The sequence below is a fragment of the Paraburkholderia acidicola genome (assembly GCF_002362315.1).
In the GTDB taxonomy this organism is placed as follows: Bacteria; Pseudomonadota; Gammaproteobacteria; order Burkholderiales; family Burkholderiaceae; genus Paraburkholderia; species Paraburkholderia acidicola.
Genome location: NZ_MTZV01000006.1, coordinates 1,094,983 through 1,325,668 on the forward strand (window position 1 = coordinate 1,094,983; position 230,686 = coordinate 1,325,668).

Consider the following 230,686-nt stretch of genomic DNA (forward strand, 5'->3'; position numbering starts at 1 on the left):
TGCGTCGAATCAATCGCAAAGAACCAGCGATGAATCGGCAGTAGCGGCATGTCGCCGCGGCTCACCTGCCGCTGCTCCTGCGGTCCCTGGCGACGCACGTTCGACGCGAGCCGCTCGATGGTTTGATAGCGGAACAGATCGCGCGCCGAAAACGCGATGCCGCGCTGACGGGCGCGTGCCGCCACCTGGATCGACAGGATCGAATCGCCGCCGATCGCGAAGAAGTTGTCGGTCACGCCGAGTTCCGGCACGCGCAGCACGGACCGCCAGATCTCCCACAGCGAACGCTCGGTATCGTCGCGCGGTGCCACCGCACCCGACGCGTCATGCCGGACCGGCTCGTCGAACGGAATCTCCTCGAGGGCCTTCCGGTTCAGTTTCCCCGTGATGCCTTTCGGCAGCGAGGCAATGAACACATAAGTAGAAGGCACCATGTAGTCGGGCAAGCGCCGTCCGAGCGCGCTGACCAGCGCGTGACGGATCTGCGCTGCATCGTCGGGAGCAGCCGTGCGCGTCAGGCCGCCCGCCGGCACGACGTAGGCGACAAGCTGTACAGCGCCGTCCCCGCTCCGCTTCACATGTACCGCAGCTTCATCGACGAGCGGATGCGTGCTCAATGCGCTCGTCACCTCATCGAGTTCAATGCGGTAACCGCGAATCTTGATCTGCTGATCGGTCCGTCCGAGGAATTCGATCGTCCCGTCGCGGGTCCAGCGCGCGAGATCTCCCGTCATGTAGATGCTGCCGCCCGGCGTGAACGGGTCCGGCAAGAACCGTTGTGCGGTCAGCTCGTCGCGATTCAGGTAACCGCGCGCGACCCCGTTGCCGGCGATATAAAGATCGCCGGGCATGCCGACGGGCATCGGTCGCATGCGTTCGTCGAGCACGTAGACGCGCACATTGCCGAGCCCGCGTCCGATCGGCACCTTGCCGTTCGCGATCGGTGCAGCGTACGAGTACCCGGTGGCAAACACCGTTGCCTCGGTCGGCCCATACAGGTTCTCGATCGCGGCGGGCCGCAACGCGCTCAGCGCGTCGTCTGCCAGTGTCCTCGTCAGCTCCTCGCCCGCAACGAACACATACCGGAGCCGGTGCGCGCGGGCGAAACGCGCGTCGGCAGCGGTTTCCGGCACGAACTGACGCAGCATCGACGGCGTGAAGTTCACGTGCGTGACGCCGTGACGCAGCAACGCGTCGATGATCAGATCCGGCGAGCCCTCGGCCTGCGGCGGCAAAATCGCGAGCGAACCGTGGCCAATGAACCAGCCGAACAGCTCGGGCACCGAGACGTCGAACGCGTAGTTGGTTTTCAGCAGATAGCAGTCCAGCGCCTCCAGCGGATAGCGCGCCTGCAAGGTGTCGAGCAGATTCGTTACGTTCGCATGCGTGACGACGACCCCTTTCGGCATGCCGGTCGATCCCGACGTGTAGAGCACGTAAGCGATCGCCTGCTCGCTGATCACCGGCATCACTGCGCGCGCAGAAGCCGTGCCCCGCAGTGCGCGCTCATCGATGCACAGGGTCTCGATACGGTGCGCAGCAAACCGTTCATCGCGGATCGACGCAACCGTCACCAGCAATGCCGCCGCGCTGTCGTCCAGCATGAAATCGATCCGCTCAGCCGGCAACCGCGGGTCGAGCGGGACATAGGCACAGCCGGCCTTCAGTATTGCGAGAACCGCAATCACCATCTCAAACGAGCGCTCGAGACAAATCGCAATGCGCTTCGGTTCGCCACCGGTTCGCTCAACTAGCTGGCCAGCCAGTGCATCGACGCGTTCGCCGAGCTGCGCGAACGTCATCGACGCGTTGTCGAACCACACGGCCGTCGCCCCCGGACACGAACGCAGGCGCGCATCGAAGCGCTCGTGGATCAGCGGCGATCCGGCCGGCTCGAACGCGTTCCCGTTCCAGGCGCGCGTGACGTTGTCCAGTTCGCGAGCGGGTAGGCACGAAAGCGCCGCGACCGGTGCATCGGGCATGGCAGCGATCTGCTCGAGCAGCACTTCGTACTGCGCCAGCATGCCGTCGACCGAGCTACGCGCGAACAGCGCCGTCGCATATTCGATCGCGCAGGCGAGACCGTCGTGACGGTGGGCAATCTCGAGGCTCAGGTCGTACTTGGCGGCGCCGACGTCATGCGGCACGGTGAGCACCGGTTCGGTCGATTCATTCGATTCTTTCGATGCAGCCTTCGCAGGCTGCCGTTCATTGTGGAACTCGAACATCACCTGGAACAGCGGTGTGTGGCTCGGGTTACGGCTGGCGCCTGCCACCTGGATCATTTCGCGCAGCGGCAGCGTCTTGTGCTCGTATCCGTCGAGCGTTACCTGCGCCACGCGTGCGAGCAGCGCACTGAACGGTTCCTCCGCGTACAGCCTGGCGCGTATGACCACGGTATTGACGAAATAGCCGACGGTCGACTCAAACGCGCCGACATCGCGTGTCGACATCGGTGTTCCGATGGCGAATTCATCCTGCCTGCTGTAGCGCCACAGCAGGATTTGCCAGGCGGCCATCAACGTCATGAATAACGATGCACCGTGTTTTGCACCGACGGCGGCAAGACGCTCGGCGAGCGCGGGCGGCAGCATGCGCATCGAGGTGGCGCCTGCACCGTCGCGCACGGACGGTCGCGTGAAATCGGTCGGCAGATCGAGCACCTGCGGAACGCCGGTCAGCTGCGTGCGCCAGTATTCGCGCAGGCGGGCGGTCCGCTCCGGCGTCAGCGCGGCGTGCTGGCTGTGCGCAAACGCCTCTGCGGGCACCGCATCCGCTTGCCATACGATCTCCCGGCCGGCCTGCAGCGCGCGGTACGCATCGACGATGTCGCGCGACACGATTAACCGTGACCATGCGTCGAACACAATATGGTGGACGACGAACTGCAGCACGTCGTGATCCGCTCCCACGCGGTACAGGCAGACGCGAAAAAGCGGTCCTGCCTGCAGGTCGAAACGCTGCTGCGCGAATTGCGTCAAGGCGTCGCGCAAATCAGCTTCGTCCGTTGCGGGCAGCGTGGATTCGGTCCAGTCGACCTCGACTCCGGCATGCACGTACTGCCGCAAGCCGTCGGTGTCGTGCAGGAATGTCGTTCGCAGCGAGAGATGACGCGCGGTCACCTCGGCTAGTGCGCGCTTCAGGAGCTCGCTGTCCACGGGTGCGTCGAAGCGCAGCGCCAGCGAAAGATGATAGGCCGCGCCTTCCTCCTGGACCTGCGCGGCCAGCCAGAGATCCTGCTGCGCGGGGGAAGCAGGCGTGTCGGTAACCTGCGCGTCGAATCGATGCGATGCCGGATGTGATTCCGCCTGCACGACGACCCTTCCGATGTCCGCCTCGCGCGACACGCCGCCCGTGCGCTCGACCAGCGCCGCCAGCTCACGGAGCGTCGCGCACGCGAGCACGTCGATACGTGTCACATTCGTTGCGCCGCACGCGCGGACAACATCGACGAGCGCCTCCAGCGGCAGCGCATCGTCGACGTGATCGACCAGAGGATCGTCGACATCGATGGTACTGACGTCAAGATACGCTGCGAACCCGGCTCGCAGCCGCTTCGCCAGCGCATCGTTGATCGTTTCATATGAGTTCGTCATATGTAGTCCTGGTTGACGACTTTTTTATCCGGGGACATGCCATTCGAATGCTTTGCGGCTCGTCGGGCTAGATCAGCAATCCTTCACGGCGTGGCACGAGCAGCGTGTCGGCAAGCCGCTTCACGTACTGCCGCAGTTCGGGGACCGCCGTCGCCTCCCAGTCGCGCGACTGCAGCAGTGGCCCAACGTAGTACAGCCATGCCGACGGCGAGCCGTCGCGGCCACGCACCGCACCGTCTTCGCCGATCTCGAACCCCATGCCGATCGCATCCGGCACCAGCAGGCCTTCCGCATACAGATTGCCGAGCAGCGAACCGGCGTGCGCGCTGAAGTCGGGCGCAGGTCCTGTGCAATTGACAACCGCGCCGACCTCAACGCATTCGACCGCTGCCGCACCGCGTCGCCGCACCGCCACGTTCACGCTGCGCTCCTGTTCCGTATAGGCCGCCACACGTCCCGCCATGACGATGACGCCGCGCCGCTCGAACTCCGCCTGCAGACATGCCGCCGGCTCCGGCGCGCACCGGTGACGATGTACGTCCCAGTACGGCCGCACGTGACGCAGGAACTGTCGACGCTGATCGCCCGGCAACTGGCGCCACAACGCGGGCGTCGCCGCGCGCAGCGAGCCGATAACGTCCCGCCAGTCGACACCGGAACGGCTCGCCTCGCGCACCGCGTCGCGTACCGCCCGTACGTAGTGCCGCACGCTCGCGTGCGCGAGCATGCGGTTCGCAAGCCGGTCGTCGTAGTGCGGCGGACCATCCATCCTGCGATGCGCCTGCGGCAGCAGGCCGTGGCGCGATACCGCAAAGATCGGCGCCGTATGGCCACGCTCGCGCAAATCGAGTGCGACGTCGACCATCGTGAGGCCGGTACCCACCAGCAGGACCGGCATCGTCAGATCGATGTCGCGCAGCACTCCAGGAAGCCATGGGTCGCGCACGTAGAAGCGGCTGTCATAGAAACCCCGTTGCGATTCGGCAATGCCCGGATCGCGGCGCATTTCGTTGCCGCTACTCAGCACCACGCGGTCGGCATGGATGAGCTCGCCGTTGTCGAGCGTAATCACGCCCCGCGTGCCGTCGTCGAGCGGCGCGATCCTGACCGCACTCCCCACTACACTGCGAAATTCGATGCCGGGCACGGCCCGCTCGACCGCCTCGGTGAGGCGCGTCTCGAGGTAGTCGCCATACAGGCGACGCGGCACGAAACTGCTGCGCGTGATCTGCGAATCACGGCCATGGGCATACCGGTAGAAATCGTCATCGTCGCCTGCCACCGCGCTCATCCGCCCGGCCGGCACGTTGAGCAGATGGCTGAACACTCGCGTGCCGTAAGCCACGCCGCGCGCCATCGCGCCGGACCGGTTGATCAGCAGTACCCGCATCGGCGTCGTCGGAGGATGCCGCAGCAGATGCGTGGCCAGCGTGGCTCCGCAAAATCCCGCACCGATAATTGCAACCGTGGTTGTACTCATCGATTTCCTGTCCATTCCGATGGTTGTGGTGCCACGCCGCCCGCGACTGACTCGTTTGCCGCCACCGCGGGGTCACGCCAGCCTCCGCCGAGCGCGCGCGCAAGGAACACCACCGAGCCGGCCTGCCTGCCGCGAATCTGCGCCAGCGCTCGCTCGTTCTTCAGCATCTGTCTTTGCGCGTCGATCACGTCGAGGTACGTCACCATGCCGTCGCGATAGCGATAGGTCGCAAGCGCCAGCAACCGCTGCGCGTCGTCGACGGCCTCGCGTGACTCGCTCGCCGCGGCATTGAGAACATCGAGGTTGGTCACGCCGTCCTGTACTTCCTGAAATGCGCTCAACGCAGCCGCCCGGTAGCGCGCTTGCGCCGCTACATAGCCCGCACTCTCGAAGCGCACCTGCGCCGCCCTGCGGCCACCGTCGAACACCGCCTGACTAACCGACGCGCCAATCGACCAGACGAGGCTCGGCACGGTCGCGAGCGACGCGAACTGCGCGCTCTGCCAGCCGATCTCCGGCGACAAGGTCAGGCTCGGGAAGTACGCCGCACGCGCCACGCCGATACGCGCGTTGGCGGCGGCCATCGTCCGTTCCGCCGCCGCGACGTCCGGGCGTCGCTGCAGCAGTTCGCTGGGCAGGCCCGTCGGCAGAACGGGCAACGTATAGGCACTGCGATTCGGCGCGAGCGTGAACTGCGGCGCGGGCTCACCGATCATCGTCGCGATCGCATGCTCGTACTGCGCGCGCTGCGTCATCAACAGGCGCAGCTGGACGCGCGTCGTATCGAGTTCCGTGCGCTGCTGGAGGACGCCCAGTTGCGACACCTGACCGAACCGCTCTTGCGCGCTCACGAAATCGAGCGCCTTCTGTTGCCAGCTGACCGAGCGCTCAAGAACATCGCGCTCGTCGTCGATCGCGCGCAGCGCGAAATAGGCCGACGCCAGTTGCGCGGTCAGCGCGAGACGCGCGTTCGCGAAATCGTCGGCCGATTGCTCCGCGCTTGCCCGCGCTGCTTCGACCGAGCGCCTGACGCGGCCGAACAGGTCGATCTCCCAGGATGCCCAGGCGTTCGCCTTGAAATCGTTCTGCACCGTCTCGTAGTTCGGTGTGCCGTATTCCGTCAGCGGACGGTTCGCGGAAATCCGGCCACGACTCGCTTCTGCGCCGACTCCCAACTCGGGCAACTGCTTCGACGACACGGCCTCAAGCACGGCGCGCGCCTGATCGTAGTGTGCAGCCGCCTCGTGCAGCGTCGGGTTGTTATCGAGCGCGCGCTGTTCGAGCGCGTTCAGTTCGTCGATGCCGAACGCGCGCCACCATGCGTCGTCGAGTTGCGCGTGCGTGGGTTCGGCGGGACGCCAGTTCGCATACTCGGGGTCGAGCTGCCACGTTTGCGGCACCGGCACGGCCGGCCGTTGATAGTCAGGGCCGACTGCGCAGGCGGCCAGCAGCGTCGGCAGCAATACCGTTGCCACGCGCCACCTCGCGCGGTACAGCGTGGGCCACCGACCGCGCCACGCCGTCATGTTCAATTCGTCTGCCATTGCCGATCTGCGTGTCATGGTTGCGACGCCCCGCTATCCACGTCGCGGCCGCTCATCTCTTGCGCCGGCAACGGCAGCCACGGCGCCAGCACGACCGATGCCGCCATCAACAACCCCGATACCGCGAATGCCGTGTTGATCGAACTGCGCGTCGCAGCGATGCCCCAAAGGTAGGTGCCGATCGCAAGTCCGCCAACGATGCACGAGTGAAACAGCGACAGCGATCGTCCTGCCACCCAGGCGGGCGACGCTGTTTGGATCGTCAGGTTGTATGTCGAGACGACGGCAACCCAGCTCCCGCCTGCAATCGCAAGACCGAGCATGGCGACGGCCTGAACCGGACTCCATGCGGTGAGCAGTACGCCTGCGGCGAACGTCAACGTGCATAGCCGGATCAGCGTCTCGCGGCCGAGCCAGGTGCGAAACGCCGCACCGCCCAGCGCGCCTGATGCCGCGCCCGCGCCGAACGACGCAAGCAGAACGCCGTAGGTGCGCGCCTCGCCACCAAACTGCGTCTTCGCGAACAGCGGCAGCAGCGCCCACACGGGACTACCGAGGAAGCCGAACAGACTGCTGCGGATCAGCGTGCCGCGAATGCCTGGGGTCTCGAAGCAGTAGCGGACGCCTTCGGCCAGCATCTTCATCAGAGGCTCGCGTGCAGGCTTTCGCGTGGTGGCGCCGCGAATCTGGCGCGCCAGGACAACCACAAGCCCGGCGTACGACAGACTGCTGAGGAGGAATCCCGCTCTCGCCGAGACAGACGCCACAATCAGGCCGCCCAGTGCAGGGCCTGCGGTGCGCGCAAAATTCAACGAGAAGCTGTCCAGCGCGATGGCCGCCGACAGCTCGCGCGCGGGCACCTGCTCCGTGACAGCGGACTGCCATGCGGGCTGGAACATCGCTGTCGCGCATCCGCCGATGAACATGCAGAGCAGCAGCCACGCCGGTGTCATCACACCGGCGGTCGCAAGCGCAGTGAGGCACAACGCCACGACGAACATCAGCGACTGCGACACCAGCATTACCGAGCGTCGATCCCACGCGTCGGCGGCCACGCCCGACATCAGCGCGAACAGCGCGATCGGCAGCGTAGAGGCCGTCTGCACCAGCGAGACCATCGTGGGCGACGGCGCCATCGACGTCATCAGCCACGCGGCCGAGACGGTCTGAACCGATCCACCGAGGTTGCCGATCAGGCTCGCGACCCAGATCGATGCGAACGTGCGATAGGCAAACGGACCGCTCAAGGTCGCGAACCAGGAGGCACGCGTGCGTTGCGGCGCCTGTCCGATGCGGTCCTGCGCGCTATCGGTCATGCCGGCCTCGCTGGATCGCCCGATCGTGTCCGCATGGCGCGGGAAGGTAGCGTGTCATCGCGAGGCCAGCAGGTGGCTCGCCAGCGACTCGACCGTCGGATGACGGAACAGGTCACCCAGTTGTGCGTCGAGTTCGAGGTCATGCCTGACGCGCGAAAGCAACCTGGCACCAAGCAATGAATCGCCGCCGAGTTCGAAGAAATTTTCATCGATACCGACACTGTCACGCCGCAACACATCGGCCCAGCAGGCAGCCAGCACGTGATGCAGCGGCGTACGCGGGCGCTTGCATGCCCCAGCCGGTGCGGCGATCTGCGACGGTGCGGGCAGCGCCCGGCGATTCAGCTTGCCGTTCGGCAGCAGCGGGATCGCGTCGAGACGAATGACTGCGCGCGGCACCATGTGGGCCGGCAAGCGGCCCGCGATGTAGGCGCGCAAGGCCGCCACGTCGATCGTCGAGGCATCGCGCAGCACGACGTACGCGATGATTGTCTGCTGTTGCGTGACGTCGTCGAGATGCGGCAGCGCGACCGCCTGCAACACGTCGCCGTGTCCGCAAAGGGCCGCCTCGATCTCACCGAGTTCGACGCGCATGCCACGGATCTTGATCTGATCGTCGACCCGCGTCAGGTGCTCGTAGCATCCGTCTGCGTTCATTCGCAACAGGTCGCCCGTGCGATACCGGCGAGCCCCGTCCGCGCGCGCCGTCGCACCGAAGCGCTCGGCACTCAGCTCGGGACGTCCCCAGTAGCCGAGCGCGACGAAGGGGCTAACGATCGCCAGCTCGCCCTCAGTCGCGCTGACTTCGCCGGCCGCATCGAGCAGCATGATCTCGACGCCCGGTACCGGTCGACCGACCGGCAGACGTGGAGCGTTCGCGTCAGCAACGGGATCGGCGACATACTGCAACGCCGTGGTGCACTCGGTCGGTCCGAGGCCGTTGAGCAAGCGACATTGCGGACCGCCTTGACGCGCTGCCAGCACCGCGTCGTTGCCTGTCGCCGCTTCGCCGCCCAGCACGACCCAGCGCAGCGCCGCAGGCTGCGCAAAGATCGGGAAGGCCGCGCGCAGCACGCTCGGCGTCGAATGCCAGATCGTGATGCGTTCGCGTGTAAGCCATTCGCCGATACCCTCGACACCCCGCTCGCGCACGTCCCAGATATGAAGGCTCGCGCCCGTCAGCAACGTGGCGAAGATATCCATCACCGATGCGTCGAAACCGTAGTACGGCAACAGCGTCATCCGGTCATCGACGCCGAGCCCGATCGAGGACGCATAGCACGCGGCATGGTGCAGGACATTGCGGTCGCATTGCATCACGCCCTTCGGTACACCGGTCGTACCCGATGTGAACAGCAGGTACGAGACCGCGTCGCCCGGGCGCGTGTCCAGCGCACGATCCACATCCGGCAAGGACGCATCGTCGATGATGCGAACCTCGACGCCTAGCTGCGTCGCCGTGTCCACGAGCGCCGGCGCGGCCAGTACGATGCGGCAACCACACTCGCGCACCACGGACTGCAGATGCGGTAGGGGATGATCGGCAATCAGCGGAACGTAGAATTTTCCGGCGCCCAGCACGCCGAGCATGGCGGCGATCATCGGCGCCCCATGCGGATAGAGCAAGGCGACCGGCTCGTTAGCGGATCCGCCCGCGGCGCTGATCGCCGCGGCAATCCGCCCGGCGTGCGCGGCGAGCTGGCCGTAGGTCCAGTGTTCGTCGCCACACACCAGCGCGGTCGCATCGCGACGGCGCGCCGCCACTTCGGTGAATCGTGCTGTCAGCGAATCGGCGGTAGCGATCCCGGCTGCGACCGCGGTCGCGAAACGTCGGCCGAATCGATCCACCCGCACCGGTTGCTCGGGTAGATCGACACGCACGGCGGGTAAGCGTGCGTCGATATAGTGGTCGCGCAACATCTTCACGGCATCCTCGACTTCGTGTGTCGTCGTGTCGATGCGCAGCTGCGGATTCAGCGGCGGTTCGTAGCTGGAATGGATGCCGGTGAAGGACGTGACCAACCCCGCGCGTGCGCGCCGATACAGTCCTTTCGGGTCTCTTGCTTCGGCGATCGCGGGTGGCGTATCGACGAACACTTCGACGAACCGCTCCGCGCCGATGATCGTGCGCGCCGATTCGCGGAACGCGCGTTTCGGCGAAATCAGCGAAACGATGACGAGGTGTCCGATGTCGGCCATCAACGCCGCGACCTCGGCGACGCGGCGGACGTTCTCGGCACGATGCGCATCGGAGAAGCCCAGATCCGCGTTGAGACCGCTCCGCAGTGCATCGCCATCGAGCACGACCGTGGGCCATCCGTCTGCCTCGGCGTGCTCCTTGAAGCGCGTCGCGATAGCCGTCTTGCCGGCGCCCGATATCCCGGTCAACCAGAAGACCAGCGGCGCGGGTGCGCCCGTCACGCGCGCGGCGGATGCGAGCCTGGGCGCAGTCTCGCTGCCATCGAACGGTACGGCTGTGGCCATGCTGGCAACGGACACGGTGAGCGCTTCGCCCACCTCGAGATCGCGGCGCGCGTCGAGCCAGCTGCACCCCTGAATCCGCTTGATCACAATGCCGTCGTGTATCAGCTCCTGCGTCCACATCACGCCGTCGGCGCGGCCGCTTTGCGTGGCGGTTAGCGTGACATCGAGCGGCGCTACCGCGCCGCTCGCTTGACGATCGCCGGGATGGCAGGTCAGAAACGGCACGGACGGACCGAGCGCGCGCATGGCGTCGGAACCCACTGCGTCGTGAGATGCAGCTGCTGCGCCGAGATGTTCCAGGATTGGGTCGAAGGCGATGCCGTAGCGCGACTCGAGGGCACGCTTGCGTGTCTCGACATCCGACTCGAGCAGCCCGGCATCGCCCCACTCGACGAGCTGCGCGCTGTAGCGCACGCCGTTGGGCACGACGGCGACATTCGCCGTACCGAACCGGCGGGCGTAGTCGTCCAGACGGAAACCGTAGTCCAGATCGATCCCTGGCTGGCCAGTCGACGTCAGCCCCAGCACGACGTCGAATCGCCCTTCCCGATCTGCCAGCGTCTGCGCCCGGTCGTCATCCAGAAACGACATCCTTGCATCGAGGCCGCTCTCTTGCGCGTCGACCTGCGGCATCGTTTCCGCGGTCAGCGCGACGACCCGCCCGGCACCGTAGTGCAGCGCCAGCAATCCGGCACCGCCCCGTCCGCACGTGTCGAGTACCCGATGCGCAGGTGCAATGGAACGCCGCAGGCTGTTCACAGCCGCGATTGAAAAATCCGACGCCCGAAGGAAATCATGACAGGACCGCACGAAAGCAATGCCGCGTCTACGTTCATTCATGGACGTTCGTGATTAATTGTTTCGACATGCGCACGCATATATAAGCGCGCGCCCTCGGAATGTATCTTTTTGAACTTCCCCGCACTACGGATGCATTTAACCTGTCGCAGCCAATCTCAGGAAGCGCATTTTTAACACGACTTATTCCGCGCATGCAAGAGCTTATTCCTGTCATTCACAAGAGAATCTTCTGGAATCAGGCGCCAATGGCCCACTCCTCGATCAATATCGATCCGCATAACATGCGCAGCGCATATTTCAGATTCTTTTATGTAAATTACATAGATGAAAGGTCGGCCGCAGGAAAACTTCTTTCTGGCCTCCGTTATATTGACAAAAATGCCAAGGTCCTGTTGAATTGCGAAACGCGAGGGTAGCGGAAGTAAAATTTCAAGCAGGTTAAATGACTGGAGTCCCGCTTTCCATAAGGCTAAGGACGAAAAAAACGTAATCCCCGGCCTGGTTTCAATACCGCAGAGCGATGCATGAAATTCGATGGGCGTCACCAGCCCGCGGAGGCGCTTTGGCCGAAATCGGCCATTGCGTGTGGCCACATTCTCACAGTAGAAAGGCGTGACATGAATTCCGAGGTTCATCGACGTCCAGACGCTGCTTGCCTCAAGGTGATTCTGCTCCCCCCGGAGACCTTGAAACCGACCGAAGAGACCGTTCCGGCCCGCCTGCGCGAGGTGAGCGACAGTCTGCTTGCTACCGGGATCTGGCACACGCCGATTCTCGTCGAGCGTTCGTCACTGGTTGTTATGGATGGCCATCATCGGCACGCTTTTGCACTCGCCCATGGTTTTGCGCGGGTGCCCTGCTTATTGTTGTCCTACTCCGATGTTCGGCTGGAAAGCCGGCATAAAGACCAGTTAGTGACACCGGCAGAAGTTATTACTCGTGGCCTGGAAGGCCGGTTATATCCGGCAAAATCTACCCGCCACATTGCACAGCCATGGGCAGAAACTACCTGCAGTTATTCACTTGAAGAACTTCGAATGACATAAGTGTGTCTTTTAGAGCGTCACGCCAGGTAAATTGAAACCGGTTTGAAATTTCATCGATGCATGTCGAATATTTTTGCTCAACTTATTTGAGAGTTATTTTAAAGTTCGTGTCCTATGGCGGGCCAGCATGAAATTCAACTCAATCGAACAGATTGTCAACGATAATATATTCCTGTCGCTCGACGCATTCGCTCGCGGCAGGAACATTTATCTGAAACTGGAAGGCTTCAATCCTGGGGGGTCGATTAAGATCAAAACCGCCCTGGCACTGATAAGGGACGCCGAACAGCGTCGCGATCTGTGCCAAAAGAAGAAAATGATCGAATCGAGTTCTGGAAACCTTGGGCTCTCGTTGAGTATGATCGCGGCCGCCCGGGGATACCGGTTTACCTGCGTGGTCGATGCGAACACGAGTAAACAGATGATCAGCACGATGCAGGCGCTCGGCACGAACGTCATCGTCATCGATCGCCGGGACGAACAGGGCGGGTATCTCGGCAACCGTCTCGGTTACATCCGCGATGCGCTGGAACGCGATCCCGAGCTGATCTGGCTCAACCAGTACCAGAATCCGGCCAATCCGGCCGTGCACAGTGAAATGACGGCACAGTCGATCTATGACGAATTCGATCACGTCGACTACCTGTTTGTCGGTGCCGGCACGACCGGCACGCTGATGGGCTGCGCCGCCTTCTTTCGCGAGCATTCGCCGGACACGAAACTGATCGCCGTCGATTCCATCGGCTCGATCACCTTCGGCACGCCCGGTGGACGTCGTTACCTGCCTGGGCTTGGCTCGAGCGTGATGCCGTCGTTTTTCGACCGCGGCCCGCTGGACCTGCTGGTGCAGATATCGGAAGCCGAGACCGTCGCGGCATGCCGCGACCTCGCGCACCGCTATGGCAGTCTCTGCGGCGCATCCACCGGCACGGTCCTCGCCGCCGTCAGACGGCTCGCCGGCGACCTGCCCCGTGACGCGACGATCGTAGCGATCTCGCCGGATCTCGGCGGCGCCTATATCGATACCCTTTATAACGACGCGTGGTGCGACAGCACATACGGCAATGCCTGGCGCGACGTTCTCGAACACACCACGGAGACTCTGGCGTATGTCTAGCCCCCCCTCGTTCAGCGTGATTGGCGGAAGCTACATCAGCGATCTACTCGCGAAATCGAGAGTCGACATCATCGATATCGTCGAACATTGCTATCGGCTGCACCACCTCGGCGGCACTCACAATCCGGACAGCTACTTCCTGCGTTTCGACGACAAGCCCGAAGCCCGCATCATCGCCTTGCCAGCCGCGATCCGCGATGTCGATCGCAAGGCGTTCGTGTCGGGTATCAAATGGATCAGCAGCTACCCGCGCAATATCGAATCGAATCTTCAGCGCGCGTCCGCTGTCATCGTGCTCAACGATTACGAAACCGGCTACCCGTTCGCCTGTCTCGAAGCCTCGCAGATCAGCGCGGCGCGCACCGCGGCCTCGGCCGTGCTCGCGGCCACGCGGCTTGGGCCGCAGGGGCGGCAGGCCGGGCGCCTCGCCGTGATCGGCGGTGGCGTGATCGCCGGCACGATACTCAGCTACTTCAAGGCAAGCGGCTGGCAGTTTGAAGACGTCTGCGTGTACGACACATCGCCCGGGAACGCCGATGCGTTCGCGCGCAATCTCAGCGCGCGCGATATTTATGCCGTGCGAACAGGCACCTGCGACGAGGCCCTCGCGGCAGATGTCGTTGTGCTCGCCACGACCGCGGGCACCCCGTGGATCCCGGTCTCGCATCGCTTCGCCTCATCGCAGCTCATTCTGAACATTTCGTTGCGCGATCTGCCGCCTGAATCGCTATTGAGCGCGAACAACATCCTCGACGATGTCGAACACTGCATGAAAGCCAATACGTCGCCGCACCTCGCGGAGCAGCGCTACGGCCAACGCGACTTCATCACGGGCACGATCGGGCAGGTCATCCTGGGCGACGTGCATCTCGATTCCGGCAAGCCGATCATTTTTTCGCCGTTCGGTCTTGGCGTACTCGATCTGGCGGTGTCGATGTTTATTCTCGAACGGGCACAGGCTGACGGCGCCCGCCAGGCGATCCCCGGCTTCTTCGCCGCAACCGAACGGTGGACCATGTAGAACACGGCACGCCCGCTTGAACGCGAACTCACCTCCATTCGATCACCCGATGCCGGCAGCGCACTGCGCTGCCGGCTGGACTTATTGGCCTATCCATCCGCATGCCCACGTCTTCCCCCGATCGCCGTAAAACTGTCGCTCTCGCACTGGTGTCGCTCGTTGCGGTCGTGCTGCTCGTGTGGATCGTCGACCGTACGACGGCCGCGCGTCCGGCTAGCGCCAGCCAGACAGACCCAGCGATTCCCGTCACGGCCAGCACGGTCGGCACGATGAATCTGCCGCTCTATCTGACCGGGGTGGGCGCCGTGGCGCCGCTGTACGACGTGACCGTGAAGAGCCAGGTCGACGGGCAGATCGTCAAGGTGAATTTCAGGGAAGGTCAGTACGTTCATAGCGGTGATGTGCTCGTCGAAATCGATCGCAGGGCGTTGCAGGCGACCGTCGATCAGGCCAGCGCGAAACTCGACCAGGACCGGGCTACGCTCGCGAATGCCCGACTCGAACTCACGCGCCATCAGCAACTCGCGCAGGTCAATGCGACCTCGACACAGGCGCTCGAGGCACAGCAAGCCCTCGTGAACGAGCTGAACGCGCAGATTCGCGGCGACCAGGCGGCCCTCCAGAACGCGCGCGTATCGGTCGACTACACGACGATCCGCGCGCCGATCTCGGGACGCATCGGCTTCCGGCTCGTCGATCAGGGCAATCTCGTCAGGGCGAACGAAACGACGCTCCTCACGCTGGTCACGACTTCGCCTATCACGGTGATCTACTCCGCGTCTCAGGACGCGCTACCGGCCATTCAGAAAGCATTGCATCGCGGACCGGTCGACGCGATCGCGCTGACGACCGACGGCAACACGGTGCTTTCGCGAGGTCATCTGGAGGTGATCGAGAATCGCGTCGACGCGGCAACCGGCGTGATCCGGTTGAAGGCGCTGTTCGCGAACGGCGACGGCGCGCTCTGGCCCGGGCAATCGATCATGATGCGAACGAGGGTCGACGTGCTGCCGAATGTGACGGTGGTACCCGAGGATGCGATCCAGCAGGGTGCCGATGGGGCTTTCGTGTTTGTCGTCGAGGTAGATGACAAGGTGGTCGTGCAGCCGGTCAAGGTGTCGAACCGTTCGCTCGGCTACGCCGCTATCGCAAGCGGTCTGAAGGTCGGTCAACGTGTGGTCGTGCAAGGCCAGTACCGGCTGCAGGGCGGCGCACACGTGGCAGCGACGATGATGCCCGCGGCGCACGCGCTCGACGACGCAGTGGCCAGCGCCACCGTCGCAACGGATGCGCACTGATCATGAGCAAGAATGTATTCGCGGTGTTCATCCGCTACCCCGTCGCCACCTGCCTGATGACGGTGGGCATTCTGTTCGCCGGCGTGGCCGCGTACTTCCATCTGCCCGTCGCGCCGCTGCCGCAAGTCGAATTTCCCACCATCCAGGTCTCGGCGGTATTGCCTGGTGCCGACCCCGTTTCGGTGGCCTCGACACTGGCCCAGCCGCTCGAAACGCAGTTCTCCAAAATCCCCTACGTCACGCAGATGACGTCGCAGAGCACGCTGAGCTCGACGTCGATCGTGCTGCAGTTCAGCCTTGATCGAAGCATCGATGCGGCGGCCAACGACGTGCAGTCGGCCATCGACGCAGCCGCCGCGCAACTGCCAAACGACCTGCCCTCGCCGCCGACGTTCCAGAAGGTCAACCCCGCCGATGCGCCGATCATGCTGCTGAGCGCAACGTCCGCGACGCTCCCGCTCACGACGATCGATGACTATGTCGAGACGAGGCTCACGAAAAGTCTGAGCCAGATCGACGGCGTGGGCAGCGTGTCGATCGGCGGACAGCAGAAGCCGTCGATCCGCATCCAGCTCGATCCGCTCAAACTGTCGGCGCGCGGCCTCTCGTTCGAAGAGGTCCGTCATGCACTGACGGGACTCTCGGGCGTCAATCCGAAAGGCGTGCTCAACGGCACGATGCGGTCGTACACGATCTACACGAACGGACAGATGACCGAGCCGGCGCAGTGGAACAACGCGATCGTCGCCTATCGCGACGGTGCGCCGGTGCGTGTCAGCGACATCGGACGCGCGGTGCTCGGCCCCGAAGACAACACGCTCGCGGCATGGATCGACGGCAAGCGCGCGATTTCAGTCGGGATCTACAAGAAGCCCGGTGCCAACACGGTCGCCACCGTCGACCAGATCCGCGCGAGGCTGCCCGAGCTGGAGGCCTCGCTGCCGCCCTCGCTAAAAGTCACCGTGCTCGCCGATCGCACCCAGACGATCCGCGCATCGCTGCTCGACATCGAACTGACACTGCTTCTGAACGTCGTGCTGGTGGTGCTCGTCATCTATGCGTTCCTCGGCAGTGCGCGCACGACCCTCATCCCGGCCATCACGGTGCCCGTGTCGCTGTTCGGCGCGTGCGCGCTGATGTGGGCGTTCGGCTACAGCCTCGACAACATCTCGCTGATGGCCATGACCATTGCGGTGGGCTTCGTGGTCGACGATGCGATCGTGATGGTCGAAAACATCGCGCGGCACGTGGAGCGCGGCGAGCCACCCTTGCAGGCTGCACTGAAAGGGCTCAGTGAAACCAGCTTCACGATCGCGTCGATCAGCATCTCGCTCGTCGCCGTCCTGTTGCCGCTACTGCTGATGGCCGGCATCATCGGCCGGATGTTCCGCGAGTTCGCGGTCACGCTATCCATGACGATCCTGGTGTCGGCCTTCGTCTCGTTGACGCTGACACCGATGATGGCGGCCTACCTGCTGCGAGCGCGTCGGCCGGGACACGAGCACAAGGCGCCGCGGCCCGGGTTGTTCGAGCGGGGCTTCGCCCGCATGGCCGCCACCTACGAGCGCTACCTCGACCTCGCGCTCAAGCACCGCTTTATCACCCTGTGCGTGTTCTTCGCGTCGGTTGCCGCATCGGTGGTTCTGTACGCAGGGATTCCCAAGGGCTTTTTCCCGCAGCAGGACACGGGTGTGATCTCCGGCGTTTCCGAGGCCGCGCAAAACATTTCCGTCGAAGACATGGCGCGCCGCTCAATGGCGCTGCAGGCCATCATCCGCGCCGATCCGGCCGTCGAGCACTGCCAGATGGCAGTCGGCGGCAGCGCCTATGCGGGTACCACCGTCAACAACGGCCGCTGGTACATCACACTGAAACCGCGCGATCAGCGCGACGTGTCCGCCGACGAGGTCATCCGCCGCCTGCGCCCGCAGTTCGCGCAGGTGCCCGGCGTGCGCATGTACCTGCAGGCTGCGCAGGACGTGATCATCGGTGCGCGGCTGGCTCGCACGCAGTATCAGCTGACACTGCAAAGCCCGGACGTCGGCGCGTTGACGTCGTGGTCGCCGCGCCTGCTCGCGAAGCTCTCCGCGCTGCCCCAGCTGCGCGACGTTGCAAGCGACCAGCAGGTGAACGGTTCGGCGCTCAGTGTCTCGATCGACCGCGATCAGGCGGCCCGCTACGGCCTAACACCCGAGCAGATCGACGGCACGTTATACGACGCGTTCGGCTCGCGGCAGATCGCGCAGTACTTCACGCAGCTGTCGACCTACAAGGTTGTCATGGAGGCACCACCTGCCCTGCAGCGCGACCCCACGACGCTCGACAGGATCTATATGAAAGCGCCGTCGGGCGACCAGGTGCCGCTGTCGTCGGTTGCGAGATGGACCACCGACTCGGTTCAACCGCTGTCGGTCAATCACCAGGCGCACTTCCCGTCGGTCACGATCAGCTTCAATCTCGCGCCCCATGCGTCGCTCGGCGAGGCCACCGCTGCCGTCGAGGCCGCGCAGGCGCAACTGGACATGCCGCCCACGATCGTCAGCTCGTTCCAGGGCACGGCGCAGGCGTTCCAGAGCACGCTCGCGACGATGCCGATCCTGATCGGAGCGGCACTGGTCGTCGCCTACCTGGTGCTCGGCGCGCTGTACGGCAGCTTCATCCATCCGTGGACGATCCTGTCGACGCTTCCATCGGCAGGCGTCGGCGCGATTGCGACCCTGTGGCTGTTCAAGTACGACTTCAACCTGATCGCGCTGATCGGCGTCATCCTGCTGATCGGTATCGTCAAGAAGAACGGGATCATGATGGTCGACTTCGCGATCGCCGCGACGCGCGAGCAGCACATGAGCTCGTTCGACGCGATCCGCAGTGCCTGCCTGCTGCGCTTCCGGCCGATCATGATGACGACGATGACTGCCCTGTTCGGCGCGCTGCCGCTGCTGTTCGCGTCGGGGATGGGCTCCGAGTTACGCCGCCCGCTCGGCTATGCGATGGTCGGCGGCCTGCTGGTCAGCCAGATGCTCACGCTGTTCACCACACCCGTGATCTACCTCTACCTGGACACGCTATCCAACCGGCTCAAGGTATGGTTCCAGCCACACGATGGCGACATGGCGCCTGAGCCCGCCGCCGAAGATGCGGTGCAGGAATGAGCGGATTCGATCACCCAGGAAACCAGGCAACCAGGAACAACATCCGATGAACAAGCGCTTCAACGCGAACATCCTGCGCGCGGCCCTGTGCATGGTCTGCGCAGCCGTCGCGCCAGCGCATACGGCCCTCGGCGCAACGGCCGCTACGGCCGCGATCGTCGCGCCGCACGACGCGTTGCAAAAGACCCTCGACCGGTTCGCCAGCGCTGCGAGACCCGGTACGCTCGGCGTTGCCGTGCTCGATATGCAAGGCTCAACCGGGTGGCAGGTCAACGGCAACCAGGCCTTCCCGATGATGAGCGTCTTCAAGGCGCCGCTTGGCGCCGCCGTGCTCGATCGCGTCGACAAGGGCGAGCTCAAGCTGAACCAGCGTGTCACGATCACGCGCGACGAGTTGCGCCCCGGGCGAAGCGCCATTCGCGGCGCATTCCAGGGCGATCGCATGTCGTTCCCGCTCGCCGACCTGTTGCACGCCGCCATCAGCGAGAGCGACAACACGGGCGCCGATGCGCTGCTCAGGCTGATCGGCGGACCGCAGGCTGTCACCGCCTATCTGCGTGCGCACGGCATCCACGGTATGACCGTCGACATGGGCGAAGGGCAGGTCGCCGACGTGTTTCGCAATCTCGGCGGTGCCGCGTCGCCGCCCGCCGGAGAAACCGCCCCACAGAGACAGCAACGGCTTCAGGGTGGCCTGCAGGCGTATCTATCCGATCCGCGCAATCGCACGACACCGGCGGCAGCGGCGGATTTCCTGCGCAAACTGTCGACGGGCGCCCTGCTATCCCCAACGTCGACGCAGTATCTGATGACGCTGCTGAACGAGCAGGTGACCCCGCGCAGGCTGCGCGTGGGATTACCGGCGGGCGTCACGTTCGCGGACAAGTGCGGCACGTCGCTCACCGTGAACGGCGTGACAGCCGCCTTCAACGATATCGGCATCATCACCTGGCCAGACGGGCACCGTGTCATCGTCGCAGCGTTCCTGATGGCGTCGCACGCGAGTCGCGAGGAGCGCGACAGGCTGTTCGCCGATCTCGCCAGAGCGATCGTGGCAGCCCGGCATCCGTGACACATGGAGATCGCCCGCCAGTGTCTGCGCAGCCGCCCATGAGTCGGGCGCGCGCTGCTCATGGCGACTTTGCGTTTACAGCCCTGCGCGTCGCGACGCTCGCGCTGGACTACGCGAAAGGCTTCCTGCTGCCGCTGATCGTCTACCAGCAAAGCGACGGCAGCACCCTCGCGGTCGGACTCGCCTATTTCGTCGAGTTCATGCCGCGCGCGCTGCTGTCACCGCTCTTCGGTTCGATCGTCGATCGCAGCATCGGCAAACGGCTGGCCTTCACCGTCGAGGGCTCGCGGTTTTTCTTCATGCTGGTGTGGGTCCTGCTCGGCAGGACCCATCACGCATGGATGCTGTCGAGCGTGGTGTCGCTGCTGTCGGGCATGTCGCTCGTGTACTACGAGGCCACCGCGGCACAACGGCTCGCGCCGGCAGGCTTGCAGCGGTTCCAGACCCGCTCGCAACTGCTGGAGCCCCTCGCCCGGCTCGCGGGTCCGGGCGCCGCCGCCCTGGCGTTTTCCGGGCTGTCGCCGCGCTCCGCGATCGGCATGCTCGCGCTTGGCTACGGCGCACTGCTCGTGGCGTCGATCGCGTGGCGCGCCAGCACGACACGGCACTGCGTCACCACCTTCGAGCGCTGGACCCTCAGGGCTGAATGTGCGAATTTCGCGGCGCTGGCGACCAACGCGAAGCTGCTGGCGCTCACCTTCGCCAGCGGCTTCCTGAACGTATTCTTCGGGGTTTTTCAATCGCTGATCGCACCGACGATGATCGGACTGTACGGACTGCCGGTCGCCTACAGCGCCATGCCCAACATCGCCGGCGGTGCGATTTCGTTCGCGCTGTGCTTCCTGATTCCCCGCTTCCTCACGAACCTGAGCCCTGCCGGCTTCGGGACACTCGGCACGCTGTGCCTCGCGCTCGCTGCGGTCCTGTCCGCCGTGAACCTGGGAGCCGGGTTCTTCTGTCTGGCATTCGGCATGCTGATTGTCGGCAGCGCGCTCTTCGGCATTTTCTTTCGGCACAAGCGCTATGAGCTGATTCCCGCGAACCAGCTTGCGCAAGGTATCGGCGCGACCACGTCGGTCGTGACGGCCTTCCTGCCAGTCGCCGGACTGGTGACGGCCGCAACGAATGCGTTTGCGTCCGTGACCGTCATCGGCGCGGTGGGTTGCGTCGTCGCTGCGGCGCTGTACGCTGCGATCCGGTTCATCGGCAACGATGAGCGGAACGCGGCGCAGCGCCTCGCGGTCATGGACGACTAGCTACCTTCACTCACGTCGCATGGCCGAGGGGCCCGCGTGTCAGAACGCCCCTCTTAACGTCGCGAACAGATTGTAGGAACGACGCTGCGCGTTGCCGATATCCATTTGCATGGCCAGCTTGCCGCGCCACGCTTGCGTCGGATCGATGCTTAGCGCCAGCGACACGCGCCCATAGGTCGAACTCACGCCATCGACATCGGTGGAAATCGGCAGGTTCGGCGCATAACGCTGGGCCGTGACGAGTGTCCGGTTGTCGAAGCCGTCGTGGCGCAGCGTCGCCTCGGCACTCAATTGCGTAGCCCGCAGCCCAAGGCCGTCGAGCGCCGTGACGAATCGCACGCCCGCCCCGCCGCTCACGCCCTTCAACCGCTGCGCGTCGACGTTCTGCTCCAGAATGGGATCGCCGTCCTCCGCATAGCCGCGCGTGACCAGTTGCGAATAGCCGACATCGGCGACAGGTCCGAGCTGCACACCATCGAACGAAAACAGATACCCGGCTTTCACGAGCCCGTCGAAGTCGAAACCGTCGGTATCGGCGCTGATCGACGGAGCCAGCACCGCGCTGCGGTTCAAGCGATATTCGTCCCAGCCAGCCCCGACATACGAGCGCACGAACAGGCCACCCTGATCGAATGCGTGATACAGCCCGAGCCGATACGAGTGCACACCGTTATCGCCCTGCCCGTCGGCAACCGAGCCGCTCGCATTGGCGCTCGACAGAATTGCGCCGATCCTCGAGCGCGCAGACAGCTTGTACTCCGCGCCGATCGACAGAAGCTCGACGGCACTGTCGAACGCATCGACGCCGCTCGACGCGCCATGGAAGTTTCGCGTGTAGCCGAGGTTCGTGAACAACGCCAGCCGGTCGGACACCTGGACGCGGCCAGGGTCGAACGAGCCGCTGTCCGCGCTATCCAGCGCCGACAGCGCACTGGCGCGCGCCACGTCGAGCCCCATCAGCGGCGCGGTCGCAATGGCCGCGGGCGCATTCAGCTGATTGGCGAGATAGCGCGCGATGTAGAGATGCACGCTGGTCATCACATGCGTACCGTCCGCCGTCAGATAGGTGTTCTGCAGCGCCACGGACCCGGTGTTGCACGCGGGCACCGCCTTGCACTGAACCTCGGGTGTGTCGTTCAGGCCGTACGCGGCGGGATTGCTGCGCATCTGGTTCAGCAGCCCCGCCACGTCGAACAGATGAACGTTTGCGCCTTGCCGCGAGAACTGCACGAGATCGCCCGGAAGCTTGCTGTTGTAGTCGACGTAGCCGGGTCGCGACCCGTTGTCGTCGTTCAGGTTGAAGACGACGAACTGGTGTCCGCCGATCCCGATCAAGCGCTGCAGCTGGCTGTTGACGTTCGACAGCGTGTACGCGGCGACCTGATCGTTAGTGGTGGGCCGCGGCACGCCGAGAAACGGTTCGATACCGTTCAGGCTGGCCTTGGTCAGGTCCTGATCGTTGGTCCCGATCCAGATCCCGACCACGTCACTGGATTGCAGGCGCGGGTGACTCGCAATCAGCTCGTCGACCTCATCGATGAGCCCGGGCAGCGAGCGCCAGGTCGGCCGGTTCGGGACGATGTTGAGATAGCCGCCGTGACCGCTAAGCGCGCCGTTGATCGCATAGTCGTTGTCGGGAACAAACTGCGCGCCGATCAGGCCCGGCAGGTATTCGGCCCACACCGGACCGTCCGACGAGCGGCCGTTGCGGAAAATCGTCGAGGTGGCGTTCGGCAGGATGCCGGTCAGTCTCACGACCCGGCCATTGTCGGTCAGGCTGTCGCCCAGGGCGTAGAACTCGAAGGCGGATGCCGCGCTGGGCAGCGCCAGCGCCAGGCTTGCTGCGATTGGCCCGATCAGGGACGTCCTCTTGGAAGGGTTTGGCATGTCTCGGAACACGGTCTCTCGTTATTTTCGAATGGGTCGATCGGCGTTGCGCCGAGATCGAGTGCGTTGCTCAGAAGCGGAAATTCGGATGAAGGTCGCGAGCATCCGGCGATGCTCGTGTCAACGCGGCTCAGTCGTCGAAGGTCGCCTTGAAGCGCGCAGCGAACGACTCGACGTCAGCCTCGGGAAGATGATTGATGCCTGCGGCAAGCTTGCGTCCGCCGCCGGACGCAAACAACCGGCAGAAATCGTCAGCGCCAACCGCGTTGTTCGAAGGCACACGAACACTGACGACATAGCCGCCGTCGAGCCTGGGGCTCAGGATCGCGAGTGCACGATCCGCACACTCCTGTTTCATCTCGTTCGCGAGCGTGCCACTCACGCGGCGCGACCACTTCTGCGCCGGCAGCACGAACATCACCGCGCCAGTCGTTTCGAATTCCGGATCGATCGACCGCGCGCGGCGAAGATCGTCGCGATAGCCTTCGGCGAGCACCGGTACGACGTCGGTCTGATCGATGAAGTCGAGCGGATGCGCGTACGGCAGCATCGCTTCTGCCAGCGCCGCGGGTGAGAAGTGCAGATCGTCGAGATCCTCCCCGTACGCGTTGTAGTTCAGATAGCGGCCAAGCTGGGCGAGTGACTCGACGGCATCGGGTGCAATGCCGTGCTCTTGTGCCAGCATGCGGCCGAGGTCCGGCAACGCATCGCCAAACGCGGCGACTACGGCCCAGCCTGCATGGCGTCCCTGCAGATAGCGGTTGACGAGCGCACTCGTGCAAACCTCCGCCGAGGTATCGATGTACGCGTAAAAGCAGGGGTGATCCGGCAGCGCGCCAGCATAGTGGTGGTCAAAATAACGCAGCGTCGCGCCGGCTGCGAGAATTCTGGCGACATCCTCACGATTCTGGTCATGAGACAGATCGAGCGCCGTGACCTGTCCGCCGGGGACGGCCGTCACATGCATCAACAGCTGGATGTCACGCTTGACGCCAGTGATCAGCGTACCGCCAGCGCCCTCACAGAGTCGCAATTGCTGTAACGCGCACAAGCCGTCTGCATCACCATTGAACACGTATGTCCTCGCCGGATCATGCACTGCCTGTTTCGCGCCTGCATCATCCGGGCGCGACGTTTGCACGTCTCGAAGCGCCGGCGCAAAAATATCGTCGTCCACGTTTTCCTCTCACAAACATAGATGAATCGTTACCGCACGCCCGCTTGATTTATCACGAAGCTTTTCGTGTGGGCGCCATAGTGCTGGGTAACTTCGGCTGCAGTCATCAATCGGGATGATTTCAGAATCGGACTCACCACCCGATACATTCGATCTGGATCTGGGCCATACATATATAAATAGCCGTCGTTGCCGTCAAGGTGCGTTTCCGTTTCACCGAGTTCGCCCACTCCCGCACGCTTGATCGCGCTGTCCAGGCGATGTTCCAGAGCGCGAATTCGCGCACGGTCCTTGAGGTAATAATCGAAATGGACCTCTATTGCCGGTCCCGGTGGTCTTTGTGGTTGTTCCGAGGCTGCGCTGCCTGCGAAGAAAGCGGCGCATAAAAATGCGCCACCTCTCAACATGGCCACGATATTGCTCTTACCCATTTATCATGCTCTCTCGGTCTTTCTGTGCAGATAGCGCGGAAGCAACGGCAATCACACGAATCACTATTGCTGGCGTATTTTGTCGTCGCTTTCGCCAGCGGCTGCCTGCGGCGCAATGGAACCGAGGCGCGCCTTCAGCGATTGCGGCCGGCCTTCAAACAATGCCGCGTAGTAGACGGTGTTGGAAAGAACGTTTTTCACGTAGTCGCGGGTTTCCTGAAACGGGATCGCTTCCGCGAAAATCGCGCCTTCCACCGGATGCCGCAGCGACTCGCGCCACCTGCGCGGACGGCCAGGACCTGCGTCATAGCCCGCTGTCGCCAGCACGTCGGATCGATCGAACTGACTGTAGACCATCGACAGGTAGTTGGTGCCGAGCAGGATGTTGGTGTTGATGTCGTTCATCTGCGCACGCGAAATCGTGCCGAGGCCAATCTTCTTCGCGACCAGTTGAGCGGTGTCGGGCATCAGTTGCATCAGCCCGCTCGCACCGACTCCCGAGCGTGCGCTCATAACGAAACGCGATTCCTGACGAATCAGCCCGTACGCCCATTCGACGTCGAGACCGGTCGACTGCGCATCGCGCTCGACAACATCGCGAAACGGCGACAGATAACGCAGCGAGAAATCGTGTTCGGTTTTCGTGCGATCAGCCGTGTTCACCGCGCGGTCGTACAGTTCGATACGGCGCGCGTATTCGGCAACGGCAAGCAGTTGCCGGTCGGTCATGTTGCGCAGCGGCCAGCTCCACTCGCGGTTGCCTTCGAGCCGCAGGTTCAGGTTATAGAAACGCTGCGCGAGATCGAAGCCCGGCGTACCTGCGGCTTGCTGCACTTCCGCATCCGTAACCGTCGTCTTTGGCGGGATGGTAATTTTCTGGCCGAGTTCTTCGGAAGCAAGCTGGCCGTAGAAGTTGAAACCCTGCGAAATCTGCTCGAAGTCCTGGTTGGCCTGCACGGTATCGCCGGCCTGCTTCAGCGCACGACCATGCCAGTAAACCCACGCCGGCTGGCTGCGTAGCGACGCCGGCATCTGCTCGATCGACCAGCGCACCATCGTCCAGTCGCCGGCCAGCAGCGCGGTACGGGTACGCCATTCATACGCGGGGTTGGACAGCGGCGCGTTCGCCGACAGCCGGTACCAGTCGACTGCGCCCGGCATCTGCTTCGCCGCCGCCTGATAACCGATCGTGCCCCAGCCGATGGCGCGCTCCTGCGTGCTCAGCGAAGGCGCTACCGATGCGAAAGTCGCTGCCGCCGTGGCTGGATCGTTGCGCGCCATCCGCGTGATCGCGAGCAATGCCAGTTGATGCGACTGCGAGTCGGGACCGACACCGCGCGCGAGCAGCAGCGGTGGTGTGCTCGCCGCCTGATTGAACAGCACTGGATCGGGCCGCTGGTTGCCGAGTGCATCGAGCAGCTTGCTGCTGGTCGTGGTCTGGTTCTGTTCGTACGCGAGACGGATCTGCTGCCAGACATCGTCGCTGCTGAACTGCTGGTTGATCGACAGCGCGGTGATCAGGTCGACACAGCCGTCGCCGTAATTGCGCGGGTCGACGAGCAATACGCGTGCCGCATCGGCGACGTTCTCGCCGCGCGACGCACGCGATTCGAGTGCGTAGCACTTCACCTGCGTATCGTCGTTCAGCACGAAGCGCGCGTATTGCTGGTCGAAGTTGCGCCAGTCATGTCGTGCACCGAGCACGACGAGGTAGTCGTTGCGCAGCCGGTCGGCGATCGCCTGGCCATCGTATTTTTTCAGGAACGACAGCACTGGCGCATCGGGGGCATCGACGCGTGCGTGCCCCTGGGTGTCGAACAGTTGCGGCTTGATCTGGAAGTACTTGAGATACGACGGCGCCGGATAATCCGGAATCATTGCCGCCAGTTGTGCAGCGCGCACCGGGTCGTTATTGCGTGCGGCTTCGCGAAGCTGGACGAAAATCTGGTCGTCGTTCGTCAGTTGGGAAGGCGCAACCGGTTTGACCGCGAAGGCCGTGCTGCACGCAACAAGCGTCGCAGTGGCAAGCATCAACCTTGTCGCGCCATATACTCGATGGAAGACTTTAGACATCGTTATTGCGAAAGCTCGAAGTGAAGTAGATTGAAGCGGTGAACCCGCGGAAGTACGGTCAAAATCTACGGCTTACTCCAGATAAACGACGGTGGGTATCGGTATGCGTGTACAGGTGCGGCAGGCATGACGGCATCCTGCAGACACGCAATATGACCAGGTAGCGAGAAGATGACAAGCGAGAAGATTTTCCGACATGCTAAAGAAAATCTTCTACCTTTACCGTCATGATTATCATCAGCTTCGCATCGATGCATGGTGCATTGCCAGTCCGGTGAATTGAGCCGGATTAGACGATGGAAGGGTGAAATCGTTTCATTACAGTTAGCGCTTTTCTGCTCACATTATCGTCGTGGAGCCGATGGGTATTTTCGCTGTCAGGTTTGTGTCACAACTATTAATCGCTCGTTGCGATGACATCTGATACATCGCGACCTGCCGCATGTGCGATGGTGTGCACTTCGGCGAGCCGATCAAGCGTTACACCGGTTGCCAGTCCGGTGCACGGGGATCTGATCGACTAGAGCGAGGCGTGCTGCTTGACGAGCGGCAGGAGTACCAGCGACAGCTCCTCGAGCGCTGCGACTTCCTTCGGACTGAAATCGTCATGATCGACGTTTCGTAGCAGAAGAACGATCAGCTGCGAATCGGGTGCTCGCATCACAGCGAGGCACCGATGTGCAGGTGGCAACAAATCGGATGACCCACCTATATCCAATTGCAAGCGGACCAATGATGGACCCTCAGGATCAACGAGTTGCGCGACCAGCGACTCGGGCAGACAGTCGCGGATATTCTCGTCGACCAGCTTCGAGCCATACAGCGGAACACCATCGACAAAGCGGCGCCCATGTGCGTCAACCGCCCACACCGAGATGTGCATGCTGTCGATCTCAACTGTGTTGTCGACCAGTTGCAGTATCGCGAGAAAGAACCCCGCAGTACCGATCCTGGAAATCACGCTCCCGATTTCCACCGCCAGGTTCGGCGCGATGGCTGGCAACGCCTCACTACTCATGTCCGTCGAGATCCCCTTGCTCTCGCCGGCCTTAAGGGTGTCCTCGTCCGTCGTGTTCGTTGGTGTTTGAACGGATGAGGATGGTGTTGGTTTTTTCACTCGCACTCCACGACGTCTCTCTCACTTTATGGTTTGGTTCCGCGCGTTGTCGATGCACCGACTGAGGTTGACCGAACACTTACGGCTGTGGAGCGCTTTCTTACAAAGACGGGCCACAATTGTCAACGAAGGCAGCGGGATCTCGCCCGACCTGAACAGTACGATTGCTCAAGAATTCACGCAACATCTAAAAATAAAGAGACGCGTCGCATCGATATGATTGTCAAGGGTTTTTGTATTTTTTTGACTTGACGATTCCATTTGTGTGCGCTCGATCAACGAAGCGGATTTTCCGACATTTGAACGGGTGTTTTTTCGGCTTACTGGGCGCTTCGATCGGTATCGAAATCGATAGCGCTCGCAACGTCCGGCATGATCTGCTTCATTTTCATCGCCTGGCTCGATTTCTGTGCTGACGATCACCCACGTAGACGGACGATCGCGAGATGGGTTGCCAGCGACATCGTCAGTTCGTCAACCGGGGTTTTTCCTGGTCGCCGGTTGCGGAGTTGCGGAAAGTAACGGCGCATGGTCGTCGGTCGATTGAAAACGGTTGTTGGGTCCGCGACAGCTTCCTCAAGCTGGATGCGCGTGGCGGCGCCGAAGCGGCTTCCTGCGGCAAGCGGCGCAGCGGTCGGGCGACAGGAACGGATATGCCACAATCGCGGCCATGACCTGGATCGCCTCCCTCCCGATGTACAACGTGACCCCCGCGCTCGCCGCCTTGTGGCGCGAGTTGCTCGACGACGCGCTGCGCGCGGTCACGCCCGACGTCGCCATCATCGATGCTGGCGACGACTTGCATGCACTGTGGCGCCGCGACGATCTGCTGCTTGCGCAGACCTGCGGCTATCCGCTGATGCACGGTCTGCAGGATCGCGTGCAGCTTGTCGCGACACCGGAGTTCAATGCGCCCGGTTGCGATGGCACCGATTATTCGAGTGCACTGGTCACGCGTGCGAGCGCGCCGCTGGCTACGCTCGAAGCGTGCCGCGGTGCACGTGCAGCCTTCAATCAGGACGATTCGAACAGTGGAATGAATGTGTTGCGGCACGCGGTCGCGCCGCTGGCGCGCGATGGGCGATTTTTCAGCGAGGTAGTGCGCACGGGCTCGCATCTGGGCTCGCTGCGTGCGCTGGCGGAAGATCGCGCGGATATCGCGGCAATTGATTGCGTGACGATGGCGTATGTGCGCGACGCGCTGCCCGAGCTGGCGCAGCAGGTTCGGCAGATTGGCTGGAGCGCCGCATCTCCGGGATTGCCGTTGATTGCGGTGAACACGGTCGCACCGGAAACCGTCGCCGCACTACGGCACGCATTGAACGCAGCAAACGATGCGCAGCCGCAACGCGCGGCACAACTGCGGCTCAAGCGCTTCACCGCACTTACGTTTGCGGACTACGCGCGGATCGGCCAACTCGAAGACGAAGCGATTGCAGCCGGTTATCCGCGCCTCGCCTGAACGACGCAGCCCACGTCGTCACTCCACTTTTAGCGTCAGCAACTGCGCTCCGTCGGCGACCTGATCGCCGACTGCGTACAGCACTTCCTCGACGACACCGGCGCTCGGTGCGCCGATCGTGTGTTCCATCTTCATCGCTTCCATCACGATGAGCGGCGTGCCCTTTTCGACGGTAGCGCCCGCTTCGACCAGCACGGCGATGATCTTGCCCGGCATCGGCGCAGTGAGCCGGCCTTCGCCGTGCTCGACATCCGCAGCATGCGCAAGCACGTTCTGCCATTCGAACGCGAGTGCGGCACCGCGGCAGAACACATGGAACGTATCGCCGTCGGCAAAGACACGGCCCGTTACGTGTGCATCGCCGAGCGTCGCGCCGAATTCGTGTGCATTCGACCCACGCCACCACGTAAAGGCTTCGACGGTGCCCTCGTGAGCGAGCGTTTGCGTGCCGGCACCCAGGCTGTCGCGCGCGAACGTCACGTCGAATGTGCTGTCGTTGTCGACGTCGCGCCATGCCAGCGTCTGCGTATAGCCGCCGTTCAGGCGCCAGTGCGACAACGCATCCCACGGCGATGCCGATTGCGCCGCGCCGCCTTCGCGCGTGAGCAGCGCCGCACAGGCAAGCGCCAGCGCTTCGCGGAACGGCTTCTTTGCCGGTGCGAACAGCGCATCGTGATGACGCTCGATCAAACCGGTGTCGAGATCGCCAGTCGAGAACGGTTCGCTCGTGACGATGCGTTGCAGGAATTCGACATTGGTATGCGGCCCGACCACCTCGCAGCCTTGCAACGCGCGATGCATCCGCGCGAGCGCTTCATCGCGCGTGCTGCCCCAGACGATCAGCTTCGCGATCATCGGATCGTAGTACGGCGTGATCGTATCGCCTTCGCGCACACCGCTATCGATCCGCACTGCCGCGCGCTCACCCCCTTCGCCGACGATGAACTCGACACCGTCAGGCATCCGCAGATGCCGCAGCGTACCGGTGGATGGCAGGAAGCCACGCGCCGGATGCTCGGCGTAAATGCGCGCTTCGATTGCGTGGCCGGCCAGTGTGAGCTGCTCTTGTGCAAGCGGCAGCGGTTCACTGGCCGCGACGCGCAACTGCCACTCGACGAGGTCGAGCCCCGTCACCATCTCGGTGACCGGATGCTCGACCTGCAGGCGCGTGTTCATTTCCATGAAGTAGAAATCGCCGCCGGTCATGATGAACTCGACGGTTCCTGCGCCGACGTAATTCACCGCGCGCGCTGCAGCGACTGCCGCTTCGCCCATCGCGCGACGTAGCTCCGCCGGCAACCCGGGCGCGGGCGCTTCTTCGAGCACTTTCTGGTGACGACGCTGCACCGAGCAGTCACGATCGAACAGATAGACCGCGCCACCATGACGATCGGCGAACACCTGCACTTCGACGTGACGCGGGCGCGTCAGATACTTTTCGATCAACACGCGATCATTGCCGAAACTGCTGGCCGCCTCGCGCTTGCACGACGCAAGCGCCGCGGCGAAATCGGCACTGCGCTCGACGACGCGCATACCCTTGCCGCCGCCACCCGCGCTTGCCTTCAGCAGCACGGGATAGCCGATGGCGTCGGCTTCGCGTTGCAGCAACTGTGCGTCCTGATCGTCGCCGTGATAACCCGGCACGAGCGGCACCGCGGCCGCATGCATCAATGCCTTCGCGGCGGCCTTCGAACCCATTGCCGCAATCGCCTCGACCGGCGGTCCGATGAAGACGATGCCGGCCTGCTCGCACGCACGCGCAAAATCTTCGTTTTCCGACAGGAAGCCGTAGCCCGGATGCACAGCCTGGGCACCGCTCGCACACGCCGCTTCGACGATGCGTTCCGCGCGCAGATAGCTTTCCGCCGCGGTGGCGCCGCCGATATGCACCGCTTCGTCGCAGGCGGCGACGTGTTTCGCGCCGGCATCCGCGTCCGAATACACGGCAACGCTCGTAATGCCGAGCCGCCGGCACGTGGCTGCGACGCGGCACGCAATCTCGCCCCGGTTCGCAATCAGGATCTTGTTGAACATGGAGGTGTCTCGCCGATGGTGGGTTGCCGTAGGAACATCGCGTGCGCGGACGCTATGCGGGGTCGCCGCGCCATGCCGGCGAGCGTTTTTCAAGGAACGATGCCACGCCTTCGCGACCTTCGGCACCGGCGCGTACGCGTGCGATGCGCTCCGCGGTGTCTTCGATCAGCGCGGTATCGAGCGTGCGGCCCGCGATATCCTGCACAAGCGCCTTGCATTCGCGTACCGCTGAGGGACCGTTCGCGCACAACGTCGCGGCAAGCTGTTGCACGGTTGTATCGAGTTGCGTGTCGCTCACTGCTTCGCTGACGAGTCCGAGCCGCAACGCGGTTGCGCTGTCGAACTGTTCGGCTGTGGCGAAGTAGCGGCGTGATGCCTGCTCGCCCAGTGCGCGGATCACATACGGTGCGATGGTCGCGGGAATCAGACCGAGGCGTGCTTCGGACAGACAGAAACGCGCGGTGTCGACGGCGACGACGATATCGCACGCCGAAATCAGGCCCATGCCGCCCGCGTACACATCGCCGTTCACGCGCGCGATCACCGGTTTGCGGCAACGATAGATCGCCGACAGCATCGCGGCGAGGCGCAGCGCATCGGCGCGGTTCTCGGCATCGGAGAAACCGGCCATCTTCTTCATCCAGTTCAGGTCGGCGCCGGCGCAGAATGCCTTGCCGTTCGCTGCCAGCACGACCGCGCGAACCTCGTCGTTCGTATCGAGCGCGGTGAAAACAGCGGTCAGCTCCGCGATCATCGTTTCGTTGAACGCGTTGCGCACGTCGGGGCGATTCAGCGTGACTGTCGCCACCTGGCTTGCGCCTTGACCTGAGAATGCGAGGTTCAGGGTTTCGTATTGCATGTCCGTTCGCTCCTTCGGCGGTACCAGGTCTTGCGCTTTACATCCGGAACACGCCGAAGCGCGTGTCTTCGATCGGCGCGTTCATCGCTGCGGATAGCCCGAGGCCGAGCACGTCGCGCGTCTGCGCGGGATCGATCACGCCGTCGTCCCACAGCCGCGCGCTCGCATAGTACGGATGCCCCTGGTGTTCGTACTGCTCGCGGATCGGTTGCTTGAAGGCTTCTTCCTGCTCCGCAGTCCACGTGCCGCCCTTCCCTTCGATACCGTCGCGCTTGACCGTCGCGAGCACCGACGCGGCCTGCTCGCCACCCATCACCGAGATGCGCGCATTCGGCCACATCCACAGGAAGCGCGGCGAGTACGCACGCCCGCACATGCCGTAATTGCCAGCACCAAACGACCCGCCGATGATCACCGTGAACTTCGGCACCTTCGCCGTCGCGACCGCGGTTACCATCTTTGCACCATTACGCGCGATCCCTTCGTTCTCGTACTTGCGGCCAACCATGAAGCCGGTGATGTTCTGCAGGAACACGAGCGGAATCTTGCGCTGGCTGCACAGCTCGATGAAGTGCGCGCCCTTGAGCGCCGACTCAGAAAACAGGATGCCGTTGTTGGCGATGATGCCGACCGGATGTCCCCAGATATGCGCGAAACCGGTGACGAGCGTCGTGCCGTAGCGGGCCTTGAATTCGTCGAAGGCGGAATCGTCGACGATGCGCGCGATCACCTCGCGAATGTCGAACGGCTTGCGCGTATCGACGGGAATCACGCCGTAGAGGCTCTTCACGTCGTAGCGCGGCGGCACGACCGGTTGCAGCGCGACCGGCACGTCCTTACGGCGATTCAGATTACCCACGATGCTGCGCGCGATAGCCAGCGCATGCGCATCGTTCTGCGCGAGATGATCGACCACGCCGGAGAGCCGCGTATGCACGTCGCCGCCACCGAGGTCTTCGGCGCTCACTTCCTCGCCGGTGGCCGCTTTCACGAGCGGCGGGCCGCCCAGAAAAATCGTCCCCTGGTTCTTCACGATGATCGACTCGTCGCTCATCGCCGGTACGTAGGCGCCGCCTGCGGTGCACGAGCCCATCACGACCGCGATCTGCGGAATGCCCACTGCGGAAAGATTCGCCTGGTTGTAGAAGATGCGACCGAAGTGATCGCGATCGGGAAACACGTCGTCCTGATTCGGCAGGTTGGCGCCACCCGAATCGACGAGGTAGACGCAGGGCAGATGGTTCTCTGCCGCGATTTCCTGCGCGCGCACGTGCTTCTTGACGGTGACCGGGTAGTAGGTGCCGCCCTTCACGGTCGCATCGTTACAGACGATCACGCATTCCTGCCCCGCGATGCGGCCGATGCCCGTAATCACGCCCGCGCCGGGCGCATCGTCGTTGTACATGCCGTACGCCGCGAGTTGCGACAGCTCGAGAAACGGCGTACCCGGATCGAGCAGTTGTGCGATCCGGTCGCGCGGCAACAGCTTGCCGCGCGAGACATGCTTGTCGCGTGCCGCCGCGCCGCCGCCCAGCGCGAGCTTGTCGACTTTCGCACGCAGGTCCGCGACCAGCGCTTCGAGCGCGGCAGCATTGGCGCGGAAATCGTCCGAGCGCGGGTTCAGCCTGGTTTCGATGATCGGCATGGCGGGAAACTCCTGTTCTACGCGCGGTGTGCTTATCGTTAGCTGAGGTTCGTTGCGGATTGCTGCGGATCGGTTACAGCGTTTCGGCGAAGAGTTCGCGGCCGATCAGCATGCGGCGGATTTCGCTTGTGCCCGCGCCGATTTCATACAGCTTCGCATCGCGCCACAGGCGGCCGACAGGGTATTCGTTGATATAGCCGTTGCCACCGAGAATCTGGATCGCCTCGCCGGCCATCCACGTTGCTTTTTCGGCGGTGTAGAGGATCACGCCTGCGCAGTCCTTGCGTACCTGGCGCACGTGATCCGTGCCGATCGTGTCGAGTTGCCGGCCCACTGCGTACAGATACGCGCGGCATGCCTGCAGCGTCGTGTAGAGATCCGCGACCTTGCCCTGGATCAACTGGAATTCGCCGATTGCCTGGCCGAACTGCTTGCGGTCGTGGATGTACGGCACGACCGCATCCATCACCGCGACCATGATGCCGGTCGGGCCGCCCGCGAGCACGGCGCGCTCGTAGTCGAGGCCGCTCATCAGCACCTTCACGCCGCCGTTCAGTTGACCAAGGATATTTTCTTCCGGTACCTCGACGTCCTGGAACACCAGTTCGCCCGTGTGCGAGCCGCGCATGCCGAGCTTGTCGAGCTTCTGCGCAACCGAAAAGCCCTTCATGCCTTTCTCGACGATGAATGCGGTAATGCCACGTGAATTCGCTTCGGGATCGGTCTTCGCGTACACGACCAGCGTGTCGCAGTCGGGGCCGTTGGTGATCCACATCTTCGTGCCGTTCAGCACGTAGTGGTCGCCTTTCTTTTCTGCGCGCAGCTTCATGCTGACCACGTCGGACCCGGCGTTCGGCTCGCTCATGGCAAGCGCACCGACGTGTTCACCGGAGACGAGCTTCGGCAGGTACTTCTGTTTCTGCGCCGCCGTGCCGTTGCGGTGAATCTGGTTCACGCACAGGTTGGAGTGCGCGCCATACGACAAACCGACCGATGCCGACGCCCGCGAAATCTCTTCCATCGCCACCATGTGCGCGGTGTAACCCATGTTCGCGCCGCCGTATTCTTCCGCGACCGTCATGCCGAGCACACCGAGATCGCCGAACTTGCGCCACAGGTCCATCGGGAACTGGTCGGTGCGATCGATCTCGCCGGCGCGCGGCGCAATTTCCTTCGCCGCAAACGACGCGACCGTGTCGCGCAGCATTTCGATCTCTTCACCAAGCGGGAATTGCAAACCGGGCAGATTGCTCATCTGTGTCTCCATGATTCGGGATTCGGACCGTGTGCCGTGCCTGTTGCCGCACCGCTGTCCGTGCAACGCGAATTTCACGCTAGATTTACGTAAGCGTCAATAGATTTTTTGGAATTTTTGAGTAATACTCAGATATTCACGAAGCGGCTGAAAGCGCTGTAATCTGGCGCTCAAGCCCGTTTCTTACGGCTTTTTCTGGCACCGGAAACTGACTAATACTCATACGATGACCACACCGAAAACGGCCCCGGCGCTCAGCCGGCGCTCCACCCCACCTGCTGCCGCGCGCCCCGAACTGCCCGCGGCACGGCGCCAGCCTGCCGGCCGCAAGTCGCAGCAGCGCGTGAAGGAAATCCTGCAGGCCGGTCGGGACGTGTTTTCGGAAAAAGGCTACGAGCGCGCCACCACCGCGGAAATCGCGCAGCGGCTCGGTGTATCCGAGGCGACGGTATTCAGTTATTTCCGCGGCAAGCGCGAGCTGTGCGCGCATGTGATCGGCGACTGGTACGACGAAATCATCGGTGCAATCGAAGCCGGTCTGCCGCAAGACGGCACCGTGCGGCAGCAGTTCGCTTTCATCGTGCGTATGCATTTGCGCTTGATGCTGGTGAACGGCACCGGGCTATGCGCGCTCGTGCTCTCCGAGGGCCGCGCGCAGCATCACGACCTGAGCGTTGCGCTCACCGACCATCAGCGGCGCTACACGGCCCCGTTGATGGCCGTGCTCGCACGCGGCCAGGAAAGCGGCCAGGTGCGCGCCGACATGCCGCTGCGGCTGCTGCGTTCGCTGGTGTTCGGACCGATGGAGCACGTGCTGTGGGACGCGACGCTCGGCCAGCGGCCCACCGACATCGAAGCGACCGCCGATCAGTTGATCGATGTGCTGTGGTCAGCATTGCAACCGCCCGATGCGCCGCATGCGGCGTTGCGGCAATTCCGTCATGAGGTGGGGGAAGCGATGAACCGGCTCGAACAGGCGGAAGCGGCGCTGGCGGTACCTGAGGCGACAGCGTCTGCAACCGCGTCGAAAGGGACTGCGAAAGCGGCGCCACGCGGCAAGGCGACAACCGACGCACCCGCACGCCGAACCTGAATCATCTCCCTGTCAGATCAATCCTGAAGCGGCGTCGTGGCCGTCGACGGCGAGCGAAAGCGGCCGGCTTGGTGCAGCCGCGTTAGCGACCGAACAGCGCCGCGAGCCCCGCGGGAGAGGTGAACATTCCCGCGCCGTCGTGAGCTATGCCCGGCACTTCGAACAAGCAATGGTTCAGTTCTCCGGGATGACGCATACGCATATAGCGCGCATACGCGCGGCCGCGCTCCAGTCGGTGCGCACCCTGCGCGCGCGCCGCGCAGGAAGTGTCAAGTGCCGGATGCGCCGGGTCGTTATCGTCGCCACCGAGCAGCAGCACGACATCGCGACGCGCATACGCGGCTTCGAGTGTGGTTGCGGAACCACTGCGCATCGTCTCGAGTGCATACGCCGGTAGCCGGTCCAGGCCGTATTTCCAGTCGTTGAAACCGGGGCAGCGCGTGTCGTCGAACGCCGTGAACGCGGTGCCGTCCGCACCCGGCCGCAGCGTGTCGAAATACACATACGACGAAGGATTCGCAATCACATAGCGCACGGCGACACCACCGTCCGTGAGCTGCGTCTCACCGCACGTCACAACCGCATAGCGCTGCGCCACCTGGCCGCCGCCCGAATGACCGGCGATCACAACCGTCTCCAGCGCGGGAAAACAATCGCGCTGTGCGAGGCGATGCAGGATTGCATCGAGCACGTCGAACGAGCTGACCGGTGCCGAGCCCACCGCCGCGCCGCCGCCCATCCAGCCGGTCCAGTCCCAGTGCAGCGTGGTGGGTGCGAGACGATGAGCATCCACGTCGGCGGTAGCGAGGAATTGCGGCACGATCAACAGCGTGTCGGATGCCTCCTGGCCCGCTGCCTCGCGTGCCTGCTGCACGAGGCGGAAGTACGTATCGGCGTTGCGCAGGCGGCCGTGCATCATGATCACGACGTGTCGCACACTCGATTGCGGTGCGTCCCATGCATCGGTCGCGAAGAGCGGCACGACGCCCTCGCCCGCCGCGGTCTTCACCGCAATACGTTGTGGTGCAACAACCGTCACCGGGCGCTCGTTCGGTGCGCGTTCGTCGTCGGGATGAAAAATCTGGGTCATGCGGAAATACTCATAAGGATGACGACCGGGCGCTTCAGTGCGCATCGGCTGAAGCGGACGAAACTCCCGGTTCGCGTCCGGACTTCGTGAAATACACCATCGCTAGCGAAACCAGACCGGCGAAGATCAGATAGAACGCCGGCGTAAGACTGCTGCCCGATAGATGCGTGAGCCAGGTGATCGTCAGCGGTGCAAGGCCGCCGAACAGCGTCACCGCGATGTTGTACGACAGCGCAACGCCGGTCGAGCGGTTGCGCACCGGGAAAAGCGTTGCAAGCATGCCGGGATGCGCACCGGACATCGCCGCGAGAAACACGGTCGCGATCATCTGCGCGATGAACAGATGCAGCGGTGTGGGCTGCGTGATCACGAAATGAAACAGCGGGTACGCGCAGAGCACCCACGCGATCACGACTGGATAGAAGCAGCGGTACGGTCCGTAACGATCGGCAAGCTTGCCCGACAACGGGAACAGAAAGAGATTCAGCGCGCCCGATACGAACGCACCGAGCAGCGCAGTCGACAGCGGCAGATGCAGTTGCCGCTCGACGTACAGCGACAGGTACGAATGCCAGACATAGTTGGTCGCCGCACCGACGATGATCACACCCATCGCGCAGATCACGGCATCGCTGTTGGCGCGGAAGAATTCACGCACCGACTGGCGCTGCGGGGCATCGCCGGTGTGGCCACGCAACGCTTCGAACTCCGGCGATTCAGCCACGCGATGGCGGATGTAGAAACCCATCGGTCCCGCCAGCGAACCCATCAGAAACGGCAACCGCCAACCCCACGACACGAGCTGCGCGTGCGAGAGTTGGGTCGTCAGCAGCCAGCCCACACCGGAGGACAGCAACAGCGCAAACGCCTGCGCCGACATGTTGAAACTGCCGTAGAACATCTTCTTGCCGGGCGGCGCATATTCGACCAGCATCGCCGACGCGGTCGCAAACTGACCGCCCACCGATAAACCCTGCAACAACCGCGCAAGCACGATGAGCAACGGTGCAGCGATACCGATCGTCGCGTACGACGGCGTCAGGCCCATCAGCAGCGTGCTCGCTGCCATCGACACGATCAGCAGCGACAGCGCACGGCGACGCCCCACGCGATCCGCATAGAGGCCAAGCAGGATGCCACCGAGCGGACGCACCAGGAAGCCGACAGCGAACGTCGCGAGCGTCAATGCGATCGATACGAACGCGTTGTCACCCGGAAAGAACACCTGCGCGATGATCTTCGAGAAGTAGCCGTAGATCAGAAAATCGAACCACTCGAGCCCGTTGCCGAGCACCGAAGCGAAGATCGCGCGCCGGACCATCGCGCGGCTCAGCGTCGGCTGCGCAACGGTTTCATCTTGCTTACGGTCTTGCGGATGGATAGACAGGTCGTTCATGGCGTGCATTGTCCCGTTCCGAACATCGCCGCGAGTGCGCACGGCGAAGTCAGCATCCGCGCGCCGTTGTGGCCGACACCGGGTACGACGTGGAAGTGCTGGTTCAGCCCGTCCCGATGACGGGCCTGCATATAGGCGAAGTATGCCGTGGCGCGTACGACGCGTTGCGAACCCTGTGCTTCGGCAGCGCAGCTTTTGTCGAGCGCGGGATGGGCCGGATCGTCGTCCTGGCCGCCGACCAGGTAATCGACGTGACGCTTCGCGTAGGCCGCTTCGAGCGCCTCGGGCGTGCGGTCGTTCACATACGAAGGCCGTTCCTGCATGCCGTATTTCCATGCATCGAACGACGGACAGGTAGCGGCATCGAAAGGCTCGAACGTGCCTTGTGCGGTCGGGCGCCGGGCATCGAAATACGCATACGACGACGGGCTCGATACGACGTAGCGCACGTCGATGTCTTCGTCGGCCAGCGCCTGCAGATCGTGTGCGGCGACCGCGTAGCGTTGCACGACCTGTGCACCGCCCGAGTGTCCGGCGAACACGACGTACTTCAGGTTTGGAAACAGATGCCGGTCCGCGAGCCGCGCGACGATCGCATCGAGTACCGCGTACGAACTGAGGGGCACACTACCGTCGGCTGCCTCGCCACCCATCCATGCGTTGTCTTTCCAGCGCAGCAGATCGGCGGGCAGCGAGCGGACCTGCGTGTCGACCGTCGCGAGAAACTGCGGCGCGATGAGCAGCGTGTTAGCGGCGTCGGTGCCCGAGCGCTCGCGGGCTTTCTCCGCGGTGTGGAAGTACACGTCCGCATTGCGCAGCTTGCCGTGAATCACAACTACGGCGCGCTCGATCTGCGGTTGCGGCACGTTCCAGTCCGCCGACAGGTACAGCGGGAACTGTGCGTGCCCTTGTGGCGTGTCGATCGCGAGGCGCGCGTCCGCGATGGTTCCAACCGGATGCAGGTTCGGCCGGTACTCGTGCTGTGCGAATGCGGGCGCGACTGCGATCGCCATTGCGATGGACTGCGCCGCTGCGAAGCGACGCATCTTTCGCCATCCATTGCTACTCATCCTGTCTGCTCCTGTCTGCCGCGTTGTGCTCAGAATCGATGGCGAATACCTAGCGTCACGCCGGTCTGGTTCGAGGCAAACGCGGTTTCGTCGGTCACACCGACCGGCGTATAGCTGCCGTTCGCATAGCGTGTCGCCGCCGCGTACGCAACTGTCGCGTACAGATCGGTGCGCTTGGACAGCAGGTAGTCCGCACTCAGCACACCCATCCACGAGTTCGATACGTTGTGCGTCTTGTTCGACTGATAGTAGGTTGCAGCGGTCAGCCGAAACACCGGTGCAAACAGATAGCGCACACCGCCGAACCACAACGCAGCGGACACCGTCGCGCCCTTCGTCGGATTCAGCAGATAGTGCTCGTAGCCGCCCATCACCGAGAGCGCGCCGTTCACGTCGTCGCGAAACGACGCGCTCCAGTTGCGCGTCTTCGACCACAAGCCAGTCGAATTGATCGCGCCGTTGCGGTAGTCGTAGGCCAGCGCCGCCGAGAACCCACCGATGTCGTATTCGAGGCCACCGCCGTACGCCGCGCTGCTCTGGAACGACGTCGCATCGCCGCCGAAGCTGTAGTCCGCAATTGTCGTCAAACCACCGAAGTGCCCGACGTATTTGACCGAATTGTTCAACCGTGCCTTGTACGTGAGATCGTCCGACGAACCGGTGGTCGGAAACCACGTGTACTGCGGCGCATAGCCCATCGGGTCGTAACGCTCGAGTACGTCGTACATCGCGGTGTACTGCAGACCCGCCGACAGCGACCCAAACGCATTCGACAAGCCCACTGCCGCGGTCCGGTTGAACAGCGTGCCGGCTGTCGCATTGGTGCCGTCGTTGCTGTTGATCCCCGCTTCGAGCACGAAGAACGCATGGTTGCCGCCGCCCAGGTCCTCGACGCCGCGAAACCCGAAGCGCGAATTGCTGAGGCCGCCCGAGTTCTCGCGGACCAGGCTGCCGCCATTCGCGCCCGCATGGTTGAGAAACTCGATGTTGGTGTCGATCACCCCGTACAGCGTGACCGACGACTGCGCGTGAGCCGGTATGCAGGCCACCCCGGTAACCGCCGCGACACTCGCGGCAAGGCAGTGCTTCTTCATTGTGCTGTCTCCTGTCGATTGTTTTTGTGCGCATCGGCTGGTACAGCGATGCGTTGGGCACGATCGTAGGAGGGGCCGTGGTAAATGTAAAATACATAATCAATGCCATATCTATACATATAAAATATGGCAAGCAATCGGTCACTGAGGAGCCGCCAACATGGAACTGCGTCACCTGCGTTACTTTCTGGCCGTCGCCGAAGAAGGCCAGTTCACCCGCGCCGCCGAACGCCTCGCGATGCAGCAGCCGCCGCTGTCGCAGCAGGTCCGCCTGCTCGAAGAGGAACTGGGTTTCGATCTGTTCATGCGCCTGCCGCGCGGCGTCGTGCTGACACCGGCGGGCGAGGCGTTTGCGCAGGACGCGCAGCGTCTCATCGAAGGTCTGCAACAGGCCGCCGAACGCGCGAAGCGCATCGCGCGCGGCGAGATCGGCACGGTGGCAATCGGCCTGACCAGTTCGGCGGGTTTTCATCCGCTCACAACCGAAGCGATCCGCGAATTCCGGCGTCTGCATCCCGATGTCGCCGTCGACCTCACCGATCTCAATGCCGCCGAAGTCAACGAGCGGCTTATCACCGGTCTCGTCCACGTCGCGTTTCTGCGCAAACCGGTCGAACGGCCTGCCGGACTATCGTTCGCGATGCTCGACGAAGAACCGATGGTCGTCGTGCTGCCGGACGGTCATCCGCTGCTCAAGCGTCGGCGCGCCACGCCGCCCGAGGTCGCACTCGACACGCTCGCCAACGAGGATTTCATTCTGGTTCGCCGCCCCGGTGCACCAGGCATGTACGCCGACATCCTCACGGCATGCCGGCAAGCGGGCTTCTCGCCGAATATCGCCCGCGAGGTGCCGCGCATGTTGCTGGGCATCCGGCTCGTGGCCGCGGGACTCGGCGTGACGCTGGTGCCCGCGTCGATGCAGCGCTACAGCCAGGTCGGTGTCGTGTATTGCCGGTTGAAGAAACCCCCTGCGCTGACTGCCCCGCTGCACTTCGGTTATCCCGACGCACTTCAGAACGGCACGGCCAGCAATGGTGCGGCGAGCCGCTTTGTCGACTTCGTGCTGGAGCATTACCGGACACGCGGCGCACGCTGAATGCAGCGACGATTCCAGGCGCGCGCTGTCACATCGTGCGTTTTCCGCTACATTGAATGCCGATACGACTACCCGTTCACGGAGCAACGATGGCAGCAGATCAACCCTACTCGCAGACCGCCCCCACACGCGCCGAAGTCGATGCCTTTACCGGCGTGGTGGTGCTCGATTTCGGCACCGACTGGTGCGGCTATTGCCAGGGCGCGCGACCGCTGATCGAAGAAGGTCTGGCGCGCCATCCGGTCGCGCGACATCTGAAGATCGAAGACGGTCCCGGCCGGCCGCTCGGCCGCTCGTTCAAGGTCAAGCTATGGCCGACGCTGATCTTTCTGCGCGACGGCCGCGAAGTTGCGCGCGTCGTGCGCCCGACCGACAGCACATCGATCGAGGATGCCTTCGCCGCGCTGGAGTGATGCCCAGCGAGCGTTGCAGCCGACCGCGTGTTATTGGTTAAGAGGCCGCTTCGATCCCCCATCCGCCGGCTTGTGGAACATCGTCTTGCAGCCCGGGCTCAGCTCGTCGTAATGCGTCTTCATGCACGCGGTGATTTTCTGTTTGTTCGGTATGTCCGACGCGCAGAAATGTAGTGCATCGGCCTTGCAGGCTTTGGTCTGCTCGTCGCGCGACGCGGCATACGCAGCATGTGCGGCCGTCGCCATGACGAGCACGGCGAGCAATGAAGGAATCAGCTTGTAACGCATGATCGGCACCGGAAGTGATGGATGCCACTGCTTCAGCAATTTCCGATCCCGAGGCAACGAACGCCGCACGTCGTCCGCTGGCGCGGCGCCCGTTTTCCGCACCTTTCCCACATGTTCGTAACGCCTGTCGGGGTCCACTGCAGACCCAACAAACCTGACCTATAGTGTGTGCCGGGTTCAAACGCCGGCGCAGCTCGATGCGCCCACATAGTGAGCATTCGCCCTGCGAAGCGACTCACGGCGCGCATGGCATCGGCATTCGATCCCCAACGTAGCCTCTCGATAGACAAACAACCTTGAGCCGGTGCGGACGCGGTCGGTCCGCTACATCACACGGAGAAAAAGATGAGAAAGAGGAAGACAGCGCTGATGGCTGCATTGCTGGCCACAGCGGCGGGTGCCCAGGCGCAGAGCAGCGTCACCTTGTATGGGCGCGTGGATGCAGGTGTGGAATACATGTCAGGCGCACCGACCGGTGCGGGTCCGAACAGCCGCGCGACCGGCAGCGCCAGCCGCTTCCGCGCCGAAAGCGGCGACTGGGGCACGAGCCTGTGGGGCATGAAAGGCACCGAAGATCTGGGCGGCGGTTATGCAGCGGTATTCCATCTGGAAGGCGCGTTCAACACGATGAACGGCCAGGGCAGCAGCGACGGTCTGTTCGATCGCTATGCGACGGTCGGTATCGCGAGTAGTCAGTTCGGTACGTTGCTGCTCGGACGTGAACTGTTCATCTCGAACGGTGTGTGGGACTTCGATCCGTTCGGGCAATCGAACTGGTCGTCGGCGTCGCTGGTACGCGGACGCAACTGGCTGCACTCGAGCAACAACATTTCGTACCAGTCGCCGACTATCGATGGGTTCGACGCGTTCGGACAGTACGCGTTGTCGAATTCGACAAGCTGGAACGGCAATGGCACGACGCCGCAGGGACGCTGGGCCGGGTTGCAGCTTACTTATACGTCACCGCTCTTCCAGGTACGCGGTATCTACGACGAAATCCGCAATTCGCAGAACGGTCAGCTAACCGATCCGTTCACCGCATCGCGCGAATACACGGCGGCCGTTAACGTGTTCCTTGGCAAGTTCAAGATCCAGGGTGCGTACCAGGCGATCCGCACGTCGGGCGGCGACGCAACGGCAGGCGTCGCGCCGACCACGCTCGATCACGAATGGGGTGGCGTGACGTGGCAGGCAACACCAGCTGCGTCACTGATCGCCGCCGTGTATCACGTCAACGCGAACAAGAATGCGGGCAACGCGACGATCTATACGATCGGCGGCACCTACAACCTGTCCAAGCGGACGCTGCTCGACATGCAGATCGCGACGGTGCAGAACAGCAAGTCGGCGAACTTCGGCCTGAATGCGAATGCCGCCGGCGATACGGTGTCGACCGATAACCCGATCGTCGGTCATAGCCAGTCGGGTGTGTATGCTGGTATTCAGCATCTGTTCTGATTGGGTCTGATAGAGGTATCAGTGCGGCCGCTGCGGGTTTTGCGTGGCGGCCGCACCGTTTTTCGAGCTGCTATTTTTTCGCCATCGACAGAAAGCCCTCAGTGAGAAAGCGGATCAGCCGCTCGCACTGCTTCGGGTCGCCCCATGTCGCACCGTGCTTCGACAGCCGTTCGACGCGCCGGTCGGCCACCAGCATCAACAACGCGCCCAGCGCGAACTCATAGCCCCACACCACGGTGTCCCGCTTCGTGCCCGGCAATGCCTTACACATCACATCGATGAAGAGCGTCGCGAGCGGATCGTAATACTCCTGCTGGATCGCGCTCGCCTCCTCGCCGGGCTCCCACATGGTTCGCGCCACCAGCACGGAAAAAGACTCGCCATCCTCATCGGTGCGCAACGCGACCACCGGTTCCGCCCACGCGCGCACGATGTCCTCCACCGCCTGCGGATTGTCGCGCGATGTGTCCACCTCCCGCATGCGCGCCATCCGCTCAGTGATATAGGCCTTGCGATGCTCGAACATCGTTTTGAGCAGTTCGTTTTTCTTGCCGAAGTAATAGCCGACGAGCGCAAATGGCACACCAGCGTGCGCGGCGATGTCCCGCACCGACACGGCGTGATAGCCGTGCTGCGCGATCAGGATTTCCGCGCTGCGCAGAATCTCGGCACGCCGGTCCGGGCGTGACGCCTCTTCCGCAGGGATGACGGACCGATGAGGCCGGGTGCCCGCAGACGGTTTGCGGGCCGACGGCTTACGCCGCGTCGCGGTGTCGGGTTGGAGTCGAGGTCTATTTGCCATGAATCGATCGGGGTTCAGTGACGCGCATGTGGATTCACACACGTACAAATAAAATATTGTACACTCGTGCAAACTTCACTCATACAAGCAATATCGGGTGTTCGGAATCAGGAGACATTGTATGGCCATCTGCTGGAACGCCAACGTGCTGCTGCGTGATAAGCAACGTCCATCCCGGCGTGACCTCGCTCGCGGAGACCGAGCATGCGCATGAACAGCCGCTGGGTCGCGCTCGCGATCATCTTCGTGTCGTTTTTGCAGTTCACGCTCAACTGGTTCAACCTCGTGCCGGCGTTCGGCGGCCTGATTGCGGACCTGCATCTCTCGCTGCCGCAAGTGGGTGTTGTGATCGGCATGTTTATCGCTGGTTACGGGCTCGCGCATATTCCAGGCGGGATGCTCGCCGAAGCGTACGGCATGCGCTTCGCGATGCTCTTCGGTATCGCGGTCGAAACAGCCGGCACCGTTCTGTCAGCCGCGGCGCATAGCTATGACGTGCTGCTGGTCGGGCGGTTTATCTGCGGTGTGGGTGGCTCGGTTTATATCGGCAGTGCGATCGGTCTGACGACCGCCTGGTTCCGCGACCACGAGCTCGCAACAGCCAACGGGCTCATCACCGGTGTCGCGTTTACGGTCGGTGCGTCGCTCGGGTTGTATCTGTGGACCGATATCGTCGCGGCGCTCGGCTGGCGCGCAGCGTTGCTGCTCGGTGCCACCGTGGGAGCGATTACGTTCGTCGCGCTCCTCTGGCTGTTCCCCGTGCCGCTCGATGCACGCGACAGCGCGCGCGGCGTCGCCGGCAATCATCTCAACCTCGCTGCGTTGCGACGCACGTTTGGTAATCGCAACCTGTGGTTGCTCGGGTTGAGTTTTCTGGGCGCTTACGGCAGCTATTTCACCGCTGCCCAACTGCTGCCCGCCTATGGCGTCACGCATCTGCAACTCGAACCCGCCGCAGCGAATTCGCTCGGCGTCGTACTGCTGACAGCGGGCGCCGTCGGCGGCGCAGTGGGTGGCTGGCTCGCGGACAAAGTGTTCGGCGTGATACCGACGATGGTCGGCGCATTGATCATCGAATCCGTCGCGCTCATCCTCATCCCGCATCTTGGCGCCACCGGTCTGCTGATTGCCGCTGCCGCGATCGGCGGAATGGGCATTCTCGCGTTCGTCCCGTGGATCGCCATGCCGGGGCTGTATCGCGACGAGATCGAGTTGTCCGACATACCGACTGCGTGCGGATTGATGCTGACGATCGTCGCAGTTGGCGGCGTAACGCTGCCCGCTCTCTACGGCTGGGTTGCTACCCGCTACGGGTACACAAACGCCTGGACCGCACTTGCCGCGGCATCGTTTGTTTCGATGATGTTCTGTTTTCTGGTGCGCCGGCCCGACACCGCGCACAACGGCAACGCACATGCCGAAGCCGCATTCAAATGACCCGTAAATCACGGACATACGCGCGTCTCGCGTCGTCTTATCATTGTTACTGGAGGTCCCTCGCATCATGATCGAACTCGACGCCACACACGACCCAAAACGGACGAGCTGGGTCGATAGCGCCAACGCGCCCGATACCGATTTCCCGATCCAGAATCTGCCGTTCGGCATCTTTAGCAGCGACCTGGTCACGCCTGCCGTATCGCGCCACTTCGGCATTGCGATCGGCGCGAGCGTGTTCGACGTGACGCGTGCGAAGCAGCTTGGACTGCTCGAAGGACTGGCCGCGAAAGCCGCCGATCTCGCGAGCACCGGTACGCTGAACGCCCTTTTCGCACAAGGCCGGGCGCCATCGCGTGAATTGCGCAAACAGGTTTCGGCGCTGCTCGACGATAAGAGCGCCGAAGGCGCACGCGCCCGTGCGCTGCACGAGCAATTGCTGTATCCCGCTTCCGCCTGCCAGTTGCATTTGCCGACTGCGATCGGTAATTACACCGACTTTTACTCAGGCATTCATCACGCGATCGCGGCCGGCTCGCTACTGACACCTGAGAACCCGCTGCCCGCGAACTACAAGTGGGTACCGATTGCGTATCACGGCCGTGCTTCATCGGTGCGTCCGTCCGGTACGCAGATCCGTCGACCGCATGGTCAGCAAGGCGGCGCAGCCGATCGCGCACCGACCTTCGGCCCGTCGCAGCGGCTCGATTTCGAACTCGAAATGGGCTTCTATGTCGGCGCAGGTAATGTGCTCGGCGAGCCGGTTCCTATAGCGCGAGCCGGCGACCACATCGTTGGCTTCAGCCTGCTCAATGACTGGTCGGCACGCGACGTGCAGCGGTGGGAGATGTTTCCCCTCGGCCCGTTCCTCAGCAAGAATTTCGGCACGTCCGTCTCGCCGTGGGTCGTGACCGCCGATGCACTCGCGCCGTTCCGCGTGCCCGCAATGACACGCCCTGCCTCTGACCCGCAGCCGCTCCCCTATCTGCACGACGCGGTCGATCAGCGCCACGGTGGTATCGATGTCGATCTCAGCGTGCAGTTGTCGACCGATGCGATGCGCGCAGCAGGCTTACCGGCGACCCAGATCATCCATTCGAACGCGCAATACCTGTACTGGACGCCTGCGCAAATGCTCGCGCATCACACTTCGGGCGGCTGCGATCTGCTGCCAGGCGATCTGATCGGTACCGGGACGATTTCCGGGCCGACCCGCGACCAGTTGAGCAGCCTGCTTGAACTGACGTTCGGCGGTACCCAGCCGGTCACGCTGCCCAACGGCGAACAGCGCGCGTTCCTGCAGGACGGCGACGAAATCACTTTTCACGGACGCTGCCAGCGCGCCGGATTCGTCACGATCGGCTTCGGTTCGTGCGTCGGCCGGATTGTCGCGTGACACTTATCGCACCTCCCCCCATATGGAGCACACCATGACGAGACTGATCGACATTTCCATTGCCCTCGATAACGACACGCTTTCCGACCCGCCGTTCATGCGACCTTCGATCGGCTACACGACACACGAAGCCTCGGCCGTCGATCTGATCGCGTCGTTTCCCGGCATGACCGTCGATCAGTTGCCGGACCGGATGGGCTGGGCTGTCGAAACGGTCACGCTATCGACACATAACGGCACGCATATCGACGCGCCCTGGCACTACCACCCGACGATGGACGGCGGCGCGCGCGCCATCGCCATCGACGAAGTCCCGCTCGAATGGTTCATGCAGCCCGGCGTGAAGCTCGATTTCCGCCATCTGCCCGATGGTCATGTTGTGACGCCTGCGGAAATCGATGCCGAGCTGGCGCGTATCGGTCACACGCTGAAGCCGCTTGAAATCGTCGTCGTCAACACGCGCGCCGGCGAACGCTACGGCGAAGCCGACTACATCCATAGTGGTTGCGGCATGGGCCGCGACGCGACGCTGCATCTCACGTCGTTTGGTGTGCGGGTGGTCGGTACCGATGGATGGAGCTGGGACGCGCCGTTTTCTCACACCGCGCGGCGCTATGCAGAAACGGGCGACGCCAGTTTGATCTGGGAAGGCCACAAGGCCGGGCGCGAGGCGGGCTACTGTCAGATCGAGAAGTTGCACAACCTGGAAAGTCTGCCGGCGGATGGTTTTACTGTGGTCTGCTTTCCGGCGAAGATTCGGAACGCCAGTGCGGGGTGGACGCGGGCGGTGGCGATTTTGGCGGATTGAGTGAAGCATTAACACACATATGCCAAATGCATATTTGATTAAATCTGAAGACCGATAAACCCATCCCCCCCGAAATATCAGACCTATCATATTTTTACCGAAGCGATTCGGCACGCTGCTCCAGCAGGTGGAGATGCGCACTTTACGTTCGATCACAGGAGAACGATATGAGTGGCTATCAACGGTGCTACACGGGAGCTCGATGGGTTTTGGGGGTTTCACTACTCATCAGCGGTTCGGTTCTTGCACAAACTTCAACAAGGAACGCTCCATTATCTTCAGGTCAGGAAGTGGGCAATAGTGAAATCGTCACGCTCGATCCTGTTACCCATAAATTGCGGCCCGCTACAGCGGACGAAATCAATCAACTCAAGACATCGGTCGCGCAATCCAGAACGTTTGTAAACGGCGCACCGCTGCCGCGCAATGAAGCCGAGGCGCTGACCACCCTGCGCCCGCTACCGCACGGTGGCTACATCATGCGCATGCCTGAATCGCTAGTCAGCCCGCTGGGAGAACAGCCATGAGCATGCAAAGAAATGGTCTTGCCGCGTTGATCCTGCTAGCGCTAGCCGGCGCGGTTCAAGCCACCCAGATGGTCATCGTCAATGTGGATCAGGCAGGTCTAGGCCTTAACGATCCCACCGTCGTCCAACCGGTAGGCGGCAATCCCGGCACGACGCTGGGTCAACAACGAACGATCGCTTACCAGTACGCCGCGGATGCGTGGGGAAGCGTGATAAACAGCACCGTCCCGATCAAGGTTCAGGCCAGTTTTGCAGCGCTGGCATGCACTGCGACCACCGCCGTATTGGGTTCAGCGCGTAGCGCCTATGTTCTCTATAACTTCAATGCCAGCGCGACCCCCAACACCTGGTATCCCGCAGCGTTGGCCAATGCGGTAAACGGCGCAGATCTGCTTAGCGGCGGTGCGGCTATCGTCAGTAGCTTCAATGCCAATATCGGGCAACCCAATTGCCTCGCCGGCACGACCTGGTATTACGGGCTCGACGACAACGCGCCAGCAGGCACCACCGATTTCATCGACACCGTCATGCACGAAATTGCCCACGGCCTGGGCTTCGCGAGCACGACCAACGTCAGCACAGGTGCATTGCTGAACAATATGAGCGACGTCTTTTCAACGCCGATCTTCGATCACGTTTCCGGTCTGAACTGGAATGCGATGACGACAGCTCAGCGCAAGGCGTCGATCGTCGGTCAGGGGCTGGTGTACGGTGGGCCTACCGTGACGCAGGAAATTCCGCTGGTGCTGTTGAACCGGTTGTCGCTCAACGCGAGGATGGGCGCGTCGACCACGAGCTATTCGATCGGCATGGCGAACTTCGGACCTCCGGCCACCGCCAGTAATTTTGTCGGCCAGGTCTCGGTGGTCAGCGACGGCAGCGCCAACCCGTCGCAAGGCTGTGGGACGTTGATCAATACCGGCAACGGTGGTGATGGCGGCCCGCTTGCAGGCTTGATTGCACTCGCCGTTGCAGGTGGGTGTAACAGCGGCACCAAGGCCTTTCAGGCCCAGCTCGCGGGTGCCAGCGGCATCATCATCGTGAGTAACCAGCCAGGGCCCGCGCCCTACCTCACGGATGGCTACACCAACAATGCGATCCCAACGGTCAGCCTCGCCCAGGCCGACGGTACGAAACTGCAGGGGAGTATTCCAGGCGTCAGTGTGACGCTGGCGACCGTAGCAGGCATGTACCAAGGGGCCGACAACCAGGGCCGAGGCATGATGTACGCACCGCCAGCCTTACAACCGGGCTCGAGCCTGTCGCACTGGGATCTGACGATGCAGCCGCATACGCTGATGGAACCCGTGGCCCAGAGCGGTCAGATGGCGAACCTGAAGCTGGACCTCACTCCCGCGGCGTTGAAAGACATCGGCTGGACGCGCAATACCGCTAACGGTGTGCTGGGTGGTGGACTGCTTTCGGGAGGATTGCTGCCGGCGTGTGACACCGGCGTACCTGCCGTTGCCGCCGGTGGAGCAATCACCGGCGCCAGCATCGTGGCAAGAGCCAATGTCTGTCGGCTCAATCCCGGCCTGCTGGGGACGGAATACATGTCCTGCGTGAATAACTACGCGAGTACGCTGGCTGCACAACACCTGATCACGATGGCCCAGCAACTGCAGGTAGGCGTGTGCGCCACGACAACAGGCATACCGCCGCTCGCAACGAAGACCAAGTAAGTCCATCACATCGGGGTACGCGGCACTTGCATTCTCCACTCATTGTGTGCAACATGCATATATGCATGTTGCACACAATGAGGTGCCCCGATGACCCAGCGCACAGAAAATCTGCTCGGCGTACTGGCCGTGCTGGTCACAGACGAGATGAACGGGCAGGACACGCCGCCCGCACTGGCCGGCGCCACCGCGCGCGCCATGCTGAACGCAATCGGCCAGTACCCGGATTCGTCGATCGAAGTGCTGCGCGAAGCAGTCGACCTGTCTCATCCGGCCGCGGTTCGTGCGGTCGCGGGGCTCGTCGAGGCGGGTCTCGTCGAAAAGAAAACCGGCGACGACCGGCGCTCAGTCGCCCTCGTGCTCACCGCGGCCGGCAAGCGCGAGATGAATCGCGTGCGGTCGGCTCGCGATCGTATGTTGAAGCGCATCGTCGGGCGTCTCGACAATCATGAACGCGTTGCGTTCGAAGACCTGCTGATCAAGATCCTCTGGGAAGAAACCCGCAATCCGGCACACGCTATGCAGTTGTGCCGCTTCTGTGACGACGGCCCTTGTTTAAAGGCCGGTTGTCCGGTCGAGTGTCGCGAGCAAGGGCTGCCGATGCCGCCCCTGAGCGCTTCATGAATGTCCACGCCATGACTGCGGTGAACTGGCGCTCAGTCGCCGCGCTGAACGCGGTGTCGACGTTCGCGCAGATCGCGCAGGCAGGGCTCGGCTTCATGGTGCTGCCGATCTGGCTCGCACATCAAGGACTCGATGCGCCGCGTGCCGGGCAGTTTTCGAGCGCGCAATGTGCGGGCATGCTGGTGGGTCTGCTAGTTGCGCCAACGTTGCTCACTCGCATCGGCGCCAAACAAACGGTGATGCTCGGCCTCGCGGCGACATTCGTTGCGTTTGCCGCGATGGGGTTCGTGAGCTGGCCGCTATGGATCGTGCCTGGCACACTGATCGGCGTCGGTCTGGGCCTGCGCTGGATCGGTAACGAAACCTGGCTGTACGGGCTCGTTCCACCTGAATCGAGCGGCCGCGTAGTCGGTGTACATGAAGCGCTGATCGCGACCTCGGGCGTTATCGCTCCAGCGCTTGCGACGTGGTCCGATGTGGACGGGCGCATCACGTTCGCGGCCGGCGCAGGCTTCACCTTGCTCGCGGCACTGCCTCTGTGGTTCACACCCTATGACAGACGCCGTCACGTTACGCCGCGACGCACGTCGCAGCGCCAATCCGTACCCTCGCGGCGTACGTTGCATACTCTACGATCGTGGCACGTCGAGCCAATCGACGTCATGGTGTGTCTCGGCATGGTCGTCGCTGCGGTCGGCGGCCTCAGCGACGGTGCGCTCTTCGGGCTGCTGCCGCTCTTCGCTGCAGGTCACGGCATGAGCGGTGCGCAAACCGCGACCCTGCTAACCATCCTGGGTGTCGGCTCGATTGCGCTGCAGTTTCCGGTGGGCTGGTTTGCCGATCGCGCAGGGCTAACCGCCGCCGTAGTCAGCGCCGCGGCCGCGAATACGTTGGCCGCACTCGGATTCGTACTTGCGGAATCTTCGTCATGGCAAACGGCGGCAAGCGCGCTGCTGCTGGGTGGTTCGAACAGCGCATTCCTGACGCTTGGCATGGTGGCTGCAGCTTCCGCAGGCGCTGCACAGCCCGGCCGCAGCATGCGCCTGATATCGATGTCGTTCGGCCTTGGGGCGATCGTCGGACCACTCATCGCGGGCTACGCGATGAAGGCATTCGGCAGCGATATGCTGATGTGGCTGCTCGCGCTGCTCAGCGGCGCGCTGACCTTATACGCGCTCGGTGTACGGGAAGGCTCACGGCGCTCAGGTCGAATGTCGTCGCCTGGTTGAGCCTTATTGGTTGCTGGTGTCCGAGGAGCCGGTATGAGCCGCCGCGAGTCGTTCGATCGCGGCGGCTCTACATCGCTAGGGTTTCGTGCGCTGTGTTAGCGTCAACCGTCAGTTAACGGGCGCCAACTTTCTGCTGCCGCCACAGGCACAACACATCGCAAGCAATATGCGCAGCCGCAAGCGCGGTGATCTCGCTCTGATCGTACGCAGGCGCGACCTCGACAACATCGGCCCCGACCAGATTCAGCGCCCCCAGTCCACGCACGATCGCCAGCCCCTGCGCCGACGACAAGCCACCCGCCACCGGCGTACCGGTACCCGGCGCAAAAGCCGGATCGAGACAATCGATATCGAACGTCAGATACGCCGGCCGCGCCCCGACGATCGACACAATGCGCTCCACCGCGGCGCGTACACCATGCTCATGCACCCACGCGGCATCGAGAATATTGATGCCCATGAAATCGTCGTTCCACGTGCGGATACCGACCTGTACCGATGTAGCCGGATCGATCAGTCCGTCCTTGACCGCCTTGTAGAACATCGACCCGTGGTTGAGGCTATCGGGACTGTCGTCGGCCCACGTGTCGCAGTGCGCGTCGAAGTGAATCAGCGACAACGGCTTACCGTACTTCTCCGCATGCGCAATCAGCAGCGGATAGGTGATGTAGTGATCACCGCCGAACGTCAGCATCTTCGCGTTCGAACGCAAGATCGTACGCGCGTGTTCGACGATGGCAGGTTTGATCGTCAGCGGGTTGTGCGCGTCGAACCAGCAATCGCCATAGTCGGTCACGGCGAGATCATCGAACGGATTGAAGCCCCACGGGTACGGATGCAGCTCCGAGAGTTGCACGCTCGCCGCGCGCACAGCGGCAGGCCCGAGACGTGCGCCCGATCTGAAGGTCGTAGCAAGGTCGAGCGGCACGCCCGACACAACGACATCGACACCGTCGAGTTCGCGCGTATAGCGTCGTCGCATGAACGACAGCACGCCCGCATAAGTGTTTTCGATCGAGGAGCCGTAAAGGGACGGACGGCGTATTGCGCCGTCGCCATAGAGCAGTTCGGTCATGGAGTGAACCTGCAGGAACAGGCCGGCGGTATGCGTTACGTCGTAGTGAGCATCGCCGCCGGCGACGGATTCATTGGGAACGCGAATCCTTTAGCGCAACCTGACGAGCGTGGATTTCAGCTCGGTGTACTTCTCCAGTGCGTGCAACGACTTGTCGCGGCCGTTGCCCGATTGTTTGTAACCGCCGAACGGGAAATTCATGTCGCCCCCTTCGTCGTAGCAGTTGACCCATACCGTTCCGGCTCGCAAGCTGCGCGCGACTTCGTGTGCAGTAGTCAGATTGGCGGTCCACACAGCGGCGGCAAGACCGTAGTCGCTGTCATTCGCAATCTGTACCGCTTCTTCCACGCTATCGAACGTAATCACCGACAGCACCGGCCCGAAAATTTCTTCACGTGCGATCTTCGCGTCGGGCTTCACATCGAACACAGTCGGCTCGATATAAAAGCCACCGCTCTCCTGCTTCACAGGCGAACCACCCAGCAGCAATTTCGCTTCCGCGCGACCGGCCTCGATATAACCGAGCACACGATCGAGCTGCACCTGATCGACGATTGCGCCCATCGACGTCTGCGGATCGAGCGGATTGCCCGGTGTATACCCACGTGCAGCCACCGCGAGCCGTTCAAGAAACGCATCCTTGATGTCACGATGCACGAGCAGACGCGAACCCGCCGTACACATCTCGCCCATGTTGTAGAAAATCGCACCTGCCGCAGCGTTAGCCGCGCGATCGAGATCTGGACAATCGGGCAACACGATGTTCGGCGACTTGCCGCCCAGTTCGAGCCACACGCGTTTCAGATTCGATTGCCCGGCGTACTGCATGATCAGCTTGCCGACATTCGTCGATCCGGTGAACGCGAGGCAATCGACATCCGCATGCAGCGCGAGCAGCTTGCCCGGCTCGCCGCCGCCCGGCACGACGTTGAAGACACCGGCCGGAATGCCCGCGTCGAGCGCGAGCTGGGCGACGCGGATCGCGGTGAGCGGCGATTTCTCCGACGGTTTGAGCACGACACTGTTGCCCGCTGCAAGCGCTGGACCGAATTTCCACGCGGCCATTAGCAGCGGAAAATTCCACGGTACGACCGCTGCCACGACACCAATCGGCTCGCGCGTGACGAGACCGACCAGATGATGATCGGACGGCACCACCTCGCCGCCCACCTTATCGATCGCTTCGGCATACCACTCGACGCAATACGCCGCGCCCGGCACGTCGACGCTCGTCGTGTCGGCGATCGGCTTGCCAGCATCGAGCGTTTCGAGCAGCGACAGTTCGTCGCGATGCTCGCGCATCAGCTTGGCCCAGCGCAGCAGCACCGACTTGCGCTTACGCGGATTGAGACCGGACCACACGCGTGCATCGAACGCACGGCGCGCGGCGGCGACTGCGGCATCGACATCCGCGGCGCCGCTATCGGCCACCTTCGCGAGCAGCTTGCCGTCGATCGGGCTCACGCAGTCGAACGTACGCCCATCGTGCGCATCGCGATACGCACCATCGATAAACGCGCGGCCTTCGATCGAAAGCGTAGCGGCCTTGTCCTGCCAGTAAGCCAGTGATTTCGTGTCCATCGGGATGCCTCAATGTTGTGAGTACAGCGAACGCGTTGGCGCGGCCTAGAAGGTTGGTGGCGAATTGGCCGACACGACTTCGCAGACCTGCTCCGCGCTGGGATTGCGAAAACGGTGTGGAAAACGGCTCTCGAAGTAATAGCTGTCACCGGGATCAAGCAGCCATGTCGTTTCGTTGACGGTCAGCTCGAGCTGACCGCTCACCACGATGCCGCCCTCATGCCCTGCGTGCTGCAGCATCTCCGGGCCGGTATCGGAAAGCGGCTGATACACCTCGCGCATGATGCACATGTTGCGGTCCTTCATGCCGGAACCCGCGAGGTAGAACTCGATCGATTCATTGCCGAGATTCGGCATATCCACGCGGCGCGACACAACACCACGACTCGCCTCCACTTCGAACGTGAAGAATTCGGCGAGGCTCATCGGAATCGACTCGAGCAGTTTCTTCAGCGAACCCACCGACGGGCTCACGCGATTCTGCTCGATCAGCGAGATCGTGCCGTTCGTCACGCCCGCGCGTTTGGCCAGCTCGCGCTGCGACAGACCATGCTTCTTGCGGATGTACTGCAGGCGGGTCGCTACTTCGATGGACATCGATACGCTCGTAGAACAAAGGGGCGGGCGCGAAATGCGGCACGCGAGTGTTGAATATTCTAATCACTTTATTGCATGCGCTGCCTGGGAAAACCCCGAAAGCCAAGCGAAATAATCGCTTCCGCAAGCGCCATTCCCATCCTGCATAGTCAGGTAGAATGCCTCGGGTAAGCCCTGATGAAGGTTTCGCAAAAAGCATTTGACGGCATTTTTGACTCGTATATCCTGAACTACAGGTCGTCGTCATGCGGTCGTCAGCGCCTCCCTGCAAAGCTTTTGCGGTGCAGCGAAACTGCCGGGCCGCACCATGAACGACAAGACCGGCGTCACGTTTCTTTAAACGCCCTGTGCGTTGTATCGAGCGAGACGTTCAACACTGTCAACGCCAAGTCGAGTGTAATCGTGAGAGTCCGAGGCCCTTTGGTAAGGTGGGATCGTAGTCAGCCGGCGAGAAGTCTTCGCGCTGACCGCACCATCGCCGACGGCAGCAGCGGCAGGCTTGCGTTTCGCCGGTTTCTGTCCGTCTTCACGATCCTTTCCCGCCGTTCCGTTCGCCGTCACAACGCTATTTCTGCGCGCGCGTTTATCGCTGTGCGCACCGACGAAGTCGCGTCGCTGCTGCCGTAGCGCCTTTCTTTTTTAGCCGTTCGCTTCGTTCGTCTGCGTCAGCGCGCTGTGCGTTTTTTACGCCGGTGTTAGCACGCGGTTACGTGCCGCCTGTGCAGTCTGTGCGGCGCACTCGAACGAAGCGAACGGCTCATCTGTTTATCACGCGCGGCACGGTCCGCTGACGACCTCCGCCCGCCTCTTCCGGTGGCCTGGCGCTCTGCGCACGGCAGCGGAATCGTGCCGCGCATACGGTGCAGCGCAAGCCGCACCGCGTTCAATCCAGATACTGCAACGCGCCATGCAAACCAGACCAGTCGTCGGTATCAGCGCCGACAGAAACATGATGGGTGTGCACCCGTCGCACATGACCGGCGAAAAGTACATCGCCGCGATCGTCGACGGATCGCAGGCCCTTGCGCTGCTGCTGCCCGCGCTCGGCGACCGGCAGGCCAGCGCCGACATCCTGCAGGCGGTCGACGGGCTGCTGTTTACCGGCAGCTATTCGAACGTCGAGCCGCAGCGTTACGGCGGTCATGCAAGCGCACCCGGCACGTTGCACGATCCCGCCCGCGACGCAACGACGCTGCCGCTGATGCGCGCGGCCATCGCTGCGGGTGTACCGGTACTCGCGATTTGCAGGGGGTTTCAGGAAATGAACGTGGTATTCGGCGGCACGCTGCATCAAAGCGTCCACACGGTGGAAGGTCTCGACGACCACCGTGAAAACAAGGAGGACACGCTGGACACGCAGTACGGACCGTCCCATTCGCTGCAGTTGACGCCAGGCGGCGTGCTGCAGCAGCTCGCAGCGGGTGCCGCGCAGGTGCGCGTCAATTCGCTGCATGGCCAGGGTATCGAGCGGCTTGGCGCCGGTCTCGTGACCGAAGCCGTAGCGCCGGACGGTCTGATTGAAGCGGTGAGCGTCGAGGGCGCGCGCGCCTTTACGCTCGGTGTGCAGTGGCATCCGGAATGGAAGTTTGCTGCCGACCCGCTTTCCACAGCGATATTCCGCGCGTTCGGCGATGCTTGCCGGGCTCGAATACGGAACAGGGCCGGAGCCCTGAGCGCAGGCTGAGTGCGGCATCCGCTGCTGCCAGCCTTGCGGTCAACCGGCCCGAGAAAACCTAGAGAGATAAATCATGCATGAGATCGACGAATTCCTGAAGAAGCATCGCATCACCGAGATCGAAGCGATCATCCCCGACATGGCGGGTATCGCGCGCGGCAAGATCATTCCGCGCAGCAAGTTCGAATCCGGAGAATCGATGCGCCTGCCCCAGGCCGTGATGATCCAGACCGTTACCGGCGACTACCCGGAAGACGGTACGCTCACCGGCGTCACCGATCCCGACATGGTGTGCGTCCCCGATCCATCCACGATCCGCATCATCCCGTGGGCCGTCGACCCAACCGCGCAGGTCATCCACGATTGCGTCCACTTCGACGGTACGCCGGTCGAAATCTCGCCGCGCCGCGTGTTGCGCCGCGTGCTCGAGCTGTACAAGGCGAAGGGCTGGAAGCCGGTCGTCGCGCCGGAACTCGAGTTCTACCTGGTCGACATGAACAAGGACCCCGACCTGCCGCTGCAACCGCCGATCGGCCGTACCGGTCGTCCGGAAACCGGGCGTCAGGCGTATTCGATCGAAGCGGTCAACGAGTTCGATCCGCTCTTCGAAGACATCTACGAGTACTGCGACGTCCAGGAACTGGAAGTCGACACGCTGATCCACGAAGTCGGCGCGGCGCAGATGGAAATCAACTTCATGCACGGCGATCCGCTCAATCTCGCCGACCGCGTGTTCCTGTTCAAGCGCACGGTACGCGAGGCTGCGCTGCGGCATCACATGTACGCGACGTTCATGGCAAAGCCGATGGAAAACGAACCCGGCTCGGCCATGCACATCCACCAGAGCCTCATCGACGAGGAAAGCGGTCAGAGCGTCTTCACTGGCCCGGACGGCAAGCCGACCGAGCTGTTCCACAGCTACATCGCCGGGCTGCAGAAATACACCCCCGCGCTGATGCCGATCTTCGCGCCGTACATCAACTCGTATCGCCGGTTGTCGCGCTTCATGGCTGCACCGATCAACGTGCAGTGGGGCTACGACAACCGCACGGTCGGCTTCCGTATTCCGCATTCGGGACCGGCCGCGCGCCGCGTCGAAAACCGCATTCCGGGCGTGGACTGCAACCCGTACCTCGCGATCGCCGCGACGCTGGCGGCCGGTTATCTCGGCATGACCCAGAAGCTCAAGCCCACCGAACCGCTCACCACCGACGGCTACGAACAGCCCTATCAGTTGCCGCGCAATCTCGAAGAGGGACTGACCTTGATGGGCGCCTGCGAACCGATGGCCGGCATTCTCGGCGAACCGTTCGTGAAGGCGTACCTCGCCTTGAAGGAAACCGAATATGGCGCGTTCTTCCGCGTGATCAGTTCGTGGGAACGCCGGCATCTGCTGCTGCACGTCTGATCGACCGGCGTATGGCGCTCAAAGAAATGGAGGCAACATGAGTTACAGAATCGAAGATTCCGCGTATATCCTGCCCGCGCAACCCGCGGGCGGCCAGACACTGCCCTCGCGCAGCACCGCCGAATACCGCGCGCTCGATGCCGCGCACCACATCCACCCGTTCTCCGACATGGGTGCGCTGAACCGCGCAGGCAGCCGTGTGATCGTCAAGGCGAAGGGCGTGTACCTGTGGGATTCGGACGGCAACAAGATCATCGACGGCATGGCCGGCCTGTGGTGCGTGAACGTCGGCTACGGCCGCAAGGAACTCGCCGAAGCCGCATACGGGCAGATGATGGAACTGCCGTTCTACAACACGTTCTTCAAGACTACGCATCCGCCGGTCATCGAACTGTCGGCGCTGCTCGCCGAACTGACACCCGAGCCGTTCAATCACTTCTTCTATTGCAACAGCGGGTCGGAAGGCAACGACACGGTCCTGCGCATCGTCCATCAATACTGGTTCACGCAAGGCAAGCAGTCGAAGAAGTATGTGATCTCGCGGCGCAACGGCTATCACGGCTCGACGATCGCGGGCGGCACGCTCGGCGGCATGGGTTACATGCACGAGCAGATGCCGTCGAAGGTCGAGCACATCGTGCATATCGACCAGCCGTATTTCTTCGGCGAAGCCGAGGGCAATCTCACGCCGGAAGAGTTTGGCCTCGCTCGTGCGCAGCAGCTCGAAGCGAAGATCCTCGAACTCGGCGCGGAGAACGTCGCCGCGTTTATCGGTGAGCCTTTCCAGGGGGCGGGCGGCGTGATCTTCCCACCGTCTACCTACTGGCCGGAAATCCAGCGCATCTGCCGCAAGTACGACATCCTGCTCGTCGCCGATGAGGTGATCGGCGGGTTCGGGCGCACCGGCGAATGGTTCTCGCATCAGCACTTCGGCTTCGAACCCGACCTGATCACGCTGGCAAAAGGGCTGACCAGTGGCTACGTGCCAATGGGCGCAGTCGGCCTGCACGATCGCATCGCGAAGGCGATCATCGAGCACGGCGAGTTCAACCACGGCCTCACCTACTCCGGGCACCCGGTCGCGGCTGCGGTTGCGGTCGCCAACCTGAGGCTGCTGCGCGACGAGAAGATCGTCGAGCGCGTGAAGACCGACACCGGTCCTTACTTCCAGAAGCTGCTGCGCGACACCTTCGCGCAACATCCGATCGTCGGCGACATTGCCGGTGTCGGACTCGTCGCGGGTCTGCAACTCGCGCAGGAACCGAAGACGAGAAAGCGTTTTGCCAACGGCGGCGAGGTCGGCACGATCTGCCGCGACTTCTGCTTCAACGGCAACCTCATCATGCGCGCGACCGGCGACCGGATGCTGCTGTCGCCGCCGCTCGTCATCACGAAGCAGGAAATCGACGAGATCGTGTCGAAGGCGAAGAAGGCTCTCGACTCAACCGCACAGCAAGTAGGTGTTTCGTAACGGCAGTCCATCCCGGCATGCGCGCGCCACACCCCACACGCGACACGCGCTCTGCCGGGTCCTTACCTTCAAAGGAAAAACCATGAGCGCTAGTCAATCTGGACGTCCTCCTCGTCTTGCGGTCGCGGGGGCCGCGCTGGCTGTTATTGCCGGGCTTTGCACCGTGCTGCCGCCACCGGCCCGCGCCGCCGATACCGAACTGAACGTCTACAACTGGTCCGACTACATCGCGAAGGACACGATTCCGAACTTCGAAAAAGAGACCGGCATCCATGTGAAGTACGACAACTACGACAGCGACGACACGCTGCAGGCAAAACTTCTGGCAGGGAGTTCCGGCTACGACATCGTGGTGCCGACGTCGAACTACATGGCCAAGCAGATTCAGGCGGGCGTCTATCAGAAGCTCGACAAGGCGCAGATGCCGAACCTGAAGAATCTCGATCCCGTCCTGATGAAGATGATTGCCGATGCCGACCCCGGCAATCAGTACGGCGTGCCGTGGGCATACGGCACCGATGGCGTCGGCTATAACGTCCAGGCCGTGCAGAAAGCGCTCGGCGCGAATGCACCGGTGGATAGCTGGGCACTGGTGCTCGATCCAGCCAACCTCTCCAAGCTAAAGAGCTGCGGCGTTTCGTTCCTCGACCAGGCGGTCGACGTGTTTGCCGCGACACTCCAGTACATGCATAAAGACCCGAACAGCACGAACCCCGCCGACTACCAGGCCGCGTTCGAAGTGCTGAAGAAAGTCCGCCCCTACATCACGCAATTCAACTCGTCGGGCTATATCAACGACCTCGCAAACAATGACGTCTGCGTCGCGCTCGGCTGGTCCGGCGACGTCGGGATCGCGCGCCGCCGCACTCAGGAAGCGAAGCGCTCGTATGAAATCAAGTTCTCGAACGCGAAGGAAGGCGGCCTGCTGTGGTTCGACGTGATGGTCGTGCCGAAGGATGCACCGCACGCGGAAGCCGCGATGAAGTGGATCAACTACATCGAGGACCCGAAGGTCAACGCCGCGATCACCAACGAAGTGTTTTATCCGACCGCCAACAAGGCTGCGCGTCAGTTCGTGACGCCGGGTGTATCGGGGGACACCACCGTCTATCCGGGCGACGAAGTGCTGAGCAAGATGACCTTGATGCGGCCGATGCCGACGGACATCCTGCGGCTGCAGAACCGCCTGTGGGCGCAATTGAAAACTGGCCACTGAGAGAGCGGTGGTCAACGGTTTTTCCACGAACGTGCTTGAACGCTGACGATAACCGCGACACAGGGGTCGCTCGATCCCTGTGTCGCCCGAAACAGGCAACAGGCAGTTAGCCTGCGCGACCCACGCGCAGTCCCATGTTTTCCAGGTCGTAGGCATCTTTATGGCACCTGGCGAGCCGCGGTTGCGTCTCGCGCAGGGGGAGTCGCGCCCACGATCCGCAACGAATGGTTACACCATGATATCGACGCCTCCTATTCAAGCCGCCAAGGCGGCCGGTCAACCGGTTGCGACAAAAACGAAATCGGATGAGTTTGTCCGGATCGAAAACGTCGTGAAGAAGTTCGGCGACAGTATTGCTGTCGACAATGTCAATTTGAGCATCGCGAAGAATGAGCTGTTTGCGTTGCTTGGTAGTTCGGGATGCGGGAAATCCACGCTGCTGCGAATGCTCGCAGGACTGGAAACAGCTACCTCGGGACGCATCTTCGTCGACGGTGAAGATCTCGCTGCGCTGCCGCCCTATCGCCGGCCTGTGAACATGATGTTCCAGTCGTATGCGCTTTTTCCGCATATGAGCGTCGAAGCGAATGTCGCATTCGGTCTGAAGCAGGAAGGTACGCCGAAGAACGAGATTAAAGAGCGCGTCGCAGACGTTCTGAACCTCGTGCAGATGAGCAAGTACACGCAGCGCAAACCGCATCAACTGTCGGGCGGCCAGCAGCAGCGTGTGGCGCTCGCGCGCTCGCTGGTGAAGCGGCCCAAGCTGCTGCTGCTCGACGAGCCGATGTCCGCGCTCGATAAAAAAATCCGCCAGAAGACCCAGCTCGAACTCGTCAACATCATCGAGAAAGTCGACGTGACCTGTGTGATGGTGACGCACGACCAGGAAGAAGCGATGACGATGGCTGGGCGGCTGGCCGTGATGAGCGAAGGCCGCATCGTGCAGATCGGCTCGCCGACACAGGTTTACGAATTTCCGAACAGCCGCTTTTCGGCGGAATTTATCGGCACGACGAATATGTTCGAGGGCCACGTCGTCGAGGACGAACCGGATCATATCTTCGTCGAGAGCGAAGACCTCGAAACGCGCATGTACGTGAGCCACGGGATTACCGGGCCGCTCGGCATGCCGGTCGGTATTTCGGTGCGGCCGGAACGCATCAAGGTCTCGCGCGAGCGGCCGTCCTCGCCGCATAACTGGGCGCGCGGTGTGGTGTCCGACGTGGCCTACATGGGCAGCTACTCGCTGTATCACGTGCGTCTGCCGAGCGGCAAGATCGTCGTGTCGAACCTGTCGAGTTCGCATCTGATGAACGAAGGCGCGCCGGACTATAACGACGACGTTTTCGTTTACTGGTCGCCTAATAGCGGCGTAGTGCTCACTCAATGAGAACGACCGTGAAAACGACCGCCCCCTCCTCCGCTACCGTGCTCGCCGCAGGCGCGCACGCTTCGTCCACGTCGCTCGGTGCCTGGTTCCGCCGTCTGGTGCCATCGGGCCGCACCACCGTGATCGGCGTGCCGTTCATCTGGCTCACACTGTTCTTCGCGCTGCCGTTCGTGCTGGTTCTGAAGATCAGCTTTGCCGACCTGCGCCTCGGTATTCCGCCGTACACCGAACTCGTCACGATGAAAGACGGCATCGTGCACTTCTCGCTGCAGTTGGGGCATTACCTGTTCCTGCTGCAGGACGACCTATATGTGGCGACCTACATCAGCTCGCTAAAAATGGCCGGTGTGTCGACAATTTGTTGCCTGCTGATCGGCTATCCGATCGCCTACTACATCGCGCGTGCCGAGCCTGCCACGCGCAACATATTGATGATGGGCGTGATGCTGCCGTTCTGGACGTCGTTCCTGATTCGCGTGTATGCGTGGATCGGCATCCTGAAGGACGACGGCCTGCTCAATCACACGCTGATGGCGCTCGGCGTCATTCACTCGCCGTTCCGCCTCTATCACACCGACATCGGTGTCTACATCGGTATGGTGTATTCGTACCTGCCGTTCATGGTGATGCCGCTCTACGCACACCTCGTGAAGATGGACCTGACGTTGCTCGAAGCCGCCTACGATCTCGGCGCCAAACCGTGGACCGCGTTCACGCGCATCACGCTGCCGCTGTCGAAGAACGGCATCATCGCGGGCAGCCTGCTGGTGTTCATTCCGGCGGTGGGCGAGTACGTGATTCCGGAGCTGCTCGGCGGTGCCGATACGCTGATGATCGGTCGCGTGATGTGGGATGAGTTCTTCAACAACATGGACTGGCCGATGGCATCCGCCGTCACGGTCGCGATGGTCTTGCTGTTACTCGTGCCGATGGCCGTGTTCCAGTACTACCAGGTCAAGGAACTGGAGGGCGCGCAATGATCCGGCCGAACAAATCCCTGTCTGCCGGCGTGCTGACGCTCGGCTTCCTGTTTCTCTACATTCCGATCATCAGCCTCGTCGTGTTCTCGTTCAACGAGTCGAAGCTCGTCACGGTGTGGTCCGGTTTTTCGTTCAAGTGGTACGGCGCGCTGTTGCAGGACGACGAGTTGCTGACCGCGGCGTGGCTCTCGCTGAAGATCGGTCTGTTGACCGCGTGTGCATCGGTGGTGATCGGGACGTGGGCGGGCTTCGTGCTCGCGCGCTTCGGGCGGTTTCGCGGTTTCACGCTGTTCGCCGGGATGATCAACGCGCCGCTCGTGATTCCCGAGGTGATTCAGGGCATCTCGCTGCTGCTGCTCTTCGTTGCGCTCGAACAGATGCTCGGCTGGCCGAAGGGCCGCGGCATCTTCACGATCTGGATCGGTCACGTGATGCTATGCGTGTCGTATGTCGCGATCATCGTGCAGTCGCGCGTGAAGGAGCTGAACAAATCGCTTGAGGAAGCTGCACTCGATCTTGGCGCAACGCCGCTCAAGGTGTTCTTCCTGATCACGCTGCCGCTGATCTCGCAAGCGTTGATGGCGGGCTGGTTGTTGTCATTCACGCTCTCCATCGACGACCTCGTGCTGTCCGCGTTCCTCTCCGGTCCTGGTTCGACGACGCTGCCGCTCGTGGTGTTCTCGCGCGTGCGGCTAGGTCTGAATCCGGAAATGAACGCCCTCGCAACGATCTTCATCACGATCGTCACGATCGGTGTGATCGTTGCCAACCAGTGGATCCTCGCGCGCGATCGCAAGCGCACCCGCGACACACAGATGGCGTTCGCCGCCGCCATGGCCAGCGACACCGACGCTCACGTTCCTCAACCCGCCGCCGTCAGGAAACCGCTCGACACGGCCCGCGCATAAGCAGCAGTGCCTTGCAATACGACTAACAAGGAGAAAATAGATGAAGAAGAAACTTATCTGTCTGCTGGTCGCGGGGGCCTTGCCGGGCATCGCGCTGGCGGACTCGACCAGCGATCAGATCAAGGCGATGCAGGCCGAGTTGCATGCGCTGCAAAAAGAGGTCAAGGACCTGCGTGCACAGGTCGCGGGGAAGAAGGCTGCTCCGGGTACGCCTGCGGTCGCAACGGGAGGCGCAGCCGCTGCGCCCGCGGTGGCGACTGCACCGGTCGACATCTCGTCGCCGGATTACGGCAAGGCACGCGCGACGTTGACCAACGACGAAGTCGGCACGATGAAGCAGCAGATCGCCAACCAGCAGTTGAAAGTGGATTCGCTGGTCGATGCGGCCAATACCGGACCGCTGGCAGGTCTGTCGGTCACCGGCTACATCGATCCGACCTACATCTATAACCGCGCGGCAAGCAGCTCGTCGTTCCTGTTCGCGAACCACGAAAGCAGCTACAACTACTTCAACAGCACGTTCGGCGATCTGTACCTCGACATCAAGAAGACCTTCGGTGTCGGGCCGATGGCGCCGTCCGCCGAAATTACCTTGATGCCGAACCGCGGCAACGGCATCACGCTGCTGCAGAACGAGCATGGCAACATCGGCAACAACCTGCTGAATACCGCCGTCATTACCGTGCCGGTCACAGCGACGACGACCGTCGTGGCAGGTTTGATGCCGAGCTTCGGTGGCTATGAAGTGCAGCAGTCGAACCAGATGCTGACGCTCACGCACAACCTGCTGTACGACTTCTCCGACCCAGGCAGCTATATCGGCGTTGGCCTGAACTACACCGGCGACGGCAGCCCGTGGGCATGGAAGTTCATGCTCGGCAACGAACAGTACCGGACCTATGGCTCGGTCGTGCAGACCGGCACCAACGCGCTCGGCGACCCGATCACCAGCAGCAACAAGATTCCGACCTTCACGGCACGCGTCGACTACACGTGGTCGAGCGCGCTCGATATCGGTGGGTCGTTCAATATCGGTCGTCAGACGCTGGCATCGGCGCAGGCAACTGACGCCACCGGTGCTCCGGTTCCTGGCTCGTTCGTCTATGGTGTCGGCGGGCAGTCGCGTAATGCATTCGGCGCGTTCTTCTTCGGTGAAGCCGACGCGACCTATACGCAGGCCGACGTGCAGTACAACGCCGAACTCGATTACGGCCAGCAGCAGAACGCGGCCTACAACGGTGGCCAGGCACAGTGGTACGGCATCTCGCTGCTCGCCCACCGCAAGTTCTCGATGCCGGTGGTGGGACGGATGGGCGTGACCGCGCGCTATGACGCACTCGTCGACAGCAAGAACGGCGGCGGTGGCGGTGGTGTCGCGCTGAACGCGAACGGGATGGATACGGCGGATGGCTTCGGCATCGGCGCGGATTGCCTGGCCAGTTCGAAGGCCGGTGGTGGCCTCGGCTTCGAGTGCAAGGGCGCCATCCATCAGGACGTCGCACTCGATCTGCTGTTCTATCCGACTCAACAGCTCACGGTGAAGGTCGAATACCGGCACGACTGGGCCAACAAGCAGGTATTCCTGCGCAACGACGGCTCGTATGCGAAGTCCAACGATCTGCTCGGCACGCAGTTGATCTACGCGTTCTAATGGTTCGGGCCGAGGCGCGATGTGGCGCACGTGATGCGTGATTTCGCCACAGCGCGTTTCGGCTTCTTTGGTTTTTCTTGCCTATGACTGGTTTTTCGCAGCAACCCCACGTCGCGTCGTACTACGCGGCGACCGTTAACGACACGACCCGCCATGCGCCGCTCGACAGCACGATTGCCGTCGATGTCTGCGTGATCGGTGGTGGCTTGACCGGTATCTCCACCGCACTGAATCTCGCTGAGCGCGGCCATTCGGTCGCGGTGCTCGAAGCGTCGAAAGTAGGCTGGGCGGCAAGTGGACGCAACGGCGGACAGTTGATCGCAGGTTTCGCATGCGGTATCGATGCGTTCTCGCAGTACCTGCCCGAAGATGACGTGAAGCGCATCTGGGCGATGGGCCAGGAGACGCTCGATATCGTTCGCATGCGGGTCGAGAAGCACGGCATCGAGTGCGATCTCACCTCGGGTTACCTCACCGCCGCGAACAAGCCGCGCGATGTCGACGAATTGCGCCGCGCACGCGACGATGCCGCAACGCGCTTCGGCTACGACCGGCTGCGTTACGTCGAACGCGATGCGCTTGGGCAATACGTGCAGTCGTCGCGCTACCTGGGCGGGCTGTTCGATCCGGATAGCGGCCATCTGCATCCGCTCAACTACACGCTCGGTCTCGCGCGTGCCGCGAGTGCTGCAGGGGCGCGTATTTTCGAAGATAGCTGCGTCACCGCGCTGCGCCGCGAAAACGGCCACCACGTTGTGCAGACCGAGCGCGGCGCCGTGCACGCACAGTTCGTCGTGCTCGCCTGCAACACCTACCTGAATACGCTTGCACCGGCCGTCGCACGCAAGATCATGCCGGTCGGCACCTACGTGGTTGCAACCGAACCGCTCGGTGAGGCGCGAGCACAGGCATTGATGCCCGCGCAGGCTGCGATATGCGATACCCGCTTCGTGCTCGACTACTTCCGCCCTTCTCCCGATGGCCGTGTGTTGTGGGGCGGCAAGGTCAGCTACTCGACACGCGCGCCGCGCGATCTCGCCGAAGCGATGCGCCGCGACATGCTGAAGACGTTTCCGCAACTCGCCGACGTGAGGATCGATTACGCATGGGGCGGTCTCGTCGACATCACGATGAATCGTGCGCCGCACTTCGGCCGCATTGAACCCACCGTCTATTTTGCGCAAGGCTTCTCGGGGCACGGCGTCAATACGACGGGGCTGGCCGGCAAGCTGATCGCCGAAGCGATCGACGGTCAGGCATCGCGCTTCGATCTGTTCGGCAAGATTCGCCACCGCGATTTTCCGGGCGGCGCTACACTGCGCACCCCAGCTCTCGTGCTCGCGATGGCCTGGTATCGAATGAAGGATCTGCTTTGATGGCTGACAGTCTCGATCTGCGTGCGGATGCGTTGATCCGCAACTCCTGGTATGAAGCCAGCGCGCCGCGCCCCGCTACCGACGATCCATCGTTACAAGGCACGCACGAAGCCGATGTGTGTGTGATCGGTGCGGGCTATGCGGGTTTGTCGGTGGCGCTCGAATGTCGCGCGCGCGGGCTGTCGGTCATCGTGCTCGATGCGCATCGGCCGGGCTGGGGTGCGTCGGGGCGTAACGGTGGCCAGACGCTGGTCGGTTTTGCCAAGGACGAAGTGCTCGAGCGGCAGTTGGGGCTCGATGGTGCGCGCGCCGCGTGGGCGTTGTCGGTTGAAGGCGTGCGGCTGGTGCGCGAGCGCATCGCGCGCTACGGCATCGATTGCGATTTCACGCCCGGTTATCTGACCGTTGCGACGCGGCCCAAGCGTGTGCCGGATCTGCGCGCGTGGATGGAGGCTGCCACGCAGCGTTGGGGTTATACGCAGCTCAGCTGGCTCGATACCGATGCGATCCGCACGCGGGTGGCATCGCAGCGCTATCTGGCCGGTGTCTACGATCCGCTCTCAGGGCATCTGCATCCGCTCAAATATTGCCTTGGTCTTGCCGATGCCGCACGGCGCGAAGGCGCTCAGCTGTTTGCGCATTCACCGGTGCTTGAGGTCGTGCGTGGTGCGCAACCGCGCGTGCGTACGGCCGCTGGCGAAGTGCGCTGCCGCTTCGTCGCGGCTTGCGGTAATGCGACGATCGGAGGCGTGCTGCCAGCCGCGGTCGCTGCGCGCATCGCACCGATCGCGTCGTATATCGTCGCCACCGAACCGCTTGGCCAAGCGCGTGCGAATGCGTTGATCGCCGGTCGCGAAGCGATCTGCGACAACAATTTCTTTCTCGATTACTTTCGGTTGTCCGCCGATCACCGGGTGCTGTTTGGCGGTCGTGCGAGTTCGACTGGCGCGTCGCCGGTGCAACTCACCGAGGCGATCCGTCAACGGATGCTCGCCGTCTTTCCACAACTGGCCGATGTGCGTACGGCCTACGCGTGGGGCGGTTTCGTCGATGTCACGCGCAACCGTGCGCCCGACTTCGGCATGATCGATCCGAATTACTTCTATGTGCAGGGGTTTTCAGGGCACGGTGTGGCGCTGACCGGCATCGCGGGGCGCGTCGTTGCTCAGGCGATTGCGGGTGATAGAGGGGCGTTTGATCTGTTCGCGGCGCTCAGGCATGCGCGTTTTCCAGGCGGGCCCGCGTTGCGAGGACCGGCGCTCGAGATTGGGATGTTGTATCACCGGGTGCGGGAGCTTTTTTAGGCTCACGCACCTCGGAGCTACTCAAACCACTTGCGGTTTACCGGTAGCCCACGCACCAACCACCTCCTCAATCGCCCGCGCCGCCGACAGCAATGCCGCCTCCCCGCGCACCTTCCCCACAATCTGAATCCCCACCGGCAATCCGCTCGCGCTCATCCCGCACGGAATCGCGATGACCGGCATGCCGGTCAGCGTGACCGCGTAGCTGATCGCGAGCCAGTCGATATACGTATCGAAGTGCTTGCCGGCCGCGTCGCGGATATCGCGCGCTTCGACCGGAAACGGCAGCACGATCGAAGCCGGACAGATCAACACATCGTAGTGCTGCAGCAACGCGTTCATCTTGTGGAACAGCTCGCCGCGCGTGCGGTGTGCCGAGACCATTGCGCGGTTATCCACCTGCAGACCGAACTCGATGTTCCAGATTACGTTGGGGTTCAGCACATCGCGATGCCCGGCGAGCACGTCCTCGTAATTCGCCGCGTAGGCGACGCCGCGCAGTGCATGAAACGCCTGAGTCGCCGCGCTCAGATCGATGTCGCTCTGCTCGACGCCGATACCTGCGTTGGTCAATCGGTCCATCGTTTGACGACAGATCGAGAGAATCTCCGGCTCGGCGGTCGCAATTCCTAGTCCTTCGCTGAAGGCCACGCGCGCTGGGCGTTGTGGTCGACGCGCATGCTCGAGAAACGAGGTGGTCGGCTCACTCAACGACAACGGCGCCGAGGTCACTTCGCCACACATCGCGTCGAGCAGCAACGCCGCATCCGTAACGTTGCGCGCCATCGGTCCGTGAATACCGAGCGTGTCGAAAGGATTGGGGGATGGGCCGTATGAGACGCGCCCCGCGGTCGGACGCAGGCCCACCACACCGCAAAACGAAGAAGGCGTGCGCAGCGAGCCCGCCAGATCCGAGCCCTGCGCCACCCAGGCCGTACCCGATGCCAGCGCAGCCGCTGCCCCACCGGACGAACCGCCCGCCGAGCGCGACAAGTCCCACGGATTACGCGTAATACCGAACACGCTGTTATAGGTATGTCCGCCCGATCCGAACTCCGGTGTGTTGGACTTTGCATAGACCACGCCGCCACGCGCTTCGAGCAGCGTCACACCGGCATCCGATGTCTCCGGAATGCGGTCGCGATAGACCAGCGAGCCACGTGTAGTGCGCACACCGGCAACGTCGGTCAAATCCTTGATCGGCACCGGCAACCCGCATAACAAACCGCGCTCGCTAACCGGCTTCTTGAGCAGCGCATCGGCATGCGCGTGCGCGCGCTCGAAACATAGCGTGGGTAGCGCATTGACCTGCGGCTCGACGCGCGCAATCCGCGCGGCCAGTGTATCGAGCAGGTCGTGCGGACTCACCGCTTCTTCGCGCAACAGATCGACGACTTCGCACGCGCTTCGCTCAATGAGACTCAGATCGACGGACATGGTGGCTATCGGTTTAGTGGTGGGAGTGAGCGGTAGTTTCGCATGGTGTATCGATGGGTGCAGTCAACCCGGCAAGCGTCTTCGTGATTCAACGGTTCACCGGTTCAGCCGCCCTGACGATCACGACGCTTCGCACGCGGCAGCCCGATCGATGCAAGCAGTTTCCTGCCGATTACCGCCGGCGTGATCTTCGCGCGCGCCTCCACGGCAGGTGGTACGTACGTCCAGTAATCGTGGCCCAGCAGTTCGATCAACCGTCGATGGATGATCGATAGGCGCTCGTGTGCAGCCGCCGCCTGCCGGGCGAGTTCGTCGGTCGCGAACGCGTAGCCCGCCAGCACCGCTTCATCGTCCTCCCAGTTCCACTCGATCACGTAAGTCATCGGGCCACGCGAGACGATACGCACCGCCCATCCCTGGTCCAGGTCGTCCCAGACCTCCCGCGGTGCGCCCTGATCGAAGTCCGCCAGCGCCTTCAAAACCTCGGCGGTCTCTGCAACCCAATCGATCCAGAGGAAGTTCGTCAGGTCCTGTCCCGCGGAAACAAACGCGGGCTTGACCGCGAAGTACGGAAACCCGCCGGACTGCATCTCTTGCGTGCTTCCACGTGCACCGGCAATCGCGATCAGTTGCTCGTAATACCGCGCGAGATGCGTTTCGCGATCCAGCAGATCGCGCGTCGGTAGATGGGTGCGCGCCAGCTGCGGCAGACCGAGTTCGCGCAGCGGCTCGCTCAGACGCTCCCGCTCCTCGTCGGACAGATCGCCGCCGGTGCCGATCGAGTGGCCGTCGTTGATCAGAAACACCGCATCGCACGAAAAATCGCGGACGTGAGTCGCCGTCGGAATCCAGTCGTCGCCATAGCCATCTTCGATCGACATCCCCTCTCCTTGTGCATTTCACCGGCCTTCCCGGAAGCGCTTACCGATCCTTACTCCAACCACTGTGACATTGTCATGTCGCCAAAATCTGTGTTGTTTTTGTGCATTTTGTGGTGATTTGTTGCAGTGGATGTGTATGTTTCCACTTGTCCTGGTTCTCGCGCCGGGGCGATCCATCACCGGCGAACAACGTATCGGAGCGTTTGATGTCCCGGCACTTACAAAAAGTTTTTATCTGGATCACCGCGAGTTTAGGGCCGCTGTCATGCGCTGTCCTGCTCAGCGGTTGTGGTGGAGACATCGGTGCATCGGCGCCGTCAGGTCAGGTCGGCCAGACCGCGCCCGGCGGCGCATCGACGACGACACCGCCAGCAGGCGGTACGACCTCGCAACCCACCGGTCAGGCTCGCCAGAAGGCGCTCGTGATCGGCGTATCGGGCGTGCAGTACAGCGCGCTGCAACAGACGGTTGCCCAGCACCAGGCGCCCAATCTCGCGCAGATGGCCATCGTGCCGGCGCTCGCCGGCGGTATCGCGGGAACGCCTACGCAACAGGCCACGCTGGCGGGGCCCGGCTGGGCCACCGTGTTGACTGGCACGTGGGCCAACCGGCACGGCGTGCGGCAAGACGATGCGACGCAGACCATCGCCACCGATACCGTCTTCAAGCTCGCGAAGCTGGCCAACGCGCAAGGTACCGCTGAAATCTCGAGCTGGAGCACGCTCGATGCGCTGCTATCCGGCGATGCCGACGCATCGGTCAATTGCGCGGGGGTCGATAGCTGCGTGGTCAAGGCCGCGACTGCGGCGATTTCGACCGGCAACGACGATCTGATTTTCGCCAATCTGAGTGGACCGGCAGCCGCAGCGCAGAGCGCCGGTCTACAGGCTGGCTATCTGAGCGCGCTTGCCACAGCGGATCAGGAAATCGGCCAGCTACAGACGGCGATCGCCGCGCGTCAGAAGCAGAACGGCGTCAACGAAAACTGGCTCGTCATCGTGACAACCGATGAAGGGCTCGACGCCACCGGCTCCGAAAGCGGCCTTCCGCTGCTGTCGAACGAGACGGCCTTCATCGCGTCGAATCAGCCGCTCACAGTCGGCTCGACCACTGCGTCGACCGGAACGATAGCCGCCAAGCCGACGCTCGCGCAACTGCAGGCAGGCGCGACGCAGGCCGATATCACGCCGACCGTACTGAGCTGGTTCGGCGCGGTGGCAAACCCAACGCTCTACGCAATCGATGGCACGTCGCTTATCGGCAAGATCGGTCCTCGCCTGCTGCAGGCAACACCGGGCAGCGACAAGGCGAGCCTGAATCTGTCGTGGGCCCTGCCACCCACCACACCCTCGCAACTTCTGCTGTACCGCGATGGCACGCTGCTCGCGACGCTGCCAGGAAACACGCAGTCGTATGCCGACACCCAGCTCGGCAAAACGACCAGTGGCGCTTACTCGTTCAACTACACGCTGGTCGCAAACGGTGCGGCAGTATCCACGCTCGCGCAGATCAACTACGTTCAGTCGGTCGTACTGGATCCGACGCTCGGTTCTGGCCTGATCCACTTCTTCTCGTTCGACAAGGGGCTTACGGATGCGATCACCCCGGGTGTGGCGCTCGCGCAGTTCAACGCGACGTCGACGACGACTGCGTCGTTCGTTCCCGACAGCTTCGGCTTCAACGCATTGCAGGTTGCATCGCTGATCAGCACGCCGAACGCAGAGAACGGCATGAAGCTCACCGACGACGTCAGCAACAAACCGCAGTTTTCGTTTGGTTTCTGGTTCTATTCCGACGACGGCCAGAGCGACTCGCCGGTGATCAGCAACAAGAACTGGGAGTCGGGCGGCAACCCCGGCTTCAACATTGCAGAAGAAAGCGGCAGCCAGCTGAAATTCAATATCTCCGACGGCAAGAGCCGCTCGGACGCGGCAATCAATTTCACGAAGAACGCGTGGGTCTACGTTGCCATGACCATCGATACGAGCGTGCAAACCGCAGTGGGCTACATCTACGACCCGACGTACGGCATGCAGTCCGCCACGCTCAGCATGAGTGGCTTCGACATGAGCAAGATTGCCGGCATCTATTCGACCATCGGTTTTAACGAGGACGCGACGGGCAACTACTACGCACGCGGCTACGGCAACCTCGGCACGATGACCTTCAATGACATCGCGATGTGGAACAAGGTGCTGACCTCGGCACAGGTTCTATCGCTCGGCGCTTCGACACATTCGCTGTCGACGCTCGTACCCGGATCCGGAGGGAACTGATGAACGCTTTCTATTCAATGGCTATTACGCGTGCGCGCTCTGCTGTTTTGCTGGGAGCGATGCTCTGTATGTCGGCGGTGCTGCTCAGCGCGTGCGGCGGCGATTCGAAGTCGCCGTCCGGCGGCTCCGGACCAGGATCGTCGGCGCAGACACCGCCCGCTCAGGGCGCATCGACGCCGGCTGGAGCATCGGCTCCTGCGGGTGCATCGACACCGGCCAATACGAAGGCGGTCCTTCACTGCGCGCCGTAAGCCATAAGCCGCGAGTCGAGAACTGGACAGCCCAGAGCAATTCGTAATACCCGAACCCCACAGGTGCTCCGATGGTTTCGAATCCAAGACGTAACTTTCTGAAGTTCGCCGCAGGCTCGCTCGGCGCGACCGCCGCGGCCTCGATGATGCCTGCCGTGATCCGCGATGCGCTGGCGACACCGGCCTCGAACACGACCGGCACGCTTAACGACGTACAGCACATCATCGTGTTCATGCAGGAAAACCGTGCGTTCGATCACTACTACGGCATGTTGCGTGGTGTGCGCGGCTTCAACGACCGGATGGCAATCACGCTGCCGAACGGCGACCCGGTGTGGAAGCAGCCGACGAGCAACGGCGGCTATATCCTGCCGTTTCACGTGGACACGCTGACGACCAGCGCAACGTGCGAAGTGTCCGCTGCGATGGACTATCCGACCGACATCGCGATGTGGAACCACGGGCTCTACAACGCGTGGAATTCCGCCCGTGCTCCCAGCATGGGGATGAGCTACTACACGCGCGCCGATCTGCCGTTCTACTATTCGCTCGCCGATGCGTTCACGATCTGCGACCAGTATCACTGTTCGACGTTCACGCAGACCAATCCGAATCGCCTGCATCTATTTAGTGGCAGCAACGGGTTGTCCGTTGGTCAAAGACCGACGCTCGATAACACCGAGCCGACACCGGGCTTCAGCTGGCCCACGGTTGCCGAAACACTCGAGGCGGCGAACATCAGCTGGAAGGTGTATCAGCAGTCGGACAACTTCGACGATAACGGTTTTGCGTGGTTTCAGACCTTCAAGACGGCGCCGACCACGAGCCCGCTGTACCAGAAGGGCATTGCCGTCGTGAACGATCTTGCTCAGGCACTCGCCGCAGACGTCGCAGCAGGCACGCTGCCGCAGGTGTCGTGGATCGTTGCGCCGGCCGCCCTGTCAGAGCATCCCGACTATCATCCCGCAGCCGGCGAAGATCTCACCGCGCGCCTGCTCACTGCGCTTGTCTCCAACCCGGACGTGTGGTCGAAAACCGTCTTCCTGCTGAACTACGATGAACAGGGTGGCTTCTTCGACCACGACCCGCCGCCCACGCCACCCGCATCGCCTGCGCAGGCGACGATGTCCACGACGGGCGAACTCTATGCCGGACAGCCGATCGGCCTCGGCTTCCGCGTGCCGATGATGATGATCTCGCCATGGTCGAAAGGCGGGTACGTTTGCTCGCAGGTATTCGATCACACCTCGGTGATCCAGTTTATCGAGCAGCGTTTTGGCGTTCACTGTCCCAACATCAGCCCGTGGCGTCGTGCGATATGCGGCGATCTGACCTCGGCCTTCAACTTCAAGAATCCGGATGCTGTGTGGCCCAAAGCAGCGATACCGGATACCAGCGACTACGTCGCGCAAGCCAACAATCAGTGCAGTACGCTACCGGCCCCGACCGTGCCCGCCATCCAGTCGATGCCCAGACAGGAATCGGGCACACGTCCTTCGCGCGCGTTGCCGTATGAGTTCCACGCGAGCGCACGTGTCGACCCGGCGACTTCGACGTTCTGGTTGATCGTCGCCAACGGCGGCAGCGTTGGCGCGGCGTTCTCGGCATACGACCTCGCGACAGCGACCAATCCGCCGCGCCGCTATGCAGTCGATGCCGGCGCGCAGCTTTCCGATAGCTGGAGCGGCACCGCGCTGACTGGCACGAAGTACGCCATCGCGTTGCACGGCGCGAACGGTTTCCTGCGTGCGTTTGCCGGCGATGTAGCGGCGACTGCCGCGGTGAACGCGGCGAACCCCGAGGTACGCGTCTGCTACGACGTGGCCAATAGCGCGGTGTATCTGACGCTGATGAATAGCGGACAGGGACCGTGCACGTTCACGGTTACATCGAACGCGTATCGCACGGATGGGCCGTGGACCTTCACCGTAGCTGCCGGCAGCACCGCGGATACCAACTGGCCCGTATCGGCAAGCGCCAACTGGTACGACTTCAGCGTCACAGTCGCCGCACAGCCAGCGTTCGTGCGACGCTTTGCCGGACGACTGGAAAGTGGCAGCGATCTGACCAGCGATCCGGCTGCCGCGTAGCGCATCGGCGGCTGCCGGTGTGTCCCACCGGCAGCAACGACACCTCTTACCTGACGACAGCGATGACCTCTAAAGACAGACGCAATTTCCTTCGCCTCGGTGCCGCCACGCTGGGCTCGGTTGCAGCGGGTTCGTTCTGGCCTCGACTGATTGAAAATGCTTTGGCGGTACCGGCCAGCAATCCGACTGGAATACCGGGTCTCGCCGACATCGAGCACGTCGTTATCTTCATGCAGGAAAACCGCTCGTTCGATCACTACTACGGCGCGATGAAAGGCGTGCGTGGATATGGCGATCCGCGGCCCACCGCGATTCCGAGCGGCAACTACGTGTGGTACCAGGCGGAAGGCACCAATCCGGGCTCGCGGTCGTTCTCCGCTCATATCGATGTGTCGCTGTGGACAACACCTTCGGGCTGGTATCAGACCAACCGGACCATCCAGTCCAGCGAATATGTATTGCCGTTCGCGTTGAACAAGACCGGCAACGTCGCGTTCCAGTACATGAGCGACCTGAATCACAGCTGGAAGCAATCGCAGGACACGTGGAAGAACTGGGACACGTGGGTACCGACGAAAAGCCGGCAATCGATGGGCTTTCTGACCGCCAACGAGCTGCCGTTTTACTACCCGCTCGCCAATGCGTTTTCCATTTTCGACGACTACCATTGCTCGGTATTTTCCGCGACGGACCCGAACCGGTTTTATCTGTGGTCGGGCACGTGTCCGCCGCCGATGAACTTTCCGGACAGCTACAACATCGAGAGCGGTGGATACTTCGCCGACATCGCCGACGATAACAACAGCAAGATCACGCCCGCCATGTATGGACAGAGCCCCGCCGCGCGAGCGACCGCGGTGGCCGCGGGCGTGGCGGACTGGCAAACCTATGCCGAGACACTGTCGGACAGCGGCATCACCTGGAAGCTCTATCAGGAAGACGACAACTACGGGGACAACTATCTCCAGTACTTCAAGAACTTCCGGATCGATAACACCGGGACCACGATCGACAAATCAAAAGATCCCTATTTCCAGACGCTTTATCAACGCGGACGCGTTTTCGCGGCACCGACGGCTAATGTTGGCGATGCGCTGGTTGCAGAGTTTGCGCGCGACGTTGCGGCAGGTATGGAGCCTGATAACCCGGCTCCTGGCACGATCAAACCGGGGCTGCCGCGCGTTTCGTGGATCGTGGCACCCGTCAAATTCTGCGAGCATCCAAGCGCATCACCCGGCGACGGCGAGTCGCTCACGGCACGGCTGCTGAACATCCTCGTGAACGAAAATCCGGACGTCTTCTCGAAGACGGCGTTCATATTGACGTACGACGAGAACGACGGTTACTTCGATCACGTCCCGCCCCCCGTTCCGCCGATCAGCGCGCACTACGGCCAGATGACGCTGGCGGATGCGGGCGCGGCCGAGAACATGTCTTCGGTGCCGGTCGGTCTTGGGCCGCGCGTGCCGATGCTGATCATCTCGCCGTGGACGAAGGGCGGCAAGGTCAGCTCGCAGACTTCCGATCACAGCTCGGTGCTGCGCTTTCTCGAGCAATGGTTGACGGCGAAGGGACTGGCATCCGCGGATGCCAGCAAGTGCGCGTTGATCTCGGACTGGCGTCGCGCTGTGTGCGGCGATCTGACCGAGGCATTCGACTTCAGTCAATCGGCTGCGACGGGCACGCTCAATACCACGACGACGTTCAAGAACGGCACCGTGAGCGCCGCCGTGCCAGTGCCGCAGACCTTCCCCGCGCTGCCTGGACCGCCGACGCGGACCGCGTGCCGACTCGGCTACGAATTCTTCGTACACGCGCAGGTGGCGAGCGGACAGTTCTCGATGACCTTCGCCAATACCGGATCGGTCGGCGCCGCGTTCATCGCTTACTGGATGCCGATGGCGGATGCGCAAACCACCTATCACTACACGATCGAAGCCGGCAAGTCGCTCAACGCTACGCCGGTGGCGATCGGCAGCGACGGTGTGTACGACTGGGCCGTGCATGGTCCGAACGGTTTTCTGCGCGAGTTCCGCGGCAACGTCAACAACGTGAGGCAACTGGCGCAGGCGCCGGAAGTCGCGGTGTGTTATGACGTCGCGGGTGCCAATCTGCAGATCACGCTCGATAACCGCAACAGCACCGTGGCGTGTGTCTTCCAGTTGACGGACAACGCCTATTACCAGAACAAGCCGGTCGCGATAACGGTCGCTGCAGGGGCTGAACAATCGGTGACGTGGCTCGGTTCGTCGGACACGCTCAATGGCAGCACGATCTGTTCAGGCTGGTATGACGTGAGCATTCGCATAGCCGGCGACACTGCGTGGTTGAGGCGCGTCGCTGGCGGTGTGCAAGCGCAATCGGGTGGACTCTTGACCGATCCTGCCAACGGCAACCCGACGTTGTTCAAACCATCGTTTGCGCTGCAGCCTGTCGCAGCCGGCACGCTCCGGGTGGACTACGTCACGCCGCCGTGGAATCACCGGCCGTTGAACTGGTTCGGTGTGTTCAAGGCAACCGATACACCGGGTGCCGGCAACGAACTGCTGCGTACGAACGCTCCACGCGGTGTGGGTTCAGCCGTGCTGTTGACCGCAGGTCTGCCGTCCGGGCAGTACAACGTGTTCTATTTCTTCGACAACGGCTATACGGTGCTCGCGGGTCCGACTGCGTTTTCGGTTTAGCGTTTGATAGGTTGATCGTTCGATAGCGGGCTTGCGGGTGCTGGTGCTGGTGCGAATCATCAAGTTGTGGTTTCGAAGAGAAATATCATGGTCAAGCATCTGCATTTGATTTCCGGTTTGCCGCGTTCGGGCTCGACGCTGTTATGCGCGCTTCTGCGGCAGAACCCGCGCTATACAGCGGCAATGACAAGCCCGGTGGCCATGCTGTGCGGCGCGATGCATCAAAAGATGTGCGACCCAGAGTTCGGTACCTTCTTCGACGACGAAAAACGCGCCCGCATGCTGCGCGGCGTGTTCGATACCTACTACGCTGACAGCCCGTCAGAACAGGTCGTGTTCGACACCAATCGTACCTGGACCGGTCGCCTGCCATTGCTGGGTGAACTGTATCCGCAGTCGCGTGTGATCTGCTGCGTGCGCGACGTGGCCTGGATTATCGACAGCATCGAACAGATGCTGGCGAAAAATCCGCTGCAACTATCGCGGATATTCCGGCTTCAACCTGGCGCCTCGGTCTATGCGCGCTCGGACACGTTGATGAATCCGGATAACGGTCTGATCGGTCTTGCATGGAGCAATCTGCGCGAGGCGTGGTTCGGTAACGATGCGAAGCGGCTGATCGTCGTGCCGTATGAGCATCTGTCGCGCGAGCCCGGTAGAACCATGCAACGCCTCTATGAAGCACTCGGCGAACCGGACTTCCCGCACGATTTCGACAACGTCGTCTACGACGAGCCCGATTACGACGCGCTACTTGGCATGCCTGGCATGCACAAAGTCCGGCAGAAGGTCGCGCATCAAGACCGGCCGCCTTGCATTCCGCCCGATCTGTACACGAAAGTATCGGGTGCGAACTTCTGGCTCAAGCGGGAGATGAATCCGCGCGGTGTAGTGATCGTTTAGGCATCGCGTTCTCCTTGCACGCCATGGAGATTGCGAGGGCCGTTTGGCACAACAGGCCTGGTTGATATGCAACGTTGCTACGTCAGCATCGCAACGGAATCGGTGTTAACGCGAGATCCGTCGATACGAGCCCGTTCGACAATAGCAATAACGACACTCGCCCTTGCGATCTGGATTTAACAAACTCACCTGCTTTTCTGATATTCATTTCAGCGATTTCGCATTAATTACAAAATGCTTTCCATTTAATGCACATCAAACTTCAATAAATTACAAATTACATCAAAAAAAGTTTGACAGTAAGTTTCTCGCCTTATATCTTTTAATCACTCAATTTCATCGGTCATCCGTTTATCAATCGCCGCGCTTGCTGGCGAGGCTTGCACACAGAACAATGCATCAAGCATCGCCATCGGATAGACAGTATTCGGGAAAGCTTTTCGCATTGGCTTGATTATCCATCAAGTCCATCATTACGCATATGCAAAGCTGGATTCGATAAACAGAAACGAGTTGATATAAGAAGTAGTGAATTGCTTTTCGTCGTCCTGACAGTCAGAGGATTTATCTTTTAACTGGCAACCGATATTCAACAGGAGAGAACACCTATGTCGAGTTGAGGCGCCGGGTATTTGTCGTTGCTATTCCTGAGATTGAGTAATTCCTATGCCCTTTATGCGCGTTACGTCACCGTAGCGGTGTATCGGCACGTCGATTCTTCGTCAACCATCCTGGAGTTGAAACAATGAAGAAAGCTGTGCGTATCAATAGTGCATTTTCCGGAAATTTCGCCAAGGCGCTGCTGCCCCTCGCTATTGCGGCAACGCTGGTGCCGATGTCTGCGCACGCAGCGGATAGCTGGGTGGCGACCCGGACCGGTGCCTTCCTGTTGCCCGCGGCACATCCGGCCGGCGCGGTAGCACAATCGGAAGCGCGTTCTACCTCTGCGGCCACCGGTTATGCACTCGGCGATGCAGCGAATGAACTCACCAATACCCTGGTGACGCCGCTCGAAATCAGCCAGCCCCTGCACGTGACCGTCGTCCTGAAGGGTCGTAATGACGCCCAGCTCGATACGTTCCTGCGCGAGGTCAATCAACCCGGTAGCCCGAATTACCAGCAGTATCTGACGCCGGAGCAATTCAAGGCTCGTTTCGCACCGACCGATGCGCAGGTCCAGGCCGTCGTCGAACACCTGAAAGCGAGCGGTTTCTCGAACATCTCGGTGTCCGAGAATAACAAGCTGATCTCTGCGGACGGCAACGCCAATAACGCACAGAGCGGTTTTCACACGAATCTGAAGCGCTTTAACTACCGCGGCAAGCAGGTTTTCGCCAACGATTCGGCGGCACTGGTTCCGGCCTCGCTGAGTTCAAGCGTGGAGTCGGTGCTCGGCTTGCAGAACGCAGGCGTGCCGCATCGCCTGATTCGCCGTTTTGTGCCGGCCAATGCTGCGCTGGCGACCGCAAATGCTGAGGTGAATACCGAAGCCAAAGCGGCTGCAGGCAGCCAGGTCGCCCACCAGCCGACTGACTTCGCCAAGATCTACGATGCGGCCGGTCTGCCCGCTGCGACCAACACCACGGTCGGCATCATTACCTGGGGCGATCTGACCCAGACGATCGCCGATCTGAAGACCTTTACGACGAATGCGAAGCTGGCGACCGTCAACACCAAGGTGGTCGCAGGTGGCAAAGGCACGCTGGCCGACGACGGAGACCCGGCTGAATGGGATCTGGACAGCCAGGACATCATCGGGACATCGGGCGGTGTCAAACAGCTGATCTTCTATTCGGCGATCAACGGCGACAGCCAGGATAGCGGCCTGACCGATGCGACCTTGACGGACGCTTACAACAAAGCGGTCACCGACAATCTCGCCAAGGTGATCAACGTCTCGCTCGGGCTCGACGAAGCGTCGGCGAATTCGGACGGCTCGCTTGCCGCCGACGATGCGGTCTTCAAGCAGGCTGTCGCTCAAGGTCAGACCTTCTCGGTGTCGTCGGGAGATGCGGGTGTGTATCAATGGTCGACTTCGCCGCAAGGGGCGCCTGGCGTCATCGGTACCAGCAGCGATGGCAGCACGGTGAAAACGACCATCAATCTGTCGAAATACAGCGTGTCGTCGCCGGCGAGTTCGCCGTACGTCGTTGCGGTAGGCGGCACGACGCTGTCGACCACGAACAAGACCACGTGGGCCGGCGAAACCGTGTGGAACGAAGGCTGGGCATTTGCCGATACCGATGCGTTCGGCGACCCGGTGGACGACTCCGTACGGATCTGGGCGACGGGCGGCGGTGTGAGCCAGTATGAAGCGGCGCCGACGTGGCAAACCACGGCATTAGGCAAGACGGTCACCAAGCGCGTGGTGCCGGACGTCGCGTTCGATGCGGCTTCTGGAACGGGGGCCTTGATCGTCATCAACGGCCAGGCCGGACAACAGGTTGGCGGTACGAGCCTGGCTTCACCGATTTTCGTCGGTGGATGGGCGCGTGTTGAATCGGCTCACAAAAACAGCCTGGGCTTGCCTACGTCGGGTTTCTATCAAACCTTCGTGAAGGACGCGTCGAACACTCATGACGTGACCTCCGGTAACAACGGTTACGGTGGCAAGGGCTATGCCGCGAAGGCTGGTTGGGATGACGACACGGGCTTCGGTAGCCTGGACTTTACGAAGCTGAGCGCGACGTACAAGTGATGGCTCGGCTGTGCTGTCTGTCTTGCTGGTGTGGGGCGGACGGTTGAAGTACTGAAGGATGCTTGTGGTATTGAACACCCCTTTTCGAAGGGGTGTTTCTATTTACGGATCATGGCTACAACAACGCGCTAATTCCTGCGCAGCGGATGATGCCCTGCGTCAGTGATCTCCGTCCATCCCTGTACGACAATATCCGACTCACGAGGCAGTGCGAACATATTGAAGGACGCCAGGTTGCCATAGATGTTCTCGTCCTCGCCAAGGAAACTCTGCGGATTGAATAGCGGGCATATGTGCCACCACAACCGGTATCCTTGCGCCCATAACCATTCGATCAGTTCTTGCGATCTCTCTACGCGATCGTTTTCGAGGTACAGCGTCGGCCGGGAGCGCTTCAATATCTGACATGCGCCCTGCAGCGCTGCCAGTTCAAAACCTTCGACATCGAGCTTGATCAAGGAAACATGCCTATCGCCGAGCACGTCATCGAGTCGAACGCACGGAACTGATATGAGATCGGGCGATGTTGCTTCGGACTGCATCGACACACCGCCGAAGTTGCCTGGCTGCGTGTAAGTCGGGCTCGGGAACCAGACTGTGCCGGGTTCGAGGCCGCAGGCGACCGGCCACGCGCGAACATTGCCGATACTGTTCAATGCCAGGTTTGCGCACAGATTCTGGAAGACAAACGGCTGAGGTTCAAATGCAATCACCTCGGCGCCGGCGGCCGCGGCGAGTTTTGCCAGCGGGACCGTGTGCGCTCCGATGTTCGCGCCGACTTCGACAACGACACCCGCATCTCTAACCATCTGCGACAGAAATTGAGTCTCGATCTCGCCATATTCGCCGTAGCGGATCAGCGCCTGGCCGATGTAAATGTCGTTGCGGTTCGCCAGCATGAACCCGTGGCGCGATCGCACCAGTGCATAGGGCGGCGCGACATCGATCACCAGGTTCGGCTCGCAAGCGGGGGCAATTGAACTAATCGGCGGATTGTTCATTGGTGCGTGGACCGTGGCTGCAAATTTAATCGGTTCATCGTCGCTGACCTGCTCCGTGGAGCGAACGCCATTCATTCCAGTTTTTGCGCATCCGGGAGCAGGAACTGACTCCTGTCTTCCCCGCTGATCCAGAGCGGAGCTCGCCCGCGACCGGACCAGGTTGCCCCCGTCTTGGGGTTCCAGTATTTCGGTGCCACGCGGGTTCCTTTACGTCGTGCGCGTCGCGGGGCGTCGGTGTTGGTGTCGATGGTAATGCCATACTCCGCCAGCAAAGCCAGGACACGCTCAGCAATTAACCTTGCCTCCCGCTCTCGCGCCAGATCTATTTCAGACTCGAGTTTTTTCAACTCGAGCTTCAGTCCGCTCAGTTTTTCCATCATTCGCTCCGGCTATTTCGATACGTGCGTACATGACTCACCTAGCTCATGTACGCAGTGCCACTTACCACTGATAGGAAGCGCCCGCTCCGTACACGCTACCTGCTGCGCTCGAACTCACGCCCCCTCTCACGTTAATGTTGCCCGTGACGCGAGCAGTAAATCCGATGGCAAGCGCGGCGTAGCCCTGGTAGACGCCGGTCCCGACTCCCACAGACACCGTCTTACCTGGATCTACGCCTGGAATCATCGCCAGTGCAGTCGCGGCGGCGACACCCGAATACGCTTTACGTGTGACGCTGCTCACCTGGTCCTGCACGGCATTCAACTGCCCCATGTTGACGGCATCGGTTCGATTGATGCCAGGCGCAACGTTCGTGATCCGCCGCTCGTTGCCGGGCGCCCCCACCGAGACGGTATTGGCTTGATCGGCAACCGAACCACTTCCCAACGCGACAGCGTTTGGTGCTGTCACGGAGGCGTTTGCGCCGAGCGCGGTTCCGTCGTTGGCTGATACGGACGAATTCTGACCAATCGCCGTGCTGTTAGCCCCGGTTGCTTTTGCGCTTTCACCGAGTGCCGTGCTATTGGGCGCCGATGCAACGGAGTTCTTCCCGAGCGTGCTGCTGTTTTCTCCTGTTGAGTTGCCGAACTTTTCATTGTTGTTGGCAAGCGCATTCGACAGCGCGGCGACATCGTTGTTGGTGTTATTCAGGCCAGTCGACAGGGAGTCGAGTCCTGCCGACGTCGAGGTGGACAGCGAAGCGATATCGTTGTTGGCGGCGTCCAGACCTGTCGACAGCGACGCTACGTTGCTGCTGGTTGTCGACAGTTCGGTTGACAACGCATCGACATCATTTTGTACCTTACTGATACCTGTGGATGTCGAGGTAGACAGCGATGCCATATTGTTGTTCGTGCTGTCCAGGCTGGTCGACAGTGAACCGAGGCCCGTCGACGTCGAGGTGGAAAGTGCAGCGACATTGCTGTTGGTTGTGTCCAGGCTTGTCGACAGCGATGCTACGTTGTTGTTGGTCGTGTTCAGACCGGTCGACAGTGAACCTAGTCCGGTCGAGGTTGTGGTGGACAACGATGCGACGTTGTTGTTGGTGGTATCCAGACCTGTCGAGAGTGATGCGACGTTGCTGTTGGTTGTGTCCAGACCCGTCGACAGTGAGCTGAGGCCGGTCGAGGTTGTTGTCGACAGCGAAGCCACGTTGCTGTTGGTCGTGTCCAGCCCGGTCGACAGTGAGCTGAGGCCGGTCGAGGTCGTCGTCGACAACGATGCGACATTGCTGTTAGTCGTGTCCAGCCCCGTCGATAGCGAGCTGAGGCCGGTCGAGGTCGTTGTCGACAGCGAAGCAACATTGCTGTTGGTCGTGTCCAGACCCGTTGACAGCGAGTTCAAGCCGGTCGAGGTCGTCGTCGACAGCGAAGCAACATTGCCGTTGGTCGTGTCCAGACCCGTTGACAGCGAGTTCAAGCCGGTCGAGGTCGTCGTCGACAGCAAAGCGACATTGCTGTTGGTCGTGTCCAAACCCGTCGACAGCGAACTGAGGCCGGTCGACGTCGTCGTCGACAGCGAAGCCACATTGCTGTTGGTCGTGTCCAGACCCGTCGACAGCGAGCTGAGGCCAGTCGAGGTCGTTGTCGACAGCGAAGCTACGTTGCTGTTAGTCGTGTCCAGACCCGTCGACAGTGAGTTGAGACCAGTCGAGGTCGTCGTCGACAGCGAAGCCACATTGCTGTTGGTCGTGTCCAGTCCCGTCGACAGTGAGTTAAGACCAGTCGAGGTCGTCGTCGACAGCGATGCGACATTGCTGTTGGTTGTATCCAGTCCGGTCGACAGTGAGCTGAGTCCAGTCGACAGCGAGTTGACACCGCTTTGTGCGGTGCTGATACCGGTAGAAGCCGAGGTCGATAGCGACGTCAATTGCTGATAGTTAACCGCATCAGTTGCATTGACGCCATCGGCCACATTGGTCACGACCACAGGTGTAGTGGAACTGGTGCCACCCAATGTAACCTTGGTATGGTCTGCGTCGTCATACTGGACGGAGTTGGCTACACCCGTCGACAGCGAGGCGACATTGCTGTTGATGGTGTCCAGACCCGTTGATAGTGAGCTAAGCCCCGTTGTCGAGTTGGCAACGCCGGTCGACAGCGAAGCGAGATTGCTATTGGTCTCCGACAGTCCGGTCGACAGTGAGTTGACACCGCTTTGCGCGGTGCTGATACCGGTGGAAGCCGAGGTCGACAGCGATGCGACATTGTCGTTGGTGGCGTTCAGTCCGGTCGAAAGCGAGTTGAGTCCGGTCGACGTCGTCGTCGACAACGAAGCAACATTGCTATTGGTTGCGTTCAGACCCGTCGACAATGAGCCGATCCCTGCCAACGTCGAGGTAGACAGTGACGCGACATTGCTGTTGGTCTCCGACAGTCCGGTCGACAGTGAGTTGACGCCACTTTGCGCGGTGCTGATACCTGTAGAAGCCGAGGTCGACAACGAGCTGAGACCAGCCGAAGTCGTCGTCGACAACGAAGCGACATTACTGTTGGTCGTGTCCAGACCCGTCGACAACGAGCCGAGGCCGGTCGACAACGAATTGACACCGCTTTGGACGGTACTGATACCGGTGGAAGCTGAGGTCGACAGCGAGCCAAGACCGGTCGACGTCGTCGTCGACAACGAAGCGACATTACTGTTGGTCGTGTCCAGGCCCGTCGACAGCGAGCGGAGTCCGGTCGACAACGAGTTGACACCGCTTTGTGCGGTGCTGATACCGGTGGAAGCCGAGGTCGACAGCGAGCCAAGACCAGTCGACAGTGAGCCGAGCCCTGCCAGCGTCGAAGTAGACAGTGAAGCAACATTGCTATTGGTCGCCGACAGTCCAGTCGACAGCGAGTTGACACCGCTTTGCGCGGTGCTGATACCTGTAGAAGTTGACGTCGACAGCGAAGCCACGTTGCTGTTGGTCGTGTCCAGGCCGGTCGACAGCGAGTTGACCGCCGTATTGGTCGCAAATAGCTGCGAGCCATTGATCGCATCGGTGCTGCTTGCCGTGATTCGGCCCGCGGCTACGTTTGTGATCTGGCGTTCGAGGCCCGCAGCGCCCACCGATACCACTCCCGTAGGGGTGCTTCCAGCGAACTGGTAGCGCTGCCCTCCGACCACTCCCTCCGAAATGGCGCTGAACTCCGCCGTGCGCGAACCGTTTCCGAGCGCTACGGAGTTGCGCTCCTCGGCGACCGCGTCGGCGCCCAATGCCACCGAGGATGCAGCGGTGGCCGCTGCAGCAAATCCGAGGGCAACAGAGGATTCTCCTAACGCTTGCGCCCCAGCGCCAAGCGCAGCAGAGGTTGTGGACGCTATCGACGAAAACCCGATAGCGGTAGCGAATGTTCCGGATGCTGTCGCGTTGTTTCCATGAGCGCTTGCCCAAGATGCGGACGCTGTCGCCGAATCGCCAAGGGCACTGGCACCCTTTGCTAACGCCTCAGCCCCATTGCCCAGTGCAACCGAATTAGCTCCGGACGCTATCGCACTGCGTCCAAGAGCCGTCGATGCAAATCCGGAAGCTCTCGCACTGTTTCCAAGGGCAGTCGAAGCACTTTGAGACGCGGTAGCGTTGGCTCCAAGGGCGGCCGAGGCAATTCCGGACGCAATCGCATTGCCTCCAAGGGCGGCCGAACCACTTTGAGACGCAATCGCGTTGACTCCAAGGGCAGTCGAGAAGTCTTCGGACGCTATCGCCTTATTTCCAATGGCAGTCGACCGGGTTCCGGACGCGGTCGCCTCGCTCCCGAAGGCAATCGAGGCATCTTGGGACGCTACCGCCAGCTGTCCAACGGCAGTCGACCAGGTTCCGGACGCGGTCGCCTCGCTCCCGAGGGCAGTCGAGAAATCTTTGGACGCTACCGCCTGTCGCCCAAGAGCAGTCGACCGATTTCCGGATGCTGCCGCTATGGGGCCAACGGCAACTGAGCTTGCGTTGGTCGCTGCCGCGAAAGTCCCAAGGGCGAGCGAGGAGTTTGCGGACGCAATTGCGCTAGCCCCAAAGGCAGCTGAGTTAGCTCCGGACGCTGTCGTGTTGCTTCCGAGGGCAGCCGAGAATTCTGCGGACGCTGTCGCCTGGCTTCCAAAGGCAAACGAACCACCTTGAGATGCTGTCGTCTTATATCCAACGGCAATCGCGGAAACTCCAGCCGCAGTCGCGGATTTCCCAAGGCCAATCGACTGAACCCCAGACGCTGTCACCTCGTCTCCAAGGGCAGTCGAGAAACCTCCGGACGCTGTCGTCTCGTTTCCGAGCGCAGTCGACCGCGTTCCGAGCGCTTTCGCGAGATTCCCAAGGGCGGTCGAGTTCGCTACTGACGCTGTCGCGCCGGCTCCAAGGGCAGTCGACTGAGTGGCGAGTGCTCTCGCGGCGCTCCCAAGAGCAGTCGCGGCACCTCCGGACGCTGTCGCTAGATTTCCAATGGCGGTCGCCGCCACTCCGGACGCTGACGAACCAGCTCCAATCGCAACCGCATTAGTCGCACTAATCGGCGCAAGCCCTCCCCCCGCAAGGTATTGAGCCTCTGCAGTACCCGCATACCCCCCAACAATCAACACCGCAGCCGTCACAGCCTGAACAATCGCAGACTTATTCGGCTTGCCTCTCGCCGAAGCAATTTCCGACACGGCAGTCCAGGCGCCAAGCGATTCATTCCATACGCTTCGATATGCTCGATTCATTTCCACTCCTAGATGGTGAATATCCTTTCGGGCGCCCAGATCGCGCGTCAATCTATCGATCTAAAATCGCAATACCCTTGGCGCGGTCTTTTCCTTCTCGTCGCATCGTGTCCAGTCGTAGCACCCAACAGGCTGCTGAAGTACGCTTCACGTGCGGCCCAGCAGATCTTGTGTTGACGGAGCGCGCTCTACGCCTTTGCTCTTGCGAAGCAACCACGATGGGTGATCGAGCGGTGTACGTCGTCGTTACTTCGTTTCTTTGGCACGAAGCGCTTGTGATCGGCGCATGCCTGAATCAGCGCGCCATTCACACTTAAATTCATCCAGCAGGGAATCCAGCTAACGAATCGCCCGGGTCGTATTTCGTTACCACCGGACTGACACAACAGCGGAGCGGCACCGATCTCATCCAGCCGCAAGCAGAAATTTACCGATCACCGCTCATGCCGGAAATAAGACCACTCCCAAAAGTGAGAGGGCAGTGTTAGAAACTGCAAGATCTGGCGGGATCGGTACCGGTCGACCATCAGAGGTCACGGTCGTGAACCGGGATTGCAAGGACGTTGCAACTGATGGCGCGAGATCACATACGCATTGAGGGCGATGCTCACGTGATGCGGAGCCTCACGATGCTCGCGCTATACAGGCTCTAATTGGCCCTGGAGTCAATCACATGCTTCACAAAATCATGAGCAGACATCCGGGCAGACAATGCATTCCCCTGTCCCACCCGGCATCCCAATCGACGCAGCGAGGTCACGCAACCTTCGCTCTCGATTCCTTCCGCTACGATGCCCACATCCAGAAGCCGCGCAAGATCGATCGCAGCCGCCACGATCCCCCGGCACGTAACGAGACTTTCAATGCCGCGCACAAATGAGGCGTCGATCTTGATCTCGTCGAATGGCATCCTGGCAACCCGTTCGAGAGCAGCAGGCCTCACTCCGAAACCGCTCAACGACACGATGAACCCACACGCACGCAGCGTATTCAGAACCGTCGACAGGGTAAGGTCATCGACGGTATGCGTGTCCTCGGTCAATTCGATCTTCAGCAAACCGGGCGACAGGTTCGCGCCATGCATGCTGCTGGTCAGCCGCTGCACAAATTCGGGCGTACAGATTGCCTGCGACGAGATACCGACGGCCATAGGCACCTCGGCACGCCGGGCACGTAACTCATTGAGCACGCTGATCACGCGGTTTCTCATAAAACCGAACAGCAGCAAATCCAGGCCAAGGCGACGAACAACCGGGAGAAGCTGTGTAGAAGGGATATCGCCCAACGTAGGGTGCTGCCAGCTTGCGAGCACTTCGGCCCCGACAATGTCACGTGTTTGCAGGTCGTGCTGCGGCTGGAACTCCACATACAGACCATCACCGGATATCACCGCCCTGACGACTTCTTCGTCAGTTAGCGATTCGATATCGATGCAATTGTCGGCCTTGACCGTGTGCTGTCGGGTCAACGCAGTGAGCGCATCGTGCAGGCCCAATGGACCACCGCTACGGGTAATCTCGATCTGCAAACCCGCGCTCCTTGCGAGGCTGGCATGGCACTCCAGGGCGCTCAGATTGACACCCCCTACGCGAGCAAACTCCCGGTCGTTGACCACCGTGTTTCGTCCAAGCCAGGCACTTCGACGTGGCCGCGCAGCGGCAGGCGAGTATTCGCCCCACCACAGGACCCGCGGGCGCTGGAGCACAGGAAGGGTGGTGTTTGTCCTGAGCGTCTCAGGCAGGAGCAACGCACCCTGATCATCCGAGTCAAGGTCGGCCACGATGATGTCGAACGTCGACTCACTCAAGCGAGAAATTGCATCCGCCAGCGACAACGCATTTTCAAAGCGTTCGAAGCCCATGTTCCGCAGCATCAAAAACAGTTTTTGCGCGCGAACCGGGTCGGATACCAAAGTCATGACGCTAAGGGCGGAGAATTCGGGCATTGATGTCGCTGGTTGGTCAGTCATGTCCGTTTTCCAATTTTGACGAAAGCGAAAGTCTATCTGCGCGCTTAAGACCGCCCTATCGGATCAGGACTAAAAGCTATATGCCGATGCGCTCCGGTACACCGGCGAGACGGGATCGAACGACTTCAGTAACGTGCCGGAACGGGCCGAAGCTGCGAGCGCCGAATTGATGACGCTCGGGAGAATTACGCAACGCGTCTTTGCTCAATCGCATTGCAGAACGCTCCTGCATCGTGGGGTTTTATGGCCCGCTCGCGTGAAAGCACGGACAGACTGACGACGGAGAGGGTTCTGGGTAATGCCTTGATCCATCATGACGTCGATCGGCAAATCATTGATCCAGAACTCGGAAAGCTGCTCGACGGCCCGGAGTCCCGGCTTGAATTCCCCCTCCCCAAAAACATATTCTTTTTGTTTTAGAATTTTTAATTCCACTGAAAATGATGCGTAACGACATATTGTCGCTACGCATCATGACACCCCAACTACATATAATATCTCATCGAATAATTAATTCGGTTATTGCAGATACGATGAATTCATCTATTAATTGAAGATTCGACCTAAAAGCCTCAACAATGGGTTCTCCGACGGTGCGGCACCACTTGGCGCGCTCGACAGGAGGGGCGCACCTGGCGATGGGGCCTGAACCGGAGGCTGGGCCTGAACCGGAGGCTGGGCCTGAACCGGAGGCTGGGGTTGAACCGGCTGGGGTTGAACCGGAGCCGGGACCGGGGGCTGGGGCAGGACAGTAGCTGGAGCCGGAACCGCGGGTCTGGGAGCAACCGGAGCCGGAGCCGTTACCGCGGGTCTGGGAGCAACCGGAGCCGGGGCCGAGGACCTGAACTGGACTTGAGGCGGCGGCGGAGGCGGTGGCATTCTGCAGGTGCCATGCAGCCAGGCGTGCTCCCCTGTACCACCGAACTTCCTGGGCCCCGTCCAGGTACCACCCTGTGCCTGACAGTTCCATACCAGCTGTTGATTCGCGAACGGGCGCGCAAAGGTAGGCTTCGTGATCGGCCCCCACCATGCGTAAGAAGCAGTGTGGTAGGACGCCAGGAGCGCCCCAATCAAGACGAATGTATCCTTCTTTTTCATATAAAACCCCAGCCTTTCATTCATGTGATGCATCTAATTTCATCATTCATCATCAATACAAGAATAATGAATATGAAATCAAAAATTCACGCAGATAAATTAAAATTCAACAACATTTATTTTCAAGGAAAAAGTCTAAATATTTCCATTAATCCCCTTGTTTAATTTGAACCTCACAGTAATGAAAAACGAAAACAAATCAGCCTCATCACAATGCCGCGCAACAACCAGCTTTGCGCCAGATTCAGAAACCCCGATGCTATGCAGACGCGCTTTACCGGCCCCAAACAGACCGGTGACGTATGCTAGCCACACGATGAGCCCCCTTCTATAGGACTGCTCCGATAGATGAAGAAGACATCGATTAATTGGCTACACTCACATCCGGCATCGTCGCCCGCGCGCATTGCGGCAGCGAGCGCAAGACCGGACAACTCAGGAGACCGTCATGGCATCACCCGCTCAACCGCACTCCGCCGCGCCTCCCATCGACCCCGGCACCATCTCCGCGCGCCTCGACCGCCTGCCCGCTACGCGTTCGATCTGGAAGCTCGTCGTGCTGCTAAGCCTCGGGTTCTTTTTCGAACTGTATGACCTGCTCTATACCGGCTATGTCGCACCAGGCCTCGTGAAGAGCGGCCTGCTCACCTCGACCACGCAAGGCCTGTTCGGCACCACCGGTGTAGCGAGTTTTATCGCGGCGTTGTTTGCGGGACTGTTCATCGGCACCATCGCCTGCGGTTTTCTCGCCGACCGCTTCGGCCGACGCGCGATCTTCACGTATTCACTGCTGTGGTACACCATCGCGAATGTCGTGATGGCATTTCAGGAGACCGCGACCGGTCTTAACTTCTGGCGCTTCGTTGCGGGCGTCGGGATCGGCGTCGAACTCGTCACGATCGGCACTTACATTTCCGAGCTGGTGCCCAAGCACATTCGCGGCCGCGCGTTTGCCTGTGAGCAGGCCGTCGGTTTCCTGTCGGTACCGGTGGTCGCGTTTCTCTCTTATCTGCTGGTGCCGCATGCGCCGTTCGGAATCGACGGCTGGCGCTGGGTCGTGTTGATCGGCGCGCATGGCGCGCTGTTCGTCTGGTGGATTCGCCGGGCGTTACCGGAAAGCCCGCGCTGGCTTGCGCAACAGGGGCGGCTAGATGAAGCGGACCGCGTGATGTGTGCGTTAGAAGCGAAGGTGGAGGCGGAATCGGGGCGTCCGCTGCCGCCGCCCGCGGCCGCCGTGCCGGTACTCGCGCAGGGACGCTTCGCGGATATGTGGGTACCGCCGTACCGCAGCCGCACGCTGATGCTAGTGATCTTCAATGTCTTCCAGACCGTCGGGTTCTACGGCTTCGCCAACTGGGTGCCGACGCTACTGATCAAGCAGGGCATCACGGTCACGACGAGCCTGATGTACTCGACACTGATCGCGCTCGCCGCACCGGTCGGGCCGTTGATCGGCCTTTTCATCGCCGATCGTCTCGAGCGCAAGACGGTGATCGTGTTAATGGCCGCGGCGAATATCGTGTGCGGTCTGTGGTTTAGTCAGGTGGCGAATGCAGTGCTGCTCGTGAGCCTTGGCATCTGTCTGACGCTCGCGAACAACATCATGTCGTACAGCTTCCACGCGTATCAGTCGGAGCTTTTCCCGACCAGTATTCGTGCGCGTGCAGTTGGCTTCGTGTACTCGTGGAGTCGCTTCTCGGCAATCTTCACGGCCTTTCTGATCGCGGGAGTGCTGCGGGAGTTTGGGACAGTTGGCGTGTTTGTGTTTATCGCCGGGGCGATGACGATGGTGATGCTGGCCATCGGCTTGATGGGACCGCGTACCCGCGGTATCGCGCTCGAGGAGATTTCTCACTAACGCCGGTGTGCGTGCCCTGTGACACTCAGGTCGACGGGCACGCAGATGGCCAGCACGACGCGCTACGCTTCTAGCGCAAGCGTCGCAAACGTAGCCAGCCAGTGCTCGCCCATGTAGTCGCCGGCGACGTGCGCGAGTGCGCTGTCCAGATGCCGCTCCGCCGCATCGAGGAGCGGTGCGCGACGAGCGTCGTCGGCAGGCAGTGCGCGGGCCAGCGAACGCTGGCACCATGCCCGACTCAGGTTCAACCCATCCAGATGAGCGATCTTGCCGTCGCTGCGATCGGTCACGGTAACGGGCGTGAACAGCGTGACCGGTTGACTTTGCGCAAGGTCGGGCAAAAAGCGCGTGAACCAGTCCGTGAATTGCGCTGTCGGTAGTACGCGCCGCATCAACTCAGCTTCCATCAGCGACGGCGACAGAAACTCGTCGCCTGCAGGCTCCCATGCCTGACATGCCACATCGTTCAGATACCAGCGCTTCGCGGTCTCGACGATCAGCGCAGCGAGTGCATCGCGCGATGTCTGCCGCGCGAAATCGAGTGTCAACGCCAATGCAAACGCCATGTTGAAATGCGTGCCGACGCGCAATGGATACGTCGCCTTCGGCAGAAATTCCTCGAAGCGTTCGACGAAGGCATCGGTCAGCGGTGCGAACGTGGTTGCCCATCGTTCGGCATGCGGATGCTTCGAGGTGTGCAGTTGACCAGCAAGCGCGAGCAACCAGGCCCAGCCATACGGCCGCTCGAAACCGCGGTTGTGCGGCAGGTCGAGATACGCGCGTTCACCAGCCACGTTCTCCGCTGTGAGATGTTCGTCGACGACGGCAACCACTCGCGCCGCTTCCGGCAGATCCGGAAAACGTTCCAGCAGATGCAGCACAAGCCAGTAGCCGTGCACGCACGAATGCCAGTCGTAGCTGCCGTAGAAGATCGGATGCAGCGCGCGCGGCCCTTGCACATCCTGCGGACCCGCTAGCGCATGGGTGAGTTTGTTTGGATATTCGCGCGTCAGATGGTCGAGCGCGAGCGTCGCGAATTTCGATGCAATAGCAGAGGTGAGTTGAGCGGTCATCGATGTCTCTTCGGAAAGCCAGCAGAAGTGAGGACAGGCGAAGCAGGAACGCATTGTGCCTCGATTGTGCTGCCGCTGCCATGTATGCCGAGACGCACCGCCGCCGCACGCGCCATGTAGCGCGGCTTAGCGAAGCAACCTCTTACTACTGAACCGGCAACACCGATCTGCTCGTCGGAGCGACTGAAACGAGCAGCGCTGCGCAGAGCGATAGTCCGGACACTATGAGCAGACCCGCTACTGTCCAGCCACAGTGTTCTTTAAGCGCGCCGAAAACGTAAGCGACAAGCGGTACCGGTAGATAGAAACTGCTGAAAAAGAGACCAATTGCCCAGCTTTCCCGAGACGGTGCAAGGGATTCGCTCATCCACGTCAGCAGATTGACGTAGGCGCCCGCACCGATGACAACGCCGAACACAGCTGACATCATGATATGGAAGGTCGGCGATCCACTCAAACCACCGAACAGTGCGCCACCTACGATGGCCGCTGCCACAAAGCCACCGATTAACGTTCTGCGCGACCCGTACGTGTGGCCAAGCCAACCGCCGTGTAAGGCAAACAATGTACCAAACCCATAGGCACCGACTGCCACATTGGCCAGGCTTGGCGGGAACCGTTGGCTTTCTTCCAGGTAAGGCACGTACTGCAGCAGATAACCGTACACTGCGAAGCTAAGCAAGATCACCGCTGCGGTAGGTAACAACAGATGTGTGAACCGGCGAACTTGTGTAGTCCTATGGCGCGTGTCGCCTGGTGACTTGAACGCGTCACCTCTGTTCTTTTCGGCAAAGGCCGGCTTGACGAGCCATACAACAAGAAAAGTGGCAGGCAACGCTGTCAAACCAAGCATCGTATGGAGGACCCTCCAGCCGTACGCATGGAAAACAACGCCTCCTAAATTGGGTCCAAGAGCGGCACCGATCCCAAAGGTGAATGTAAACGCACCGGCCACCAGCGCGCGATTTTTTGGAAAATTGGCCATCCCGATGGCAAGGACGGCCACCAGGTGTACGCCAATCCCGATTCCGGTCAGAAATCTCAGTGCAATATATTGCGGTACGTTTTGCACGTAGGCCACCAGACCCGTTCCGATAGAAAACAGGACTAGTCCAACGATCGCGAGATGTTTCCGGGGCACGCGATCTGCCAGCCACGCAGTGGGAAGCGCCGAGATACCTGCGCCGAAATATAAGGCCACATACGACGTACTGAGTTGCTGGGCTGACATGGCGAGTGCCAGTCCGACGCTCGGGATTACGACGGAGAACACTTGCCTGTCTAACACGCTAATCAGGCAGGTTAACATCAAGACAACGAACATTCCGTGCGATCCGGTATTGTCCTCTGGGTAACGTGTACGACGCATCGCCTCGATCATTTTTCGTGCTGTCCCGCCGGATCAGGCCACACCAGCGATTGCAAGAGACATCGCCTCAAGAATGAAATACCCGCACTTCCTTACTGTCCGCGCGGTCGACTTCGCGCCAACAGCGCACGAACTCGCGTAGCACGCTGGCGGAGAATTCCTCGTCGTCGGAATACTCCCCGGTGCGCAGCAAGTGGTCCAGCTGTTCGCCCATCTCCGCCATTTGCTCCCAACCGAGCGTCAGCGCTGCGCCATGTATGCGATGCGCCGCGCGAGCAGCGAGATCGACCTCGCCGAGCACGATTGCCTCAAGCAGTGCCGTTACATCAGCCCCCATCAAGCGACGAATTTTCTCTGCGTCGAAATCAGTGTGATCGGGTTGCGTTTCAGGAAAGGGGGTGGCTTCGACACCGCACCAGAGCGAAATCACGTCCTCGAGTTTCGCAAGACGGATTGGCTTGCTCAACACGCCGTCCATTCCTGCCGCGAAACAACGCTCCGTGTGCGCGCTCCCCGTTGACGCAGAGATAGCGACGATCGGGCAACGTTCGCGTTTCCTTTCTGTTTCCAGGTTGCGCATGGCGGCCGCCAGCGTATAGCCGTCCATATCCTGTAGATGGCAATCCATCAGGATCAGGTCGAATGTGTGAGTGGTAAACTCGGCCATTGCTGTTGCACCATCCTGTGCGACGGTGGCTTTGCAGCCCAGCCGTGTAACCTGAGCCGCCAGCACTTCCTGATTCGCTGGCGTATCTTCGACGATTAGAACGTGTGCAGAAGGATTCGCGGTTGATGACGCGTGCGCCGAAACTTGGGGCGCGGGCGTTTTCGCTTGCGCAGCGGACAATTGATCGAGCTCAACCGCAATCGCGGCGCGTAGCGAAACGGTGACCGTCGTACCTCTTCCGACAGCGCTGTGCATCGCGACGGTACCGTGCATCAAGGTCACCAACTCGCGGCAGATAACCAGACCCAGGCCAGTACCTCCCGATGTCCTGTATGACTGATCCGCCTGGGAATAAGGTTTGAACAAGGTAGCTTGCACGGCTTCGGAAATTCCTCCACCGGTATCGATCACCTTAATTTCCAGATGTTTGTGCTTTCCGTCGTCGCTATCGGTTGCGGAGACTGTTATCTTCACTTCGCCAGTCGACGTGAATTTAATAGCGTTCGATACCAGGTTATGCAGAACCTGGGCCAGGCGAGACTCGTCCAGCATCAACACACCAATTGCCGGTTGAATCTCTGTTGTCAACGCGATGCCCTTCTCGCTCGCGCGCAACTGATGCAGATCCGCGACGTCGTTCACGAGCGTTTGAACATCGACGGGACCTGGCATCAACTTGAGTTGCCCCGCCTCCAGCCTGGTGATGTCCAGCACGTTATCGAGGAGCCGTAGCAGCATGTTCGCGCCCGCGTTGGCAAGATCGACGAAATGCTGCTGGCGCAGGTCGAGCCTCGTGTAGCGCAGCAGTTCTACGGCTGCGAGGACGGAATTCATCGGTGAGCGGATTTCATGACTCATGACCGCGAGGAACATCGTCTTCTCACGCTCGCTGCGGATCGCCTGCTTATGTAGCCGGTTTGCCTGCCAGGTCAGACCGATTAAAAGCACAATGGCGAGGCTGATCAGTGCGAGTTCGTGCGCGTAGTAGCCAGCGACGACACTTAGGGAAAGCGCACCATGTTCGGTGGTGGCAAGCCAGCTGGTTCTTATATCGTTTGCCTGAGATGCCGTAATCGCCGCCAGCGATTTTTGCAGGATCGAGTAGAGAACCGGCTGGTCACTACTTACCGCCATCGAAATATTCGACATCAGCCCAGTTGCAACACCCGATATTTGCAGCATGTCGAGATACTGATGCTGCAGATACGGTATCAGAGAGGCTTCGCTACCGAGGGTGACATCGGCGGTGCCATCGGCGACCATTTCCAGCGCTTCTTCGGTCGAGCGGCCGGTGACAACCTGACTTTGTGGGGCCCGACGATGGATGATCGCACTTAGCGCACTCGCGGACGATAACGCAATGACCTTGCCATTCAGATCCTCAATATCGAAGACAACGGGTTCCTTGCTTCGCGTCACGATGATCGTGGCGCCCGAGTAATAAGGCGTCGTATAGGAAACCCCGTCGGCCTGAGGCAATGTGCCGGCACTTCGCACCGACGATATGAGATCAACCTGATTCTGTCTGAGCAGGTTAGTCCGCTGCTCGGCCGTTTCCGTTTCGACGTAGACGAACTTCAATCCCGTTTTAAGGGAAATGGTGGCGAGATATTCGGCTGACAGGCCATGCAAGGTTCCACCTTGTATGTACTCGATTGGCACCGAGTAGGCGCCAACCGCGACTCGCAATACAGGGTGATGGTGAATCCAGGCCTGCTCTTCGGCATTCAGTTTGAGCGGGTTTGCGTCGGGTGCTGCGGAGGCCCATGGATTGACGAGCCCCAGCAATATCCACAACACCCAGAAACGAAACACCCTCATGACGACTGCGCCGTGTGCTTGATCTTGAAGAGCTCGTTGTTCGACGTGACGCCCAGTTTGCGAAATGCCGCTGTTTTCTGGGTACTGATCGTTTTGAGGCTGCGATTGAATTTCTGGGCGATCTCAGTGATGGTCATGCCGTCGAGATAGCATCGAATCACCTCACGCTCCCTCGCGGACAAACCGGCGCCGGACAGAATATCGGTCCCGGCTTCTGGATCGTACGACGTGCTGGTGTCGGCGATGCGATAAGACATATCCGTGTCGAGATAGATGACCCCGGTCGCGACCGAGCGTATCGCCTTGACGAGTTCGCTCATATCAGCGCCTTTCCCCACGAATCCCCGGGCGCCGACCCGCAGGGCCAGAGCGACCGTACCGGGGTCATGGTGTGTGGACAGGATCAGGATCCGGCAATCGGGAGCCTTGACACGTACGGCCCGGATCAGCGACGCGCCGTCCAGTTCGTCCGCGCTCAGCGAGTAGTCGAGCAGCAGCACGTCGATCGGCGTAGCGCGCAATCCGGCCATGAGTTCGCGGCTGGTGGCGTAGACCCCCACTATGTCGAGATCGGGTTCGGCACCGAGGCAGCTGACCAGGCCGTGACGGACGATGGCGTGGTCATCGAGTACCGCAACGCGTAGTCGTTTCATGAAAAGAGCTCACACATATGGCTATCCCTTCCTTTCATTAGTCATTCGATTTCGCGTGGACAGTAATTGTCAAAAAAACCGACGTACTAAAGTAATGTAGCAAGAATCCACCGGAAAACAACGAGCGGGAGCGCGATAGGAGTGCGATGGGCGACCGGCCTGCGAGGTTACCCGGCATGCCTGTTGTGGCAGCGAGAAAAGAAACGCTGTGATCGACCTTATGGGGCGTCGGTGTCAGTTCATTTTGAAATCACAGCTACTTTTCGATCGACAATTCGAAGGGGAATATTTTCATTCCTGCAGATAATCTGAAAAAAGCAGATAATATTAACAATTCCTCTTAAAAAATTAATATGCTCAATCAAAAATATCGTGGATATTTATAATAAAACCGTCACCAACAAAACCGGCAGACCCTGCACTCTATTGACAACACACCCCTCGAAAAATAGGACTATTCCTATTTCCTTCATTACGTTTGTTAAGGAATGTCAATTGGAGGGCACCTGTGATTCGACGCCGACGCCGCCAGCCATCGCTTCATCCTCCTGACCTCAGCCACTTCGCCACCTGGCGGCACGACCCCATTGCTGCGGTGTTAGCGTTGAGTTTTCTTCGAGCGAATCGCTCCGGCAAGCCCGGGCAACAACGTCAATCCGCCACCGCCTTTTCCACCACGTCGTTCAGCCAGTCGTTGATGCTTACATCGGCCAGTTCCGCACGAATAGCGATCTTCTGGCGCAATTCGTCCGATCTGGGGCGAAAAGTCATTTTCCCCTTCCACGTTTTCTCAGGCTGGATTCCATTCTCAGCACAGTACGCCAGATATTCATCAACGACCGCCCGGAAACTAAGATCGAGTTCAGCACCGTCTTTTCCGGCAAACGACAACACCGTTTTGGCTCCAAGTACCGAACCATAAAGCATATGGTCATCCGCGTCATATTCGACCTTGCCGATAAATCCTTTGTATTCGACAGCATTCTTCACAATCCACTCCTTCTATCAAGAACACTTGCATCCATACATTGCCGGAGGATGTCCGGCTATCTGCAAGTGAGTCCTCAAGTCATGCACCGCACCTTTGTCCATTAACGGCTTGGGGTGCGGCCGATGCGAGATCCAGATAACGCCATTGCCAAAGTCGCTCCTCATACCGCTTTTCGTGCGGTGAACCTTCGACCCCAACATCGTCAACAACCGCTCGACATCGTTCCAGTCGACGTTTGGTGAGGCAGGGATCTTGACGACTTCACACAAGATTTTGCAAAGCTTCGAGTTCAGCGGCATCCGGTTTCTTCATGGTGTCATAACTTGCCACCACAAGCAAGCCTTGTGAAATGCTCGTGGCTGACGTGTGGTGCGCTGCCCAGCGACAGGGCATAGGGTTCCTGGATCATCCCCGAAGGGGTCGCCCAGCGCCCCTCTAACGAACGGCCAAGGATCACAGTCTTCTCCCGATTTACCCGAATCGGTCGCCTAGAATGCTGCATCACACCATTCAATGTCTCGCTTGTTCCTGTTGATCCACCTACAAAATCACACCTCCCAATTTTTCGCGACGCATCAATGGCACTTTCTTGACACGCACTACCGGCACTGCTGTACTAAATAAACTCAAGTGATTTAATCGACACCGCCCGCGGCACGCAGAACCGCAAGCGGTCAGTCGTCAACGAGAGGCGCAACGAACGCCCATCTATCTCTGATCGACGTCGTCAACTACCGGAGGAGCAACCCATGAATCAGCATTCCCGCAAGCACCCTGTCGCACAGCGACTCGTTTCGATATGCGTGGCCGCATCCGCGGTCTGGTGTGCGAGCGCAACACTCGCCGCCGACCAGCCGATCGTCGGCCTCATCACGAAGACCGACACGAACCCGTACTTCGTGAAGATGAAACAGGGTGCCGAAGGCGCGGCGCAAAAGAGCGGTGCCAAGCTGCTCACCGCGGCGGGCAAGTTCGACGGCGACAACGCAAGCCAGGTCACCGCCATCGAGAACATGGTGACCGCCGGCGCAAAAGCCATCCTGATCACGCCGAGCGATACGAAGGCGATCGTGCCGAGCATCCAGAAGGCACGTGCCGCAGGCACGATGGTGATCGCACTCGATACGGCGACCGAGCCGCAAACTGCCACCGACGCCCTCTTCGCCACCGACAACTTCAAGGCCGGCGTCCTGATCGGCCAATACGCGAAGGCTGCGCTCGGCAACAAGCCAGCGAAGATCGCGACACTCGATCTCGCGCCCGGCATCTCGGTCGGTGTGCAGCGGCATAACGGCTTCCTGCAGGGCTTCGGCGTGAAGGAAGGCGACGCGGCTATCGTCTGCAGCCAGGATACGCGTGGCGACCAGGCGAAGGGACAAACGGCGATGGAAAATTGCCTGCAGAAATCGCCGGATATCAACGTCGTGTACACGATCAACGAACCGGCCGCGGCCGGCGCGTATCGCGCGTTGAAGTCGGCGGGCAAGGACAAGAGCGTGATGATCGTATCGATCGACGGCGGCTGCGAAGGCGTGCGCAACGTCAAGGCCGGCGAGATCGCGGCGACCTCGCAGCAGTATCCGTTGAAGATGGCCGAACTCGGCGTGGAAGCCGGCGTCGAGTACGCGAAGACCGGCAAGAAGGTCGCCGGCTATCGCGACACCGGTGTCACGCTGATCACCGACAAGCCGATGTCCGGTGTCGACAGCAAGGACACGAAGTTCGGTCTCGACAACTGCTGGGGCAACAAGTAACGCGCGGATAGCGGGACGCGCTCAGGCCCGTCCCGCTCGAGCATCGAAGGCAGCGCGCGGCCGCCGCCGTGCATCGTCACGCATCGCTTCAAATGCCCCACGCACCGCGCGCTACGCCATTGCATCGAGGAAATCATCATGTCGACTCCCACTGCGTCCGCGTCCTCATCGCGCCGCCTCGCCGACCGTCTGCCGTCGCTTGCGGAAATCGGTCCGCTCATCGCGCTGTTGCTCGCAGGGCTGTTCTTCGTCTCGCAGAGTGATCGCTTTCTGTCGTTCCAGAATCTCTCGCTGATCCTGCAACAAACGATGGTTGTCGCCGTCATCGCGATCGGCCAGACCCTGATCGTGCTGACGGGCGGCATCGATCTGTCGTGCGGCATGGTGATGGCCTTCGGCTCGATCATCATGACCAAGTTCGCAGTCGTACTCGGCGTGCCGCCGGTGCTGGCGATCTTCTGCGGGATCGCGGCGAGCATGTTGTTCGGCGCGCTCAACGGCGTGTTGATCACGCGGATCAAGCTGCCACCGTTCATCGTCACGCTCGGCACGTTGAACATCGCGTTCGCGATTACTCAGATCTATTCGAACGCGGAGAGCGTGTCCAGCCTGCCCGACGCGATCATGTTCTTCGGCAACACGTTCCGGGTCGGTCCCGCAGAGATCACTTACGGCACCGTGCTCGCGCTGCTGATGTATCTCGTCGCCTGGTTCGTGCTGCGCGATACGGTGCCGGGGCGCCATCTGTATGCGCTCGGTAACAACGCGGAAGCCGCGCGCCTGATGGGACTGTCGTCGCAACGCATCCTGCTCACGGTATATACGCTCGCTGGCGCAATCTACGGGATCGCTGCGTTGCTGTCGGTTTCGCGCACCGGAGTCGGCGATCCGCAGGCAGGACAGACAGAGAACCTCGACAGCATTACGGCCGTGGTGCTCGGCGGAACGAGTCTGTTTGGCGGGCGTGGTTCGGTGGTGGGCACGTTGCTCGGCGCGCTGATCGTCGGCGTGTTCCGCAATGGGCTTACGTTGATCGGCGTGTCGTCGGTGTACCAGGTGCTGATCACCGGGATGCTGGTGATCCTCGCCGTCGCCGCCGACAAACTTTCGCACCGTCGCGCGTAAGCGCCAGGACACAGGAGATCGACATGTCGACACCTCAATCCACTGCCGCTGCGTCCGGCACAGTCACGCCGGTGCTGCAGGCCCGCGGCCTCGTCAAACGCTATGGCCAGGTCACCGCACTCGATGGCTGCGATTTCGAAGTCCTGCCTGGCGAAATCCTCGCCGTGATCGGCGACAACGGCGCAGGCAAGTCATCGCTAATCAAGGCGTTGTCGGGCGCGACTGTGCCCGACGAAGGCGAGATCCTGCTCGACGGCAAGCCGGTGAAATTCCGCAGCCCGCTCGACGCGCGCGAGCAAGGTATCGAAACCGTCTATCAGGAGCTCGCGGTTGCGCCCGCGATGAGCATCGCGGAAAACCTGTTCCTTGCGCGCGAAATCGTCAAGCGCGGCTGGCGCGGCTCGATTCTCAAGATGATCGACAAGCGCCGCATGCTGGAGGAAGCGACAGCACACATGAAGGATCTGCAGATCGGCATTCGCTCGATGCGGCAGGCCGTCGAAACGCTATCGGGCGGTCAGCGCCAGGGCGTCGCCGTCGCGCGCAGCGCAGCCTTTGCGCGACATGTGGTCATTCTCGACGAACCGACAGCCGCGCTCGGCGTGAAGGAAGGCAACATGGTGCTGGAATTGATTCGCCGCGTACGCGATCGCGGCCTGCCGGTCATCCTGATCAGCCACAACATGCCACATGTGTTCGAAGTCGCCGATCGTATCCACATCCAGCGTCTCGGCCGACGCGCGGCCGTCGTCAACACGAAGGACATCCATATGTCCGAGGCGGTGGCAATCATGACCGGTGCGAAAGAAGCGGACGTCAAGGCGATCGCATGATCTTTCTGCGCGACTTCGCGCGCCACTGACAGGCACGCTCATGAATACCGCTACCCGTTCGCCCCCCAGACGCACGGTCGGCTCGAACCAGGTCGGCATGCGCCAGTTCAACGAGCGGATCGTGCTACAGGCCATCCGTCTGCACGGCCCGTTGCCGAAGGCCGATGTCGGTCGGCTCACGCGGCTGTCCATGCAGACCGTATCGATGATCGTCGAGCGGCTGATTAGCGACGGACTGCTCGCCAAGCAACCGCGTGTGCGTGGTCGCATCGGTCAACCGTCGGTGCCAATCGCGCTGCGGCCCGACGGTGCGTTCACGATAGGTATCAAGGTTGGGCGCCGCAGTCTCGACGTACTCGCGATGGATTTCACCGGCAAGGTCTGCTGCCGCGAGGTGCTCGACTATGCGTATCCCGACCCGCGCATGCTGTTTCCCGCACTCGAAAGCAAGCTTGCGCGCGTGAACGATGCGCTCGGCGCGCGGGCCGCGAAAGTAGTCGGCGTTGGTGTGGCCGCGCCGCTATGGCTCGGCGGCTGGCGCGACTTTCTCGGCGCGCCGCAAGAGGCGCTCGATGCGTGGCACGACATCGACATCCGCAGTCGCATCGAAGCGATGACCGGCCTGCCCGTCGAATTCGCGAAAGACACTACCGCCGCGTGTGCCGCCGAACTCGTGATGGGCCAGGGGCGTGGCATTCACAACTTTCTGTATCTGTTTGTCGGTACGTTTATCGGCGGTGGGCTCGTGATCGACGGACGTCTGCATGGCGGCCCGCACGACAATGCGGGCGCGGTTGGATCGATCCCGCTGCAAGGCGCTACGCGTCAGGGCACGTCACCACCTGCGCGGCAACTGTTGCACGCAGCCTCCGGCTTCGTACTCGAGCAGGCAATCAGCGCAGCGGGCGCGCCGCCCGCTGCTGCACACGATCACCGTGCGCTGTCGGCCGACCTGTGGCGCCACACCGAACAGTGGCTCGACACCGCCTCTCCAGCGATTGCCGGCGCATTGACGAACGCCGCAGCGCTGCTCGATCTCGATGCAGTGGTAATCGACGGTGAACTCGACCGGCAGCTCGTGCGCGAAATCATCCGGCGCACGGAGCGTGTGCTTGATGGTTTCGAATGGGAGGGGATGGTGCGGCCGCAACTGCTCGAAGGCACCATCGGTGCGGACGCGCGTGCGATGGGCGGCGCGATCTTGCCGCTGTATGCGCATTTCGCACCGGTACACGAGCTGTTTTTGAAGCCAGCCGCTGAGGCTGATCAATGAGATCACGCTCAGTCCAAGTACGTCACACCATCGCGATGACTGAGATGTTGTAGTACCGGATCTTCCGTGTGGACCGCGACGAGATTCATGCCAGCAGAGAAACAGCGATATCCCAACTCTTCGACCAATCCTCTGATCGCGGCCTCGTCAGATTTGAAAATCTCGATCAAAAGTATGGGTTTGATATTTTGCAGTGTCTTACGCGCTCCGCGCAGTACCTCAATCTCCATACTTTCGACATCGAGCTTGATGAGATCGACACGCTGAAGATCAAGCGAATCGATACTCACCATCGGCACCGCTACGCCACGCGATGGGTCGTACGAAATGCTCTGACCGATATCTTCGGTGTTCTCTTTCTGACGCAATTCGAAACTGCCAAAGCTGGCGTGTGCGAAATAATCTGGCTGGGGAATAATCAATTCTCCGCAGTGCTCACCCAATGCAGCAAGCCTCGCACGTGCGTTCAGGCAATTATTGATCGCGATGTTGCCTGCCAGCGCATAGTAGAGGATTTCCTGCGCCTCGAAGCCAAGCACCCGCCCCCAGCCATGCATGTGGCGACCCCATTCGATCGTATGCACGCCGATATTGGCACCGCCGTCGATAGCAAAAACGCCATCGCCGAAATAGTGGCGGCGCTTGGTGAGCAGTGCAAGCACGAAGCTCACTTCACCCGCGCTAAAACTCGACGTTTGCAGAATATCCTGTCCTACACCGTAGACGTCCCCAGAGCTTTTAACGTTGTAGTCGTTACGATTGACAATCATCGTGCCGTGATTCGAGGCCGCGAGTATGAAGGCAATGGGACGAGCGGGAAATGACATGGAGTAGGTGCCCCTGTGAAGATTCTTTCACTACCAGAGTAGCGCACCCGTATCGCGAAGGAAAGACAGATGAGGGTACGGCTCTTCGGTTTCCTCATCTGCTGGAAGCGAACGAAAGCAGGTTGTCCGGACCTTCGTTATCCCGGGGACGCGCTCATTGCGTAGTCAGCCACGTTGCAGCATCTTGCACGACCGAATCCCAGTCGCCTTCATGCGTCTGCCGCAACACGGTTGCGCCTTCGATCCACGGCGTAGTCGTTCCCCGTGTACCCCAACGCCAGTCTCCGGACGTATTGACCGGTACACATGTCGGCTTGCCCATCATGGTCGCGAGATTGGCCACCGCCGAATCCACCGCGAGCACCGCATCCAGCTCTCCAACGCAGGCCGCCGTATCGTCGAAATGGAAGATGCCTGGCAGGTAGCGGCTGACGTCACCAGCGGGCGTGCCGGCTTGAGCTTCAACCAGCGGATGGTGCAGATTGACGAAATGCACGCGCCCGGTCACGGCGGGATTCGTTGTAATCCGGTTGAGCATCTCGAGCGGCAGGCTGCGACGTGCCGCCCAGCAACGCGCGATGCTGCCCAGCTCGGGCATATGCCGCTGACGGCAGTCCCAGAACAGACCGACAAGCTTCTTTCCCGGATGTTGCACGCGCAACTGCTGCGCCCATTCCTTCGCAATCTGCTGCTTCTCCGACGGAGCCCGCAGATACGCCTGAAAACGATATCCGGACACCGCCTGGCTGGCCTTAAGCAACGGCAAACAAAGCAGCGTCGCGTGCAGATCCGGTGCGAACGCCTGCACGCTCGCCTGCACGGCTTCAGGCAATGGTGCGTACGATTGCATCGGACTCGGCACACTGACGACTTCGCAATCGGGCAGCGATGCCTGCATCAGTTGATGGATCTGCGGAGCGCAAGTGATCATCACGCTCGCACCCGCTGCCCGCCAGTCGGCCACGCATGCGGCCAGCAGGAAGTTGTCGCCGAAGCCGAGCTGGTGCGTGACCAGCACGCGCCGCCCGTGCAGGTCGGGTTCGCCGGTCCACTCGGGAATGTCTGCCGGACGATAACTGTAGGCGTCGCCAGAATGGCTGCGCATGAGCCAGTGTGCGAAGCCGCGCGGATCGCCTGCCTTGAGCAGCGCCTGGCCCAGCAGGGACTCCGCCTCCGCGCGAACGTGCGTGCTGTCCGCGATCTGCCGCACCTCGTCCAGCAGCGGAATCGCCTTTGCGAGATCGCCGGCCATCATCAGGCTGTAGCCGAGCCTCAACTGGTAAATCGCTGACTCGCCGGATGTCGACAGATCATGTGCCAGCATGTCGGCCGCTTCAGCATGTCGTCCCACCAGGTTGAGCGCGGAAGCACGCATCGCCCGAAAATCAGCGTGATGGGGATCGAGCGCCAGCGCCCGCTCCGCCCAGGGAAGCATCTGGTCCTCGCGCGTGAGGGCGCTCAATATTTCGCATGCCTCCCAGATGATCGATAGATCGTGCGGGTTATGCGTATGGCGTTCGGCCACAGACTGTAGTCGCTGTTCCAACTCGATGGTCACGTTATCCGCCGAATTTTGCATCGCCACATTGACTAACCTTCCGTAGAGCTTATGTATTGCAAGATAGCTTCGTCCAGCAGGTCTCACTCCGGACCGGGGAATCGCAAACCGGTAGTGGTCGCGGACGGAATTTCCGTTAGAGGCGTGTCGAAGCAACGACTGCGAAGATTTTATCCGATGATTCGATATCGCAAATATGACGACGCGAGTCGACGAGTTCGACCGGCAATGCGTGCGTGAAATCGCGTTTCCCGCGCTTTCCCCGCATTTTGCTGATAGCCTGCGCATTCATCGAGATCCGCGGGCAAGCTCGCTACTTTCATGCAAAGTTTCTACGAAGCAACAGTCGCGCGGCCGGAACGGCCGCCGCTTGCCGGTAAGCACAACGCGTCGGTGTGTATCGTCGGCGGCGGGCTTGCCGGGCTATCGACAGCACTCGGGCTCGTCGAGCGCGGCATGCGCGACGTGGTCGTGCTCGAAGCGCAACAGGTTGGCTTCGGCGCGTCGGGCCGCAACGGCGGTTTTGTGTTCGGCGGCTACAGCCTCGACTGTGCAGACCTGCTGCGTACGCTGGGACCGGTCCACGCAAAGGCGCTCTACACACTCACCACCGATGCAGTCGAATTGATGCGCGAACGCATCCGCCGCTACGACATCGATTGCGATGCGACCCACGCCGGTGTGATCCTCGCCAACTGGTTCGACGAACCGGCTCGCCTCGAATCTCAGCGTCGTCTGATGAAGGACGCGTTCGACGTCGACTGGGAACCGGTGAGCCGCACCGACCTCGCCACACAACTGCGAACCAGCCGCTATTACGGCGGCCTGCTGGAACGCAACGCGTTCCACTTTCATCCGTTGAAGTACGTGCTGGGTATTGCCGCCGCAGCAGCGGCTGCGGGTGCGCGCATTCACGAGCATTCGCCGGTTGTGCGGCTCGAACGGCAGCCGGGCGGCGGCTTTCTGGTGCATACCGCGGGCGGCACGATCGAAGCCCAGCACGTCGTCATGGCAGGCGGTGGCTACGCACGCAACGTCTATCGCCCGGTCGAGCGCGCAGTACTGCCGATCGCCACCTACGTCGTCGCAACCGAGCCGCTCGGCGAGCGCCTGAAAGATGCGATCGACTGCGCGTCAGCGGTCTACGACACGCGCTTCGCCTTCGACTACTACCGTCCGTTAGCCGACACGCGCATCCTGTGGGGCGGCCGCATCTCGGTGCTGGAGCGTTCGCCGGACAGCATCGCGCGATTGCTTCGCCGCGATCTGCTGCGGGTGTACCCGCAACTCCACGATGTACGTATCGACTACGCGTGGGGCGGGCTGATGAGCTACGCGCGGCACAAGATGCCGCAGATCGGCCGCAGTGCAGACGGTGTCTGGTACGGCGTCGGCTTCGGTGGACACGGGATGGCACCCACTACGGTCTCCGGCGAATTATTGGCGGCGGCGATCTCCGGCGAACGGCCGGTGCCGGACGCGTTCGCTGCGTTCGGGCTCACCCGTACCTTCGGCGTGGCGGGTCTCGCAGCCGCCCAGCTCACGTACACCACGATGCAGACACGCGACGCCATCGCGGGGCGTCGGCGAGGTTCATCGTAAGCATGCCGAAACCCAACTGAGCCCAACTGAGCCCAACTTCGGAAAAACAAAAAAGAACCGCAAAAAACAGGCTTAAAACGACCGGTTCGGCGACCGGAGCAGCGATATTGACATGCTAGAATGCGCGCTCATCGCCGCTTAAAACGCACTATGAAACAGGCAAGCCAGGCTGCCCCGCCCGATTACGACGGCCCCCCTTCCGAAAGCCGGCGTAAGTACGATCCCGAACAGACGAAACGCAATATCCTCGACGTCGCCACCCAGGAATTCTCTGCCATGGGACTGGCAGGCGCGCGTGTCGATGCGATCGCCGAACGCACGAATACCACGAAGCGCATGCTGTATTACTACTTCCGCAGCAAGGAAGGGTTATACGAAGCTGTGCTGGAAAAGGTGTACAGCGACATCCGCGCGCTCGAACAGGATCTGCACATCGGCGCACTGACGCCCCTCGAAGGCTTGTGCACGCTGGTCGAATTCACGTTCGACTATCACGACAAACACCGCGATTTCGTGCGTCTTGTCACGATCGAGAATATCCACGGTGCAAAGTACGCCGAGCAGTTGACGTCGTTCAAGTCGCTCAATGCCAGCGCAATCCAGACCATCCATGACCTGCTCGCGCGCGGCGTCGCCGCCGGCGATTTTCGCGTCGACATCGATGCGATCGATCTGCATCTGTTGATCAGTTCGCTGTGCTTTCACCGGGTCAGCAACCGGCACACGTTCGGCACTGCGTTTGGCCGCGACCTGTCGCATCCGCGGCTGCGCGAGCAACATCGAGCGATGATCGTCGACGCGACGCTGCGCTTTGTGAAGCGTTAACGCTTGCTAATGCTCGCTAATGCGCGTTAGCGCACTGAGGCAGCCTGAAGCACGATCCGGCGAATATCGCCCACCACGAAGAGATACGACGCCGCACCGGCCAGCGCAATCGCGCCGATAAGCGCGAGCGCCCACACGAACGATCCGGTCGCCGCGACGATGAAGCCCACGGCGAGCGGTGTCACGATGCCCGCCAGATTCGCGGCGAAATTGAAGATTCCACCGGTTACGCCGAGCAATCCCTCCGGTGCGATGTCCGACACGAGTGTCCAGCCGAGCGCTGCCATCCCCTGCGCGAAGAACGCAACCGACAGGATCGCGATCACCGCCACATTGCTCTCTACGTAGTTCGCCAGCACGATCGTCGAAGCCAGCAGTAAGCCAGCGATAATCGGCAGCTTGCGCGCGACGTTCGCCGATCGACCGCGTCGCAGCAGCCAGTCAGAAAGCGTTCCACCGAACATCACGCCGAGCGACGCCGCAATGAACGGCATGATCGCGAAGAAACCGATCTTGAGCCAGCCCATGTGGCGCTCGGTGGCGAGGTAGGTCGGAAACCAGGTGAGAAAGAAGACGAGCGTCGCATTGCCCGCGAACTGGCCGAGGCAGATACCCGTCAGCTGACGATGCTTGAGCAGACGTCCGATCGTGCGCCACTCGAAGCCGCTCTTCTGCGGCCCTGTCGGATCCACCGGCAATGACTGCGTGAGACCGCCGCCGACCTCGATGTATTCGAGTTCCGCGGCATTCGCGGCCGGATGGTCGCGCGGCTCGCGATAGCACCGCCACCACACGATACCGAACGCCACACCCACCCCGCCCACTACATAAAACAACGCACGCCAGCCGAAAGCACCCATCAGCGCGAACAGGAACGGACTAAAGAACGCGAGGCCGATATATTCGCCGACCGTGTAGGTGCCGGTCGCCATCGCACGTTCGCTTTGCGGAAACCATGTCGCGACGACGCGGCTATTGACCGGAAAACACGGCGCCTCGGTGACACCAAGTCCAAGCCGGCACGCGAACAACGCGCCCGCACTGCCAACGAACCCTTGCGCGAGTGTGAAGAGCGACCAGAGCGTCATCGACAGAAAGTACGTGACCTTGCTGCCGAAACGATCGAGAAACAGACCGCCCGGTATCTGCGACGCGACATAGCTCCACGAGAACGCCGAGAACATCACGCCCATCAGTGCGGCGTTGATGCCGAGTTGCTTCGTCAATTGGGGTGCGGCGATGCCGAGCACCGTTCGGTCGAGATAATTGATCATCGTGCCGACCGCCAGCAGCGCGAGCATCCGGTAGCGGGCGTTCGAGCGGCGCATAGCCGGTTGCGTCGCGCTGCGCGATGCGGTCGTCCTATTGGCGAGGTCGGACGGTTTGGCGGGAGTAGATGGCGGCATCGGCTTAATTCAGTTGTCTCCTGGATGACGGGATGCGCGGCATCAGCGGTGCAGCAACGTCTGTAGATGCGCGAACATCCGCTCTGCATCGGGTTCATGGCCCGTGAAGAGACGTAACGCATCGGCTGCCTGATACGCAGCCATCCCACCGCCCGCGAGCGTGCGGCAGCCCACGGCTTCCGCCGCTTCGAGCAGCGCGGTGCGGATCGGGAAGTAGACGATGTCCGCAACCCATAGGTCACGATGCAGCAACTCGGCAGGTAGCGGCATACCGGGCAGCTTCACCATACCGGTCGGCGTAGCGTGGATCAGGCCCTGCGCCTGCGCCATCGCGCGTTCGAGCGATCCACAGGCCACCACCGACGCAGCCGGAAAACGCACTTGCAGTTCGCTCGCGAGCGCATCGGCACGCGCGGCATCGACGTCGAATAGCGTAAGTGCGCGCGTGCCGAGCGTCAGCGCCGCATGCGCGACCGCCGCTCCCGCGCCACCGGCGCCGAGTTGCACGACGCGCTCAAGCGGCGCATCCGGCAAGCCACGACGAAACGCCTGCGCAAAGCCCGACCAGTCGGTGTTATGGCCAATGCGCTTGCCGTCCTTCAGCAACACGGTATTGACCGCGCCGAGGGCTCGCGCGTCGTCGGACAGCGCATCGAGCAGCGGAACGATCTGCTGCTTGCATGGATAGGTAATGTTCAACCCGTCGAAACCCATGCGCTCGGCGGCAACCAGCAACTCCGGCAGTGCCGCGGTATCGAGTTGCAGCACATCCAGATCGATCCGCCGATACACATACTGCAAGCCGAGCCGCCTGCCCTCTTCTTCGTGCATCGCCGGGCTCAGCGAAGCGCCAATCCCACTACCGATCAATCCCACCAGGAACGATTGCTTCATCCGGCATTGCTCCGCTGCATAAGATCCGGCCCATTCGGAACCGGCGGTGCCACAACACCGACTACGTAATTGTTTGACAACTTTATCAAAAAATTCGTGTATGTTTGACAAAAATCCGGAACACGATTCCGGAAACGATTTCATAACGTCGCATCAGCGGCTTGAGCGATACAGGTTAAGGAGACAGGTATGGAGATGACGCAACCCCGTCGCCGGTTGAGAAAGATGCTGTTCGCGGCCGGCGCCACGCTCGTGGCCAGCCCGGCATTGGCACAGAGCAGCGTGACGCTGTACGGCATCGCCGATAACTCCATCGCTTACGCCAACAACCAGAAAGGCCATTCGAACTGGTATCTGCGCCAGGGCAACCTGTATGCATCGAAGTTCGGCTTACGTGGCAACGAGGATCTGGGTGGCGGCACTAGCGCGATCTTCGATCTGCAGGCGGGCTACGATCTGAACTCCGGCGCGGCGTCGGCGAGCGGCTTGCTGTTCAACCGTCAGGCGTTCGTCGGCCTGCAAAACAGGACTTACGGCACGTTCACGATGGGCCGCCAGTACACGCCGTATTTCCTGCTGGTCGGCCCGCTCGCATCGAGCAACTGGCTGACGGGCGCGACCGGCGCGCATCCCGGCGATATCGACGGGCTCGACACGACGATCCGCATCAACAATGCGCTGGTCTACACGTCACCGACCTGGTACGGACTGCAGGCAAGCGCGATGTACGCGTTAGGTGGCATCGCGGGCAGCACCGGCAAAGGCCAGACGCTGAGCGGCGCGCTGCATTATTCGAACGGGCCGATCGGTCTCGCCGCCGGTTATCTGCGCATCGATAACGCTGGCTCGACGACCGGTTTCGACCCGGCGTCGACGGGGAGTTTCGGCACATCGGCGTTGAACCAGGGCTACATCTCGGCACGCGCGATCCAGCACATTGCCGTAGCCGGCGACTACACGATCGGAAGTCTGATGCTCGGCCTCACGTACACGAATGTCGAGTACATGGCGGGCGGGCGGTCGATCTTCGCGGACACCGCCGTCTTCAACACCTACGGCGCGCTCGGCGTGTACCGCTTCACGCCTGCATTCGATATCGCCGGTGCTTTCTCGTACACGCTGGCTTCGAAGGCGAATGGCATATCGAGCGCGGCACGCTACCAGCAGTATTCGCTGAAACAGTCTTACCACCTGTCGAAGCGCACGACGCTGTACGCGCTCGAAGCGTGGCAGCACGCCACCGGACAGACGCTCGGCGCGCAGGGTGCGGGCGATATCGTCAACGCCGCTCCGGTGGTCGGCGACTCGCAGAACTCGACGCCGTCGTCGACGAGTTCGCAGTTCGTCGGCATGCTCGGTATCGCGGTCGCGTTTTAGTGCTCTGGATATGCATCGTTTCGCTACTTTGCTGACGGCTTGCCCCGCTGGCGGCGCCAGGTGTCATATCCACAGGTCGATATAATGCGCGTTTGGGCCCGCGGCACGTGAAGCGTCGTCGCACCATAGATGTAATGCGCCGCTACACACTGTCCGCATCGATCGAAAGCCAAGGAGAAATATGAGGAAGCTTGCGATTACCCTGTCAGTCCCGCTGCTGCTCGCCGCCTGTGGGCAGTTCCAGAACCCCGATGCCGGCGACCCGGTCGCCGATACGTTGACCCGGCGCCCCGTCGATGACGTCATCCAGTGTCTGACCCAGGAAGCCGCGAAACACAACACGAGCTTCCAGACGAGCGCGATCCCGCAAGGCAAGATGCTCGATTTCGGCGACTCGAACATCGTCAAGGTACGCAGCGACAACGGCGGAACGACGTACCGTTTCTATGCAGGCAAGCGCCACATGTCAAACCTCTGGCTCGAGAGCGCGGGCAAAACCTGCGCATCGTAATGTGCATGGGCGCTGCGGGGTAACCGTCAGTAATGGTCGGCGGATGATAAAAGCCGCGGAATCACGGCGATCTTAAGAATGGTTTAAGTCTTGGTCCGCATCATCCGTCGAACAGACTTGCACGAGGTGCGCCCATGAAGACTAGAGACATCCCCGCGGACGCTGCGCCGGCCGCCCCGAAGAAGCCGACCATCCTGCGCCGCCTGCTGAGCCATCACGAACTGGCTACGCTGTTGTTGCTGCTGAACGCGCCGATCCAGGCATTCGCCAAACCGGAATTCCCGATGCTTCAGGAAGCCGGTCTGGTTGAGACGGTCGCGTCCGATGCTGGCGTGCCGCAAATCCGTCTGACACCGGAAGGCAACGCGGTCCTGCGCGGCCTGGGCATCAGATAACAAGAACACGTAACAAGAAGTAAGCGACCCGGCGCCGAACTCCAGCTTCCTATCGCCGCGCAGCATCAGCACCTGTTTGCACCCGTCACGCCTGCCACACCCCATAACCCGCTTCACGCAGCCCGATCCCCAGTTCGACTTCCATGTCCCGTGCGCCATCGTACGGTAGCGGATTGAACACCTCGTAGAGTTCGGGCATCAGACGCACACCATAGTCGCGCACGTAGCGATTCGCCTGTATGTCGGCCTTGTGACGGTCGAAGCGCAGATCGGGATCGAGCCCGGTCATTCCCACATAGACACATGGCTTGCCGAACCGGTATTCCGGATTCGCCCGGCGAAAACGCGCCTCGTTCCAGACCGTATCCGCGAGCAAGACGACATACACGTAATAGCGCAGGCGGGGTGTGCGAGCGGCCATGTCGGTTGTGCTCAGCCGCGTGCGTGGCCGTGCAGCAGCGTGCGGTACTCGCTCGGTGTCACGCCGACGGTGGCCTTGAACTGTCGCGTGAATGCGCTGTGATCGGTGTAGCCGCACAGCGCGGCAACGTCGGTGACCTTGTCGTGCGACATCAGCAGCGCGGTGGCTGCGTCGAGCCGCGTCTTCAACAGCACCTGGCGCGGCGTCAGATGAAACACCTTGTGGAAGTAACGCTCGAGCTGCGCCACCGACATGTCCGCCATCGCCGCCAGTTGCTTCAGATTCAGCGGCTGCACGTAGTTGTCCTGGATGTACTGGACGACCGCGGCAAGCCGGCTATACGCGGGATGGCTGCCTTCGTCGGCTCGCAGGTCGCGCGAGATACCGGCGAGACCGACCACATGGCCGGCTGCATCGCGTAGCGGCTGCTTGCAGGTCAGGCACCAGCCCGGCTGGCGTCCCGCGTAGAGATGCAACTCCAGTTGATCGACCATCTCGTTGCCGACGTCGATCACCGCCTTGTCCTGCGCGGTATAGATGCGGCCGAAACGGCGCGGAAAGACATCTTCAGCGGTCTTGCCGAGCAATGCCTGCTTGTCCTTCTGGCCGCAGCGCGATGCGAGCGTTCGGTTGACGAGCGCATAGCGCGCATGCGCGTCTTTCACGAAGAACACGACGTCGGGCATTGCATCGAAGATCGGTTCGAGCAGCGTGAAGTGCGCGAGCATGCCGCTTAGCGTTGCGTCCGCTGCGTACGGTGGCAACAGTAGCGAATCGAGCGGTGCTGGCGAATCGGGCGGGGGAACCGGTAGGGTCATCGTGCGGAGCGCGTGTATCGAGCGCAAAGAGCGGCTGTGCGGCCGATTATAGGGCCGTGTGGCGGGCGAAAGAATCCGTAGGTGATCGGGATGGAGATGCAGGGTTGGGCGCGTGCGGTGATTGCGCGCGCGGCGGCTTGCTGGTGTCTCAGTTGATGCCTCGGTTAATGCGCCGATTCGTGCACTGATTCGTCCGCTGGCCCATACGCCGCTTCACACGCGAGTGGCTGCGTCACCTCGTTCCGCAACCGGCGCCCCGTCTGCAGCCATCAGCGTCCCGATCCGCGTCGCGCCGAACGGCGGACGCCACTGCGCCACATCCCAACCGAACAGCGTCTGCACCGCCGTTCCGCAGACACGCCCCTGGCACGCGCCCATCCCGCAACGCGTATGCAGGCGCGCCGCACGCCAGTCCGGCTGCGCGCGAACCTCGCCGCAGGTTACGTCTTCGCAGCGGCACAACAGCGTGTCGTCGGGTGGCGTTGCCAGTGCGGCTTCGCCGAGTGCGAACGTCGTATGCAGCCGTGCGGCGAAGCGCTGCCAGCGCACACGCTGTGTGCGCAACCGCGCTGCGTCGTGCGTGCTGCTGCCCGCACCGCCGCCCGCTGCCCAGCCCGCAATCGCCCCTTCGACACACGCCAGCTCCACCCCGCCGATGCCCGTACATTCGCCGGCCGCATACACGCCGTCTACGGATGTGCGCTGCGCGTCGTCAACCGCAATGCTGCCATCGGCGCGGATCGCACAACCGAGCGCCCGCGCAACCTCAACATTCGGCGTGAGCCCGTAACCACACGCAACGCGATCACATGCAAGCGTCACGGCACGGCCGTCGGCACGACGGATCTCGACCGCTTCGACACGTTCCGCACCGCGCGCTGCACGCACCACGCTGCCGCTCCAATAGCGTGAACCGACGAAACCGTGCGTCAACTGAAATGCCTGCCACAGCTTGGATGGCGTAACGGCAAGCGACACGCCGAAGCGCACAAGTGCAGCCTGCGGCGCCTGCTCGACAACAGCCAGTACCTGCGCGCCCGCATCGCGCGCAGTCGCGAATGCGGCGAGTAGCAACGGCCCGCTACCCGCTATCACGATGCGCTCGCCGCGCACCGGCATGCCGCCTTTGATGAGCGCCTGCAAGCCCCCCGCTCCGGTCACGCCCGGCAGCGTCCAGCCGGCAAACGGCAACAGCCGTTCGCGCGCACCGGTTGCGAGAATCAGCCGGTCGTAGGTGATCGTCGCACCGCCCCGCTCCGCCGATTCCACCAGCAGACCACGCGCGTCGAGCGGCGCAACGATGCGGGTCGACGGCCACAGCGTTATCTGCGATGCGTAGTCGGCAAGCGCAGCGAGCCGCTCGCGCAACGCATCCCGCGGCGGATGCGCCGGCCCCTGACGCCACACCTGTCCGCCTGCGTGCGGATTGTCATCGAGCACCGCGATGCGTGCGCCCGAGCGCGCAGCCGCGCGCGCCGCGCTGAGCCCAGCCGGCCCCGCGCCGACAATGACGATGTCGTAGTGCTCATTCATCGCGCGACACCGTCGTTTCGACTACCAGCCCATTGCGACACACAGTCTGACAGCCCAGCACATGCGCGCGACCATCGATCGTCACGCGACATTCCTGGCACACGCCCATCCCGCACACGGCCGCCCTCGGCTGACCGCTCACCGACGTACGCGTACCGCGAACACCTTCGATTGCAAGAGCGGCTGCAACGCTTATACCCGCAGGCACCACAACCACGCGACCATCGATCGTTACCTGCACCCGTGCGCCATTCATTGCAGCGTCTCCAGCCCGTCACGCACGGAAGCAAAGCGCTGCGGCAAATAAGGTTCGACAGGGATCGGGGGGGCAGTACGCAGGATCTGCGCGGCGAGCAGCTTCGCCGTAGCAAGCGACGTCGTGACACCGAGCCCCTCGTGGCCAACCGCGAGCCACACACCCGGCGCGGCATCGCTGGCTGGACCGATCAACGGTAAACCGTCCGGCGACGCGGCCCGCAACCCGGTCCATGCACGCAACCCGTTAAGCGTTGGCAACTCGGGCAAATAGCGCGCCGCACGGCGCAGCATCTGCGCGAGCACCGGCATCTCGACGGCGGGATCGATCGTATCGAACTGGCGCGACGAGCCGAGCAACAACTGACCGGTCGGCCGCGGCTGCGCATTGAACGCCACCGACGTCCCCACCGCGTGATGCGCGCTCTTGATGTAGCCGAGTTCGAGCAGTTGATGCCGGATCAGCCCTGGGTAGCGATCGGTAATCAGCAGATGACCCTTCTTCGGCCGCAACGGTAGCGACGGCACGAGACGCTGCGCGCTGCTACCGTTCGCGACGATCACGCGCGCGCCTCGCACGTGCTCACCGTTGGCCAATGTGACGCCGTCGGCATCGATGGCTACGACTTCGGCGCCGGTCCGAACACGGATCTTCGCTGCGGCCGGCGACGCTTCGAGCAGCCACTGTGCGGCGGTCGGTGCGTAGACGATGCTGTCATCGGTAATGCGCAAGCCGCCGGCCATGCCGTGCGCTAACGCTGGCTCACACGCTCGCAGCGCGGCGGTATCGAGCAACTCGCCCGCCACACCCTGCGCTGCGAACGCCTCATGCATGGCGAGGGCCGCGGTCCATTCTTCATCGTCGGCGGCAACCCACAGCGTGCCGCAACGCGCGAACGCGTCGCGCGCGCGCAGCTCGGGTGCGAGCGCGAGCCACAACGCGCGCGCATAGCGGGTCAAGGCGAACTCGGCAGGCGAATCGTTCATTACGACCAGATGCCCCATGCCCGCGGCAGTCGCTCCCCCACCGATCCCCTGCGCATCGATCACGTCGACCCGCAGCCCGCGCGCCGCCAGTTCCGCCGCGCACGCCGCGCCAACGATCCCCGCGCCAACGACGATCGCATCCGCGATAGTGTGTGAGCCCATCCCTGCGCTCATGCGGTATGCACGCCCCATGCGAACGGATCGTGCTCATCGAAGCACAAACGTCCTTCCGCCATGACGTACGCACGACCGGTAATAGTCGGCACCACGGTGCGCCCGTCGCCACTGTGCCGGTAACTCGCCTCGAACACACTGCCGATGATGCTCTCCTGACGCCACACGTTATCTTCGGCCAGCTTCCCGTCTGCCGCGAGACACGCGACTTTCGCGCTCGTGCCAGTGCCACATGGCGAGCGATCGTACGCGCTACCTGGACACAGCACGAAGCTGCGACTATCGATGCCTTCACGAGAACCCGGACCAAACAGTTCGATGTGATCGATCATCGCGCCGTCCGCACCAGTAATTCCCTGCGCGATGAGCGCGTCGCGCATCGCATCGCTGAATGCAGTCAACTCGCCGATGTTCGACGGCACGAGCGCACGACCGTGATCCGCGACAAGAAAGAACCAGTTGCCACCCCAGCCGATATCACCGGTGAAAGTACCGTATGCAGGCACGTCGAGGCTCACGTCCTTGCGGAAACGCCACGCGGGCACGTTGCGCAGCGCGACGCTACCGTCATCGTTGAGCGTCGCTTCGACGACGCCGACCGGCGTTTCGATGCGATGCCGTCCTGGCCCGATGCGGCCCATATGTGCAAGCGACGCGACAAGTCCGATCGTGCCGTGCCCGCACATGCCGAGGTAGCCGACGTTGTTGAAAAAGATCACGCCTGCCGCGCATTCCGGGTCGTTCGGTTCGCACAGCAACGCGCCGACCATCACGTCCGAGCCGCGCGGCTCGGTAACGATGCCGGCGCGCCACGCATCGAAGTGCGAGCGAAACCGGTCGAGCCGTTCAGCGAGCGTGCCGTCGCCGAGATCCGGGCCGCCCGAGACGACGAGACGGGTCGGCTCGCCGCCGGTGTGAGAGTCGATGATGTTCAGGGTTTTCATGCCGCCATGGTAGAAACCCGGCGGCGGCGAGTCTTGGCGCCGTTGCGCAGCGATTGTGACGATTTCGGCATAACGTGAGAATCGGGCTGGCTACGGCTTGCATGACACACAGCAGCAACACGCGGGTTGTGCCGAAATCGTCACGCCGCACGCGCGAATCGCGCAAGACGCATTGTTTTTCCGTGCTTACACTGCGACTCACTCAATACCACCCAAACATTCAGGAGAGTAGTCGTGGCGCATATCTGGGAAGGCGTATGGCCTGCAGTCACCACCAAGTTCAACGCGGATTTCAGCATAGACCGCCAGTGGACCGGGAAGAACATCGACGCGCAGATCGAGGCGGGCGTCGACGGCATCATCGTGTGTGGATCGTTGGGCGAAGCGTCGACGCTCTCTCTCGATGAGAAGCTCGAGGTACTCGATATCGCGGTGGACGCATCACATGGCCGCGTGCCGGTGCTGCTGACGATTGCCGAAAACAGCACACTCGATGGTTGCCGCCAGGCCGAAGCCGGTGCGAAGCATGGCGCAAGCGGCTACATGGTCTTGCCGGGCCTGCGCTATCTGTCGGACCGACGCGAGACGCTGCATCATTTCCGCTCGGTGGCGAGCGCGAGCGCGCTGCCGCTGATGATCTACAACAATCCGCTCGCGTACGGCGTCGACATGACGCCCGACATGTTCGCTGAGATCGCCGATGAAAAGAAAATCGTCGCGATCAAGGAATCGTGCGGCGATGTGCGCCGCGTGACCGATCTGATCAACGCGGTCGGCGACCGCTTCGCGATTCTCTGCGGCGTCGACAACCTCGCGATGGAAGCCTTGCTAATGGGCGCGCACGGCTGGGTAGCCGGTCTCGTCTGCGCGTTTCCGCACGAGACGGTCGCGATCTACAAGCTGCTGAAAGCGGGCCGCCTCGAAGAAGCACGCGCGATCTACCGCTGGTTCGCGCCGCTGCTCGCACTCGATGTTTCCGCCAAGCTCGTGCAGAACATCAAGCTCGCGGAAACGATCGTCGGCCTCGGCACTGAGCCCGTGCGTCCGCCACGCCTGCCGCTCGTCGGTGACGAACGCAAGGCCGTCGAAGCGTTGATCCGTCACGCGATCGAAGCGCGCCCGACGCTACCGTCGCTGTAAAACAGCACCGCTTTCGCAGTTGCCCTAGTTTCAGCAGTTGCACTACCACGGCTGTCGACGCAACGCCGACGGCGCCGCACATCGTGCGCGCCGTCGCGCATCCATAACGGGGGAGATCACAGTGAAGCTCAAGGTACGGCATTTTGGAGTCGCATCGCTTGCGACGGTGGCGGCGGTGGCGGCGCTTGGAGGCGGCGTCGCCCATGCGGCGTCGGGGGATATCGTCAAGATCGGTTTTGCGGCGCCGCTCACCGGCCCGCAGTCGAACTACGGCATCGACATGCAGAAAGGCGCGCAACTCGCAGTCGACGATTTCAACGCGACGAATCCGACCATCGGTGGCAAGCCGGTCAAGTTCGTGCTCGAAGCCGAAGACGATCAGGCCGATCCGCGCACCGGTACGACAGTCGCGCAGCAACTGATCGACGAGAACGTGCGCGGCATCATCGGTCACTTCAATTCGGGCACCAGTATTCCTGCTTCGGATCTTTACGACCACGCGGGCTTACCGCAGATTTCGATGGCGACCTCGCCGCAATACACGGCGCGCGGCTACAAGACAACGTACCGCCTGCTCACGAGCGACTCGCAGGCCGGCAGCATCATGGGTACGTATGTCGTGAAGACGCTGAAGTACCGGCGCATTGCGATCATCGATGACCGCACTGCCTACGGCCAGGGCATCGCCGACGAGTTCGCGAACGCCGTGCAGGCCGCGGGCGGCACCGTGATCAAACGCGATTTCACCAACGACAAGGCACTAGACTTCGCGGCGATCCTGACCAACCTCAAGGGTATGAACCCGGATGCGATCTTCTACGGCGGAGGCGACGCACAATCGTCGCCGATGATTCGCAAGATGCGGCAGCTCGGCATCGGGTCGGCGTTTATCACTGGCGAGATGTCGAAGTCGCCGACGTTCCTGAAGGTGGGCGGCAGCGCGGCCGAAGGCGCGATCGTCTACATGGGCGGTTTGCCGAATCAGCGGATGCCGGGCTTCAAGGGCTTCGAGACGCGCTATGAAGCGCGCTTCCACGAGAGCCCCGTCACCTACGCACCGTATTCCTACGACGGCACGATCGCGCTGCTCACCGCAATGAAAAACGCGAACTCCACCGATCCGAAGATCTACACACCGTTCTTGCAGAAGACCGATTTGAAGGGCGTGACGTCGAGCGACATCGCCTACGATTCGAAGGGTGATCTGAAAGATGCACCGGTGACGATCTACAAGGTGCAGCAAGGCGCGTTCCAGCCAATCGATACGATCGGCGGCAGGAGCTAGATGGTGTTGGTCGTTCGCCTTTGATGAGGCGCTACACCACGGCGGCATTCCCACGCCGCTGTGGTGTGCAACTGCAAAAAGAACAAACCCCGTTAAAGAACCGAAAAATCAGTTCCGCTTGCGGATCTCCTGCCCCTTCTCCGTAATGATCGAATCAAAGTCATCGATCTGCGAAAACCTCACTGCCTTCAACACACCAAACTTGCTCGTATCCACGACGAGATGCCGCTCCACCGCGCTCGCCATCGCCGCCTGCTTCAACGCCACCTCGTGAAAATTCCAGCACGTCACGCCGCGCTCCACATCGACGCCGCCCGCCGAAATGAATGCCTTGTTGATCCCCATGCGCCGCAAGGTCTCGAGACTCTCATCGCCTGCAAATGAATCCGACGACGGAACATACACGCCGCCCAGCAAGATCATCCGCACGTTCGGCTTGCGCCGCAAAATCTCCGCCACGTTCAGCGAATAACACACCACCGTTACGTGCCGCTCTGCGGGAATCAAGCGCGCCAGCGTCGTCAACGTCGTACCGCAATCGATAAACAACGTCTCGTTGTCACCAATCAGTTTCGCCGCATACGCCGATGCATCCGCCTTCGCCTGCGCGAAATGATCCTTCTCCTGCTCCAATGAATAACCCGCCGTGTTCGGCACATCGGTCGCACTGACGATGTAACCGCCCAGGTACGTGAAATGCCCGGGGCTTGCTGCAATGTCGCGGCGCACCGTCATCTCCGATACCCCAAGCAAGGTGGCGGCATCGCGCAGACGCATCACGTTCTGTCTCGCCAGTGCGTCGGCGAGCGCGCGCAGGCGTTCGGATTTCAGCATGGTGGTCCCGGTGATAACGCGTCACGACGCGTCAGGTTGTGAGGTGTGAGCGCGTTAGATTTCGCTCGATTTCATGAAAAGATTATAACAAGCAGATGCATGCGCGGGTCACGTGTTTTTAGGAGATTTTCACGGCTTTTCGACCCGGGGGCCGCATGGCACGGGCGTTCGCGGCATACGGTTTCGCTTGGAAAAGGTGGGTAATCCACATATGCTGACGTCAGCGCCCGGGAACTGCCGCAGCGCTTCCCGGTCTTCTGCTTAATTCATTACAGGAGCCCCCCTCATGACGCGTCCCGTCGATTCCGGCGTAATCTTCATTGCACGCCTTGCTCTCGCTGTGTTGTTCCTGTGGGGCGGCGTGACGAAACTGCTCGGATATGCGGGCTTTGTCAGCTACATGCAATCGAAGGGTGTGCCGGTCGTGCAGATCGCGGCGCCGATCGCCGTTGCGGTCGAAACGCTCGGCGGTCTGTTCCTCGTACTCGGCTTCAAGATCCGTCCGCTCGGCTTCATCATGGCCGTCTATACGATCGCGACCGCGGTCCTCGGTCACGACTTCTGGAATATCACCGACCCCGTCATGCAGCACGACATGCTGATCCATTTCCTGAAGAACGTGGGTATCGCTGGCGGGTTCCTGTTGCTGTGCACGACGGGGGCGGGACGTATCAGCATCGACGGTGCGCGTACGCCGCGTAGCGGACTCGGCAGGTGACCAGTCAGCCGCACGCAATGTTTGCGAATTCAGTTCCGAATAGGGAGTGAGGCAATGATTCAGAGTTTTGAGCAGACGATCGGCGGCGAGGTGAAGGCATTCTGCGCGAGCCTTGGCGAAGGGCCGACGTCGCACCATCGCGTGATCATCAGTGAGGCCGATTCGGCGCTGACGCTCGTCGTATTCGATGCATCCGGTTTTTTCGGCGCGTTGAAGGCCGAGATCGAGCAACCGGCACAACTGATTGCAGATGCGATCAGCAAGGCAAAGAGTGAAGGGTTGATTGAGCGCGCACTGAGTTCGGGCGAAATCCAGCAGGCCACGCTGTAGTTTCATTTGTCATTTGTCACGGCACCCACGATGCATACGCATCGTGGGTGTTTGTTTTTGTGCGCGACTACGATTCCATCTATGCCTTCGCAGGACGTGCTTCCGTCTCCGTCACGCCTCGCGCATGCGGCTCAGGATGCACGAGGCACCCAAGCACCGCGGCGATCAGCAGCAGCCCCGCCGAGACCGCGGTCGCAGCCTGTACTCCAAACACAATATGCGCAACACCCGCACCGCTTGCGAGTGCACCGAAGGTCGCAACGCCCACCGCGCCGCCGGCCTGGCGCGCGGTATTGAGAATGGCCGATGCGGTGCCGGCGCGTTGCGGTTCGACGCTCGCGAGCACAGCGGTGGTCATCGCAGGAACCGCCAGGCCCATGCCCGAGGGGATCAACAGGAACGGCACGATTAACCCGATCAGCGATGTATCGGCATTCACACGATGCAGCAACCCGTAGCCGAGCGCGGCAGTCAACGCACCGACGATCATTGGCACACGCACGCCATAGCGCGCGACCACCCAACCACTCGCCACGTTCGAAATCAGAAACCCGCCGGTAAGCGGCAAAAACGCGAGACCGGCCTGCAACGGTGTATCGCCGCGCACGCGCTGCAGATACAGGCTCAGCACGAACACGACGCCGTAGTAGGTCAGGTTCACGCAAATACCGAACAGCACTGAAGCACTGAAGGTGCGGTTGCCGAACAGCGGCAGCGGCATCATCGGGGCGCGCACCCGGCGTTCGACCGCGATGAACAGACTCCCGGCCACCAGTGCGAGCAGGAAGCCACCTGCCACGACAGGATGCGTGAGACCCAGCGGACGCCATTCGATCACCGCAGCGGTGAACGCGGTCAGCGTAACGACTGCGAGACACTGACCAGGAAGGTCGAGACCGCGCGGTGGCTGTGTCGCACCGCTGTGCGCGGTGGTCGAACGCGCTGGACCTGGCACCCACGCGAAGGTGGCAATGAAGCCGATCACACAGAGCGGCAGATTAACGAGAAAGATGCTGCGCCAGCCGAACGCCGCGATCAGCAGCCCGCCGATCACCGGACCAGCGGCGATCGAAATGGCCCCGGCCGCTGTCCACAACCCGACCGCACGGGCGCGCAGTTTCGGATCGTGTCGACATGCCTGATTGAGCAGCGCGAGCGAATTCGGCAGCATTGCCGCCGCACCGATGCCTTGCAACGCGCGCGCGGCGACTAGCGTCGTGGCGTTCGTCGCGAGCCCACAAGCGAGCGACGCGAGCGCAAACAACGCGATGCCAGCCGCGAAGGTCCGACGCGCGCCGAGCCGGTCGCCGAGCACACCGGCTGACAGCATCAGCACCGCGAACGACAACGTGTATGCATCGACGATCCATTGCAGACCGGCGACATTCGCCTGCAGATCCGTGCCGATCCGCGCAAGCGCAATGTTGACGATAGTCACGTCGAGCTGCGTGACAACGAAGGCCACGCTGACCGTCGCAAGGATGCGCGCGAGCGCAGGCGTGAACGGGGCGTGAGGAGAATGAGGAGCGGCGGGAGTGGAGGTCGTGTTCATGAGAGACATGGTATAGCCATGCCGCCGCCGATGTTTCGGCGTCATCTGAACTGTCGATGCACCCCACCCGCCGTCCCACGTGGTCGCCCGACCGCGAGCACGTAGTGCGAGTGGGATGAATGACTGCCTGGTCACTACCGCACAATGTGCGAGGGACGATCTCGTCTCGGACCACTACGGTTTCAGCGCGAGGACGACACTTAGGCGCGGGCCACGAAGGCAGCACACGGAAAGGACCCGCTATCGTATCGAGCGGCTTTCTTTGCTTCCTTTCTTTGCCGCCGCAAAGAAAGGAAGTGCCGCCCCGCACAGGGGCAACGCCAGCGCCGCGAGGCGCTAACAGAGAGCCACCGGCCCAGGCAAACAAACAGCCGCCTGCACAGGCAAAAACCCAAAAAAAATCGCTGACCGACGGCCGAGGGACCATCAACCAGCGAGAGAGAAATCAACAACTGAGAGAAAAAGAGAGGACAGCAAAAACAAAACGAAAATACCCAGAAAAATCTGAAGCAAAAAATCACCTCCGCTGAAAAGCAAACATCGTCCCGGCAATCAGGATGAACGCCCCGACAATCACCTTCTGCCAGGTACTCGGTACCCCCACCAGTATCAACACGCTGTTAATCAGCGTCACCAGCACCACCCCAAGCAAGGTCCCCGCAACCGTCCCGGTGCCGCCCGTAATCCGCGCCCCACCCAAAATCACCGCCGCGATCACGTCGAGTTCAGAGCCGACCAGATCGAACGGATTAGCGAGGCGATTATTCGACACATGCAAAATGCCCGCGATACCCGCCAGCATCCCCGTATAACCAAACACGAAAAGATGAATCGCCCGCAGGTTGTAGCCGAGCCGCTCGGCAATCGCGAGACTGCCGCCCATCGCATACACGCCGCGGCCCATCATCGTGCGGTTCAAAAGCCACCACGTCACCCCTGCCGCGAGAAACAGCGCCACCACGGAAACCGGCAGCACCGCGCGCAAACTATCAGCGGTGTGATAGAAAAACAGCGGCACGCGGCCGAACCGGTCCATGCTGTGCGGGATGTTCATGAAGAACGTCGTCCCGACAAAAGTCAGCAGGATGCCGCGGTACAGATACTGTGTGCCGATCGTCACGATCAGCGAAGGCGCCTTCAGCCGGTGTACCAGCAACCCATTGATCACGCCAAGCACGACACCACCCAGCGCACCCAGCAACAGGATCAGCGCGAACGGCGCGTCGGGCCACCACGCAAACACAGCCTTGGTGATCGAATACATCGTCAGCGCGCCGATCGCGGTGAACGACACGTCGATGCCGCCCGATGCGAGCACCACGAGCGTCCCCAGCGCAAACAGCGACATCGTGGTCGCCGAATGCAGCAGATCGAACAGCGTCGCGAGCTGGAAGAAGCGCGGATTGATCGCGCCGACAATGGCGCAGATCACAACGATCAGCGCCATCGTGAACCATTCGGGATTGCGCCTCAGCCTCGTGCCCAGGCTGGGCGGCTTGACTCGCGGCGCAACGTCGATGACGGGCGGCGGCCTCATGCTCGGGTCGGTACGCGAATTCATGCTGGATAACATCCTCGATTATGCTGCGTCCGACAGCAACGCACGGTACAGCCCCGCCTCGTCCAGCTCGTCCGCGCGGTACTCGTTTGCCACGCGTCCTTTCTTCATCAACAGAATGCGATCGCAGTTCTGCAGCAGCTCAGGCAGATCGTCACTAATCAGGATGATGCCGATGCCGCGCTTCGACAGTTGCTGCATGATCCGGTAGATGATGTCCTTCGACCCCACGTCGACACCGACCGTCGGCCCATGCAGGATCAGCACGTGTGGATCGATCGCAAGCCAGCGGCCGATCAGCACGCGCTGCTGGTTGCCGCCGGACAGCGACTGCACCGGCTTGTCGACACCCGGTGTCGCAATCTGCAGATCGCTCACCGTCTGCTCGGCAAGTGCCTGCGCGCGCTTGCGATCGACCTGGCCGAAGCGGTCACGCAGGTTCGTGATCAGCGCGGTAATCACGTTGTCGCGAATCGATTTGTTGAGAAACAGCCCTTCGTTCAGGCGGTCTTCCGGTACGTAGCCGATCCGCTGCAGGCGCGCATCCGCCGGTGTACGCAATCTGACCGGCCGGCCTTCGAGCACGACCGTCCCGGTCTGTGCGGGCGCCACACCGGCAAGCGCGCGCGCAAGTTCGTTGCGACCCGAATCGAGCAACCCGGTCACACCGACGATCTCGCCGCGATGCAGCGCGAACGTCACGTCGCTGAACTGCCCCGCACGCGACAGGCCGCGCACGTCGAGCACAATGTCCTGACCCAGGCCGCCTTCCCGATAGCGTTCGGTCGACAGATGACGCCCCGTCATCAGTTCGCTGATCTGCGCCTTCGTGTAGTTCGCAATCGGCCCCTGCGCCATCTTCTGGCCATCGCGCAGCACGATGACCTCACCGCCGATCGCATAACACTCGTCGAGCTTGTGACTGACGAACAGCACCGTGACACCCTGCGCGCGCAGATTCGCGAGCACGGCGATCAGGTTGTCCACTTCCTTTTGCGTGAGCGAGGTGGTCGGTTCATCCATGATGACGAAGCGCGCTTCGCTCGCAATCGCACGTGCGATCGCCACCAGTTGGCGCGTCGCGAGCGGCAGTTGTTCGATCAGCGTGCCGAGAAACGCGACATCGCTGGGCAGACCGACCGACTGCAGTGCGCGCGCCGCCGTGCGAGCCAGTGCACGACGATCGAAGGTTCGCGCGAGACGTCCGCCGTGCTCCGCGAGTTCCGACGTCAGCCCGACGTTTTCGGCGACGCTCATGTTCGGCAGCAGCGACAGGTCCTGATAGACCGTTTCGATGCCGGCCGCGAGTGCTTCGAGCGCGCTCAATCTCGCGTGCCGCACACCTTCGACGATCAGTTCGCCTTCATCAGGCGGCTGTGCACCGGAGATGATCTTGATCAGCGTGCTCTTGCCGCAGCCGTTCTCGCCGAGCAGGTGATAGATCTGCCCGCGCTCGAACGACAGGCTCACGCCGCGCAGCGCATGCACGCCGGTAAACCGCTTGTGTACGCCGACTACCTGCAGGAACGGCGTGGATGTGACCGCTTGATTCGTCATGACGGACCGCGAAATGATGCACCGGCGTGGCGGCCGGTGCGCCGTGAGTCTGATCGATACGTGCGATCAGAACGGATACTGCTTGTAGTTCGACTTGTCGACGTTCACCCAGCCCTGGCCGCGCACGATGATGCCCTTGCCCGGTCCCTTCGCGACGGTCACCTTGTTGTAGCCCGGAATGCCGAGATCGGCGCCGTTCTCGACAGTCTTGCCATCGATCAACAGCTTCGCGATCTTGTTCATTGCGAGGCCGGCGAGCTTCGGATCCCAGAACGCGATGCCGTTCACCGCACCGCTTTCGAGGAACTTGCCCGCTTCGGTCGGCAGGCCCGTGCCGTACACGCAGATCTTGCCTTGCAGGCCGGCTTCTTCGACCGCACGGCCGATACCGATGATGTCGAGCGACGACGAACCCTGGAAGCCCTTCAGGTCCGGATGCTTGCGCAGCACTTCTTTCGCGACTTCGTAGGCGCGCTCGCCATCGTTATTGGTTTCGAGTTTCGGTTCGACGAGATCCATCTTCGGATACTTCGCCTTCGCATTGCCGATCCCGCCGTCGGCCCACTGCACCTGCGAGCGGCTGCCCAGCGAGCCGACCAGCACCGCCCATTTGCCTTCGTCGTGCATGCACGATGCGAGCCGTTCGTTGAGACCAGCGCCGTACGCCGTGTTATCGAATGCCTCGATGTCGACCATCGTGTTCTTCTCGTTATCGGCCTCGTGCGTAACGACCTTGATGCCGCGGTCCATCGCTTTCTTCAGCGCGGGTTCGAGTGTGGGCGGATCGTAGGGCACCACCGCGATCGCGTTGACTTTCTTCGCGATCAGATCTTCGATGATCTTCAGTTGCTGGGCCGCATCGGCGCGGCCTGGGCCGGTCTGGTACGCGGTCACGCCCGGCGTGTCCTTCGCGAATTCCTTCACGCCGTCATCCATCCGGTTGAACCAGCTGATGCCCGTCACCTTGACGACCGTGACGATCGTCTCGTTGGTTGCCGCCTGCGCAGCGACGATCACGCCTGCTGCGAGAGTCCCCGCTGCCACGGTGGCAGCCAGTCGAGTCAGTTTCATGCGTTGTCTCCTTGTTTTGTGGTCCGTCGATTTGTCGATCAATACTGTGCCAGCCTGGTCCGCTAGCGCTTGTGTCAAATGCCCGGCAATCTCAACCTCGAAGCCGCCTCGTTGATATCGCTCTGGCAGCGGGGCGACACGGAAAGGGGCACCTCGAGGACCATGTAGGTCAGATGCTCGAGGGCCAGTCCGAATTCGCGATGTTCCAGATAATCCCGTACGATCTTTCCACCGTCGGTCAGGCCGAGGGACGTGGGCACGCCGTGCTCACGCGCACTCGAAAGCTGGTCCGGCAACGAGGCCTCTACCTCGCCAAGCACCCTCAAAATAAGCTTGGTCACACGATCGCTAATCATCTTTGCTCCGTCATCCCGCCCGCTCGATTGCACTCGTCTAAGACTTCGTCTGTGCGCCGTCGGAGCGCGCGAAGCCGAAGATCGCGCGCACCCGCTCGCCGCCCGCAAACGCGAGCGACAGCAGCAACAGAAAACCCCACGTGCAGTCGCCGAAGAACTGCGACACGCCGAGTAGATTGAACAGGCTCGATAGAAATTGCAGCACGGTCGCTGCAAAGAACACACAGATAATGCGTCCGTAGCCGCCGGACGGATTCACGCCGCCCATCACGGCGATCAGAATCGCGATCAACAGATACGAATTGCCGTAGTCCCACTTCGCGCTCGACGTATGCGACGTGCTGATCAAGCCCGCCAGCGACGCGAGCACGCCGCACATCGTATAGGTGAGCACGAGCATGCGTGTGCGCGGAATGCCCGCGTAAAACGCGGCCTTCGGATTGGTGCCCATCAGATACAGGCGCAGACCGAACGGACTGCGCCTGAGCAGCCAGCCCAGCACGACGATTGCCGCGATGAAAATGACGAACGAAATCGGTATCTGAAACACGGTGCCGTTGCCGATGTCCGACAGCGGATCGACATAGTCGACATGCACCGACGCGCCGTTGCTGAGCACCACCGCGAAACCCGTGAACAGCAACTGCGTGCCAAGCGTACAGAGAATCGGTGTGAGTTGCAGCCGCGCGATCACGATGCCGTTCAGCAGCCCGCCGAGCAATCCCATCGCGACTACGATCACACAAAAGAGCGACGTGTAGAGCACGGGCGAATCGTCACCGCTCACGAAGTGCGGCACGATCAGCGCGGCGACTATCCCTGACAGGTTCGCCAGTCCGACACCCGACAGGTCGATGCCGCCGTTGCCGGAGATCATCGATAGCATGATGCCGAGCGCGAGCAAGCCGAGTTCGGGTAGCTGACTCCCCATCGACTGCAGATTGTCGATCCCGACAAAGAGACCATGCGACAGCACCGTCGCGACCAGCACGACCAGTACGTTGACGATGAGTAGAAAATTCAGTTGCCGGTCGGCGAACAGCTTCCCGGCGGCAGGCAAGGACTTCATGATGACAACCCGCTCCTTCAGACTGCGTGACTGCCTGTAACCTGTATGACGCAATGGTTCACGCGACGACAGTGCGGAAGTCCTACCGACTCCCGACGCGCGCTGCGTCGCTCAACACCTGATTCACTTCGTTCAACGTCGGCATCGACGGCGCGGTGCCCGGCCGCGTAACGGAGATACCCGCCAGCGCACAGCCGAAGCGCATCGCTTCGACCGGATCGGCGCCGCGCGCGAGCGCTGCCGCGAAACCGCCTGTAAAGCCATCGCCCGCGCCCGCGGTTTCGACTACCTTGCCGCAGCGAAATGCCGGCACCAGCACCGACTGCTGCGCCGAATGCAGCAGCGCGCCCGCTTCGCCGAGCGTAATGATGGCTGTGCCGACGCCCTTCTCGAGCAGTAGCTCAGCCGCGCGGCGTGCGTCGTCGACCGATTCGATCGGCACGCCGGTCAGCGCCTCGGCTTCCGTTTCGTTCGGTGTGATGTAGTCGCACAGCGGATAGAGATCGTCAGGTAGCGACATCGCCGGCGCCGGATTGAACACGGTGATCACACCATGCCGTCGTGCGACTTCAAGGCCACGCCGTGCAGCCGGTAGCGGCTGCTCCAGCTGCGTGACGAATACGCGCGCCGCAGCGATGTCGGCTTCGATCGCATCGACATCGGCGGCGCTCATCGTGCCGGCCGCACCGGCTGCGACGATGATCGCGTTCATACCGGTCGTGTCGTCGACGAAGATATGCGCGGCACCCGTCGACAGACTGTCGACCGTCGTGGCACGCGCAGTGATGCCTTCGGTCGTCCATGTCGCGCGTGCGATCTCGCCGAACGCATCGTTGCCGATGCGCGTGCAGAACACCACATCGGCGCCTGCCCGCGCAGCCGCAACCGCCTGATTCGAACCCTTACCACCCGGCCCCATCGCGAACGCGGTACCGGCAATCGTTTCGCCGATCAGCGGCATGCGCGCGGCGCGAAACGTCAGATCGGTTACGTAGATGCCGAGGATGACAACCCGGCCGCCGCGTTCGGGCTGCGTGCTCATGCGTCGTTCCTTGCGGGGTCGCGTGGCGCGTCAGGTGCAAGCAATACGCCCTTACTGAAAACGAAGCAGCCGTAGCCACGCTGTTCGCCGGTCGCGATCACGCAATAAGCCTTGCGGGCACGCTCGTAAAACGCAAACCGTTCGATCGAGGCAAGCGGCACGCTGCGACCTTCAGCTGCATCGATTTCAGCCTGCACTTCACGCTGCACGGCAGGAATCGTGTTCGGCTCGCCGACCACTTCCATGCGCAGCGCCGGATGTTCGACGAACGTATCGAGCGGCATCACCGACAGCACGGCACGAATCGCGCGCGCCGAATCGACGCCGTCGAGGCGCAGCACCTTACCGAGCACCGTCGCACGCGCGACGGAATCGCCGGGGAAATTCGCGTCGCAGATCACCAGTTCGTCGCCGTGTCCCATTGCGCGCAGCGCATGCAGGATATCGGCGTTCAATAGCGGGTCCAGATTCTTCAGCACATCGTCTCCTTCGTGTCGGTTGCGCGGATCGCACGCGTTACGTGCCTGCGCGCCTGCGGATATCGCCGGACGCTCAGTCGCCGTACGGTATCCAGATATTTTTCACTTGTATAGCTTCACGCAGCCACACGGGCCCTTCGCTCGACGGGTCGAACCAGTCGAACTGGCGGCCGTAATCGACGAAGGTGCGTTTCAGGTTGCCAATCGACTCGCGTTCGACCAGCGCCGAGTGCGCTTCGCTACCAAAGCACCACAGCGCGTCGACATCGTCGTGCTTCGCGAGCGCGCCGAGCAGCGCGTCGCGTTCGCCGGTGACGATGTTCAGTGCGCCGTCGGGCACGTCCGATGTTTCGACGACCTGGTAGAAATCGGTTGCTGTGAGCGGACATGTCGTACTTGGCAGCACGACCACGCGGTTGCCGAGCGCAAGCGCCGGTGCCACCAGCGAAATAAACGACAGCAGCGGCGCTTCATCCGGACACGCGATGCCGATCACGCCGAGCGGCTCGTGCATCGCCAGCGCGACGCCGCGCAGCGGCGGTGTATGCACCGCGCCATCGAACTTGTCGGCCCATGCTGCGTACGTGAACAGACGCGCCACCGACGCATCGACTTCCGCGCGCGCAACTGCTTCGCCGGTACCGGTGCGCACCATCAACAGCCGCGCAAATTCCGTCGCGCGTACCGCGAGATTTTCGGCGAGGAAGTACAGCACCTGTGCGCGGTTATGTGCAGTCGTCTGCGACCACTTCTGCGCGCTGCGCGCGGCGGCTACGGCGTTGCGAATGTCCTTGCGGTTGCCGCTACCGACTTCGCCGGCCAGCGTACCGTCGTGCGCATACACCGGTAGCACGTAGCCGCTGTCGGGCCGTACCTGCTTGCCGCCGATAAAAAGCTTCGCGGTGCGATCGACGGTCTGAAGGAGCGCTGTGCTGGCGGCGAAGTCAGATTCGGTTTCCTCGTGCGCGGCCACTTGCGGCGCCGGACGGCGCATCGCAAGATCGAGCCAGGCCAGCGGCTGCAGATATTCGTAGAGACCTTCGCGGCCGCCCTCGCGTCCATAGCCCGACTCGCGATAACCGCCGAATCCCACCGCCGCATCGAACAGATTGGTCGCGTTGACCCACACGACACCGGCCGCGAGTTGCGGCGCGATGTCCAGCGCGCGGCCAATGGTTTCGCTCCACACGCTGGCGGCAAGGCCATAGCGCGTATTGTTCGCGAGCGCGACGGCTTCGTCGGGTGTGCGAAAACTCATCGCCACGAGCACCGGGCCGAAGATTTCTTCCTGAGCCAGCGTCGATGCGGGAGCAACACCGGTGATGAGCGTCGGCGGATAGAAGCAGCCGCCCGACGGCAGACCGGCTTCGGGCGCCTGCCATACGTTGCAGCCCTCACGCCGGCCGGTTTCGACGAGACCGCGAATGCGTTCGAGCTGCACCGGATCGACAATCGCGCCGATATCGATGCTCTTGTCGAGCGACGGACCGACGCGCAGCGTCTGCATGCGGCGCTTCAGCTTGTCGATGAAGCGCGCCTCGACGCCTTCCTGCACGAGCAGCCGCGAACCCGCGCAGCACACCTGCCCCTGGTTGAACCAGATCGCGTCGACTACACCCTCGACGGCACCGTCGAGATCCGCATCGTCGAACACGATAAACGGCGACTTGCCGCCGAGTTCCAGCGTGAGCGACTTGCCCGAGCCCGCGGTGCGCGAGCGGATCAACCGCCCCACTTCCGTCGACCCGGTAAACGCAATCTTGTCGACCTGCGGATGATCAACGAGCGCAGCGCCTGTGCTGCCATCGCCGGTCACGACGTTCAGCACACCAGCCGGCAGTCCCGCGCGCTGCGCGAGTTCGGCGAACAGCAGCGCGGTGAGCGGCGTGTATTCGGCGGGCTTCAGTACGACGCAGTTACCGGTGGCGAGCGCCGGTGCGATCTTCCACGCGAGCATCAGCAGCGGGAAATTCCACGGCACGATCTGGCCGATCACGCCGAGCGGCGCCCAGCCCGGGAATTCGCTGTCCTGCAGTTGCGCCCAGCCCGCGTGGTACAGGAAATGCCGCGCAACCAGCGGCACGTCGATGTCGCGCGTTTCGCGGATCGGCTTGCCGTTGTCGAGCGCTTCGAGCACGGCGAAGAGCCGGCTGTGCCGCTGCACCATGCGCGCGAGCGCGTACAGATGCCGGGCGCGCCCTGCACCACCGAGTGCGCGCCATGCGGGCTGCGCTTTACGCGCGGCGAGCACCGCCGCGTTCACATCGGCGGCATCGCCCTGGGCGACGTGTGCAAGCAGTTCACCGCTCGCAGGCGCGTGCGATTCGAAACGCTGGCCAGCGGCCGGCGCACGCCAGGCACCGTCGATGAAATGCCCGAACGTCGACTCGTGCTGCGCGAGCCACGCGCGCACAGGCTGATCGTCCTCGGGGGCGGGACCGTACTCCATCGAAGAAAAATACTCGGCTACGCTCATGAGATCGGTCTGTTCAGGCAACGGGGTGACGATTGAAGGCGGAGTAACGACCGCTCGCGTAGTGCTCGAGCTGGCGTTCGATGTCGGCAAGCAGGCTCGATGCGCCGATCCGGAACAGCTCCGGCTCGAGCCACGCGCGACCGAGTTCTTCCTTCATCAGGATCTGGTACGAGAGCACGGACTTCGCGCTGGAAACGCCGCCCGCCGGCTTGAAACCGATCAGCACGCCGGTGCGCGCGTGATATTCGCGGATCATCCGCACCATCACGAGTGCGACGTCGAGCGTCGCGTTGACGCCTTCCTTGCCGGTCGACGTCTTGATGAAATCGGCGCCGGCCATCATGCATACCATCGATGCGCGTGCAACGTTCGACAGCGTGCGGATGTCGCCGGTAGCGAGAATCGCCTTCAGATGCGCGGGACCGCACGCGGCGCGGAATTCGCGCACTTCGTCGTAGAGCGCCTGCCAGTTGCCGGTGAGCACGTGTTCGCGTGTGATGACGATGTCGATTTCGGCTGCGCCGTCCGCCACTGACGCTTCAATTTCCTTCAGCTTCAGCGGATGCGGAATCAGTCCGGCCGGAAAGCCCGTCGATACCGCCGCGACCGGAATGCCGCTGCCTTGCAGCGCATCGACTGCCGCGGCAACGAAGCGATGGTAGACACACACCGCCCCCGTCGTGATGGCGTGCGGCGCGATGCCGAGCGCGTCGAGCAGATCGGCCCGCACCGGCTGGCGCGCCTTGGCACACAGGCGCCGGACGCGGCCTTCGGTGTCGTCGCCGCTCAACGTGGTGAGATCGATACAGGTGATCGCCTTTAGCAGCCATGCCGCCTGGGCGTCTTTCTTGACCGTGCGCCGCGTGGCGAGTGTGGCCGTGCGCCGTTCGACCGCCGACTGATTGACGCGCAGGCCGTCCAGCCAGCCGGCATCGAACGGCATGCCGGGATTGCGCAGCGGCTGAACGGCGGTGCCGCGGTGCAATGCGACGACCGGTTGGGATAGCGTGGACAGCGTGGGAGCTTCAAACATGAGACATCCGTGTGTTTCGTGCAGCGCACATCAACCGATGATGGTTGATGGTGGGTTGTTCCCATATATGCTACATCGATTGAGAGGATCATAACAAGCTTCGTTACGATCATTTCCATCTGTGTTTTCCCGGATATCTTGTTCCTGCACTCCAAAAAACCGGATATTTGTCCGACGATTCAGACGAGCCGGTTAGGCGGCAATAGGCACCGCCCTTTGAATCTTCTCGAGTTCGTCGGCAAGTTCCTCCTTTGCCATCGCCGTGTCGTGGTCCAGTTGCAGACCGGTCCAGAATTCGTCACTTGTGCCGAAGTAACGGGACAGCCGTAGCCCGGTGTCGACGGTAATCGCCCGCGTACCCGCGATGATTTCGCCGATACGGCGCTGCTGAACCCCAATGTCTTTTGCCAGACGATAGGCGGTGATACCCATCGGACGAAGAAACTCTTCCTGCAGGATTTCGCCCGGGGTCGGGTACACGACTGCGCGTGTCATGATGATTCTCCAGTTAGTGGTAGTCGACGATCTCGACGTCAAGCGCGTTGCCATTCTCGAAGAAAAAACACACGCGCCACTGGTCGTTGATGCGAATGCTGTACTGCCCCTTCCGGTCCCCCTTGAGTGCTTCGAACCGGTTGTTCGGTGGGATACGCAGGTCATTCACGTTCGCCGCGCGGTTGAGCATGGCGAGCTTGCGCATCGCGACAGTCTCGATATTCACGAATCGCGCCACGCGCTCGCCTGAAAACATCGTTGCGGTGTCGGGACATTTGAAGTTCGAGATCATGTGAAATAGTATTGTTGCGCGATAGTATTGTCAAACGATAGTATCGAGCTGCGACCCCATCCATACGGACAACGGCACGAAGCGTCGAGTTACCCTCACCGGCGGTGCAGCTTACGTACCCCTCAGCACGCAGACCATAAGGACATCCGTCGTGACCCGCAATATCCCGATCAGGCAACTCGGCCCCGCCGATCTCGACGCCTATTTCCAGTTGCGGCTGCGCGGCCTGGCCGAGCATCCCGAAGCATTCGGCCAGAGCCACGCCGAAGCGCTCGCGAAGGGCGCGGCGCAACATGAAGCGATGCTTGAGGGCAAAGCCGCTGGCGAGGGCAATTTCATCCTTGGCGCGTCGTTGTCGGCAGAGGGTCCGCTGGTCGGCACGATCGCCATGGTGCGTTCACCGGGGGAGCGCAAACGGCACAGGGCATCGGTGGTTGGCATGTACGTCACACCGGAGGCAAGCCGACAGGGCGTGGGCCGCGCGTTGCTCGAAGCGGTGCTTGCGCGCGCCGCGCGGATCGATGGTGTGCGTCAGCTGGAGCTGGGCGTGACGAGCACGAATGTCGCAGCACGCAGGCTGTACGAATCGCTGGGCTTTGTCGTGTGTGGCCGCGAGATCGACGCGTTACGTGTGGGCAGCGAGTACCACGACGCCGACGTGATGGTGTGTTTCATCGTGCCGCGCGTGCCTTCGAATTAGAGAGCAAGACTCGGCGCGCCATGTGACGCCTGCCTCCGTACACTGACTCCATCGCGAATGTTCAGAGGAGCAGGCCATGCCCGGTCATTTCATGTTGCAGGACACGTTGCCCGGCGTCGAGCCTCGGGACTTGATCAACGTCGATGTCGACGTCGACGCAAGCACCTCAAGCAAGGTAAGCGACGCGCACAACGATGCCGTCGCGCACGATCGACCTTCGATCGCCTCCCTCACATCGATCGCGCCCCGCGTCGACACCGCCGACTGGCCACGCATCGCCCGTGAACTCGACCAGTACGGCTGCGCGGTACTGCCCGGCCTGCTGGACGCACGCGAATGCGGCGCACTGGCCGCGCTGTACCCGCGCGACGATCTCTATCGCAGCCGCGTCGTCATGGCGCGCCACGGCTTCGGCCGCGGCGAGTATCGCTACTTCGACTATCCGTTACCGGATGTCGTCGGCGGTTTGCGCACGACGCTGTATCCGCATCTCGTCCCGGTGGCAAACCGCTGGAACGAGACGATGGGCATCGAGGTCCGCTACCCCGCCACGCACACAGCGTTTCTGCGCCGCTGTCATGACGCGGGCCAGTTGCGCCCGACCCCGTTGATCCTGCAATACGGCAAGGATGACTACAACTGCCTGCATCAGGACCTGTACGGCGAGCACGTGTTTCCGTTGCAGGCGGCGATCCTGCTATCCGAACCGGGCGTTGACTTTAGCGGCGGCGAATTCGTGATGACCGAACAGCGTCCGCGGATGCAGTCGCGCGTAGAGGTTGTACCGCTGCACAAGGGCGATGCAGTGATCTTCGCCGTGCATCACCGGCCGGTGCAGGGCACGCGCGGAGCGTATCGCGTCAATCTGCGGCACGGCGTGAGCCGTTTGCGTTCGGGGCATCGACATACGCTGGGCGTGATCTTTCACGACGCGCTGTGAGATCCGGCCCGGTGCATCGACCTCGCGCCCTCGATGTCGAACACCGGGCCCAGCGAACCCACTGCCAGACGCTATCCATTCCCCTGCATTTGTAACAACGCTTGCACCATCTTGCGGCATCCGTACTTGTCCCTATTTGCGCCTTACAGGTGCCGCCAAATTCGCATTTTTTACCGTTTCATTTGAATTCATTCTTTTCAATTAGCCGACAGATTTGTCATTTCAGCTAATTCTCGAAAACCCCATCCAGCCGAAAAGCGCTCCCGTTAAACGCTTGTGTAGCAACGCTCTTCATCGATCCATCCCCGCCCGCAAAGGCCTCAAAGCCGCTTTCCAAAATTGCATTACAAGCAGATGAAAAACTTACCGAAATTCAACCTCACTTTTTCGGGTATTTTTTTGAAAAGGTATTGATTTCCTGAAATCCCCTTCATACAATTCGCTCCAAGGTGTTACGAGTTGTAACACCTTGTATCAACTGGTCACTCCTTGTATCAAAGAGGGGGACCGATCGCCAGGCGGCAAGGTCGTCGGCGGGGGGTTACAAGAGCATAAACGGCAGGAAATGCCGACGGGTAATACGGGGCTTCGGAAACATAACTAAATGGACCGTAGCAGCGAGACGCTGGAGTCAATCCGCGAAATCAATTTGTCGTACATCATGCTCGCGCAGCGCATGCTGCGCGAGGACAAGCCTGTCGGGATGTTCCGGCTGGGACTGTCATCGGAGCTGGCCGATCTGCTTGCTGGACTGTCGCTCGCACAGATCGTCAAGCTGGCCGCCTCCGATCAGCTTTTATGTTTTTTCCGCTTCAACGACCATGCCATGTTGTCGGCGTTGACGCAGACCACGAAACACGCAGAAGTAGCGCCGACTCACGCGGCTATCCTGCTCGCAGGCCAGCCGGCCGAGCAGTTTGCCTGACGAGGAACCGCAACCATGACTGCGATGCTCAAGCGAAGCCTGACCGAAGACGCTCAAGACGTCTTTCGTGCCATCGCACTGATTGAACTCGGCGCGCGCATGCAGGTGCTGGAAAGCGAGCTCACGTTGTCGCGCGACCGGATGATCCGCCTGTATCGGGAGGTCAAAGGCGTGTCGCCGCCAAAGGGCATGCTGCCGTTCTCCGCCGACTGGTACATGACGTGGCTGGCTAACATTCACGCGTCGCTTTTCTATAATACGTATCTGTTCCTGAAGAACGAGGCACGTTGCTCGCATCTCGACGCGCTGACCAAGGGCTACAGGCTGTACCTCGAACACTGCCGGCACAGCGAAACCGAGCCGGTGCTCGATTTGACCCGTGCCTGGACGCTCGTGCGTTTTTTCGACGCCGACATCCTGCAACTGACACCGTGCTGCCGTTGTGGCGGCAAGTTCGTTGCGCACAAGCATGATTTGCAGCAAAACGTCGTGTGCGGGGCCTGTCAGCCACCGTCACGCGCCGGTAAAACAAAAAAGGCGGCCGCCGCCGCGAAACAGGAAGTGCCGACGATTGCAGAAGCGGCCTGATAGGGGGTGAAATAAAGCGGCTCGCAAGAAGCCGTTTTCGGAGTGCGGCGGGTAAAAAGCCTCATGAAGCCGTGTCACGTGGCCACGTGACACGGCTCGTTTTTTTAGAACACCACAAAAACCTTCATCCGATCCAGCCGAACGTCTGCACCGCGAGCCACAGGTTCGCCACGCTGATCGCCACGAACAGGAACCACGCCAGCACGCGGGTGGGCAACCGGTTCGCGAATGCGCCCATCAGCGTGCGGTCGTCGGTCATCCGGATCAGCGGATAGAGTGCGAAAGGTAGTTGCAGGCTCAGTACCACCTGGCTTGCGACCAGCAATTTGCCTACCGCGTCGTTACCGAGCATCGACACGCCGATCAAAGCCGGAATCAATGCCAGCGCGCGCGTGATAAAGCGGCGCTGCCAGCACGGAATCTTCATCTTGAGGAAGCCTTCCATGATCACCTGGCCGGCAATCGTCCCGGTGAAGGTCGAGCTTTGCCCGGACGCAAGCAGCGTGATCGCGAACAGCACGGCGGCAAAACCGGTTCCGACGATCGGCGCGAGCAACTTGTAGGCGTCCTCGATTTCGGTCACCTGGTTGTGGCCCGTCGCGTTGAATGCGGCGGCCGCGAGAATCAGGATCGCTGCGTTAATCAGCAGCGCGAGCGTCAGCGACACGAGCGTGTCGATGCGCGACAGGCCGATCGCCGACGCGATGCTGCGCGCGTCGCGCTTCACCGCGCGCGTCTGCACGATCGATGAATGCAGATACAGGTTGTGCGGCATCACGGTTGCGCCAAGGATGCCGATCGCGAGATACAACGGCTCGCGCTCGCTGACCGCCGACCACGACGGCACCATCCCCTGCAGCACCGAAGGCCAGTGCGGCTGAACGAGTGCGAGTTCGATCACGTAGCCGAGACCGATCGTGGCAACAAGGCCGAGCATGATCGCTTCGAGATCGCGGAAGTTCTTGCCCTTCAGGCCGAGCACGATCAGCGTATCGAACGCGGTGAGCAGCACGCCGACCGTCAGCGAGCACTTGAACAGCAGATGGAACGCAAGCGCACCACCCAGCACTTCGGCGAGATCGCAGGCGACGATAGACAGCTCCGCGAGCAGCCATTGCCCGCGTGCAACCATCGGCGAATAGCGGCTACTCGAAAGTTGTGCGAGATCCTGGCCGGTGACGATGCCGAGCCGCATGCTTAGGCATTGCAGCACCATCGCCGCGAGGCTCGACAGCACGACGACGAATAGCAGGCTATAGCCGTAGCGCGAACCGGCTTCGATATCGGTGGCCCAGTTGCCCGGGTCCATATAGCCGATCGATATCAGCAGGCCGGGGCCGGCGAACTGCAGGAGTTTCTTCCAGAACGGCGCGGACGGAGAAACCGCGACGGTGCCCTGTACTTCAGATGGACAGAACGGCGCGGTGGCGGTAGTCGGGAGTTTGAACTGCAAGCCGGTTTCCTCGCGGTGAAGAATGCCGCGAGGCCTCGTCGGCGGGTGCGGCGAACGGCCTCAAGTGTACAGAGAAACTTCCGGCAATGTCCCGCTCAGCGCGTAGCGACCGACGTCGCGCACGCGGTAGTCGAGCGGGTCGTGCAGCGTGTGTACACGCGCGTTGCGCCAGAAGCGGTCGAGTGCAAGCGGTGCGCCGGTTGCGCGAGCGCCACAGGCATCGAAGAGGTTTTCACTGACATCGAGCGCGGCGCGATGCGCGACGATCTTCGCTTCCGATGTCGCTAGTGCGACGTGGGCGCGTTCGTCGGCGGTTAGAGCAGCGCCCTTTTGCCATGCGTCGTCGAGTGCCTGAGCGGCGCGCGTGGCAAGCGCCTCGGCGCTCACCGTCTGCAGACGCATTTCGCCGAAGCGCTGGATCACGTAGGGATCGTCGGTGGCCGTGGCAACGCCTGACGTGATCCACGGGCGGCCGTGCTGCGTGACGTAGCGGCGCGCTTCTTCGAGCGCGCCTTGCGCAATACCGACGAACAGGTTGGTCAGCACCAGTTGCGACACGAGCGTGCGCAGCGTCGCGCGCGGTGTCGGCGGGACTTCGGAACGGTGCAGCACCTCGTCGGGTGCGAGCGTCACGTGCTCGAACGACACGCTGCCGCTATCGGTCTGGCGTTGACCGATCGGATTCCAGTCGTCGTGTACCGTGATACCTGCACGTGTAGTCGGTACGACGCCGAAGACAGGCTTGCCGGTCGCGGGATCGTGTGCGGACACCGTCATCATCTGTGAGCCGCGCGTGCCCGAGCAAAAACCCTTCGTGCCATCGATGCGATAGCCACCATCCGCCGTCGCGGTCGCAATGAGCCGCGTGTCGAGCGGATTGACGGCATTGCCCCACCACCACCGCGCGTCGACGGTGCCGCGCAGATAGCGTGCGCGCTGCGTGTCGTTGCCCCACACATCGACACTGACCACCTGCAGACACTGGAACCCGAGCAGATGCGCGAGCGCACTGTCGACTGTCGCGATTGCGCGGATGGTCCGGTAGATGTCGGTCCAGCGCGCACCCGCGCCGCCAAATTCGCGCGGGACGGCGAGCGTTAGCAAACCCGCATCGGCGATCCATTGTTTTTCTTCGGCGGCGTGACCGCCGTCGCGATCGCGCTGTGCTGCGCTCGCGCGCAACGCGTCGAGCAGGTTGTCGAGATCACGTGCGCTTTGGGTTGTGACCGGGACAGGTTCGCGTAGATCGTTCATGCGGCCGCCTCCGCGCAGACAACTCGGGCAATCAACGCACGCTGATTAAAAAATCCCGCCACGTGAAGTCGCAACAGAGTGAATGTCTTCTGCGTCATATCGCTGTTCCCTGAAAACCCGCGACGCTCACGCGCGCCGCGCGAGACGCCGTACAAAGCGGTCGCCGACGAATTGCACCACCGTCACGATGACGATAAGCAGCACGATCACTGTGACCATCACCGTTGTATCGAAGCGCTGGTAGCCGTAGCGGATCGCAAGATCGCCGAGCCCGCCTGCGCCGACCGCGCCCGCCATCGCCGACGAGCCGATCATCGCGACGACCGTGATCGTGAAGCCACCGAGAATACCCGGCAGCGCTTCGGGCAGCAACACGTGCCAGACGATGTGGCGACGTTGCGCGCCCATCGCCTGCGCGGCTTCGATCAGACCGCGATCGACCTCGCGCAGGCTCACTTCCGCCACGCGCGCAAAAAACGGAATCGCGGCGATGCTGAGCGGCACGATCGCGGCCCAGACGCCGATCGTCGTTCCGACCAGCAAACGCGTGAGCGGTAGCAGCGCGACGAGCAGGATGATGAACGGTGTCGAGCGAAACGCATTGACCAGCGCGCCGAGCGTCGTGTTCACCGCGCGGCGTTCGAAGATGCCACCGCGCGTCGTCGTCACCAGGATCAATGCCAGTGGAATACCGATCAACGCCGCAATCACCGCCGATACACCAACCATCACGATAGTGTCGCGAATCGCGTCGGCCAGTTCCGATAGCCAGATATCAGACATAGCCGAGCACCTCCACACGGTTCGCGTAACGTTTTGCCTGCGCGACCAAGGCGGCAACCTGGGTCCGTAATACTTCGTGCGTAGCGTCGGCATGCGCGCCGGTCAATTGCGCAGCGACGATCAATCGCCCTTGCGCATGTCCCTGAATCCGGTCGATGCCACCATGCACGAAGCTGACTCGACCGCCGCCGCCCGCGCCAAGCGCACTGACCAGGCCGCCCAGATCGGGCTCGCGCGCATCGGCACCGGTGAAGCGCACATCGAGTAGCACCTGGGCCGAGTCGGGCGGTGCTTCGTCCAGCGGCTTCACGCGCGCAGCGAGATCGGCGGGCAGATCGTGCACCAGCGTGCGCAGCAACGCACGCGTCGCGTCGTGCTGCGGATCGCCGAACACGCGCCACACGGGACCCGTCTCGACAACTTCACCGCGCTCGAGCACCGCGACCGTATCGCACACTTCGCGGATCACTTCCATTTCGTGCGTGATCAGTACGATCGTCAGACCGAGTCGGCGGTTGATATCGCGCAGCAGCGTGAGGATGGCCTGCGTTGTTTCCGGATCGAGTGCGGATGTCGCTTCGTCGCACAACAGGATGTCGGGATCGTGCACCAGCGCGCGTGCAATGCCGACCCGCTGCTTCTGGCCGCCCGAGAGGCTGGCTGGCCACGCGTCGCGTTTCGCCGAGAGCCCGACCAGTTCGAGCAGCGCATCGACCTTCTCATCGATTGCAGCTTTCGGCACGCCGGCTATCTTCAGCGGCAGCGCGATGTTGCCGTGCACGGTTTTCGCGGACAGCAGGTTGAAATGCTGGAACACCATACCGGTGCGGCGCCGCAGGCCGATCAGCCCGCGCTCGTCGAGATCGCCGACGCTCACGCCGTTCACGCGCACGGCGCCGGACGTCGGTTTTTCCAGTCCGTTGACGAGGCGCAGCAGCGTCGACTTACCCGCCCCACTACGACCGATGATGCCAAATACTTCACCGCGCGCCACCGAGAGATCGACGTTCGCCAAAGCAATCGCATTCGTGCCACGCGGTCCGGCAAAGGATTTGCCGATGCCATCGAACTGCACGGCAGGTAGCGCGGCATCGTGCGCCGTATGGTCCGCGGCTCGCGCAGGCGCATCCTCGATAAAACCGGGTCGATCGAAAAGCGACGTCATGCTTCAACCGACGTATTCACACGCCGTCGATGCTGCGCACCCACGTGCACATCGGGCAACCGCGCACGGCCCGCGCCGAACAGCTTCTCGCGCAGCGTCGGCGCGACGTCATAGTCTTCCTTGTAGACGCCGCGATTCTGCAACTCAGGCACGACGAGATCGACGAAGTCGACGAACGACTCAGGCATCACGGTACGCGTCAGATTGAATCCATCGACGCCCGCCTCTTCGATCCACGACACCAGTTCGTCGGCAATCTGTTGCGGCGAACCGATCACCGGCTTCGCACGACCGCCGAGTGTCATCTGTTCGAGCACCTTGCGCTTGGTCCACACGCCGGTGGTACTTTTCTTCGAAATCGCCTCCACCGCCGATTGCATCGACTCGGTCTTCACATACGAAATCGGTTCGTCGAGTTCGTACTGCGAGAAGTCGATGCCAGTCGAACTGGAGAAGTGCGCGATGCCACCTTCGGCACTCGCATAGCGGCGGTACTCTTCGAATTTTTCTTGCGCAGCGCGCTCGGTTTCACCGACCACGACCGTGATGCCGGCAAAGATCTTGATGTCGTCAGGCGCACGACCAAAGCGCACGGCGCGAGCGCGAATGTCGTCGACGATTGAGCGCGTCAGTTGCTTGTTCTGCCCACCGACGAACACACACTCCGCATGACGCGCAGCGAAATCGACACCGCGCTGCGACGATCCCGCCTGATACAACACCGGCGTACGCTGCAACGACGGCTCGCTCAGGTGGATCGCATCGATCGAATAGTACGGACCATCGTGCTTCACGCGATGCACCTTGTCCGGATGCGAGAACACGCGCGCCGCGCGGTCGCGCACCACCGCGCCGTCTTCCCAGCTCTGTTCCCACAGCTTGTACACGACGTCCATGTAATCGTCGGCGCGATCGTAGCGGTCGTCGTGCGCGATCTGCTGCGTGAGTCCCATACCGCGCGCCGCGCTGTCCAGATAGCCGGTCACGATATTCCAGCCGACACGTCCCCTGGTCAGATGATCGAGCGTCGACATACGCCGGGCGAACAGATAGGGCGGCTCATACGTGAGATTCGCCGTCACGCCGAAGCCGAGATGTTTCGTCACCGCGGCCATCGCGGGCACGATCAGCGTGGGGTCGTTGATCGGAATCTGCACCGATTCGCGCAGCGGCGTATCGGGTCCGCCCTGATAGATGTCGTACACACCGACAATATCGGCCAGAAAAATACCGTCGAACTTGCCGCGCTCCAGCGTGCGCGCGAGATCGGTCCAGTAGTCGAGATCGGTGTAGTGCGCCGAACGGTCACGCGGATGCGTCCACAAACCGTGGTTGATGTGGCCGACCGCATTCATGTTGAACGCATTCAGCAGGATTTTCTTCTTCGTCATTGCATGGCTCCGTCGTGCTCGCTGTGTTGCGTCGCCGTCACCACGCGACCGCGTAGAGATTGCCGAACGCCTTGTCGAGCGCGGTGCGCACCGCCGGCGAATGCTGGTAGATCGAGATGAATTTGCGGATGCGCGGATCGTTCACGCTGTCGGGCCGCACTACCCACTGGATTGCGAAGATCTTGTTCTCGGTGCCGTCGAAGAGCAGCGCACTGTTCGGATCGGTCGTGCCGGCGAGCTTGATGAAGCTCGGATAGCCTTGCGCCAGATCGACGTCATCCAGCGAACGAGCGAGTTGCGACGCTTCAAGCTGCACGATCTTCAGATGTTTCGGGTTGTCGACGATGTCGAGCGTGGTCGCGCGGTAATCGATGCCCGGTTTCAGCTTGATCAGCCCGGCACGTTGCAGCAACAGCAGCCCGCGACCGCCGTTCACCGGATCGTTGGCGATCGCGACAGTCGCGCCGTCTTTCAACTCGTCGAAGCGCTTCACCTTCTTCGAGTACAAACCGATCTTCATGATCGTGCCCGGTGCGATCGCAACAAAGTTGTAACCGCCCTGCTTCTTCGCGTTCTCGAGAAACGGAATGTGCTGGAAATAGTTGACGTCGATGTCCTTGTTCGCCAGCGCCGCATTCGGCGTATTCCAGTCGGTGAACTCGATGATCTTCACGTCGAGGCCCTGATCTTTCGCTTCGCGCGCTGCGATTTTCAGCGCTTCGATCTGCGGGCTCGTCGCGATGCCGATCTTCAACGTGGGTAGATCGGCGGCCACAGCGACAGACGCGGATGCCGCAAACACGAGTGCGCTACCGAGCGCGAGCATGGGCAAGCGCCCCGCCACGCGGAAGAAGCGCCGCACGCTGGACAGGAAAAATTTCATGGTGAACTCAATCGACGAGGTTGGTCGGGGCGTGCCGCTTCCGGCCTGACGGCGCAGATCGGCGCCACTGGTGTCGGGTGCGCCCGTGGGCGGCTTGGGACGTTTGATGCGCGATACGTAGACGAGCTAGCGGCTCAGCGCGGACAGCGGAAATGCGGGCAGGTCATCGCCTCTCTCCAGATGAGGTGCAGACGATGATAGGGCTGGCTAGGAGCGCGGTCTACGAACGGATTTTCGAATGGAAATCGCGAAATGCGATATGGATGCGCGGAAACGGGCAGTCGAGCTACCGTTCTGGCCGCGAAATAAAAAAAGCTGGCGAACCGGATGCACCGGATCGCCAGCTAACACAAGGCACCAACAAGGAACCTGCGTGGGAGCCACTAGCGCATGACGCGCCCAATCAACTTAACGCTTCGCGATCTGCTGTTGCGCATTGCTGTTTGCTACATCGGCCGCGGCCGTAACGGGCATGCCATCCCAACCGCCGCCAAGCGCACGGATCAGGTTGACAGTCGACACCGCCTGAGTACCGGTCAAACGGCTCGCCTGCAATTGCGACACCAGCACCGAACGCTCGCTGTCGATCACGTTCAGATAGCTCACCTGCCCTTCCTCGTACTGCGTCTGCGACAGATGTGCCGCGCGCTGCGACGCGACCACCGCGTCGCTTTGCGCGCTGATCTGATCGTCGAGCAGACGCAGATCGGCGAGGTTGTCCTCGACTTCGCGGAACGCGACGAGCACCTGCTGACGATACTGCGCCACATCCTCGTCATATTTCGCACGGGCCTGGTCGAGACCGGCACGGCGGCGACCACCATCGAAAAGCGGCAGCGTCAGTGCCGTGCCGGCCAAAGGCCCAAGCAGGAAGGTTCGGCTCGACCACATGAACAGACTGCCCAACGTCGCCGATTCATACCCAAACGCACCGGTGATATCGAGCTTCGGGAAGAACGCCGACTTCGCCAGACCGACGCGCGCATTGGCCGCAGCCATCGCCCGCTCGGCCGCCGAGATATCCGGACGACGTTCGAGCAACGCGGACGGCAAACCTGCCGGCACACGCGCAACGACCGGCACCAGCGGCGTTTCCGCGAACGAGAAATCGGCGGGCGCCTTGCCGAGCAGGATGGCGAGACTGTGCTCCGATGCCGCGCGCTGACGTGCTACGCCGACCGCGTCGGCGCGTGCCGATGCAAGTTCGTTGCGAGCCTGCGCGACGTCGAGTTCGCTGATATCGCCTTCCTTGAAACGACGTTCGGTCAACTTCAGCGAGTCCTCACGCAATTTGACGGTCTGGCGGTACAGCCCCTGATCGGTGTCGAACTGACGCAACTGGAAATAGTTCTGCGCGACATCCGCCTGCAGCGCGAGCTGCACCGAGCGGAACAGCGCTTCGCTCTGCTGTGCATCGGCACGTGCCGCATTGACGTTCGATCCGACCCGCCCGAACAGATCCGCTTCGTATGAAACGGTGCCCTGCGCGCGCCACAGCGTCGTGGTTGACGAACCATTGCTCTGCGGCAGGAACTGCGATGCCGATGACGCCGTTTCACGCGTCGGACCAAAGCCCGCATCGAGCGACGGGAACCACGCGGAGCGAGCCGCCTGGGTCAGCGCACGTGCCTGCTGCACACGTGCAGCCGCCGCCTTCAGATCCTGGTTCGCCGATGCAGCCTGTTGCTCCAGATCGTTCAGCGTCGAATCGCCGAACACCGTCCACCATTCGCCGCGATGCTCGGCATCGGCCGGTTGTGCGGGCTTCCACGTGCCCGCATCCTGCGCACTGATCGCAGGCGCTTCCTTGAAGGCGGCCGGTGTCGGTGCATCGGGCCGCTTGTACGTCGGCTCTACAGAGCAGGCTGCGAGCAGCATCAGCAGCAAGCCGCTCGCGGCCGCCCGGCTCCAGCCGGGCAAAGATTCAAGCCTTTTCATTATTGGTTTCTCCTCAGGCGTGCGTCGCCGGCAACGCTTGATGCGGCGAATCCTTCTGCGCCACATGAATCTTGCCGCCCGCGAGCGTACGCAGTACCACATAGAACACCGGTGTCAGCATCAGGCCGAACAGCGTCACGCCGAGCATGCCGAAGAACACCGCGATACCCATTGCATGGCGCATTTCCGAACCCGCGCCGGTCGACAGCACGAGCGGTACCACGCCCATGATGAAAGCGATCGACGTCATCAGGATCGGGCGCAGACGCATGCGGCTCGCCTCGATGGCCGCCGACAGCGGCGAATGGCCATCGTGTTCGAGCTCGCGCGCGAACTCGACGATCAGGATGGCGTTTTTCGACGCCAGCCCCACCAGCACCATCAAGCCGATCTGCGTGAAGATGTTGTTGTCGCCCTGTGTGAGCCACACACCGGTCAACGCGGACAGCAGGCTCATCGGCACGATCAGGATCACCGCGAGCGGCAACGACAGGCTTTCATACAACGCAGCGAGCACGAGGAACACGAGCAGCACGCTGATCGGGAACACCCACATGCCGGCATTGCCCGCCAGCATCTGCTGGTACGTCAGGTCGGTCCATTCGAGCTTCACGCCACGCGGCAAGGTTTCCGCCGCGATGCGTTCGGCCGCAGCCTGCGCCTGGTTCGTCGAGTAGCCCGGCGCCGGACCGCTGTTGATGTCCGCAGCGGTGTAGCCGTTGTAGCGCACCACCATTTCCGGACCATACGTCGGCGTCACCGTGACGAGCGACGACAGCGGCACCATATCGCCGGCGGCATTGCGCGTCTTCAGTTGCAGGATGTCGTCCGCGCGCTGCCGGAACGGCGCATCGGCCTGCACCCGCACCTGGTACACGCGACCGAAGCGGTTGAAGTCGTTCACATACAACGAGCCGAGGTAGATCTGCATCGTGTTGAACACATCGGTAACCGGCACACCGAGCTGTTTCGCCTTCACACGGTCCAGATCGACGTTGAGCTGCGGCACGTTAATCTGATAGCTGGAGAAAGTCGGCCCGAGTTCAGGCGTCGTCGATGCCTTCTTGATGAACGCCTGGCTTGCGTTATTCAACTCCGCATAACCGACCGCGCCGTGGTCTTCCAGCTGCAGCTTGAAGCCACCAAGCGTACCGAGACCGAGCACCGGCGGCGGCGGAAACACCGCCACGAACGAATCCTTGATCGCGCCATATTGCTGATTCAGCGCACCGGCAATCGCACCCGCCGACAACGTCTTGCTACCGCGCTCCTTAAACGGCTTCAGCGTCACGAACACAATGCCCGCGCTGGAACTGTTCGTGAAGCCATTCACCGACAGACCCGGGAACGCCACCGCACTTTCGACACCCGGCTGCTTCAGCGCAATCGCGCTCATGTCGCGAATCACCTTCTCCGTGCGATCGAGCGACGCACCGTTCGGCAGTTGCGCAAAGGCGATCAGGTATTCCTTGTCCTGCGCCGGCACGAAGCCGCCGGGCACGACGTGCGTGATCAGCACGGTCGCGCCGAGCAGCACTGCATACACGACAAGCATCGCGCCCTTGCGCTTGAGCGCACCGTTCACGCCTCGGCCGTACGCGGTCGAACCACGCCGGAACACCTTGTTGAAGCCCGCGAAGAAACGGCCGAGCACACGGTCCATCACGCGCGTCAGCACGTCTGGCTTCGCACCGTGGTCGCGCAGCAGCAACGATGCAAGTGCCGGCGACAGCGTCAGCGAGTTGAACGCCGAGATCACCGTCGAGATCGCGATGGTCATCGCGAACTGCTTGTAGAACTGACCGGTCAGGCCCGTCATGAACGCGAGCGGCACGAACACGGCAACCAGCGTGAGCGCAATAGCGATAATTGGCCCGCTCACTTCCTGCATCGCCTTATAGGTCGCATCACGCGCACTAAGCCCGCTTTCGATGTTCCGCTCGACGTTCTCCACCACCACGATCGCATCGTCGACGACGATCCCGATGGCGAGCACCATCCCGAACAGCGACAACGCGTTGATCGAGAAACCGAACGCCAGCAGCAGCGAGAACGTTCCGATGATCGACACCGGTACCGCGATCAACGGAATGATCGACGCGCGCCACGTTTGCAGGAACACGATCACCACGATCACGACGAGCGCGATGGCTTCGAGCAGCGTGTGCACGACCGCCTCGATACTCGAGCGCACGAACTGCGTCGGGTCATAGACGATCTTGTAGTCGACACCAGCCGGGAAGTCCTGCTGCAATTCCTTCATGGTTGCCCGGACTTCGTCGGAAATCTGCAGCGAGTTCGCGCCCGGCGACTGGTTGATCGCGAGTGCGACGGCCGGCTTGTTGTCGAGCAACGAACGCAGACCGTATTCCGATGCAGCAAGCTCGATGCGTCCGAGATCGCGCAGATACGTGACCGCGCCATCGGGCGCAGTCTTGACGACGATGTCGCCGAATTCACTTTCTGTACGCAGACGGCCGCGTGCATTCACCGACAACTGCAACGGCGTGCCCGGCACCGACGGCGATGCGCCGATCGTCCCGGCCGCCACCTGGATGTTCTGCTCGCGAATCGCATTGACGACATCGGTAGCGGTCAGGTCGCGCTGTGCAACCTTCTGCGGATCGAGCCAGATACGCATCGAATAGTCACCGGCTCCCCACAGCTGCACCTGGCCGACGCCCTTGATCCGTTCGAGCCGGTCCTTGACGTTGAGCAGCGCATAGTTGCGCAGGTACGTCATGTCGTACTGGTTGTTCGGCGAGATCAGGTGGACCACCATCGTCAACGTCGGCGAACTCTTGATCGTCGTCACACCGAGCCGCTGCACGTCATCCGGTAGACGCGGCAACGCCTGGTTCACGCGGTTCTGCACGAGCTGCGTGGCGAGATCCGGGTTGGTGCCGAGCTTGAACGTCACGGTGAGCGTCAGGTTGCCGTCGCTATTGGCCTGCGACTGCATGTACAGCATGTTCTCGACGCCGTTGATCTGCTCTTCGAGCGGCGACGCGACCGCTTCTGCGATCACCTTCGGATTCGCACCGGGATACTGCGCGTGAACCACCACCGAAGGCGGCACCACTTCCGGATATTCGGAGATCGGCAGCTGGAACAGCGAAATCACGCCTCCCAGCAGGATCAGGACCGACAGCACACCCGCAAAGATCGGCCGGTCGATAAAAAATTTGGATATGTTCATTGGAGGCTCTTGATGTTGGAGCGCTTGCGCGTGTCGAACGGTGCGAGCTCGTGGCTCGCGCGGTTCAGCCTGGACGACAGATCACGTCCGCGGTTCACGAATTCTTCTCCGCCTTCGCTTGCGTCTGTGCGGGGGCTTGTGCGTCCGCCTGGGCCGGTGCCGGCTTCGCTGCAGGTGTTTTCGTCTGGGCGACCGGTGCTGCATTCGGATCGACGTCGGCGTTCATCGGCACCATGTGCGCGCGCACCTGATCGCCCGGCCGCACACGCTGCGTACCGTTCACGACGATGCGATCGCCGGCCGCAAGACCGCTCTTGATGACACGCAGACCTTCCTGTTGCGCACCGAGCGACACTTCGCGATACGCAACGTGGTCATCCTTGTCGACGACGAACACAAACTTCTTGTCCTGATCGGTATTGACCGCCGCGTCGTCGATCATCACCGCCGGATGCGGCACGCTACCGCTGACCTTCACACGCGCGTACAGCCCTGGCACGAGCACACCGTCCGCGTTATCGAAACGCGCGCGAACGCGGATCGTGCCCGACGATGTATCAAGCCGGTTGTCCACCGATTCGATCGTGCCGCTGCGCGAGTAGCCCGTTTCGTCGGCGAGACCGAGTTCGACCGGTACCTTGCCGTCCTTCACGCGGCTGATGTACTGCAGATAGGTTTGTTCGTCGGCATCGAACGATGCGTAGATCGGCGAGACGGAAACGAGCGTCGTGAGCGGCGCAGCGCTGGCGCCCGCCGACACGACGTTGCCGAGCGTGATTTCCGCACGCGATACGCGACCCGACACCGGCGCGACGATCTTCGTGTAGCCGAGGTTGATGCGCGCGGTTTCGAGCGCGGCTTCAGCGGCCTTCTGGTTTGCATTGGCTTCGCGCGACGCGTTCTGCTTCTCGTCGTAGTCGCGTTTCGCGATTGCGTTGTCGCTGAGCAGACGCTGCGCGCGTTCCCAGTCGCTCTGCGCATAACCGCTACGTGCCTGCGTGGCAGCGAGCTGCGCCGCCGCACGATCGACTTCAGCCTGATACGGACGCGGGTCGATGACGAACAGCGTGTCGCCCTTTTTCACGAGCGCGCCGTCCTTGAAATTCACCGAGACGATCGTGCCCGATACCAGCGGGCGCACGTCGACCTTCTCGATGGCTTCGAGGCGGCCCGAATAGCTTTGCCAGTCGGTGATCGTCTTCTGGATGACCGTCGCCACATCGACTTCGGGAACGATCGCCGACGCAGACTGCGCCGGCGCGCGTGCATCGACGCGGATCGCGCCCAGCGTACCGAGCCCGGCTACGACGAGGACTGCGACCGTGGCGATTGCCAGGCGGGGGCGGGAGAGCGGAAGAATGGACATGTTGGCTCCAAGGTGGTTTCTGTGATCAATCAAGTTGTTTGTTTGGCTGCGCGCGCGTCCCGGACCTCGCGGGCCTCACGGGCCTCGCGACTGTCGCGGACATCGCGGGTGTCGCGCATCGCGAAGCGGCACTGGAAGAAGCGCACGGCTTCCTCGAGAGCGGCCGGATGTTCGGCAACGGCGGCATGCGACACGCTCGGGTAGCGGACCACCTGGGTCAGCACGCCCGCGTCGATCAGGCTGCTCGCGTACTTCTCGGCCTCGACGTGCAGCACATCGTTTTGTGCGGTGATGACCAGCGTGGCCGGCAGACCTGCAAGCCGCGCCGATTCGAGGGGCGCAGCATACGGATGCATGCGCTGCGACGCCTGCGGCAAATACGCGCGGTAGCAGGCTGCGCATTCGCTCGCGGTGATGTCCGAACTCAGTCGACGCTCGTCGCCGAGCCGCGTGAGGCTTGGATCGAGCATTGGACCGAACAGCGCCTGCGCATCGATGCGCACGTCGCCGCGGTCGCGCCCGATGAACGCGAGACAGTTGGCCAGTTGCCCACCGGCGTCATGGCCCGCCACACCCAGACGCCGCGTATTGCCGCCGAACGTGCGTGCGTTGGTCTGCGCCCAGAGCGCGGCGAGGTGCGCGTCTTCGGGCGCGGCGGGAAACGGAAAGCGCGGCGCGAGCGAATAACCGACCGACACTACGAGAGCCGGTAAGCGCTCTGCTAAATAGCGTGCGGCGGTGTCGGCGGCATCGATCGAGCCGCGTACGAAGCCGCCGCCGTGGAAGTACAGCAGCACCGGTAGCCCTGACTTGCCGGCGAGCCGGTAAAGACGCAGCGTGATCGGCTGTGCGTAACCCTCGATCTGTACATCGGTGAGTTCCAGCGAGGTGCCGTCCTCCACGAGGCCCGGGGCCGAGGGAGTGAAGGAGTACGGCGGTTTGAATGCATCCATGTCGAGCAGCGCAATGCGCACAGAAAGGCGATGGTGCGAATTGTGGGTTCAGCAGACTCGCAAATAAATGCCTATAATCCGGCAACACAATTCGGTGCACCTGAACAATCGCCTCGCTTATCGGCTGGGCGGCTTTCCTCCAGATGCACCTGCCCTTTCGGAGGTTTGCAATGGACCGGCTTCAGGCCATGCAAGTGTTCACCCGGGTCGTCGACACCAACAGTTTCACGCGCGCAGCGGAAACGCTCGACATGCCGCGCGCGTCGGTCACGACCATCATCCAGAATCTCGAAGCGTTTCTTGGCGTACGCCTGATGCACCGGACCACCCGACGCCTCTCGCTGACGCCCGATGGCGCTGCCTACTACGAGCGTTGCGTGCGGATTCTCGCGGATGTCGAGGAAACCGAAGCAAGCTTCCAGAGCGGCAACAAGAAGCCGCACGGCAAGCTGCGCATCGACATGCCGGGCTCGATCGGCCGGTTGATCGTGATTCCTTCCCTGTGCGAATTCCACACTCGCTACCCGGATATTGATCTGCAGCTCGGCTTGACGGACCGGCCGGTGGATTTGCTGCAAGAGGGTGTCGATTGCGTGGTGCGCGTGGGCGCGCTGCAGGATTCGTCGCTGGTGGCGCGACGCATCGGGTTATTCGAAGGCGTGTCGTGTGCGGCGCCCGATTACCTCGCAAAGTTTGGCACACCGCAGACATTCGAAGATCTCGAGCAGCACAAGGCCGTGAATTACTTTTCGAACCGCACGGGGCGCGTGATCGACTGGGCGTTTCTGGTGGACGGCAAGGAAGTCGAGGCGAAGATGAAGGGCATCGTATCGGTTAACGATGCGGATGCTTACGTCACCTGCGGGCTGGAGGGATTCGGTTTGATCCAGCCGGCGCGCTTTATGGTGCTGCCGCATTTGCAGTCGGGGCAACTGGTGGAGGTGCTGCCGCATCTGAAGCCGCTGCCGATGCCGATTTCGGCGGTGTATCCGCATAGCCGGCATCTGTCGTCGAAGGTGCGGGTGTTTGTCGACTGGATTGCCGAGGTGTTCGATCGGTGTCCGCTGTTGAGTGGGCGGGCGAGTCTTGATAAGACTTGTACCATGCGGACGCCTGAGCAACGCGAGGCGGCTTCTGCGCTGGATACGCCGGTTATGACGGAGTGGGTAGCGTAGGGTTGCTTTTTCTGCCTGTGCAGGCGGCTTGCTTTTTGTGCCTCGCGGCTGGTTTTTTGTTTGCCTGGGCCGGCGGCTTTTCGTTAGTGCCTCGCGGCTGGTTCTCGTTTGCCTCGGCCGGCGGCTCTTCGTTAGCGCCTCGCGGCGCAGGCGTTGCCCCTGTGCGGGGCGGCACCTTCTTTCTTTGCCGCGGCAAAGAAAGAAGGCAAAGAAAGCCGCTCGACACGATAGCGGGTCCTTTCCATGTGCAGCCTTCGTGGCCCGCGCCTAAGTGTCGTCCTCGCACTGACACGGTAGTGGTCCGAGACGAGATCACACCTCGTGCCTTCAATGGTAGTGACCAGGCGGTCATCCGTTCCGGCGAGCTTCGCCGCCGATGGGCATAGCCCCCTTCGTCTTCGTTTAGCGCACCCTCGTCTTCGACTTCAGTCTTCCTCGTTGCTCTTCAACGCGCCTCCTTAACTTCGTCGCCAGCTTGCCGTTCAGGCTTGTGCTTCGAACTACCTCAACGTTCGCATTGGGCTTTGACGCCCCCCGGGCCGGATTTCCGTTGTGGTCACCCATCCGCGAGCACGTAGTGCGAGTGGGATGAATGACGGCTTGGTCACTACCGCTGAATGCGCGAGAGATGGTCTCGTCTCGGACCACTGTGGTGTCAGTGCGAGGACGACACTTAGGTGCGGGCCACTCTGGCTACACACGGAAAGGACTCGCTATCGTGTCGAGCGGCTTTCTTTGCCTTCTTTCTTTGCCGCGGCAAAGAAAGAAGGTGCCGCCCCGCACAGGGGCAACGCCTGCGCCGCGAGGCGCCAAATCGCAGCCGCCTGCACAGGCAAACCAGCCGCGAGGCGCTAACTAAAGCCGCCGGCACAGGCAGAAAACCCCATTGTTCCATTCCGACGACAATTCATTTCACAAAAGCATGATTTATCGCACGAGCACGAAGGCCTACATTTCACCCTGTCGCAACGCAGATTAATAACCGTTGCAAACGAATCACAGGAGTGAACGATGAAACACCAATTGATCGCAGGTCTTCTGCTGTCGCTCGCTGCCAGCACGGCAGCATTCGCCGACGGCGGCATCGGCCGGGCAGGCACCTACAACGACTACACGTGGGCCAATAGCAGTAACAACCAGGCACCGAAAACCCGCGCAGAAGTCCGCGCAGAACTCGTGCAGGCCTATCGCGACGGCTCGCTGCCAGCCCTGAGCCGCAATGCGTATCCAGACAAAAGCCTGGTGGCCAGCACACAGGCCGAACGTATCGCCGCCCAGGAACGCAATGCCGACAACGCCACCCGTGTCGCGCGCAGCCAGTAACACTGCGCTCACGTCACGTGCAACGTAGATCCAGTGTCCGGCACAAGCACGAACACCGAATACTGGACACACCCATCATTCGAAGGAGTCCATCATGAACCCATCCGAACTCGACGACTGGTCAACCGATACGCCCGTGTGGACGCCGTACCGCGCGCATTGAATCACCACACGGGCAGTGTGCCTTACCGATGCGGCACGCCGTCGCGCCACTCGCCCCAGTGCGTTGCAATGTCCTGCACCAGCGGATTGCCCGCGTTATACAGGTTGTCGACCGCAATCGAGAAACCGCCCTGCGCCGCGTAGTTCAACAGATTGTCCGCACTCGTCTGGCCCGCATACGGCCGGTCGAAATCGGACCCTGAACGCAGCACCGCAACGCGGCTCAGGTCCACACGCTTCACCGTGGCCGCACGTGTCAGCGCTTCATAGGTGGAGTTGTCTTCCTGTTGCGTCGTGCAATACACGCCCTTGCCGTCGGTCAGGATGTTCGTCCAGTCGCGCGCACGCTGACCGATGTCAGTGCCCGACCACCATGTGTCGCCGGCCAGCGTGTCGCACTGGATCACGCTCGGCGGCTGGTTCGCAGGCGCATAGCTGAACTTCGCGCGCGCAGCCTGGGCCTGGGCGTTGTCTTCGAGCGTCACGTTACGCGACAGGGCGAATGCGGCATCCGCGAGCTGCGTATTGAGCTGGAACACTTCGGTCTTGTAGTCGAGCGGCGGTTTTTGCGTCGGGCCTGTCGTGTTGATGCCGAGATAACCCGTGGTCCAGCCCGGCGGAATTTCTCGTCCGTCGATTTCCCACTGGATCCCGAAGTCGACCAGGTATTTGGCCCACGCCGCGGAACCCACTGTGCCGCGCAGCGGATCGATACCGGCAATGCCCGCCACCATGAAGTACGTATGCCGCAAATCGAATTTCGGCGAGAACGCCAACGCCATCGTCGATGCGGTAGCGTTCGCGTGACCCATGCCGGTCGTCATCACGCAGACTTCCTGTTTGTTGCAATGCACGGTCGGATAGTCCGGCGACAATCCGGCCACCGTGATCTCCTGCCACGGGCCGAGATGGTCGAGCCAGACCTGGCCTTCCGGCGCGAACATGGAGATGATCATCACCTTCACATGGCGTGCCTGCGAGCTCGAGTCGTTTTGTGCGAAGCTGTTGCTGTCATCGGCATTCGCCGCGAGCGGCGACACAGCACACGCCGCCAGCATCAAGGCTGGAATGGCACCAAAAGTACGGATCAACATAGGAGGTCCTTCCTTTGTTCTATGTGGCGTTGGGAGGAATAACTTGCCTGTATTGCAGATGCGGCAGGATGCCGGATATATCCGGCGCCTCCTGCGAGGGGTGACGTAAAGCGGAATCAAGTATACGTGGCCGCATTTCTTTTGCCATCACGCATTTTTTACGCAATCCGCGTCGTCATCACGTCCCGTTCAGTAATTTATGCGGATCGGTTCGCCAGTCGTGGCGCGCCGCATCCTGTAGTCGAACGCTTGCCTGGTTCGTTCCCAAACCTTCCGACAGGAGCAACACGATGGACTATGTCAAACTCGGCCGCACCGGCATCGACGTCTCACGTCTGTGTCTCGGCTGCATGAGCTACGGCGCCCCCGATCGCGGCGCGCACGCGTGGTCGCTCGACGAAGCGCAGGCGCGTCCGTTCATCAAGCAGGCGCTCGATCACGGCATCAACTTCTTCGATACCGCCAACGTCTACTCGCTCGGCACGAGCGAGGAAATCGTCGGGCGTGCACTGAAGGATCTCGCGCGTCGCGACGAAATCGTACTCGCCACCAAGGTCTTCAACCGGATGCGTCCAGGGCCGAATGGCGCCGGCCTGTCGCGCAAGGCGATCATGACCGAGATCGACGCCAGTCTGCGTCGGCTCGGTACCGACTACGTCGATCTCTATCAAATTCATCGGTGGGACTATCACACGCCGATCGAAGAAACCATGGAAGCGCTCCATGACGTCGTCAAAGCCGGCAAGGCGCGTTATATCGGCGCGTCGTCGATGTACGCGTGGCAGTTCTCGAAGGCACTGCATGTCGCCGAGCAGCACGGCTGGACCCGCTTCGTCACCATGCAGAATTACGTGAATCTGCTGTACCGCGAAGAAGAACGCGAGATGCTGCCGCTGTGCGAAAGCGAAGGCATCGGTGTGATTCCGTGGAGCCCGCTTGCCCGGGGTCGCCTGACGCGCGAATGGAATACGAGTAGCGCGCGTTCGGAAACCGATGAATTCGGCCGTACGCTCTACGCGCATACCGAAGAGGCGGATCGCAAGGTCGTTGAGCGGGTCGGCGAAATCGCAGCCGCCCGCGGTGTGCCGCGCGCGCAGGTTGCACTTGCGTGGGTGCTACAGAAGAAACCGATCACAGCGCCGATTGTCGGTGCAACGAAGCTGCATCATCTGGACGATGCTGTGGCCGCACTGTCGCTCGAACTAAGCGGCGACGAGATCGCAAAACTCGAAGAGCTTTACGTGCCGCACGCGGTGGCCGGGTTCAAATAGGAATCGACGCGGAAATACTCGCGCACGCGGAATCGAACGCTCTCGGCGGATTCCGCGTTTTCGTCCACCTTGCTAAAGCGCGCAGCTTCGCCGCGACAGCGGTCGCGCCCAATGTGACCGCTATCGAGCCGCTTACGGCTCGCCCCTACACTCGCTATTCGCTCCTCACGCCCTAGCCTCAGCCGCAGCGGCTTGAGGAGACATACGTCATTGAACGTGGCGTGGCGCTTCCGCATTCAATCTCGCGACCTGAACAGCAAAACTGTACAGCTAAACTGTACATATGCTATATTCCGCCCATGGTCAAACAAGCACACACATCTGAAGCCTCCCAGCTCGCCGCTCTAGCGGGAGAACTGCGCATTTCCCTGAGCAAGCTGATTCGCCGGGTGCGTGAGCAAGCCTCCGCTGGCGATTTCACTTCGTCGCAGCAGTCGGTGCTGCTACGTCTCGAGCGCGACGGTCCCGCCACCGTCTCCGCCCTCGCCCGTGCCGAAAGCGTGCGCCCGCAGTCCATGCGCATCACAGTGGCTAGCCTCGAAGCCATGGGCGCTATCAGTGGCGAACCCGATCCGGAAGATGGCCGGCAAACCCTGATCGCGCTGACTCCCAGTCTACGAAAAACCGTCAAGGCCAGCCGCGCCGCGAAAGAAGACTGGCTGGTCCGTGCGTTGCAAGCACAACTGTCCTCGCAGGAACAGGAGCAACTCGCCGTCGCAGTGAAACTGCTGCAGCGGCTTGCCGACTTCTGAGTCCTCGCCAACCTTCGCAGGAAACACATGGCCCTCACCACGCTCGATCCCGACACCGCCCTCATCGTCGTCGATCTGCAAAAAGGGATCGTCAGCCTCCCGCTCGCTCACTCCATCGGCGCCGTCGTAGAACGATCGCGCGCGCTACTCGATGCGTTTCGCGAACACGGTTTGCCGGTCGTACTGGTCAATGTTGCAGGCGGAGCACCGGGCCGCGTCGAACGACCACGCCAGGGCGCGCCCTTCTCGCCCGACTGGACCGATCTCATTGCCGACCTCGATCAGCAGCCTGGCGACATCGCCGTGACGAAGCGAACCTGGGGTGCCTTCGCCAGCACCGATCTCGAACACAAGCTGAAGGCGTTGGGCGTGACCCAGGTCGTCGTCGCCGGAGTAGCGACCGGAACCGGTGTCGAATCGACGGCTCGCCAGGCTTATGAACTGGGATTCAACGTGACCCTGGCGCTCGACGCGATGACCGACTCGCGCCCCGAAGCACACGACTACAGCATCAAGAACGTCTTTCCGCGGCTCGGCGAAACCGGCACGGCCCAGGACATCATCGATCTGCTCAAGACAAGGAGTGTCTGAAAATGAACTGGCATCATCTCGTGTCATGGTTTTTCGGCGGCGCGGTTCTTGCAAACGCCGTGCCGCATCTGGTTAGCGGCTTGATGGGAAAACCGTTTCAAAGCCCCTTTGCCACGCCTCGAGGAGAAGGATTTTCGTCATCGACGGTGAACGCGTTGTGGGGTTTTCTCAACCTGATCATCGGCTATCTGCTCGTCTGTCGTGTCGGCGATTTCAATCTGGGCAGCACCGTTGATGTGATCGCGCTCGGGCTCGGCATCCTGGGCATGAGCCTGTTCGCCGCGCGGCATTTTGGGCGCTTTAACGGCGGCAATACGCCGGAGCATTCGTGAGCATTCCTGCAACGGGTGTCTTCCGTTCGCTGAAGAGCTTCAACTATCGGGTCTGGGCAGCCGGCGCACTGGTGTCCAATGTAGGCACATGGATGCAGCGCACGGCGCAGGACTGGCTGGTGCTGACTCAGCTCACGCATCACAACGCTTCAGCGGTGGGTACGGTCATGGCGCTGCAGTTCGGACCACAGCTTCTGCTGCTGCCCTGGACCGGCTATGCCGCCGATCACTACAACCAGCGCAAACTGCTGATCGCCACCCAGGCAACAATGGGCGCGCTGGCACTCGCGCTCGGATTACTCACGGTAACCGGCATCGTCCAGCTCTGGCATGTGTACGTGTTCGCGTTTCTATTCGGTTGCGCGGCAGCGTTCGACGCGCCCGTGCGCCAGACCTTCGTCACCGAACTGGTCGGCGATGCGGATCTGCCGAACGCCGTGGCGCTCAACTCGACCTCGTTCAACGCTGCAAGGATGATCGGACCGGCCGCGTCGGGAATCGTCATCGCATCGGTCGGTACCGGTTGGGCATTTCTGATCAACGGTGCCAGTTTCGTTGCGGTGCTCGCTTCGTTGTCGTTGTTCCGCGCGTCCGAACTGCGCCCCAACGTGAGGGCACGCCGTACGCCAGGCGGTTTCACTGAAGGGTTCCGCTACGTGTGGTCGCGTCCGGACCTGCTGGCCATCCTCGTCATGCTGTTCCTGATCGGCACGTTCGGACTGAACTTCCCGATCTTCATCTCGACGATGGCCGTCGGCGTCTTTCACGCCGATGCGCGAGGCTATGGTCTGCTGTCGTCGATGATGGCTATCGGCACGGTCTCGGGTGCGCTGCTGGCCGCGGGTCGTGACAAACCAAGGTTCTCGTCGTTGATCATCGGCGCCGCGATGTTCGGGGTCGGCTGTACGCTGGCCGCTATCGCTCCGAGCTACTGGCTGTTCGGCAGCGCGCTGGTTGTGATCGGTGTCGCCGCCTTGACCTTCACCAACACGACCAACAGCCTGATGCAGTTGTCGACCGCGCCCGCCATGCGCGGACGGGTGATGGCGATGCGAATTGGCATTGCACTCGGAGGCACGCCGATCGGTGCGCCGATCGTCGGCTGGGTAGCAGACCATCCGGGCCCGCGCTGGTCGCTCGGCGTGGGTGCGGCTTCGGGTTTTGCGGCGGCGCTGGTGGGCATCTATGCCTTGACGCAGAAGATCCATCGGCCACGTGAAAACAGCTAGCTAAACCGCGATCCTCGAACCGCGTACGCGGGTACCTAGCCGCACGGGCGCAATCACGACGTTCGACAGCAGTCGCAAATCGAACGGCATGCTGCGGCGGCGGATATCGGCAAGCCAGGGGGAGATGGCGGTGACGTGGGAGGCTAGTGGCAATCAGGTGTATCCACCAACTCGCTGTCATCCTGACTCGCCCGGCATCAAAGCTACCGGGTCCGCACTTTCAGTTTCACTTGAAGCAACGTCAGCGCACCGAGCGCAAACACGGCAAAGGTCCACGTACCGTCGTGATGCAGCAACACCGAGGCAGTCGCAGCAATACCCGCCAGCCCTTGCTGCAGGAAACCGCACAAAGCCATTGCGTGGGCGCCGTAGTCCTGGGCATCGCTGACGGCAGTCGCCATGCTGTTCGGAAACAGCACCGCCTGACCAAAAATCGTCAGGCAGTACAGCGCGATGAAAATCCACAGCCCGACGAAATGATTCAGCAGGCCACTCAATGAAGACACGAGCATCAGTGTGGTCGCAAGCGCGATCAGCGCCGCGCCAGCGTGCATCAGTCGCACACCCCCGAGCCGCTTCACCAGGCGATTGACCAGCATCGCACCACTGAAGTACGCGACGCCGATCAGCAAGCCGATACTGCCGAACCCCGTCACGGCCACGCCGAAATGCTCCTGAAACACGAAAGGACTCACTTCCTGCAACGTCACGGTCGTGGCGAATCCTAACCCTCCCGCGCACGCGGGCCAGAGGAAACCGGAGCGCTGCAGTACGATCCAGTACGTGCCTGCCATACCCGACTTGACTGCCGTGGGGTGCCCCGTCTTCAAAGGCAGGGAATACGACGCGCCGATCGCCACCGCGGCGGTAACGGCCATCAGCACAAAACCCGCTTGCCAATGGCTGTACTGACCGATCAACCCGCCGATAAACTGCCCTCCGCCCAGTGCAGCAATGAAGGCGATCGATAGTACGGAAAGTCGTCGCGCCAGTTCGTCGCAACGCCAGTTATCCCGCACGATAATTCTGGCGATGATCGCTGCACCGCCGCCGGCAACACCCTGCAGGGCGCGCAACACCAGCAGTTCCAGCGCAGAAGTACAGCTTGCGAGCAGTAGGCTCGTGGTCGCAAACAGCAGCAGGGAAATCAGCAAAGGACCGCGTCTTCCCCAGCGCTCCGCAGCGGCGCCCCAAAACAGGACTGGCAACGCTGCGCCGATGACATAGGCGGAGATCGATAGCTCGACACTCGCCTGCGTCATCTTCAGGTCGCGCATGACGACGGGTAAAGACGGTAGATAAACCGTTGTCGCCATCTGTGCCATAAAGACGATCAGGCATGTCATGGCAATCACGCGAAAAGCCGATCGGGCGTTTTCCAGCGGAGTATCGGCGGCAAGAGCAGGTTTGTTACTCACGGCCGACCTTGAACCAGTTCAGGTTTTGGGCGAAGGAGATCGTATTGTTCCCGGATTCCATGCGGCAAGCCTAACTTTTCCTCCCGAAGAAGCTAAGCAACTTTTCGACATAACGATATATCTCTATGAATGCGTCAGCATCGCAATGACCAACGAGTCAATTGCACGCTATGCCGGCAGCAAACCCGCCACGCGATACCCCTCGATTAACGCGTCATAGAGTGCGATATCCGAGCGACTCCGCGCCATCAACTGAGCGCCTGCGATCGCCGCGAAAATCGCGCGAGCCCGTGGCTCTGCCTCTTTAGAATCGACTACACCAGCAGCGGACAAAACCTTGCTCAGCCATGCGATATTCACATCGGCAAAGGTCTGAACCTCTTGCATCACCACATCCGGCAGGTCATCGTGCTCGGCGGCCATGAAGCTGCAGAGGCACATCCGGTTATCACGCTCAAGCGCCTTACGAAACGTCTCGGGATACTGGCGCAGGCAGCGGAGCGGATCTGCGGATTCGGCCAGCATTGCATCCAGCGCAGCCGCTGAATCCTCCCAATAACGCCTCGCTACCGCCGCGCCAAGATCGGCCTTGCTTGGGAAGTGGTGATAGATGCTCGCGGCCTTGATACCCACATCGTCCGCAAGGTCGCGAAAATTCAATCCGCTGTAGCCGTGCGCCTGCGCAATCGCTCTCGCGGCCGCGAGAATGCTCTCGCTGGTGTTTGAGTTCGCTTCGTTTCTCATTGCTGCCGACCTCGAGAGTCAAATTGGTTGTTGACGTGGGTCATTGTAGCTCCTATAGTCAGCCTACCAACTGTTAGGTAGACAAGAGCAACCATGAATTCCACTATCGATTTCGATGCAACCACATCCGCTGTAATGAAGATCCACGATTGGCCCACCGGCCCTTATCCGGCTCGCGTCCGTATAGCGCTGGCCGAGAAAAACCTGCGATCACGCGTTCAGTTTGTGACGGTCAATCTTCCGCAGGGCGAGCACAAGAAGCCCGAGTTCCTGCTCAAGAACTACTCAGGCACGCTGCCGGTACTCGAACTGGAGGACGGGACGTTCGTTGCCGAGTGCACGGCGATTACCGAATACCTCGATGCACTCGATGGCACGCCGACGCTGACCGGCAGAACACCGCGCGAGAGAGGTTTAATCCACATGATGAGTAAGCGCGCCGAACTGGAGTTGCTCGATGCGATTAGCGTTTATTTCCATCACGCAACACCGGGGCTTGGACCCGACGTGGAGATTTATCAGAACGCCGAGTGGGGGTTCCGTCAGCGCGACAAGGCGCTGAGGGGTATGCACTATTTCGATAGCGTTCTGAGAAGGCAACCGTTTGTCGCCGGTGAGGTTTTCTCGATGGCCGATATCACGGTCATCGGCGGTCTGATCTTTGCGGGGCTCGTGGAACTGCCGGTACCCGACGAATGCGAAGCGCTTCAAGCCTGGTACGCGAGAATGCAGGAGCGACCCAGCGTAAAGAACCGTGTGACGATGTCCGAGCCGGTTCAGGCATCCGCCTGAAGTCGCTGGCCCCAACAACTGCCTATTGCACCCGCGGCCGCGGCACATCAGGCTCAAAAAACACCCACTTCGCCTGCGGAAACACCGCCTGCAGATCCGCTTCGATCACATTGATCGCATCGACCATCGCGCGGCCGCTCGTGTAATCGATCATCTCGGCCTGCACCGCGACGACGATATGCCGGCCCCATTGCAGCGTGATCAGATTGATGATGCTGCGAATTTCACTGCGCGCCCGCAGATGCGCCTCGATCGCGCGCCGCACTTCCGGGCTCGCCGATTCGCCCATCATCATCGACTTCACTTCACGCGCTACAAGCCATGCGATCACCATCAGCAGCACACCAACGCCGATCGAACCAAGCGCGTCGTACATCGGATTGCCGGTCACCATCGTGAGCAGCACGGCGACGAATGCGATGGCAAGCCCCGCCAGCGCAGCAATGTCTTCACCCGCCACAACCAACAGATCCGACTCGCGTGTCTCGCGAAACCATCGCCACATCGATTTGTCCGGATGCTGCTTGCGAATCTCGCGGATCGCGCCCATTAGCGAGAAGGTTTCGAGCACAACCGAAATACCCAGCACAGCGAGCGCGACGAACGCATGCGACAGCGGCTCATGCTCCATCAACCGGTGAATCCCCTCATACACCGAGAACGCACCGCCAACGAAAAACAGCAGCAACGCGACGATCAACGAATAGAAATAGATGGCGCGGCCGGCGCCCAGCGGATGCAGCACGGTCGCGGGCCGACGCGCCTGGCGCAGCCCGAACAGCAGCAGCAACTGGTTGCCGCAATCGGCGGTGGAGTGGATCGCTTCGGCAAACATCGAGCCGGAGCCGGTGAACGCCGCGGCAGCAAACTTGCAGACCGCAATGCCGAGGTTAGCGGCGAGCGCGTAGAAAATGGCTTTCGGCGATTCTTCTGTCATCGTCGGGGGAGGCGGGTTGTGGTGCGATCAAGGGAACCGCCTTTTTAACACAACCGCCCGCCCCCGCCACCACACTGTCAGGCGCGCTCGAGTACCGCCATGTCGCGCACGACGACGAGCAGCATCGACAGACTCGCGCCGCCGGTTGCGCGCAGGTCGGTGAGTAGCCGTCCATATCGCTCCAGCGCAGTCGCGCGTCGCTCGCACCAGGTTTCGACGAGCGCGTCAGGCGATTCCACATTTTCATGCGCATTGTCTTGCTGCCCGAGCACACTCACCGTCAACGCGCGTTTGAGCCGCGCCAGTTCCGCGAGCGCCGCGGCACGCGCGAGCAGGTCCCAGTGCGTGGGCGTCGGGAGTGCCGCTGCGCGCTCACCAATCCAGCCGTAGTTCAACTGCGTACCCAGCGCGAAGTACACCCCCGCAACGAGTTCAAGGCTACGCCCGGCAGTCGCCGCGACTTCGGCAATATCGAGCAACGCCGCCGAAATCTCGCCACTCGCGACCCGCACCGCAAGTTCGCTATCCACACCCGCATCGACCAGCTCGCATTGCCGCGCCGAAAGCGCATCGAGATCGTCTTGCGGCAGCAGCGCCGGCCATTGCGGCGCGAGCCGCTGCGCCGCATCGCGACAACGCGCAAGCAGCCCTGCCATGCCGCCGTCCTGCACCGCGCCCAGTTGCAACTGACGCAGGAACCATAGCGCTGCACGTTCGAGCAGCCGCGCGACTTCAACGAACATGCGCGCCTGCACGTCGTCGGCGACGCGGTTGTCGAGCGCATCGATATCGCGCCACACGCGGTCCAGATCGAACACGTCGCGCGCCATCAGGCAAGCACGCACGATATCGCCAGGCTGCGCGTCAGTCTCCTCCATCAACCGGTGCACGAACGCACAACCGACGCGATTGATCAGCGCGTTCGTCAGATATGTCGCGAGAATCTCGCGACGCAGCGGATGGTGCTGCATCGGTTCGCTGAAACGCTGCCGCAACGGCTTCGGAAAATAGTCGACCAGCATGCCGGCCGCGAGCGCATCCTCGGGAAGATCGGAGTCGAGCAATGCGTCGTACAGCCACATCTTGCTGTACGCGAGCAGCACCGCGCGTTCAGGTGACGTCAGGCCGAGCTTCGCAGCCTGACGTTCGGCGATTTCTTCGTCGGAGGGTAGAAACTCGATGGAGCGGTTAAGGCGCCCCGCGCGCTCGAGCCAGCGCATCGTGCGTGTTTCCGCATCGAGCAGTTCGACGCTGTAGCGGCCCGCAATCGACAGCGCCTGCGTCTGGTAGTAGTTGTCCTGCAGGACGAGCAACCCAACTTCATCGGTCATTTCCGCGAGCAGCGTATTGCGCTGCTTGCCGGTCATCTCGCCGTCCGCGACCACGAGGCCGAGCAGGATCTTGATGTTGACCTCGTGATCCGAACAATCGACACCCGCCGAATTGTCGATGGCATCGGTATTGATCCGGCCGCCATGCTGTGCGAACTCGATGCGCCCCAGTTGCGTGAGGCCGAGATTGCCGCCTTCCGCGACCACCTTGCAGCGCAACTCCGCGCCGTTCACGCGCACGGCATCGCTGCTGCGGTCGCCCACCTGCGCGTGCGTTTCGCGGCTCGCCTTCACGTAAGTGCCGATGCCGCCGTTGTACAGCAGGTCGACCGGTGCGAGCAGCAGCGCGCGGATCAGATCGTTGGGCGCCAGCGCAGCCGTATTGATGCCGAGCACAACCTGCATCGCCGTTGACACCGGGATCGTCTTCGCACTACGCGGAAACACCCCACCACCCGCCGAGATCAGTGCCGGATCGTAGTCGGCCCAGCTCGAACGTTCGAGCGCGAAGAGCCGGCTGCGCTCCGCGAGACTCGCGGCGGCATCGGGATTCGGGTCGAGGAAGACATGCCGGTGATCGAACGCAGCGACCAGACGGATATGCGGCGATAACAGCATGCCGTTGCCGAACACGTCGCCGGACATGTCGCCGATGCCGACTACCGTGAAGTCGGTGGCCTGCGTGTCGACACCCATCTCACGAAAGTGCCGCTTCACCGATTCCCACGCACCGCGCGCGGTGATCGCCATCTTCTTGTGGTCGTAGCCCACCGAGCCACCCGAAGCAAACGCGTCGTCGAGCCAGAAGCCGTAGTGCTGCGAGATCGCGTTTGCATAGTCGGAGAAGGTTGCCGTGCCTTTATCGGCGGCGACGACGAGGTACGGGTCGTCGGGATCGTGCCGCACGACATCGACAGGCGGCACGATCGCACCTGATACACGGTTGTCGGTCAGATCGAGCAGCCCGCGCAGGAACGTCTGATAGCACGCGACACCTTCCCGCAACCACGCTTCGCGATCGCCGGGCGGCGGTGGGTTCTTCACAACGAAGCCGCCCTTCGAGCCGACCGGCACGATCACGACGTTCTTCACCATCTGTGCTTTCATCAAGCCGAGCACTTCCGTGCGGAAATCCTCGCGTCGATCGGACCAGCGCAAGCCACCGCGCGCGACGCGCCCGCCACGCAGATGCACGCCCTCGACACGCGGCGAATACACCCAGATCTCGAACATCGGTTTCGGTTCAGGCAAGCCCGGTACCTGCGACGGATCGAACTTGAACGACAGATATGGCTTCGGTTTGCCTTCCGCGTCGCGCTGATAGTAGTTGGTACGCTGCGTCGCGCCGATCACACCGAGAAACTGCCTCAGGATGCGGTCTTCGTCGAGATTCGGCACCTTGTCGAGCGCGGCTTCAATGCCCTTTCTCAATTGCGCCGTTCGGTTTTCGCGCACCTCTGGCATTTCGCCTGCTGCCGGATCGAAACGCGCGATAAAAAGTTCGACAAACCCGCGCGCAATTGCCGGATTACCGGTCAGCGCGCGTTCGATATACGCGTCGCTGAACGTGGAACCAACCTGCCTCAGATACTTCGCATACGCGCGCAGGATCGTCACCTCGCGCGCACTCAGATGTGCACGCAGCACAAGCCGGTTGAAGTCGTCGTTCTCGATCTCGCCGGTCCACACCTGTTCGAACGCGTTCTCGAACAGGTCCTTGACACGCTCGATGTCGAACTCCGCGTCGTCGGCCAGTTCGAGGCCGAAGTCGTGCACCCATGCAGGTGTGGCGTGCGGCGTTTCGATCAGATAGGGCCGCTCTTCGTCGACACGCACGCCAAGGTGTTCGAGCATCGGCAGGCTGCGCGACAGTGCGATCGGTTGGCCAGCACGATAAACCTTGAAGCGAAACGCGCGCGGCCCCGCTTCGATCGGGCGATACAGGTTCATTGCAAGCCGTTCGCTGCCCTGCACACGCTCGATCAGTTCGATATCGCGCACCGCCGTGCGCGCCGGATAGTCGTCGCGATAGCCTGCCGGAAATGAATCCGCATAGCGTTGCAACAACCGGTTGCCCTGCTCTTCACCCGATGCGTCGAGCAACGCGTCGGCCAGATCGTCCTGCCAGCGCCGCGTTACCTGCACGAGCCGCGTTTCGAGTTCGTGCGTATCGACCTCTGGCATCGCACCGGACTGCGCATGCACGACGAAGTGAATCCGCGCGAGCGTCGACTCGGATAGCAGCGGCGTGAATTCGACGGTTGCACCATTGAACGCGTCGGTCAGCAGCAACGCGATGCGACGCCGCAGATCGGTGTTGTACTTGTCGCGTGCAACGAACACAAGACACGACACGAACCGGTCAAAGCGGTCGCGCCGCACGAAGATCCGCGTGCGCTGATGTTCCTGCAACCGCAGCACGCCGAGCGCGATGTCATAGAGTTCGTTCTCGTCGGCCTGGAACAATTCGTCCCGCGGATAGGTTTCGAGCACCGTGACGAGCGACTTGCCGAGATGACCCTTCGGCAGAAAGCCCGCGCGCTTCACGATGTTCGCGCACTTGCGCCGCACGATCGGAATCTCCGCGCTCGACACCCTATACGCGGTCGTCGTGTACAAGCCTATAAAACGCCGTTCGCCCTTCACGTTACCGTCGCCATCGACGAGCTTCACGCCGACATAGTCGAGGTAACCGGGCCGATGCACGGTCGCGCGCGAATTCGCCTTGGTCAGAAAGATCGGCGATGCACCGCGGATGATTTCCGCGGCGGCCGGCGGCAATGGTGTGACATCGGCGGTGCCGGGTTCGCGCAGTGCATCGCGCAGGATACCGAGCCCCGATCCAGGCACGCCGCGCAGACCGAAACCGTCGCCGTGCGCGACCAGTTCGTAGTCGCGCTGGCCGAGAAACGTGAAATGATTGGCCGCCATCCATTCGAGAAACGCGCGCGCTTCGATGCCTTCCGCGCCCTTCTCGCGAGTCTTCATGTCCTTGATGGTGGCGTGTGCAATCTCGACGATCTTCGGCCAGTCTTCGACAGCCGCGCGCACATCGCCGAGCACGTGTTCGATATCGTCGGACAGCGCCGCGAGCCGCGCCGCATCGCCGCAGCGATCCACTTCGAAGTGAATGAACGACGTGAGTTGAGAGTGCAGCTTCGCCGCCGCGTCGCCGGCATCGTTGACGTCTTCGCCGCCTTCCGCAGCACGCGCAATCGCACCATCACTGCCGCGCCAGATGCGAAACACCGGATGCACAACCGAATGCAGCGCGAGCCCAAGCCGGTTCACCGCCATCGATACCGAATCGACGAGAAACGGCATGTCGTCATTGACGATCTCGATCACCGTATGGTCCGAGTGCCAGCCGTGCTGTTCGAGTATCGGATTATAGACGCGCAGGCGTTCGGTACCAGGGACGAAGCGCTGCGCGGTTTGCCAGTGCGCCATCGCCGCGCCGTACAGATCGGCGACGCCTCGGCTATGCAGGTCGTCGGCATCGACGAAGTCGTAGTAATGCCGCAGAAAGGGTTCGACGATGGCGAAGGCCGGTTCGGGTAACCGGCCGCGGGCGAACTCGACGATATCGTTGAACAGGTGCGCGACGGCTTCTTCGTTCTTCGCTTGCATGACGTCCTCCGCAACGGGCGACTATCGACTGCATCGTCGGGAAGGGAATTATGCGCCAGGCCAGTGCAAAAGCGATGTGCAGTCGCACATCGTTTTGCACTGGCGCGTCAGGACATCTCCGGATGCTGTGCGAGCCACGTAGCGATCGTCTCGGCAGTCCACGCTGCATCGTCATGCGGCAGATCGTGTCCGGCCCATGCGTGTCGAATGTGCGGCACGTCCCACGCGGCCGCGAGTTTTTCTGAGCACACCGGGTTAACCAGCCGATCGCCAGCGGACGACAGCACGAGCGTCGCGCAACGCGGCGCAAGATCATCCGCCCGAAAACGCGCAGCAGCCCACAACTGGCGCAACGCATTCATCCGCGATACCGGCGCATGTTCGCGTATCGCGATCCAGTCGGCGAGATCGCTATCGAGTGTGTCGTGACGGTTGCATGTCAGGCGATGAATCGCCGCTTCCGCAGCAGGCGCGTCGCGCCAGTGCGCGGCGATCCGCAGCACCTCGTTCCACACCTGCGGACGCAGCCGCTCGACCGCGCGACTGAACGGCCGCATGCTCGTATTGATCAGCACCAGCCGTTCGATCTCGTGCGGATGCTGCTGCGCCCACGCCGTCGCCACCATGCCGCCGAGCGACATCGCAAGCACCCGGTACGGCGCCGGCGCACCGCTCTGCAAGACGGCGAGACGCACGAAGCCCACGGTGCTTGCGACGTTCGCCGGCGAGCGCAATCGCGCGAAATCGCCGTTGCCTGGCAGATCGATCAACAGCGGATCGCCGGCGTCGGTTCGCTCGCGCAATACAGCGGGCAATGCGCCCCAGTGCCGCGTCTCGCGCGTCAGGCCACGCAGCAACACCCACGTGCTCATGCGCCAGCCTTGCGATACCAGTGGTCGATTGCACGTTGCTGCAACTGCTGGCGCTGCGCGCCTTCGGGCAGCCAGCGCTGCGAGGCGTACGCGGCGCGCGTCAGGAAATCGAGCAGGTTCGCGTGACGTCGCAGCACACGCGCCGTGCGATGTGCCTTCACCGGATTGAACATGCCCTGGCGCGAAAAGATCTGCCGCGGATTCTTCTTGATCCACAGCCATGAGCCGAGTTCGAGCGTCATCGGCAGGAACACGTTTTGCGCGGGCGCCCGGTCGTAGGCGCAGTCCCACAGGTCGCCGTGCAGCAGGTATTGATGACTCTGCGGCTCGAACATATAGCCATGATGCGGATGCGCGCGCTCGAACATCGTCTTCAGCGCGTACATCTCCGGTAGATGCGACATCGTGCGGCGGGTACGCGCATACGGAAACCAGATGCTGTCGCGCCAGCCGTAACCGGAGTGACAATCGAGCGCAAGACTGAGCGGGCGCGCGGCCAGATCGCGCTGCACGACATCGAGCAATGCCGCGGCTTCGCATTCCATCGGCGCACCGCGCCGCCCGCGATACCACGGCAACCACGCGCCGAGCCGCTGGCCGCCCGCGAGCAGCGGGACGCGCGCATCGGCATCCTGGGGCGCATTGCGCATCAGGTCGACACCGTTTGGATTCGCGCGCGTCGCAGCCCACATGCCGCCCGGATTGATGATCGGCATGAAGATCAGACGAATCGACTGCAGTTGCTGCACCAGCAGTTCGTCCCATTCGAGGCGCGCGAGCAACGCACGCATGTATTCGAGCACGAGTTGCGACCCGATGCGCTCGAGGCCGTGAATCCCGCCGAAAAACCCGATTGCCGGCGCCTGCGGATCGCGCGAGCCAATGCTTGCCGTATGGACCGCAAACGTTCTGCCATGCACACGTGTTTCGCAGGCCGTGCCGATATCGAAGATCGCACTGCCGTCGTCGAGGATCGATTTGAGATCCTCGTACTCCGCGAAACTATCGGGAAGAAAGCTCAAGGCCTGCATGGCAACGCTGTATACGAAGTGCAAGGTTATTGGGGACGGCTTGTGCCGATACCCGCAATATAGCCCGGTCGACGCAAACAATGCATGACATGTCATGGACGATCGCTGTCATCTGTCACGGCTGCGTCATATTGACAACCGCATGACGTCCCAGGAGATATAGTCATCTAGACGTTACGAACCCTTCACTCAATAGTCATAGTCGCTTCCTAGAATGGGCCGCATCGCTCCGGTATCGACCGGATGCAATGGCGAGGCATCTATGGAAGCAATCCTTATCGAGCGTCTGAGCAAGACGTTCAGCAACGGTCGCAAGGCGCTCGACGAAATCGGCCTGCGTATCGAGCCCGGCGAAATGGTCGCGTTGATCGGCGCCTCGGGCTCAGGCAAGTCGACACTGCTGCGGCACATTGCGGGGTTCGCTGTCTCCGATGCGCAACCGTCGCGGATTTCGATTCTCGGCCGGCCGATCCAGCATGACGGGAAACTGGTTCGCGAAGTACGCAGCATTCGCCGCGATATCGGCTTTGTCTTCCAGCAGTTCAATCTCGTGAACCGGCTGTCGGTGCAGACCAATGTGCTAATCGGCGCACTCGCGCGGCTGTCGTTCTGGCGCCGTCTTACCGGTACGTTTCCGCGCAGCGAACGCGCGCTCGCGATGACCGCGCTCGCCGAAGTCGGCATCGCCGGGCATGCAACCGAACGTGCGGCGAACCTGTCGGGTGGACAGCAGCAGCGTGCGGCACTCGCGCGGGCACTCGTGCAGCGGGCGCGCATCATTCTCGCGGACGAACCGATTGCATCGCTCGATCCGGAATCGTCGCGCCGCGTGATGGAAATGCTGCGCGCACTCAATGCCAACCATCAGTTGACTGTGCTGGTGTCGCTGCATCAGGTCGACATCGCGATGCAGTTCTGCCCGCGCACGATTGCGCTGCGACAGGGTAAGGTCGTCTACGACGGACCGTCTGCGGCACTCTCGCCGGCCCTGCTGCAAAAGCTGTACGGCGAGGCGGCACGCGAACTGTTCGACGAACCGGCCACCGCGACCACCGACGAAGGCCGCGCCGCCACGACACCGAGCGCGCCAGCCACCGCGTCGCCCTACGCGTTCGCACTCGATCCCGCGCATTCCACCTGATTCACCACACACAATCTCATTCGCTACATAAGCTTCACCACAGGAACAACCCGATGAAATTTCTCCGTACCCTGATCGCAGGCGTCGCCGCGTTCGCGTGCCTCGCCGCGCATGCCGAGGATCTGAACCTCGGCATCATCTCGACCGATTCGTCCGCTGTGCTCAAGCAGCGCTGGCAACCGCTGATCGACGACCTGAACCGGCAAACCGGTCTCAGCGTCAAAGCGTTCTTCGCCACCGACTATTCGGGGATCATCGAAGGAATGCGTTTCAACAAGGTGCAGATCGGCTATTTCGGCAATGCTTCGGCGATGGAAGCGGTGGACCGCTCGAACGGCGAAGTGTTTGCGAAGATCGTCTATGCGAACGGCGACGCCGGTTACTACTCGGTGCTGATCACCAATGTGAACAGCCGTTTCAAGACGCTCGACGATGTGTTCAAGAATACGAAGGACGTGACGCTGGGTTATGGCGATCCGAACTCGACGTCGGGCTCGCTGATTCCCGGCTACTACCTGTTTGCGCAACACAACGCGCCAGTCAACACGTCGTTCAAGACCGTGCTGCCGTCGAGCCACGAAGCGAACCTGCTGGCCGTCGTGAACAACAAGATCGACATCGCGACGAACAACACCGAGATGCTCGACACGCTGAAGAAGCTGCATCCGGACAAGTTCGCGCAGGTGCGTGTGCTGTGGACGTCGCCGCTCATTCCATCAGATCCGCTAGTCTGGCGCCGCGATCTGCCGCAACCGACCAAGGACAAGTTGCGCAAGTTCTTCCTGAACTACGCGAAGACCGATGCGCATGAGAAACAGGTGATGGCGGGCATCACCGGGTATGGCGGTTTCGCGGCATCGTCGGATGCGCAGTTGCTGCCGATCCGCCAAGTCGCCCTGTTCCAGCAGAAGCAGAAGCTCGAAAGCGATACGCATCTGTCCGACGGTGACCGCAAGACGCAGATTGCCGCGCTCGATGCAAAACTCGCCGCGCTCGACGCGGCCGCGCCGAAGCAATGAACGCCGCCGAACTGGCCGCGAGCCGGACGCCGCGCGACACGGCGCTTGCGGACTCATCCAACGCACCTGGCGCCGCGCCGGCCAAGCGCGGCTGGCTGTCGCTGCTCGGCTGGATCGTCGCGTTTGCGGTGCTGGGCGCCGCGTGGCGCGGCGCCGACATGCGCCCGCTCGATCTGCTGTCCGACTCGGGCAACATGGGCCAGTTCGCGAAAGACTTCTTTCCACCCGATTTCGGCGACTGGCGCATTTACGTTCAGGAATTGCTCGTGACGCTCGCGGTCGCCGTGTGGGGTACGGTGCTCGCGGTCGTCTGCGCGATTCCGTGCGGTCTGCTGTCGGCGCGCAACATGGCGCCGGTGTGGGTCGTGCAGCCGGTGCGCCGGGTCATGGATGCGTGCCGCGCGATCAACGAAATGGTGTTCGCGATGCTGTTCATCGTCGCCGTCGGTCTGGGTCCGTTCGCCGGGGTGCTTGCGCTGTGGGTGCATACCACCGGCGTGCTGGCGAAGCTCTTCGCCGAAGCCGTCGAAGCCATCGATCCGCGCCCCGCCGAAGGTGTGCGCGCGACCGGCGCGACCGGGCTCGACGAGATCATCTATGCCGTGTTGCCGCAGGTGCTGCCGCTGTGGATTTCGTACGTGCTATATCGCTTCGAGTCGAACGTGCGCTCGGCGATGGTGGTCGGCATGGTGGGCGCGGGCGGCATCGGCGTCGTGCTGTACGAGGCAATCCGCTCGTTCAACTATGCGCAGACCGCCGCGGTGATGATCATGGTGATCGTGGTCGTCACCGCGATCGACCTGGTGTCTGCGTGGTTGCGGGAGCGTGTCATATGAGCGCGTGATATGAACGCGTGCCCCCTCACTGCGGCGACGCGGCCGGTCTTTGCGGTGCGGTCGCCGCACTCGCGCTCGCACTGTCGTTGGCGAGATTCGCGCCACTCAATGCGCGGGCAGTGAGCGAAAAGAATTCGTCGTAAGCAGACGGCTTGATCACGGTCTTCGTTTTCGAATCGCCGTTGCTGTCATACACCGTGCTGTCGAAGCGCGCCCGCACCACGACACCGCGGCCGTGTTCGGCAGGCCGCACGCTGACGAGCGCGGTCGTGTATTCATGATCGGGCCTCGCGGGCAACAATCCGAACCTTGACTTGACCACGCCACGCAGCACCTCGCGCCACTTCGGGATCAGCGTCTCGCTGTGCCCGCCCTGGGCAATCCCGGTATCCGCTTCCGAGCTGACTGGCGCGTACCCGCCGGCCTTCAGCGCGGCGACGACGGCCCCCAATGCCTGAGGAGCGGTCGCATCGGGATAGGCGCGATCCCGTATCTTGTCGAGCGCGTTGCGCTCGTCCGCGGTCAGGTCGACGGTCACCTGGCGCGAGCTGTAGCGAACCGCCTTGCCGGCCGAGCCGGTGACGCGTTCGTTCGGGTTCGGGTCCGCGCAGGCGCCAAGCACGAGTAACGCCCCGACGGCAGCCGCCACGGACGCCCCGCGCGACATCGTTCGAAGACAATAGAAAAACTCGGATTTGTAACTTGAAGCAATCCGCATGAGAACCTGGCTATTCAAGGGGAGAATGCCATGCTACGGGCGATTCCCCACTTTCGCCAATTGAATAATTCTGCTAGAAATAAAAGCAATACTTGGATATGAGAGGCGCCGATGCGTCGTTTGCCCCCGCTGAACGCCCTGCGCAGTTTCGAAGCCGCTGGTCGCCTGAAAAGCCTCTCCAAGGCCGCCGAAGAACTGTGCGTCACGCATAGCGCGATCACCCAGCAGATTCGCGTGCTCGAAGATTATCTGGGGCAGAAGCTGTTCGAGCGCACCGGCCGCACGCTGCAGATGACACCGCGCGCGCGCCACTATCTCGCCGATGTCGCCAGTTGCCTCGGCCGGCTCACCGAAGCGACCGCGCAAATGAGCGGCGAAGAAGCAACTCGTGTGATCCGCATCAACACGTCGATGTCGTTTGCACACGGCTGGCTGATTCCGCGGCTCACCGCCTTTCAGGAGATGCACGCGGGCATCGACGTGCAGATCACCGTCTCGACGGAACTCGGCATCGAGCAGGTCGACGAATCGAACGATGCGGTTGTGCGCCGCTACGAACCCGACTTCCGGCGCTATGGCTATGCGTCCCGGCCGCTGGTCGCCAACCGCGCGATCGCGATCTGCTCGCCGCGACTACCCGAACTGGCCCGACTGCAGGAACCCGCGGATCTGCGCAGCGCGCGGCTGCTGCACTACACCGACATCTCCGATGCGTGGCAATACTGGTTCAATAGTGCTGGCGTGGCGACCGGCGAAACGCTCGGCGGGCGCTACTTCGACCAGTTCTTCCTGCTGGTACAGGCCGCGGCGTGCGGGCTCGGCATTGGGCTCGCGCCGCAGGCCATCGTCGAGGACGATATCCAGCAGGGACGGCTCGTCCAGCTGTTTCCCGAGGTGCACCTCGAAGGCGCGCCGTTTCATTGCCTGTACCGCGACGCGCCGCACGACCGCGAATTGAATATGTTTATCGACTGGCTGTTCGCGAGCGCTGCGAGCGTCGCGTGATGCTGTCTCATGCCAGCTGGCCGAGGGTTTCGTCGACGGCATCGGCGAGCATGTTGAAGGCCGGTGCGATCTCGTCGTCCGGCACGCACGCGTAGCCGAGCAGTAAACCCGATGGTGCGCGAGCCGGCTCCGCGTAATAGCCGGACAAGGCCCGCACGACGATGTTGCGCTTGAGCGCGGCGGCAGCGGCCGCGCGGTCGTCGGCGCCGTCCGGCAATTGCATCACCAGATGCAGGCCAGCATCGCCACCCACCGCCGAAAACGCACTGCCATAGCGTTGCGCGGCCGCGTCGAGCAGCGTTTGCCGGCGCTGGCCGTACAGCGTGCGCATCTTGCGGATATGCGACGTGAAATGCCCTTCGGCGATGAACTCGGCGAGCACCGCCTGCTGCAACAACTGCCCCTCGCGATACAACTCCGCACTCGCAGTCGCGAAGCTCTCGGCGAACGCTTCGGGCACCACGATATAGCCGACCCGCAAGCCAGGAAACAGCGTCTTGCCGAAGCTGCCGACGTAGATCACCTGCCCCGCCGTGTCGAGCCCTTGCAACGACGCGAGCGGCCGGCTGCCGTAGCGGTATTCGCTGTCGTAGTCGTCCTCGATGATCCAGCACTGGTTCTGGCGCGCGTACTCGAGCAGCATGCGGCGGCGCGCCAGACTCATCACCATGCCGAGCGGGTACTGGTGCGACGGCGTAACGAGCATCAGCTTGGGCGGCTCTCCGAGATCGGCGGGCGACGGGTTGATGCCTTCGTCGTCGACGGGGATCGGTCGGGTTTGCAAACCCGATACGTGCAGCACACTGCGCACGCCCCAGTAGCACGGATCTTCGGTCCAGATCAGGTCGCCCGGATCAGAGAGCAGCCGCACCGCGAGATCGACGGACTGGTGAATGCCGGTCGTGACGATGATCTGCCCCGGTGTGCAGCGCACCGAGCGCGATGTATGCAGGTAGTCGGCCAGCACGTGGCGCAGCAGCGCAAGGCCGCCGCCCGGCGCATAGGTCAGCAGGTCGGGACGCGGGCGTCGCCAGTACTTCGTGTGCAGGCGGCTCCAGACGCGCGCTGGAAACCGCGACACGTCCGGCACGCCCGGCATGAACGCGCCGCCCTGCCGTTTCGACACCCCCGCACCGGCGATCAGCCGTGTGCCGCGCACCGACAGCGCGGGTTCGGCGGCCGTTGCAGCGGGCGCGGACGATACCTGTTCAAGCGCGGCATCGAACGAGCCGACGATCTCGTCCGGCGCGCTTTCCGCGACAAACGTGCCGCGCCCGGTTGCCGACGTCACATAGCCTTCGAGCACCAGTTGCTCGAACACCTGGGTCACCGTATTGCGCGCAATGCCCAGCTCGGCGGCGAGCAGCCGTGACGACGGCACCTTCGTGCCAGCGGGCAGTTCGCGCGACAGGATCGCCTGCTGCAGCAGCCGGTGCAGCTGCCGGTAGATCGGCTGGCCGTTGCCCCGGTCGAGCCGCTGCGCCAGCCAGTCGGACAAAACACTCGCGCGCATGAAATTGGCTCCTACATTTTTATTGAAATGGCTCTGAAAGTAAGAGCCAAATCTGATTATAGTCGCAGCATGTGGCGACCCTCGCGGAGCGTCGGAGCATCGATGCAACGCGTGCGGCACAAGCCATCCGACCCAAACCCGACCCACCGGCCCCGACCGGACATGAAGGAGATCGACGTGAAGAATGCCGAACTGAAAGCCCGCAAAGATGCCGCCACCCCGCGCGGCGTCGGCGTGATGTGCGATTTCTACGCGGAGCGCGCTGAGAACTCGGAACTGTGGGACATCGAAGGTCGCCGTTATATCGACTTCGCCGCCGGCATCGCGGTGAACAACACCGGCCATCGCCACCCGAAGATCGTCGCAGCAATCCGCGAGCAACTCGATCATTTCACGCACACCGCGTATCAGATCGTGCCGTACGCGTCGTATGTCGAACTGGCCGAGAAGATCAACCGCCGTGCGCCCGGCGATCATCCGAAGAAGACCGCGTTCTTCACGACCGGCGCCGAAGCCGTCGAAAACGCGATCAAGATTGCGCGCGCGGCGACCGGCCGGCCCGGTGTGATCGCTTTCACGGGCGGCTTCCACGGCCGCACGATGATGGGCATGGCGCTGACCGGCAAGGTCGCGCCGTACAAGCTCGGCTTCGGTCCGTTCCCGTCGGACGTGTTCCACGCACCGTTCCCGAATGCACTGCATGGTGTCTCGGTCGAAGATTCGCTGAAGGCCATCGAATTCCTGTTCAAGGCCGATATCGACCCGAAGCGCGTTGCAGCGATCATCTTCGAACCGGTGCAAGGCGAAGGCGGCTTCTATCAGGCACCGGTCGAATTCGTCCGCGCGCTGCGCAAGCTGTGCAACGAGCACGGCATCCTGCTGATCGCCGATGAAGTGCAGACCGGCTTCGCGCGCACCGGCAAGCTGTTCGCGATGCATCACTACGACGTCGTGCCCGACCTGATGACGATGGCGAAGAGCCTCGCCGGCGGCATGCCGCTGTCGGGCGTGGTCGGACGCGCGGAGATCATGGACGCGGCGGCGCCGGGCGGACTCGGCGGTACGTATGCGGGCAACCCGCTCGCGGTCGCGTCGGCGCACGCGGTGCTCGACATCATCGATGAAGAAAAACTGTGCGAGCGCGCCGTCAAGCTCGGTGACCGCGTGAAGGCGACGCTCAACGCGCTACAACACGACGTGCCGCAGATCGCCGAAGTGCGCGGCCCGGGCGCGATGATCGCCGTCGAATTCTGCAAGCCGGGCGGCCACGAGCCGGATGCGGAGTTCACGAAGCGCGTGCAGACGCGTGCGCTCGAACGCGGCTTGCTGCTGCTCGTGTGCGGCGTGTATTCGAATGTCGTGCGCTTCCTGTTCCCGCTGACCATCCAGGACAACGTATTCGACGAAGCACTCACGATCCTCCAGGAAGTGCTGAAGGAAAGCATCGTCGCAACGGCCTGACACCTGCCTTTTATGGCAGCGCGATGCGCGTCATCGCGCTGCCGTATCCCCGTTTTTCTCCCGCCCCCGCTGCGAGACGACCATGACCTCATTCAAACTGAACGACCCCGCACTGCTGCGGAACAAAGCCTATGTGGCTGGCCAATGGCTATCGTCGGACGATGAAAAAACGTTCGACGTGAATAACCCCGCCACCGGCGAAACGATCGGCGCCGTGCCGAAGATGGGCCAGCAGGAAACCCGCCGCGCCATCGAAGCGGCAAACGCCGCATGGCCCGCGTGGCGCGCCAAAACCGCGAAGGAACGCGGCAAGATCCTGCGCACGTGGAGCGACCTGATGCTCCAGCACGCCGACGATCTCGCGCTGATCCTGACCATCGAGCAAGGCAAGCCACTCGCCGAAGCAAAAGGCGAGATCCAGTACGCCGCATCGTTTTTCGAATGGTTCGGCGAGGAAGGCAAGCGCGTAAACGGCGACACGATTCCGTCACCGGCCAATGACCGCCGTATCGTCGTCACGAAAGAACCGATCGGTGTATGCGCCGCGATCACGCCGTGGAATTTCCCGGCCGCGATGATCACCCGCAAGGTCGGCCCCGCGCTGGCCGCCGGTTGTCCGATCGTCGTCAAGCCCGCCGAGGCAACGCCATTCTCCGCGCTCGCGCTTGCGGTGCTCGCCGAACGCGCGGGTGTACCCGCCGGTGTGTTCAGCGTCATCACCGGCGATCCGCGTGCGATCGGTGCCGAGATGACCAGCAACCCGATCGTGCGCAAGCTGTCGTTCACCGGTTCGACGCCGGTGGGCCGTCTGCTGATGGAACAGTGCGCACCGACCGTCAAGAAGGTCTCGCTCGAACTCGGTGGCAATGCGCCGTTTATCGTGTTCGACGATGCCGATCTCGATGCGGCGGTGGCCGGCGCGATCGCATCGAAGTATCGCAACAGCGGCCAGACCTGTGTGTGCACGAACCGCTTCTATGTGCACGACAAGGTCTACGACGCGTTCGCCGCGAAACTGCGCGATGCAGTGGGCCAGTTGAAGGTCGGTGACGGGACCGATGCAGGTGTCACGCAAGGTCCGTTGATTAACGAAGCCGCCGTGCTCAAGGTTGAATCGCACATCGAAGACGCGCTCGCGAAAGGCGCGCGTATCGTCACCGGCGGCAAACGTCATGCGCTCGGTCACGGCTTCTTCGAGCCGACCGTGCTCGCCGACGTCACGTCTGCAATGAAGGTCGCGCGCGACGAAACCTTCGGCCCGCTCGCACCGCTGTTCCGCTTCTCGTCGGACGAAGAAGTGATCCAGCTCGCCAACGACACCGAGTTCGGCCTTGCGGCGTACTTCTATAGTCGTGACATCGGCCGTGTGTGGCGCGTCGCCGAAGCGCTCGAATACGGCATGGTCGGCATCAACACCGGGCTGATCTCGAACGAAGTCGCGCCGTTCGGCGGCGTCAAGCAGTCGGGGCTCGGCCGTGAAGGATCGCACTACGGCATCGACGACTATGTCGTGATCAAGTATCTGTGCATGGGCGGCATTTGAGTGCGTTTCGCTTCACATTCCCGCGTCAGCCCGCTCGCGCGGGAATGTGCCGCCGCACGAGTGCAAGTGCGATCATCACAACCGCCATCGCCGCACCGAGCATCGCGAGGTACGAGAACGCGCCGCCCGTGGTAATGACTGCGGCGCCCGCAAACGCACTCGTGATCGCACCCAGTCGACCAAACGCGAGCGCCGACGCGGTGCCGGTTGCGCGCATGCCGGTCGGGTACACGTAGGCGCACAACGCGTACATCGTCGATTGCACGGCGTTGACGAACAGGCCGTGCACGCCGAGGCCGAAGATCAGCAAGGTGGTGCTGTTCTTCGCATCGAGACCGAGCATCAGCGCCGCGCTCAATGCAGCGCCCAGGGCGCAAATCAGTAACGGCCAGCGCGACCCGTAGCGCGCGATCGCCACGGCACACGCCAGCGCGCCGACCACGCCGCCGAGGTTGTATGCCGTCAGCCCCGAGCCGGCGACGGAGAGCGACAAACCCTGCGCACTCAGCATCGTCGGCAACCAGCTGAATGCGCTGTACACCGCGACCAGGCACATGAAGAACGCGATCCAGATGGCCATCGTGTCGCGTGCGCGCCCTTGCATGAAAAGCGCTCTCACGCCGCGATGCTGTTCGGCGGCCTGCTCGCGGACATCGGTAAATACGGCATCCGTGGGAACCTGGCGCGACATGCGATTGAGCAAGCGACCCAGCTCGTTCCAGCGCGCCGGACGGCGTGCGAGAAAGCGCGGCGACTCCGGCAGCGCAAACAGCAGCAGCACGCTGAGCACGATCGGCAACACCCCGCCGATCAGAAACAGACCTCGCCAGCCATACGCCGGCAGCACGACATGCGCGAACAACCCCGCCAGCATTCCGCCGAGCGGCACGCAAACGATCGTTGCCGTCACCGCCAGCGTTCTGCGGCGCGCCGGCGTGAATTCGGCGGTCATCGTCGTCGAGCTGGGTAGCGCGCCGCCGATGCCGAGTCCCGCCACGAAGCGCAACACGGCAATCGCCACGATATCCGGTGCAAAGCCGATGCAGCAGGTCGCCACGCCGAACAAAAACACGCTGCCAATCACGGCCCAGCGACGACCGAAGCGATCCGCGAAAATCCCCGCGCACGCACTGCCGATACCCATTCCGAACAGCCCCGCCGCGACCACCGGTGCGAACGCGCTGCGGGCGAGATTCCATTCCTTGAGCAGCACGGGAATCGCGAAGCCGATCAGCTGACCGTCGAATCCGTCGACGACAATCGACAGCGCCGCCAGCAGCACCACCGCTTTCTGCAGCGCCGTGTAGGGGCCGTCGTCGAGCGTGCTGCCGATGTCGATCGCGCGTCGATCGGCTTCGGAAACACCAGCTCTGGCCGCACCGGCGGCATCGGGTGCGCTGCCTGGCGAGCCGGCGAACTCCGTCGGCGGAACGTAGCTGTTCATCTTCGTGTCTCCATGTGTGGCGCGTATCGGTCGACGCAGGCTCACCTGGTGCCTGCGTCCGCGCTTTTTATCGTCGATCGAGTATGGGTACCGCTGAACTGCTTTTCGAACTACGGATGTGCGCTCAGAACGGATAGTGCCGCGGCGTAGTCTGCACCGTGATCCAGCGTAGATCGGTGAATTCAGCAATCCCGGCCCGCCCGCCGAAGCGCCCGAATCCACTGCTCTTCACGCCACCGAATGGCATCTGCGCTTCGTCGTGCACAGTCGGTCCGTTCACGTGACAGATGCCCGATTCGATGCGTCGCGCGAGGTTCATCGCACGCGCGATATCGCGGCTGAATACCGCCGCCGACAAGCCATATTCGTTGTCGTTCGCACAGGCAAGCGCCGCTTCTTCACCGTCCACGCGCACGATGCCCTTCACCGGACCAAACGATTCCTCGGTGTAGATCTTCATCTCGCGCGTCACATGATCGAGCAATGTGGCGGGCATCAACGTGCTGTCGGCCTTGCCGCCGCACACGAGCGTCGCGCCTTTCGCGAGCGCATCGTCGATCAACGCATTGCATCGCTCGACGGTCCGCCTATCCACCACCGAGCCGAGCACGACCGGCCCCTGACGCGGATCGCCGAGCGGCAAACTACGCGCTTTCGCCGCAAGCCGGTCGACGAACGCATCGGCGATGCGCCGGTCGACGATGATCCGCTCGGTCGACATGCAGATCTGGCCTGAATTGGCGAACGCACCGAACGCGGCCGCGGCGACGGCGGCGTCGAGGTCCGCATCGTCGAGCACGACGAGCGGTGCCTTGCCGCCGAGTTCGAGTACAGCCGGTTTCAGATGACGCGCGCAGCTCGCCGCGATGATCCTGCCGACGTGGGTCGAGCCCGTGAAGTTCACGCGCCGCACTTTCGGATGCGCGATCATCGCTTCGACTACCGCGGCCGCATCGGTCGGTGCGTTCGTTACGAAGTTCACCACGCCGGGCGGCAAGCCTGCTTCCTGTAGCGACTCTACGATCAATCCGTGTGTGGCGGGACACACCTCCGAGCCTTTCAGCACGACCGTGTTGCCGCATGCGAGCGGCAACGCGATCGCGCGCACCGCGAGAATCACCGGTGCATTCCACGGCGCCATACCGAGTACGACACCGGCTGGCTGACGCACACCCATCGCGAGGCTGCCGGGCACATCGGAGGGAATCAGCTCGCCGGCGATCTGCGTCGTCAGCGCGGCGGCTTCGATCAGCCCGCCTACGGCGAGGTGCACATTGAAGCCGGCCCAGATACCGGATGCGCCGGTCTCGGCTGCCATCGCGGCGGCGAATGCGTCGCTGCGCGCTTCGATCGCATGCGCGGCCTTCATCAGCAGCGCGCGTCGCTCGCTCGGACCGCAGGCGGACCATGCAGGGAATGCGGCTGCGGCGGCATCGACTGCGGCGAGTGCGTCGTCGACGGTAGCCGCCGGCGCACGTGTAGCGATTTCGCCATCGAGTGGATTGCGGCGTTCGAAGGTCGCGCCGTTACGAGCCTGCACGCGCTCGCCGTTGATCAGCATCGAGATGTTTTGCATCGTGTGTCTCCTGTCATTTTTTTCTGCGAAACCTTTGCTTGCTCAGTCGCGCTACGCGACGACCACTTCGACGAGCCGCGGTGCACGTGCGTCCAGTGCCTCGCGCAACACGTCACGCAACGTCTCTGCATCGCTTGCTCGCACGCCAGGACAACCCATGCCCGCGGCCAGCGCGACGAAATCGATGCCGGGAAGTTCGGTGCCCTGTACTGGATCGGTTGCCGCGAAGCCGAACACCGGCGCGAACTCCTGAAGCGCGGCATAGCGTGCGTTGTTCAGAATCACGAACGTGACCGGCAGATTCAGTTGCACGGCACTGTACAACGCCTGGATCGAATACATGCTGGAGCCGTCGCCGATCAGTGCGATGACACGTGTGCCCGGTTTCGCGAGTGCGACGCCGACGGCGGCCGGCATGCCGTAGCCAAGGCCGCCGCTGTCCATCGTGAAGAACGTGCCGCTGCGTGTGATCGGTAGATAGCGTTGCATCGTCGAACGCGAACTGGGCGCTTCTTCCACGACGATGTCGGCGGCGTCGCGCAGTTCAGCGAGCGTCTGCAACGCGAACGCCACCGACATTCGCACCGACTGTGCCGACGGCATCGGTGGCACCGCTCGCGGCGGTACCTCGCGCGGCGCGGGCAACGCGCGCAGCTTCGGCGCAGGACGCGCCAGCAGATCGACCACACCGAGCCGGATATTGCCGACCACCGCGGTGCCGACCGGCGTCCACGCGGCGACACCCGGATCGTCGATCAGTTGATAAAGCGAAGCGCCGTCCGGCACGTGCGGTCCGTGGCCTTCGACGTGATAGACGAACGCCGGCGCGCCGATCACGAAGATCAGATCGTGACCACCGAGCCGTTCGACGATCTGTTCGCGCATGGCCGGCAGGAAACCGGCAAACAACCGGTGATCTTCGGGAAAGCCGCAGCGCCCGGACATCGGCGCCACGTAGACGCGCGCCCGATGACGCTCCGCCAGACGCACGACGTCATCCCATGCGCCGGCGCGATCGACAGCGCCACCGATCACGAACGCAGGACGATCGCATGCATCGAGCGCCGCGCCGATCTGCTCGAGCAATTGCGGCTCAGGTCGCGTCGCGGTACTGACCGTGCGCGGCGGTACGGGTTCGGCGAGCCGATCCCAGTCGTCGACGGGAATCGATACGAGCACCGGGCCGCGCGGCTCCTGCATCGCGACGTGATACGCACGCGCGATCGCAAGCGGCACGTCTTCGGCGCGCGCCGGTTCGATGCTCCATTTCACATAGGGCTTCGGCAGTTCGGTGGCTTGCGTCGAGGCGAGAAACGGATCGAACGGCAAGATCGAGCGCGCCTGCTGGCCCGCGGTGATCACCATCGGCGTGCGGTTACGAAAGGCCGTGAAGATGTTGCCCATGGCATTGCCAACACCCGCCGCCGAATGCAGATTGACGAACGACGCGTTCGCACTGGCTTGAGCAAAACCGTCGGCCATGCCGACCACGACCGCTTCCTGCAAGCCCAGCACGTAGCGGAAATCGGCGGGGAAATCGCGAAACAGCGGCAGTTCGGTCGAACCCGGGTTGGCAAAGATCGATGTCATGCCGAATCGGCGCAGCAGATCGATCACGGCGTCGCGCACCGTGAATGGGGCGTCGCGGCGAGTGTCCGGGAGATCGGGATGGGGCGCGCTGCGGGTCATGCGGGAAGCTCCTGTGGTCCGGTGGATAAGCGGTGTCGGTTTGATCGAGCCATTATCTGGGCCGGTTGCCTGACTGGAAATTGCCTTTTTGACAAAAAGGCATTACTTTTTGGCATGACTTTTCCCCGATTCGAAGTGGACCCGCGATGAACTTCAGTTTTCCGCAGCTTCAGGCGTTCACGACAATCATTTCGAGCGGCAGCCTCGGCCGTGCCGCGGACGCGCTTCACATCACGCAACCCGCCCTCAGTCGCACGATCAAAAAGCTCGAAACGGAACTCGGTGCGGCGCTATTCGAGCGCCATTCGAAAGGCATGCGCTTGACGGCGATCGGCGAGGCGCTGCTGCCACACGCAACGTTGCTGCTGCGGGAAGCCGAAAGCGCTCACGAGGAAATCGACGCGATGCGCGGCCTCGCGAAGGGGACGATCCGCGTCGGCGCAGTGGCCAGCATCGCCACACTCGTGCTGCCGCTCGCGGTGAGCAGCGTACTCGCGCGCTGGCCGAATCTGCGCGTGGAGATTGTCGAAGCGGTATGGGACCGGCTCGCCGACAGCCTGATGAAGCACGAAATCGATCTCGTACTCAGCATGGCCGTGCCCGACACCAGTGAGATCGTCGCGATCCCCAGTTGCCGCTGGGAGGACATGAGCTATGTGGTCGCCGCGCTCGATCATCCGTTGCGCCGCAAAGCGAATTTATGTCTCGCCGATACGCTCGATCAGCAATGGTGTGTGCCGCCGCGCGGGACTGGTCCGTTCGAACATATGCAGCAGGTGTTCGCCGAACATGGACTGGGCATGCCCGATATCGCCGTCGAAACCCGTTCGATCACGGTGTTGAAGAGTCTCGTCACGCGTGCCGGTTTTCTGAGCTGGATGGCCGCGCCGATGTACGACACGGAAAGCGCCGCGGGTGTGTTCGATACGTTGCCGGTTCCGGGACTGGTGGGACGACGCACGTTGACCGCGTTTCGCAGACGTCAGGGGATTTTGCCGAGCCCGGCGTTGAAGTTGCTCGAACAGCTCAATACGATCGTGCCGGAATACAACCAGCCGTAGTGACGGGCACGGAGAAGGGGCGCTGCGAAAATCGCGTCACGCGAAGCATGCGCAACGCCCCGTTGAGGGACCGTACGAACTCAGCCCGCCAGATCCGCCGGCAACTTGCCGCCGTTTGCTGCCAGCGCCTGCATCACCTGTTTGTGCAACCAGATGTTCATGCTGGCTGAATCGTTGGTGTCGCCGTCGTACTTAAGTTCCTGGGCCAGCTGCTTGCGGTGTTCGAGGCTGCTGTCGACACCGAGCGCCTTCATCGTATCGACGATCGATGTGCGCCAGTTCAGCGTTTGACCGCTATCCGCAACAGCCTTGTCCATCACGGCTGCGACGTCGACGTCAGCCAGCGGTGCGGGAGCCGGTGCGGCATCCGGGGCGGCAGCTTGCGCTGCGGCTGGGTCCGGAGTGGGTTCGGTGGCCGGTGCCGGTTGATCCGGCTTCGCCTTGCCAAACAGCTTGCTCACGATTTCGCCAAAGATGCTCATTTTTCATCTCCCAAGGGTTGGTGATTCGCAGAAGCATTCAATCGCTCGCGGCGTGCGAGCTTGTCTATGCTACGCGATCTGTGTGTCAGGAAATGGGATGGGGGGTTTACTTGCTGGTGGCGCCCGGTTTTCTTCTAGTAGATAGGCAATTGAGAGGTCGCCTTCACTTCCTGCAGCGAGAGATTTGAATGCAGCGTCGCAATTCCCGGCAAGTCCGAGAAAATGCTGGTGAAGAATCGGCCATATTCGTCGAGATCCTTGGCGACAATCTGGACAAGATAGTCGGCATCGCCGGAAACCTTGTGGCAACTAAGAACATTCTGATGAGCCGCAAGATGCATCTCGATTTTAGTCAACACTGATTCGGAGTGCTCTGCGACACTTAGACGGACGAAAGCGAGGACCCCGAGTCCCAGTTTTTTCCGACTCACTATCGCCTGATAACCCTCGATATACCCGTCCGCTTCAAGCCGCTTCTGGCGCCGCCAACTAGGCGATTCGCTTAGCGCGAGCTTCTCTGCAAGTTTGCCCCCTGTCATACGTCCATCTGCCTGCAGCAGACGAAGCATGTCCTGATCGATACGGTCCAGTTCCAGCACGGGGAAATCCCCCTCTTATCGTAAAAATTGCGCGGAAATTCTCCGAAATATTAGCGTCAACCTATGTGAGCTTGCAAAGTAATTTCAGCGACCCGTCGTTAAGCTTGAGTCGTTCACAACACACCTATGACGATCACGAATGCTCACGATATACAGCGAGGCTCATTCATCTATTGCTCGCTAGACCACGTTCGCATTCGCAAGACCAGAAAATATGATTCACGAAAAACTCATTCGTACACATCTTGAAGCAAATGGCTTCGCTCACTATCAACCGACGATCAAATACAACGACAGCGATCGCGACATTCTCCACGCCGAGTTCCGCTCACTCGAACCGGACGAATTCGCTCCGCCCGGAGTTCGCCGCTTTCGTCGCTATGGAAACGGCATCATCATTCCATGGGCCGAGAAGGAGGAAGTTTTCTGGATTCCACCGGTGACCAATGGAAACGTATGCCGTGCAGGTTACGATCAGGGCGGCAACAATCCCGATCATCAGAACATCCGTTACTTCAACGCATTGAGCGACTTGTGCAAGGCAAGCCGTATTCTTCAACAGCTCGTTCTCGACGATTTCTCGCATACGTTCTGGCAGCATTCGGGGCAGGAGTTTCCAATCTATTTCGGCGTGCACTTCGTAAAAATCGAGGCACACGGCCGCGATGACCTCGGTATCAGCTCCCCGAACTGCTTTCACCAGGACGGCGAACCGTTCACGTTTGCTCATCTGGTTCATCGATCCAGCTCAACCGATGGCGGCGTCAACTACATTGGCAGGCCATCGGTTCGCAATCTGCCACTCGAGGAGGTTCAGCACAGCGACCTCGTTGCGCAATTTGTCCTGAGGGATTTCCTGGAAAGCTTCGCAGTCTTCGACCCGGCTGTTTGTCACTACGTTGACCCGGTGCGCAAAACCATTGGCGACGATGCCGTAGCCGAACGTTGCATCATCCTCATCGATTTCTCCCAGACAAGGCAGAACATCTGATGCAAACGCTAGCCATGGCGGTTCTTCCGATACTCCTCGCTCTGGTGGCGGGCTATATCACCGGTCGGTTTATCAACTCGGGAATACGGAGCCGCCTGATCCAGTTGATCACACCGTTCGTGTGGCTCCTCCTGCTTTCGATTGGATATCAGTTCGGCGATGTGCTTGGACGTGCAACGGAGGTGACGCACGCTATAGCAGTTGCGCTCCTGCTTGCCACGCTGACGACGGCTTTCCCGTGGCTCTTCATCGTGCTGGCACACCGTCCCGACGAAACAACCCCGCAGTTTTCCAGTCCTGCCGGTGTGACGTTCAACGCTGTTCTGAAACCGCTTAAGGAATGCACGATAGCGCTTCTCATGGTGGCGGCGGGCGTTTTTCTCAGCTTCGTAAAAATGCCCGCGTACCTGTCGGGCGTGCCTCTCCCGTCGACCGATCAGCTTCTGTATGCATTGATCTGGCTGGTAGGCGTCGATCTCACAGGTCTCTCTGTCAACCGTAAATGGCTCTCCCCACGAGTGCTCTCGATCCCCGTTCTTGTGATACTCGGTTCGCTGACCGGTGGCGCGATCGCTTCAGCAGTGGGCGGTCCACCACTGGCGGTAGCGCTCGGACTCTCAAGCGGCTTCGGATGGTTCACGCTGTCCGGCGTGCTGATAGCCGGTTATCTCGGGAACACGTACGGCACGATAGCGTTACTCACCGACCTGTTCCGGGAGCTGCTTGCAATCGTGCTTCTGTACAGCCTGGGAGCACGATTTTCAAAGCCGTGTATTGGAGCGAGTGGTGCGACAGCGCTGGATTCGACACTGCCCATCATCAAGCAGACGTGTGAGGCCGCAGAGATCCCTACGGCGCTAGTCAGCGGTCTTATCCTGACCTTGATTGCGCCGTTTCTGATCACCCTGTTTCTAATGTGATGACCGACGCATGGCGTTGAGCACATCGGCAGTATCTGCACCGCAAGCCACACAATCTCTCGCGACCAGGAGCAGGAAGCTCTCCCTCAGATAACCGCCGACAACTTCGAACTATACTGGGCGACCTGGAGGTTTCAATGACCGATCACGAAAGACTGCATCCCCTGCGCCCGTTCCTGAAAAACTGGGTCTGGGAGCATGGCCGGGTTGGGACGCGCTATCTGGACTGCCTCGATGGCCAGATCAAGTTCGACGAAGGCAAGAAATCGCATTTCGCAGCCGAGCAATATACCTACGTGCCGCTTGGCAAGGTCGCCGAAGACGATCGCTCTACAGAGGGACCTGCCATCCAGGAAGCGGGCCTCGCCCGCTTTTTGCGGGCTGCGCAACTCGGCAAGCCAGAGGAAGCCGGTTCAGTCGCCGAGGTTCAGCGCGCCGTGCAGGATTGCATCGAACTCGGCCTCTTCAGCGCGTATCAACTGGACGCTCAACAGGCATTGGCCCGCTATGCTGAAGAGCCCATGTTCGACGACGAGATCCGGGCCGCCGTTGTCGAAGATATCCGGCGTGTTTATGTCGCCATGCGCGAACAACTGGCGCTCTACGATTTCAGTGTGCTGTACGGCTTGCCCGCGCCGCTGCTGATCAGCGAAATGCCCTTCATCGACTGGCGCGTGCAGGCCCGTCCTGCCCTGCCGTTTGTCTCGCTTCCGCTGGGGCCTTATTGCCTGCTCGTCGGTGCGCCGTCAGGCAGGAAAAGCAAGACCGCGCCCGTGGTCTGGAAGGCCGCCGCCGCAATGGGTCCGTTGAAGGACCATAACCGCTGGATCTCGGAGCACGCGCGTCTGTGGCTCGTAGCAACCACAGACGATCAACTCGTCGCGGCACAAGCCCGCTTCGCTCCCGCTAGCGACGACGTGAAGCAGGAGGATGCGAAGTCCTGACTGAAGTCGGTACAGCAACGCGCGGCCGCACTTTCAAGCAGCACGTCATTGCTGCACCGCCCGACCCACCGATCACGCCCCCGGCGCAGGCATGTTGTGAATCATCAAGGTCTGCGGATTCGACAGCGGAATTTCCGCGGCGCGCAGCGCCTTCAGGATTTCGAACAGCAGCTCGCTCTTCGTCGAACCTGAAATGCGCGGGCTGATCACGTAGCCGGTCACGCTGAGTGTGATCCCATCCGGTGTCAGCTGGCTAAATGTCACCGATGGCGCGGGTTTGTCGAGAATAGCCGGATGCGCCTCGTACGCACCAAGCAGAATGTCGCGGATCTGCTCGGGGTCCGTGTTGAGCGGGAACGTCAGCATCAGCGTCGCCACCCCTTGCGTGCTGTTGCCCATCGTCACGTTGCGCAGGTTCTGCGAGATCAGCTGTGAATTCGGCACGATCACGGTGGACCGGTCGCTCAACTGGATTTCCGTGGCACGCACATTGATGCGCCGGATATCACCCTCCACGCCGCTGATGCTGATCATGTCGCCGACTTTCACCGGGCGCTCAGTCAGCAGGATCAACCCGGACACAAAATTCTTCACGATCTCCTGCAGACCGAAACCGATCCCCACCGACAACGCACTGACAATCCACGCGAGGTTGCTCCACTGGACACCCAGTAACGCGAGGATCAGCAGCACAAGGACCACGTAGCCAAGGTTACTGAACAGCGTAACGAGCGAGATGCGCATGCCCGGCTCGACGCCGCTCTTTGGCAGCAACTCGGCATCGAGCCAGCGGCGAACGGTGCGCAACAGATACACGCCCACGATCAACGCAATCAGCGCGTTCAGAATATGCGCGGGGACGATGTTCAATCGCTGTAGTCGATCCGCGCCAAATGCGTTGAGCAGGCTGTTGAGCAGATCGCCCGGCGTCGTGCCGAAACCGCCGGTGAACAATGCGAACACGGCGAGCAGCATCAACAGGCTCGAACCGCCGCCCGCGAGGATCGTCGACACCTGATCGAGGTGCATGTCCTGCAGACCGAAGAGATGCTTGATCGCCTTGCCGGTCGCATGATGCGGCGAGAAAAGGCTTTCGCAGAGATCTTTCGTCAGCTGCATGAGCAGGTACATGCTGCACAGCACGATGTCGAACCATACGAGTTCGTAGGTCAGAAACCGTGCGATCGAGATGTAGCCAGTCAGCAGCGCGAACAGCGATACCACCACCGTCAATGTGACGGCGCCGTGGATCAAACCGGCAAACGTCGAGCGTGCTTCGGGTGGCTCACCCGCGGCGGCAAGTGCCGTGCGCACGCGGTTGGCCCGTATCAGCGATGCGCCGATGGTCAGCACCACGACGAGCGATACCAGTCCGCGTCCGAAGAGCGTGACCTGCAGGCTCGTATCGACGGTCCGGTTCAATTGTTCGAGCGCACCTGACAGCAGCAGCAACCCTGCCAGCGCTGTCGGGAACGGTTTCATCGCGAGCGCGACCGGATCGGCGATGGCCGGCAGACGCCACGATGGGTGACGCGTACACAGCAACGCACGACCGAGACCGGCGATCAGCGCACAGATCCACGCGAGCTTCGCGAGTTCGTCGGCAAAGTCCTGCAGCGGCGGTGTGAGTTCCGCGTGGCGCGTCAACGCGAGGTACACGAACTGCACGGCGACGCCCGTCGCGAGCAAGGTGCCCAGCGTCACCGACAGCGCCAGTGCGCTGCGCCGCAGGCGGCCTTCCGGCAAATGGTTAAAGCACACATACGCCATGCCGCGATCGAGCAGACGACGGCCAACCGTCCATACCACTACGGCGAGCAGCAGCAGAAGGAGCGTGCCGGCTTTTTGCCCAGGCTGCCATGCCGCTTCGAGCACCGGTGCAACCTCCGCGCCGAAGCCGCTGAGGCGCTGCAGGTCGTCGGGATTCGATTTGAACAGCGGCGACCAGAACTGCGTGCCGAGGATGCTCCCGGAACGAAACGCCAGCTGGTTCTTCAGCAACCCGTGCTGTAGCCGCGCGATCTGCGCAATCAGGTTGACGAGCGCAGTCTTTGTATCGGCGGCCTGCTTGAGTTGGGCATCGAGTTGCACCTTGCGCTTGTCGAGCCCGGCGCGCTGCTGCGCGACGGCGGGCGCTTCGGTCGTGGCGCCCGCGGCGGGGGGCGGGCCGAGCACGTCGATCTGCGTCTGCAGTTGCGTACGCACGGGCTGCAACTCTGCAATCAGCTTGTCGGTGTCGCTCACGAGCTGTTGCGCCGCGTCGTCGAATCCGGACAGCTGCTTGAAGCTCGTCGCGCTGCCAGCCTGCTGCTTGATGCGGTCCTGCGCGCCCTGCAGCCGTTTTAGTTCGGTCTGCGCGGCCTCGGGCGTGATTGCGACAGCAGTGGGCGCTTCGAGGCCCGGCGCGCTGGCGGCGACGACAGCGGCCGTATTCACGGCGACCGTATTTGTGTTGCCCGTCCCGGCAGCATCCGCAGACGGCAATGCCCCGGCACTCAGCATGAGCGCGGCGACCACAGCGATGTATGAAACGAACTTTAGCGACATATTCAGGTTGGATTGCGATGCATGGCGTAAGCGAGGCGTGGCGAAAAACGCATCCGGCGTTCGCCATAGCTTGCCACAATCGCCCCACCTATCCCGAATTGCGCTGTTCCAGCCGCCTGGCCGCTACCCGCTGGCCAGGCTTCTTCCCTTAAATGGGCACGAAGTGTGAAGTCAAGGCACCCTCAAAATGAGATTGCCCGGCGGAGATCATGATTGACGATGTAAGTGCGGCGCTCAAGCTGGCTTTGGATCAACTGGCACCGCTGCTGCATGGGAAGGAGACTCTGCCGTGGAAGTCCGCTTTTTACCTCTACTGCACCGAGCCATTCTCCGCTGCCCACGTCCGGACCGTGCCCTTCTCCATCTGAAATATCGAAGTAGTTCTTGTCCAGGTATGAAAACCATTCCTGCGTGCATGGCTGAGCCGTCGGCGCCCGCGGCACACGGGTTGTCGCGATGATCCACGCAAGAATGATAAATACACCGATGCCAGTGAAAATCTTGAGACTTTTGATAACCATTCCTTACCTGCGATTGCTTGCGGGTTTCGTCGCTGTTTCAACAGACTTGCCCTGTACGTGCAAGCACGGCCGGCAGACGTTACCGCGTTATTGAGAAACATGCTAAATCGAGATGGCAGTCCGTCTCCTCCTTGCGTGACAAAACTGCATGAGCCTATCTAGTACTACGAAGATTGGCAATGCGACGAGTGGACGAGACCGGGTACGCGTACAGAGAAGTCGTAAAAAAAGCGCAGCCCGGTGTATCGGGCTGCGCTTCTTGCAAATCGACTCCCCAGCGGGGAGCCGGTCGATTACGGCTGCGACTGCAGATAACGCTTCACATCGTCGAAGGTGACCTTACCGGTCTTGTTGACGTCGATCTGGCTGAAGTTGTTGGCGATATAACCCAATCGACTCTTCTGCGCCTGTTGCTGGGTCAACGAACCGTTGCCGGTAGCAGCGGCGGCATCGAAATTCGTTTTCAGACGCGCCATTGCCTGCCCCTGCAACGCGTCGCCGGTCGACGCCACCGGTGCCGGTGTGAGGGGTCTGTTAGCAGGAAAGAACGGGCCATCCACACCGTGTTTGACCACGCGGGTAGAGGGCTGGGTCACATCGCTGGCCTGGGCCGCACCAGCGATTGCACCGAGTGCAAATACCATCAGATAAAGTGCCTTTTTCATCGCAGTTCCTTTGTGCCTTCCTTGATCATAGTCGTTCCGTGCGTCATCGACGCCGGTTCCACAAACAGCAGCCAGCGCTTAAGGCGTGCCGGCAGGAGGCTGGTCAGACCAGGGTTTCGGCAACTGGTGGAAACGCATCGCGCCTTCGATCGGGAAGCCATAGTAGTAACTCACCAGATCGCGCTTCATGTGCGGTCGTGAAGTGTCTTCCAGGTAAATCATGTGACCGCCGGCATAGTGCGTAACCTGGATATCCGGATGGATGCCCTTCACACTCTTCAACCGCCCCAGATCTTTTTCCGTCATGAAAAATGGCGTGACCAGATCGTGGTAGCCGTTTTCAACCAGCACCTTGAGATGCGGATTCAGCGTCAACGCGGCCAGCAGATCGGGGATCGTGTCCGGCTCCGCCAGGCCACCATGGCTGAAATCCCAGTTCTCGTTGGCGGTGTCGCTCAAGGTCACGTAGGTCGTGTTCGGCGCGGTGTATTTCAGGTAGTTGGGGAGTTGCTGGTTCAGGATCAGCGGGAACGGTGTGGACATCAGTGCGTCGGACGGATCGGAATCGCTGGCGATAATCGGGCTGTTATTCGCCGCCGACACGCGACCATCGTAACCGCCGATGGTGTAGCCAGGTATCAGTGCCGTATTCAGCGGATTCGGTCCGAGGTAAGCGGTCAGCGCACTGACGTTGACGGTGCTTTCCGCCGAGAGTTGCGAGTACACCGCCGGCGTCGGGAATACCGGTGGATTCGCCAGACCGAGGAAGGTCGGACCGTACGGCAGGAATTGCGCGTAATCGCGGGTCGAAAAGTCGCGCATCATCTGCGCGAAGTTACGCAGCCACGGTAGCGGCGGTGTCACCTGCACACCAAACGGCGGTGGTGGCGTGACCAGTCCGAAGAATGCAGCCACTTCGGCGTAGCCCGGCAACAGCGACACCGTGTAGTCGGTAGCACGCTGCAAATCCGACGTACTCGGGTACTGGTCGTTGTAGTCGAGAATGCATGACTGCAGGACAATCCCGGTTAGCTTTACCCCCGCCTGTTGCAGCAAGGGCGCGAGCACATCGGTACGCGGTGTGCCGTACGATTCGCCGTACAGATAGATCGGCGAATTGGGCCGCGGGTTGACCGCCAGATAGCGCAGGATGAAATCGCGCATCACGCCGGCATCCTGATCGACACCCCAGAAATTCTGATTGGTGTTGGGCAACACCGCTTCGGAGAATCCGGTGCCGGGAGGATCGATGAAGACCATGTCGGTGGTATCGATCAGACTCTCTTCGTTATCCACCAGTGGGAAGTTCGGCCAGCCGGTCGTGTACGGATCGGGCGTTGCCACTCTGCTTGGCGCAAACGAACCCAGCCGCAACCAGATCGATGAAGATCCCGGACCGCCGTTGTAGAAAAACGTGACCGGACGCGGGAACGGTCCTCTGTTCTTCGCGACATAGGCAACGTAGAACATCGACGCTTCAGGATTACCGTTCGCATCGGTTGCAGTCAGATGCCCGGTCGTGGTGGTGTAGTCGACCCGCCTGCCGCTCTGCTTGTAGGTCAACTGGTGATAAGCCACAGCGGCTTTTTCGCTCACGGTCGATGCCGCGAGACCATCGGTGGCACCAAATGCATAGGCCGTGTTATCCACGTACGGCTGATCGGGCGGAAAAGCATAGGCCGCGGGCGGCGCGAGAACGATCCCGCACACACCGACGGCTAGCGTCAGCGCGGGCGCTACCGTGCGTATGAATCGTCGAAGTATTGGCGGAGCAAAGCTGACATTCGAATGACGATCTGCTTTCATCTTGTTGTCCTTTCTTGTGAATGGCATGCCACCGCACTCGTGTCGACACGGGCCCGCTACATTGCGGACCTGCCGCCACACCCAGCATGACCCGTTGCTGGGCGCCAACCGGCAATCTCACGACCGGAATGGCCTGTGCCGTGGTGCGTGCCACGGTTTCAGTTCAGAACAGACTTCTGCGACGCCTACCGGAATGCATGACACGTCCCCATGTAATCTGGAATCCTGCCCGATACGCCGACAGCACAGGCATAACGAAAGCTATCTGTGACGCGACGATGTCTTGCGAGGAAATATGGGGGATACAGATTGCGGGTGGCCAACGTCACCGCCCTGAAGGGCGCGGGCATATCACTTCACCCTGCGCTTAGGTACGTCTCTGGTTTTTCTGAAGAATTACATGCGCAATATTAGGCCGGCGATCTGGAACGTCAAGAAGATCTTATGCTGCGGCAATACTCAAATGCGGCGTCGGTGTGCTGCACCGCATTAGCAGATTCTTTGCACGCGACTATGGCAGTTTTACGGCTTCTTGACGTGGCGTGTGCTGAAATGAGTGTGTGGTGATGGATCGGATGATCTGATACGGAGTGCTGGATGCGGTGCGCGAGGGTTTCGACAACCGCGTACCTGTTGCGCTCCAATGCCATAACAAACAGACGGGGCCGCCAACACGATGACAAACCGCGATATCGATGCATTGATCGAGGTACTCCAGCTTTACGCAGAACATCGCCTGAGCGATGTGGCACGCGGTGCCGATACGCCAGCGCTCGCAGCGCTGATGGTCGAGAAGTTCGGCGAAGGGATTGCGCGGGCAACGCGTGTACTCGGCGTCGAAGGCTCCGACGAACTGCGACGGGAAATCGATCGGCTGGTGCGTGAAGTCGATCCGCACTATCCCACTCATCTCCAGTACCGTTTTGAAGCGCGACCGGCAGGACTGGCGATCAACGGTGCGGCACACTGAACCATCGAGCAAGGATGTGGCTATGGCATTCAAACAAACGAAGGGAAACATGACCGTCGAGGTCTGTGCTCTCCCGGCTCCAGGCCAGATGTTCAAGGGCGCAGTGCGGGTAACGACCACGCGCCAGGACAAAACGATTCAGCGAGTCACCGGACGCGGTTGTGGGCGCCCGATGCGTAGTGTCGATGCCGCCCTGGCATTGGCCGAAGTCGAGGCCCGGCGCATGCTCGGCCTTTGAGGGTATGTCTGGACACTGTATTCGACCGCTTTTCCAGTCGCGTTTGCCGGTGGTGAGCGCGACTGGAAAAGCGGTTGGTACATATAACGTGCTCCATCGATGAACCGGCTTGCAACGCTACCCAGTGCAAGGTCGAGCGCGATTTTTACTCCACCTTAATGCCGGTTTGTGTAGCCTGACAGTATGTAATCGAAACCGGTGGTGATATGACACGCCCGATGACAGGCATGCGGACCTTCCTCGGAACCCGCAAAACCCCGCTTCAACCGCAAGCGCGTCCCCCGGCAAGCCGTAACGTGATCATTCATGTGACGCTCGACGAGCAGCATGCAACGCCATTACGTCAGGCACTGATCCGCGACTGCGCCGATCAGCCGTGGACCATCCGCATCGCACCGTTGCCTGGAACGGGCCGCGTGCGGCTCTCGCTCTATCTGCCGAAAACTGCGGTGAGCGGCGCACTGCAGCGCGTGGCGCACCTGGCTCCAGCCGCCGAACTGGGACAACTGCTGGAAGTGCCCGACACACCGACGAGCGTCTGGCGCGGCCTCATGCATGCCGAGGCGCCACGCGACGACACCCCCGTTCAGCCCATCGATAGCACCGCGAGCAACGAAAAGGGCGGGGACACACTCGCGCAATTGATCACCCAGGACCATGTGCTGCTTGGACTGCAAGCAGCCGACAGGCAAGCGCTCTTCGTCGAACTGGGCCGTTTCTTCGAGCAGCACCACGGGCTGTCGGCGGCAGCGGTGACAACGGGTCTCCAGACGCGTGAGGCACTGGGCTCGACGGGACTGGGTCAGGGTGTGGCGGTGCCACACGGGCAGATCAAGGGGCTGCGCCATGCGTTAGCGTTGTACGTGCGCCCCGCCACGCCGATTTCCTTCGACGCACCGGACGGTCACCCTGTGACCGATATGGTCGTGCTGCTGGTGCCGCAATGGGCGAACAGCGCGCATCTGCGTTTACTGGCCGATGTTGCGCGGCACTTCTGCGATCATCATTTCCGCGAACAGCTGCATGCCTGTGTCGACACGCGAGCCGTGTGTCAGCTTTTCACCGGTTATTGCGTGCTCGACGATGCTGCGAACGGTGTAGCCGGCCGATAAATCCGTACGTAATCATGTTCCCGGTATGTCGCGCAGGAATGGGTGTTATGCCCCACGCCTGCCTACCGCCCGTTTCATCCATCTCCGATCATGCAGTCATGCCGAACTGCACAGTCACCCAAGCGCCGCAACCGAAAACCGGTTCGCTGGCGGACTCCCTCTTCGAGTGACGGCTGGCAGTAGCGGACATCTACCCCAGACTTCATCGGAGAACACCATGTCACTTCAGGACAAACTCGACGCTTTCAAGGCTGACTTCAAGGCAGGCAAGCCGCCGTATAACGCACCAGCGGACATCCATCCGATCATGGAACGCGCAACCGCCGAACTCATTGCAACCGGCCAGGCGAGCCGCGCCGTGAAAGCCGGCGATCGCGCTCCGAACTTCAGCTTGAGAGACCAGGAGGACAACGAGGTTTCATTGGCCGGGTTACTCGAGAAAGGCCCGCTTGTCGTGACGTTCTATCGTGGCGTCTGGTGTCCATATTGCAACCTCGAACTCAAGGCGCTTAACGAAGCGCTGCCTGAACTGCAACGCTACGGGGCTAACGTGGTGGCGATTTCGCCGCAGTTGCAAGTCAACAGCCGCAAGGCGGTGCGCGTCAACGAACTGCGTTTCCCGGTGCTGAGCGATACACATAACGATACGGCAGCCGCGTTTGGGCTGCGCTTTGCAATGCCCGACTATCTGATCGAGCTTTACACGAAGCTCAAAAACGATTTGCCTGCGATCAATGGCGATCCGGGCTGGACACTGCCGATGCCCGCGCGCTACGTCATCGGAACGGATGGCATCGTTGCCTACTCCGAGGTGAACCCGGACTACACCCATCGTCCCGATCCGTCCGAGATGTTGCCGATTCTGAAAAAGCTCACGCAGATGGCGTGAACTGATCTCGTTCTCCACGAGCCGCACCATCGCACTTCCAGTGCGCCGCAGGCCGACGATCACGCAATATCGGTTTCAGCTTGCGGCGCACCGGACAACACGCTTTCGACGAAAGCAACAAATGCACGTGCCTTCGATGTGACGCGCCGTCCCGAAGGAAACACAGCCCATAGGTCTATAGGCGGCAATTGCCAGTCTGTCAGCACCGCGCGCACGGTGCCGTCGGCCAGCTCGGGTTCGAACATCCACTGCGAAGCGATGGCGATGCCCATGTCGGACAGCACGGCGGTGCGGATACCTTCCGCCGCGCTCACGCGCACCCTGCCCGACACCACCACAGCGACTTCCTTGCCACTCTGGCTGAACGACCACGACTCGCCACCACCGCGCTGCGAATACACAATGGCTTGATGCCCGCTCAGGTCGGCCGGTGTCGCCGGCATGCCCGCTTCGGCGAAATAGGCCGGCGTACCGACGACGAACCTGGGGCTGCGGGCGATGCGTCGCGCCGTCATCGCGGAGTCGTCAAGCGCGCCCATGCGCAGCGCCACGTCCATGCCCTCTTCGAACAGATCGATGTTGCGATCGTCGAGCACGATGTCGATCTCGAGTTGCGGATGCTCATCGAGAAAGCGCTTCAGCGCGGGCAAAATATGCAGGCGCGAGAACGTCACGGCCGCCGACACACGCAACCGTCCCGACAGGCTTTCCGACGATTGCCTTGCCGCGTGCTCCGCTTCTTCCGCTTCGTCGATCGCAACCTTGGCATGTTCGTAGAAGCGCTGGCCCGCATCTGTTGTGTTAAGCCCGCGTGTTGAACGCAACAGCAATCGCGCACCGACCCGTTCCTCGAGCTGCGCAATCGACTTGGATACGGCCGGCTGCCCCACATCGAGCCGTCGCGCCGCGGCCGAGAACGAGCCCGCCTCGACGACGGCAATAAACGTTTCCATGGCTGTCATGCGGTCCATATCCGGGCCTCGTTGCTGAATGAAGGCTCAACGGTAGCATTGAAAATCGCGGTGGTGATCGCGACCTTCGTCCACGCGGAGTTCGACGGGAGTAGCGCCCAAGGTGCCGGAGAAGCTGCGACAGTTGATCGTGTTTCAGCGACATCCGATGAACAGGCGTTTCGAGTACGCACTTTACGAACGTCACACGTACATGCCAGGATGTTCGCCTCGTTGCGCACCGAGCGGCTTTTTTCTGCCGTTTAAGCTATATTCGGTCGAACCCCGCACCCCCATTCCCACGTCCCCACGTTCCCACGCGATGAACAACACCCCGGCATCTGGAACCTCCTCTGCGCCTCAAGCTGTCTCCGTGCCCATCACGCGAAGCGCGATCTTCATCGTGGCGACCCTTGCGCCTGATACCGACAGTCATCAGACTGTCCGCGACTGGTGCGCGGACGTCGCGGCGCTGGTCAGGGCCGTAGGCAAACGCGTCCCGGGAGGCGGCTTGTCGTGTGTGTGCGGCTTCGGCTCGACCGCATGGGACACGCTGTTCGGCGCACCGCGCCCGGCGGGCCTTCATCCGTTCCGCGAATTCGGCTCGGGCGACCGCGTAGCCGTGTCGACGCCTGGCGATCTCCTGCTGCACATCCGCGCGGACCGCATGGACCTGTGCTTCGAACTGGCCACGCAACTGCTGGGGCGTCTCGGCACCGCAGTGACGACGGTCGACGAAGTGCACGGGTTCCGCAATTTCGACATGCGTAGCATGGTCGGTTTCGTCGATGGAACTGAAAATCCCGAGGGCGATGAAGCCGTCGCGTTCACCGTGATCGGCGACGAAGACGCGGAGTTTGCCGGCGGCAGCTATGTCATCGTGCAGAAATATCTGCACGATATGGATGGCTGGAACGCACTGCCGGTCGAAGCGCAGGAACGCATCATCGGGCGCACGAAACTCTCCGACATTGAACTCGACGATTCGATCAAACCGACCTCGTCGCACAGCTCGCTCACCACGCTCAACGAGAACGGTGAAGAGGTCAAGATCCTGCGCGACAACATGCCGTTCGGCAGGCCCGGTTCCCGCGAGTTCGGCACGTATTTCATCGGCTATGCACGTTCGCCGCAGCCGATCGAACAGATGATGGAAAACATGTTCGTCGGACGCCCGCCCGGCAACTACGACCGTCTGCTCGACTTTAGCCGCGCGGTGACTGGTGGTCTGTTCTTCGTGCCGTCGCAAGCGCTGTTCGAAGCGCTCGCGGAGCGCGGGCAACCCGCTGCAACCTCCGCGCCCGACAGCGCTAATCCCGCCTCGCCATCCGTGCAGAACGACAACGGATCGCTCAACATCGGTTCTCTCAAAGGAATATCCGGTCATGAATAATCTGCATCGCGAGCTAGCCCCTATCTCCGCCGAGGCGTGGGAACAGATCGAAGAGGAAGTGGCCAGAACCTTCAGGCGCTCGGTTGCGGGCCGGCGTGTGGTCGATTTCAAGGGCCCTGGCGGCTCGACGCTCGCGGCGGTCGGCACCGGCCATCAGATCAATATCGCCGCGCCGCTGCAAGGCATGACCGCGCGGCAACGCGAGGTCAAGGCCGTCGTCGAACTGCGCGTGCCGTTCGAGTTGCGGCGCGAAGCAGTCGATGACGTCGAGCGCGGCGCGAACGATTCCGACTGGCAACCGGCGAAAGACGCCGCAACGCAACTCGCCTATTCCGAAGACCAGGCGATTTTCGACGGCTACAAGGCCGCGGGCATCGTGGGGATTCGTGAAGGCTCGTCGAATCCGCTCCTGACGCTGCCCGCCGAAGTCAGCGACTACCCGGCGGCCATTGCGAAGGCGCTCGAGCAATTGCGTCTTGCCGGTGTCGACGGTCCTTACTCGGTATTGCTCGGTGCGGACGCCTACACGGCGCTTGGCGAAGCCAGCGATCAAGGCTACCCGGTACTCGCGCATATCCGCAGGCTCGTTGACGGCGAAGTGATCTGGGCGCCCGCCATCGCTGGCGGCAGTGTGCTGTCCACACGCGGTGGCGACTTCGAACTGCATATCGGCCAGGACCTGTCGATCGGCTATCTCAGCCACACCGAAGAAACCGTGCGTTTGTACCTGCAGGAAACGTTCACGTTCCTGCTGCTGACGTCCGAAGCATCGGTGGCCATCGTCCGCACCTGATCGCAATAATCGCGTGGCATAATCGGCGCACTTCGTTGTCCCTTCGTGCCGCGAGCCGCATGTCACGCATCCGCCTTCTGAAACTCGGCAGCCTGCTCGGATTGCTTGCAATCCTGATGAGCACGTTTGCGCCGACCATTTCGCAAGCGCTCGCGGCACACGACAGACTGGGGCAGGCGCTCGCCACCTATTGCTCGGCGGACACGAGCGCCAGTGCGTCGCCACAAGGCAACCCTCCCGCGCACGGTGCCGCACTACACTGGCAGGCCTGTGCGTATTGCGGTTTGCTCGCGCATCTGCCGGTGCTGCCTGGAACGACCACCTCGTTTGCAGCGAGCCGCTCGGTAGCACCAGCGCTCGTGCGGGTGGTTCAAAACGAAGTCCGCCCGCTTCTCGCCTACACCGCGGCCCAGCCCAGGGCCCCTCCGGCTTTCTCCTGATCCCGTCTTGTCGTACTTACTCGCCGCATTGCACACGCAATAGCGGCCCGTCGTTCTGCGCATGCGGAACGACACCTCAGGACAACAGGAGAAACCCCTTCATGCGCACGCTTTTCAAGCGGCACATCACACCTGCGCGCACGGCATTGATGATGGCCGGCACAGCGGCTTACCTCGTCACCGCACCGGCAGCATCCGCGCACGCGGTAGTCGGCGACCGCGTCTTTCCCGCTACGCTCACAGTGGACGATCCCGGCGTCGGTGACGAATTCGACACGCAGTTCGGTCACATCAAATCAACCGACGACAACGGCAACACGATCAACGTCAATACCGTCTCGTACGAGTGGGACAAGCTGATCACGAAGAACCTCGCGTTCAGCGTCGCCAGCAACTACGTGACCCAGAACGCACCGGACGGTGGCTCGGTAAAAGGCTGGGACAACGTGACGCTGGGCGTCAAATACATGGTGTATGCAAATGCGGCGCACGAATTCATGGCGTCGATCGGGCTCGAATCGGAGATTGGTGGGACCGGTGCAAGGTCGATTGCGAATTCGTATTCGACCTTCACGCCCACGGCCTATTTCGGCAAGGGCTTTGGCGACCTGCCGGCGAGTCTCGGTTATCTGCGGCCGTTTGCAATCACCGGGCAGATCGGTCCGAACCTGACGACGGCGTCGTCGGATAACGGGCCGAATTCGCTCGGTTGGGGCGTGACACTGCAATACAGCATCCCTTACTTGCAATCGCAGGTGAAAGATCTCGGGCTGCCGCAACCGTTGAGCAACCTGATTCCCGTCGTCGAATTCCCGATGAGCACCTGCACGGCCGGTGCATGCGCGGGCCACACCACCGGCACGATCAACCCCGGTGTGTTGTGGCTCAACCGTTACGGCCAGTTCGGCATCGAAGCGCAGATTCCCGCCAATCGCGCGAGCGGGAATCATGTCGGCGTGCTGCTCGAGGCTCACCTGTACTTCGACGACATCTTCCCTAACTCACTCGGCAAACCACTCTTCTGATCATGAAAACTCTCTATTCAAACCTGACCACCGCGCGCTCCCTCGTCGCTGCATTGCTGCTGGGCGCCGCGCAACTGGCCCACGCGCACGCGTATCCGACCCACCAGGTGCCCGGCGCGGGCGCAACCGTATCGAGTACGCAGAAAGATATCGCGATCGATTTCGACGATGGCCTCGAACCGGCATTCAGTTCGATCACCGTCACGGATGCGCAAGGTAAGGCGGTCACGAATGGCAAAGCGACCGTCGATCCATCGAACCAGAAACACATGTCGGTGGGTCTGAACGCATTGACGCCTGGCGTCTATACAGTCGCATGGGTCGCAGTCGCCGCGGATGGACATCGCACCCAGGGGCACTACACGTTCACGGTGAAGTAGCCGACACGCCTCTCATGTGCACGGCAGCCGCAGTCGGACCCTATCGATAGAAAACATAATCGGCAAGATAGGGCGAGCTGCCTGCCTGGTGCTCAGTGGAACAGGCAGCCGTCGGCATCAATCCGCCGACGGTCTTCACACGCTGCACATAACGCACGTCCGACAGCGTGCCGCTGCTCGACGTGCTATGCGTTTCGAGCAGCAGTTGCGGCACGCTCGCTGGCGTATCGCTAGCCCGTTGCGCCATCACGTGCCCAACGATACGGCTACCATCTTCCGCTTCCCACGATGGCCCCGCGCCATGCCGGACCGCCGCGTGGCCGCTCGCATCGAACAGCGTGGCCTGCGGGCTTTTGAACACCCATCCCAAACGATGCTGCGCATCGTATTCGCACGAATAGATCTGCACACCTGATGCCACCAGCGTCATCGCATGCACGGCCTGCGCCGGCGGATCGATCGAAGGCGCGGCCGCCGTCGAAGTAGCCGGCATCGTTGTACACGCACTCAACACCGACATACCGACGACGGTTGCGACACCCAACACCAGACTGTTCCTGAACATGACTATCACCTTGATATGAACCACATGGCACGCGGGATTGTGTTCCTCCTGCATAACAGCCGGGACACCGCAACTATTCCATCGCCGATCGACTATTTCAACACGCAGAAAACCGCGCACTCCAAAACAAAAATTCATCGAAAACATCCCTGCGATAAACGCGGAATAAACCGCTTCGCCGCACGTTTTGCACAGGACGACCGAGTAATCGCAGCACAAGCCGCCGATCACTCGGATCGTTGCGACCCATAGCGTTGGCTCATCTCTCCGATAGCGACTCAGAGACATCGCTTCAGAGCAACCGCGTAACTATCCATTCACTGGGAATTCACCATGAAACTGCATCGAAACGCAGTACTCGTCACACTGTGCACGATCACGGCAGCCACGCTCGCCGCGTGCGGCAGCAGCGACAACCGCTCGACGCCGACCATGCCGGCGCAATTCAAGGCCACGACGCTCGTGTCCGACGGCAGCGTTGCCGCAGCGAACATCGATCCGAATCTGAAAAACGGCTGGGGCATTGCGTTCAATCCGACCGGTGTGGTGTGGGTGTCCGACAACAACACGAAGAAGTCGACCCTGTATGACGGCAACGGCGTCGTGCAGTCGCTCGTCGTGACGATCGCACCGAATGCCGCGGGCCAGGCAGCGGGACCCACGGGCATCGTGTTCAACAAGAGCACCGACTTCGCGATCAGCGCGAACGGCGGCGCTGCAGCGAATGCCGTGTTCCTGTGGGCTACCGACGCCGGCACGATCGCGGCATGGTCGCCGAAGGTCCTGCCCACACAAGCCGTCAACGCCTACGACGACGGTGCGGGCGCAGCGGTCTACAAGGGCCTTGCGATCGGCGCGAACGCGGGGGCGAACCTGCTCTACGCGACCGACTTCCACAACAAGAAAGTCGACGTGTTCGACAAGTCCTTCACCAAGGTTCAACTAACCGGCAAGTTCGTCGATCCGCAACTGCCTGCGGGCCTGTCACCGTTCGGCATCGCTGCGATCGGCAGCACGGTGTACGTCAGCTACGCGTTGCTCGGTCCCGATGGACACACGCAGGTGAACGGTGCGGGTAACGGTGTCGTCGATGCCTTCGATACCGCCGGCAACTTCGTCAAACGCATCGCCACCGCAAGTACGCTCAATTCGCCTTGGGGACTCGTGATCGCGCCGGCCAATTTCGGCGCGGCGAGCAATGACCTGCTCGTCGGCAACTTCGGTGACGGCACGATCGATGCATTCGATCCGAACTCCGGCAAGTTCCTCGGTGCGCTGACCAGCACCAGCGGCTCGACGTTCAGGCAACCGGGCATCTGGGGTATGGCGTTCGGCAACAACGTCGACAACCAGCCGCTCAACACGCTTTTCTTCGCTGCGGGTCCGACGCCGACAACCGGTGTGTACGGTCGCCTGGACGTGACACCGTAACACTCCACAAAAAACAGGCAGACCGACAGCCCACTGTCGGCTTCATGAAAGCAACACGACGCAGGCCACACAGTCACCCGCTGCTCCGGCCTGCGTCGTATCCGCAAAAAAGGCATCACTACGCCCATCCCTCTTCGGATCCCTCCAGACAGATGCCGCCCGCGCGTCGCCCCGGCGCCAGGCAAGAACACGGGTCTCACGTTAAACTCGCGAATCGACGTCATGCCGGCAAAAGCGCACGCACTTGCACAAGACCGGATGACGGCGCATCAGGCCCCCTGGAGAGACACGTCGATGACCGGTGCAGATTTACCCAGCATGCTTCCCGAGATGCTGCCGCGGCTGTGGGCGTTCGCGCTACGCATTGCCGGCGACCAGCACGATGCGGAAGATCTGGTGCAGCGCGCCTGCGTGCGGGCACTCGAGCGGGCGCATCAGTTGCAGCCCGATACCGCACCGCTCAGCTGGATGTTCTCGATCGTTCACACCACCTGGATCAACGAGTTGCGCGCCCGTAGCGTGCGCAAGCGTTCCAGCATGGAATGGGACGACGACTTCCTCGAAAACATTGCCGATCCGAGCGGACAAACGCCGGAAACGCAGGCTATGAACGCGCAGATCATCGATGCCGTGGCGCGTCTGCCCGAAGCGCAGCGCGTCGTGATGCTGCTCGTGGCCGTGGAAGGTCTGAGCTATCAGGAAGCCGCCGATGCACTCGAAGTCCCGATCGGCACGGTGATGAGCCGGCTGTCGCGGGCTCGCCAGGCAATCGGTGCGCAATTCGCCACGCGCGATGATGTACCGCGCGGCGCGACCCAACGTAAGGACTCGATCGCATGACAATCGACGAAACCTTACTGCTGGCTTATGTCGACGGTGAACTGTCGGGGACGCAGCGTGCCGAAGTGGAAACGCTCGTCGCCGGTTCGGATGAAGCCGCTGAATTCGTCAGGATGTTGCGCGCATCGCAGTTCGACTATCGGGCCGCGTTCGCCGCGCAGAAACTGCCGCCGGTTCCTGAATCGCTCACGCAGAACATCGACGCGCTGGTCCAGCAACACCGGGCCACGCATGGGGCTGCGAACGCCGATCGGACCACCAATGTGTCGCCTACGGCTACGACCGCCCCCGTCCGCTCGCGTTTGCGCAGCGTACCGGTATGGCTCGCCGCAGCGTGCGTGGCCGGCGCGTTCTGTGCCGGCCTGCTGCTGCGCACGGGCCCGCTGATCGGGACAAGCGGCGACGGCATGTCGCCATGGGTGGCCGCCGCGGCGGGCTACCAGCGCCTCTATACGCGCGACACCGTGGCTTATACACCGGTCGATCCGCAACGTACGGCACGCGTCATCGACGAGATCCGCGCGAAGGACCATCTCGCGCTGAGCGTCCCCGACCTGAGCAGCGCCGGTTTGCAGTTCAAGGCGATCCAGCGGCTCAACTTCAACAACAAACCGCTCGTGCAGATCGTCTACCTGCCGCTCAAGGGGCCACCGGTCTCGCTGTGCGTGATCGGCGATCCGAAGCCCGATGCCGTGGTGGCAGCAAGGACGGTCGATTCGATGCATGTGATAACGTGGCGCCAGGCACAGGTGGGCTACGCGCTGCTCGGTAACGTCAGCGGCGTCGACCTCGAATCGATCGGCAGGCAGATTGCGGGGCACGGCACCCACCCGTTGTTCGGCGCAACGACCGGACCGACAGCCGGGTCCTGGACATCGCCGGACGCCTGAACATCGCCCTTCGAAAATAACCACGGCGCGCTGGAACAAATCCGCGCGCCGAAGTGTTTTCAGTTCGTAAGGAACCATCGATCAGACCATCGATGCCAAGAGCGAAGCATTGAATCCATCCGCACAGAGAAATAGCGCCGTCTTATGAAACCGGACGAAATCCAGCTGCTGGCTTATGTGAACGGCGAATTGCCGGCGCACGAGCGCGCGGAAATCGAACAGGCGCTGCGGTCGTCACCCGATGTCGCGCAGCAGGTTGCCTTGCTGCGCGCTTCGCAATTGCCGTATCGCGAAGCGTTTGCCCAGCAAAAACTGCCACCGGTGCCGGCCGGGCTCGCGCAAAAAATCGACGACATGGCGCGTGCAGCGACCAGGCAAGACGATACGCTCCAGCCGGGCGCCAACGACCCTGTCATGCCGCAGGTTCCCGGCAGCACAACCGCTACACCGGTACGTTCGCGGTTGCGCTTCGCGCCCGCGTGGCTCGCCGTTGCGTTTGTCGCCGGTGCGTTCGTGTGCGGCGCGGTGCTTCGGCTTGGGCCTGGCGCGGTAGCAGGCTTCCAGTCGGCATCGGTGGGGAGTGCAGGTAATGCGCGCTCCTGGGTCGTCGCAGCGGCCGGCTACCAGCAGCTCTATTCGCGCGAAACGCTCGAATATGTCGACGGTAACGCCGATCTGTCGAAGAAAACGCTCGACGAGATTCGCAGCGAGGATGGCCTCGCCGTCAACATTCCCGACCTGCGCGCCGCGGGCCTTACGTTCAAACGTGTACAACGGCTACGTTTCGGCGACAAGGCGCTCGTGCAGATCGTCTACCTGCCGCAGCAAGGTGCGCCCGTGGCGCTGTGCGTGATGAAGGAGACGAAGCCGGACCAGGCCGTCGCCGAACGACGTATCGACAGCATGAACGTCGTCACCTGGCGGCAAGCCGAACTCGGTTATGCGTTGATCGGCAAATCCGATCAGGTTGATCTCGCGACGCTCGCGAAGCGCATCTCAGGAAATCAGGTCGACACCCTGTTCGGCGACGCTGACCTGCCCGGTCTCGTGCCGCACGCGGGCTAACACGAAGCATGCATCGCCCCGACGTCGTGTCACAAAGAAAAGCGACGCTTGATGGAATAACGCCTGTTTAACGCCCGTTATCGAATCGGACGGCAGAACACTAGCCGAACGAGAAATTCCTTCATCGACATCGACCACGGAAGAAATCATGAAACTGATCCATAGCATTCCCCTGCTCGCACTGACGCTCGGTCTCGGCTCACCGCTCATCGCGCTTGCCGATACGGTCAACCTGCACGCGGACCTGACGGCTGCATCCGAAGTGCCCGCCAAGACCAGCGACGGTCACGGCCAGTTGACTGGCACCTACGACACGTCGTCGAAAGACTTGCAGTGGCATGTCGTCTATTCGGATCTGACCGGCCCCGCGACGATGGCTCACTTCCACGGTCCCGCACCGGTCGGCAAGAACGCGGGTGTCGTGATCCCGATCGCTGCGAAAGATCTGCCGAGCCCGATCGACGGTCATGCCACGCTGACCGATGCGCAGGAAAAAGACCTGCTCGCAGGCAACTGGTATTTCAACGTCCACACCGCGAAGAATCCTGGCGGTGAAATTCGCGGTCAGGTCGAATCGGCGAAGTAACGCGCACACGGGCGCCGTGCGGTCGGCGCCCTCCAATCATCACCCATCAGCACGTCAGTACGCTCTAGCTGCGTCGCCGGATTGCGCGCCTGCGCGGCCGCACCACCGAAGCGAACGCCACCTGAATCCCCACGGATTGGCACACGCCTTCGCGCGTAACGCTCAGCGACGCTTATTAAAGGCCCGAAAACCATGTAATCTTCCGTATTTTCTTCGGGCTTGACACAGCAGATGGTTCAACGGTCGGCGCACATAACCGCAGAGATGTCGCTTGACGAAGCGACGCGTGAAGCAACTGCCCGTCTCGCTCACTCGCGCCGATACGCGCGGGGAGCGGCGGCCCGCAGGGTGCTGGCTGCCTCGATTGCGTTCGGCTCTATCGCTTTTGCCCAGCGCGCGCTGGCCGACGACAACGCCTGCCACGCCACCGCAGGCGACCCGAACCGGCCGTCGGTCGGCCTCGTGCTATCAGGCGGCGGCGCACGCGGCTACGCCCACCTCGGCGTGCTGAAAGTGCTGGAAGAAAATCGCATTCCCGTCGACTGCATCGCCGCCACCAGCATGGGTGCGGTAGTGGGCGGCCTGTATGCGAGCGGCATGACCGCGAAGGAAATGCAGGACCGCCTCGCGTCGGTCAATCTCGCGGACATCGCATTCGATGTCATCGCCCGGGCCGATCTGCCGCAGGCACGGCGCGAAGACGAGCGCCTGTATGTGAACAGCCTGTCGTTCGGTTTCGGCCTCAATGGCTTCAGGCTGCCGGCCGGGCTCGTGCAGGGCAACCGTCTGCAGGCGTTGCTGCAGGACTGGACCGCGACGGTGCCGGCCAACCAGCCGTTCGACAAACTGCCGATCCCCTACCGCGCGATCGCCACCGATCTGCGCACCGGCCAGATGGTCACGCTCGATCAAGGCTCGCTGCCACTCGCGATCCGCGCGAGCATGGCGCTGCCGGGTCTGTTCGCACCCGCCGATGTGAACGGGCGCACGCTCGTCGATGGTGGACTCGTCAGCAACCTGCCGATCCAGACCGCGCACGATATGGGCGCGAAAGTCGTGATTGCTGTGGACATCGGTTCGCCGCTGCGTCCACTCGATGCACTTGCCTCGCCCGCCGACGTCGCGCAGCAGATGATCGGCATCCTGATCCATCAGAACGTCGCGCTGCAGCGCAAGCAACTGGGTCCGCAGGATGTGCTCGTCGAACCGCAGCTCGGTGCGCTGAGCTTTACCGACTTCGCGAACGCGAGCCAGGCGATCGCTGCGGGCGAAGCTGCCGCGCGTGCCGCGCTGCCGGCGCTCCAGCATCTTGCGCTGTCGCCGCAGCAATACGCGGAGTACCGCGCGGCGCACAACGCTCACCCAGCGGGGCCGATCTACATTACCCAGATCGAGATTGCATCGCCGGGTCGGGTTCCGGAGAAACGCATCCGTGACGCGCTGCATGTGCAACCCGGCGATGTCTACGATCCAGCGGCATTGAACAAGAATCTGCTCAAGCTCACGACCGCCGGCGACTTCGAGAGCGTGTCGCAGCAGATGATCACCGATGGCGATCAACACACACTCATCGTCGATGCCAAAGAAAAATCGTGGGGACCGAATTTCCTGCTGTTCGGCCTCGGGCTGTCGAGCAGCTCCACCGACGAAGGCGGCTTCCGCATGCACGTCGGTTACCGCCGGCCGTGGATCACATCATCGGGGCTCGAAGGGCGGGTCGATGCAACGGTGGGCAGCGATCTGATCAATCTCCACGGGGAAGTGCGCCAGCCGCTGTCGGACAAGTTCGGGTACTACATTGCGCCCTACGTGGGCTTTGAGCGCCGGTACATCAATGTGTACGATACGGACATCAATTTCAGGCTCACCCAGTATCACCAGCAGACGGAACGCGCCGGCCTCGATCTGGGCGTACCGTTGTCGACCTTCGGCGACTTCCGGGTCGGTGTTGAGTACGCGCACGGTTATGGATCTTCCGTCTACAACATCCCGACCGGCGACCCCACGCAACCGGTTTTCTTCTCCAGCTACTACGGGCGGCAGATCAACGCTCACGCACGGCTTGTGGTCGACCAGCTCGACGATCCGCTCTTTCCCCGCAAGGGATACTTCTTCGAAGTGCGTGTAGAACGGTCGCTGCTCGGGGGAAGCAACAACGAGATTACGGACGACAACGACAACCTTGCGTACAGCCGCGCCAACTACACCGAGGTCTACGGTAAGGGACTGGTTGCCGCCAGTTTCGGCCGGCACAGTTTCAGTGGGAGCATCGAAGCCGGCAGCGATTTCGGTGGCCCCAACCAGGTCAATCCGTTCGGCTTTAGCCTGGGCGGCTTCCAGCATCTATCCGCCTACGCGGCCGATCAGCTCGCCGGCAGCACGATGTACTACGGCCAGGTTACCTATATGAATCAGCTCGCAACGTTTAACACGTCGGTGATTCGCGGGCTCTTCGCGGGTGTCAGCCTCGAAGCGGGCAATGTCTGGAATAACAATGCATCGAGCAACAGTCTGGTCGGCGCGGGTAAAGGGCCGCTCAAGCTCGGCGCCACATTCTTTACCAGCCTGACCAGTTCGTTCGGCCCGCTCTACTTTGGTGTCGCAGTGGCGCCAGGTGGGCGATACAACCTCTACTTCCAGCTGGGTCACATCTACTAGGCCAGGCGCGGCGAGTCGCCGCGCCTGGCTTCAGACACTCCCCGCCGGCCAGCTCATTTCGAAGCGCGCACCGGACAACGTAAGCGGATCGGTCACCACAATGCGCCCACGATGCGCGCGCAGCACCTGATGCGTGATCGCGAGCCCGAGACCATAACCGCCGGTCTGTCGATCAAGCCGCACGAACGCGTCGAAGATGCGTTCGCGCTCCTCCTGGGGGATGCCAGCACCATCGTCCTCGACGAAGATCTCGACGTTGCCATGCCGCAGCGCAAGACCGACGATGATCCGCGAACGCGCGTACTTGCTCGCGTTGCGCAGCAGATTGCGCATCGCATACGACATCAGACGCTTGTCCATCGTGACGCGCAGCAGGCGATCGATCTCGACCTGCGCGACGATTTCGCGCCCCGTATAGAGCAGCGTCGCATCGTTGATCTGGCTGTCGAACCAGGCGGCGAGCACCGTCGGTTCGAGATTCGATTGCAGCGAACTGTATTCGAGCCGTGCGTACGTGAGGCTCATGTCGATCAGCTCGTCGAGTTCGGTGACGTCCTGGCCGATGCTCGCCAGCGCGCTTTCGTATTCCGCGGCTGATGCCGGTTCGCGCAGCACTTCCAGCGCAAAACGCACGCGGGCAAGCGGCGTGCGAAGTTCGTGCGAGATGCCGTTGGTGAGTTCGCGCTGCGCGGCGATCAGCCGCTCCATGCGCATGGCGAGCGCGTTCAGCGTACGGGCGAGCGGCCCGATGATCACGCTATGCGATTCGCGTGCACGCGTGTTGAAACGGCCACCGGTGAAATCGATGGCGCGTTCGCGAACCATCACGAGATCGACCCAGACCGGCCGCATCCAGCCGTAGGCGGCAAGCGCCGGCGCACCGAACACGACCAGCGCGACGAGCGTCTCACCGCCGGGCAGCGCGCGCAGCGCATGCCATACAACGTCTACGCCGAGTTCGCGCAGCAGCGCCAGCAGCGGCACGGCGAGCACCAGCAGCCCAAGCAGGAGCAGCCGCGTATAGACGCGGACATAGAGACGCGACCAGCTCGGGACGCGGTCGGCGCGCGTGTCGGTCCACGAGCGGCGAAAGCGCAGCCAGCGCCATTTGCAATATCGGTAGGCAGAGAGTTTTCGCTCGGCGGCAGTCATGGTCACGGACGGCGGGGGTGGCTCGGTGTCGGCGAGCGGACCTGCAACCGCCGGCAACTCCGGCCAGTCACCGCCCGCGCGGCTCACGCTAGCATACCCCCGCGCCGCACGAAATCGACGGTGCGGGCAGCGACAGTGTCGCGCTCGTTGTCGAGCGTGATCATGTGGTAGCTATCGGTGAGGCGCACGAACGTGACGTCGCGTGTGCCAAGATGGTCGCGAACGAATTCGGCGGAGCGGATGCTCGTCACTTCGTCTTCTTCCGAATGCACGACCAGCGTCTCGCATTCGACACGATGCAACGCGCGCCTGACTGCGAAACGCAGCCAGTCCACCTGGGCGATGGCCGCGAGCGGCACGTACGGATAGTGCACGCCGCTGCCCTTCTTCATGTGACGACGGATCAGGTTGCGGATGCGGGTGTTCTTGATGCCGAACGGTTCGTTCTCCGGCACGCGGATCAGGTTGCGCAGACCCGGCACGCAGTACAGCAGATAGCGCAACCACTGCACCGGCGACGCGCTCCAGCCGTCGAGAAAAAGCGGCGGCGACAGCAGGATCAGACGGCCACGTGTGATGCGTTCGCGGGCACACAGCATCAGCGCGAGCAGCGCACCCATCGAGATGCCTGCGACGTCGACGCGTTCATAGCGCGTCGACAGTTCACGGTAGGTCTGGCTCAGCAGCCGCATGTAGTCGCCGAGACTCACGTCGTTCAGCTTGTCCGGCGACGAGCCGTGACCCGGCAGTGACGGCAGGTAAACGTCGCTGCCGGCTTCTTCGAGCTTCCTGTCGAGCGAACCGAAGTCGTGACGCGTACCGCCAAGGCCGTGAATCATCAGGACGGCGTGACGGGAACCAGGAGTGGCGGAGGCGGACATGACACGGGCTTGTAGAGCAATGAAGCCCGGATAGTAGAGAGTCCTCGCGCGCGTGACTGTCGAATTGAGGGGGACTGTGTCGAGTTTTGTCGGGCAGATATTGCGGCGGCGGTCGCCACTACTCCCACGCGATCTTGCTGAACTGATACCCCTTGCTGCGGATCGTCTTGATGCGCTGTGGATTGCTCGCGTCGTCGTGCAGCTTACGGCGCAGTTTGGAAATGCCGCCGTCGATCGTCCGGTCGAGCCCGTCGAATTCGACACCGCGCAGCGCGCGCATCAGGTCATCGCGGCTAACCACTTCGCCGGCATGGCGCGCGAGCACCCACAGCAGGTCGAATTCCGCGGAGGTCAGATCGGGCGTGCTGCCATCCGGCAGCATCACTGAGCGGCTCGCGCGGTTGATCACGAACTTGCCGAACGTGTAGCTATCCGGCTGATTCACAACCTCGGCGGTGCGGCCCGACACGCGGCGCAGTTGCGCCTTGATCCGCGCGAGCAGGATGCGCGGCTCGACCGGCTTGTGCACGTAGTCGTCGGCACCGAATTCGAGGCCCAGCAGTTCGTCGAACTGCTCGTCGCGGGCGGTCACCATGATGATGACGCCGTCGTAGTGTTCGCGCGCCTCGCGGCAGATCTGGAAGCCGTCCTTGCCCGGCAGGTTCACGTCGAGGATCACGAGATCGGGCTGGCGCTTCAGGATGGCAGGCACGGCGTCGTTGCCGTGCAGCACGACGTCGACCTCGTAGCCGTGCTTGCTGAGATAGCCGGCGACGAGTGCGGACAGTCGGTTGTCGTCTTCGACGAGCAGGATCCGGAAAGACATGGGCGAATCGTTCAAGGCTGACTGGGTTCGGAGGCCGGCATGGTTCGCGCTGCCTGGTACCACGGCGCTTATCCGCCACTGCCGCTGCGCGGCGCGAAAACGCGCAGTCGGCGTACATGATACCGGGCCAGACCGGTTGCCGGTTGCCCCGAGTCGGGCGCGACAGCTTAGCGGAGGCTTCTTGCCTGCGCGGCGCACCCCCACAAAACTCGACAATTCTGCGCTCAATTCGACAGCCGCAGGGGGCACGCGTCGCTAGCATCCAGCCCATCGCTACCCCGGGAGGACCACGCGTGACGCCATTTCTGGTCGCAAAACTTGCCGCGTGCTCGCTCTGGATCGGCGATTTCCTGCGTTCGTTCTCGATGATCCGGCACGCCGGGCACAAGCTCTATCCGGACGCCACGCTGTTTCATCGCTGGCGCCGCGTGCGGCTGTGGCTGCGTTCACTCCTCTGGTGGAACGCGACGACGGTCTGGCTCAAGCGTTGCTCGATTTCGCCATTGCGCGAACTCGTCGTCCGTCATCCGGGCGCGCTCGAACGGCCGCACCGGCCGTTCCTGCATGGCGGCTTCAATTCCCGCGAACGGCTCGCCGCGAGCCTCGATCACCAGACGCTAACGTTACAACGCGTGCCGCATCTCGCGCAGCGGATTGCTCGCGAAGGCCACACGGCTATCGCCAGTTTTTCGGTCGGCGCGGAGCGCTGGCACATCACGCTGGAATCGCTCGAGCAGTTCCAGAGGGAAGGCGACTGGACACTCTGTATTCGCGATGCCACTGGAAGGCGTGCCGTGTCGTGCACCTTCAGCCTCGCGTACCTCGGCGGCAAAATGCGGCGAGCGCGCCTGTGCGTCGGCTCGGTACAGGGACCGGACGCCTCGGTGAACGGTCGTGAACTGTTTCGCGCGTTGACGAAGCGCTGGTACGGACTGCGTCCGAAGGTCTTCATCGTCTACCTCGCGCAATGCGTCGCCGCGGGACTGGGGACCGGCGGGACCTTCATCGTCTCGAAGCAGGCGCATATCTATGGCAGCTGGCGCTACGTCCTGCGCAAGCGCCGCGTGGCGGCCGACTACGACGGCCTGTCGCGCGAATGCGGTGCAGTGGCTAGCTGGAACGGCTGGTTCGTGCTCGCGCCGCCGTCCCGCTATGCCTCGCGAACCGACAGTGCGACGGCCGGCAACACGTTGCGGCGCAAGCGCCAGTCGCTACGGGAAGATGTCGCGCGGCAGATTCAGCGCAGCCTGGCGGGCTGAATCCCGCAACACCCTGTACGCAAACAAGCACGCCCCTCGAACCTTACGAAACTTTTTCGATAATTACGTAAAGTTTCATGAAAGGGCACCGTAAACCATAAAAGAGGGTCGGCATCCGGCTTCAATCTACGGATACCGCCCGGAGATCTCGCCGCACACGCACGGAGCTTTGCATGGCCAGCACAACCCCGACTTCCACCGATACCAGCAACCTGCTCGCCCAGGCTGCGCAATCCATCATCAGCGGATCGACCAATTCGTCGCTCGATGTCGACAACCTCGTCAAGGCGCTCGTCACGGCAAAGATCGCCGGCCGCAACGCCCAGATCACCAACAAGCAGACACTCGACAGCACCCAGTTGTCGGCAATCGGCAAGCTGAAGTCGGCGCTGTCCGCCCTGCAAAGCGCGGTCAGCGGCCTCGCCGACGGCTCGGCACTGGCGAAATTCTCGGCGACCGCGAGCGGGAATGGGCTCACCGCGACGACCTCGACCAAGGCAACCGGCGGCAACTATGCGCTCGACATCTCGACGGTTGCGACCGCGCAAAAGCTGTCGTCGAATGCATTTGCCAATGGCACGACGTTCGGCACCGGCACGTTGACGGTGGCCGTGGGTGGCAAGTCGATGGACGTCACGCTCGATGCGTCGAACCATACGCTCGCGGGCGTGGCCGCGGCGATCAACGGTGCATCGAACAATCCCGGGGTAACGGCGACGGTCGTCAATGCCGCCGATGGGCAGCACCTCGTCGTCAGCTCGAAAGCGACGGGTGCGGCGAATACCGTCTCGCTCACGGCAGGCAGCGGTGTGGATGCACGGCTGAATTCGTCGGGTTTCAGGGAAGTGAGCCCGGCACAGGACGCGCAGTTGACGATCGACGGCAACCCGGTCAAAAGCGCGACCAACACCATTTCGGATGCGCTGCCCGGTATGACGATTACGCTCGCGCCCGGTGCGGCCAACACGAAGCAGACCCTGACGGTCGCCGCCGACGACGCCGCGAGCACCACCGCGCTGACCAACTTCGTCACGGCGTACAACGCGTATGTATCGACCGCGCATTCGCTGTCGAGCTATACGCCCAACGCCGCCGCGGGATCGCAGGCGGGCCCGTTGCTTGGCGACGCGATGCTACGCGACGTCACCAATGGTCTCGCGGACACAGTGAGCCGCGGCGTCGCATCGGGTGGCAAGACACATAGCCTGTCGGCGATCGGCATCGATCTGCAGCATGACGGCACGCTCAAACTCGACAACGCGAAGCTGCAAACCGCACTGACCTCGCACGATGGATCGATGGCTGGGTTGTTCAATACGTCGAACGGCATCGGCGCGTCGCTGAACAAGTTCGCGACGAACTACGTGCAGACGAGCGGTCTCATCGACACACGCACACAAGCGCTCAACGCCGATCTCTCCACCCTGCAGGATCAGGCGAAGCAGTTGCAGACCTATTCGACTACGCTGACCTCGCAGTACAACGCGCAGTTCACCGCGCTAAACAAGCTGATGACGACGATGAATAACAACAAGAACTATCTGACGCAGTTGTTTGGCGGCAATAACAATGCGGGTGCGCTTGCGCGGAATAAGTGATGCGCTCGGTTCGCCGGTGTCTTCGCGTTTTTCGATTGATCAGTTTTAGCGCGAGATGATGGCAACGGTCATGGCGGTGTGCGATGTACCGCGCACATCGCCATGACTCTGGTCGAGCTTCTTCAGATCCGCTCGATGGCGAGCGCAATGCCCTGCCCTACGCCGATGCACATCGTGCACAACGCGAAACGTCCGCGCGTGCGCTGCAACTGATACAGCGCGGTCGTGACCAGACGCGCACCGCTCATCCCGAGCGGATGGCCGAGCGCAATCGCGCCGCCATTTGGATTGACGCGAGGATCGTCGTCCGCAACACCGAGCATGCGCAACACCGCGAGTCCTTGCGAGGCGAAGGCTTCGTTGAGTTCGATCACGTCGAACTGATCGATGGTCATGTTCAGGCGCGCGAGCAGTTTCTGCGTCGCGGGTGCCGGGCCGATGCCCATCACGCGCGGTGCAACGCCTGCAGTCGCGAGGCCCAGCACGCGTGCACGCGGCGTGAGGCCGAAGCGTTTCGCGCTCTCCTCGTTGGCGAGCAGCAATGCCGCCGCGCCGTCGTTGACACCCGATGCATTGCCGGCCGTCACCGTGCCGTCGGGACGCACGACGCCCTTCAGCTTCGCGAGCGCCTCGAGACTGGTTTCACGCGGATGCTCGTCTTGTGACACGACTAGCGAATCGCCCTTCTTTTGCGCGATCGTCACCGCGACGATTTCCTGCGCGAGCGTACCGTCGCGCTGCGCACGCGCAGCCTTCTGCTGACTGCGCAACGCAAACGCATCCTGATCGGCCCGGCTCACGCCGTATTCCTGCGCGACGTTTTCGCCGGTTTCGGGCATCGAATCGACGCCGTATTGCTGCTTCATCAGCGGGTTGATGAAACGCCAGCCAATCGTCGTATCGAAGATATTGGCCTCGCGCGAGAACGCGCTGGTCGCCTTGCCCATCACGAACGGCGCGCGGCTCATGCTTTCGACACCGCCTGCGAGCATCAGCGACGTTTCGCCGGACTTGATCGCGCGTGCTGCAATGCCCACCGCGTCCATGCCCGAGCCGCACAGCCGGTTCACCGTCGAGCCCGGCACGGCCTGCGGCAAGCCAGCCAGCAGCAACGACATGCGCGCGACGTTGCGGTTGTCTTCGCCGGCCTGGTTCGCGCAACCGTAGATGACGTCGTCGATGGCGCTCCAGTCGACTTCCTTGTTGCGCTCCATCAGCGCCTTCAACGGCACGGCGCCGAGATCGTCGGGGCGCACCTGCGACAGCGAACCGGCGTAGCGGCCGATCGGCGTACGAATCGCGTCGCACAGAAAAGCTTCGGTCATGAGATGTCTCCAGTTGATGGGCGGCGCACGTCGTCATGCGTTGCCGCGATGAGCGCATGTGAGGCAGCGGCCATGCACGAGTCGCCATGGGCGATAGCGCGTATCGGACGAGGCACGAGCTTAGCGCAAGGCGTTGATAAACAGGTTCAATGTCGATGCAAAAAATGTTCTATATAAGAACATCAAGATCGACTGACGAACATTTAACCCGATGATAGGCGCGGGCAGGAAAGCCTGTCAACCATAGGTACCCGATACCCGAAGCAACCATTCCGCAGAGGAGATGGACCGGAAACACCGAGCCTGACCGGCACGGCGCATTGAGGAATCAGCGGATCTGAATATGCTCGTCGGCTATGTAGGCGCGAATCACGTCGGCGAACGTGCGGTCGCCGGTCAGGCCGAGCCGTTCCGCACGCGCTGTGTCCCACCGCCCAGGCCAGCTACCGACGATTTTCTCTGTACGCGCGTCCGGCTCCCAGACGATCCGCTGCGCGACAGCATCGCCGGCTACTTCGCGAAGCGCCGCGACCATCTCGTCGACGCTCACCGAAATACCCGGCAGATTCAGCGCGCGTTGCGTGCCTAACAACGCTGCATCGATTTCGAGTCCGGCAATCAGGCTCTCGATCGCCTTGCGCGGCGACAGCAGCCACACGCGCGTGCTGCCCGCGACCGGACACACCGCGGTCACGCCATTCAGCGGCTCGCGCACGATTCCGCTCGCAAACGACGACGCCGCCGCATTCGGCTTGCCCGGTCGCACGCTGATAGTCGGCAGCCGCAACACGCGACCATCGATAAAGCCGCGTCGCGTGTAATCGTTTAGCAGCAGCTCTGCGATAGCCTTTTGCGCGCCATACGACGACTGCGGATTCAGCGCGGTATCGTTCTGCACGATCTCGGGAAAATCACCGCCGTAGACCGCAACCGAACTCGTGAACACCACGCGCGGCCGATGTCCGCGTTGACGGCACGTCTCGAGCAGCAGGCGCGACGCATCCAGATTGATCCGCATGCCGAGATCGAAGTCCGCTTCAGCCTGGCCACTGACGATCGCCGCCAGATGGAAGATCGCCGCAGTGCGGTCGTCGATTGCGCGCTCCAGCACGCTGCGCTCCGCGATATCGCCGACTTCCGTGCGCACGCGGCTGTCGTCGTGATGCGCAGCAGGTACGACGTCGAGCAGAACCAGTTCGGTAATCGTCTGCGGCTTACCGTCCGCGTCCTTCAGCGTGCCGCGCGCCAGCAGTTCGCGTGCAAGGCGCTGACCGAGAAAACCCGCGCCACCGGTAATCAATACTTTCATGATCGAGTTCGTCCTTCAGTCAACATGCGTCCCGCAGATACGCCTTGAGCCAACCTAGCCCCGCCGAAGTCCCTGCGCGCGGCCGGTACTCGCAACCGATGTAGCCGTCGTAGCCGAGCGAGTCGATCAGATCGAGCAGGTACGGATAATTCAGTTCGCCGGTGTCCGGTTCGTGACGCTCGGGCACACCGGCAATCTGAATGTGGCCGATGCCAGCCATATCGCGCTTCAACTTCACCGCGAGATCGCCTTCAACAATCTGGCAGTGGTAACAATCGAACTGCACCTTCAGGTTCGGCGCGCCGACCGCCGCGCACACCGATTGCGCATCGTCCTGGCGATTCAGGAAGAAGCCCGGGAAATCGCGTGTATTGATCGGCTCGATGACGATCGTGATGCCTTCGGCCTGTGCCGCATTTGCCGCATAGGCGAGGTTCTGCAAATAGACCTCTCGATGATGTTCGCGCGATTCACCTGCGCCAATCAGACCGGCCATCACATGCAGCTTGCGGTTACCGAGCACACGCGCGTAGCCGAGCGCGGTGTCGATGCCGCGGCGAAATTCGTCTTCGCGTCCCGGTAGCGCCGCGATGCCGCGTTCGCCTGCGGCCCAGTCGCCGGGCGGTGCATTGAAGAGCGCTTGCGTGAGACCGTTTTCGTCGAGACGGGTCTTCAGTTCGGCGGCGGGGAAGTCGTAGGGAAACAGATACTCGACCGCCTTGAAACCGTCTTTAGCCGCGGCGGCGAAACGGTCGGGAAAGGCGTGCTCGGTGTACATCATGGTGAGGTTTGCAGCGAAGCGAAGCATGGGGGCAGCTCCTTTGAAGCGGTGGTATTCGGCGTGTGCAGGTTCAGCGGTTGATCAGTTCCGGCACGAGATCCTGTAGCTGCGATTTGAACCCGGCCACGCGGTCGTCCAGTGTCTGGATCGCCCGTGCGGTTTCGCGCGCTCCGGCAGCACCGATGAAGAAAAAATGATCGCCGTTCATCTCGATGGACAGACGTTGTGGCGCGCCGCGGACCAGATCGATCAATGCGAGCCAGCGGGCACGCGGCATTGCGTTCAGATCGACTTTGCTGGCTTCGATCGTGGCCTGAATCGACTCGGATGTGATGCCTGTGCCGGTGCTGGCGGGCTGGATTGGGGAGAGTGCGGTGACCGGTATCGTTCCAGCCCAGGCGCTTGCGGTAAAGAGGGCGGGGGCGAGTAGCGCGGCGATCAGTTTGCGGGCTCGTGTCGATCGCTGGTTAGTCGATGATCCGGTGTGCCGTGTGGGAACGCTTGAAGGGTGCATGGTTTCCTCCTGTACGGTGACTACGGACAGATACAGATCGATATCCTCTTTCGTCACTCACCGAGAAAAGGCACACACCTTTGTCAGCACGCTCCTTCTCTTTTGTCTCTGGAATACCTCTTACCAGCTACCGAAAGCGCTGCGTGCCTCTCCTACACAGCAATAACCAGGTCGGTGTACTTCGACAGGTGACCATCCGCAGTCACCAGACGTAACGGTTCCGACAAAGCCTGCGCCACCAGAAGCCGGTCAAACGGATCGCGGTGAATATCGGGCAGATCACGAACCATCGCCGCGTGGACCGCCCGCACTGGCAGTTCCGAAAAACCGCTCGCTTCGATCTCTGACACCAACTGGTTCACATCGACATGGAGCTTACCAAGACCGGCCTTGATCGACGCCTCCCAGATACTCGCGCTACTGATGAAAACTTCGTCGGCATCCAGTATTAGCTTGCGCGCCGCTTTGGTCAGCTTGCGGTCGTCCGAGACCGACCAGAGGAAAACGTGCGTGTCGAGAAGCAGGCGCATTAACGGCCCTCGAATGCCGCGATCACATCATCGGGCAACGGTGCATCGAAGTCTTCCGCAATGCGCACCTTGCCTTTCAAGCCGCCAAACCGACGCGCCACCTTGACCTCCGCCATTGGCACCAGCCGCGCGGCAGGTATGCCGGCCTTGGCAATAATAATTTCTTCCCCGCTGGCTGCCGCATCGACCAGGCGGGAAAACTGGGTCTTCGCTTCGTGAATATTGACCGTCCGCATCGCCGCTCCCAATGAAGTTAGTCCATGTTAGTCCACTTTGATTCATCGGTCAATTTGTGAACCGGCATCTCGTAGAAGCTGCACGAGACTCGGAAACAGACCGCAACATCAAAAGCTATCGCTTTCGTGCAGCCCCTGGGTGTTAACAGCGAAAATCAGCACCGGCTTGACGACCAGGTTTCCCCTCGCTAGGCTTTCACCCCTACAGCGTTGCAAGCCGCTTCCGGGCCCGCGGAAAGGGTTGAACCCACTTGTGTTGATCGAGGACAGCAGCCAGAACCTTTGTGCCGCCGGCATTGCGGGCCTTCGGCGATCTCATGCACGGAGGTTTTCATGCAACTGTTGCCCCAGCATCCCAATCTCGAGCATCTGAAGAAGCAAGCCAAAGAGCTGCTTCGTCTCTACAGAGCCGGCGATAGCGACGCGATCGCGCGGTTCACACGCAGTCTCCCATCCGCCAGAAACCAGCGCCCTGAAGATGCTTCGTCGGCGCCACTGCGTTTGCACGATGCCCAGTCCTGCATTGCGCGCGAATACGGCTTTCTCTCGTGGGCCGGCCTCGCGGATCATGTCGAGGCGCTGCGGTTGCGGCAGGACGCGCCAGCGGTCCGTTTGAGTCGCTGGCTTGCGCTGGTATACGGCGGCGATGTGACGGGCAGCCCCGGTCTCGCCCGGCCTCCCCTCGCCGCCCGCATCCTGCGCGAGCATCCCGATCTCGCAGGCGGCGACCCTTATGTCGCCTGTGCGATCGGGGACGAAGCTCAATTGCACCATGCAACCGCAGCCGATCCGGAATGGGTCAATCGCCCTGGCGGCCCGTTAAAACTGCCGCCGCTCGTCGCGATCACGCATTCCCACCTGGCCCAGTTGCCGGAGTTCCACGACCGGCTGTACCGAAGCGCACAATACCTGTTGCAGGCCGGTGCCGATCCGAACCAGAAAATCGGCAACCGGTACTCACCGGCGTCGCTGGCAACCCCTGACGAAAACGGACCTCTGTCCGCGTTGTACGGCGCCGCTGGGGTCAACCGCGATCCTGCGTTGACAGCACTGTTACTCGATGCCGGTGCCGATCCCAACGATGGCGAGTCGCTATATCACTCGCTGGAGAACCCTGAGTGCACCCGTCTGTTGCTGCTAAACGGCGCCCACGTCACGGGAACCAACGCGCTGCGCCGCTCGCTCGACATGGCGCACGCCGAGGCACTCGAACTCCTGCTCGCCCACGGTGGCGATGCCAACGAGCCCGCCAGCGGCCCACCGACCAGCGACTGGGGAGCACCATTGCTACGCGCCATCGCACTGCGACGCTCGCCTCGGCATATCGAGGCATTGCTGGCCGCCGGCGCCGATCCCTCCGCATGCACACCCAACGGCATCAGCGCATACAGACTCGCGCTGCAAGTCGGCATGCCGGAGGTAGCTGGCGTATTGAGTCGCGCAGGCGCGGCAGAGCCGCTTTCCCTCGATGAGCAGTTCGTCGCCGCCTGCGCGCGCGCCGACGCTGCCGAGGCACGCCGCATCAAGGCGCTACGTCCCGATCTACCCGGCTCGTTGCAAGAGGCACAGTTGCGCCTGCTGCCCGACACCATCGCCTGGGGATCGTCTGAAGCGGCCGTTCGCGTGATGGTCGAGCTTGGCTGGCCGATTGCCACGCCCGGCGGCGACTGGGGAGCATCGGCGTTGAACCAGGCGGTCTTTCACGGCAACGCAGATCTGGCCGGATTCCTGCTAGCCCACGGCGCAAGCTGGCAAGAAAAACATGGTTACGGCGATAACGTAATCGGCACACTGTCCTGGGCGTCGATCAACGAGCCGGACGCGGACGGCGACCTGGCCGCCTGCGCCCGCGCGCTGCTCGCGCATGGCATGCCGGCAGCGCAGCGCGATCCGGGCAATCCCGAGCTTGTGCTGATTGCCGGTCGTAGAGCGCGGTTCTCCGAGGAGATCACGAACATCCTGCTCGAAGCGGGCTGAAGCACCAGGGATCATTCCGGCCGATGATCACGGGCAGGACTGCGTTGAGTCACCGTTCGCATACGCCACGTCGAACGTAGTTCTGCCATCTCCGTGTCGATTTAGCGCATTCCCATTCGTCGTAGCAACAGGAGCACCGAAACTCACAGCAAACCCCCAGCAAAACCCGCACCGCAACCCGACGAACGGAGCGCCCCATGCCCCAGCAACACGACAAACCGCTTTCAACCGATCCGGTCAGCCCTTCGGACGGCCGGTATCGCTGGACCATCGTCGGCGCCGGTGCGGTCATGACGTGCGTCGCGATCGGCGCGATGTTCTCGCTGGCGATCTTCCTGCAACCGATCTCCGCGGATACCGGCTGGTCCCGCGCGGGCATCTCGAGCGGCATGACGCTCAACTTCATCGTGATGGGCGTGAGCGGATTCGGCTGGGGCGCAGCCAGCGACCGCATCGGCGCGCGGCCCGTCGTGCTGACCGGCGCGGTGTTGCTCGGCGTCGCGCTTGCGCTCGCGAGCCGCGCCACCTCGTTGCTCCAGTTCCAGCTCACGTACGGCATCCTCGTCGGGCTCGCGGCCAGCGCCTTCTTCGCACCGATGATGGCGATCACGTCGAAATGGTTCGACCGTCAGCGCAGTCTCGCGGTGTCGCTGGTTTCGGCGGGCATGGGGGTCGCGCCGATGACCGTCTCGCCGTTCGCGCGCTGGCTGGTGTCTGCTTACGACTGGCGGACCGCGATGCTGTCGATTGGCGTGCTCGCGTGCGTGATCCTGATTCCGGCCGCGCTGCTGGTGCGCCAACCGCCTGCCGCCGCCGATGCTGCTGCGGCCACGGCCGACAACAACATGCCCGCCCACCACGCCGACGCCGCAGGAATGCGCGTCTTCGATGCGCTGCGCAGCCGCCAGTTTCTTGCCCTAGGACTCGCCTACTTCGCCTGCTGCGCCGCCCACTCGGGGCCGATCTTCCACATGGTGAGCTACGCGATCCTGTGCGGCATTTCACCGATGGCGGCGGTCAGCATCTACAGTGTGGAGGGACTATCGGGGCTGGGAGGGCGCCTGCTGCTCGGCGTGCTCGCGGACCGGTTCGGCGCGAAACGCGTGCTCGTTGCAGGCCTGCTGATACAGGCGCTGGTGATCAGCGGCTATCTGTTCGCGCATCGTCTCGAGCAGTTCTATTCGCTTGCGCTGGTTTTCGGCGCGGCGTACGGCGGCGTGATGCCGCTCTACGTCGTGCTCGCGCGCGAATATTTCGGCACGCGGATTATCGGCACGGTGCTCGGTGCCGCGACGATGCTATCGAGTCTGGGGATGGCGCTAGGGCCGGTTCTCGGTGGATTAATCTTCGATCTGTCCGGGCGCTATACGTGGCTCTATATTGGATCGTCGATTGTTGGGCTGGGCGCAGTGGGCATTGCGTGCGCGTTTTCGCCGGTGCCGCGACGGCAGGCGCCGGCGTCGCTCGCGTGAGGTTGCAGATTAGTTCGCCGGCGGCACTCGCGCGCTTTCGGTGCGGCACGCGCCCTTCATGGTCGCGTAAAGCTCCTGCGCCGTGATGTGGCTTTGATAGGTCGTATCGATGCCTTCCTGCACGCGCTCCTTGTAGTCATCGGGCGCGCGCATCGGTGTGATCACGGCGTCGAGTCGCGCATGCGCTTCGCTGACAGGAATCCCGTCATCGCGCCAATGCGCCGCGGCCGATGCAGTCTGCGCCACGAGATAGCATTTCTGCTGCTGCGACATCAGCGACAGCGCCGGTCCCATGCTGTCGTATTTCACGGTCGGCCCGGTCGCACACCCCGCCAGAAGCGTGACGCCGATCAGCACCACCTGGTACCCTCTTTTCATTGCAGCTCCCCGAATGTCAGTCGAGCAATTCGATTATGTCCGCTGAATCGATCCGTTGATGATTCAGTTCTCGTGCCTGCGTCGACAAAGCGTAGCACATGGTCAGCGATCGAATCGGCGCAACGTGAAGGGCCGCTCGGGCCACATTCATTGACGAAACGGCAATGCCCTTCAACACAACAAAGTATTTATAATCAACCGCTTGACCGCTGCACGCAGGCCTGTTTCCAGTGAGAACAAGCCAGCTGGAAAGCGCCGCAAGGTTGGCGAAAGATCACTCATAAGCTATCGTCACGGCTTTCGGCTACGTCTTGTACACGGGCGAGCCGCCCTGCACTCACTCTCTCGCGAACGCGATTCCTACAGGCCCATGAGCAAAGCCCTGCCGCCGTCCTCTGCCGTTCCTGTTAGCGCCGAACCGCTCCCCGAAAAACCGGGCGACTCCTACGTGCAGTCGTTTGCGCGCGGCCTCGCCGTGATCCGCGCATTCAATGCGGACCGCCCCGCGCAAACGCTCACCGATGTCGCGTCCGCCACCGGGCTGACACGCGCAGGCGCACGCCGGATTCTCCTCACGTTGCAAACGCTCGGCTATGTCGAAGCCGAAGGACGGCTGTTCCGCCTGACGCCGAAGATTCTCGATCTCGGCTTCGCGTATCTGACATCGATGCCGTTCTGGAATCTCGCCGAGCCGGTCATGGAGAATCTCTCCGCGCAGGTTCACGAGAGCTGTTCGGCGGCCGTGCTCGATCGTACCGAGATCGTCTACGTGCTGCGCGTGCCGACTCACAAGATCATGACGATCAACCTGTCGATCGGCAGCCGGTTGCCCGCGTACTGCACGTCGATGGGACGTGTGTTGCTGGCCGCACTCGACGACGACACGCTCGATGCAACGCTCAGTTCCGCGCCGCTCTATGCGCACACACCGCGCACCGTCATCGACAAGGAGGAGTTGAAGAAGACGATCGTGCAGGTGCGTCGTCAGGGGTGGGCCATCGTCGATCAGGAACTGGAGGTCGGGCTGATCTCGCTGTCCGCGCCGATCCGCAACCGCCAGGGGCGTGTGATCGCTGCGATGAATATCAGTGGCAATGCGCAGCGCAATTCGGCCAAGCAGATGGTGAAAGCATTTCTAGAACCACTGCAACAGGCGGCGCAGAGCGTGTCGGAGATGATCGCACTGCGCAGTTGAATGCAGTCAAGTCAGCTCGAACGCATGCGTCCGAGCCTTGCTTGGTGCGTTGCGGTCAATCCGTAGCAGCCGTCGTGCGCGCCGTTTCGCGCAGCAGCGATATGGCAACCAGCGATATCAGTACGCACGTCGCGACATACCCCGCCGGCGCCAGCGGATTGCCGGTCACGCGGATGAGCCACGTTGCGACCAGTTGCGCCGTTCCGCCGAACACACACACGCTCAACGCATACGAAATCGAAATACCGGTCGCGCGCACATGGCGCGGAAACGACTCGCACATCAGCGCGAATTCCGAGGCCGAACCCATTGCGAAGAACAGCAGCATCAGCCCCGTCAGCGGCATGATCGTGGCCAGCGATGGAAAACGATCGATCAGGATAAACGCCGGAAATAGCAACAGCACGAGTACGCCGCGACCGATCAGCATCGGCCGCTTGCGACTGCCGATACGATCCGACAGCAGGCCGAACAGCGGACACGCGATCAACGTGACGCAACCCGACGTGACGCCGACGAGCATCGATAGCGACATCGGCAGCCCGAGCGTGTGGATCGCATAAGTCGGCATGTAGAACGTCAGGATGTAGGTCGAGACCGTACCGCCCATCACCGTCAACGTGAGCAGCACCAGCGTGCGCAGATGGTCGGTGAACAGCTCGCGCAGTACGCCGCGCTGGATGCCGTGCGCGTCTCCTGCGGTGTCGTCGGCGAGACGACGGCGCAGGTACAACCCGACCGGCGCGATCAGCAGACCGATCACAAACGGCACGCGCCAGCCCCAGCTTTCCAGCGACTCCTTCGACAACACCGCCGACAGCGTCGCCGCAATCCCCGAACCCATCAGCGCGGCACCGCCCTGTGTCGCGAGTTGCCAGCTCGCGCGAAAACCACGCCGCGCGCTATTACCTTGCTCGAGCAGCGTCGAGGTCGCCGCACCAAACTCACCGCCCTGCGAGAAACCCTGCACGAGCCGCGCGAACACGATCAGTATCGGTGCCGCTGCGCCAATCTGCGCATACGTCGGCGTGATCGCGATCAGGCCAGTGCCGAACGCCATTAGCATGATCGTGAGGTTCAGCGCGGCCTTGCGGCCCTTGCGGTCCGCATAGACGCCGAGCAGCACGCTACCGAGCGGTCTTGTGAAGAACCCGGCCGCAAACGTCGCCACCGACAACAGCAGCGACGTCGTCGGATTGGACGACGGAAAATACAGCTTGCCGATGATCACCGCAAAAAAACCGTAGACAGTGAAGTCGAAAAACTCGAGCCAGTTGCCGATCACCGCAGCGGCGATCGCGCTGCGGCTCGTGGGTCGTGATACGTCCAGGGCGTGGGTGGCCGTGTTCATCGGTGGTCGTCCTTGTCGCTGGATAGCGTGTGGTTGTTGTGGGGATGGCGGCGGAGGCACGCTCCTTTAGCGGCAGGTT

The 230,686-nt window shown here is 61.9% G+C and carries 190 protein-coding genes and 3 pseudogenes (2 of these 193 running past the window's edge); 92 read left to right on the forward strand and 101 right to left on the reverse strand.

The annotated features are described in order from the left end of the window. The 5 genes from BWP39_RS23670 to cysC form a co-directional block, all read right to left on the reverse strand. A protein-coding gene (locus BWP39_RS23670; RefSeq protein ID WP_096724622.1) for a non-ribosomal peptide synthetase crosses the window boundary here: on the reverse strand, positions 1 to 3,596 show its beginning. It extends 5,359 nt beyond the left edge of the window; only the first 3,596 of its 8,955 coding nucleotides appear in the window; the start codon lies at positions 3,594 to 3,596; the stop codon falls past the left edge of the window. 67 nt (positions 3,597 to 3,663) lie between these two features. Beyond that, positions 3,664 to 5,076, reverse strand: coding sequence for an FAD/NAD(P)-binding protein (locus BWP39_RS23675; protein ID WP_096724624.1), 1,413 nt, complete (start codon positions 5,074 to 5,076; stop codon positions 3,664 to 3,666). Further along, positions 5,073 to 6,620, reverse strand: a complete 1,548-nt coding sequence (locus tag BWP39_RS23680) for an efflux transporter outer membrane subunit (protein WP_096724626.1) — start codon at positions 6,618 to 6,620, stop codon at positions 5,073 to 5,075. Before BWP39_RS23680 ends, BWP39_RS23675 begins: the two co-directional genes overlap by 4 nt. 14 nt (positions 6,621 to 6,634) lie before the next feature. After that, positions 6,635 to 7,936 carry an MFS transporter gene (locus BWP39_RS23685; RefSeq protein WP_096724628.1) on the reverse strand — a complete coding sequence of 434 codons (1,302 nt, stop codon included), beginning with the start codon at positions 7,934 to 7,936 and terminating at the stop codon, positions 6,635 to 6,637. Positions 7,937 to 7,990: 54 nt separating this feature from the next. Then, positions 7,991 to 11,260 carry an adenylyl-sulfate kinase gene (gene cysC, locus BWP39_RS32560; RefSeq protein ID WP_207557063.1) on the reverse strand — a complete coding sequence of 1,090 codons (3,270 nt, stop codon included), beginning with the start codon at positions 11,258 to 11,260 and terminating at the stop codon, positions 7,991 to 7,993. A gap of 647 nt (positions 11,261 to 11,907) precedes the next feature. On the opposite strand from cysC, the gene BWP39_RS23700 reads away from it, so the two are divergent. The 7 genes from BWP39_RS23700 to BWP39_RS23730 all read left to right on the forward strand — a co-directional run bounded on the left by BWP39_RS23700 (position 11,908) and on the right by BWP39_RS23730 (position 21,183). After that, positions 11,908 to 12,267: a ParB N-terminal domain-containing protein gene (locus tag BWP39_RS23700; protein WP_157915174.1), complete on the forward strand. Its 360-nt coding sequence runs from the start codon at positions 11,908 to 11,910 to the stop codon at positions 12,265 to 12,267. Between the two features lie 127 nt (positions 12,268 to 12,394). Beyond that, positions 12,395 to 13,384, forward strand: a complete 990-nt coding sequence (gene sbnA / locus BWP39_RS32400; protein WP_096724634.1) for a 2,3-diaminopropionate biosynthesis protein SbnA — start codon at positions 12,395 to 12,397, stop codon at positions 13,382 to 13,384. Beyond that, entirely contained in the window at positions 13,377 to 14,405 is a 1,029-nt protein-coding gene (gene sbnB / locus BWP39_RS32405) for a 2,3-diaminopropionate biosynthesis protein SbnB (protein ID WP_096724636.1), read from the forward strand. The genes sbnA and sbnB overlap by 8 nt, the downstream gene beginning before the upstream one ends. Positions 14,406 to 14,506: 101 nt before the next feature. Next, positions 14,507 to 15,703 (forward strand): efflux RND transporter periplasmic adaptor subunit, encoded by a 1,197-nt coding sequence (locus BWP39_RS23715; RefSeq protein WP_096724638.1) that lies wholly within the window; start codon positions 14,507 to 14,509, stop codon positions 15,701 to 15,703. 2 nt (positions 15,704 to 15,705) lie between these two features. Further along, on the forward strand, positions 15,706 to 18,855 hold the full coding sequence (locus tag BWP39_RS23720) for an efflux RND transporter permease subunit (protein ID WP_096724640.1): 3,150 nt from the start codon (positions 15,706 to 15,708) through the stop codon (positions 18,853 to 18,855). Between the two features lie 46 nt (positions 18,856 to 18,901). Beyond that, positions 18,902 to 19,927, forward strand: a complete 1,026-nt coding sequence (gene bla, locus BWP39_RS23725) for a class A beta-lactamase (RefSeq protein ID WP_157915175.1) — start codon at positions 18,902 to 18,904, stop codon at positions 19,925 to 19,927. 38 nt (positions 19,928 to 19,965) lie between these two features. Next, on the forward strand, positions 19,966 to 21,183 hold the full coding sequence (locus BWP39_RS23730) for an MFS transporter (protein WP_096724642.1): 1,218 nt from the start codon (positions 19,966 to 19,968) through the stop codon (positions 21,181 to 21,183). 39 nt (positions 21,184 to 21,222) lie between these two features. Here the strand turns inward: BWP39_RS23730 and BWP39_RS23735 are convergent, their stop codons facing one another. The 5 genes from BWP39_RS23735 to BWP39_RS23755 form a co-directional block, all read right to left on the reverse strand. After that, positions 21,223 to 23,070, reverse strand: a complete 1,848-nt coding sequence (locus BWP39_RS23735) for an autotransporter domain-containing protein (protein ID WP_096724644.1) — start codon at positions 23,068 to 23,070, stop codon at positions 21,223 to 21,225. A gap of 130 nt (positions 23,071 to 23,200) precedes the next feature. Further along, positions 23,201 to 24,247 carry a DHHA1 domain-containing protein gene (locus BWP39_RS23740; protein WP_096724646.1) on the reverse strand — a complete coding sequence of 349 codons (1,047 nt, stop codon included), beginning with the start codon at positions 24,245 to 24,247 and terminating at the stop codon, positions 23,201 to 23,203. 29 nt (positions 24,248 to 24,276) lie between these two features. After that, on the reverse strand, positions 24,277 to 24,678 hold the full coding sequence (locus BWP39_RS23745) for a hypothetical protein (protein ID WP_207557064.1): 402 nt from the start codon (positions 24,676 to 24,678) through the stop codon (positions 24,277 to 24,279). 63 nt (positions 24,679 to 24,741) lie between these two features. After that, positions 24,742 to 26,751 carry a lytic transglycosylase domain-containing protein gene (locus BWP39_RS23750; RefSeq protein WP_096724648.1) on the reverse strand — a complete coding sequence of 670 codons (2,010 nt, stop codon included), beginning with the start codon at positions 26,749 to 26,751 and terminating at the stop codon, positions 24,742 to 24,744. A gap of 520 nt (positions 26,752 to 27,271) precedes the next feature. Beyond that, positions 27,272 to 27,868 carry a hypothetical protein gene (locus tag BWP39_RS23755; protein ID WP_133116922.1) on the reverse strand — a complete coding sequence of 199 codons (597 nt, stop codon included), beginning with the start codon at positions 27,866 to 27,868 and terminating at the stop codon, positions 27,272 to 27,274. Positions 27,869 to 28,538: 670 nt separating this feature from the next. Here BWP39_RS23755 and BWP39_RS23760 point away from each other — a divergent pair. Further along, the gene (locus BWP39_RS23760) at positions 28,539 to 29,330 is read left to right on the forward strand and encodes a phosphate/phosphite/phosphonate ABC transporter substrate-binding protein (protein WP_096724652.1); all 792 of its coding nucleotides are present in this window, start codon (positions 28,539 to 28,541) and stop codon (positions 29,328 to 29,330) included. A gap of 18 nt (positions 29,331 to 29,348) precedes the next feature. Here BWP39_RS23760 and BWP39_RS23765 read toward each other — a convergent pair whose 3' ends face one another. The 4 genes from BWP39_RS23765 to BWP39_RS23780 all read right to left on the reverse strand — a co-directional run bounded on the left by BWP39_RS23765 (position 29,349) and on the right by BWP39_RS23780 (position 35,126). Then, positions 29,349 to 31,367, reverse strand: a complete 2,019-nt coding sequence (locus BWP39_RS23765; protein ID WP_096724654.1) for an acetyl/propionyl/methylcrotonyl-CoA carboxylase subunit alpha — start codon at positions 31,365 to 31,367, stop codon at positions 29,349 to 29,351. Between the two features lie 52 nt (positions 31,368 to 31,419). Continuing rightward, positions 31,420 to 32,226: an enoyl-CoA hydratase/isomerase family protein gene (locus BWP39_RS23770; protein ID WP_096724656.1), complete on the reverse strand. Its 807-nt coding sequence runs from the start codon at positions 32,224 to 32,226 to the stop codon at positions 31,420 to 31,422. 37 nt (positions 32,227 to 32,263) lie between these two features. Beyond that, positions 32,264 to 33,871 carry a carboxyl transferase domain-containing protein gene (locus tag BWP39_RS23775; protein ID WP_096724658.1) on the reverse strand — a complete coding sequence of 536 codons (1,608 nt, stop codon included), beginning with the start codon at positions 33,869 to 33,871 and terminating at the stop codon, positions 32,264 to 32,266. Positions 33,872 to 33,944: 73 nt separating this feature from the next. Further along, entirely contained in the window at positions 33,945 to 35,126 is a 1,182-nt protein-coding gene (locus BWP39_RS23780; protein WP_096724660.1) for an isovaleryl-CoA dehydrogenase, read from the reverse strand. 226 nt (positions 35,127 to 35,352) lie between these two features. On the opposite strand from BWP39_RS23780, the gene BWP39_RS23785 reads away from it, so the two are divergent. After that, a complete protein-coding gene (locus BWP39_RS23785) occupies positions 35,353 to 36,219 on the forward strand; it encodes a TetR/AcrR family transcriptional regulator (RefSeq protein WP_096724662.1) in 867 nt (288 codons plus the stop codon). 82 nt (positions 36,220 to 36,301) lie between these two features. Here the strand turns inward: BWP39_RS23785 and BWP39_RS23790 are convergent, their stop codons facing one another. The 4 genes from BWP39_RS23790 to BWP39_RS23805 are packed head-to-tail and all read right to left on the reverse strand — an operon-like array spanning position 36,302 to position 40,869. After that, positions 36,302 to 37,309, reverse strand: a complete 1,008-nt coding sequence (locus tag BWP39_RS23790; RefSeq protein WP_096726130.1) for a hypothetical protein — start codon at positions 37,307 to 37,309, stop codon at positions 36,302 to 36,304. 34 nt (positions 37,310 to 37,343) lie between these two features. After that, positions 37,344 to 38,705, reverse strand: a complete 1,362-nt coding sequence (locus BWP39_RS23795) for an MFS transporter (protein WP_096726131.1) — start codon at positions 38,703 to 38,705, stop codon at positions 37,344 to 37,346. Next, positions 38,702 to 39,751, reverse strand: a complete 1,050-nt coding sequence (locus BWP39_RS23800) for an alpha/beta hydrolase (RefSeq protein ID WP_170043930.1) — start codon at positions 39,749 to 39,751, stop codon at positions 38,702 to 38,704. The genes BWP39_RS23795 and BWP39_RS23800 overlap by 4 nt, the downstream gene beginning before the upstream one ends. A gap of 53 nt (positions 39,752 to 39,804) precedes the next feature. Beyond that, a complete protein-coding gene (locus tag BWP39_RS23805) occupies positions 39,805 to 40,869 on the reverse strand; it encodes a porin (protein ID WP_096724666.1) in 1,065 nt (354 codons plus the stop codon). 160 nt (positions 40,870 to 41,029) lie between these two features. Here BWP39_RS23805 and BWP39_RS23810 point away from each other — a divergent pair, with 160 nt between their 5' ends. Further along, on the forward strand, positions 41,030 to 41,965 hold the full coding sequence (locus BWP39_RS23810) for a LysR family transcriptional regulator (RefSeq protein ID WP_096724668.1): 936 nt from the start codon (positions 41,030 to 41,032) through the stop codon (positions 41,963 to 41,965). 89 nt (positions 41,966 to 42,054) lie between these two features. After that, positions 42,055 to 42,378 (forward strand): thioredoxin family protein, encoded by a 324-nt coding sequence (locus BWP39_RS23815; protein ID WP_096724670.1) that lies wholly within the window; start codon positions 42,055 to 42,057, stop codon positions 42,376 to 42,378. Between the two features lie 30 nt (positions 42,379 to 42,408). Here BWP39_RS23815 and BWP39_RS23820 read toward each other — a convergent pair whose 3' ends face one another. Then, entirely contained in the window at positions 42,409 to 42,666 is a 258-nt protein-coding gene (locus BWP39_RS23820; RefSeq protein WP_096726132.1) for a hypothetical protein, read from the reverse strand. A gap of 345 nt (positions 42,667 to 43,011) precedes the next feature. Here BWP39_RS23820 and BWP39_RS23825 point away from each other — a divergent pair, with 345 nt between their 5' ends. Continuing rightward, positions 43,012 to 44,124 carry a porin gene (locus BWP39_RS23825; RefSeq protein WP_096724673.1) on the forward strand — a complete coding sequence of 371 codons (1,113 nt, stop codon included), beginning with the start codon at positions 43,012 to 43,014 and terminating at the stop codon, positions 44,122 to 44,124. 70 nt (positions 44,125 to 44,194) lie between these two features. Here the strand turns inward: BWP39_RS23825 and BWP39_RS23830 are convergent, their stop codons facing one another. After that, positions 44,195 to 44,926, reverse strand: a complete 732-nt coding sequence (locus tag BWP39_RS23830; protein WP_096724675.1) for a TetR/AcrR family transcriptional regulator — start codon at positions 44,924 to 44,926, stop codon at positions 44,195 to 44,197. A gap of 210 nt (positions 44,927 to 45,136) precedes the next feature. On the opposite strand from BWP39_RS23830, the gene BWP39_RS23835 reads away from it, so the two are divergent. From BWP39_RS23835 to BWP39_RS23865, 7 genes are all read left to right on the forward strand, one after another. Then, positions 45,137 to 46,363, forward strand: a complete 1,227-nt coding sequence (locus BWP39_RS23835) for an MFS transporter (protein ID WP_157915176.1) — start codon at positions 45,137 to 45,139, stop codon at positions 46,361 to 46,363. Between the two features lie 67 nt (positions 46,364 to 46,430). After that, a complete protein-coding gene (gene fahA, locus BWP39_RS23840; RefSeq protein WP_207557066.1) occupies positions 46,431 to 47,759 on the forward strand; it encodes a fumarylacetoacetase in 1,329 nt (442 codons plus the stop codon). Between the two features lie 34 nt (positions 47,760 to 47,793). Further along, positions 47,794 to 48,567: a cyclase family protein gene (locus tag BWP39_RS23845; RefSeq protein ID WP_096726134.1), complete on the forward strand. Its 774-nt coding sequence runs from the start codon at positions 47,794 to 47,796 to the stop codon at positions 48,565 to 48,567. A 167-nt stretch (positions 48,568 to 48,734) separates the two neighbouring features. Beyond that, positions 48,735 to 49,094 (forward strand): hypothetical protein, encoded by a 360-nt coding sequence (locus BWP39_RS23850; RefSeq protein ID WP_133116923.1) that lies wholly within the window; start codon positions 48,735 to 48,737, stop codon positions 49,092 to 49,094. Next, the gene (locus BWP39_RS23855; protein ID WP_096724681.1) at positions 49,091 to 50,776 is read left to right on the forward strand and encodes a PA domain-containing protein; all 1,686 of its coding nucleotides are present in this window, start codon (positions 49,091 to 49,093) and stop codon (positions 50,774 to 50,776) included. The genes BWP39_RS23850 and BWP39_RS23855 overlap by 4 nt, the downstream gene beginning before the upstream one ends. A gap of 90 nt (positions 50,777 to 50,866) precedes the next feature. Next, positions 50,867 to 51,400 (forward strand): MarR family winged helix-turn-helix transcriptional regulator, encoded by a 534-nt coding sequence (locus BWP39_RS23860; RefSeq protein WP_096724683.1) that lies wholly within the window; start codon positions 50,867 to 50,869, stop codon positions 51,398 to 51,400. Then, positions 51,397 to 52,629 carry an MFS transporter gene (locus tag BWP39_RS23865; RefSeq protein ID WP_096724685.1) on the forward strand — a complete coding sequence of 411 codons (1,233 nt, stop codon included), beginning with the start codon at positions 51,397 to 51,399 and terminating at the stop codon, positions 52,627 to 52,629. Before BWP39_RS23860 ends, BWP39_RS23865 begins: the two co-directional genes overlap by 4 nt. A gap of 112 nt (positions 52,630 to 52,741) precedes the next feature. Here the strand turns inward: BWP39_RS23865 and speB are convergent, their stop codons facing one another. The 3 genes from speB to BWP39_RS23880 form a co-directional block, all read right to left on the reverse strand. After that, positions 52,742 to 53,704 (reverse strand): agmatinase, encoded by a 963-nt coding sequence (speB, locus tag BWP39_RS23870; protein ID WP_096724687.1) that lies wholly within the window; start codon positions 53,702 to 53,704, stop codon positions 52,742 to 52,744. A gap of 90 nt (positions 53,705 to 53,794) precedes the next feature. After that, entirely contained in the window at positions 53,795 to 55,285 is a 1,491-nt protein-coding gene (locus BWP39_RS23875; RefSeq protein WP_096724689.1) for an aldehyde dehydrogenase, read from the reverse strand. Positions 55,286 to 55,330: 45 nt separating this feature from the next. Next, a complete protein-coding gene (locus tag BWP39_RS23880) occupies positions 55,331 to 55,882 on the reverse strand; it encodes a cupin domain-containing protein (protein ID WP_096724691.1) in 552 nt (183 codons plus the stop codon). A 402-nt stretch (positions 55,883 to 56,284) separates the two neighbouring features. On the opposite strand from BWP39_RS23880, the gene BWP39_RS32410 reads away from it, so the two are divergent. The 11 genes from BWP39_RS32410 to BWP39_RS23935 all read left to right on the forward strand — a co-directional run bounded on the left by BWP39_RS32410 (position 56,285) and on the right by BWP39_RS23935 (position 69,261). Beyond that, positions 56,285 to 56,509 (forward strand): hypothetical protein, encoded by a 225-nt coding sequence (locus tag BWP39_RS32410; RefSeq protein ID WP_235851505.1) that lies wholly within the window; start codon positions 56,285 to 56,287, stop codon positions 56,507 to 56,509. 280 nt (positions 56,510 to 56,789) lie between these two features. Then, positions 56,790 to 57,566, forward strand: a complete 777-nt coding sequence (locus BWP39_RS23890; protein ID WP_096724695.1) for a gamma-glutamyl-gamma-aminobutyrate hydrolase family protein — start codon at positions 56,790 to 56,792, stop codon at positions 57,564 to 57,566. Between the two features lie 64 nt (positions 57,567 to 57,630). Further along, positions 57,631 to 58,965 (forward strand): glutamine synthetase family protein, encoded by a 1,335-nt coding sequence (locus tag BWP39_RS23895; RefSeq protein WP_096724697.1) that lies wholly within the window; start codon positions 57,631 to 57,633, stop codon positions 58,963 to 58,965. Positions 58,966 to 59,002: 37 nt separating this feature from the next. Next, positions 59,003 to 60,436 carry an aspartate aminotransferase family protein gene (locus BWP39_RS23900; protein WP_096724699.1) on the forward strand — a complete coding sequence of 478 codons (1,434 nt, stop codon included), beginning with the start codon at positions 59,003 to 59,005 and terminating at the stop codon, positions 60,434 to 60,436. An 82-nt stretch (positions 60,437 to 60,518) separates the two neighbouring features. Beyond that, the gene (locus BWP39_RS23905) at positions 60,519 to 61,652 is read left to right on the forward strand and encodes a polyamine ABC transporter substrate-binding protein (RefSeq protein ID WP_096724701.1); all 1,134 of its coding nucleotides are present in this window, start codon (positions 60,519 to 60,521) and stop codon (positions 61,650 to 61,652) included. A 235-nt stretch (positions 61,653 to 61,887) separates the two neighbouring features. Beyond that, positions 61,888 to 63,042, forward strand: a complete 1,155-nt coding sequence (locus tag BWP39_RS23910; RefSeq protein ID WP_096726135.1) for an ABC transporter ATP-binding protein — start codon at positions 61,888 to 61,890, stop codon at positions 63,040 to 63,042. Next, entirely contained in the window at positions 63,039 to 64,022 is a 984-nt protein-coding gene (locus tag BWP39_RS23915) for an ABC transporter permease subunit (protein WP_096724703.1), read from the forward strand. Before BWP39_RS23910 ends, BWP39_RS23915 begins: the two co-directional genes overlap by 4 nt. Next, positions 64,019 to 64,930, forward strand: a complete 912-nt coding sequence (locus tag BWP39_RS23920) for an ABC transporter permease subunit (RefSeq protein ID WP_096724705.1) — start codon at positions 64,019 to 64,021, stop codon at positions 64,928 to 64,930. The genes BWP39_RS23915 and BWP39_RS23920 overlap by 4 nt, the downstream gene beginning before the upstream one ends. A gap of 40 nt (positions 64,931 to 64,970) precedes the next feature. Further along, positions 64,971 to 66,581, forward strand: coding sequence for a DUF3138 family protein (locus BWP39_RS23925; protein ID WP_096724707.1), 1,611 nt, complete (start codon positions 64,971 to 64,973; stop codon positions 66,579 to 66,581). 83 nt (positions 66,582 to 66,664) lie between these two features. After that, positions 66,665 to 67,957 (forward strand): NAD(P)/FAD-dependent oxidoreductase, encoded by a 1,293-nt coding sequence (locus BWP39_RS23930; protein ID WP_096724709.1) that lies wholly within the window; start codon positions 66,665 to 66,667, stop codon positions 67,955 to 67,957. Next, positions 67,957 to 69,261 (forward strand): NAD(P)/FAD-dependent oxidoreductase, encoded by a 1,305-nt coding sequence (locus BWP39_RS23935; RefSeq protein WP_096724711.1) that lies wholly within the window; start codon positions 67,957 to 67,959, stop codon positions 69,259 to 69,261. Before BWP39_RS23930 ends, BWP39_RS23935 begins: the two co-directional genes overlap by 1 nt. Before the next feature lie 21 nt (positions 69,262 to 69,282). Here the strand turns inward: BWP39_RS23935 and BWP39_RS23940 are convergent, their stop codons facing one another. Next, positions 69,283 to 70,698 (reverse strand): amidase, encoded by a 1,416-nt coding sequence (locus BWP39_RS23940; protein ID WP_096724713.1) that lies wholly within the window; start codon positions 70,696 to 70,698, stop codon positions 69,283 to 69,285. A gap of 104 nt (positions 70,699 to 70,802) precedes the next feature. Next, complete coding sequence (locus BWP39_RS23945) at positions 70,803 to 71,579, reverse strand: hypothetical protein (protein ID WP_096724715.1); 777 nt, start codon at positions 71,577 to 71,579, stop codon at positions 70,803 to 70,805. Positions 71,580 to 71,785: 206 nt separating this feature from the next. Between BWP39_RS23945 and BWP39_RS23950 the strand changes: the two genes are divergently transcribed. From BWP39_RS23950 to BWP39_RS23975, 6 genes are all read left to right on the forward strand, one after another. Beyond that, positions 71,786 to 73,855: a LamG-like jellyroll fold domain-containing protein gene (locus tag BWP39_RS23950; RefSeq protein WP_096724717.1), complete on the forward strand. Its 2,070-nt coding sequence runs from the start codon at positions 71,786 to 71,788 to the stop codon at positions 73,853 to 73,855. Further along, positions 73,855 to 74,106, forward strand: a complete 252-nt coding sequence (locus tag BWP39_RS23955) for a hypothetical protein (RefSeq protein WP_096724719.1) — start codon at positions 73,855 to 73,857, stop codon at positions 74,104 to 74,106. The genes BWP39_RS23950 and BWP39_RS23955 overlap by 1 nt, the downstream gene beginning before the upstream one ends. Before the next feature lie 71 nt (positions 74,107 to 74,177). After that, positions 74,178 to 76,196 (forward strand): phosphocholine-specific phospholipase C, encoded by a 2,019-nt coding sequence (locus BWP39_RS23960; protein WP_096724720.1) that lies wholly within the window; start codon positions 74,178 to 74,180, stop codon positions 76,194 to 76,196. 62 nt (positions 76,197 to 76,258) lie between these two features. Beyond that, the gene (locus tag BWP39_RS23965; protein WP_096724722.1) at positions 76,259 to 78,880 is read left to right on the forward strand and encodes a phosphocholine-specific phospholipase C; all 2,622 of its coding nucleotides are present in this window, start codon (positions 76,259 to 76,261) and stop codon (positions 78,878 to 78,880) included. Positions 78,881 to 78,967: 87 nt separating this feature from the next. After that, positions 78,968 to 79,783, forward strand: a complete 816-nt coding sequence (locus BWP39_RS23970; RefSeq protein WP_096724724.1) for a sulfotransferase family protein — start codon at positions 78,968 to 78,970, stop codon at positions 79,781 to 79,783. 745 nt (positions 79,784 to 80,528) lie between these two features. After that, entirely contained in the window at positions 80,529 to 82,481 is a 1,953-nt protein-coding gene (locus BWP39_RS23975) for a S53 family peptidase (protein WP_096724726.1), read from the forward strand. A gap of 128 nt (positions 82,482 to 82,609) precedes the next feature. Here BWP39_RS23975 and BWP39_RS23980 read toward each other — a convergent pair whose 3' ends face one another. From BWP39_RS23980 to BWP39_RS24005, 6 genes and pseudogenes are all read right to left on the reverse strand, one after another. After that, the gene (locus tag BWP39_RS23980; RefSeq protein WP_207557068.1) at positions 82,610 to 83,557 is read right to left on the reverse strand and encodes an FkbM family methyltransferase; all 948 of its coding nucleotides are present in this window, start codon (positions 83,555 to 83,557) and stop codon (positions 82,610 to 82,612) included. Beyond that, on the reverse strand, positions 83,554 to 83,859 hold the full coding sequence (locus tag BWP39_RS23985) for an H-NS histone family protein (protein ID WP_096726137.1): 306 nt from the start codon (positions 83,857 to 83,859) through the stop codon (positions 83,554 to 83,556). Before BWP39_RS23985 ends, BWP39_RS23980 begins: the two co-directional genes overlap by 4 nt. Before the next feature lie 64 nt (positions 83,860 to 83,923). Continuing rightward, complete coding sequence (locus tag BWP39_RS32685; protein ID WP_456238526.1) at positions 83,924 to 84,766, reverse strand: YadA family autotransporter adhesin; 843 nt, start codon at positions 84,764 to 84,766, stop codon at positions 83,924 to 83,926. 189 nt (positions 84,767 to 84,955) lie between these two features. Further along, positions 84,956 to 88,354: pseudogene (locus BWP39_RS31565) on the reverse strand (beta strand repeat-containing protein); the annotation flags it as partial. A gap of 6 nt (positions 88,355 to 88,360) precedes the next feature. Further along, positions 88,361 to 88,597: pseudogene (locus BWP39_RS32690) on the reverse strand (ESPR domain-containing protein); the annotation flags it as partial. Between the two features lie 649 nt (positions 88,598 to 89,246). Beyond that, positions 89,247 to 90,566, reverse strand: a complete 1,320-nt coding sequence (locus BWP39_RS24005; RefSeq protein WP_096724728.1) for an EAL domain-containing response regulator — start codon at positions 90,564 to 90,566, stop codon at positions 89,247 to 89,249. Positions 90,567 to 92,112: 1,546 nt separating this feature from the next. On the opposite strand from BWP39_RS24005, the gene BWP39_RS24010 reads away from it, so the two are divergent. Further along, positions 92,113 to 93,522: an MFS transporter gene (locus tag BWP39_RS24010; RefSeq protein ID WP_096724730.1), complete on the forward strand. Its 1,410-nt coding sequence runs from the start codon at positions 92,113 to 92,115 to the stop codon at positions 93,520 to 93,522. 62 nt (positions 93,523 to 93,584) lie between these two features. Here BWP39_RS24010 and BWP39_RS24015 read toward each other — a convergent pair whose 3' ends face one another. From BWP39_RS24015 to BWP39_RS24035, 5 genes are all read right to left on the reverse strand, one after another. Then, positions 93,585 to 94,595, reverse strand: coding sequence for a DUF2891 domain-containing protein (locus BWP39_RS24015; protein ID WP_096724732.1), 1,011 nt, complete (start codon positions 94,593 to 94,595; stop codon positions 93,585 to 93,587). A 145-nt stretch (positions 94,596 to 94,740) separates the two neighbouring features. After that, complete coding sequence (locus tag BWP39_RS24020; protein WP_157915177.1) at positions 94,741 to 95,919, reverse strand: MFS transporter; 1,179 nt, start codon at positions 95,917 to 95,919, stop codon at positions 94,741 to 94,743. A 112-nt stretch (positions 95,920 to 96,031) separates the two neighbouring features. Further along, entirely contained in the window at positions 96,032 to 98,452 is a 2,421-nt protein-coding gene (locus BWP39_RS24025) for an ATP-binding protein (protein WP_096724736.1), read from the reverse strand. Beyond that, positions 98,449 to 99,105: a response regulator transcription factor gene (locus tag BWP39_RS24030; RefSeq protein WP_096724738.1), complete on the reverse strand. Its 657-nt coding sequence runs from the start codon at positions 99,103 to 99,105 to the stop codon at positions 98,449 to 98,451. Before BWP39_RS24030 ends, BWP39_RS24025 begins: the two co-directional genes overlap by 4 nt. A gap of 651 nt (positions 99,106 to 99,756) precedes the next feature. Continuing rightward, the gene (locus tag BWP39_RS24035) at positions 99,757 to 100,095 is read right to left on the reverse strand and encodes a type II toxin-antitoxin system HicB family antitoxin (RefSeq protein WP_096724741.1); all 339 of its coding nucleotides are present in this window, start codon (positions 100,093 to 100,095) and stop codon (positions 99,757 to 99,759) included. 750 nt (positions 100,096 to 100,845) lie between these two features. On the opposite strand from BWP39_RS24035, the gene BWP39_RS24040 reads away from it, so the two are divergent. The 4 genes from BWP39_RS24040 (at position 100,846) to BWP39_RS24055 (ending at position 105,081) form a co-directional block, all read left to right on the forward strand. Beyond that, a complete protein-coding gene (locus tag BWP39_RS24040; RefSeq protein WP_096724743.1) occupies positions 100,846 to 101,850 on the forward strand; it encodes a sugar ABC transporter substrate-binding protein in 1,005 nt (334 codons plus the stop codon). A gap of 138 nt (positions 101,851 to 101,988) precedes the next feature. After that, positions 101,989 to 102,975, forward strand: coding sequence for an ABC transporter permease (locus BWP39_RS24045; protein WP_091007435.1), 987 nt, complete (start codon positions 101,989 to 101,991; stop codon positions 102,973 to 102,975). A 23-nt stretch (positions 102,976 to 102,998) separates the two neighbouring features. Beyond that, positions 102,999 to 103,808, forward strand: coding sequence for an ATP-binding cassette domain-containing protein (locus BWP39_RS24050; RefSeq protein WP_091007439.1), 810 nt, complete (start codon positions 102,999 to 103,001; stop codon positions 103,806 to 103,808). Positions 103,809 to 103,848: 40 nt separating this feature from the next. Next, positions 103,849 to 105,081 (forward strand): ROK family transcriptional regulator, encoded by a 1,233-nt coding sequence (locus tag BWP39_RS24055; RefSeq protein ID WP_096724745.1) that lies wholly within the window; start codon positions 103,849 to 103,851, stop codon positions 105,079 to 105,081. A gap of 8 nt (positions 105,082 to 105,089) precedes the next feature. On the opposite strand, the gene BWP39_RS24060 is transcribed toward BWP39_RS24055, so the two are convergent. Both BWP39_RS24060 and BWP39_RS24065 read right to left on the reverse strand, forming a co-directional pair. Beyond that, complete coding sequence (locus BWP39_RS24060) at positions 105,090 to 105,908, reverse strand: FkbM family methyltransferase (RefSeq protein ID WP_096724747.1); 819 nt, start codon at positions 105,906 to 105,908, stop codon at positions 105,090 to 105,092. Positions 105,909 to 106,062: 154 nt separating this feature from the next. Next, complete coding sequence (locus BWP39_RS24065) at positions 106,063 to 107,466, reverse strand: bacterial transcriptional activator domain-containing protein (RefSeq protein ID WP_207557069.1); 1,404 nt, start codon at positions 107,464 to 107,466, stop codon at positions 106,063 to 106,065. Between the two features lie 321 nt (positions 107,467 to 107,787). Here BWP39_RS24065 and BWP39_RS24070 point away from each other — a divergent pair, with 321 nt between their 5' ends. Further along, positions 107,788 to 109,068: an NAD(P)/FAD-dependent oxidoreductase gene (locus tag BWP39_RS24070; protein WP_096724749.1), complete on the forward strand. Its 1,281-nt coding sequence runs from the start codon at positions 107,788 to 107,790 to the stop codon at positions 109,066 to 109,068. Positions 109,069 to 109,218: 150 nt separating this feature from the next. Then, on the forward strand, positions 109,219 to 109,893 hold the full coding sequence (locus BWP39_RS24075) for a TetR family transcriptional regulator (RefSeq protein WP_096724751.1): 675 nt from the start codon (positions 109,219 to 109,221) through the stop codon (positions 109,891 to 109,893). 26 nt (positions 109,894 to 109,919) lie between these two features. On the opposite strand, the gene BWP39_RS24080 is transcribed toward BWP39_RS24075, so the two are convergent. After that, positions 109,920 to 111,299 carry an MFS transporter gene (locus BWP39_RS24080; protein WP_096724753.1) on the reverse strand — a complete coding sequence of 460 codons (1,380 nt, stop codon included), beginning with the start codon at positions 111,297 to 111,299 and terminating at the stop codon, positions 109,920 to 109,922. 42 nt (positions 111,300 to 111,341) lie between these two features. After that, a complete protein-coding gene (locus BWP39_RS24085) occupies positions 111,342 to 112,193 on the reverse strand; it encodes a shikimate dehydrogenase (RefSeq protein ID WP_096724755.1) in 852 nt (283 codons plus the stop codon). Between the two features lie 225 nt (positions 112,194 to 112,418). Here BWP39_RS24085 and BWP39_RS24090 point away from each other — a divergent pair, with 225 nt between their 5' ends. The 3 genes from BWP39_RS24090 to BWP39_RS24100 all read left to right on the forward strand — a co-directional run bounded on the left by BWP39_RS24090 (position 112,419) and on the right by BWP39_RS24100 (position 114,476). Beyond that, positions 112,419 to 113,570 carry a porin gene (locus BWP39_RS24090; RefSeq protein WP_235851506.1) on the forward strand — a complete coding sequence of 384 codons (1,152 nt, stop codon included), beginning with the start codon at positions 112,419 to 112,421 and terminating at the stop codon, positions 113,568 to 113,570. Between the two features lie 181 nt (positions 113,571 to 113,751). Continuing rightward, positions 113,752 to 114,081 (forward strand): hypothetical protein, encoded by a 330-nt coding sequence (locus BWP39_RS24095; RefSeq protein ID WP_096724759.1) that lies wholly within the window; start codon positions 113,752 to 113,754, stop codon positions 114,079 to 114,081. A 134-nt stretch (positions 114,082 to 114,215) separates the two neighbouring features. After that, positions 114,216 to 114,476 carry a hypothetical protein gene (locus tag BWP39_RS24100; protein ID WP_096724761.1) on the forward strand — a complete coding sequence of 87 codons (261 nt, stop codon included), beginning with the start codon at positions 114,216 to 114,218 and terminating at the stop codon, positions 114,474 to 114,476. 85 nt (positions 114,477 to 114,561) lie between these two features. Here BWP39_RS24100 and BWP39_RS24105 read toward each other — a convergent pair whose 3' ends face one another. The 6 genes from BWP39_RS24105 to BWP39_RS24130 form a co-directional block, all read right to left on the reverse strand. Beyond that, positions 114,562 to 114,897, reverse strand: a complete 336-nt coding sequence (locus BWP39_RS24105) for a hypothetical protein (protein WP_096724763.1) — start codon at positions 114,895 to 114,897, stop codon at positions 114,562 to 114,564. Between the two features lie 11 nt (positions 114,898 to 114,908). Next, positions 114,909 to 115,715 carry an AraC family transcriptional regulator gene (locus BWP39_RS24110; RefSeq protein ID WP_207557072.1) on the reverse strand — a complete coding sequence of 269 codons (807 nt, stop codon included), beginning with the start codon at positions 115,713 to 115,715 and terminating at the stop codon, positions 114,909 to 114,911. A gap of 213 nt (positions 115,716 to 115,928) precedes the next feature. Beyond that, positions 115,929 to 117,248, reverse strand: coding sequence for an FAD-dependent oxidoreductase (locus BWP39_RS24115; RefSeq protein WP_096724765.1), 1,320 nt, complete (start codon positions 117,246 to 117,248; stop codon positions 115,929 to 115,931). Next, a complete protein-coding gene (locus tag BWP39_RS24120; RefSeq protein ID WP_096724767.1) occupies positions 117,241 to 117,504 on the reverse strand; it encodes a (2Fe-2S)-binding protein in 264 nt (87 codons plus the stop codon). Before BWP39_RS24120 ends, BWP39_RS24115 begins: the two co-directional genes overlap by 8 nt. Next, complete coding sequence (locus tag BWP39_RS24125) at positions 117,501 to 118,652, reverse strand: NAD(P)/FAD-dependent oxidoreductase (protein WP_096724769.1); 1,152 nt, start codon at positions 118,650 to 118,652, stop codon at positions 117,501 to 117,503. Before BWP39_RS24125 ends, BWP39_RS24120 begins: the two co-directional genes overlap by 4 nt. Before the next feature lie 8 nt (positions 118,653 to 118,660). After that, positions 118,661 to 119,608, reverse strand: coding sequence for a 4-hydroxyproline epimerase (locus tag BWP39_RS24130; RefSeq protein ID WP_096724771.1), 948 nt, complete (start codon positions 119,606 to 119,608; stop codon positions 118,661 to 118,663). 234 nt (positions 119,609 to 119,842) lie between these two features. Here BWP39_RS24130 and BWP39_RS24135 point away from each other — a divergent pair, with 234 nt between their 5' ends. After that, the gene (locus tag BWP39_RS24135; protein WP_096724773.1) at positions 119,843 to 120,748 is read left to right on the forward strand and encodes a dihydrodipicolinate synthase family protein; all 906 of its coding nucleotides are present in this window, start codon (positions 119,843 to 119,845) and stop codon (positions 120,746 to 120,748) included. A 121-nt stretch (positions 120,749 to 120,869) separates the two neighbouring features. After that, complete coding sequence (locus BWP39_RS24140) at positions 120,870 to 122,033, forward strand: branched-chain amino acid ABC transporter substrate-binding protein (RefSeq protein WP_207557073.1); 1,164 nt, start codon at positions 120,870 to 120,872, stop codon at positions 122,031 to 122,033. 108 nt (positions 122,034 to 122,141) lie between these two features. On the opposite strand, the gene BWP39_RS24145 is transcribed toward BWP39_RS24140, so the two are convergent. Continuing rightward, a complete protein-coding gene (locus BWP39_RS24145) occupies positions 122,142 to 122,867 on the reverse strand; it encodes a DeoR/GlpR family DNA-binding transcription regulator (RefSeq protein WP_096724775.1) in 726 nt (241 codons plus the stop codon). A 286-nt stretch (positions 122,868 to 123,153) separates the two neighbouring features. Between BWP39_RS24145 and BWP39_RS24150 the strand changes: the two genes are divergently transcribed. Together BWP39_RS24150 and BWP39_RS24155 are read left to right on the forward strand one after the other, a co-directional pair. Then, positions 123,154 to 123,585 (forward strand): DoxX family protein, encoded by a 432-nt coding sequence (locus BWP39_RS24150; RefSeq protein WP_096724777.1) that lies wholly within the window; start codon positions 123,154 to 123,156, stop codon positions 123,583 to 123,585. A gap of 54 nt (positions 123,586 to 123,639) precedes the next feature. Continuing rightward, entirely contained in the window at positions 123,640 to 123,915 is a 276-nt protein-coding gene (locus tag BWP39_RS24155; protein ID WP_096724779.1) for a hypothetical protein, read from the forward strand. A gap of 79 nt (positions 123,916 to 123,994) precedes the next feature. Here the strand turns inward: BWP39_RS24155 and BWP39_RS24160 are convergent, their stop codons facing one another. From BWP39_RS24160 to BWP39_RS24215, 12 genes are all read right to left on the reverse strand, one after another. Next, the gene (locus BWP39_RS24160) at positions 123,995 to 125,467 is read right to left on the reverse strand and encodes an MFS transporter (protein WP_096726141.1); all 1,473 of its coding nucleotides are present in this window, start codon (positions 125,465 to 125,467) and stop codon (positions 123,995 to 123,997) included. 517 nt (positions 125,468 to 125,984) lie between these two features. Continuing rightward, a complete protein-coding gene (locus BWP39_RS24165; protein ID WP_207557074.1) occupies positions 125,985 to 127,028 on the reverse strand; it encodes an ABC transporter permease in 1,044 nt (347 codons plus the stop codon). 18 nt (positions 127,029 to 127,046) lie between these two features. After that, positions 127,047 to 128,582 carry a sugar ABC transporter ATP-binding protein gene (locus BWP39_RS24170; RefSeq protein ID WP_096724783.1) on the reverse strand — a complete coding sequence of 512 codons (1,536 nt, stop codon included), beginning with the start codon at positions 128,580 to 128,582 and terminating at the stop codon, positions 127,047 to 127,049. 66 nt (positions 128,583 to 128,648) lie between these two features. Next, positions 128,649 to 129,653: an autoinducer 2 ABC transporter substrate-binding protein gene (locus BWP39_RS24175; protein WP_096724784.1), complete on the reverse strand. Its 1,005-nt coding sequence runs from the start codon at positions 129,651 to 129,653 to the stop codon at positions 128,649 to 128,651. Between the two features lie 74 nt (positions 129,654 to 129,727). Further along, positions 129,728 to 130,009: a hypothetical protein gene (locus tag BWP39_RS24180; protein WP_096724786.1), complete on the reverse strand. Its 282-nt coding sequence runs from the start codon at positions 130,007 to 130,009 to the stop codon at positions 129,728 to 129,730. Positions 130,010 to 130,046: 37 nt separating this feature from the next. Further along, positions 130,047 to 131,078 (reverse strand): ABC transporter permease, encoded by a 1,032-nt coding sequence (locus BWP39_RS24185; RefSeq protein WP_096724788.1) that lies wholly within the window; start codon positions 131,076 to 131,078, stop codon positions 130,047 to 130,049. Positions 131,079 to 131,160: 82 nt separating this feature from the next. Next, the gene (gene rbsK, locus BWP39_RS24190) at positions 131,161 to 132,120 is read right to left on the reverse strand and encodes a ribokinase (protein WP_096724790.1); all 960 of its coding nucleotides are present in this window, start codon (positions 132,118 to 132,120) and stop codon (positions 131,161 to 131,163) included. Then, on the reverse strand, positions 132,117 to 132,599 hold the full coding sequence (locus tag BWP39_RS24195) for an RbsD/FucU family protein (RefSeq protein ID WP_096724792.1): 483 nt from the start codon (positions 132,597 to 132,599) through the stop codon (positions 132,117 to 132,119). The genes rbsK and BWP39_RS24195 overlap by 4 nt, the downstream gene beginning before the upstream one ends. A 73-nt stretch (positions 132,600 to 132,672) precedes the next feature. After that, on the reverse strand, positions 132,673 to 135,075 hold the full coding sequence (locus tag BWP39_RS24200) for an aldehyde dehydrogenase family protein (protein ID WP_096726142.1): 2,403 nt from the start codon (positions 135,073 to 135,075) through the stop codon (positions 132,673 to 132,675). Between the two features lie 13 nt (positions 135,076 to 135,088). After that, positions 135,089 to 136,108, reverse strand: a complete 1,020-nt coding sequence (gene deoC / locus BWP39_RS24205) for a deoxyribose-phosphate aldolase (RefSeq protein ID WP_096724794.1) — start codon at positions 136,106 to 136,108, stop codon at positions 135,089 to 135,091. A gap of 192 nt (positions 136,109 to 136,300) precedes the next feature. Continuing rightward, positions 136,301 to 136,603, reverse strand: coding sequence for a HigA family addiction module antitoxin (locus BWP39_RS24210; protein ID WP_096724796.1), 303 nt, complete (start codon positions 136,601 to 136,603; stop codon positions 136,301 to 136,303). A 13-nt stretch (positions 136,604 to 136,616) separates the two neighbouring features. Then, a complete protein-coding gene (locus tag BWP39_RS24215; protein ID WP_096724798.1) occupies positions 136,617 to 136,895 on the reverse strand; it encodes a type II toxin-antitoxin system RelE/ParE family toxin in 279 nt (92 codons plus the stop codon). A 151-nt stretch (positions 136,896 to 137,046) separates the two neighbouring features. Here BWP39_RS24215 and BWP39_RS24220 point away from each other — a divergent pair, with 151 nt between their 5' ends. From BWP39_RS24220 to flhC, 4 genes are all read left to right on the forward strand, one after another. Beyond that, a complete protein-coding gene (locus tag BWP39_RS24220) occupies positions 137,047 to 137,595 on the forward strand; it encodes a GNAT family N-acetyltransferase (RefSeq protein WP_096724800.1) in 549 nt (182 codons plus the stop codon). Positions 137,596 to 137,671: 76 nt separating this feature from the next. Further along, positions 137,672 to 138,535, forward strand: a complete 864-nt coding sequence (locus BWP39_RS24225; protein ID WP_235851470.1) for a 2OG-Fe(II) oxygenase — start codon at positions 137,672 to 137,674, stop codon at positions 138,533 to 138,535. 604 nt (positions 138,536 to 139,139) lie between these two features. Further along, positions 139,140 to 139,460 carry a flagellar transcriptional regulator FlhD gene (flhD, locus tag BWP39_RS24230; RefSeq protein ID WP_091007547.1) on the forward strand — a complete coding sequence of 107 codons (321 nt, stop codon included), beginning with the start codon at positions 139,140 to 139,142 and terminating at the stop codon, positions 139,458 to 139,460. Positions 139,461 to 139,484: 24 nt separating this feature from the next. Next, positions 139,485 to 140,048 carry a flagellar transcriptional regulator FlhC gene (gene flhC, locus BWP39_RS24235; protein WP_096726144.1) on the forward strand — a complete coding sequence of 188 codons (564 nt, stop codon included), beginning with the start codon at positions 139,485 to 139,487 and terminating at the stop codon, positions 140,046 to 140,048. Positions 140,049 to 140,172: 124 nt separating this feature from the next. Here flhC and BWP39_RS24240 read toward each other — a convergent pair whose 3' ends face one another. The 10 genes and pseudogenes from BWP39_RS24240 to BWP39_RS24285 all read right to left on the reverse strand — a co-directional run. Further along, positions 140,173 to 141,501 carry an Nramp family divalent metal transporter gene (locus BWP39_RS24240; RefSeq protein ID WP_096724802.1) on the reverse strand — a complete coding sequence of 443 codons (1,329 nt, stop codon included), beginning with the start codon at positions 141,499 to 141,501 and terminating at the stop codon, positions 140,173 to 140,175. Positions 141,502 to 141,561: 60 nt separating this feature from the next. Beyond that, positions 141,562 to 142,755: an acyl-CoA dehydrogenase family protein gene (locus BWP39_RS24245; protein WP_096724804.1), complete on the reverse strand. Its 1,194-nt coding sequence runs from the start codon at positions 142,753 to 142,755 to the stop codon at positions 141,562 to 141,564. A gap of 126 nt (positions 142,756 to 142,881) precedes the next feature. Next, positions 142,882 to 143,538: a methionine ABC transporter permease gene (locus tag BWP39_RS24250; protein ID WP_096724806.1), complete on the reverse strand. Its 657-nt coding sequence runs from the start codon at positions 143,536 to 143,538 to the stop codon at positions 142,882 to 142,884. Continuing rightward, positions 143,531 to 144,703 carry a methionine ABC transporter ATP-binding protein gene (locus tag BWP39_RS24255; RefSeq protein WP_096724808.1) on the reverse strand — a complete coding sequence of 391 codons (1,173 nt, stop codon included), beginning with the start codon at positions 144,701 to 144,703 and terminating at the stop codon, positions 143,531 to 143,533. Before BWP39_RS24255 ends, BWP39_RS24250 begins: the two co-directional genes overlap by 8 nt. Next, positions 144,700 to 146,094 (reverse strand): LLM class flavin-dependent oxidoreductase, encoded by a 1,395-nt coding sequence (locus BWP39_RS24260; protein ID WP_096724810.1) that lies wholly within the window; start codon positions 146,092 to 146,094, stop codon positions 144,700 to 144,702. Before BWP39_RS24260 ends, BWP39_RS24255 begins: the two co-directional genes overlap by 4 nt. Positions 146,095 to 146,131: 37 nt before the next feature. Further along, positions 146,132 to 146,977: a MetQ/NlpA family ABC transporter substrate-binding protein gene (locus tag BWP39_RS24265; RefSeq protein WP_096724812.1), complete on the reverse strand. Its 846-nt coding sequence runs from the start codon at positions 146,975 to 146,977 to the stop codon at positions 146,132 to 146,134. A 408-nt stretch (positions 146,978 to 147,385) separates the two neighbouring features. After that, complete coding sequence (locus BWP39_RS24270; protein ID WP_096724814.1) at positions 147,386 to 148,915, reverse strand: efflux transporter outer membrane subunit; 1,530 nt, start codon at positions 148,913 to 148,915, stop codon at positions 147,386 to 147,388. Between the two features lie 13 nt (positions 148,916 to 148,928). Further along, complete coding sequence (locus BWP39_RS24275; protein WP_096724816.1) at positions 148,929 to 152,114, reverse strand: efflux RND transporter permease subunit; 3,186 nt, start codon at positions 152,112 to 152,114, stop codon at positions 148,929 to 148,931. Between the two features lie 94 nt (positions 152,115 to 152,208). Beyond that, positions 152,209 to 153,480 (reverse strand): efflux RND transporter periplasmic adaptor subunit, encoded by a 1,272-nt coding sequence (locus BWP39_RS24280; protein ID WP_096724818.1) that lies wholly within the window; start codon positions 153,478 to 153,480, stop codon positions 152,209 to 152,211. A 113-nt stretch (positions 153,481 to 153,593) separates the two neighbouring features. Continuing rightward, positions 153,594 to 154,433: pseudogene (locus BWP39_RS24285) on the reverse strand (alpha/beta hydrolase); the annotation flags it as partial. Between the two features lie 170 nt (positions 154,434 to 154,603). Here BWP39_RS24285 and BWP39_RS24290 point away from each other — a divergent pair. Together BWP39_RS24290 and BWP39_RS24295 are read left to right on the forward strand one after the other, a co-directional pair. Next, a complete protein-coding gene (locus BWP39_RS24290) occupies positions 154,604 to 155,608 on the forward strand; it encodes a LysR family transcriptional regulator (RefSeq protein ID WP_096724820.1) in 1,005 nt (334 codons plus the stop codon). 1,011 nt (positions 155,609 to 156,619) lie between these two features. Continuing rightward, a complete protein-coding gene (locus BWP39_RS24295) occupies positions 156,620 to 156,931 on the forward strand; it encodes a DUF4148 domain-containing protein (RefSeq protein WP_096724822.1) in 312 nt (103 codons plus the stop codon). Positions 156,932 to 157,116: 185 nt separating this feature from the next. Here BWP39_RS24295 and BWP39_RS24300 read toward each other — a convergent pair whose 3' ends face one another. Beyond that, positions 157,117 to 158,187: a purine-nucleoside phosphorylase gene (locus BWP39_RS24300; RefSeq protein WP_096724824.1), complete on the reverse strand. Its 1,071-nt coding sequence runs from the start codon at positions 158,185 to 158,187 to the stop codon at positions 157,117 to 157,119. A 290-nt stretch (positions 158,188 to 158,477) separates the two neighbouring features. Here BWP39_RS24300 and BWP39_RS24305 point away from each other — a divergent pair, with 290 nt between their 5' ends. The 5 genes from BWP39_RS24305 (at position 158,478) to BWP39_RS24325 (ending at position 162,362) form a co-directional block, all read left to right on the forward strand. Beyond that, positions 158,478 to 159,458 (forward strand): aldo/keto reductase, encoded by a 981-nt coding sequence (locus BWP39_RS24305; RefSeq protein WP_096724825.1) that lies wholly within the window; start codon positions 158,478 to 158,480, stop codon positions 159,456 to 159,458. A gap of 299 nt (positions 159,459 to 159,757) precedes the next feature. Then, a complete protein-coding gene (locus tag BWP39_RS24310) occupies positions 159,758 to 160,210 on the forward strand; it encodes a MarR family winged helix-turn-helix transcriptional regulator (protein WP_096724826.1) in 453 nt (150 codons plus the stop codon). Positions 160,211 to 160,237: 27 nt separating this feature from the next. Further along, positions 160,238 to 160,801, forward strand: a complete 564-nt coding sequence (locus BWP39_RS24315) for an isochorismatase family protein (protein WP_096724827.1) — start codon at positions 160,238 to 160,240, stop codon at positions 160,799 to 160,801. A gap of 2 nt (positions 160,802 to 160,803) precedes the next feature. Further along, positions 160,804 to 161,133: a hypothetical protein gene (locus BWP39_RS24320; RefSeq protein ID WP_096724828.1), complete on the forward strand. Its 330-nt coding sequence runs from the start codon at positions 160,804 to 160,806 to the stop codon at positions 161,131 to 161,133. After that, complete coding sequence (locus tag BWP39_RS24325) at positions 161,130 to 162,362, forward strand: MFS transporter (protein WP_096724829.1); 1,233 nt, start codon at positions 161,130 to 161,132, stop codon at positions 162,360 to 162,362. Before BWP39_RS24320 ends, BWP39_RS24325 begins: the two co-directional genes overlap by 4 nt. A 203-nt stretch (positions 162,363 to 162,565) precedes the next feature. Here BWP39_RS24325 and BWP39_RS24330 read toward each other — a convergent pair whose 3' ends face one another. Further along, positions 162,566 to 163,708, reverse strand: a complete 1,143-nt coding sequence (locus BWP39_RS24330) for an MFS transporter (RefSeq protein ID WP_170043898.1) — start codon at positions 163,706 to 163,708, stop codon at positions 162,566 to 162,568. A gap of 240 nt (positions 163,709 to 163,948) precedes the next feature. After that, complete coding sequence (locus tag BWP39_RS24335) at positions 163,949 to 164,524, reverse strand: TetR/AcrR family transcriptional regulator (RefSeq protein ID WP_096724831.1); 576 nt, start codon at positions 164,522 to 164,524, stop codon at positions 163,949 to 163,951. A 93-nt stretch (positions 164,525 to 164,617) separates the two neighbouring features. On the opposite strand from BWP39_RS24335, the gene BWP39_RS24340 reads away from it, so the two are divergent. Then, entirely contained in the window at positions 164,618 to 165,316 is a 699-nt protein-coding gene (locus BWP39_RS24340; RefSeq protein ID WP_235851471.1) for a glutathione S-transferase, read from the forward strand. A 22-nt stretch (positions 165,317 to 165,338) separates the two neighbouring features. On the opposite strand, the gene BWP39_RS24345 is transcribed toward BWP39_RS24340, so the two are convergent. From BWP39_RS24345 to BWP39_RS24360, 4 genes are all read right to left on the reverse strand, one after another. Next, a complete protein-coding gene (locus BWP39_RS24345; protein ID WP_096724833.1) occupies positions 165,339 to 166,253 on the reverse strand; it encodes a cation diffusion facilitator family transporter in 915 nt (304 codons plus the stop codon). A 77-nt stretch (positions 166,254 to 166,330) separates the two neighbouring features. Further along, positions 166,331 to 171,214: an NAD-glutamate dehydrogenase gene (locus tag BWP39_RS24350; protein WP_096724834.1), complete on the reverse strand. Its 4,884-nt coding sequence runs from the start codon at positions 171,212 to 171,214 to the stop codon at positions 166,331 to 166,333. 107 nt (positions 171,215 to 171,321) lie between these two features. Next, a complete protein-coding gene (locus BWP39_RS24355; protein ID WP_096724835.1) occupies positions 171,322 to 172,086 on the reverse strand; it encodes an alpha/beta fold hydrolase in 765 nt (254 codons plus the stop codon). Further along, positions 172,083 to 173,117 carry a M14 family zinc carboxypeptidase gene (locus BWP39_RS24360; protein ID WP_096724836.1) on the reverse strand — a complete coding sequence of 345 codons (1,035 nt, stop codon included), beginning with the start codon at positions 173,115 to 173,117 and terminating at the stop codon, positions 172,083 to 172,085. The genes BWP39_RS24355 and BWP39_RS24360 overlap by 4 nt, the downstream gene beginning before the upstream one ends. Positions 173,118 to 173,379: 262 nt before the next feature. Between BWP39_RS24360 and phnC the strand changes: the two genes are divergently transcribed. Genes phnC through phnE form a run of 3 tightly spaced genes read left to right on the forward strand, consistent with a single transcriptional unit; the run spans position 173,380 to position 176,113 of the window. After that, positions 173,380 to 174,258 (forward strand): phosphonate ABC transporter ATP-binding protein, encoded by an 879-nt coding sequence (gene phnC / locus BWP39_RS24365; RefSeq protein WP_096724837.1) that lies wholly within the window; start codon positions 173,380 to 173,382, stop codon positions 174,256 to 174,258. 53 nt (positions 174,259 to 174,311) lie between these two features. Continuing rightward, positions 174,312 to 175,277, forward strand: a complete 966-nt coding sequence (phnD, locus tag BWP39_RS24370; RefSeq protein WP_096724838.1) for a phosphonate ABC transporter substrate-binding protein — start codon at positions 174,312 to 174,314, stop codon at positions 175,275 to 175,277. Then, positions 175,274 to 176,113 carry a phosphonate ABC transporter, permease protein PhnE gene (gene phnE / locus BWP39_RS24375; RefSeq protein WP_096724839.1) on the forward strand — a complete coding sequence of 280 codons (840 nt, stop codon included), beginning with the start codon at positions 175,274 to 175,276 and terminating at the stop codon, positions 176,111 to 176,113. Before phnD ends, phnE begins: the two co-directional genes overlap by 4 nt. Before the next feature lie 25 nt (positions 176,114 to 176,138). Here phnE and BWP39_RS24380 read toward each other — a convergent pair whose 3' ends face one another. Beyond that, entirely contained in the window at positions 176,139 to 176,762 is a 624-nt protein-coding gene (locus BWP39_RS24380) for a hypothetical protein (RefSeq protein WP_207557075.1), read from the reverse strand. 180 nt (positions 176,763 to 176,942) lie between these two features. Here BWP39_RS24380 and BWP39_RS24385 point away from each other — a divergent pair, with 180 nt between their 5' ends. Beyond that, positions 176,943 to 177,836: a LysR substrate-binding domain-containing protein gene (locus BWP39_RS24385; RefSeq protein WP_096724840.1), complete on the forward strand. Its 894-nt coding sequence runs from the start codon at positions 176,943 to 176,945 to the stop codon at positions 177,834 to 177,836. Between the two features lie 7 nt (positions 177,837 to 177,843). On the opposite strand, the gene pdxR is transcribed toward BWP39_RS24385, so the two are convergent. After that, positions 177,844 to 179,349 (reverse strand): MocR-like pyridoxine biosynthesis transcription factor PdxR, encoded by a 1,506-nt coding sequence (gene pdxR, locus BWP39_RS24390; protein WP_096724841.1) that lies wholly within the window; start codon positions 179,347 to 179,349, stop codon positions 177,844 to 177,846. A gap of 177 nt (positions 179,350 to 179,526) precedes the next feature. On the opposite strand from pdxR, the gene BWP39_RS24395 reads away from it, so the two are divergent. Continuing rightward, positions 179,527 to 180,810, forward strand: coding sequence for a 4-aminobutyrate--2-oxoglutarate transaminase (locus BWP39_RS24395; RefSeq protein WP_096726146.1), 1,284 nt, complete (start codon positions 179,527 to 179,529; stop codon positions 180,808 to 180,810). A gap of 82 nt (positions 180,811 to 180,892) precedes the next feature. After that, positions 180,893 to 182,353: an NADP-dependent succinate-semialdehyde dehydrogenase gene (gabD, locus tag BWP39_RS24400; RefSeq protein ID WP_096724842.1), complete on the forward strand. Its 1,461-nt coding sequence runs from the start codon at positions 180,893 to 180,895 to the stop codon at positions 182,351 to 182,353. A 25-nt stretch (positions 182,354 to 182,378) separates the two neighbouring features. Here the strand turns inward: gabD and BWP39_RS24405 are convergent, their stop codons facing one another. The 3 genes from BWP39_RS24405 to mdlC form a co-directional block, all read right to left on the reverse strand. Next, positions 182,379 to 183,797, reverse strand: a complete 1,419-nt coding sequence (locus BWP39_RS24405; protein WP_096724843.1) for an MFS transporter — start codon at positions 183,795 to 183,797, stop codon at positions 182,379 to 182,381. 124 nt (positions 183,798 to 183,921) lie between these two features. After that, complete coding sequence (locus BWP39_RS24410) at positions 183,922 to 185,373, reverse strand: aldehyde dehydrogenase (protein ID WP_096724844.1); 1,452 nt, start codon at positions 185,371 to 185,373, stop codon at positions 183,922 to 183,924. Between the two features lie 51 nt (positions 185,374 to 185,424). After that, on the reverse strand, positions 185,425 to 187,062 hold the full coding sequence (mdlC, locus tag BWP39_RS24415) for a benzoylformate decarboxylase (RefSeq protein WP_096724845.1): 1,638 nt from the start codon (positions 187,060 to 187,062) through the stop codon (positions 185,425 to 185,427). Positions 187,063 to 187,208: 146 nt separating this feature from the next. On the opposite strand from mdlC, the gene BWP39_RS24420 reads away from it, so the two are divergent. Continuing rightward, positions 187,209 to 188,123, forward strand: coding sequence for a LysR family transcriptional regulator (locus tag BWP39_RS24420; RefSeq protein WP_096724846.1), 915 nt, complete (start codon positions 187,209 to 187,211; stop codon positions 188,121 to 188,123). Between the two features lie 80 nt (positions 188,124 to 188,203). On the opposite strand, the gene BWP39_RS24425 is transcribed toward BWP39_RS24420, so the two are convergent. Further along, complete coding sequence (locus BWP39_RS24425) at positions 188,204 to 188,605, reverse strand: DUF3597 domain-containing protein (protein WP_096724847.1); 402 nt, start codon at positions 188,603 to 188,605, stop codon at positions 188,204 to 188,206. Positions 188,606 to 188,739: 134 nt separating this feature from the next. Next, a complete protein-coding gene (locus BWP39_RS24430) occupies positions 188,740 to 189,204 on the reverse strand; it encodes an Lrp/AsnC family transcriptional regulator (protein WP_096724848.1) in 465 nt (154 codons plus the stop codon). 214 nt (positions 189,205 to 189,418) lie between these two features. Here BWP39_RS24430 and BWP39_RS24435 point away from each other — a divergent pair, with 214 nt between their 5' ends. The 3 genes from BWP39_RS24435 to BWP39_RS24445 all read left to right on the forward strand — a co-directional run bounded on the left by BWP39_RS24435 (position 189,419) and on the right by BWP39_RS24445 (position 192,059). Then, positions 189,419 to 190,195, forward strand: a complete 777-nt coding sequence (locus tag BWP39_RS24435; RefSeq protein ID WP_096724849.1) for a 2OG-Fe dioxygenase family protein — start codon at positions 189,419 to 189,421, stop codon at positions 190,193 to 190,195. After that, complete coding sequence (locus BWP39_RS24440) at positions 190,195 to 191,115, forward strand: lysine exporter LysO family protein (RefSeq protein WP_207557076.1); 921 nt, start codon at positions 190,195 to 190,197, stop codon at positions 191,113 to 191,115. The genes BWP39_RS24435 and BWP39_RS24440 overlap by 1 nt, the downstream gene beginning before the upstream one ends. 137 nt (positions 191,116 to 191,252) lie before the next feature. After that, entirely contained in the window at positions 191,253 to 192,059 is an 807-nt protein-coding gene (locus BWP39_RS24445) for a hypothetical protein (RefSeq protein ID WP_096724850.1), read from the forward strand. Between the two features lie 72 nt (positions 192,060 to 192,131). On the opposite strand, the gene BWP39_RS24450 is transcribed toward BWP39_RS24445, so the two are convergent. The 4 genes from BWP39_RS24450 to BWP39_RS24465 all read right to left on the reverse strand — a co-directional run bounded on the left by BWP39_RS24450 (position 192,132) and on the right by BWP39_RS24465 (position 197,598). Continuing rightward, positions 192,132 to 194,606, reverse strand: coding sequence for a DUF3772 domain-containing protein (locus BWP39_RS24450; RefSeq protein WP_096724851.1), 2,475 nt, complete (start codon positions 194,604 to 194,606; stop codon positions 192,132 to 192,134). Positions 194,607 to 194,788: 182 nt separating this feature from the next. After that, positions 194,789 to 195,127: a hypothetical protein gene (locus tag BWP39_RS24455; protein ID WP_096724852.1), complete on the reverse strand. Its 339-nt coding sequence runs from the start codon at positions 195,125 to 195,127 to the stop codon at positions 194,789 to 194,791. Positions 195,128 to 195,420: 293 nt separating this feature from the next. Continuing rightward, a complete protein-coding gene (locus tag BWP39_RS24460; RefSeq protein WP_096724853.1) occupies positions 195,421 to 195,792 on the reverse strand; it encodes an EF-hand domain-containing protein in 372 nt (123 codons plus the stop codon). Between the two features lie 78 nt (positions 195,793 to 195,870). Next, complete coding sequence (locus BWP39_RS24465) at positions 195,871 to 197,598, reverse strand: S10 family serine carboxypeptidase-like protein (RefSeq protein WP_096724854.1); 1,728 nt, start codon at positions 197,596 to 197,598, stop codon at positions 195,871 to 195,873. A gap of 676 nt (positions 197,599 to 198,274) precedes the next feature. Between BWP39_RS24465 and BWP39_RS24470 the strand changes: the two genes are divergently transcribed. The 4 genes from BWP39_RS24470 (at position 198,275) to BWP39_RS24485 (ending at position 200,807) form a co-directional block, all read left to right on the forward strand. Continuing rightward, entirely contained in the window at positions 198,275 to 198,568 is a 294-nt protein-coding gene (locus BWP39_RS24470) for a hypothetical protein (RefSeq protein WP_096724855.1), read from the forward strand. Positions 198,569 to 198,590: 22 nt separating this feature from the next. Next, on the forward strand, positions 198,591 to 198,806 hold the full coding sequence (locus BWP39_RS24475; protein WP_096724856.1) for a hypothetical protein: 216 nt from the start codon (positions 198,591 to 198,593) through the stop codon (positions 198,804 to 198,806). Between the two features lie 227 nt (positions 198,807 to 199,033). Continuing rightward, positions 199,034 to 199,918, forward strand: a complete 885-nt coding sequence (locus tag BWP39_RS24480) for a PTS sugar transporter subunit IIA (protein WP_207557077.1) — start codon at positions 199,034 to 199,036, stop codon at positions 199,916 to 199,918. A gap of 217 nt (positions 199,919 to 200,135) precedes the next feature. Next, complete coding sequence (locus tag BWP39_RS24485; RefSeq protein ID WP_096724858.1) at positions 200,136 to 200,807, forward strand: peroxiredoxin-like family protein; 672 nt, start codon at positions 200,136 to 200,138, stop codon at positions 200,805 to 200,807. Positions 200,808 to 200,866: 59 nt separating this feature from the next. Here BWP39_RS24485 and BWP39_RS24490 read toward each other — a convergent pair whose 3' ends face one another. After that, entirely contained in the window at positions 200,867 to 201,778 is a 912-nt protein-coding gene (locus BWP39_RS24490) for a LysR family transcriptional regulator (RefSeq protein WP_096724859.1), read from the reverse strand. Positions 201,779 to 202,079: 301 nt separating this feature from the next. Here BWP39_RS24490 and BWP39_RS24495 point away from each other — a divergent pair, with 301 nt between their 5' ends. From BWP39_RS24495 to BWP39_RS24515, 5 genes are all read left to right on the forward strand, one after another. Beyond that, positions 202,080 to 203,150, forward strand: a complete 1,071-nt coding sequence (locus BWP39_RS24495) for a Dyp-type peroxidase (RefSeq protein WP_096724860.1) — start codon at positions 202,080 to 202,082, stop codon at positions 203,148 to 203,150. After that, a complete protein-coding gene (locus BWP39_RS24500) occupies positions 203,143 to 203,943 on the forward strand; it encodes a family 1 encapsulin nanocompartment shell protein (RefSeq protein WP_096724861.1) in 801 nt (266 codons plus the stop codon). The genes BWP39_RS24495 and BWP39_RS24500 overlap by 8 nt, the downstream gene beginning before the upstream one ends. A 59-nt stretch (positions 203,944 to 204,002) precedes the next feature. Next, positions 204,003 to 204,383, forward strand: a complete 381-nt coding sequence (locus BWP39_RS24505) for a DUF2946 domain-containing protein (RefSeq protein WP_096724862.1) — start codon at positions 204,003 to 204,005, stop codon at positions 204,381 to 204,383. A gap of 101 nt (positions 204,384 to 204,484) precedes the next feature. Further along, positions 204,485 to 205,408, forward strand: coding sequence for a hypothetical protein (locus BWP39_RS24510; RefSeq protein ID WP_207557078.1), 924 nt, complete (start codon positions 204,485 to 204,487; stop codon positions 205,406 to 205,408). Positions 205,409 to 205,410: 2 nt separating this feature from the next. After that, entirely contained in the window at positions 205,411 to 205,788 is a 378-nt protein-coding gene (locus tag BWP39_RS24515) for a copper resistance CopC family protein (protein WP_096724863.1), read from the forward strand. A 40-nt stretch (positions 205,789 to 205,828) separates the two neighbouring features. On the opposite strand, the gene BWP39_RS24520 is transcribed toward BWP39_RS24515, so the two are convergent. Continuing rightward, a complete protein-coding gene (locus tag BWP39_RS24520) occupies positions 205,829 to 206,353 on the reverse strand; it encodes a DUF3455 domain-containing protein (RefSeq protein WP_096724864.1) in 525 nt (174 codons plus the stop codon). Between the two features lie 333 nt (positions 206,354 to 206,686). On the opposite strand from BWP39_RS24520, the gene BWP39_RS24525 reads away from it, so the two are divergent. The 6 genes from BWP39_RS24525 to BWP39_RS24550 all read left to right on the forward strand — a co-directional run bounded on the left by BWP39_RS24525 (position 206,687) and on the right by BWP39_RS24550 (position 213,823). Next, positions 206,687 to 207,784, forward strand: coding sequence for a TIGR03118 family protein (locus tag BWP39_RS24525; protein ID WP_096724865.1), 1,098 nt, complete (start codon positions 206,687 to 206,689; stop codon positions 207,782 to 207,784). 294 nt (positions 207,785 to 208,078) lie between these two features. After that, entirely contained in the window at positions 208,079 to 208,624 is a 546-nt protein-coding gene (locus tag BWP39_RS24530) for an RNA polymerase sigma factor (protein ID WP_096726149.1), read from the forward strand. Further along, positions 208,621 to 209,514, forward strand: a complete 894-nt coding sequence (locus BWP39_RS24535; RefSeq protein ID WP_096724866.1) for an anti-sigma factor family protein — start codon at positions 208,621 to 208,623, stop codon at positions 209,512 to 209,514. Before BWP39_RS24530 ends, BWP39_RS24535 begins: the two co-directional genes overlap by 4 nt. A gap of 144 nt (positions 209,515 to 209,658) precedes the next feature. Further along, entirely contained in the window at positions 209,659 to 210,579 is a 921-nt protein-coding gene (locus BWP39_RS24540) for an anti-sigma factor (RefSeq protein ID WP_096724867.1), read from the forward strand. Between the two features lie 148 nt (positions 210,580 to 210,727). Beyond that, on the forward strand, positions 210,728 to 211,165 hold the full coding sequence (locus BWP39_RS24545; protein ID WP_096724868.1) for a CHRD domain-containing protein: 438 nt from the start codon (positions 210,728 to 210,730) through the stop codon (positions 211,163 to 211,165). 264 nt (positions 211,166 to 211,429) lie between these two features. Then, positions 211,430 to 213,823: a patatin-like phospholipase family protein gene (locus BWP39_RS24550; RefSeq protein ID WP_207557079.1), complete on the forward strand. Its 2,394-nt coding sequence runs from the start codon at positions 211,430 to 211,432 to the stop codon at positions 213,821 to 213,823. Positions 213,824 to 213,853: 30 nt separating this feature from the next. On the opposite strand, the gene BWP39_RS24555 is transcribed toward BWP39_RS24550, so the two are convergent. The 3 genes from BWP39_RS24555 to BWP39_RS24565 form a co-directional block, all read right to left on the reverse strand. Continuing rightward, on the reverse strand, positions 213,854 to 214,975 hold the full coding sequence (locus tag BWP39_RS24555; RefSeq protein ID WP_096726150.1) for an ATP-binding protein: 1,122 nt from the start codon (positions 214,973 to 214,975) through the stop codon (positions 213,854 to 213,856). A gap of 83 nt (positions 214,976 to 215,058) precedes the next feature. Continuing rightward, positions 215,059 to 215,856 (reverse strand): alpha/beta hydrolase, encoded by a 798-nt coding sequence (locus tag BWP39_RS24560; protein WP_096724870.1) that lies wholly within the window; start codon positions 215,854 to 215,856, stop codon positions 215,059 to 215,061. 118 nt (positions 215,857 to 215,974) lie between these two features. Next, on the reverse strand, positions 215,975 to 216,682 hold the full coding sequence (locus BWP39_RS24565; protein ID WP_096724871.1) for a response regulator: 708 nt from the start codon (positions 216,680 to 216,682) through the stop codon (positions 215,975 to 215,977). A 293-nt stretch (positions 216,683 to 216,975) separates the two neighbouring features. Between BWP39_RS24565 and BWP39_RS24570 the strand changes: the two genes are divergently transcribed. Continuing rightward, on the forward strand, positions 216,976 to 217,941 hold the full coding sequence (locus BWP39_RS24570; RefSeq protein WP_157915178.1) for a DUF535 family protein: 966 nt from the start codon (positions 216,976 to 216,978) through the stop codon (positions 217,939 to 217,941). A gap of 173 nt (positions 217,942 to 218,114) precedes the next feature. Further along, positions 218,115 to 219,539, forward strand: a complete 1,425-nt coding sequence (fliD, locus tag BWP39_RS24575) for a flagellar filament capping protein FliD (protein ID WP_096724873.1) — start codon at positions 218,115 to 218,117, stop codon at positions 219,537 to 219,539. 122 nt (positions 219,540 to 219,661) lie between these two features. Here the strand turns inward: fliD and pcaF are convergent, their stop codons facing one another. The 6 genes from pcaF to BWP39_RS24605 all read right to left on the reverse strand — a co-directional run bounded on the left by pcaF (position 219,662) and on the right by BWP39_RS24605 (position 224,234). Continuing rightward, the gene (gene pcaF / locus BWP39_RS24580; RefSeq protein WP_096724874.1) at positions 219,662 to 220,864 is read right to left on the reverse strand and encodes a 3-oxoadipyl-CoA thiolase; all 1,203 of its coding nucleotides are present in this window, start codon (positions 220,862 to 220,864) and stop codon (positions 219,662 to 219,664) included. Positions 220,865 to 221,192: 328 nt separating this feature from the next. After that, the gene (gene denD, locus BWP39_RS24585; RefSeq protein ID WP_096724875.1) at positions 221,193 to 222,173 is read right to left on the reverse strand and encodes a D-erythronate dehydrogenase; all 981 of its coding nucleotides are present in this window, start codon (positions 222,171 to 222,173) and stop codon (positions 221,193 to 221,195) included. A gap of 19 nt (positions 222,174 to 222,192) precedes the next feature. Next, positions 222,193 to 222,981, reverse strand: a complete 789-nt coding sequence (otnI, locus tag BWP39_RS24590) for a 2-oxo-tetronate isomerase (RefSeq protein ID WP_096724876.1) — start codon at positions 222,979 to 222,981, stop codon at positions 222,193 to 222,195. Positions 222,982 to 223,024: 43 nt separating this feature from the next. Then, entirely contained in the window at positions 223,025 to 223,468 is a 444-nt protein-coding gene (locus tag BWP39_RS24595) for a hypothetical protein (protein ID WP_133116926.1), read from the reverse strand. 152 nt (positions 223,469 to 223,620) lie between these two features. Then, complete coding sequence (locus BWP39_RS24600; RefSeq protein ID WP_096724878.1) at positions 223,621 to 223,998, reverse strand: type II toxin-antitoxin system VapC family toxin; 378 nt, start codon at positions 223,996 to 223,998, stop codon at positions 223,621 to 223,623. Further along, a complete protein-coding gene (locus BWP39_RS24605; protein ID WP_096724879.1) occupies positions 223,998 to 224,234 on the reverse strand; it encodes a type II toxin-antitoxin system Phd/YefM family antitoxin in 237 nt (78 codons plus the stop codon). The genes BWP39_RS24600 and BWP39_RS24605 overlap by 1 nt, the downstream gene beginning before the upstream one ends. 333 nt (positions 224,235 to 224,567) lie before the next feature. Between BWP39_RS24605 and BWP39_RS24610 the strand changes: the two genes are divergently transcribed. Together BWP39_RS24610 and BWP39_RS24615 are read left to right on the forward strand one after the other, a co-directional pair. Then, entirely contained in the window at positions 224,568 to 226,211 is a 1,644-nt protein-coding gene (locus tag BWP39_RS24610) for a hypothetical protein (RefSeq protein ID WP_096724880.1), read from the forward strand. A 197-nt stretch (positions 226,212 to 226,408) separates the two neighbouring features. Then, positions 226,409 to 227,683, forward strand: a complete 1,275-nt coding sequence (locus BWP39_RS24615; protein ID WP_096724881.1) for an MFS transporter — start codon at positions 226,409 to 226,411, stop codon at positions 227,681 to 227,683. A gap of 9 nt (positions 227,684 to 227,692) precedes the next feature. Here BWP39_RS24615 and BWP39_RS24620 read toward each other — a convergent pair whose 3' ends face one another. Further along, positions 227,693 to 228,061, reverse strand: a complete 369-nt coding sequence (locus BWP39_RS24620) for a hypothetical protein (RefSeq protein ID WP_096724882.1) — start codon at positions 228,059 to 228,061, stop codon at positions 227,693 to 227,695. A 370-nt stretch (positions 228,062 to 228,431) separates the two neighbouring features. On the opposite strand from BWP39_RS24620, the gene BWP39_RS24625 reads away from it, so the two are divergent. Continuing rightward, on the forward strand, positions 228,432 to 229,256 hold the full coding sequence (locus tag BWP39_RS24625; protein ID WP_096724883.1) for an IclR family transcriptional regulator: 825 nt from the start codon (positions 228,432 to 228,434) through the stop codon (positions 229,254 to 229,256). 55 nt (positions 229,257 to 229,311) lie between these two features. Here the strand turns inward: BWP39_RS24625 and BWP39_RS24630 are convergent, their stop codons facing one another. Next, on the reverse strand, positions 229,312 to 230,607 hold the full coding sequence (locus BWP39_RS24630) for an MFS transporter (protein WP_096724884.1): 1,296 nt from the start codon (positions 230,605 to 230,607) through the stop codon (positions 229,312 to 229,314). Positions 230,608 to 230,685: 78 nt separating this feature from the next. Then, on the reverse strand, position 230,686 holds a 1-nt sliver of the coding sequence (locus tag BWP39_RS24635) for a M20 aminoacylase family protein (protein WP_096726151.1). 1,226 nt of this gene lie beyond the right edge of the window; only 1 of the gene's 1,227 nt is visible here; the start codon falls outside the window, past its right edge — the gene reads right to left on this strand; its stop codon straddles the right edge of the window (only 1 of its three bases is visible, at position 230,686).

Bases quoted from the DNA above. Each gene is read 5' to 3' on its own strand.
- BWP39_RS23675 (WP_096724624.1), bottom strand. From the start codon at position 5,076: ATGAGTACAACCACGGTTGCAATTATCGGTGCGGGATTTTGCGGAGCC.
- BWP39_RS23680 (WP_096724626.1), bottom strand. From the start codon at position 6,620: ATGGCAGACGAATTGAACATGACGGCGTGGCGCGGTCGGTGGCCCACG.
- BWP39_RS23685 (WP_096724628.1), bottom strand. From the start codon at position 7,936: ATGACCGATAGCGCGCAGGACCGCATCGGACAGGCGCCGCAACGCACG.
- cysC (WP_207557063.1), bottom strand. From the start codon at position 11,260: ATGAATGAACGTAGACGCGGCATTGCTTTCGTGCGGTCCTGTCATGAT.
- sbnA (WP_096724634.1), top strand. From the start codon at position 12,395: ATGAAATTCAACTCAATCGAACAGATTGTCAACGATAATATATTCCTG.
- sbnB (WP_096724636.1), top strand. From the start codon at position 13,377: ATGTCTAGCCCCCCCTCGTTCAGCGTGATTGGCGGAAGCTACATCAGC.
- BWP39_RS23715 (WP_096724638.1), top strand. From the start codon at position 14,507: ATGCCCACGTCTTCCCCCGATCGCCGTAAAACTGTCGCTCTCGCACTG.
- BWP39_RS23720 (WP_096724640.1), top strand. From the start codon at position 15,706: ATGAGCAAGAATGTATTCGCGGTGTTCATCCGCTACCCCGTCGCCACC.
- bla (WP_157915175.1), top strand. From the start codon at position 18,902: ATGAACAAGCGCTTCAACGCGAACATCCTGCGCGCGGCCCTGTGCATG.
- BWP39_RS23730 (WP_096724642.1), top strand. From the start codon at position 19,966: ATGAGTCGGGCGCGCGCTGCTCATGGCGACTTTGCGTTTACAGCCCTG.
- BWP39_RS23735 (WP_096724644.1), bottom strand. From the start codon at position 23,070: ATGCCAAACCCTTCCAAGAGGACGTCCCTGATCGGGCCAATCGCAGCA.
- BWP39_RS23745 (WP_207557064.1), bottom strand. From the start codon at position 24,678: ATGGGTAAGAGCAATATCGTGGCCATGTTGAGAGGTGGCGCATTTTTA.
- BWP39_RS23750 (WP_096724648.1), bottom strand. From the start codon at position 26,751: ATGTCTAAAGTCTTCCATCGAGTATATGGCGCGACAAGGTTGATGCTT.
- BWP39_RS23760 (WP_096724652.1), top strand. From the start codon at position 28,539: ATGACCTGGATCGCCTCCCTCCCGATGTACAACGTGACCCCCGCGCTC.
- BWP39_RS23765 (WP_096724654.1), bottom strand. From the start codon at position 31,367: ATGTTCAACAAGATCCTGATTGCGAACCGGGGCGAGATTGCGTGCCGC.
- BWP39_RS23770 (WP_096724656.1), bottom strand. From the start codon at position 32,226: ATGCAATACGAAACCCTGAACCTCGCATTCTCAGGTCAAGGCGCAAGC.
- BWP39_RS23775 (WP_096724658.1), bottom strand. From the start codon at position 33,871: ATGCCGATCATCGAAACCAGGCTGAACCCGCGCTCGGACGATTTCCGC.
- BWP39_RS23780 (WP_096724660.1), bottom strand. From the start codon at position 35,126: ATGAGCAATCTGCCCGGTTTGCAATTCCCGCTTGGTGAAGAGATCGAA.
- BWP39_RS23785 (WP_096724662.1), top strand. From the start codon at position 35,353: ATGACCACACCGAAAACGGCCCCGGCGCTCAGCCGGCGCTCCACCCCA.
- BWP39_RS23790 (WP_096726130.1), bottom strand. From the start codon at position 37,309: ATGACCCAGATTTTTCATCCCGACGACGAACGCGCACCGAACGAGCGC.
- BWP39_RS23795 (WP_096726131.1), bottom strand. From the start codon at position 38,705: ATGAACGACCTGTCTATCCATCCGCAAGACCGTAAGCAAGATGAAACC.
- BWP39_RS23800 (WP_170043930.1), bottom strand. From the start codon at position 39,751: ATGCGTCGCTTCGCAGCGGCGCAGTCCATCGCAATGGCGATCGCAGTC.
- BWP39_RS23805 (WP_096724666.1), bottom strand. From the start codon at position 40,869: ATGAAGAAGCACTGCCTTGCCGCGAGTGTCGCGGCGGTTACCGGGGTG.
- BWP39_RS23810 (WP_096724668.1), top strand. From the start codon at position 41,030: ATGGAACTGCGTCACCTGCGTTACTTTCTGGCCGTCGCCGAAGAAGGC.
- BWP39_RS23815 (WP_096724670.1), top strand. From the start codon at position 42,055: ATGGCAGCAGATCAACCCTACTCGCAGACCGCCCCCACACGCGCCGAA.
- BWP39_RS23820 (WP_096726132.1), bottom strand. From the start codon at position 42,666: ATGCGTTACAAGCTGATTCCTTCATTGCTCGCCGTGCTCGTCATGGCG.
- BWP39_RS23825 (WP_096724673.1), top strand. From the start codon at position 43,012: ATGAGAAAGAGGAAGACAGCGCTGATGGCTGCATTGCTGGCCACAGCG.
- BWP39_RS23830 (WP_096724675.1), bottom strand. From the start codon at position 44,926: ATGGCAAATAGACCTCGACTCCAACCCGACACCGCGACGCGGCGTAAG.
- BWP39_RS23835 (WP_157915176.1), top strand. From the start codon at position 45,137: ATGAACAGCCGCTGGGTCGCGCTCGCGATCATCTTCGTGTCGTTTTTG.
- fahA (WP_207557066.1), top strand. From the start codon at position 46,431: ATGATCGAACTCGACGCCACACACGACCCAAAACGGACGAGCTGGGTC.
- BWP39_RS23845 (WP_096726134.1), top strand. From the start codon at position 47,794: ATGACGAGACTGATCGACATTTCCATTGCCCTCGATAACGACACGCTT.
- BWP39_RS23850 (WP_133116923.1), top strand. From the start codon at position 48,735: ATGAGTGGCTATCAACGGTGCTACACGGGAGCTCGATGGGTTTTGGGG.
- BWP39_RS23855 (WP_096724681.1), top strand. From the start codon at position 49,091: ATGAGCATGCAAAGAAATGGTCTTGCCGCGTTGATCCTGCTAGCGCTA.
- BWP39_RS23860 (WP_096724683.1), top strand. From the start codon at position 50,867: ATGACCCAGCGCACAGAAAATCTGCTCGGCGTACTGGCCGTGCTGGTC.
- BWP39_RS23865 (WP_096724685.1), top strand. From the start codon at position 51,397: ATGAATGTCCACGCCATGACTGCGGTGAACTGGCGCTCAGTCGCCGCG.
- speB (WP_096724687.1), bottom strand. From the start codon at position 53,704: ATGACCGAACTGCTCTATGGCGACGGCGCAATACGCCGTCCGTCCCTT.
- BWP39_RS23875 (WP_096724689.1), bottom strand. From the start codon at position 55,285: ATGGACACGAAATCACTGGCTTACTGGCAGGACAAGGCCGCTACGCTT.
- BWP39_RS23880 (WP_096724691.1), bottom strand. From the start codon at position 55,882: ATGTCCATCGAAGTAGCGACCCGCCTGCAGTACATCCGCAAGAAGCAT.
- BWP39_RS23890 (WP_096724695.1), top strand. From the start codon at position 56,790: ATGCAAACCAGACCAGTCGTCGGTATCAGCGCCGACAGAAACATGATG.
- BWP39_RS23895 (WP_096724697.1), top strand. From the start codon at position 57,631: ATGCATGAGATCGACGAATTCCTGAAGAAGCATCGCATCACCGAGATC.
- BWP39_RS23900 (WP_096724699.1), top strand. From the start codon at position 59,003: ATGAGTTACAGAATCGAAGATTCCGCGTATATCCTGCCCGCGCAACCC.
- BWP39_RS23905 (WP_096724701.1), top strand. From the start codon at position 60,519: ATGAGCGCTAGTCAATCTGGACGTCCTCCTCGTCTTGCGGTCGCGGGG.
- BWP39_RS23910 (WP_096726135.1), top strand. From the start codon at position 61,888: ATGATATCGACGCCTCCTATTCAAGCCGCCAAGGCGGCCGGTCAACCG.
- BWP39_RS23915 (WP_096724703.1), top strand. From the start codon at position 63,039: ATGAGAACGACCGTGAAAACGACCGCCCCCTCCTCCGCTACCGTGCTC.
- BWP39_RS23920 (WP_096724705.1), top strand. From the start codon at position 64,019: ATGATCCGGCCGAACAAATCCCTGTCTGCCGGCGTGCTGACGCTCGGC.
- BWP39_RS23925 (WP_096724707.1), top strand. From the start codon at position 64,971: ATGAAGAAGAAACTTATCTGTCTGCTGGTCGCGGGGGCCTTGCCGGGC.
- BWP39_RS23930 (WP_096724709.1), top strand. From the start codon at position 66,665: ATGACTGGTTTTTCGCAGCAACCCCACGTCGCGTCGTACTACGCGGCG.
- BWP39_RS23935 (WP_096724711.1), top strand. From the start codon at position 67,957: ATGGCTGACAGTCTCGATCTGCGTGCGGATGCGTTGATCCGCAACTCC.
- BWP39_RS23940 (WP_096724713.1), bottom strand. From the start codon at position 70,698: ATGTCCGTCGATCTGAGTCTCATTGAGCGAAGCGCGTGCGAAGTCGTC.
- BWP39_RS23945 (WP_096724715.1), bottom strand. From the start codon at position 71,579: ATGTCGATCGAAGATGGCTATGGCGACGACTGGATTCCGACGGCGACT.
- BWP39_RS23950 (WP_096724717.1), top strand. From the start codon at position 71,786: ATGTCCCGGCACTTACAAAAAGTTTTTATCTGGATCACCGCGAGTTTA.
- BWP39_RS23955 (WP_096724719.1), top strand. From the start codon at position 73,855: ATGAACGCTTTCTATTCAATGGCTATTACGCGTGCGCGCTCTGCTGTT.
- BWP39_RS23960 (WP_096724720.1), top strand. From the start codon at position 74,178: ATGGTTTCGAATCCAAGACGTAACTTTCTGAAGTTCGCCGCAGGCTCG.
- BWP39_RS23965 (WP_096724722.1), top strand. From the start codon at position 76,259: ATGACCTCTAAAGACAGACGCAATTTCCTTCGCCTCGGTGCCGCCACG.
- BWP39_RS23970 (WP_096724724.1), top strand. From the start codon at position 78,968: ATGGTCAAGCATCTGCATTTGATTTCCGGTTTGCCGCGTTCGGGCTCG.
- BWP39_RS23975 (WP_096724726.1), top strand. From the start codon at position 80,529: ATGAAGAAAGCTGTGCGTATCAATAGTGCATTTTCCGGAAATTTCGCC.
- BWP39_RS23980 (WP_207557068.1), bottom strand. From the start codon at position 83,557: ATGAATGGCGTTCGCTCCACGGAGCAGGTCAGCGACGATGAACCGATT.
- BWP39_RS23985 (WP_096726137.1), bottom strand. From the start codon at position 83,859: ATGGAAAAACTGAGCGGACTGAAGCTCGAGTTGAAAAAACTCGAGTCT.
- BWP39_RS32685 (WP_456238526.1), bottom strand. From the start codon at position 84,766: ATGGCATCGCTGTCTACCTCGACATCCACAGGTATCAGTAAGGTACAA.
- BWP39_RS24005 (WP_096724728.1), bottom strand. From the start codon at position 90,566: ATGACTGACCAACCAGCGACATCAATGCCCGAATTCTCCGCCCTTAGC.
- BWP39_RS24010 (WP_096724730.1), top strand. From the start codon at position 92,113: ATGGCATCACCCGCTCAACCGCACTCCGCCGCGCCTCCCATCGACCCC.
- BWP39_RS24015 (WP_096724732.1), bottom strand. From the start codon at position 94,595: ATGACCGCTCAACTCACCTCTGCTATTGCATCGAAATTCGCGACGCTC.
- BWP39_RS24020 (WP_157915177.1), bottom strand. From the start codon at position 95,919: ATGTTCGTTGTCTTGATGTTAACCTGCCTGATTAGCGTGTTAGACAGG.
- BWP39_RS24025 (WP_096724736.1), bottom strand. From the start codon at position 98,452: ATGAGGGTGTTTCGTTTCTGGGTGTTGTGGATATTGCTGGGGCTCGTC.
- BWP39_RS24030 (WP_096724738.1), bottom strand. From the start codon at position 99,105: ATGAAACGACTACGCGTTGCGGTACTCGATGACCACGCCATCGTCCGT.
- BWP39_RS24040 (WP_096724743.1), top strand. From the start codon at position 100,846: ATGAATCAGCATTCCCGCAAGCACCCTGTCGCACAGCGACTCGTTTCG.
- BWP39_RS24045 (WP_091007435.1), top strand. From the start codon at position 101,989: ATGTCGACTCCCACTGCGTCCGCGTCCTCATCGCGCCGCCTCGCCGAC.
- BWP39_RS24050 (WP_091007439.1), top strand. From the start codon at position 102,999: ATGTCGACACCTCAATCCACTGCCGCTGCGTCCGGCACAGTCACGCCG.
- BWP39_RS24055 (WP_096724745.1), top strand. From the start codon at position 103,849: ATGAATACCGCTACCCGTTCGCCCCCCAGACGCACGGTCGGCTCGAAC.
- BWP39_RS24060 (WP_096724747.1), bottom strand. From the start codon at position 105,908: ATGTCATTTCCCGCTCGTCCCATTGCCTTCATACTCGCGGCCTCGAAT.
- BWP39_RS24070 (WP_096724749.1), top strand. From the start codon at position 107,788: ATGCAAAGTTTCTACGAAGCAACAGTCGCGCGGCCGGAACGGCCGCCG.
- BWP39_RS24075 (WP_096724751.1), top strand. From the start codon at position 109,219: ATGAAACAGGCAAGCCAGGCTGCCCCGCCCGATTACGACGGCCCCCCT.
- BWP39_RS24080 (WP_096724753.1), bottom strand. From the start codon at position 111,299: ATGCCGCCATCTACTCCCGCCAAACCGTCCGACCTCGCCAATAGGACG.
- BWP39_RS24085 (WP_096724755.1), bottom strand. From the start codon at position 112,193: ATGAAGCAATCGTTCCTGGTGGGATTGATCGGTAGTGGGATTGGCGCT.
- BWP39_RS24090 (WP_235851506.1), top strand. From the start codon at position 112,419: ATGCTGTTCGCGGCCGGCGCCACGCTCGTGGCCAGCCCGGCATTGGCA.
- BWP39_RS24095 (WP_096724759.1), top strand. From the start codon at position 113,752: ATGAGGAAGCTTGCGATTACCCTGTCAGTCCCGCTGCTGCTCGCCGCC.
- BWP39_RS24100 (WP_096724761.1), top strand. From the start codon at position 114,216: ATGAAGACTAGAGACATCCCCGCGGACGCTGCGCCGGCCGCCCCGAAG.
- BWP39_RS24105 (WP_096724763.1), bottom strand. From the start codon at position 114,897: ATGGCCGCTCGCACACCCCGCCTGCGCTATTACGTGTATGTCGTCTTG.
- BWP39_RS24110 (WP_207557072.1), bottom strand. From the start codon at position 115,715: ATGACCCTACCGGTTCCCCCGCCCGATTCGCCAGCACCGCTCGATTCG.
- BWP39_RS24115 (WP_096724765.1), bottom strand. From the start codon at position 117,248: ATGAATGAGCACTACGACATCGTCATTGTCGGCGCGGGGCCGGCTGGG.
- BWP39_RS24120 (WP_096724767.1), bottom strand. From the start codon at position 117,504: ATGAATGGCGCACGGGTGCAGGTAACGATCGATGGTCGCGTGGTTGTG.
- BWP39_RS24125 (WP_096724769.1), bottom strand. From the start codon at position 118,652: ATGGGCTCACACACTATCGCGGATGCGATCGTCGTTGGCGCGGGGATC.
- BWP39_RS24130 (WP_096724771.1), bottom strand. From the start codon at position 119,608: ATGAAAACCCTGAACATCATCGACTCTCACACCGGCGGCGAGCCGACC.
- BWP39_RS24145 (WP_096724775.1), bottom strand. From the start codon at position 122,867: ATGCTGAAATCCGAACGCCTGCGCGCGCTCGCCGACGCACTGGCGAGA.
- BWP39_RS24150 (WP_096724777.1), top strand. From the start codon at position 123,154: ATGACGCGTCCCGTCGATTCCGGCGTAATCTTCATTGCACGCCTTGCT.
- BWP39_RS24155 (WP_096724779.1), top strand. From the start codon at position 123,640: ATGATTCAGAGTTTTGAGCAGACGATCGGCGGCGAGGTGAAGGCATTC.
- BWP39_RS24160 (WP_096726141.1), bottom strand. From the start codon at position 125,467: ATGAACACGACCTCCACTCCCGCCGCTCCTCATTCTCCTCACGCCCCG.
- BWP39_RS24165 (WP_207557074.1), bottom strand. From the start codon at position 127,028: ATGAATTCGCGTACCGACCCGAGCATGAGGCCGCCGCCCGTCATCGAC.
- BWP39_RS24170 (WP_096724783.1), bottom strand. From the start codon at position 128,582: ATGACGAATCAAGCGGTCACATCCACGCCGTTCCTGCAGGTAGTCGGC.
- BWP39_RS24175 (WP_096724784.1), bottom strand. From the start codon at position 129,653: ATGAAACTGACTCGACTGGCTGCCACCGTGGCAGCGGGGACTCTCGCA.
- BWP39_RS24180 (WP_096724786.1), bottom strand. From the start codon at position 130,009: ATGATTAGCGATCGTGTGACCAAGCTTATTTTGAGGGTGCTTGGCGAG.
- BWP39_RS24185 (WP_096724788.1), bottom strand. From the start codon at position 131,078: ATGAAGTCCTTGCCTGCCGCCGGGAAGCTGTTCGCCGACCGGCAACTG.
- rbsK (WP_096724790.1), bottom strand. From the start codon at position 132,120: ATGAGCACGCAGCCCGAACGCGGCGGCCGGGTTGTCATCCTCGGCATC.
- BWP39_RS24200 (WP_096726142.1), bottom strand. From the start codon at position 135,075: ATGAGCGTAGCCGAGTATTTTTCTTCGATGGAGTACGGTCCCGCCCCC.
- deoC (WP_096724794.1), bottom strand. From the start codon at position 136,108: ATGTTTGAAGCTCCCACGCTGTCCACGCTATCCCAACCGGTCGTCGCA.
- BWP39_RS24210 (WP_096724796.1), bottom strand. From the start codon at position 136,603: ATGACACGCGCAGTCGTGTACCCGACCCCGGGCGAAATCCTGCAGGAA.
- BWP39_RS24215 (WP_096724798.1), bottom strand. From the start codon at position 136,895: ATGATCTCGAACTTCAAATGTCCCGACACCGCAACGATGTTTTCAGGC.
- BWP39_RS24225 (WP_235851470.1), top strand. From the start codon at position 137,672: ATGCCCGGTCATTTCATGTTGCAGGACACGTTGCCCGGCGTCGAGCCT.
- flhD (WP_091007547.1), top strand. From the start codon at position 139,140: ATGGACCGTAGCAGCGAGACGCTGGAGTCAATCCGCGAAATCAATTTG.
- flhC (WP_096726144.1), top strand. From the start codon at position 139,485: ATGCTCAAGCGAAGCCTGACCGAAGACGCTCAAGACGTCTTTCGTGCC.
- BWP39_RS24245 (WP_096724804.1), bottom strand. From the start codon at position 142,755: ATGAACGATCTACGCGAACCTGTCCCGGTCACAACCCAAAGCGCACGT.
- BWP39_RS24250 (WP_096724806.1), bottom strand. From the start codon at position 143,538: ATGTCTGATATCTGGCTATCGGAACTGGCCGACGCGATTCGCGACACT.
- BWP39_RS24255 (WP_096724808.1), bottom strand. From the start codon at position 144,703: ATGACGTCGCTTTTCGATCGACCCGGTTTTATCGAGGATGCGCCTGCG.
- BWP39_RS24260 (WP_096724810.1), bottom strand. From the start codon at position 146,094: ATGACGAAGAAGAAAATCCTGCTGAATGCGTTCAACATGAATGCGGTC.
- BWP39_RS24265 (WP_096724812.1), bottom strand. From the start codon at position 146,977: ATGAAATTTTTCCTGTCCAGCGTGCGGCGCTTCTTCCGCGTGGCGGGG.
- BWP39_RS24270 (WP_096724814.1), bottom strand. From the start codon at position 148,915: ATGAAAAGGCTTGAATCTTTGCCCGGCTGGAGCCGGGCGGCCGCGAGC.
- BWP39_RS24275 (WP_096724816.1), bottom strand. From the start codon at position 152,114: ATGAACATATCCAAATTTTTTATCGACCGGCCGATCTTTGCGGGTGTG.
- BWP39_RS24280 (WP_096724818.1), bottom strand. From the start codon at position 153,480: ATGTCCATTCTTCCGCTCTCCCGCCCCCGCCTGGCAATCGCCACGGTC.
- BWP39_RS24290 (WP_096724820.1), top strand. From the start codon at position 154,604: ATGGACCGGCTTCAGGCCATGCAAGTGTTCACCCGGGTCGTCGACACC.
- BWP39_RS24295 (WP_096724822.1), top strand. From the start codon at position 156,620: ATGAAACACCAATTGATCGCAGGTCTTCTGCTGTCGCTCGCTGCCAGC.
- BWP39_RS24300 (WP_096724824.1), bottom strand. From the start codon at position 158,187: ATGTTGATCCGTACTTTTGGTGCCATTCCAGCCTTGATGCTGGCGGCG.
- BWP39_RS24305 (WP_096724825.1), top strand. From the start codon at position 158,478: ATGGACTATGTCAAACTCGGCCGCACCGGCATCGACGTCTCACGTCTG.
- BWP39_RS24310 (WP_096724826.1), top strand. From the start codon at position 159,758: ATGGTCAAACAAGCACACACATCTGAAGCCTCCCAGCTCGCCGCTCTA.
- BWP39_RS24315 (WP_096724827.1), top strand. From the start codon at position 160,238: ATGGCCCTCACCACGCTCGATCCCGACACCGCCCTCATCGTCGTCGAT.
- BWP39_RS24320 (WP_096724828.1), top strand. From the start codon at position 160,804: ATGAACTGGCATCATCTCGTGTCATGGTTTTTCGGCGGCGCGGTTCTT.
- BWP39_RS24330 (WP_170043898.1), bottom strand. From the start codon at position 163,708: ATGACATGCCTGATCGTCTTTATGGCACAGATGGCGACAACGGTTTAT.
- BWP39_RS24335 (WP_096724831.1), bottom strand. From the start codon at position 164,524: ATGAGAAACGAAGCGAACTCAAACACCAGCGAGAGCATTCTCGCGGCC.
- BWP39_RS24340 (WP_235851471.1), top strand. From the start codon at position 164,618: ATGAATTCCACTATCGATTTCGATGCAACCACATCCGCTGTAATGAAG.
- BWP39_RS24345 (WP_096724833.1), bottom strand. From the start codon at position 166,253: ATGACAGAAGAATCGCCGAAAGCCATTTTCTACGCGCTCGCCGCTAAC.
- BWP39_RS24350 (WP_096724834.1), bottom strand. From the start codon at position 171,214: ATGCAAGCGAAGAACGAAGAAGCCGTCGCGCACCTGTTCAACGATATC.
- BWP39_RS24355 (WP_096724835.1), bottom strand. From the start codon at position 172,086: ATGAGCACGTGGGTGTTGCTGCGTGGCCTGACGCGCGAGACGCGGCAC.
- BWP39_RS24360 (WP_096724836.1), bottom strand. From the start codon at position 173,117: ATGCAGGCCTTGAGCTTTCTTCCCGATAGTTTCGCGGAGTACGAGGAT.
- phnC (WP_096724837.1), top strand. From the start codon at position 173,380: ATGGAAGCAATCCTTATCGAGCGTCTGAGCAAGACGTTCAGCAACGGT.
- phnD (WP_096724838.1), top strand. From the start codon at position 174,312: ATGAAATTTCTCCGTACCCTGATCGCAGGCGTCGCCGCGTTCGCGTGC.
- phnE (WP_096724839.1), top strand. From the start codon at position 175,274: ATGAACGCCGCCGAACTGGCCGCGAGCCGGACGCCGCGCGACACGGCG.
- BWP39_RS24385 (WP_096724840.1), top strand. From the start codon at position 176,943: ATGCGTCGTTTGCCCCCGCTGAACGCCCTGCGCAGTTTCGAAGCCGCT.
- pdxR (WP_096724841.1), bottom strand. From the start codon at position 179,349: ATGCGCGCGAGTGTTTTGTCCGACTGGCTGGCGCAGCGGCTCGACCGG.
- gabD (WP_096724842.1), top strand. From the start codon at position 180,893: ATGACCTCATTCAAACTGAACGACCCCGCACTGCTGCGGAACAAAGCC.
- BWP39_RS24405 (WP_096724843.1), bottom strand. From the start codon at position 183,797: ATGAACAGCTACGTTCCGCCGACGGAGTTCGCCGGCTCGCCAGGCAGC.
- BWP39_RS24410 (WP_096724844.1), bottom strand. From the start codon at position 185,373: ATGCAAAACATCTCGATGCTGATCAACGGCGAGCGCGTGCAGGCTCGT.
- mdlC (WP_096724845.1), bottom strand. From the start codon at position 187,062: ATGACCCGCAGCGCGCCCCATCCCGATCTCCCGGACACTCGCCGCGAC.
- BWP39_RS24420 (WP_096724846.1), top strand. From the start codon at position 187,209: ATGAACTTCAGTTTTCCGCAGCTTCAGGCGTTCACGACAATCATTTCG.
- BWP39_RS24425 (WP_096724847.1), bottom strand. From the start codon at position 188,605: ATGAGCATCTTTGGCGAAATCGTGAGCAAGCTGTTTGGCAAGGCGAAG.
- BWP39_RS24435 (WP_096724849.1), top strand. From the start codon at position 189,419: ATGATTCACGAAAAACTCATTCGTACACATCTTGAAGCAAATGGCTTC.
- BWP39_RS24440 (WP_207557076.1), top strand. From the start codon at position 190,195: ATGCAAACGCTAGCCATGGCGGTTCTTCCGATACTCCTCGCTCTGGTG.
- BWP39_RS24445 (WP_096724850.1), top strand. From the start codon at position 191,253: ATGACCGATCACGAAAGACTGCATCCCCTGCGCCCGTTCCTGAAAAAC.
- BWP39_RS24450 (WP_096724851.1), bottom strand. From the start codon at position 194,606: ATGTCGCTAAAGTTCGTTTCATACATCGCTGTGGTCGCCGCGCTCATG.
- BWP39_RS24455 (WP_096724852.1), bottom strand. From the start codon at position 195,127: ATGGTTATCAAAAGTCTCAAGATTTTCACTGGCATCGGTGTATTTATC.
- BWP39_RS24460 (WP_096724853.1), bottom strand. From the start codon at position 195,792: ATGAAAAAGGCACTTTATCTGATGGTATTTGCACTCGGTGCAATCGCT.
- BWP39_RS24465 (WP_096724854.1), bottom strand. From the start codon at position 197,598: ATGAAAGCAGATCGTCATTCGAATGTCAGCTTTGCTCCGCCAATACTT.
- BWP39_RS24470 (WP_096724855.1), top strand. From the start codon at position 198,275: ATGACAAACCGCGATATCGATGCATTGATCGAGGTACTCCAGCTTTAC.
- BWP39_RS24475 (WP_096724856.1), top strand. From the start codon at position 198,591: ATGGCATTCAAACAAACGAAGGGAAACATGACCGTCGAGGTCTGTGCT.
- BWP39_RS24480 (WP_207557077.1), top strand. From the start codon at position 199,034: ATGCGGACCTTCCTCGGAACCCGCAAAACCCCGCTTCAACCGCAAGCG.
- BWP39_RS24485 (WP_096724858.1), top strand. From the start codon at position 200,136: ATGTCACTTCAGGACAAACTCGACGCTTTCAAGGCTGACTTCAAGGCA.
- BWP39_RS24490 (WP_096724859.1), bottom strand. From the start codon at position 201,778: ATGGACCGCATGACAGCCATGGAAACGTTTATTGCCGTCGTCGAGGCG.
- BWP39_RS24495 (WP_096724860.1), top strand. From the start codon at position 202,080: ATGAACAACACCCCGGCATCTGGAACCTCCTCTGCGCCTCAAGCTGTC.
- BWP39_RS24500 (WP_096724861.1), top strand. From the start codon at position 203,143: ATGAATAATCTGCATCGCGAGCTAGCCCCTATCTCCGCCGAGGCGTGG.
- BWP39_RS24505 (WP_096724862.1), top strand. From the start codon at position 204,003: ATGTCACGCATCCGCCTTCTGAAACTCGGCAGCCTGCTCGGATTGCTT.
- BWP39_RS24510 (WP_207557078.1), top strand. From the start codon at position 204,485: ATGCGCACGCTTTTCAAGCGGCACATCACACCTGCGCGCACGGCATTG.
- BWP39_RS24515 (WP_096724863.1), top strand. From the start codon at position 205,411: ATGAAAACTCTCTATTCAAACCTGACCACCGCGCGCTCCCTCGTCGCT.
- BWP39_RS24520 (WP_096724864.1), bottom strand. From the start codon at position 206,353: ATGTTCAGGAACAGTCTGGTGTTGGGTGTCGCAACCGTCGTCGGTATG.
- BWP39_RS24525 (WP_096724865.1), top strand. From the start codon at position 206,687: ATGAAACTGCATCGAAACGCAGTACTCGTCACACTGTGCACGATCACG.
- BWP39_RS24530 (WP_096726149.1), top strand. From the start codon at position 208,079: ATGACCGGTGCAGATTTACCCAGCATGCTTCCCGAGATGCTGCCGCGG.
- BWP39_RS24535 (WP_096724866.1), top strand. From the start codon at position 208,621: ATGACAATCGACGAAACCTTACTGCTGGCTTATGTCGACGGTGAACTG.
- BWP39_RS24540 (WP_096724867.1), top strand. From the start codon at position 209,659: ATGAAACCGGACGAAATCCAGCTGCTGGCTTATGTGAACGGCGAATTG.
- BWP39_RS24545 (WP_096724868.1), top strand. From the start codon at position 210,728: ATGAAACTGATCCATAGCATTCCCCTGCTCGCACTGACGCTCGGTCTC.
- BWP39_RS24550 (WP_207557079.1), top strand. From the start codon at position 211,430: ATGTCGCTTGACGAAGCGACGCGTGAAGCAACTGCCCGTCTCGCTCAC.
- BWP39_RS24555 (WP_096726150.1), bottom strand. From the start codon at position 214,975: ATGACTGCCGCCGAGCGAAAACTCTCTGCCTACCGATATTGCAAATGG.
- BWP39_RS24560 (WP_096724870.1), bottom strand. From the start codon at position 215,856: ATGTCCGCCTCCGCCACTCCTGGTTCCCGTCACGCCGTCCTGATGATT.
- BWP39_RS24565 (WP_096724871.1), bottom strand. From the start codon at position 216,682: ATGTCTTTCCGGATCCTGCTCGTCGAAGACGACAACCGACTGTCCGCA.
- fliD (WP_096724873.1), top strand. From the start codon at position 218,115: ATGGCCAGCACAACCCCGACTTCCACCGATACCAGCAACCTGCTCGCC.
- pcaF (WP_096724874.1), bottom strand. From the start codon at position 220,864: ATGACCGAAGCTTTTCTGTGCGACGCGATTCGTACGCCGATCGGCCGC.
- denD (WP_096724875.1), bottom strand. From the start codon at position 222,173: ATGAAAGTATTGATTACCGGTGGCGCGGGTTTTCTCGGTCAGCGCCTT.
- otnI (WP_096724876.1), bottom strand. From the start codon at position 222,981: ATGCTTCGCTTCGCTGCAAACCTCACCATGATGTACACCGAGCACGCC.
- BWP39_RS24595 (WP_133116926.1), bottom strand. From the start codon at position 223,468: ATGCACCCTTCAAGCGTTCCCACACGGCACACCGGATCATCGACTAAC.
- BWP39_RS24600 (WP_096724878.1), bottom strand. From the start codon at position 223,998: ATGCGCCTGCTTCTCGACACGCACGTTTTCCTCTGGTCGGTCTCGGAC.
- BWP39_RS24605 (WP_096724879.1), bottom strand. From the start codon at position 224,234: ATGCGGACGGTCAATATTCACGAAGCGAAGACCCAGTTTTCCCGCCTG.
- BWP39_RS24610 (WP_096724880.1), top strand. From the start codon at position 224,568: ATGCAACTGTTGCCCCAGCATCCCAATCTCGAGCATCTGAAGAAGCAA.
- BWP39_RS24615 (WP_096724881.1), top strand. From the start codon at position 226,409: ATGCCCCAGCAACACGACAAACCGCTTTCAACCGATCCGGTCAGCCCT.
- BWP39_RS24620 (WP_096724882.1), bottom strand. From the start codon at position 228,061: ATGAAAAGAGGGTACCAGGTGGTGCTGATCGGCGTCACGCTTCTGGCG.
- BWP39_RS24625 (WP_096724883.1), top strand. From the start codon at position 228,432: ATGAGCAAAGCCCTGCCGCCGTCCTCTGCCGTTCCTGTTAGCGCCGAA.
- BWP39_RS24630 (WP_096724884.1), bottom strand. From the start codon at position 230,607: ATGAACACGGCCACCCACGCCCTGGACGTATCACGACCCACGAGCCGC.